213 protein-coding genes, 1 tRNA gene and 3 pseudogenes (1 of these 217 cut by a window edge) are annotated in these 228,124 nt (G+C 65.0%); 95 read left to right on the top strand and 122 right to left on the bottom strand.

What is annotated here, in order from left to right:
* The 4 genes in view from AC5RUU_RS08805 to AC5RUU_RS08790 are tightly spaced (at most 10 nt apart) and all read right to left on the bottom strand, a layout consistent with a single transcriptional unit that may run on beyond the window.
* Nucleotides 1–802, bottom strand: the 5' portion of a protein-coding gene (locus AC5RUU_RS08805) for a glycosyltransferase family 4 protein (RefSeq protein WP_493974821.1). The gene continues 275 nt to the left of window position 1, outside the view; only the first 802 of its 1,077 coding nucleotides appear in the window; it begins with the start codon at nt 800–802; its stop codon lies beyond the left edge, outside the window.
* Entirely contained in the window at nt 799–1,728 is a 930-nt protein-coding gene (locus AC5RUU_RS08800; protein WP_493974820.1) for an alpha/beta fold hydrolase, read from the bottom strand. The genes AC5RUU_RS08805 and AC5RUU_RS08800 overlap by 4 nt, the downstream gene beginning before the upstream one ends.
* Nucleotides 1,729–1,738: 10 nt before the next feature.
* Nucleotides 1,739–2,608 carry an aldo/keto reductase gene (locus tag AC5RUU_RS08795; protein ID WP_493974819.1) on the bottom strand — a complete coding sequence of 290 codons (870 nt, stop codon included), beginning with the start codon at nt 2,606–2,608 and terminating at the stop codon, nt 1,739–1,741.
* A gap of 10 nt (nt 2,609–2,618) precedes the next feature.
* Entirely contained in the window at nt 2,619–3,593 is a 975-nt protein-coding gene (locus tag AC5RUU_RS08790; protein ID WP_493974915.1) for a sugar-binding transcriptional regulator, read from the bottom strand.
* Between the two features lie 126 nt (nt 3,594–3,719).
* Here AC5RUU_RS08790 and AC5RUU_RS08785 point away from each other — a divergent pair, with 126 nt between their 5' ends.
* From AC5RUU_RS08785 to AC5RUU_RS08745, 9 genes are all read left to right on the top strand, one after another.
* Nucleotides 3,720–5,534: a glycerol-3-phosphate dehydrogenase/oxidase gene (locus AC5RUU_RS08785; protein ID WP_493974818.1), complete on the top strand. Its 1,815-nt coding sequence runs from the start codon at nt 3,720–3,722 to the stop codon at nt 5,532–5,534.
* A 91-nt stretch (nt 5,535–5,625) separates the two neighbouring features.
* Nucleotides 5,626–6,372: an MIP/aquaporin family protein gene (locus AC5RUU_RS08780; protein WP_493974817.1), complete on the top strand. Its 747-nt coding sequence runs from the start codon at nt 5,626–5,628 to the stop codon at nt 6,370–6,372.
* Nucleotides 6,373–6,412: 40 nt separating this feature from the next.
* Nucleotides 6,413–7,927 (top strand): glycerol kinase GlpK, encoded by a 1,515-nt coding sequence (glpK, locus tag AC5RUU_RS08775; RefSeq protein ID WP_493974816.1) that lies wholly within the window; start codon nt 6,413–6,415, stop codon nt 7,925–7,927.
* A 454-nt stretch (nt 7,928–8,381) separates the two neighbouring features.
* The gene (gene leuS, locus AC5RUU_RS08770) at nt 8,382–10,904 is read left to right on the top strand and encodes a leucine--tRNA ligase (RefSeq protein WP_493974815.1); all 2,523 of its coding nucleotides are present in this window, start codon (nt 8,382–8,384) and stop codon (nt 10,902–10,904) included.
* 62 nt (nt 10,905–10,966) lie between these two features.
* On the top strand, nt 10,967–11,947 hold the full coding sequence (locus AC5RUU_RS08765; RefSeq protein ID WP_493974814.1) for a DegV family protein: 981 nt from the start codon (nt 10,967–10,969) through the stop codon (nt 11,945–11,947).
* 62 nt (nt 11,948–12,009) lie between these two features.
* Nucleotides 12,010–12,930, top strand: a complete 921-nt coding sequence (locus tag AC5RUU_RS08760) for a ComEA family DNA-binding protein (protein ID WP_493974813.1) — start codon at nt 12,010–12,012, stop codon at nt 12,928–12,930.
* Nucleotides 12,931–12,959: 29 nt separating this feature from the next.
* Nucleotides 12,960–15,020 (top strand): ComEC/Rec2 family competence protein, encoded by a 2,061-nt coding sequence (locus AC5RUU_RS08755; RefSeq protein WP_493974812.1) that lies wholly within the window; start codon nt 12,960–12,962, stop codon nt 15,018–15,020.
* Between the two features lie 384 nt (nt 15,021–15,404).
* Nucleotides 15,405–15,527 carry a hypothetical protein gene (locus tag AC5RUU_RS08750; RefSeq protein ID WP_493974811.1) on the top strand — a complete coding sequence of 41 codons (123 nt, stop codon included), beginning with the start codon at nt 15,405–15,407 and terminating at the stop codon, nt 15,525–15,527.
* Nucleotides 15,528–15,609: 82 nt separating this feature from the next.
* Nucleotides 15,610–16,209 carry a class I SAM-dependent methyltransferase gene (locus AC5RUU_RS08745; RefSeq protein WP_493974810.1) on the top strand — a complete coding sequence of 200 codons (600 nt, stop codon included), beginning with the start codon at nt 15,610–15,612 and terminating at the stop codon, nt 16,207–16,209.
* Between the two features lie 104 nt (nt 16,210–16,313).
* Here the strand turns inward: AC5RUU_RS08745 and AC5RUU_RS08740 are convergent, their stop codons facing one another.
* The 5 genes from AC5RUU_RS08740 to AC5RUU_RS08720 all read right to left on the bottom strand — a co-directional run bounded on the left by AC5RUU_RS08740 (nt 16,314) and on the right by AC5RUU_RS08720 (nt 18,906).
* Nucleotides 16,314–16,466: a hypothetical protein gene (locus AC5RUU_RS08740; RefSeq protein ID WP_493974809.1), complete on the bottom strand. Its 153-nt coding sequence runs from the start codon at nt 16,464–16,466 to the stop codon at nt 16,314–16,316.
* The gene (locus AC5RUU_RS08735; protein WP_493974808.1) at nt 16,463–16,894 is read right to left on the bottom strand and encodes a hypothetical protein; all 432 of its coding nucleotides are present in this window, start codon (nt 16,892–16,894) and stop codon (nt 16,463–16,465) included. The genes AC5RUU_RS08740 and AC5RUU_RS08735 overlap by 4 nt, the downstream gene beginning before the upstream one ends.
* 470 nt (nt 16,895–17,364) lie before the next feature.
* A complete protein-coding gene (locus AC5RUU_RS08730) occupies nt 17,365–17,907 on the bottom strand; it encodes a hypothetical protein (RefSeq protein ID WP_493974807.1) in 543 nt (180 codons plus the stop codon).
* Between the two features lie 10 nt (nt 17,908–17,917).
* Nucleotides 17,918–18,346 carry a hypothetical protein gene (locus AC5RUU_RS08725; RefSeq protein ID WP_493974806.1) on the bottom strand — a complete coding sequence of 143 codons (429 nt, stop codon included), beginning with the start codon at nt 18,344–18,346 and terminating at the stop codon, nt 17,918–17,920.
* A 224-nt stretch (nt 18,347–18,570) separates the two neighbouring features.
* A complete protein-coding gene (locus tag AC5RUU_RS08720) occupies nt 18,571–18,906 on the bottom strand; it encodes a PadR family transcriptional regulator (RefSeq protein ID WP_493974805.1) in 336 nt (111 codons plus the stop codon).
* Between the two features lie 348 nt (nt 18,907–19,254).
* Between AC5RUU_RS08720 and holA the strand changes: the two genes are divergently transcribed.
* Entirely contained in the window at nt 19,255–20,271 is a 1,017-nt protein-coding gene (gene holA / locus AC5RUU_RS08715) for a DNA polymerase III subunit delta (protein WP_493974804.1), read from the top strand.
* An 81-nt stretch (nt 20,272–20,352) separates the two neighbouring features.
* Here the strand turns inward: holA and rpsT are convergent, their stop codons facing one another.
* Nucleotides 20,353–20,613: a 30S ribosomal protein S20 gene (gene rpsT / locus AC5RUU_RS08710; RefSeq protein ID WP_493974803.1), complete on the bottom strand. Its 261-nt coding sequence runs from the start codon at nt 20,611–20,613 to the stop codon at nt 20,353–20,355.
* 169 nt (nt 20,614–20,782) lie between these two features.
* A complete protein-coding gene (locus AC5RUU_RS08705; protein ID WP_493974802.1) occupies nt 20,783–21,304 on the bottom strand; it encodes a type II toxin-antitoxin system PemK/MazF family toxin in 522 nt (173 codons plus the stop codon).
* A gap of 179 nt (nt 21,305–21,483) precedes the next feature.
* On the opposite strand from AC5RUU_RS08705, the gene lepA reads away from it, so the two are divergent.
* Together lepA and hemW are read left to right on the top strand one after the other, a co-directional pair.
* On the top strand, nt 21,484–23,337 hold the full coding sequence (gene lepA / locus AC5RUU_RS08700) for a translation elongation factor 4 (RefSeq protein WP_493974801.1): 1,854 nt from the start codon (nt 21,484–21,486) through the stop codon (nt 23,335–23,337).
* Between the two features lie 36 nt (nt 23,338–23,373).
* A complete protein-coding gene (gene hemW, locus AC5RUU_RS08695; RefSeq protein WP_493974800.1) occupies nt 23,374–24,603 on the top strand; it encodes a radical SAM family heme chaperone HemW in 1,230 nt (409 codons plus the stop codon).
* A 57-nt stretch (nt 24,604–24,660) separates the two neighbouring features.
* Here the strand turns inward: hemW and AC5RUU_RS08690 are convergent, their stop codons facing one another.
* Nucleotides 24,661–25,080, bottom strand: a complete 420-nt coding sequence (locus tag AC5RUU_RS08690) for a DUF4870 domain-containing protein (RefSeq protein WP_493974799.1) — start codon at nt 25,078–25,080, stop codon at nt 24,661–24,663.
* A 122-nt stretch (nt 25,081–25,202) separates the two neighbouring features.
* Complete coding sequence (locus AC5RUU_RS08685) at nt 25,203–26,051, bottom strand: DUF3097 domain-containing protein (protein WP_493974798.1); 849 nt, start codon at nt 26,049–26,051, stop codon at nt 25,203–25,205.
* Between the two features lie 174 nt (nt 26,052–26,225).
* On the opposite strand from AC5RUU_RS08685, the gene hrcA reads away from it, so the two are divergent.
* The 3 genes from hrcA (at nt 26,226) to AC5RUU_RS08670 (ending at nt 29,232) form a co-directional block, all read left to right on the top strand.
* A complete protein-coding gene (hrcA, locus tag AC5RUU_RS08680; RefSeq protein ID WP_493974797.1) occupies nt 26,226–27,239 on the top strand; it encodes a heat-inducible transcriptional repressor HrcA in 1,014 nt (337 codons plus the stop codon).
* A gap of 83 nt (nt 27,240–27,322) precedes the next feature.
* Nucleotides 27,323–28,450, top strand: coding sequence for a molecular chaperone DnaJ (gene dnaJ, locus AC5RUU_RS08675; protein ID WP_493974796.1), 1,128 nt, complete (start codon nt 27,323–27,325; stop codon nt 28,448–28,450).
* A gap of 2 nt (nt 28,451–28,452) precedes the next feature.
* Nucleotides 28,453–29,232, top strand: coding sequence for a 16S rRNA (uracil(1498)-N(3))-methyltransferase (locus AC5RUU_RS08670; RefSeq protein WP_493974795.1), 780 nt, complete (start codon nt 28,453–28,455; stop codon nt 29,230–29,232).
* On the opposite strand, the gene AC5RUU_RS08665 is transcribed toward AC5RUU_RS08670, so the two are convergent.
* Entirely contained in the window at nt 29,219–30,169 is a 951-nt protein-coding gene (locus AC5RUU_RS08665) for a GerMN domain-containing protein (RefSeq protein WP_493974794.1), read from the bottom strand. The genes AC5RUU_RS08670 and AC5RUU_RS08665 overlap by 14 nt on opposite strands.
* A 302-nt stretch (nt 30,170–30,471) precedes the next feature.
* On the opposite strand from AC5RUU_RS08665, the gene AC5RUU_RS08660 reads away from it, so the two are divergent.
* The 5 genes from AC5RUU_RS08660 (at nt 30,472) to AC5RUU_RS08640 (ending at nt 35,977) form a co-directional block, all read left to right on the top strand.
* Nucleotides 30,472–31,557: a PhoH family protein gene (locus tag AC5RUU_RS08660; protein WP_493974793.1), complete on the top strand. Its 1,086-nt coding sequence runs from the start codon at nt 30,472–30,474 to the stop codon at nt 31,555–31,557.
* A complete protein-coding gene (ybeY, locus tag AC5RUU_RS08655; RefSeq protein ID WP_493974792.1) occupies nt 31,554–32,027 on the top strand; it encodes an rRNA maturation RNase YbeY in 474 nt (157 codons plus the stop codon). The genes AC5RUU_RS08660 and ybeY overlap by 4 nt, the downstream gene beginning before the upstream one ends.
* Nucleotides 32,024–33,355 carry a hemolysin family protein gene (locus tag AC5RUU_RS08650; protein ID WP_493974791.1) on the top strand — a complete coding sequence of 444 codons (1,332 nt, stop codon included), beginning with the start codon at nt 32,024–32,026 and terminating at the stop codon, nt 33,353–33,355. Before ybeY ends, AC5RUU_RS08650 begins: the two co-directional genes overlap by 4 nt.
* Nucleotides 33,339–34,298: a GTPase Era gene (gene era, locus AC5RUU_RS08645; RefSeq protein ID WP_493974790.1), complete on the top strand. Its 960-nt coding sequence runs from the start codon at nt 33,339–33,341 to the stop codon at nt 34,296–34,298. Before AC5RUU_RS08650 ends, era begins: the two co-directional genes overlap by 17 nt.
* 221 nt (nt 34,299–34,519) lie before the next feature.
* Complete coding sequence (locus AC5RUU_RS08640; RefSeq protein WP_493974789.1) at nt 34,520–35,977, top strand: LCP family protein; 1,458 nt, start codon at nt 34,520–34,522, stop codon at nt 35,975–35,977.
* A gap of 80 nt (nt 35,978–36,057) precedes the next feature.
* On the opposite strand, the gene AC5RUU_RS08635 is transcribed toward AC5RUU_RS08640, so the two are convergent.
* A complete protein-coding gene (locus tag AC5RUU_RS08635; protein ID WP_493974788.1) occupies nt 36,058–38,010 on the bottom strand; it encodes a M13 family metallopeptidase in 1,953 nt (650 codons plus the stop codon).
* Between the two features lie 252 nt (nt 38,011–38,262).
* On the opposite strand from AC5RUU_RS08635, the gene leuA reads away from it, so the two are divergent.
* The 3 genes from leuA to AC5RUU_RS08620 all read left to right on the top strand — a co-directional run bounded on the left by leuA (nt 38,263) and on the right by AC5RUU_RS08620 (nt 41,693).
* On the top strand, nt 38,263–40,002 hold the full coding sequence (leuA, locus tag AC5RUU_RS08630; RefSeq protein WP_493974787.1) for a 2-isopropylmalate synthase: 1,740 nt from the start codon (nt 38,263–38,265) through the stop codon (nt 40,000–40,002).
* Between the two features lie 84 nt (nt 40,003–40,086).
* Complete coding sequence (recO, locus tag AC5RUU_RS08625; protein ID WP_493974786.1) at nt 40,087–40,839, top strand: DNA repair protein RecO; 753 nt, start codon at nt 40,087–40,089, stop codon at nt 40,837–40,839.
* 2 nt (nt 40,840–40,841) lie between these two features.
* Nucleotides 40,842–41,693, top strand: coding sequence for an isoprenyl transferase (locus tag AC5RUU_RS08620; protein ID WP_493974785.1), 852 nt, complete (start codon nt 40,842–40,844; stop codon nt 41,691–41,693).
* Nucleotides 41,694–41,718: 25 nt separating this feature from the next.
* On the opposite strand, the gene AC5RUU_RS08615 is transcribed toward AC5RUU_RS08620, so the two are convergent.
* Entirely contained in the window at nt 41,719–42,702 is a 984-nt protein-coding gene (locus tag AC5RUU_RS08615; protein WP_493974784.1) for an alpha/beta hydrolase, read from the bottom strand.
* Between the two features lie 76 nt (nt 42,703–42,778).
* On the opposite strand from AC5RUU_RS08615, the gene AC5RUU_RS08610 reads away from it, so the two are divergent.
* The gene (locus AC5RUU_RS08610) at nt 42,779–43,846 is read left to right on the top strand and encodes a quinone-dependent dihydroorotate dehydrogenase (RefSeq protein ID WP_493974783.1); all 1,068 of its coding nucleotides are present in this window, start codon (nt 42,779–42,781) and stop codon (nt 43,844–43,846) included.
* 83 nt (nt 43,847–43,929) lie between these two features.
* On the opposite strand, the gene AC5RUU_RS08605 is transcribed toward AC5RUU_RS08610, so the two are convergent.
* Complete coding sequence (locus AC5RUU_RS08605; RefSeq protein WP_493974782.1) at nt 43,930–44,532, bottom strand: DUF3043 domain-containing protein; 603 nt, start codon at nt 44,530–44,532, stop codon at nt 43,930–43,932.
* Nucleotides 44,533–44,624: 92 nt separating this feature from the next.
* Here AC5RUU_RS08605 and AC5RUU_RS08600 point away from each other — a divergent pair, with 92 nt between their 5' ends.
* The 5 genes from AC5RUU_RS08600 to AC5RUU_RS08580 all read left to right on the top strand — a co-directional run bounded on the left by AC5RUU_RS08600 (nt 44,625) and on the right by AC5RUU_RS08580 (nt 49,824).
* Nucleotides 44,625–46,079, top strand: coding sequence for a dipeptidase (locus tag AC5RUU_RS08600; protein WP_493974781.1), 1,455 nt, complete (start codon nt 44,625–44,627; stop codon nt 46,077–46,079).
* A 162-nt stretch (nt 46,080–46,241) separates the two neighbouring features.
* A complete protein-coding gene (locus AC5RUU_RS08595; RefSeq protein WP_009359026.1) occupies nt 46,242–46,628 on the top strand; it encodes a HesB/IscA family protein in 387 nt (128 codons plus the stop codon).
* Nucleotides 46,629–46,815: 187 nt separating this feature from the next.
* Entirely contained in the window at nt 46,816–47,688 is an 873-nt protein-coding gene (ctaC, locus tag AC5RUU_RS08590; RefSeq protein ID WP_493974780.1) for an aa3-type cytochrome oxidase subunit II, read from the top strand.
* A 10-nt stretch (nt 47,689–47,698) separates the two neighbouring features.
* Nucleotides 47,699–49,426: an aa3-type cytochrome oxidase subunit I gene (gene ctaD, locus AC5RUU_RS08585; protein ID WP_493974779.1), complete on the top strand. Its 1,728-nt coding sequence runs from the start codon at nt 47,699–47,701 to the stop codon at nt 49,424–49,426.
* The gene (locus AC5RUU_RS08580; RefSeq protein WP_493974778.1) at nt 49,423–49,824 is read left to right on the top strand and encodes a cytochrome c oxidase subunit 4; all 402 of its coding nucleotides are present in this window, start codon (nt 49,423–49,425) and stop codon (nt 49,822–49,824) included. The genes ctaD and AC5RUU_RS08580 overlap by 4 nt, the downstream gene beginning before the upstream one ends.
* Nucleotides 49,825–49,930: 106 nt before the next feature.
* On the opposite strand, the gene AC5RUU_RS08575 is transcribed toward AC5RUU_RS08580, so the two are convergent.
* Nucleotides 49,931–50,224, bottom strand: a complete 294-nt coding sequence (locus AC5RUU_RS08575; protein WP_493974777.1) for an HPr family phosphocarrier protein — start codon at nt 50,222–50,224, stop codon at nt 49,931–49,933.
* Between the two features lie 162 nt (nt 50,225–50,386).
* On the opposite strand from AC5RUU_RS08575, the gene AC5RUU_RS08570 reads away from it, so the two are divergent.
* A complete protein-coding gene (locus AC5RUU_RS08570; RefSeq protein ID WP_493974776.1) occupies nt 50,387–51,157 on the top strand; it encodes a GntR family transcriptional regulator in 771 nt (256 codons plus the stop codon).
* Between the two features lie 114 nt (nt 51,158–51,271).
* Here the strand turns inward: AC5RUU_RS08570 and qcrB are convergent, their stop codons facing one another.
* From qcrB to ctaE, 4 genes are all read right to left on the bottom strand, one after another.
* Complete coding sequence (gene qcrB, locus AC5RUU_RS08565) at nt 51,272–52,942, bottom strand: cytochrome bc1 complex cytochrome b subunit (protein ID WP_493974775.1); 1,671 nt, start codon at nt 52,940–52,942, stop codon at nt 51,272–51,274.
* The gene (qcrA, locus tag AC5RUU_RS08560; protein ID WP_493974774.1) at nt 52,920–53,993 is read right to left on the bottom strand and encodes a cytochrome bc1 complex Rieske iron-sulfur subunit; all 1,074 of its coding nucleotides are present in this window, start codon (nt 53,991–53,993) and stop codon (nt 52,920–52,922) included. Before qcrA ends, qcrB begins: the two co-directional genes overlap by 23 nt.
* 99 nt (nt 53,994–54,092) lie before the next feature.
* Nucleotides 54,093–54,881, bottom strand: a complete 789-nt coding sequence (qcrC, locus tag AC5RUU_RS08555) for a cytochrome bc1 complex diheme cytochrome c subunit (RefSeq protein ID WP_493974773.1) — start codon at nt 54,879–54,881, stop codon at nt 54,093–54,095.
* An 86-nt stretch (nt 54,882–54,967) separates the two neighbouring features.
* On the bottom strand, nt 54,968–55,606 hold the full coding sequence (gene ctaE, locus AC5RUU_RS08550; protein WP_188729654.1) for an aa3-type cytochrome oxidase subunit III: 639 nt from the start codon (nt 55,604–55,606) through the stop codon (nt 54,968–54,970).
* A gap of 148 nt (nt 55,607–55,754) precedes the next feature.
* Between ctaE and trpD the strand changes: the two genes are divergently transcribed.
* Entirely contained in the window at nt 55,755–56,810 is a 1,056-nt protein-coding gene (trpD, locus tag AC5RUU_RS08545; RefSeq protein ID WP_493974772.1) for an anthranilate phosphoribosyltransferase, read from the top strand.
* A 3-nt stretch (nt 56,811–56,813) separates the two neighbouring features.
* Here trpD and AC5RUU_RS08540 read toward each other — a convergent pair whose 3' ends face one another.
* Together AC5RUU_RS08540 and AC5RUU_RS08535 are read right to left on the bottom strand one after the other, a co-directional pair.
* A complete protein-coding gene (locus AC5RUU_RS08540; protein WP_493974771.1) occupies nt 56,814–57,095 on the bottom strand; it encodes an Lrp/AsnC family transcriptional regulator in 282 nt (93 codons plus the stop codon).
* A gap of 115 nt (nt 57,096–57,210) precedes the next feature.
* Entirely contained in the window at nt 57,211–57,615 is a 405-nt protein-coding gene (locus AC5RUU_RS08535; protein WP_493974770.1) for a DUF3054 domain-containing protein, read from the bottom strand.
* Between the two features lie 70 nt (nt 57,616–57,685).
* On the opposite strand from AC5RUU_RS08535, the gene AC5RUU_RS08530 reads away from it, so the two are divergent.
* Nucleotides 57,686–58,159 carry a VOC family protein gene (locus AC5RUU_RS08530; protein WP_493974769.1) on the top strand — a complete coding sequence of 158 codons (474 nt, stop codon included), beginning with the start codon at nt 57,686–57,688 and terminating at the stop codon, nt 58,157–58,159.
* A 2-nt stretch (nt 58,160–58,161) separates the two neighbouring features.
* On the opposite strand, the gene AC5RUU_RS08525 is transcribed toward AC5RUU_RS08530, so the two are convergent.
* The 4 genes from AC5RUU_RS08525 to AC5RUU_RS08510 form a co-directional block, all read right to left on the bottom strand.
* Nucleotides 58,162–58,755, bottom strand: a complete 594-nt coding sequence (locus AC5RUU_RS08525; RefSeq protein ID WP_493974768.1) for a hypothetical protein — start codon at nt 58,753–58,755, stop codon at nt 58,162–58,164.
* Between the two features lie 68 nt (nt 58,756–58,823).
* Nucleotides 58,824–59,894 (bottom strand): chitinase, encoded by a 1,071-nt coding sequence (locus AC5RUU_RS08520; protein WP_493974767.1) that lies wholly within the window; start codon nt 59,892–59,894, stop codon nt 58,824–58,826.
* The gene (locus tag AC5RUU_RS08515) at nt 59,891–62,218 is read right to left on the bottom strand and encodes a bifunctional polysaccharide deacetylase/glycosyltransferase family 2 protein (RefSeq protein WP_493974766.1); all 2,328 of its coding nucleotides are present in this window, start codon (nt 62,216–62,218) and stop codon (nt 59,891–59,893) included. Before AC5RUU_RS08515 ends, AC5RUU_RS08520 begins: the two co-directional genes overlap by 4 nt.
* A gap of 246 nt (nt 62,219–62,464) precedes the next feature.
* Nucleotides 62,465–62,737, bottom strand: coding sequence for a hypothetical protein (locus tag AC5RUU_RS08510; protein WP_493974765.1), 273 nt, complete (start codon nt 62,735–62,737; stop codon nt 62,465–62,467).
* Nucleotides 62,738–63,017: 280 nt separating this feature from the next.
* Here AC5RUU_RS08510 and AC5RUU_RS08505 point away from each other — a divergent pair, with 280 nt between their 5' ends.
* The 5 genes from AC5RUU_RS08505 (at nt 63,018) to AC5RUU_RS08485 (ending at nt 67,973) form a co-directional block, all read left to right on the top strand.
* The gene (locus tag AC5RUU_RS08505; protein WP_493974764.1) at nt 63,018–63,167 is read left to right on the top strand and encodes a hypothetical protein; all 150 of its coding nucleotides are present in this window, start codon (nt 63,018–63,020) and stop codon (nt 63,165–63,167) included.
* 437 nt (nt 63,168–63,604) lie between these two features.
* Nucleotides 63,605–64,150: a dihydrofolate reductase family protein gene (locus AC5RUU_RS08500; protein ID WP_493974763.1), complete on the top strand. Its 546-nt coding sequence runs from the start codon at nt 63,605–63,607 to the stop codon at nt 64,148–64,150.
* 742 nt (nt 64,151–64,892) lie between these two features.
* Entirely contained in the window at nt 64,893–66,128 is a 1,236-nt protein-coding gene (locus AC5RUU_RS08495; RefSeq protein ID WP_493974762.1) for a type III polyketide synthase, read from the top strand.
* 16 nt (nt 66,129–66,144) lie between these two features.
* The gene (locus AC5RUU_RS08490; RefSeq protein ID WP_493974914.1) at nt 66,145–66,822 is read left to right on the top strand and encodes a class I SAM-dependent methyltransferase; all 678 of its coding nucleotides are present in this window, start codon (nt 66,145–66,147) and stop codon (nt 66,820–66,822) included.
* Between the two features lie 2 nt (nt 66,823–66,824).
* On the top strand, nt 66,825–67,973 hold the full coding sequence (locus AC5RUU_RS08485; protein ID WP_493974761.1) for an FAD-dependent oxidoreductase: 1,149 nt from the start codon (nt 66,825–66,827) through the stop codon (nt 67,971–67,973).
* A gap of 34 nt (nt 67,974–68,007) precedes the next feature.
* Here the strand turns inward: AC5RUU_RS08485 and AC5RUU_RS08480 are convergent, their stop codons facing one another.
* Nucleotides 68,008–68,421 (bottom strand): nuclear transport factor 2 family protein, encoded by a 414-nt coding sequence (locus AC5RUU_RS08480; protein WP_493974760.1) that lies wholly within the window; start codon nt 68,419–68,421, stop codon nt 68,008–68,010.
* Between the two features lie 51 nt (nt 68,422–68,472).
* Here AC5RUU_RS08480 and AC5RUU_RS08475 point away from each other — a divergent pair, with 51 nt between their 5' ends.
* From AC5RUU_RS08475 to AC5RUU_RS08455, 5 genes are all read left to right on the top strand, one after another.
* Nucleotides 68,473–69,153, top strand: a complete 681-nt coding sequence (locus AC5RUU_RS08475) for a peptide deformylase (RefSeq protein WP_493974759.1) — start codon at nt 68,473–68,475, stop codon at nt 69,151–69,153.
* A gap of 40 nt (nt 69,154–69,193) precedes the next feature.
* Nucleotides 69,194–70,078, top strand: a complete 885-nt coding sequence (locus AC5RUU_RS08470; RefSeq protein WP_493974758.1) for a putative RNA methyltransferase — start codon at nt 69,194–69,196, stop codon at nt 70,076–70,078.
* Nucleotides 70,079–70,204: 126 nt separating this feature from the next.
* On the top strand, nt 70,205–70,666 hold the full coding sequence (locus AC5RUU_RS08465) for an NfeD family protein (protein WP_493974757.1): 462 nt from the start codon (nt 70,205–70,207) through the stop codon (nt 70,664–70,666).
* A gap of 33 nt (nt 70,667–70,699) precedes the next feature.
* On the top strand, nt 70,700–71,647 hold the full coding sequence (locus AC5RUU_RS08460) for an SPFH domain-containing protein (protein ID WP_493974756.1): 948 nt from the start codon (nt 70,700–70,702) through the stop codon (nt 71,645–71,647).
* A gap of 244 nt (nt 71,648–71,891) precedes the next feature.
* A complete protein-coding gene (locus AC5RUU_RS08455; protein ID WP_013600997.1) occupies nt 71,892–72,239 on the top strand; it encodes an RNA polymerase-binding protein RbpA in 348 nt (115 codons plus the stop codon).
* A gap of 93 nt (nt 72,240–72,332) precedes the next feature.
* Here AC5RUU_RS08455 and AC5RUU_RS08450 read toward each other — a convergent pair whose 3' ends face one another.
* The 18 genes from AC5RUU_RS08450 to AC5RUU_RS08365 form a co-directional block, all read right to left on the bottom strand.
* Nucleotides 72,333–73,076 (bottom strand): polyprenol monophosphomannose synthase, encoded by a 744-nt coding sequence (locus tag AC5RUU_RS08450; protein WP_493974755.1) that lies wholly within the window; start codon nt 73,074–73,076, stop codon nt 72,333–72,335.
* A 99-nt stretch (nt 73,077–73,175) separates the two neighbouring features.
* Nucleotides 73,176–74,831: an amidohydrolase gene (locus AC5RUU_RS08445; RefSeq protein WP_493974754.1), complete on the bottom strand. Its 1,656-nt coding sequence runs from the start codon at nt 74,829–74,831 to the stop codon at nt 73,176–73,178.
* Between the two features lie 49 nt (nt 74,832–74,880).
* Nucleotides 74,881–77,829 carry a DEAD/DEAH box helicase gene (locus AC5RUU_RS08440; RefSeq protein WP_493974753.1) on the bottom strand — a complete coding sequence of 983 codons (2,949 nt, stop codon included), beginning with the start codon at nt 77,827–77,829 and terminating at the stop codon, nt 74,881–74,883.
* A 20-nt stretch (nt 77,830–77,849) separates the two neighbouring features.
* Nucleotides 77,850–78,644, bottom strand: a complete 795-nt coding sequence (gene tatC, locus AC5RUU_RS08435) for a twin-arginine translocase subunit TatC (protein ID WP_493974752.1) — start codon at nt 78,642–78,644, stop codon at nt 77,850–77,852.
* A 48-nt stretch (nt 78,645–78,692) separates the two neighbouring features.
* Nucleotides 78,693–78,965, bottom strand: a complete 273-nt coding sequence (gene tatA / locus AC5RUU_RS08430; RefSeq protein ID WP_079596139.1) for a Sec-independent protein translocase subunit TatA — start codon at nt 78,963–78,965, stop codon at nt 78,693–78,695.
* Nucleotides 78,966–78,997: 32 nt separating this feature from the next.
* Complete coding sequence (locus AC5RUU_RS08425) at nt 78,998–79,345, bottom strand: hypothetical protein (protein WP_493974751.1); 348 nt, start codon at nt 79,343–79,345, stop codon at nt 78,998–79,000.
* A 10-nt stretch (nt 79,346–79,355) separates the two neighbouring features.
* A complete protein-coding gene (locus tag AC5RUU_RS08420; protein WP_493974750.1) occupies nt 79,356–81,344 on the bottom strand; it encodes a helix-turn-helix transcriptional regulator in 1,989 nt (662 codons plus the stop codon).
* Between the two features lie 124 nt (nt 81,345–81,468).
* Nucleotides 81,469–81,864: an FKBP-type peptidyl-prolyl cis-trans isomerase gene (locus AC5RUU_RS08415; protein ID WP_493974749.1), complete on the bottom strand. Its 396-nt coding sequence runs from the start codon at nt 81,862–81,864 to the stop codon at nt 81,469–81,471.
* Between the two features lie 73 nt (nt 81,865–81,937).
* The gene (locus tag AC5RUU_RS08410; RefSeq protein ID WP_493974748.1) at nt 81,938–82,867 is read right to left on the bottom strand and encodes an FKBP-type peptidyl-prolyl cis-trans isomerase; all 930 of its coding nucleotides are present in this window, start codon (nt 82,865–82,867) and stop codon (nt 81,938–81,940) included.
* A gap of 114 nt (nt 82,868–82,981) precedes the next feature.
* Complete coding sequence (gene pafA, locus AC5RUU_RS08405; RefSeq protein ID WP_493974747.1) at nt 82,982–84,346, bottom strand: Pup--protein ligase; 1,365 nt, start codon at nt 84,344–84,346, stop codon at nt 82,982–82,984.
* Nucleotides 84,347–84,355: 9 nt separating this feature from the next.
* Nucleotides 84,356–85,066 carry a proteasome subunit alpha gene (prcA, locus tag AC5RUU_RS08400; RefSeq protein WP_493974746.1) on the bottom strand — a complete coding sequence of 237 codons (711 nt, stop codon included), beginning with the start codon at nt 85,064–85,066 and terminating at the stop codon, nt 84,356–84,358.
* Nucleotide 85,067: 1 nt separating this feature from the next.
* A complete protein-coding gene (prcB, locus tag AC5RUU_RS08395; RefSeq protein WP_493974745.1) occupies nt 85,068–85,889 on the bottom strand; it encodes a proteasome subunit beta in 822 nt (273 codons plus the stop codon).
* A gap of 77 nt (nt 85,890–85,966) precedes the next feature.
* Entirely contained in the window at nt 85,967–86,170 is a 204-nt protein-coding gene (locus tag AC5RUU_RS08390; RefSeq protein ID WP_015937113.1) for a ubiquitin-like protein Pup, read from the bottom strand.
* Between the two features lie 85 nt (nt 86,171–86,255).
* Entirely contained in the window at nt 86,256–87,929 is a 1,674-nt protein-coding gene (gene dop / locus AC5RUU_RS08385; protein WP_493974744.1) for a depupylase/deamidase Dop, read from the bottom strand.
* Complete coding sequence (gene arc, locus AC5RUU_RS08380; RefSeq protein WP_493974743.1) at nt 87,926–89,677, bottom strand: proteasome ATPase; 1,752 nt, start codon at nt 89,675–89,677, stop codon at nt 87,926–87,928. Before arc ends, dop begins: the two co-directional genes overlap by 4 nt.
* Nucleotides 89,678–89,758: 81 nt before the next feature.
* A complete protein-coding gene (locus tag AC5RUU_RS08375; protein WP_493974742.1) occupies nt 89,759–90,823 on the bottom strand; it encodes a tRNA (adenine-N1)-methyltransferase in 1,065 nt (354 codons plus the stop codon).
* Nucleotides 90,824–90,921: 98 nt separating this feature from the next.
* Nucleotides 90,922–92,088 carry a site-2 protease family protein gene (locus AC5RUU_RS08370; protein ID WP_493974741.1) on the bottom strand — a complete coding sequence of 389 codons (1,167 nt, stop codon included), beginning with the start codon at nt 92,086–92,088 and terminating at the stop codon, nt 90,922–90,924.
* The gene (locus AC5RUU_RS08365; protein WP_493974740.1) at nt 92,081–92,827 is read right to left on the bottom strand and encodes an HAD family hydrolase; all 747 of its coding nucleotides are present in this window, start codon (nt 92,825–92,827) and stop codon (nt 92,081–92,083) included. The genes AC5RUU_RS08370 and AC5RUU_RS08365 overlap by 8 nt, the downstream gene beginning before the upstream one ends.
* 149 nt (nt 92,828–92,976) lie before the next feature.
* On the opposite strand from AC5RUU_RS08365, the gene AC5RUU_RS08360 reads away from it, so the two are divergent.
* Nucleotides 92,977–93,882 (top strand): PAC2 family protein, encoded by a 906-nt coding sequence (locus AC5RUU_RS08360; RefSeq protein WP_493974739.1) that lies wholly within the window; start codon nt 92,977–92,979, stop codon nt 93,880–93,882.
* Nucleotides 93,883–93,998: 116 nt separating this feature from the next.
* Here AC5RUU_RS08360 and mshC read toward each other — a convergent pair whose 3' ends face one another.
* Nucleotides 93,999–95,276 (bottom strand): cysteine--1-D-myo-inosityl 2-amino-2-deoxy-alpha-D-glucopyranoside ligase, encoded by a 1,278-nt coding sequence (mshC, locus tag AC5RUU_RS08355; protein ID WP_493974738.1) that lies wholly within the window; start codon nt 95,274–95,276, stop codon nt 93,999–94,001.
* A 15-nt stretch (nt 95,277–95,291) separates the two neighbouring features.
* Nucleotides 95,292–96,125 (bottom strand): undecaprenyl-diphosphate phosphatase, encoded by an 834-nt coding sequence (locus tag AC5RUU_RS08350; protein ID WP_493974737.1) that lies wholly within the window; start codon nt 96,123–96,125, stop codon nt 95,292–95,294.
* 52 nt (nt 96,126–96,177) lie between these two features.
* On the opposite strand from AC5RUU_RS08350, the gene AC5RUU_RS08345 reads away from it, so the two are divergent.
* A complete protein-coding gene (locus AC5RUU_RS08345; RefSeq protein WP_493974736.1) occupies nt 96,178–97,113 on the top strand; it encodes an aldo/keto reductase in 936 nt (311 codons plus the stop codon).
* Between the two features lie 32 nt (nt 97,114–97,145).
* On the opposite strand, the gene AC5RUU_RS08340 is transcribed toward AC5RUU_RS08345, so the two are convergent.
* On the bottom strand, nt 97,146–97,409 hold the full coding sequence (locus tag AC5RUU_RS08340; protein WP_493974735.1) for a hypothetical protein: 264 nt from the start codon (nt 97,407–97,409) through the stop codon (nt 97,146–97,148).
* A gap of 39 nt (nt 97,410–97,448) precedes the next feature.
* Here AC5RUU_RS08340 and AC5RUU_RS08335 point away from each other — a divergent pair, with 39 nt between their 5' ends.
* Nucleotides 97,449–97,682: a DUF5703 family protein gene (locus AC5RUU_RS08335; protein WP_009358575.1), complete on the top strand. Its 234-nt coding sequence runs from the start codon at nt 97,449–97,451 to the stop codon at nt 97,680–97,682.
* Here the strand turns inward: AC5RUU_RS08335 and AC5RUU_RS08330 are convergent.
* Both AC5RUU_RS08330 and AC5RUU_RS08325 read right to left on the bottom strand, forming a co-directional pair.
* Nucleotides 97,679–98,839, bottom strand: a complete 1,161-nt coding sequence (locus AC5RUU_RS08330) for an acyl-CoA dehydrogenase family protein (protein WP_493974734.1) — start codon at nt 98,837–98,839, stop codon at nt 97,679–97,681. The genes AC5RUU_RS08335 and AC5RUU_RS08330 overlap by 4 nt on opposite strands.
* 12 nt (nt 98,840–98,851) lie before the next feature.
* Nucleotides 98,852–100,156 (bottom strand): M20/M25/M40 family metallo-hydrolase, encoded by a 1,305-nt coding sequence (locus AC5RUU_RS08325; RefSeq protein WP_493974733.1) that lies wholly within the window; start codon nt 100,154–100,156, stop codon nt 98,852–98,854.
* 169 nt (nt 100,157–100,325) lie between these two features.
* Here AC5RUU_RS08325 and AC5RUU_RS08320 point away from each other — a divergent pair.
* Nucleotides 100,326–100,408, top strand: a tRNA-Leu gene (locus tag AC5RUU_RS08320).
* A 200-nt stretch (nt 100,409–100,608) separates the two neighbouring features.
* Here the strand turns inward: AC5RUU_RS08320 and AC5RUU_RS08315 are convergent.
* Complete coding sequence (locus AC5RUU_RS08315) at nt 100,609–101,094, bottom strand: DUF805 domain-containing protein (protein WP_493974732.1); 486 nt, start codon at nt 101,092–101,094, stop codon at nt 100,609–100,611.
* 145 nt (nt 101,095–101,239) lie between these two features.
* Between AC5RUU_RS08315 and AC5RUU_RS08310 the strand changes: the two genes are divergently transcribed.
* On the top strand, nt 101,240–101,902 hold the full coding sequence (locus AC5RUU_RS08310) for an SGNH/GDSL hydrolase family protein (RefSeq protein ID WP_493974731.1): 663 nt from the start codon (nt 101,240–101,242) through the stop codon (nt 101,900–101,902).
* A gap of 327 nt (nt 101,903–102,229) precedes the next feature.
* On the opposite strand, the gene AC5RUU_RS08305 is transcribed toward AC5RUU_RS08310, so the two are convergent.
* Complete coding sequence (locus AC5RUU_RS08305; RefSeq protein ID WP_493974730.1) at nt 102,230–103,198, bottom strand: glycosyltransferase family 9 protein; 969 nt, start codon at nt 103,196–103,198, stop codon at nt 102,230–102,232.
* Nucleotides 103,195–104,340, bottom strand: a complete 1,146-nt coding sequence (locus AC5RUU_RS08300; RefSeq protein WP_493974729.1) for a glycosyltransferase family 9 protein — start codon at nt 104,338–104,340, stop codon at nt 103,195–103,197. Before AC5RUU_RS08300 ends, AC5RUU_RS08305 begins: the two co-directional genes overlap by 4 nt.
* A 209-nt stretch (nt 104,341–104,549) precedes the next feature.
* On the opposite strand from AC5RUU_RS08300, the gene AC5RUU_RS08295 reads away from it, so the two are divergent.
* From AC5RUU_RS08295 to AC5RUU_RS08275, 5 genes are all read left to right on the top strand, one after another.
* Nucleotides 104,550–104,852 (top strand): DUF4193 domain-containing protein, encoded by a 303-nt coding sequence (locus AC5RUU_RS08295; RefSeq protein WP_009358564.1) that lies wholly within the window; start codon nt 104,550–104,552, stop codon nt 104,850–104,852.
* A gap of 124 nt (nt 104,853–104,976) precedes the next feature.
* Nucleotides 104,977–105,705: a M50 family metallopeptidase gene (locus tag AC5RUU_RS08290; protein WP_493974728.1), complete on the top strand. Its 729-nt coding sequence runs from the start codon at nt 104,977–104,979 to the stop codon at nt 105,703–105,705.
* 9 nt (nt 105,706–105,714) lie between these two features.
* Nucleotides 105,715–106,806, top strand: coding sequence for a glutathione S-transferase family protein (locus AC5RUU_RS08285; RefSeq protein ID WP_493974727.1), 1,092 nt, complete (start codon nt 105,715–105,717; stop codon nt 106,804–106,806).
* Nucleotides 106,807–106,836: 30 nt separating this feature from the next.
* Nucleotides 106,837–107,946 carry a serine hydrolase domain-containing protein gene (locus tag AC5RUU_RS08280; RefSeq protein WP_493974726.1) on the top strand — a complete coding sequence of 370 codons (1,110 nt, stop codon included), beginning with the start codon at nt 106,837–106,839 and terminating at the stop codon, nt 107,944–107,946.
* A 155-nt stretch (nt 107,947–108,101) separates the two neighbouring features.
* Nucleotides 108,102–109,154, top strand: coding sequence for an FUSC family protein (locus AC5RUU_RS08275; protein WP_493974725.1), 1,053 nt, complete (start codon nt 108,102–108,104; stop codon nt 109,152–109,154).
* On the opposite strand, the gene AC5RUU_RS08270 is transcribed toward AC5RUU_RS08275, so the two are convergent.
* Genes AC5RUU_RS08270 through AC5RUU_RS08260 form a run of 3 tightly spaced genes read right to left on the bottom strand, consistent with a single transcriptional unit; the run spans nt 109,151 to nt 112,768 of the window.
* Complete coding sequence (locus AC5RUU_RS08270) at nt 109,151–110,059, bottom strand: MaoC family dehydratase (RefSeq protein WP_493974724.1); 909 nt, start codon at nt 110,057–110,059, stop codon at nt 109,151–109,153. The genes AC5RUU_RS08275 and AC5RUU_RS08270 overlap by 4 nt on opposite strands.
* On the bottom strand, nt 110,056–111,396 hold the full coding sequence (locus AC5RUU_RS08265) for a 3-oxoacyl-ACP reductase (RefSeq protein WP_493974723.1): 1,341 nt from the start codon (nt 111,394–111,396) through the stop codon (nt 110,056–110,058). Before AC5RUU_RS08265 ends, AC5RUU_RS08270 begins: the two co-directional genes overlap by 4 nt.
* Nucleotides 111,397–111,406: 10 nt before the next feature.
* The gene (locus tag AC5RUU_RS08260; RefSeq protein WP_493974722.1) at nt 111,407–112,768 is read right to left on the bottom strand and encodes an acetyl-CoA C-acetyltransferase; all 1,362 of its coding nucleotides are present in this window, start codon (nt 112,766–112,768) and stop codon (nt 111,407–111,409) included.
* Nucleotides 112,769–112,868: 100 nt separating this feature from the next.
* Between AC5RUU_RS08260 and AC5RUU_RS08255 the strand changes: the two genes are divergently transcribed.
* On the top strand, nt 112,869–113,522 hold the full coding sequence (locus AC5RUU_RS08255; RefSeq protein ID WP_493974913.1) for a TetR family transcriptional regulator: 654 nt from the start codon (nt 112,869–112,871) through the stop codon (nt 113,520–113,522).
* Between the two features lie 112 nt (nt 113,523–113,634).
* Nucleotides 113,635–115,740, top strand: a complete 2,106-nt coding sequence (locus AC5RUU_RS08250) for an acyl-CoA dehydrogenase family protein (protein WP_493974721.1) — start codon at nt 113,635–113,637, stop codon at nt 115,738–115,740.
* Nucleotides 115,741–115,849: 109 nt separating this feature from the next.
* On the opposite strand, the gene glgA is transcribed toward AC5RUU_RS08250, so the two are convergent.
* Complete coding sequence (gene glgA, locus AC5RUU_RS08245; RefSeq protein ID WP_493974720.1) at nt 115,850–117,055, bottom strand: glycogen synthase; 1,206 nt, start codon at nt 117,053–117,055, stop codon at nt 115,850–115,852.
* 102 nt (nt 117,056–117,157) lie between these two features.
* Between glgA and glgC the strand changes: the two genes are divergently transcribed.
* Nucleotides 117,158–118,567, top strand: a complete 1,410-nt coding sequence (gene glgC, locus AC5RUU_RS08240) for a glucose-1-phosphate adenylyltransferase (RefSeq protein ID WP_493974719.1) — start codon at nt 117,158–117,160, stop codon at nt 118,565–118,567.
* A gap of 90 nt (nt 118,568–118,657) precedes the next feature.
* The gene (locus tag AC5RUU_RS08235) at nt 118,658–120,109 is read left to right on the top strand and encodes an SDR family NAD(P)-dependent oxidoreductase (protein WP_493974718.1); all 1,452 of its coding nucleotides are present in this window, start codon (nt 118,658–118,660) and stop codon (nt 120,107–120,109) included.
* A gap of 33 nt (nt 120,110–120,142) precedes the next feature.
* On the opposite strand, the gene AC5RUU_RS08230 is transcribed toward AC5RUU_RS08235, so the two are convergent.
* The 3 genes from AC5RUU_RS08230 to AC5RUU_RS08220 are packed head-to-tail and all read right to left on the bottom strand — an operon-like array spanning nt 120,143 to nt 123,534.
* A complete protein-coding gene (locus AC5RUU_RS08230; protein ID WP_493974717.1) occupies nt 120,143–120,994 on the bottom strand; it encodes a transglutaminase family protein in 852 nt (283 codons plus the stop codon).
* Nucleotides 120,991–121,917 (bottom strand): alpha-E domain-containing protein, encoded by a 927-nt coding sequence (locus tag AC5RUU_RS08225; RefSeq protein ID WP_493974716.1) that lies wholly within the window; start codon nt 121,915–121,917, stop codon nt 120,991–120,993. The genes AC5RUU_RS08230 and AC5RUU_RS08225 overlap by 4 nt, the downstream gene beginning before the upstream one ends.
* Nucleotides 121,918–121,977: 60 nt before the next feature.
* Nucleotides 121,978–123,534, bottom strand: a complete 1,557-nt coding sequence (locus tag AC5RUU_RS08220; RefSeq protein ID WP_493974715.1) for a circularly permuted type 2 ATP-grasp protein — start codon at nt 123,532–123,534, stop codon at nt 121,978–121,980.
* A gap of 185 nt (nt 123,535–123,719) precedes the next feature.
* Here AC5RUU_RS08220 and AC5RUU_RS08215 point away from each other — a divergent pair, with 185 nt between their 5' ends.
* Both AC5RUU_RS08215 and pepN read left to right on the top strand, forming a co-directional pair.
* Nucleotides 123,720–124,703 (top strand): YeiH family protein, encoded by a 984-nt coding sequence (locus AC5RUU_RS08215; RefSeq protein ID WP_493974912.1) that lies wholly within the window; start codon nt 123,720–123,722, stop codon nt 124,701–124,703.
* A gap of 34 nt (nt 124,704–124,737) precedes the next feature.
* Nucleotides 124,738–127,377, top strand: coding sequence for an aminopeptidase N (gene pepN / locus AC5RUU_RS08210; RefSeq protein WP_493974714.1), 2,640 nt, complete (start codon nt 124,738–124,740; stop codon nt 127,375–127,377).
* A gap of 41 nt (nt 127,378–127,418) precedes the next feature.
* On the opposite strand, the gene lplAB is transcribed toward pepN, so the two are convergent.
* The 5 genes from lplAB to AC5RUU_RS08185 all read right to left on the bottom strand — a co-directional run bounded on the left by lplAB (nt 127,419) and on the right by AC5RUU_RS08185 (nt 131,428).
* Complete coding sequence (lplAB, locus tag AC5RUU_RS08205; RefSeq protein WP_493974713.1) at nt 127,419–128,516, bottom strand: lipoate-protein ligase LplAB; 1,098 nt, start codon at nt 128,514–128,516, stop codon at nt 127,419–127,421.
* Nucleotides 128,517–128,611: 95 nt separating this feature from the next.
* Nucleotides 128,612–128,869 (bottom strand): type B 50S ribosomal protein L31, encoded by a 258-nt coding sequence (locus tag AC5RUU_RS08200; protein WP_493974712.1) that lies wholly within the window; start codon nt 128,867–128,869, stop codon nt 128,612–128,614.
* A gap of 155 nt (nt 128,870–129,024) precedes the next feature.
* Nucleotides 129,025–129,834 carry a TrmH family RNA methyltransferase gene (locus AC5RUU_RS08195; RefSeq protein ID WP_493974711.1) on the bottom strand — a complete coding sequence of 270 codons (810 nt, stop codon included), beginning with the start codon at nt 129,832–129,834 and terminating at the stop codon, nt 129,025–129,027.
* Nucleotides 129,835–129,841: 7 nt separating this feature from the next.
* A complete protein-coding gene (locus AC5RUU_RS08190; RefSeq protein ID WP_493974710.1) occupies nt 129,842–130,627 on the bottom strand; it encodes a sulfite exporter TauE/SafE family protein in 786 nt (261 codons plus the stop codon).
* A 15-nt stretch (nt 130,628–130,642) separates the two neighbouring features.
* Nucleotides 130,643–131,428, bottom strand: a complete 786-nt coding sequence (locus AC5RUU_RS08185) for an ABC transporter ATP-binding protein (protein ID WP_493974709.1) — start codon at nt 131,426–131,428, stop codon at nt 130,643–130,645.
* 147 nt (nt 131,429–131,575) lie between these two features.
* Between AC5RUU_RS08185 and serB the strand changes: the two genes are divergently transcribed.
* A complete protein-coding gene (serB, locus tag AC5RUU_RS08180; RefSeq protein WP_493974708.1) occupies nt 131,576–132,469 on the top strand; it encodes a phosphoserine phosphatase SerB in 894 nt (297 codons plus the stop codon).
* 83 nt (nt 132,470–132,552) lie between these two features.
* On the opposite strand, the gene AC5RUU_RS08175 is transcribed toward serB, so the two are convergent.
* Both AC5RUU_RS08175 and AC5RUU_RS08170 read right to left on the bottom strand, forming a co-directional pair.
* Nucleotides 132,553–133,317, bottom strand: a complete 765-nt coding sequence (locus tag AC5RUU_RS08175) for an SDR family oxidoreductase (RefSeq protein WP_493974707.1) — start codon at nt 133,315–133,317, stop codon at nt 132,553–132,555.
* Between the two features lie 127 nt (nt 133,318–133,444).
* The gene (locus tag AC5RUU_RS08170) at nt 133,445–134,170 is read right to left on the bottom strand and encodes a beta-ketoacyl-ACP reductase (RefSeq protein ID WP_493974706.1); all 726 of its coding nucleotides are present in this window, start codon (nt 134,168–134,170) and stop codon (nt 133,445–133,447) included.
* A 153-nt stretch (nt 134,171–134,323) separates the two neighbouring features.
* On the opposite strand from AC5RUU_RS08170, the gene AC5RUU_RS08165 reads away from it, so the two are divergent.
* Genes AC5RUU_RS08165 through AC5RUU_RS08150 form a run of 4 tightly spaced genes read left to right on the top strand, consistent with a single transcriptional unit; the run spans nt 134,324 to nt 136,374 of the window.
* Entirely contained in the window at nt 134,324–134,755 is a 432-nt protein-coding gene (locus AC5RUU_RS08165; protein WP_493974705.1) for a DUF3099 domain-containing protein, read from the top strand.
* On the top strand, nt 134,752–135,021 hold the full coding sequence (locus AC5RUU_RS08160; protein WP_493974704.1) for a hypothetical protein: 270 nt from the start codon (nt 134,752–134,754) through the stop codon (nt 135,019–135,021). The genes AC5RUU_RS08165 and AC5RUU_RS08160 overlap by 4 nt, the downstream gene beginning before the upstream one ends.
* The gene (locus AC5RUU_RS08155) at nt 135,022–135,891 is read left to right on the top strand and encodes an SURF1 family cytochrome oxidase biogenesis protein (RefSeq protein ID WP_493974703.1); all 870 of its coding nucleotides are present in this window, start codon (nt 135,022–135,024) and stop codon (nt 135,889–135,891) included. It abuts the gene before it with no gap.
* Between the two features lie 3 nt (nt 135,892–135,894).
* A complete protein-coding gene (locus AC5RUU_RS08150) occupies nt 135,895–136,374 on the top strand; it encodes a YbaK/EbsC family protein (RefSeq protein WP_493974702.1) in 480 nt (159 codons plus the stop codon).
* Nucleotides 136,375–136,377: 3 nt separating this feature from the next.
* On the opposite strand, the gene AC5RUU_RS08145 is transcribed toward AC5RUU_RS08150, so the two are convergent.
* From AC5RUU_RS08145 to AC5RUU_RS08125, 5 genes are all read right to left on the bottom strand, one after another.
* A complete protein-coding gene (locus AC5RUU_RS08145) occupies nt 136,378–137,976 on the bottom strand; it encodes an ABC-F family ATP-binding cassette domain-containing protein (protein WP_493974701.1) in 1,599 nt (532 codons plus the stop codon).
* A 167-nt stretch (nt 137,977–138,143) separates the two neighbouring features.
* Nucleotides 138,144–138,344, bottom strand: coding sequence for an alpha/beta fold hydrolase (locus AC5RUU_RS08140; RefSeq protein ID WP_493974700.1), 201 nt, complete (start codon nt 138,342–138,344; stop codon nt 138,144–138,146).
* A gap of 160 nt (nt 138,345–138,504) precedes the next feature.
* Nucleotides 138,505–139,113 carry a hypothetical protein gene (locus tag AC5RUU_RS08135; RefSeq protein WP_493974699.1) on the bottom strand — a complete coding sequence of 203 codons (609 nt, stop codon included), beginning with the start codon at nt 139,111–139,113 and terminating at the stop codon, nt 138,505–138,507.
* 243 nt (nt 139,114–139,356) lie between these two features.
* A complete protein-coding gene (locus AC5RUU_RS08130; protein WP_493974698.1) occupies nt 139,357–140,160 on the bottom strand; it encodes a hypothetical protein in 804 nt (267 codons plus the stop codon).
* Between the two features lie 38 nt (nt 140,161–140,198).
* On the bottom strand, nt 140,199–141,263 hold the full coding sequence (locus AC5RUU_RS08125) for a spore photoproduct lyase family protein (protein ID WP_493974697.1): 1,065 nt from the start codon (nt 141,261–141,263) through the stop codon (nt 140,199–140,201).
* A 182-nt stretch (nt 141,264–141,445) separates the two neighbouring features.
* Here AC5RUU_RS08125 and AC5RUU_RS08120 point away from each other — a divergent pair, with 182 nt between their 5' ends.
* From AC5RUU_RS08120 to AC5RUU_RS08110, 3 genes are read left to right on the top strand one after another with little or no spacing between them, the layout of a single operon-like run.
* Nucleotides 141,446–142,090: a biotin transporter BioY gene (locus AC5RUU_RS08120; protein WP_493974696.1), complete on the top strand. Its 645-nt coding sequence runs from the start codon at nt 141,446–141,448 to the stop codon at nt 142,088–142,090.
* 12 nt (nt 142,091–142,102) lie between these two features.
* Nucleotides 142,103–142,834, top strand: a complete 732-nt coding sequence (locus AC5RUU_RS08115) for an energy-coupling factor ABC transporter ATP-binding protein (protein WP_493974695.1) — start codon at nt 142,103–142,105, stop codon at nt 142,832–142,834.
* The gene (locus AC5RUU_RS08110; RefSeq protein ID WP_493974694.1) at nt 142,831–143,466 is read left to right on the top strand and encodes an energy-coupling factor transporter transmembrane component T family protein; all 636 of its coding nucleotides are present in this window, start codon (nt 142,831–142,833) and stop codon (nt 143,464–143,466) included. The genes AC5RUU_RS08115 and AC5RUU_RS08110 overlap by 4 nt, the downstream gene beginning before the upstream one ends.
* 24 nt (nt 143,467–143,490) lie before the next feature.
* Here AC5RUU_RS08110 and AC5RUU_RS08105 read toward each other — a convergent pair whose 3' ends face one another.
* Nucleotides 143,491–144,678 (bottom strand): thiolase family protein, encoded by a 1,188-nt coding sequence (locus tag AC5RUU_RS08105; RefSeq protein WP_493974693.1) that lies wholly within the window; start codon nt 144,676–144,678, stop codon nt 143,491–143,493.
* Nucleotides 144,668–146,074 (bottom strand): class I adenylate-forming enzyme family protein, encoded by a 1,407-nt coding sequence (locus tag AC5RUU_RS08100; RefSeq protein ID WP_493974692.1) that lies wholly within the window; start codon nt 146,072–146,074, stop codon nt 144,668–144,670. The genes AC5RUU_RS08105 and AC5RUU_RS08100 overlap by 11 nt, the downstream gene beginning before the upstream one ends.
* 59 nt (nt 146,075–146,133) lie before the next feature.
* On the opposite strand from AC5RUU_RS08100, the gene ypfJ reads away from it, so the two are divergent.
* The gene (gene ypfJ, locus AC5RUU_RS08095; protein ID WP_493974691.1) at nt 146,134–147,015 is read left to right on the top strand and encodes a KPN_02809 family neutral zinc metallopeptidase; all 882 of its coding nucleotides are present in this window, start codon (nt 146,134–146,136) and stop codon (nt 147,013–147,015) included.
* Between the two features lie 60 nt (nt 147,016–147,075).
* Here the strand turns inward: ypfJ and AC5RUU_RS08090 are convergent, their stop codons facing one another.
* Genes AC5RUU_RS08090 through AC5RUU_RS08065 form a run of 6 tightly spaced genes read right to left on the bottom strand, consistent with a single transcriptional unit; the run spans nt 147,076 to nt 152,171 of the window.
* Entirely contained in the window at nt 147,076–147,408 is a 333-nt protein-coding gene (locus AC5RUU_RS08090; protein ID WP_009357674.1) for a metal-sulfur cluster assembly factor, read from the bottom strand.
* Nucleotides 147,409–147,421: 13 nt separating this feature from the next.
* The gene (gene sufC, locus AC5RUU_RS08085) at nt 147,422–148,213 is read right to left on the bottom strand and encodes a Fe-S cluster assembly ATPase SufC (RefSeq protein ID WP_493974690.1); all 792 of its coding nucleotides are present in this window, start codon (nt 148,211–148,213) and stop codon (nt 147,422–147,424) included.
* Between the two features lie 43 nt (nt 148,214–148,256).
* Nucleotides 148,257–148,613, bottom strand: coding sequence for a non-heme iron oxygenase ferredoxin subunit (locus tag AC5RUU_RS08080; RefSeq protein ID WP_493974689.1), 357 nt, complete (start codon nt 148,611–148,613; stop codon nt 148,257–148,259).
* A 20-nt stretch (nt 148,614–148,633) separates the two neighbouring features.
* Complete coding sequence (sufD, locus tag AC5RUU_RS08075) at nt 148,634–149,875, bottom strand: Fe-S cluster assembly protein SufD (protein WP_493974688.1); 1,242 nt, start codon at nt 149,873–149,875, stop codon at nt 148,634–148,636.
* Entirely contained in the window at nt 149,875–151,338 is a 1,464-nt protein-coding gene (gene sufB, locus AC5RUU_RS08070; protein WP_493974687.1) for a Fe-S cluster assembly protein SufB, read from the bottom strand. The genes sufD and sufB overlap by 1 nt, the downstream gene beginning before the upstream one ends.
* Nucleotides 151,338–152,171: a helix-turn-helix transcriptional regulator gene (locus tag AC5RUU_RS08065; protein WP_493974686.1), complete on the bottom strand. Its 834-nt coding sequence runs from the start codon at nt 152,169–152,171 to the stop codon at nt 151,338–151,340. The genes sufB and AC5RUU_RS08065 overlap by 1 nt, the downstream gene beginning before the upstream one ends.
* Before the next feature lie 116 nt (nt 152,172–152,287).
* On the opposite strand from AC5RUU_RS08065, the gene AC5RUU_RS08060 reads away from it, so the two are divergent.
* From AC5RUU_RS08060 to AC5RUU_RS08050, 3 genes are read left to right on the top strand one after another with little or no spacing between them, the layout of a single operon-like run.
* Nucleotides 152,288–153,256, top strand: a complete 969-nt coding sequence (locus tag AC5RUU_RS08060) for an ABC transporter ATP-binding protein (protein ID WP_493974685.1) — start codon at nt 152,288–152,290, stop codon at nt 153,254–153,256.
* Nucleotides 153,253–154,041 (top strand): ABC transporter permease, encoded by a 789-nt coding sequence (locus AC5RUU_RS08055; RefSeq protein WP_493974684.1) that lies wholly within the window; start codon nt 153,253–153,255, stop codon nt 154,039–154,041. The genes AC5RUU_RS08060 and AC5RUU_RS08055 overlap by 4 nt, the downstream gene beginning before the upstream one ends.
* Nucleotides 154,042–154,048: 7 nt before the next feature.
* Nucleotides 154,049–154,993 (top strand): COX15/CtaA family protein, encoded by a 945-nt coding sequence (locus tag AC5RUU_RS08050; protein ID WP_493974683.1) that lies wholly within the window; start codon nt 154,049–154,051, stop codon nt 154,991–154,993.
* A 120-nt stretch (nt 154,994–155,113) separates the two neighbouring features.
* Here the strand turns inward: AC5RUU_RS08050 and AC5RUU_RS08045 are convergent, their stop codons facing one another.
* Nucleotides 155,114–157,426, bottom strand: a complete 2,313-nt coding sequence (locus AC5RUU_RS08045; protein WP_493974682.1) for a SulP family inorganic anion transporter — start codon at nt 157,424–157,426, stop codon at nt 155,114–155,116.
* 595 nt (nt 157,427–158,021) lie between these two features.
* On the opposite strand from AC5RUU_RS08045, the gene AC5RUU_RS08040 reads away from it, so the two are divergent.
* From AC5RUU_RS08040 to AC5RUU_RS08025, 4 genes are all read left to right on the top strand, one after another.
* A complete protein-coding gene (locus AC5RUU_RS08040) occupies nt 158,022–158,681 on the top strand; it encodes a GntR family transcriptional regulator (protein WP_493974681.1) in 660 nt (219 codons plus the stop codon).
* A 55-nt stretch (nt 158,682–158,736) separates the two neighbouring features.
* Complete coding sequence (locus AC5RUU_RS08035) at nt 158,737–161,646, top strand: FAD-binding and (Fe-S)-binding domain-containing protein (RefSeq protein ID WP_493974680.1); 2,910 nt, start codon at nt 158,737–158,739, stop codon at nt 161,644–161,646.
* Between the two features lie 86 nt (nt 161,647–161,732).
* Nucleotides 161,733–163,220, top strand: coding sequence for an NAD-dependent succinate-semialdehyde dehydrogenase (locus tag AC5RUU_RS08030; RefSeq protein WP_493974679.1), 1,488 nt, complete (start codon nt 161,733–161,735; stop codon nt 163,218–163,220).
* Between the two features lie 143 nt (nt 163,221–163,363).
* On the top strand, nt 163,364–163,558 hold the full coding sequence (locus AC5RUU_RS08025; protein WP_493974678.1) for a hypothetical protein: 195 nt from the start codon (nt 163,364–163,366) through the stop codon (nt 163,556–163,558).
* Nucleotides 163,559–163,785: 227 nt separating this feature from the next.
* Here AC5RUU_RS08025 and AC5RUU_RS08020 read toward each other — a convergent pair whose 3' ends face one another.
* From AC5RUU_RS08020 to AC5RUU_RS08000, 5 genes are all read right to left on the bottom strand, one after another.
* On the bottom strand, nt 163,786–164,943 hold the full coding sequence (locus AC5RUU_RS08020; RefSeq protein ID WP_493974677.1) for an NAD(P)/FAD-dependent oxidoreductase: 1,158 nt from the start codon (nt 164,941–164,943) through the stop codon (nt 163,786–163,788).
* 49 nt (nt 164,944–164,992) lie between these two features.
* Complete coding sequence (gene otnC, locus AC5RUU_RS08015) at nt 164,993–165,637, bottom strand: 3-oxo-tetronate 4-phosphate decarboxylase (protein ID WP_493974676.1); 645 nt, start codon at nt 165,635–165,637, stop codon at nt 164,993–164,995.
* Nucleotides 165,619–166,902, bottom strand: coding sequence for a 3-oxo-tetronate kinase (gene otnK, locus AC5RUU_RS08010; protein WP_493974675.1), 1,284 nt, complete (start codon nt 166,900–166,902; stop codon nt 165,619–165,621). Before otnK ends, otnC begins: the two co-directional genes overlap by 19 nt.
* A 32-nt stretch (nt 166,903–166,934) precedes the next feature.
* Nucleotides 166,935–167,624, bottom strand: a complete 690-nt coding sequence (locus AC5RUU_RS08005) for an aspartate/glutamate racemase family protein (protein ID WP_493974674.1) — start codon at nt 167,622–167,624, stop codon at nt 166,935–166,937.
* Nucleotides 167,625–167,777: 153 nt separating this feature from the next.
* Entirely contained in the window at nt 167,778–168,140 is a 363-nt protein-coding gene (locus AC5RUU_RS08000; protein WP_493974673.1) for a cupin domain-containing protein, read from the bottom strand.
* A gap of 321 nt (nt 168,141–168,461) precedes the next feature.
* Here AC5RUU_RS08000 and AC5RUU_RS07995 point away from each other — a divergent pair, with 321 nt between their 5' ends.
* Nucleotides 168,462–168,821: a cupin domain-containing protein gene (locus AC5RUU_RS07995; RefSeq protein WP_493974672.1), complete on the top strand. Its 360-nt coding sequence runs from the start codon at nt 168,462–168,464 to the stop codon at nt 168,819–168,821.
* Between the two features lie 130 nt (nt 168,822–168,951).
* On the opposite strand, the gene AC5RUU_RS07990 is transcribed toward AC5RUU_RS07995, so the two are convergent.
* Both AC5RUU_RS07990 and AC5RUU_RS07985 read right to left on the bottom strand, forming a co-directional pair.
* Nucleotides 168,952–169,299 carry a cupin domain-containing protein gene (locus AC5RUU_RS07990; protein WP_493974671.1) on the bottom strand — a complete coding sequence of 116 codons (348 nt, stop codon included), beginning with the start codon at nt 169,297–169,299 and terminating at the stop codon, nt 168,952–168,954.
* A 242-nt stretch (nt 169,300–169,541) separates the two neighbouring features.
* Complete coding sequence (locus AC5RUU_RS07985) at nt 169,542–170,444, bottom strand: LysR family transcriptional regulator (protein ID WP_493974911.1); 903 nt, start codon at nt 170,442–170,444, stop codon at nt 169,542–169,544.
* Between the two features lie 168 nt (nt 170,445–170,612).
* Here AC5RUU_RS07985 and solA point away from each other — a divergent pair, with 168 nt between their 5' ends.
* Nucleotides 170,613–171,797 (top strand): N-methyl-L-tryptophan oxidase, encoded by a 1,185-nt coding sequence (gene solA / locus AC5RUU_RS07980; protein ID WP_493974670.1) that lies wholly within the window; start codon nt 170,613–170,615, stop codon nt 171,795–171,797.
* Nucleotides 171,798–171,894: 97 nt separating this feature from the next.
* Nucleotides 171,895–172,569 (top strand): haloacid dehalogenase type II, encoded by a 675-nt coding sequence (locus tag AC5RUU_RS07975; RefSeq protein WP_493974669.1) that lies wholly within the window; start codon nt 171,895–171,897, stop codon nt 172,567–172,569.
* A 357-nt stretch (nt 172,570–172,926) separates the two neighbouring features.
* Here AC5RUU_RS07975 and AC5RUU_RS07970 read toward each other — a convergent pair.
* Nucleotides 172,927–173,317: pseudogene (locus AC5RUU_RS07970) on the bottom strand (transposase); the annotation flags it as partial.
* Nucleotides 173,318–173,619: 302 nt separating this feature from the next.
* Between AC5RUU_RS07970 and AC5RUU_RS07965 the strand changes: the two are divergent.
* The 4 genes and pseudogenes from AC5RUU_RS07965 to AC5RUU_RS07950 all read left to right on the top strand — a co-directional run bounded on the left by AC5RUU_RS07965 (nt 173,620) and on the right by AC5RUU_RS07950 (nt 175,308).
* On the top strand, nt 173,620–173,775 hold the full coding sequence (locus AC5RUU_RS07965) for a hypothetical protein (RefSeq protein WP_493974668.1): 156 nt from the start codon (nt 173,620–173,622) through the stop codon (nt 173,773–173,775).
* A gap of 43 nt (nt 173,776–173,818) precedes the next feature.
* Nucleotides 173,819–174,436 (top strand): annotated as a pseudogene (locus tag AC5RUU_RS07960) (GntR family transcriptional regulator); the annotation flags it as partial.
* A 142-nt stretch (nt 174,437–174,578) separates the two neighbouring features.
* Nucleotides 174,579–174,875 carry a GntR family transcriptional regulator gene (locus AC5RUU_RS07955; RefSeq protein ID WP_493974667.1) on the top strand — a complete coding sequence of 99 codons (297 nt, stop codon included), beginning with the start codon at nt 174,579–174,581 and terminating at the stop codon, nt 174,873–174,875.
* Between the two features lie 40 nt (nt 174,876–174,915).
* A complete protein-coding gene (locus AC5RUU_RS07950) occupies nt 174,916–175,308 on the top strand; it encodes an FCD domain-containing protein (RefSeq protein WP_493974666.1) in 393 nt (130 codons plus the stop codon).
* Here the strand turns inward: AC5RUU_RS07950 and AC5RUU_RS07945 are convergent.
* Nucleotides 175,295–176,254, bottom strand: coding sequence for a heme o synthase (locus AC5RUU_RS07945; protein ID WP_493974665.1), 960 nt, complete (start codon nt 176,252–176,254; stop codon nt 175,295–175,297). The two genes, AC5RUU_RS07950 and AC5RUU_RS07945, sit on opposite strands and share 14 nt — an antisense overlap.
* 442 nt (nt 176,255–176,696) lie before the next feature.
* Between AC5RUU_RS07945 and tkt the strand changes: the two genes are divergently transcribed.
* Genes tkt through pgl form a run of 6 tightly spaced genes read left to right on the top strand, consistent with a single transcriptional unit; the run spans nt 176,697 to nt 184,921 of the window.
* Nucleotides 176,697–178,814, top strand: a complete 2,118-nt coding sequence (gene tkt, locus AC5RUU_RS07940; RefSeq protein WP_493974910.1) for a transketolase — start codon at nt 176,697–176,699, stop codon at nt 178,812–178,814.
* A 32-nt stretch (nt 178,815–178,846) separates the two neighbouring features.
* The gene (gene tal / locus AC5RUU_RS07935; RefSeq protein WP_493974664.1) at nt 178,847–179,962 is read left to right on the top strand and encodes a transaldolase; all 1,116 of its coding nucleotides are present in this window, start codon (nt 178,847–178,849) and stop codon (nt 179,960–179,962) included.
* A gap of 6 nt (nt 179,963–179,968) precedes the next feature.
* The gene (locus AC5RUU_RS07930; protein ID WP_493974663.1) at nt 179,969–181,600 is read left to right on the top strand and encodes a glucose-6-phosphate isomerase; all 1,632 of its coding nucleotides are present in this window, start codon (nt 179,969–179,971) and stop codon (nt 181,598–181,600) included.
* Nucleotides 181,601–181,615: 15 nt separating this feature from the next.
* Complete coding sequence (gene zwf, locus AC5RUU_RS07925) at nt 181,616–183,175, top strand: glucose-6-phosphate dehydrogenase (RefSeq protein WP_493974662.1); 1,560 nt, start codon at nt 181,616–181,618, stop codon at nt 183,173–183,175.
* Complete coding sequence (locus AC5RUU_RS07920) at nt 183,172–184,113, top strand: glucose-6-phosphate dehydrogenase assembly protein OpcA (protein ID WP_493974661.1); 942 nt, start codon at nt 183,172–183,174, stop codon at nt 184,111–184,113. The genes zwf and AC5RUU_RS07920 overlap by 4 nt, the downstream gene beginning before the upstream one ends.
* Nucleotides 184,103–184,921, top strand: coding sequence for a 6-phosphogluconolactonase (gene pgl, locus AC5RUU_RS07915; protein ID WP_493974660.1), 819 nt, complete (start codon nt 184,103–184,105; stop codon nt 184,919–184,921). The genes AC5RUU_RS07920 and pgl overlap by 11 nt, the downstream gene beginning before the upstream one ends.
* Here the strand turns inward: pgl and AC5RUU_RS07910 are convergent.
* The 16 genes from AC5RUU_RS07910 to AC5RUU_RS07835 form a co-directional block, all read right to left on the bottom strand.
* Entirely contained in the window at nt 184,874–185,269 is a 396-nt protein-coding gene (locus AC5RUU_RS07910; RefSeq protein WP_493974659.1) for an RNA polymerase-binding protein RbpA, read from the bottom strand. The two genes, pgl and AC5RUU_RS07910, sit on opposite strands and share 48 nt — an antisense overlap.
* A gap of 123 nt (nt 185,270–185,392) precedes the next feature.
* Entirely contained in the window at nt 185,393–185,647 is a 255-nt protein-coding gene (gene secG / locus AC5RUU_RS07905) for a preprotein translocase subunit SecG (protein ID WP_009357659.1), read from the bottom strand.
* A 50-nt stretch (nt 185,648–185,697) separates the two neighbouring features.
* On the bottom strand, nt 185,698–186,513 hold the full coding sequence (gene tpiA / locus AC5RUU_RS07900; protein ID WP_493974658.1) for a triose-phosphate isomerase: 816 nt from the start codon (nt 186,511–186,513) through the stop codon (nt 185,698–185,700).
* A 90-nt stretch (nt 186,514–186,603) separates the two neighbouring features.
* Nucleotides 186,604–187,830, bottom strand: a complete 1,227-nt coding sequence (locus tag AC5RUU_RS07895) for a phosphoglycerate kinase (protein ID WP_493974657.1) — start codon at nt 187,828–187,830, stop codon at nt 186,604–186,606.
* Nucleotides 187,831–187,840: 10 nt separating this feature from the next.
* On the bottom strand, nt 187,841–188,851 hold the full coding sequence (gene gap / locus AC5RUU_RS07890; protein WP_459792717.1) for a type I glyceraldehyde-3-phosphate dehydrogenase: 1,011 nt from the start codon (nt 188,849–188,851) through the stop codon (nt 187,841–187,843).
* Between the two features lie 261 nt (nt 188,852–189,112).
* Entirely contained in the window at nt 189,113–189,739 is a 627-nt protein-coding gene (locus tag AC5RUU_RS07885) for a superoxide dismutase (RefSeq protein WP_009357655.1), read from the bottom strand.
* A 99-nt stretch (nt 189,740–189,838) separates the two neighbouring features.
* Entirely contained in the window at nt 189,839–190,819 is a 981-nt protein-coding gene (gene whiA, locus AC5RUU_RS07880) for a DNA-binding protein WhiA (RefSeq protein ID WP_009357654.1), read from the bottom strand.
* Nucleotides 190,820–190,828: 9 nt separating this feature from the next.
* Complete coding sequence (locus AC5RUU_RS07875; protein WP_493974656.1) at nt 190,829–191,848, bottom strand: gluconeogenesis factor YvcK family protein; 1,020 nt, start codon at nt 191,846–191,848, stop codon at nt 190,829–190,831.
* Nucleotides 191,848–192,771, bottom strand: a complete 924-nt coding sequence (gene rapZ, locus AC5RUU_RS07870) for an RNase adapter RapZ (RefSeq protein ID WP_493974655.1) — start codon at nt 192,769–192,771, stop codon at nt 191,848–191,850. Before rapZ ends, AC5RUU_RS07875 begins: the two co-directional genes overlap by 1 nt.
* Nucleotides 192,772–192,840: 69 nt before the next feature.
* Entirely contained in the window at nt 192,841–194,871 is a 2,031-nt protein-coding gene (uvrC, locus tag AC5RUU_RS07865; protein ID WP_493974654.1) for an excinuclease ABC subunit UvrC, read from the bottom strand.
* 67 nt (nt 194,872–194,938) lie between these two features.
* Nucleotides 194,939–195,607 (bottom strand): lysophospholipid acyltransferase family protein, encoded by a 669-nt coding sequence (locus AC5RUU_RS07860; RefSeq protein ID WP_493974653.1) that lies wholly within the window; start codon nt 195,605–195,607, stop codon nt 194,939–194,941.
* Nucleotides 195,594–196,310 (bottom strand): HAD hydrolase-like protein, encoded by a 717-nt coding sequence (locus AC5RUU_RS07855; protein WP_493974652.1) that lies wholly within the window; start codon nt 196,308–196,310, stop codon nt 195,594–195,596. The genes AC5RUU_RS07860 and AC5RUU_RS07855 overlap by 14 nt, the downstream gene beginning before the upstream one ends.
* A gap of 69 nt (nt 196,311–196,379) precedes the next feature.
* Complete coding sequence (gene uvrA / locus AC5RUU_RS07850) at nt 196,380–199,304, bottom strand: excinuclease ABC subunit UvrA (protein ID WP_493974651.1); 2,925 nt, start codon at nt 199,302–199,304, stop codon at nt 196,380–196,382.
* Nucleotides 199,305–199,352: 48 nt separating this feature from the next.
* On the bottom strand, nt 199,353–199,733 hold the full coding sequence (locus AC5RUU_RS07845; protein WP_493974650.1) for a GntR family transcriptional regulator: 381 nt from the start codon (nt 199,731–199,733) through the stop codon (nt 199,353–199,355).
* Nucleotides 199,730–201,445: an ABC transporter ATP-binding protein gene (locus tag AC5RUU_RS07840; RefSeq protein ID WP_493974909.1), complete on the bottom strand. Its 1,716-nt coding sequence runs from the start codon at nt 201,443–201,445 to the stop codon at nt 199,730–199,732. The genes AC5RUU_RS07845 and AC5RUU_RS07840 overlap by 4 nt, the downstream gene beginning before the upstream one ends.
* A gap of 89 nt (nt 201,446–201,534) precedes the next feature.
* On the bottom strand, nt 201,535–203,289 hold the full coding sequence (locus AC5RUU_RS07835; RefSeq protein ID WP_493974908.1) for an ABC transporter ATP-binding protein: 1,755 nt from the start codon (nt 203,287–203,289) through the stop codon (nt 201,535–201,537).
* Nucleotides 203,290–203,505: 216 nt separating this feature from the next.
* On the opposite strand from AC5RUU_RS07835, the gene AC5RUU_RS07830 reads away from it, so the two are divergent.
* The 3 genes from AC5RUU_RS07830 to AC5RUU_RS07820 are packed head-to-tail and all read left to right on the top strand — an operon-like array spanning nt 203,506 to nt 207,902.
* Nucleotides 203,506–206,046: a DEAD/DEAH box helicase gene (locus tag AC5RUU_RS07830; RefSeq protein ID WP_493974649.1), complete on the top strand. Its 2,541-nt coding sequence runs from the start codon at nt 203,506–203,508 to the stop codon at nt 206,044–206,046.
* 49 nt (nt 206,047–206,095) lie between these two features.
* Nucleotides 206,096–206,596, top strand: a complete 501-nt coding sequence (locus AC5RUU_RS07825) for a GNAT family N-acetyltransferase (RefSeq protein ID WP_493974648.1) — start codon at nt 206,096–206,098, stop codon at nt 206,594–206,596.
* The gene (locus tag AC5RUU_RS07820) at nt 206,589–207,902 is read left to right on the top strand and encodes an alpha/beta fold hydrolase (RefSeq protein ID WP_493974647.1); all 1,314 of its coding nucleotides are present in this window, start codon (nt 206,589–206,591) and stop codon (nt 207,900–207,902) included. The genes AC5RUU_RS07825 and AC5RUU_RS07820 overlap by 8 nt, the downstream gene beginning before the upstream one ends.
* Here the strand turns inward: AC5RUU_RS07820 and AC5RUU_RS07815 are convergent.
* The 4 genes from AC5RUU_RS07815 to coaE form a co-directional block, all read right to left on the bottom strand.
* Nucleotides 207,888–209,321 (bottom strand): MFS transporter, encoded by a 1,434-nt coding sequence (locus AC5RUU_RS07815; protein ID WP_493974646.1) that lies wholly within the window; start codon nt 209,319–209,321, stop codon nt 207,888–207,890. The two genes, AC5RUU_RS07820 and AC5RUU_RS07815, sit on opposite strands and share 15 nt — an antisense overlap.
* 105 nt (nt 209,322–209,426) lie before the next feature.
* Nucleotides 209,427–210,455 carry a TerC family protein gene (locus AC5RUU_RS07810; protein ID WP_493974645.1) on the bottom strand — a complete coding sequence of 343 codons (1,029 nt, stop codon included), beginning with the start codon at nt 210,453–210,455 and terminating at the stop codon, nt 209,427–209,429.
* A 218-nt stretch (nt 210,456–210,673) separates the two neighbouring features.
* Nucleotides 210,674–212,773, bottom strand: coding sequence for an excinuclease ABC subunit UvrB (gene uvrB, locus AC5RUU_RS07805; RefSeq protein ID WP_493974644.1), 2,100 nt, complete (start codon nt 212,771–212,773; stop codon nt 210,674–210,676).
* Between the two features lie 81 nt (nt 212,774–212,854).
* A complete protein-coding gene (gene coaE / locus AC5RUU_RS07800) occupies nt 212,855–214,069 on the bottom strand; it encodes a dephospho-CoA kinase (RefSeq protein WP_493974643.1) in 1,215 nt (404 codons plus the stop codon).
* Nucleotides 214,070–214,128: 59 nt separating this feature from the next.
* Between coaE and AC5RUU_RS07795 the strand changes: the two genes are divergently transcribed.
* Nucleotides 214,129–214,815: an IMPACT family protein gene (locus AC5RUU_RS07795; RefSeq protein ID WP_493974642.1), complete on the top strand. Its 687-nt coding sequence runs from the start codon at nt 214,129–214,131 to the stop codon at nt 214,813–214,815.
* On the top strand, nt 214,799–215,332 hold the full coding sequence (locus AC5RUU_RS07790; RefSeq protein ID WP_493974641.1) for a GNAT family N-acetyltransferase: 534 nt from the start codon (nt 214,799–214,801) through the stop codon (nt 215,330–215,332). Before AC5RUU_RS07795 ends, AC5RUU_RS07790 begins: the two co-directional genes overlap by 17 nt.
* A 115-nt stretch (nt 215,333–215,447) precedes the next feature.
* Here the strand turns inward: AC5RUU_RS07790 and rpsA are convergent, their stop codons facing one another.
* The 4 genes from rpsA to polA all read right to left on the bottom strand — a co-directional run bounded on the left by rpsA (nt 215,448) and on the right by polA (nt 221,795).
* Entirely contained in the window at nt 215,448–216,923 is a 1,476-nt protein-coding gene (rpsA, locus tag AC5RUU_RS07785; RefSeq protein ID WP_079596020.1) for a 30S ribosomal protein S1, read from the bottom strand.
* A 209-nt stretch (nt 216,924–217,132) separates the two neighbouring features.
* The gene (locus tag AC5RUU_RS07780; protein WP_493974640.1) at nt 217,133–218,431 is read right to left on the bottom strand and encodes a GNAT family N-acetyltransferase; all 1,299 of its coding nucleotides are present in this window, start codon (nt 218,429–218,431) and stop codon (nt 217,133–217,135) included.
* Between the two features lie 62 nt (nt 218,432–218,493).
* Entirely contained in the window at nt 218,494–219,105 is a 612-nt protein-coding gene (locus tag AC5RUU_RS07775; RefSeq protein ID WP_493974639.1) for a GyrI-like domain-containing protein, read from the bottom strand.
* 47 nt (nt 219,106–219,152) lie between these two features.
* Nucleotides 219,153–221,795 carry a DNA polymerase I gene (gene polA / locus AC5RUU_RS07770; protein ID WP_493974907.1) on the bottom strand — a complete coding sequence of 881 codons (2,643 nt, stop codon included), beginning with the start codon at nt 221,793–221,795 and terminating at the stop codon, nt 219,153–219,155.
* Nucleotides 221,796–222,015: 220 nt separating this feature from the next.
* Between polA and AC5RUU_RS07765 the strand changes: the two genes are divergently transcribed.
* Complete coding sequence (locus AC5RUU_RS07765; protein ID WP_493974638.1) at nt 222,016–222,486, top strand: hotdog fold thioesterase; 471 nt, start codon at nt 222,016–222,018, stop codon at nt 222,484–222,486.
* Between the two features lie 27 nt (nt 222,487–222,513).
* Here the strand turns inward: AC5RUU_RS07765 and AC5RUU_RS07760 are convergent, their stop codons facing one another.
* The 6 genes from AC5RUU_RS07760 to AC5RUU_RS07735 all read right to left on the bottom strand — a co-directional run bounded on the left by AC5RUU_RS07760 (nt 222,514) and on the right by AC5RUU_RS07735 (nt 226,693).
* Nucleotides 222,514–223,065, bottom strand: a complete 552-nt coding sequence (locus tag AC5RUU_RS07760) for a dihydrofolate reductase family protein (protein ID WP_493974637.1) — start codon at nt 223,063–223,065, stop codon at nt 222,514–222,516.
* Nucleotides 223,066–223,111: 46 nt separating this feature from the next.
* Entirely contained in the window at nt 223,112–223,333 is a 222-nt protein-coding gene (locus AC5RUU_RS07755; protein WP_493974636.1) for a hypothetical protein, read from the bottom strand.
* The gene (locus tag AC5RUU_RS07750; protein WP_493974635.1) at nt 223,330–224,589 is read right to left on the bottom strand and encodes an inorganic phosphate transporter; all 1,260 of its coding nucleotides are present in this window, start codon (nt 224,587–224,589) and stop codon (nt 223,330–223,332) included. The genes AC5RUU_RS07755 and AC5RUU_RS07750 overlap by 4 nt, the downstream gene beginning before the upstream one ends.
* 155 nt (nt 224,590–224,744) lie before the next feature.
* Nucleotides 224,745–225,251 (bottom strand): HAD domain-containing protein, encoded by a 507-nt coding sequence (locus AC5RUU_RS07745; RefSeq protein WP_493974634.1) that lies wholly within the window; start codon nt 225,249–225,251, stop codon nt 224,745–224,747.
* Between the two features lie 13 nt (nt 225,252–225,264).
* Entirely contained in the window at nt 225,265–225,951 is a 687-nt protein-coding gene (locus AC5RUU_RS07740; RefSeq protein ID WP_493974633.1) for a hypothetical protein, read from the bottom strand.
* Nucleotides 225,952–226,258: 307 nt separating this feature from the next.
* Complete coding sequence (locus AC5RUU_RS07735) at nt 226,259–226,693, bottom strand: VOC family protein (RefSeq protein ID WP_493974632.1); 435 nt, start codon at nt 226,691–226,693, stop codon at nt 226,259–226,261.
* A gap of 129 nt (nt 226,694–226,822) precedes the next feature.
* Between AC5RUU_RS07735 and AC5RUU_RS07730 the strand changes: the two genes are divergently transcribed.
* A complete protein-coding gene (locus AC5RUU_RS07730; RefSeq protein WP_493974631.1) occupies nt 226,823–227,443 on the top strand; it encodes an L-threonylcarbamoyladenylate synthase in 621 nt (206 codons plus the stop codon).
* Between the two features lie 251 nt (nt 227,444–227,694).
* Nucleotides 227,695–228,124: pseudogene (locus AC5RUU_RS07725) on the top strand (HNH endonuclease); the annotation flags it as partial.

The following is a 228,124-nucleotide window of genomic DNA, read 5'->3' as shown; positions in this document are numbered from 1 at the left end:
AACCCTCGGCCCGGGAGAGGCTCACCAGTGCCGTGGCCGTCCGCAGCAAGGCCGCATACTCCTCGTCGGTCACGCCGTTGTGGAAGACGACGGCGGCATCCGTCGGAACCAGTGCCTCCAGTTCCGCCCGGCGCTGCGGGGTGATCCTGCTGAGCAGGTGGAGCGTGTACCCCGGTAGCTGCGCCATGCCTGCCACCATGGTCTCGACGTTCTTGTAGGGCATGAAAGACCCCATGTAGAGGATGGACTTTTCGGCCCCTGCATCCGCCGGGCGGGGGTCCTGCGCAGGTTGCGGGGCGTTGCTGATGATTCGCACCGGCCTGCTGGTCAGGCGGTACTTGGCGATCAGCGCCTCAGTGGTCCGGCTGATGGTGGCCACCGTGTCCGCCCGGTCCAGGAGGAGCCGCTGCGGCCAGTAAGCCTTGTGGTAGAGCCGCCACAGGAGTCGGACCGGGGCGGGCAGGAACCCGGGCGGCTCCGGGTGCTCGTAATAGATGAGGTCGTGGAGGGTCAGGACCAGGCCGTATTTGCGTCCCCAGGTGCCCATGGTCTGCATGGGGCACACCACCACGTCCGCCCCGAGGGCGTTGACCTTGCGGGCCACAAACAACTCCAGTGGAGAGACCGGGCTGCTGATCAGCGTGTAGGGAACGTCCGGGAGCAGTGCGAGTTGCCGGACGTCGGATATGAGCATGGACACGTCAGCGATTTTCGCTGTGGCGGCAATCAGGCTTGCCCCGTAGCGGCTGATGCCGTCGTGGTGGTCTGTCCTGGTAAAACGGGCATCGATGACGATCTTCACGCGGGGTGGCCCTTCAGGAAGTTGCGGATGTAGTTGGCTGCCGGTTCGGGAGTTTCGTAGTGGATGAGATGCCCGACGCCGGGAATCACCTTGAGTTCTCCGTCAGGGAGCTGTTCCGCCAGACGGTGCTGGTCCGGAAGCATGGCGATCTCGTCCTTTTCGCCGGCGATCAGCAGCACGGGAAGGTTCAGGCTGCCAGCCACCTCGGTTACGTGGCTGCCCACCGATGCTGTGAACGATTCGAGGAGGCTGTCCCGGTTTGCGAACGCACTGAAGTACGCGTGGTGCTGGCCGTGGATGAACCGGCGCAGGTTGCGGTCCCGCGTTTTGGCCATGGCTTCGCTCATCACCCGGACAATGAGGGGGTTGCGCAGCAGTGCCAGCCCCAGAGGCCGGGGGAGGCGGGCGCCGAGGCGGTAGTACAGCACCGCCAGCCGGGTCATGATTCCCTTCGACCCCTCAAGAGCGGGAGTGGCGATGGGGTTGATGAGGATCAGCTGGGCCACCGCTGCCGGATTGTTCGCCACAAAATGCGCCGCGACGATGGAACCGAAGGAGTGGCCCAGCAAAACTGTGTCAGGAGCCAGTTCCAGGGAGGCCATGAAATCGGTGATGAACTGGCCGTAACGCTTTACGGAATGCTCGCCGGACTGGAAAGCCCCGGAGCTGCCGAAGCCCGGGAGATCGGGCATTATCAGGCGCATGTCAGGGAGCTGGTCCGCAACCCGCAGGAGGCCGTGGTGGTCCCCGCGGAAGCCGTGGATGACAAGGATTGTCCGTGTTTCCGGCGTGGCGTGCAGGGGTTCGTACGTCCAGAACGCCACGCTGCAGCCATCGAGCTCAACCGAGGAAGCTGTGGTCCGTGCCGCAAGGTCCGGGCTCAGGTAGGAGGGCGCGTCTGATTGCTGCAGGCTGGGAGTTTTCATAATGCTGGTCCTAGTTGACGTTGTCCGGATGGGAACCGGTGCGGTGGCCCCGCTCCAGCCCTGCGATCGCAGCCATGTCCCGGTGGGACAGCTCGAAGCCGAAGACATCCAGGTTCTCCCGGATGCGCGCTTCGGAGCTGGCTTTTGGAATGGCGATGTGACCCAGCTGCATGTGCCAGCGGAGGATGACCTGGGCCGGGGTCCTGCGGTGTTCCGCCGCGCACGCCTGGATGACAGGATCGGCAAGGACCTGGCCACGGCCCAGCGGGCTCCAGGCTTGGGTCATGATGCCCAGCTTCCGGTGGTGGTCGCGCAGTTCCTCCTGCTGCAGCCAGGGGTGCAGCTCAATCTGGTTGACGGCAGGCACCACTTCGGCCGTCTGCAGGAGCCGGTCCAAGTGTGCGGGCTGGAAATTGCTGACGCCGATGGCGCGCACCTTTCCTTCCCGGTACAGCGTTTCCAGTGCCCGGTAGGTGTCGGGAAAAAGGCCCTGCCGGGGGCACGGCCAGTGGATGAGGTACATGTCCACATAGTCCAGCCCAAGGTTGACCATGGAATCATCGAAGGCACGCAGCGTGGCGTCGTAGCCGTGGTGGTCGTTCCAGACCTTGGTGGTGATGAAAATATCCTGCCTGGACAGGGCGGGAAAGAGCTCGCCGGAACCGCCGCTGCCCGCTTGGCTGCTGAACTGCGGGCTAATCCCGCGTGCAACGCCAAGTTCGTTTCCGTACATGGCGGCAGTGTCGAAATGGCGGTAGCCGGCCGCCAGGGCCATCGCGACGAGCCCTTCGGCCTCTGCAGCCGGCACCTTATAGAGCCCGAAGCCAAGCTGGTCGATCAGCACGCCGTTGTTCAGGCTCAGCCGGGGAGAAGTCCTCATGGCATCGACTCTACCCATTCAGCGTGGCGAGGCCTTCGAAATCCACCAACCGCCGCGCGGTGGCCTCATCCAGGATCAGGTCGGTTGCCAGGTTTGCGGCCAGGGCCCCGCGCAGGCCATTGATCTTGGAAACACCGGAAACCACGCAGATCCGCCGCCGCACCTGCCGGAGCTGTGCAAGCGCAGGGCCGGTGGACCGTTCGTTCAGCACTATGCCGTCGGAGGAGCCGTCGCCTCGGAAGAAGACTGTGGCGACGTCACCTACGACGTCGGAGGTGGCCAGGATGTTCAGGTCGTCCTCGTCCAGGTAGCCGCCGGCGTAGACGTGGCTGGGGTAGTCCGCGTGCACGGAACCGACGCCGAAAATTGCGATGCTCATTCTCGCCTGGAGGTCGAGGATGCGCTGCACGCTGCGCTCATTCCACATGGCGGTCTTGGTGGCGGCATGGTCGAAGAACGCAGGCACCGGGAACTGCTCGACGCGGGCTCCGTACGCGCTGCCGAACCGGCGCATGATGTCGCTGGCGTATGTGAGGCCCGTGGTGTGCATGTTGCCGGCGCCGTTGAGTTGCACGATGACACTGTCATGGGTGATCTTCCGGGTCAGGTGGCGGCTGACCGCGCTGAGGGTGGATCCCCAGGCCACCCCGATGATGGCGTTCGAATCTACCAGCGGCCCAATGGTCCGTGCCGCCTGCATGGCCACCCGGTCCAGGGTCTCGGCCTCATTGAGCGTTTCGAGCACCGGGACCACATGGACGTCCACGTTGTGCCGGCGCCGGATCATGTCCTCCAGTTCGGGACCCGTGTCGAGCGGATTCCGGATCTGTACCTGGACCAGTCCCGACTCGCGGGCAGCGGACAGCAACCGCGAAACGGTGGACCGTGACGTCCGGAGTTCCCGGGCGATGGCGTCCATGGTGAGGTCCTGCAGGTAATACATTTGTGCAGCTCGGAGGGCGTCTGCGTGCCGTGAGGGGTCCATTTCGGGTCCGTTCTGCACGTTTGTGCATAGTGCTTGACTCCATTTTCCATTACTCCAAACAATAGATGAGAACAGCGGTGCGCCCCGGCGGGGCGGCTGCACCTACACAAAGCCCAGGGAGCAGTTTTGGGACCCAAAGATCCATCCGACCGTCCGTCTGCCCCGGCAGTGAAGCCGGGACCCGAACGAAGTTCAGTGCACAACCTGAGGAGCAGGCCGCACGCGAAAGTGCTGGTGGTGGGTGGCGGCATCAACGGCGTGGGCACGTTCCGCGATCTGGCCCTACAGGGTGTCGACGTGGCACTCGTGGAGCGTGGGGACTACTGCCAGGGGGCCAGCGGCGCATCGTCCCACATGATCCACGGCGGCATCCGCTACCTTGAGAACGGCGAGTTCCGCCTGGTCAGGGAATCGGTAGTGGAGCGCAACCGCCTCCTGCGTATCGCACCGCATTACGTGAAGCCGCTGCAGACCACCATCCCCATCTTCAGCACTTTCTCAGGGGTACTCTCGGCGCCGCTGCGGTTTCTCACGCACAAGCAGCAGGGCAAGCCGAAGGAGCGCGGCGCGTTCCTCATCAAGCTTGGCCTGAGCCTGTATGACTCCTTTTCCCGCGACGGCGGAACTGTGCCGCGGCATCAGTTCCGGGGCCGCAGGCGGGCCCTTGCTGAGCTGCCGGGCCTGCGCCCGGACGTCAAATACGCTGCCACCTATTTCGACGCATCCGTCCACAACCCCGAGCGGCTCACCCTTGACGTCCTGCAGGACGGCGAAAAGGCTGGCCGGGCCGGGGCATCCGCCGGGCAGGGCGATACGGCCCGGGCCAGCAACTACCTCTCGCTGCAGTCAATGACTAACAGGCCCAATCCGGGCACCGGCCGGGGCGGCACTGTCCGCCTCCGCGACGAGCTGACGGGCGAAGAATTCGACTTCACTGCCGACATCATCGTCAACACGACCGGTGCCTGGGTGGACCTGACCAACGCAGCAATGGGAAGCGCTTCGTCCTTCATGGGCGGCACAAAGGGCTCCCACATCGTGCTGGACAACCCCGCGTTGCTGGCGGCCTGCCGGGGCCGGGAAATTTTCTTTGAGCACACCGACGGCCGGATCGTCCTTATCTACCCGATGGGCGACCGCGTCCTCGTGGGCACCACCGACGTCGATGCTGACATGGCAGAGGACGCCGTCTGCACCGACGAGGAAATCGCGTACTTCTTCGACCTCATCGGGCACGTGTTCCCTGCCATCCCGGCCACCCGCGAACAGATTGTCTATACCTTTTCCGGCGTGCGGCCGCTGCCACGGCACGACGCCACCCAGCCGGGGTTCGTCTCACGTGACTACCGCATTGAACGGCGCGGTCCGGCAACCAACGGGACAGGCGCCGTCGTACTAAGCCTGGTCGGCGGCAAATGGACCACCTTCCGTGCCCTGGCCGAGCACCTGACCAACGACGTCCTGGCTGAGCTCGGCACCGAACGCAAGACATCGACGGCGCAGCTTCCCATCGGTGGTGGTGCAGGCTTCCCGGCGGACGAGGCCGAGGTGCAGCAGTGGATTAAGCGCCACATGGCTGCCGGCCGCGATGCCGACCGCACGGCCGGGCTCCTGACCCGCTACGGCACGCGTGCGGAGTCTGTCATGGAATACCTCGACGCCGGGCCGGACCGGCTGCTGCATTCAACCCGCGAGTTGAGCGTACGGGAACTTGAGTTCATGGCCGCGCACGAGCAGGTGGGGCACCTGGTGGATGTCCTCATCCGCAGGACTTCCCTGGCATTCCGCGGGCTCGTCACCGGCGAACTGCTCAACGAGGTGGCGGAGGTCCTGGCCGGGCCGTTGCACTGGGACGCTGCGGCCCGGGCCGCGGAAATCCGGCACGCCCAGCAAGTCCTGAAACGGTTCCACCGCGTAGAAACGCACAGCCTGGTCGCCTAGGCCTGGCTGCCGGCAGTGGCGGCATGCCGTCCCTGCCCCCCGGTCCCTCAACCCGCGAAGGACCGACAACAAAATAAAGAAGGAGTCAAAGATGTCTCTTGGAATTGTGTTCTTATCCGAGGTTTTCGGAACGGCGATGCTGACCCTGCTGGGTTGCGGCGTCGTGGCCAACGTCGCCCTGCGGGGGACGAAAGGAAACAGCGGCGGATTCCTGATGGTCACGTGGGGGTGGGGTGTCGCCGTTTTCGCGGGTGTCTTCGTGGCCGCGAAGTCCGGGGCCCATCTCAATCCCGCGGTCACCCTGGGCCTGCTGGTCAACGGCAAGTCGGAATACGCACCCGACGTGCCGGTGGACGTCGCCTCCACGCTGACGTACTTCGGCGGGGAACTGGTGGGTGCCTTCCTCGGTGCAGTGGTGTGCTGGCTGGCCTACAAGCAGCACTTCGACGCCGAAGAGGCGGTTGCCAGCAAGCTCGGCGTGTTCTCCACCGGCCCGGCCATCCGCTCAACGCCGTGGAACCTCATCACGGAAATCATTGGCACTTTTGTGCTGGTGTTCGTGATCCTCACTTTTGGCGGAACGCCGTCAGGCCTGGGCCCGCTGGCCGTCGCCCTGCTGGTTGTCGGCATCGGTGTTTCCCTGGGTGGTCCTACCGGCTACGCCATCAACCCCGCCCGTGACCTTGGTCCCCGCATCGCCCATGCGCTTCTCCCTATCCGTGGCAAGGGCTCCAGCGACTGGGGCTACTCCTGGATCCCCGTCGTGGGTCCGCTCGTAGGCGGCGCGTTGGGCGGAATCGTCGCCAGGATCGCCCCGATCATCATCACCGCCGCCTGATCTTTCCGAACACAGCCAACAACAAGACAAGGACGTCACCATGAACCAGTACGTAATCGCCATCGACCAGGGCACCACCAGCACCCGCGCCATCATTTTCGACCACAGCGGCGCCATCATCTCCTCGGGCCAAATGGAGCACGAGCAGATCTTCCCCAAGGCGGGCTGGGTGGAGCACAACCCGGCCGAGATCTGGAACAACACCCGCGAGGTCATTGCCTCCGCCCTGTCCAAGGCGAACCTGACCCGGCACGATATCGCCGCCGTCGGAATCACCAACCAGCGCGAAACGGCCGTGGTGTGGGACAAAACCACGGGCGAAGCCGTCTACAACGCCATCGTGTGGCAGGACACCCGCACCCAGGACATCGTGGACGAACTGTCGAGGGACGGCGGGGGAGACCGCTTCAAGCAAAAGGTGGGACTGCCGCTGGCCACCTACTTCTCGGGTACCAAGATCAAGTGGATCCTGGACAACGTGGACGGAGCCCGTGAAAAAGCCGAAGCCGGGAACCTCGTCTTCGGCAACACCGATGCCTGGGTGCTGTGGAACCTGACCGGCGGCGTGGACGGCGGCGTCCACGTCACCGATGTCACCAACGCCTCCCGCACGCTTTTCATGGACCTGGACACGCTGCAGTGGGACGACGAGATCCTGGGGATCTTCGGTGTCCCCCGCAGCATGATGCCGCAGATCAAGTCCTCCTCGGAGGTGTACGGCAACGTCCACACCTCCCAGCTCCTGCGCGAGGTTCCGGTGGCAGGCATCCTGGGCGACCAGCAGGCAGCCACGTTCGGCCAGGCGGCCTTCGAGACCGGCGAAGCCAAGAACACCTACGGCACCGGCTGCTTCCTGATCTTCAACACCGGCGAGGAGATTGTCCACTCCAAGAACGGGCTCCTCACCACCGTTGGCTACAAACTGGGAGACGCCGCGCCGCACTACGCCCTGGAAGGATCCATCGCGGTCACGGGCTCACTCATCCAGTGGCTGCGCGACAACCTGGGCATGATCAGCAGCGCCCCTGAGGTCGAAACCCTCGCAGCGTCCGTAAAGGACAACGGCGGCGTGTACATCGTCCCCGCGTTCTCCGGACTCTTCGCGCCCTACTGGCGTTCCGACGCCCGGGGCGCCATCGTGGGCCTGACCCGGTTCGTCAACAAGAGCCATATAGCCCGCGCCGCGCTGGAAGCCACCGCATTCCAAACCCGCGAGGTACTCGACGCCGTCAACGCCGACTCCGGCGTTCCGCTCAGTGAGCTGAAGGTCGACGGCGGCATGGTGGCCAATGACGCTTTGATGCAGTTCCAGGCGGACATCCTGGGCGTTCCGGTGATCCGTCCCAAGGTCGTTGAAACCACCGCGCTGGGGGCAGCCTACGCGGCCGGCCTTGCCGTTGGCTTTTGGAAGGACCTCGGCGAACTGTCAGCCAACTGGTCCGAAGACAAGCGCTGGGAACCACAGCTGGACCAGGCTGAACAGGACCGCCAGATGCGCCTCTGGAGGAAAGCCGTCACCAAGTCCATGGATTGGGTTGACGAGGACGTGAAGTAGCTCCCCAGGTCTTGCAAAAAGGCCGGGGGCTTCCCGCCCGCCGCTTCGCGGTGCTACCACACCATGACGGGCAAGCCTCCGGCCTTTGTGCTGTGCGGGTCACGTTAGCCCAGCCGGGCAAAGCGGGCTTCCGCGCCCGGGGCGCTGTCCGCAGCATCGTGCATGGCATCACCTGCCGGATCGGGGGCCGGACGTCCCGGCTCGAGTCCAGTTTTGGGCGGTTGGCCGGGTACTGGCATTCTGCTCAGCTCCGGCCTCCGCAGGTGCGCTAAAGTAGTTCCATGCGTGCGATCCTTCTGCTTAGTTAGCCGCCGGGTGTCCGATAGACGGACAGCTGAGCGGCAGCCCCTCCATGGCGAGGGGCTTTTGTGTGTCCGGGCGGATTTCCCGGGCTGCAGGAGGATCAGGCCGTTATGGCAGCACAAGTGCCGTAACAGAACAGAAGAGGGCAGCAGTGGGCGTTCAGCCGGAGACAGAGACCGGAGCAGCAGTGGCAGCGGAAGCACCTGAGGAGGGCACGTACAGCTTCACGGCCATGGAGGCCAAGTGGCCCCAGGTGTGGGAAGACCTGCAGGTCTTCACCCCTGTCGACGACGGATCGCGGGAACGGCGGTATGTGCTGGACATGTTCCCCTACCCGTCCGGGGACCTGCACATGGGGCACGCCGAAGCGTTCGCCATGGGCGACGTCGTTGCCCGCTACCTGCGCCAGCAGGGCTATGACGTGCTGCACCCGATCGGCTGGGACTCCTTTGGCCTGCCGGCGGAGAACGCCGCGATCAAGCGGAACGCCCACCCCAGTGAGTGGACCTACGCGAACATAGACACCCAGGCCGCATCTTTCAAGCGCTACGCCATCTCGGCCGACTGGTCGCGCCGGCTGCATACCTCCGACCCCGAGTACTACCGCTGGACCCAGTGGCTCTTCAAGCGGTTCTACGAACGCGGCCTGGCGTACCGGAAGGACTCGCCGGTCAACTGGTGCCCCAAGGACCAGACCGTCCTGGCCAACGAGCAGGTTGTCAACGGAGCCTGTGAACGTTGCGGCACCACTGTCACCAAGAAGTCGCTGAACCAGTGGTACTTCAAGATCACCGACTACGCCGATCGGCTGCTGGATGACATGGAGCAGCTGCGCGGCCACTGGCCCGAGCGCGTCCTGGCAATGCAGAAAAACTGGATCGGCCGTTCCGAGGGTGCCCACGTCAACTTCGTTATCGAAGCCGACGGCGGCAAGCCCGCCAAGGACGTCACCGTGTTCACTACACGCCCTGACACCCTGTACGGCGCCACGTTCTTTGTGGTGGCCGCGGACGCGCCGCTGGCCGTGGAGCTCGTCACTGATGAACACGCCGCCGCACTGGAGGAGTACCGCGAACAGGTCAAGGCGCTCACGGAAATCGAACGCCAGTCCACTGAGCGCGAAAAGACAGGCGTGTTCACCGGCCGGTACGCCATCAACCCGCTGAACGGGGAAAAGCTGCCCGTCTGGGCCGCCGACTACGTCCTCGCGGACTACGGCACCGGCGCCATCATGGCTGTGCCAGCCCACGACCAGCGCGACCTCGATTTCGCCCGCAAGTTCGACCTGCCCGTCCGGGCTGTCCTGGACACGGGCGAGGAAGACCCTGCTGTGTCCGGCACCACCACCGCAGGGGAAGGCACGCTCATCAACTCCGGTGAGCTGGACGGCCTGCCCAAGGCCGAGGCGATCCCCGCCGCCATCGCAATCTTGGAGCGCCAGGGCACGGGGGAGAAGTTCGTGAACTTCAGGCTCCGCGACTGGCTCCTGAGCCGGCAGCGGTTCTGGGGCACGCCCATCCCCATCATCCACTGCCCGTCCTGCGGTGAGGTGCCCGTCCCTGACGAGCACCTGCCTGTCACGCTGCCCTCGGACCTGCGTGGTGAGGACCTGGCGCCTAAGGGGACGTCGCCCCTGGCCGCCGCCGAGGCCTGGGTCAACGTGGAGTGCCCTTCCTGCCACGGCCCGGCCAAGCGCGACACGGACACCATGGACACGTTCGTGGATTCGTCCTGGTACTTCCTGCGGTTCGTTTCGCCGCAGTACACCGAAGGCCCATTCGATCCGCAGAAGATCAACGACTGGATGCCGGTGGGGCAGTACGTGGGCGGCGTGGAGCACGCCATCCTGCACCTGCTGTACGCCCGGTTCTTCACCAAGGTCATTAACGACCTTGGCATGATCGACGCCAATGAGCCCTTCAGCGCGCTCCTGAACCAGGGCCAGGTGCTCAACGGCGGCAAAGCCATGAGCAAGTCGCTGGGGAACGGCGTGGACCTGGGGGAGCAGCTGGACAAGTACGGCGTGGACGCCGTCCGCCTCACCATGATCTTCGCCTCCCCGCCGGAGGATGACGTGGATTGGGCTGATGTGTCCCCGTCCGGCTCCGCCAAGTTCCTGGCCCGGGCCTGGCGCCTGGCGCAGGACGTTGCCAGTGCCCCCGGTGCGGACTTCACCACAGGGGACCGGGCGCTGCGTTCCGTCACGCACCGCACCATCGCCGACGCCGCCGAACTGTTGGACGCCAACAAGTTCAACGTCGTGGTGGCCAAGCTGATGGAGCTGGTCAACGCCACCCGGAAGGCCATCGATTCGGGGGCAGGTGGCGCCGACCCGGCCGTGCGGGAAGCAGCCGAAGCAGTGGCGGTCATCCTCAGCCTCTTCGCACCGTACACCGCTGAAGACATGTGGAACGTGCTGGGCCACCCCGCTTCCGTCGCTAACGCCGGCTGGCCTGCCCACGACCCCGCGCTGCTGGTCCAGGCGACGGTGACCGCCGTCGTCCAGGTCCAGGGCAAGGTGCGCGACAGGCTGGAGGTTTCCCCGGACGTGTCCGAAGACGAACTCCGTGAACTGGCCCTGGCCTCTGACAACGTCCAGCGCGCCATGGACGGTCGTGGCGTCCGTACTGTCATTGTCCGTGCACCTAAACTGGTCAACATCGTTCCGGCCTAGCAACCAGGCAGCACCGGCCGCCGGACAACTCCGGTGGCCGGCCATCGACACCAGGAGGCTCCTTGCCCGATAGTCATGCAGCCGCCTGGCCCTGGTTCCGTGCCCGCCTGGCGGGACTCCGCCCCGCACCCAAGCCGGGCGCCGCCGTCGCACGCACCGCGGTGGTGACGGACTCCGCGGCAGCCCTGCCGGCGACTTGGGTGGCCGGGCTCGGGGCAGAAGGACTGCTTACCGTCATCCCCATGCCTGTCATGGTTGGAGCGGAGATCTATGGCGAGGGTGAAGACGACATCCTGGAAACCATAGCGCTGGCACTGGCCGCGGGGACTCCGGTCAAGACGTCCCGGCCATCTCCCGGCCAGTTCGAGCAGGCGTACCGTGCCGCACAGCGCAAAGGGTACGACGAGGTGGTCTCAATCCACATTTCCGGGGAGCTCTCGGGTACGACGGACGCAGCCCGCCTGGCCGCGGCACGTGTGGACATCCCGGTGGAGGTAGTTGACTCACGGACCGTGGGCATGGCGCTGGGCATGGCTGTCCAGGCCGGCGTGGCGGCTGCCGCGTCCGGTGCTGACGCAGCCCGCGCCGCCTCTGCCGCGGCTGCCCAGGCTGAACGGACCAAGGTGTACTTCTACGTTCCCAGCCTGGAACAGCTCAGGCGCGGCGGGCGGATCGGCCCGGCGGCATCCCTGCTGGGCACTATGCTGGCCATCAAGCCCATCCTTGCCGTGGACGGCGGCAAAATTGTTCCGCTGGAGAAGGTACGCTCAGCGGCCAGGGCGGTGGCCCGGCTGGAGGAGATCGTCGCTGCCGAGGCCGCGAGCCAACCTGGTCCGCCTGTCCGGCTGGCAGTCCACCACTTCGGGAATCCGGAGGAAGCCGAGAGCCTGGCGGAAAGGCTGGCAGCAGCACTTCCTGCATGCCCGCCCGCGCAGATCAGCTCGCTGCCGGCAGTTCTGGCGGCGCACGCCGGACTGGGTGTCCTGGCCGTCATCGTCGGCCGGGACGCTGCCGGCGGTAGCTCCAGGCCCCCGTCTCCGTAGCCTGTCCACATAGCCGCTTCCGGACCTGTTGCTCTTCGCCCGGCTTTCCCTACCGTGAAGGCATGTCACGCCGGGATGCTGGAGCAGCAGGTCATTCGGCGCGCCATGCCAGGGCCCGCCTGCAGGCAACCCTTGGCGGGCCCCGGGGGCTTCTGGCAGATGGCGAAGGAGAGCGTGCGTTCGAGTACCGGGGAACCGAAGAAGCTCCGCAGGACGCGTGTGGCCTGGAGGCTGGAGCGGACGGCGGGGACGGCATGCCTGCGGGGCCGGGGCCGGCAGTGCGCTGGCGGCTGGGAATGCGTGCCGCCGTCCTCGTGGGCATCCTTGCCGTCGTCGCGGGGGCGTTTTTCTGGTGGCAGACCACCTCCGGCCGGCCGGAGATCCTGCCTTTGAGCGGCGTCGGTCCGGACGTCCCGGCGTTGGACGGTGCTGGACAACAGGGGAAGGCCGGAAAGGAAGAAGATGTGGGTCCGCCGGCGAATGCCGGCGGACCTGGCGGGACACAACCCGCGGGTGATCCTTCGAGCCCGGTGGTGGTCCATGTTGCCGGCGCAGTTGCCGCACCCGGCGTGGTGCACCTGCCGGCAGGGAGCCGTGTGCATGAAGCCATTTACGCTGCCGGTGGCGGAACCCCGGATGCTGACATGAACCGCCTCAACCTGGCCCTGGTTATCCAGGATGCCCAAAAGATCCATGTCCCCCGCCACGGCGAAGACATGCCGCCGGGTTCGGAGCCCGTTGGAATGGCCGGTCCGACGGCCGGCATCCCCGGTGAGCCGGGTGCCGGCGGACCCAAGATCAACATCAACACCGCAGGAGCGGCCGAGCTTGATGCCCTGCCCAAGGTAGGGCCCGTGCTGGCCCAGCGGATCGTGGACTGGCGCGGGGAACACGGTCCGTTCAAGAGCGTGGAGGAGCTTGACGCCGTAGACGGGGTGGGCCCCAAGATGCTCGAGGCGTTGCTGCCATTGGTGACGGTGTGACGTGCGGCAGCGGCTGAACGGACCGCGCTATGGCTAGCGGTGCACGGGCGCGGAAGGCCAGCCCGTGGAGCCGTTACGTGGCGTCTGCCGTCAACGGCGGCACTCATGCCGCCCATACCGGTGCGGCGGGCGTAGAGGACAGGAACGCGAAGCGAGCCGGTGCCAGCTCCGGGCACGGCCCGGGGGAGGGGCCGCAGCACGAACGGACACTTCGGCTGGCCAGGACGTACCGGCGGAGCCTCCCCGGGCACCGGAACAAGATAGCCGGGTCCCGGAGTAAGCATGCTGCGGGAAGCGGCCCCGGAAATGCCAGCGAGGCCGGCAGCGAGTCACCCCGCCGGCGCACCGATCTCCGCCTTGCCTTTCCCGCCGCCATGGTCTGGGGTGCCTCCCTTGCCGGGCTCTGGATGCCGCCGCAGGCACTGGCGATTCTCTGTCTGGGCCTGGTCAGCCTGGCCGTAGCTCTGCTGGTGCGGCTCTCCCGAGACTGCCGCCGGGCCGTCCGGCCGCCGGCCCGGCGCAGCTTCCAGGCCACCACGGCCGTTGCACTCCTGTTGGCCGCCGCCGCCGTGGCCCATTCCTCCGTAGCCTCCAGCCAGCGGTTTGATGGCCCCCTTGCCGACGCGATAGCCTCCAGCAAGTCCGTGGTGGCCGTTGTCGAGGTGGCCGGGGCGCCCCGTGCCCTCGGTACCCCCGGGCAGGCAGGCCCTCCGGCGCGTTGGTCGGTGCCCGTATGGACGCAGGAGGTCGCCACCGGGGGCGTGGTGCTCCGGACCCGCGCACAGTTGATGGTCATGGGTGGTGGCAGCTGGGGAACCCTGGTGCCGGGCCAGGCCGTACGGGCCGCTGGAAAGCTTCGCCCCGCAGAGCCCGGTCGGTTCGAGGCAGGCACGCTTTCCGCCTCCTCCGCTCCTGGCACTCCTGCCGGCGGCTCCGGGCTGCAGACGGCGGCCAAGGAGTTGCGGACGCGGTTTGTCAACGCTTCCGCGTTCCTGCCGCCAGATGCCGCAGGCCTCCTGCCAGGCATGGTCACCGGGGATACCAGCGCCTTGGACGAGGGGCTGGAAAACTCCATGAAGACAGTCGGCATGACGCATTTGACCGCGGTCAGCGGGGCCAACTGCAGCCTGGTCCTCGGCGCGCTGCTGCTTGCCGGCCGGAGGGTACGGTTGCCACGCGTCCCCGCGGCAGCAGTGGCGCTGGCCGGGCTGGGCTTGTTTGTGATCCTGGTCGGTCCGGACGCCAGCGTCCTGCGGGCAGCGGTGATGGGAGCGGTGGCGGTGGCTGCACTGGCCGGCGGCCGGACCGGGCGGGGACTGAGTTTCCTCTGCCTGGCTGTTATTGGACTCCTCTTGGTGGACCCGGGGCTCGGTGCCAGTTTTGGGTTCCTGCTTTCCGTCCTGGCCACTCTGGGGATCATTGTCCTGGGTAGGCGCATTATCGATTGGATTTCACCCACCATTCCGCGCTGGGCGGCCGCGGCCGTGGCCGTGCCGCTGTCCGCACAGTTGCTGTGCGGGCCCGTCATTGTGCTGCTGCAGCCCCAGTTTTCGACGTATTCACTCCTGGCCAACGTTGCCGCTTCGCCCCTGGTGGCGCCGGTGACCCTGCTGGGAACGGGGGCGGTTCCCCTCGTGCTCCTGGCGCCCTGGCCGGCCATCATACTCATCGCGGTGGCGGGAACTTTCAGCGCCGGGGTTGCGGGTACGGCGCGGTTCGCCGCGCAGCTTCCCGGTGCGTCGCTTCCCTGGCCGGAGGGTGTATTCGGGCTGCTGTCCATGCTGCTGTTGTCGGTGCTGACTGTTGCTGCTGTGTGGACAGCGGCACGTCCCCGGAACGTTGTGGGCATGGTTCTCGCGGCACACCGGCTCACGGTGGAGCTTCTTTTGCTGCTGGAGCGCCGCAGAAGCGGGGAACCCGTTCCGCGGCGTCGAAAGCCGCCGCCTGGCGCGAGGCGGCCCCGGCACCCTTCGTCCTGGTCAGCGGTCCCGAGGAGTACCTGGGTTCAGGGCCATGGACAGCAACCGCGCACACGTCCGGGCAGCGGCTCCGCATGTGGAAGTGAGCCGCGTCAAGGCGGCAGGGCGTGAAGCGGAACATTGCTGATGCAGGTCAGACCGTCGCTGTTCGGGGCAAGAAGCTCCCGGGCGGTGGCCGTCTGCACGGGACCGGCAAAGGCAGACGGACTCTGCTCCAACGCGCTGGTGGAGGTGCTGCTGTTCACCGGGTCCGGATCAGTGAAGCCTGGGGCGCTACGACATCCAGTTACAGCCACGACGCAGTCCACGGGGCGCTGAGCATCCAGCGCGGGGGCGCAGGACCGCAAAGGGCTGGGCCGGCGTCGATGGACAGCTCAGTCCGCACAGCCTACGGCGTACGGTCGCCCCGATCGCCCTGGACAACGGTGACCGCATGATGTGCAGGACAGCCCGGGGCAGGCATCCAAGGCCCACCCGAAGGCGTTGCCTGAGGCTATGGCGAAACGAACGGCCGCCATGTACAACCTCCTGAAGTCCTCGCACGAGACCGGGTTCCAGCCTTGGGCCGACATGTACGCCGGTGGCCACGGCGATCACTGGGGTGCTGCAGCTGAATAGTCCTACAGAATCAAGTGAGCTGGGAGCAAGCCCTTGCCTAGGACGTGGCTTGGGACAGAGGCGGCTTCCCTAGACTCATTGAGTGACTGACGATCAGGTTCGCGGCGCTTACGCCGCACGCGCAGCGGAGTACACCAGTGTTCTAGGTTCTATAGAGGACATGCATGAGCTTGACCGGCGCCGCATAGAGCGATGGGCTGGGGAGATAAGCGGACCGGTCATCGACGCGGGGTGCGGCCCAGGGCATTGGACGGACTTTCTGCACAAGCGGGGTGTCAACATTTCCGGTCTAGACCTCGTTCCTAAATTCATAGAGAAAGCCCGTACCCGGTTCCCGGAGGTATCCTTCCGGGTCTGTTCGCTCGGTACCCTCGACCTGGCTGAAGAAAGCGTTGATGGCGTGCTCGCATGGTATTCACTGATTCATCTGGCCCCGACGGAGCTACCCCAGGTTCTCGTTGAGGTCCGTCGCGTTCTCAGGCCACAAGGGCGCCTGCTTGTTGGATTCTTCGAGGGCGCGTCTGCTGAGCCGATCGACCATGCAGTTACCAAGGCCTATTACTGGTCGGTGGACAAGATGGGTTGGCTGTTGCAGGATGCCGGGTTCGAGGTCCTGGACATAGAAACGCGCCATGATCACGGCAGCCGGCCACACGCAGCTATTGCTGCCATTGCCCGATGAAGCATCGAAGGCGACTGGCGGTGCGGCCTGCGCTTTCCATGGCGCTCGTTGTGGCCGCGGTCCAAACAGGTGGAAACGGTGCTTCCGCGCTGTGTCCGGCCGGCTCACGTGCCTGCAAGTCTTGGTTCTGCTTCCGCCCGCCGCTCGTGTGCCTGGATGATGCCGTCACGGACTGCGGCCCTGATGACGCCGTAGAGGACGTAGAAGGAGGTGGCTGCGAAGACAATGGCCAGGACGAGGGCGTTCAGGTCACTCATGGCCCCGGAATCTCCTGCCAGTGCTGCTGTGCTCGCGCAGCGGCGGTGCGCAGCTCTCCGCCGTCAAGGACGAGGGCGCTTTCCGCCATGCCCATGTCTGTCCACTGGGCAACCTGCCGAAGGTCCCCGGCCGGCGGTAGCGGCCACAGCCAAAGCGATCCGGTGCCGCCCATTTCGTCATCGTTACTACTGCCGCCCTTCCCCCGGAATTCAAAGACGGGCGCCTCCGGTTCTTGGCCCATGTGCATGAATTGTCCGTTCATGGCCTGGGAAGAGGTGGTCGCCCTGGCGCCGTCCGGGAACTGCACGCCGAAGAGAAGGACGGAATCGACTGAAACGATCCCGTTCCGCATGTGCGGCCCGCCGCGATGGAATACCGCATTCAGATCCGACCACTGCCGGTCATCCTGACCAGTGCGCCGGAACATCCACGACACCTCAAAGAGGCATCCAGTCGAGAAGACTTTGGCAGCCTCGGACGGGGAACTGGTGCCGGAATCGGGTAGTCCTGGAAGAAGGTCACGGTTATCCTCGGGTTCGCTGGCTGCGACCGACCGGCGGAGTGACGGCGCCGCCGCCCTGGATCCCCCAATCCGTCGTTACCCGCCAGTCTAATCCGGGAAGCAGGCTGTCCTGAGTCTCCGGCGGCCGGTTCTCGGGAACGGTCGTCGCAACTTCCGATCTTTGCCGCACCTAAACTGACAGGGTGAGTAGAGCGCTGGACAGCCAGGTGAGGACTTCGGGGACAGGTTTCAGAGTTGCATACATCGGGGCGCTGGTGCTCTTGGCTCCCTGGGCCTTGCTTTGGATCGTGGTGGCCGGAATTTCTGCGTTTTCCCCCGGCGCCTCGGGGAGGACCATGTGGTTTGTTTTGCTGGTCGTGCCGTCGGGCGTCCTGTCAGTGGTGGCCTACTCGAGGATTAGAAAGAGCACCACGCGGCGCATGCGCTGGTTGTGGCTGGCGGCGGCCCTCGCGCTGCTCATTGCGGCCTCTTATCCCGCTGCGGTGTCTTTCGGCAGCATGGCTGCTGAAGAGTGGTGTGAGAGCGAGCCCGGTGGAAGGGGCTACGCAGGCAACAAACGTCCAGAAGCGGCGCCGATAATCTCTCTCTGATGATCCTGCCGTCAGCTGACCCCATCGGCTCAGCAGCAGGCCCCAAGCCGGCAGCCCGAGCAGCCAGCCGCCGCACCAGAAGCCCAAGTTCAGGAGCGCCAGCACGACGAGGAGTACGCCGGGCAGCAAGAACGCTACGGCCTGAATCAGCGACGGGACTTTCCTGGCGGGGCCGAAGATGCAACCGCCGATCAGCAGGTAGGCGGCCGCGTACCAGGGCAACAGCTCGATCCCCGAACCCCGAGTCAGGCCGAACACCAGGAGCGTCAGCGCAGCGACCATGACGCACGCCGCGGCGAAGGTCCACGGGCGGTGTTCCTGCTGCATCTGGAGTTCCCTATCCTGCACTCGAGCCAAGAGGGCGTCCGTTCTCATCAAGGGGGACGCCCCTCTCGTCGACCACGAAGTCCTCGATGACATTGCCCGACGTGGTGTCGATGACGACGATGGAGTTGGCCGGCCAGGAGGGGTCGGGAACAAGGTCGTAGTCAACGTCTGAGATCAGGGTGCTGTTTTTCGCCCTGTTGAAGGCATCGACGATGGTGCCAGTGCGGGTGTCCACGGTCACGGTTTCCTGGGGAAGGCCTTCTGCACGGCCGGAAACAGGGGTTGAGTTCCACCACCCCTCGTAGCCGCCGATCGGACGGTCCGCCACAGGTGTACGGGGCACCGGCGTCTCTGTGTTGGAGAGGTTCGCTTGCATGCCGACGGCGGCGCCGGCGACCAGGATTGCAGCCGCACTGGCTTTGCCCAGTACCAGTTTCATCTTTTCCCCCTTTTTGACGCGCGAGAGCACCTTGCCGCCGCGTTGAAGCAACTCGTGATTTCTTGCTGTTGCTGATGAACACAGGGCCCCTAAAAGCACCGACTTCGCGGAGATGCCCATTGCCGGTCCGTCGCGCAGGTCGGCTCGCCAATGCTCCTCGCGAACGTCTCTGAGACGAACCGGGGTCAGTGCCACGGACAAAGCAAGCACCGCCTCGGTGAACTTCACGCCCCCTGCCACTGGCCCTCAGACGTTGCCGGTGAAGGTCTGGTCGTGGACGTCCGGACCTTGGCCCGGTGCGTGTTCACGTAGTCCTGTGCCAGAAGGCGCGCTTCAGCCAGCAGTCGGTAGTAGCGCCGGCGGGGGCCTTTGCGCTCCTGGGCAGAGTCCCATTCGCCGTGGATCCAGCCGGCAGCTTCAAGGCGGTCCAGAATCGGATAAACCGTGCCAGGTTTCTTGCCGACGTCCTTCACGATCTGCAGCCCCCACACACTGTCCGCGGACAACAGGGCCTCAAGGACCAGTGCCGTGGCCGGTGTGACCCGCCCCAAGTTCTCCATGCAATAAATCTAGCTATATAGATTTAGAAGTCAACACTGGTTCTCTTTTTGTATCTCAGGGCCGCGAGGCGGGGATGTCGTGCGGCCACTCTTTGGACAGCATGTTGTTAAATTTATCGTTGGGGCTGCTGATGCCATTTGGCGTGTGATCCCGGTTCAACACACAGCCAGACGGCGGCACCTCCCGGCACGTTGTGCACATGTTCCCGCGGCGCACCGGCTCACGGTGGAGCTTCTTGTGCTGCTGGAGCGGCAGGTGGGGGCCTTAGGGTGCACTTGCAGCTTTGACCGGGGGGCAGGACATGGCAGGCTGGTTTACTCCACAGAAATTTCCCGAAGGGATCCCCGATGGCCTTTGCGCAAAAGCGAGCAACCCGTTCCGCGGCGTCGAATGCCGCCACCTGGCGCGAGGCAGCCCCAGCACCCATCGTCCTGGTCAGCGGTCCCGAGGAATATCTGGGCATCAGGGCCATGGACAGCATCCGTTCCAAGGTCCGGGCGGTTTCGCCAGACGTGGAAGTCAGCCGCATCAACGCCGCCGCTTACGAGGCGGGAACCCTGCTGATGCAGGTCAGCCCGTCGCTGTTCGGGGAAAGCAAGCTGATCGAAGTCGAAGGCGTCGAAGCAATGAACGATGCCTTCCTGGCCGACGCCCTGCGCTACCTGGGGCAACCGGAACCGGACGCCGTCCTGGTCCTCTGGCACCGCGGGGGAGCGCGCGGCAAGAAGCTCCTCGACGCCATCCGAAAAGGTGGCTGGCCAGTGGTGGAATGCCAGCCGCTCAAGAAAGATACCGACAAGATGGCGTTCGTGTCCACGGAGTTCAAGGCCGCCGGCCGAAGGATTGAGCAGGACGCTGTCCTTGCCCTGGTCAATGCGGTCGGGACCAATCTTTCCGAACTCGCGGCGGCATGCAACCAGCTGATAGCCGACGCAGGAACCACCGTGACGTCCGAGGTAGTGGACCGCTACTACGGGGGCCGGATCGAAGCCACAGCCTTCAAGGTGGCCGACGCGGCGATGGCAGGAAACGGGCCATTGGCACTTTCCACGCTTCGCCATGCCCTCGCCACCGGAGCGGATCCGGTACCCCTCGTGGCTGCCCTGGCAGCCAAGCTGCGCACGGTGGCCCGGGTTGCCGGGGCATCGGGCTCCGCGGCACAGATAGCCGCGGAACTGGGCATGCAGCCCTGGCTGGTGGAACAGGCGCAGCGTGATGTCCGGCGCTGGACTCCGGAGGGGCTGGTTCGCTCCATCCAGGCCACAGCGGAGGCTGATGCGCAGGTCAAAGGGTTGTCCCGCGACCCCGTTTTTGCCGTCGAGCACGCAGTGACGGTCATAGCGATGTCCGTCCAGGGCCGGTAAGGCAAGAAGTGACGCTTAAAGGCATGTGGCCGGTACCCGAGGGTACCGGCCACAACCATCAGCTCAAAGGAACTGGAAACCTTACAGTGCGTTGACCTTCTTGGAGATCGCCGACTTGCGGTTTGCTGCGTTGTTCTTGTGCAGAACACCCTTGCTGACAGCCTTGTCCAGCTTGCGGCTGGCAACGATCAGGGCAGTAGCAGCAGCATCCTTGTCCGTGGACTCGACGGCGGTGTTGACGGCGCGGATGGCCGTCTTCAGCTCGGACTTGACTGCGTTGTTGCGCAGGCGAGCCTTCTCGTTGGTCAGGATGCGCTTCTTCTGGGACTTGATATTCGCCACGTGTGAACTCTCTTTTTAATGCGGAAATGGTCTAGAGGGCTTTCAGGCTGGCCATTGACTGAGCGGCGTGGGGATACCTATGGCGGCCAACCATCAGTGGCCGTCGACCTGCACGGACACACAGCTATAAAGAATAGCAGGTCAGCCACGCGCCTGGCCATTCCGAAAGCTACGTCCAGCCGTGTCGCCGGCGCAGCCCGGCGGCCACGTCCTCAAAGCGGCTTTGCGCCAGCACGGCACCTTCCCGGCGGATGTCCCCTGGCCTGAGCTGGATGATGCGGTCCAGCCTGGCCTCACTTGCCCTGCCCTGGCGGTCCCAGCCGCCAACGCCCAGGTCCACATAGTCACCGAAGGCCGATGCTGCCGGAACCCGATCCTTGCTCGTAAGCATCAGCCCCAGCAGGTACGGCCCGCTGCGTCCAACCAGCAGGACGGGGCGGTCCTTTCCACGGGACGGGTCCTCCTCGTACGGAACCCAGGTCCACACCACTTCACCAGGGTCCGGTTCGCCGTCGGGGTTCGGCGCATACCTGACGGTGGAACGCCCGCGGAAATCCCCTGGGTAGGGAAAAGTGTCAAGGCCACCCGGCTCCCGGGCAACAGGATCCCCGGACGCGGTGGGGCCACCAGCCCCCAGCAGCCGAAGGCCGCTTCGGACGGCGTTTCCCAAGGCACGCAGATTGAAAGCCATCCCGCCACCCTACAGCCCTGCTCCGCGGGGGACCTGAACGCACAACCGCGGCAGGGATGCGGTGCCACGGGCCCGGACGTGGGACACTTGAAGTTGACGAAGTGCGGCTGGACCGCGGCGACCTTATATGGGTGCGCCTGCCGGCATGCCGCGTGAATGCCAACAGTAAGGACCCCTGCGTGTCTCCCATGGCCCGCACCGCCCCGGTGCCCGCCGCGACAGATCCGGCCATCATTCGGAATTTCTGCATCATCGCGCACATTGACCACGGCAAGTCCACTCTGGCTGACCGCATGCTGCAGTCCACCGGAGTGGTGCAGGCACGCGACATGAAGGCCCAGTACCTGGACCGGATGGATATCGAGCGTGAGCGCGGCATCACCATCAAGTCCCAGGCCGTCCGGATGCCATGGGAAGTCGACGGCGTGAGCTACGCCCTGAACATGATCGACACACCTGGCCACGTCGACTTCACGTATGAGGTTTCCCGGTCCCTGGCTGCGTGCGAAGGCGCCGTCCTGCTGGTGGATGCGGCGCAGGGCATCGAGGCGCAGACGCTGGCGAACCTCTACCTGGCGATGGAGAACGACCTCACCATCATTCCGGTGCTCAACAAGATTGACCTTCCGGCCGCGCAGCCAGAGAAGTACGCGGCCGAGCTGGCCAACCTTATCGGCGGCGACCCGGAGGATGTCCTCCTGGTTTCCGGAAAGACCGGCGTAGGCGTTGAGGCGTTGCTGGACAAGATCGTCACCGACCTTCCGTCGCCCGTGGGCAACGCGGACGCACCGGCCCGCGCAATGATCTTCGACTCCGTCTACGACACCTACCGCGGCGTGGTGACCTATGTCCGTGTGGTGGACGGGATGCTGCATCCGCGCGAGCGCATCCAGATGATGTCCACCAAGGCCTCGCACGAACTCCTTGAGATCGGCGTCAGCTCACCGGAACCCACGCCATCCAAGGGGCTCGGGGTCGGCGAGGTGGGCTACCTCATCACCGGTGTGAAGGACGTCCGCCAGTCCAAGGTGGGTGACACTGTCACCAACCTTGCCAAGCCGGCGTCGGAATCCCTCAGCGGCTATGCGGATCCCAAGCCTATGGTGTTCTCCGGGCTTTACCCGCTGGACGGGACCGATTACCCGGTGCTGCGCGATGCCCTGGACAAGCTCAAGCTCAACGACGCCGCCCTGGTCTATGAGCCCGAAACGTCAGCTGCGCTGGGTTTCGGCTTCCGCGTGGGCTTCCTGGGCCTGCTGCACCTGGAGATCGTCCGCGAACGCCTCGAGCGTGAATTCAACCTGGACCTCATCTCAACCGCACCTAACGTGGTATACGAAGTGACCCTTGAGGACAAGACTGTCCTGACCGTCACCAACCCCAGCGAGTTCCCGGCCGGAAAAATCCGGGAAGTCCGCGAACCCATGGTGTCCGCGACAATCCTCGCCCCGAACGAGTTTGTCGGAGCCATCATGGAGCTCTGCCAGGGCCGGCGCGGGCAGATGAAGGGCATGGACTACCTTTCCGAGGACCGCGTGGAACTGCGGTACTGGATCCCGCTCGCCGAGATCGTCTTCGACTTCTTTGACATCCTCAAATCCAAGACCCGCGGCTACGCGTCGCTGGACTGGAAGGCCGACGGCGAACAGGTGGCCGACCTGGTCAAGGTTGACATCCTGCTCCAGGGCGAGCAGGTGGACGCCTTCAGCGCCATCACCCACAAGGACAAGGCCTACGCATACGGCGTGATGATGACCGGCAAGCTGCGCGAGCTCATTCCAAGGCAGCAGTTCGAGGTTCCCATCCAGGCCGCCATCGGTTCCCGGATCATCGCGCGCGAAAGTATCCGCGCCATCCGCAAGGATGTGCTCGCCAAGTGCTACGGCGGCGACATTTCCCGGAAGCGCAAGCTGCTCGAGAAGCAGAAGGAAGGCAAGAAGCGCATGAAGATGGTGGGCCGCGTGGAGGTCCCCCAGGAAGCCTTCATCGCCGCGCTGACCACCGACGAGTCCAAGGACAAGGCCAAGAAGTAGTGATGACAGTGGCCGCATGCACAAAGGGCCGCAGCAATGCCTAGCGTTCTTCCCCTGGGCGACCCGGCGCCGCCGGACGGCCTGCTGCCTGCCCAGGCAGCGGAAGGCGCGGCGGGCCGTGCGTTCGGGCTGTACGTTCACATACCCTTCTGCGCCGTGCGCTGCGGGTACTGCGACTTCAATACCTACACGGCCACCGAGCTCGGCGGCGGCGCGTCACAGGACGCCTACGCCCGGACGGCTGCCTCCGAGGTCTCGTTTGCCGCCGCCGTGCTGGCAGGGTCCGGGGTTCCCGCGCGAAAGCTCAGCACCGTGTTTTTCGGCGGCGGGACACCCACCCTGCTCCCTGCGGACGACCTCGCGCTGATCCTCCGGGCGGCAATCGACGAGTGGGGCATCGAGGAGGGCGCGGAGGTCACCACCGAAGCCAACCCGGACTCCGTGACGCCTGAATCCCTCGCGGTCCTCAAGGCCGCCGGCTTCACACGGGTGTCTTTCGGCATGCAGTCGGCGGTTCCGCATGTGTTGAAGGTCCTGGACCGTACCCACGCCCCCAGCCGGGTGCCCCAGGTGGTGCAGTGGGCACGGGAGGCCCGACTTGCCGTGAGCCTGGACCTGATCTACGGAACCCCCGGGGAGTCCCTGGACGACTGGCGGTACTCCCTTGAGACTGCATTGTCCTACCAGCCCGACCACATCAGCGCCTACGCGCTGATCGTCGAGGACGGCACCAAGCTCGCCGCCCAGATCCGCCGCGGCGAAGTCCCGGAAATCGACGACGACGACCACGCCGACAAGTATGAACTCGCCGACCAGCTCATCACCGAAGCCGGGCTGGGCTGGTACGAGGTCAGCAACTGGGCCCGCACCCCTGAGCAGGCATGCCGGCACAACCTCGCCTACTGGCGGGGCGACGACTGGTGGGGGATCGGCCCCGGCGCGCATTCCCATGTGGGCGGAATCCGGTGGTGGAACGTCAAGCATCCGACTGCCTACGCCGGTCGCCTCGCGCAGGGTGTGTCACCGGCTGCCGGAAGGGAAACGCTGGACCGGGAAACCCGGAACGTTGAACGCATCATGCTGGAGGCCCGCCTCCAGGCAGGCCTTGATGTCGCCACCCTGAGCGCGGCAGGACGGCATGAAATTGCCGGATTGATCGCCGACGGCCTGGTGGATCCGGCTGCGGCATTCCGGGGGAAACTCGTCCTCACCCTGAAGGGGCGCCTGCTGGCCGACGCGGTGGTCCGCCGCCTCCTCCCTGACTAGTCCCCACGCCGGCGAGGGTCCCGGCCCGAGCCTGCGAGGGCTGGGAGCCGGTGGGGATTACTTGATCCAGCGCAGGTTGTACTGATACCGGTGCGGCTGGCCGCGGTTCACGTGGATGCCGGCGGCCACGGAGAAGCACGTCAGGGCGATCCAGATCAGGGTGGCGATGACGGCAAAGATGTTTCCGATCACGGGGATGAACACCAGGATGTTTGCCACCACGGCCGCGATGGTGGGCGGAAGGCTGAAGTTCAGCGCTTCCTTGGATTCCTGGGCGGTAAACGGTCCGCGGTCACGGAAAATCAGGAAAATCAGCAGCGCAGGGACACATCCGAGGATCCCCCCGAAGTGCGCCAGTGTGGCCCACTGGCGGTCCTCGCTGGCCGTCAGGGGCAGCGCGTTCGCCGGGACACCGTGGTATTCGGACCGACCGGCGCCGCCCTGGCTGTCCCTATGATCACGTGCGTTTTCTGCCACGGTAAGTTTCCTTCGAGAGTGCAAAATAGTGCGGAATGCCGGTGTTGCCCCGCCGCGCCTGCAACAGTGCGGCAGGACCTGCAGTACCAAGAATACTGGCTATCGGTCCGTTGGCTCCCCACTCAGGGAACAGTAAGGAAGTCAATCACTTCCTCGACACGGCCCAGCAGTGACGCCTCCAGGTCCGCGTAGCTGCGGACGGCGCCCAGCAGCTTCTGCCAGCCCAGCCCAATGTCCTCCTTGGTGGCATGAGGCCAGCCGAAAGCGGCGAGGATACCGGTCTTCCAATCCTGGCCGCGGGGCACCACAGGCCATTGTTCGATCCCCAGCACCGTCGGCCGGATGGCTTGCCACACATCCACGTAGGGGTGGCCCACGATCAGGACATTTCCTGCCGCGCCTGGGGACGCCATGACGGCGTCGGCAATGCGGGATTCCTTTGAATCGGGCACCAGGTGGTCCACGAGCACGCCGAGCCGCCGTCCCGGCCCGGGCCGGAAATCTGCCACTGCTGCGGCGAGGTCGTCAATGCCGTGCAGGGGTTCGACGACGATACCCTCCACCCGGAGGTCATCGCCCCAAACCTTTTCCACCAGTTCGGCGTCGTGTTTACCCTCCACCCAGATGCGGCTGGCCTTGGCGACCTGGGCTCGCTGGCCTGCAACCCGCACGGAGCCCGAGGCCGTCCTTCCGGTGGCCGGGCCGGTTGCCGGGCGCGGTGCCGGCGGCATCAGCCGGATAGCTCGGCCTTCCAAAAGGAAGCCGAAGCCGAGCCTGAAGGTGCGTGATTTGCCGCGCCGGTCCTCCAGGGCCACAACGTGCATCCCGCCGGACTTTTCCACCCGGGTTACCGCGCCAACCCAGCCGGACTGGACATCTTCCAGGACCATTCCGCGTTCAACGGGCACTTCGGGCAATTGGGTGCGGACGGGAGCGGACATGTCCCGGGGGCCCCAGTTCTGGTAATCCATGGATCGACTCCGCCTAGCTCTAGATCAGTGCCGCCGGAAGGTCGCCCGGAGCGGTACCAATGCTAACAACGGGGCGAGGCATAATAGACTGTTAGCACTTAGGCATGTCGAGTGCTAAGCCTGATGGTTTGCACGGGGCGGCGCAGCCGCCCTGACCCTGGATGGAGGTGGAGTGTGAGCGAGCCACGCAAACTGGAAGTACTGCGGGCAATCGTGGAGGACTACGTCCACTCCCGCGAGCCGGTCGGTTCCAAGGCGCTGGTGGAGAGGCATCATCTCGGCGTATCCAGTGCAACAATCCGCAACGACATGGCCGCGCTGGAGGATGAAGGACTCATCACCGCGCCCCACACCAGCGCGGGCCGGATTCCCACGGACAAGGGCTATCGCCTGTTCGTGGACCAGATTTCTGCCGTGAAGCCGTTGTCGCAGGCGGAACGCCGCGCCATCCAGTCCCTGCTCGAAGGCTCCGACGACCTCGACGACGTGCTGGACCGGACCGTCCGCCTGCTCTCGCAACTGACCAACCAGGTGGCCGTGGTCCAGTACCCCCACCTGAGCCGGGCCCTGATCCGCCACATCGAATTTGTCCTGCTGGCACCCCGGAAAGTCCTGGTGGTCCTTATCGCCAACAGCGGCAAGGTGGAGCAACGGGTTATCGACGTCGGGCAGGACCTCGCCGACGATGCACTCGCAGCGCTGCGGACCCGGTTCCTCGGTTCCCTCGCCGGAACTCCGCTGGGCCAGCTGGCGCAGTCCCTGCCCGCCGTCGTTTCCGCAGTCAGTCCGGGACAGCGGCAGGCCGCGCAGGCGCTGGCCCACGGGCTGGAGATCCTCGCGCAGAGCAGCCGCGAGGAACGCATGGTCATGGCGGGCACGGCGAACCTCGCGCGGTCCAACGTGGATTTCCCGCTCAGCATCGGCCCGGTGCTGGAAGCACTGGAGGAACAGGTGGTGATGCTGCGCCTGCTGAGCGAGATGGCGCAGGACCACCGTGGCGTCGCTGTAAGCATCGGGCGGGAAAACCCATATGACGGCCTTGCCGAAGCCTCGGTGGTCGCTACTGGGTACGGCCCGGACAGTGCAGCCAAGATAGGTGTGCTGGGACCCACCCGCATGGACTACCCCACCACGATGGCAGCCGTCAGGGCCGTCGCCCGCTACCTTTCCCGGATCCTGGGACCCTGACCGGACAGTCCGGCTGCCACCGCAGCCGGACGGCCGCCAGGGCACCCCCACTGCAGCAGTACAACAAGGAAGAGATACCAACTTTGAGCAGCCACTACGACGTCCTTGGAGTCTCACCGGAGGCCACGGGAGAAGAAATCAAGAAGGCCTACCGCAAGCTTGCCCGCACCCTGCACCCGGACGTCAACCCGGGGGAGGAGGCTGCTGACCGCTTCAAGGCAGTCACCCATGCGTACGAAGTCCTCTCGGACCCGCAGAAACGGCGTGTCTATGACACCACCGGCAACGAAAACGGCACGGACAACGGGTTCGGCGGCGGCAGCTACGCAGGCCAGGGCTTCGCTTTCCAGGACATCTTCGACACCTTCTTTGGCGCCGGCGGTTCCACCGGTCCTGCCTCCCGGGTCCGCCGCGGGCAGGACGCGCTCATCAGCGTCCGGATCGACCTCCGCGACGCCGTGTTCGGTGTCAACAAGAAACTCGAGGTGGACACTGCGGTTACCTGCCCCACCTGTGAGGGCTCATGCTGCCGGCCGGGAACCCACCCGGAGCGCTGCGACATCTGCGGCGGCAGCGGCCAGGTCCAGAGGGCAGTCCGCTCCATCCTCGGCCAGGTCATGACGGCTGCTCCCTGCGGTACCTGCGAAGGCTTCGGCACCGTCATCAAGGACCCCTGCAACGAGTGCAGTGGCCAGGGCCGCATCCGCAGCCGCCGTTCCCTGACGATCAAGGTTCCTGCCGGCGTGGCCACCGGAACCCGCATCCAGTTGACCGGCCAGGGCGAGGCGGGACCCGCCGGCGGACCTGCCGGCGACCTCTACGTGGAGATCCGGGTCAACAACGACGCCACGTATGTCCGCGACGGGGACGACCTCCACGCCACCCTGAACATTCCGATGACGGCGGCTGCCCTCGGCACCGAGGTCAGCCTGGAAACCTTCGACGGAACCCAGGAGATCGACGTCAAGCCCGGGACGCAGTCCGGCGAAATCATCACCCTTCGCGGACTGGGCGTCACCCATCTGCGCGGATACGGCCGTGGCGACCTGAAGGTGCACCTGCAGGTGGAGACGCCGGCCAAATTGGATGCTGCCCAGGAAGACCTGCTGCGGCAGCTGGCCAAGCTGCGCGGCGAGCAGATCACCGAGGGCAAGCTGGCTGCGAGCGGCGGCATGTTCGCCAAACTCCGGGACCGCCTCGGTAACCTGTAGCGGTGAGCAACCCCGTCTTCTTCACTCCCGCAGGATCCCTTGACGGGATGCAGCCTGGCGGTAAGTTCCTCCTCGAGGGGCCTGAGGCCAGGCATGCGGTGGCCGTAAAACGCCTGGAACCGGGTGAACCCGTGGACATTGTCGATGGCACCGGCACCAGAATGACCGGGCGCGTCGTTGAGGCTTCCGCGTCCGCCCTGGAGGTGGAGTGTTCGTCCATGGCCGTCGAATCCCGGCCCGATGTCCGGCTGGTACTCGTCCAGGCCCTGGCAAAGGGCGACCGGGATGAACTGGCCATCGAGACAGCCACTGAGCTCGGGATAGACGCCGTCATTCCGTGGCAGTCCGAGCGATCAATCGTGCGCTGGAAAGGCGATCGGGCTGTCAAAGCGCATGCCAAATGGCAGTCGGTGGTTACCGCAGCCGCCAAGCAGGCCCGGCGGGCATGGGTGCCGGAGGTCCGCCCCGCCGTCGACACTGCCGCCCTCGCAATAGCCGTCGAAGCCGCGGACCTTGCCGTTATCCTGCACGAGGACGCCGTCCGCCCCCTCCGCAGTGTGCTTGAGGCGTGGGCCGGTGCCGGGGGAGCGGACCCCCGGGAGGTGCTCCTGATCGTGGGGCCGGAGGGCGGTATCAGTCCCCGCGAAGTCACCAGGCTTTGCGACAAGGGCGCCGTGACTGCACTGCTGGGGCACCATGTCCTGCGGTCGTCCACCGCCGGCCCCGCCGCCGTCGTGCTTGCCAGCGATATCCTGGGACGCTGGACGGCTACCGCACCTTGAAGGCCCGGGTGTCCCCGTACTGGTCGGGCCCACCCCCGGTTCCGGCCTGTGCCACCCGCAACTCGTAGTCGCCGGCCGGCAGGGTCAGCGCCAGGGTGAAGACCCCGGCGTGGCCCTGTTCGGCCGACGCAGTGGTTTCCCCGGTGAGGAAGGGCTCCTTGGTTCCGTCGTTTCCGGACCGCAGGATCTGCCAGCGGAGCTTCCCGCCGGCTGTGGTGCTTCGTCCGGTGATCTTGACGCTCCCGCCGGGCACTTCCACGTTTTCCTGCGGATCGATAATCCATACAGGCGCCACCAGCCCGGTGGTTCGGGTCATCAGCGCACCCAGCTGGACATGGTCGAAGGCCACGTAGTCCGTGTGCCCGTCGACGAGGATGCGCACCCGGATCTGCTGCCCCGAATCGATCAGGCCGGAGCTGGCAGCGGCGGCAGTTGCCGTGTAAACGAGCTGCTGGATGGCACGGGCAGCCATCTCCGCGTCGAGGTTGCTGTTGAAAGCGTCCTCGGAGACGTCCACGGTAATAACGTCCTTGCCGGAAATTGACGTGGCGAGCTGGCTGGGGTTTTGCCAGGGCGTGAAGAAATCCGGGTCAAGGGGCTTATCCGACATCATGGACCGCAGGGCGCGTGTCACCGGGTTTTCCTGCTCCGGAACATCGCGGAATTCGCGGTAGAGGAAAACGTCGCTCTCGCTGCGGCCGATCCAGTACACCGGAGCCTTGTTCGACGACTGGGTGGTTTCCAGCGGCGCGCTGGTGGACGGGGCCTGCGGCGTGCCAGTGGCGATGGGATTGGGAAGCGTGCCGGTGGGCGACGGCCCGGCCTCCGCTATGCAGCCGGTCATCACGGGTACTGCTGCCAGAACGCCGGCCAGCAGTAGTCCGCGCACGCGGCCCACGGCACGGCCGTACCTCGCGGGCGCAGCGGTTTCCGGCACTGTCGTCCTGTCCTTTCCTGGCATGGAACGCCGATCCCCGGGCGGCCTGGTTTTCCAGCTGCAGCTGGATTTCCAGCATGGCACACCCCCCAGGGCCTGCCGGCCGCCACCCCGTCCCGGTGTCCAACTGAGACGGGAACGATATAAGGCCGATATGAAGTTGATATCTAATGACGGGACCTGGTCATTCTTCCCCCCATCCGCGGTGCTTTCCGGTATCCGGCGTCCCGGCCTGCTGGCGTAATATGGAAAGACGAAAACGAACCGACCTTGAGGGGACCACAGGCCTGCGGGCCATCACTATGACTGAATCAGCGAACGGAAAGCGCCGGCCCGCCGGAGAGGACAGCCCCGGGGAATTTCCCCATACCCTCCCGGGCATCCGGACTGAGGTGGTACTTTTCGAGAACTCCGATCAGATGGTCCAGTCGCTGGGCAGCCATGACGAGGCTTTGCGGTACATCGAGGAACAGTTTCCGCATGTGAACTTCCACGTCCGCGGCAACGAGCTCTCCATCAGCGGACCCACCCATGACGTGCCCCGGATCATGCGGCTGCTCCATGAAGTCCGCGGACTTGTGGCCCGCGGCACTGTCATCAGTCCCACAGTGCTCCAGCAGCTGGTGGCCCTGCTGCGCACCCAGTCGCTGCAGAACCCGGTGGACGTGCTGACGCATGACATCCTGTCCAGCCGCGGGAAAACCATCCGCCCGAAAACCCTGAACCAGAAGAACTACGTTGACGCCATAGACGACAACACGGTGATCTTCGGCATCGGGCCTGCCGGAACGGGAAAGACGTACCTGGCCATGGCCAAAGCGGTGCAGGCACTGCAGCAAAAAGAGGTCACCCGCATCATCCTGACCCGTCCGGCCGTCGAGGCCGGGGAACGCCTGGGCTTCCTGCCCGGCACCCTGAGCGACAAAATCGACCCCTACCTGCGTCCGCTCTACGACGCGCTCCACGACATGATGGACCCTGAGTCCATTCCGCGGCTCATGGCCGCCGGAACCATCGAAGTGGCGCCCCTTGCCTACATGCGCGGCCGCACCCTCAACGACGCATTCATCATTCTCGACGAGGCGCAGAACACCACGCCTGAGCAGATGAAGATGTTCCTGACGCGCCTGGGCTTCGGCTCCAAAATGGTGGTCACCGGCGACATCACCCAGGTTGACCTCCCGTTCGGCACCCGGTCCGGGCTGCGCATCGTGGAGGAGATCCTGCTGGGCATCGAGGGCGTTAACTTCTCCGTCCTGGACGCCGCCGACGTCGTCCGGCACCGCTTGGTGGGCGATATCGTCAATGCCTACAGCATCTGGGACGACGCCCAGCGGGCGCGCGCCAAACATTCAGCAGTAAAGGAAAAACGGGGGGAACGCGCTTGAGCATCGAGGTCAACAACGAGTCAGGCGTCCAGGTGGACGAAGCGGAACTCGTTGCATTGTCCCGGTACATCTTTGAACAGCTGTACATCCACCCCCAGGCGGAGCTGTCCATCCTGCTGGTTGATGAGCCAGCCATGGAGAAGCTGCATATCGAGCTGATGGACGAGCCCGGTTCCACCGATGTCCTGTCCGTGCCCATGGATGAGCTCACCCCCGGAACGCCCGACCGGCCCACGCCGCAGGGGATGCTGGGGGACATCGCCATCTGCCCGCAGGTGGCGAAGGTGCAGGCCCGGAACGCGGGCCACGAACTCCAGGATGAAATGCTGCTGCTGACCACCCACGGCATCCTGCACCTGCTGGGCTACGACCATGCCGAACCCGAGGAAAAGGCCGAGATGTTCGGGCTCCAGCGGGAACTCCTGTCCGGCTTCACCGGCAAAGAAGCACCCGCCGAGACCACCCAGTGACCCCGTTGCTCCTGGTCGCGATGGCCCTGCTCTTCCTGGGCATCGCGGCGGTGCTGACAGCGGCGGAGGCGGCTTTCAACTTCCTTCCGCGCCACGACGCGGAGGAGGCGCTCCTCAAGAGCCGCGGCACCGCGATGCGCCGGATCCTCGCCCAGCCTGTGGCGCACATCCGTGCGCTGAGGTTTTGGCGCATCTGGTTCGAGATGGCTTCCGCCGTGGCCGTCGCCGTCCTGCTTTACAGCCTGCTGGACAACGTGTGGCTCGCCGGCCTGGCAGCCACGGGCATCATGGCGCTGGTGGGATTCGTCATTGTGGGCGTCTCGCCCCGGCAGCTGGGCCGGCTGCATTCCGCTGCGGTGGTCCGGTTCACGGCCCCGACCATCCGGTTCCTGACATGGATCCTGGGTCCGATTCCGGGCTGGCTGGTCGCGCTGGGAAGTTCGGCGGCGCCCGGCGCCCCCGGCGGTGACGAAGCATTTTTCAGTGAGCAGGAATTCCGTGAACTGGTGGAACGTGCCAGCGAATCCGACATGATCGAGGACACCGAGGCCGAGATGATCCAGTCGGTTTTCGACTTCGGTGACACCCTGGTCCGCGCCGTGATGGTGCCCAGGACAGACATCGTCAGCATCGAATCCGGCTCAAGCCTCCACCAGGCCATGTCCTTGTTCCTTCGTTCCGGCTACTCACGGATCCCGGTGATCGGAGAGGACACCGACCATATCCTTGGCATCATCTATCTCAAGGATGTGGCCGCCGTCGTCCATGGACTCGCCCCGGACGCGGAACCGCCGCTGGTGGATTCATTGGCCCGCGAGGTCAGGTACGTGCCCGAGTCCAAGCCGGTGAGCGACCTGCTGCGCGAGCTGCAGAAGGAGTCCACCCACGTTGCCATCGTTATCGACGAATACGGCGGCACAGCCGGCCTGGTCACCCTGGAGGACCTGATCGAGGAAATCGTGGGTGAGATCGTGGATGAGTACGACACCGAAAGCGCCGAAGCCGTGGAGCTTGGCGACGGCTCCTACCGCGTCAGCGCAAGGATGAGCATCGATGACCTGGGTGAGCTCTTCGACTTGGAGCTTGACGACGACGAAGTTGACACCGTGGGCGGCCTTCTCGCAAAAGCACTTGGCCGGGTTCCGATCGTGGGCAGCCACGTTGAGGTCCACGGAGTCTCGCTGCGGGCCGACCGGCTTGAGGGCCGGCGGAACCGCGTCAGCCACATTATTGCGGCGGCGGTTCCAAGAGTAGACACTGACCTTGAAGACCTCCTCGAAGAGGCGGAAACAACCCAGCAGGGAGTTCCACGTGAACAAGAAAAATAAGGCAGCAGCGGCGGAAGACTTCGGCGGCTTCCATGCAGGGTTTTCGGTCCTGGTGGGCCGCCCCAACGCAGGCAAGTCCACGCTGACGAATGCCCTCGTGGGGAAAAAGGTGGCCATCACGTCGGCAAAGCCGCAGACCACCCGCCACACCATCCGCGGCATAGTACACCGGGAGGACGCCCAGCTGATCCTGGTGGACACCCCTGGGCTGCATCGTCCCCGAACCCTCCTGGGCAAGCGCCTGAACGACCTCGTGGCGGACACGCTCGCAGAGGTTGACGCCATCGGGTTCTGCCTGCCGGCCAACGAAAAGATCGGCCCGGGAGACAAATTCATCGCTGCCCAGCTGGCGGCCGTAGGGCGCAAACCCGTCATCGCCATCGTCACCAAGGCGGACCTGGTGGACCGCCAGGCCCTGACCGAACAGCTGCTGGCCGTGGCCGAGCTCGGCCGCGAGGTGATGGGGGAGGACGGCTGGAAGGACATCGTGCCGGTCTCCGCCACAGACGGCTTCCAGGTGGAAACAGTCGCGGATGTCCTCATCAGCCACATGCCGCCGTCGCCTCCGCTGTATCCCGATGGCGAGCTGACGGACGAGCCGGAAGCTGTGATGGTGGCAGAACTCATCCGGGAGGCAGCGCTTGAAGGCGTCAGGGACGAGTTGCCGCACTCCCTGGCCGTAGTGGTCGAGGAAATCGTTCCGCGGGAGGACCGCCCCGACGACAAGCAGCTCCTGGACGTGCGCGTGAATCTGTATGTGGAGCGTCCCTCGCAGAAGGCCATCATCATCGGCAAAGGCGGCAGCAGGCTTCGCGAAGTGGGTACCAACGCGCGCAAGGGGATCGAGGCCCTTCTGGGCACGCGCATCTACCTTGACCTGCACGTCAAGGTTGCCAAGGACTGGCAGCGGGACCCGAAACAGCTCGTCAAACTGGGGTTCTGACCCGCCATTGCTCGGCGCCGCCGAAGTGCCGCCCGGGATTTTCCCAGACTGGACCACTAAAATGGACCGGATTTTGAATTTAGAGGAAGGTTCATCACGTGGGTCGAGGCCGCGATATACGCGACAACGAAGCTGACTTGCCAGCCGGAACAGGACCGGTATCCCGGCATGCCCACGATAGCGCCGTAGGGGCGGCACGGCATCTTGGCCCCGTCCGGGGCATGCCCATCTGGCTCAAAGCCGTCACCGCTGTCCTGTCCCTGGCCATCGTCGGCGGGCTGGCCTTTGCCGGGTTCTGGTTCCTGCGCCTGCAGGGCAACATCTCCAAGGCCCCGCTGAACGCCGGCGGAGGCAATAGCGAGACGGTCAGCGACGCAACGGGCAGGATGCAGATCCTGATCCTCGGCTCCGACACCCGCGACGGCAAGAACGCCGAGTACGGTGAGGCAGACCTTTCGGCGGGCCATGGCAAGTCGGACGTCATGATGCTGATGGACATCTCGGAGGACAACAAACGTGTCAGCGTCGTCAGCTTCCCCCGTGACCTGCTGGTGGACATACCCGAGTGCAGGGACGAGGAAACCGGCAGGGAGTACCCGGCCCGCAGCGGCGTCATGATCAACGAGGCCATGACGGAAGCCGGCATCGGCTGCGCCGTGGACACGGTCAACAAGCTCACCGGCATGGAAGTGGACCACTTCATGATGGCCGATTTCAATGCCGTGAAGGAGTTGTCCAACGCGGTGGGAGGAGTGGAAGTCTGCATCAGCGACGCAGTCTACGACCCTGACTCCCGGCTGCGGCTGCCCGCCGGCACCTCGATGGTGCAGGGGGAGCAGGCACTTGCCTTCCTGCGCACCCGCCATGCCTTTGCCGACGGCGGCGACCTGGGCCGGATCAAGGCGCAGCAGGGCTTCCTCTCCTCGTTGACGCGGAAGATCAAGGACGACGGCACCTTGTCCGATCCCGGCAAGATGCTGAAGATCGCCGACGTCGTCACCCAGAACCTGACAGTCGATGAGGGCCTGGCCTCGGTTCCCACGCTGCTCACCATCGGCAACCGGCTCAAGGACATTGACATCAGCAAGGTGGCGTTCGTTGCCGTTCCCACCACCCCGGCTGACCTCGACCCGAACAGGCTCCAGATTGCCGAGCCGGCGGGCTCCCAGCTCTTCGCTGCCCTGCGCAAGGACATCGACCTGACGGATCCCACCGCGCCCACCACGCCGGCGCCCGGCGAAACAGCACCGCCGTCGGCGGCACCAACCGAGACGGTTCCGGCACCGCCTCCCTATGACAAAGCGCTGCAGCCCGTAACCGTGGCAAACGGCACGGGTATCCCCGGCCGGGCCCAGGAGATCGTGCAGGCCTTGATCTCCGGCGGATTCGCACAGGCTGCCCAGTTCGAGAGTGCGGCAGTGCAGCAATCGGTGGTCTACTATGGTTCGGACTTCGCCGACGTTGCCGCCGAGGTCGCTGCGCTGCTCGGCATCCCGGCCGGGCAACTGGTTCCGGCCCCCGGTGTTTCAGGCGTCCAGGTCTACCTGGGCACGGACTTCACGTCGGGTACCACATACGGGGCAGGGGCAGGGGCCGCGCTGCCCGAAGACATCGTGAACCAGACAGCGGGCGACACCGTCTGCCAGCAGGCCAACCCATACCTGATCGTGCAGGAATAGCAGTCCGCCCAATCGAAAGCGGGGCCCGCCACCTCAACAGGTGGCGGGCCCCGCTTTCGCTGATGCCGGGTGCCCGGTTCCTACCAGATGCTGACGCGTTCCCCGGGCGGCATCCACATGCCGTCCTGTTCGGTGACGTCGAAAGCCTCGTGGAAGGCGTCCAGGTTTTTTGCGATGGCATTCGTGCGGAACTCGTTCGGGGAGTGGGGGTCCGTTGCCAGCCTGCGGACGGCCTCTTCCTGCCGGATCACCTGGCGCCAGCCCGCCGCCCATGAAGCAAAGAAGCGCTGTGGCCCGGTGAGCCCGTCCAGGACCTCCGGCTCCTTGCCGTCCAAACTGATCAGGTACGCCTTGTAGGCGATGGCCAGGCCCGCCAGGTCTCCGATGTTTTCACCCAGCGTGAGCCGTCCGTTAACGTGGTGCCCGGGAGCGGCCGACGGGGACAGCGCGTCGTACTGGGCCACGAGCTTGGCCGTGAGCTGTTCAAAGGCCTGCCGGTCTTCTTCCGTCCACCAGTTCCGCAGCGCGCCGCCGCCGTCGAACTGCGAACCCTGGTCGTCAAAGCCATGGCCGATCTCGTGGCCGATGACCGCACCGATGCCGCCGTAGTTCACGGCATCGTCGGCGTCGGCGGTGAAGAACGGGGGCTGCAGGATTGCCGCCGGGAAGACGATCTCGTTCATCATCGGGTGGTAGTAGGCGTTGACAGTTTGCGGGGTCATCAGCCACTTGTTCCGGTCCACCGGCTTGCCAACCTCATCGAGGTGGCGGTCGACGTCGGCGTTGTGCGCCCGTTCCACGTTGCCGAGCAGGTCCGACGGATCAATCTCCACGGCTGAGTAGTCAATCCATTCCTCGGGGAAGCCGATCTTGGCCCGGAAGCCTTCGAGCTTCCGGAGGGCTTCGGCCTTGGTGGCCTCACCCATCCAGCCCACTTCCGTGATGCTGCGGCGGTAGGCCTCGATAAGGTTGGACACCAGCGTCTGCATCCGTGCCTTGTGCGTTTGCGGGAAGTGCCGGGCGACGTAGATCTGGCCGACTGCTTCGCCCAGGGCGGCCTCTACCACACCCACCCCGCGCTTCCAGCGGTCCTTGTTCCGGGGCGTGCCGCTGATGGTCGTCCCGTAGAACGCGAAATTGGCATCCACGAAAGACGACGCCAGGTAGGGCGCGGCTGCACTGATCACCCGCATGGCCAGCCATTCCTGCCAGGCATTCAACGGCTCGGAATCGAGCAGGCCGGCCGCACCTTCGAAGAAGGGCGGGGTGCTCACTACGATTTCCTGCCGCTTGTCCCCGTCAACTCCGGCCGCTTCAAACCAGGTGGACAGGTGCGGGAACAGGGCAGACGCTTCCTCGGCGCTCTTCAGGTTGTAGGTCTTTTGCGGATCGCGCAGCGTGACGTTGTCCCAGTGGTGGGAGGCCAGCTTCCTCTCCAGCTCCACCACGCGTCCCGCGGCGGCTTCCGCGTCCGCCACGTCCGCCAGTTCGAACATGGTGCGCACATGCGCCGTGTACGCGGAAACGATCGGCGCGAACTTCTCTTCCCGGTAGTATGACTCGTCGGGAAGCCCCAGGCCCCCCTGGCCCGTATACAGCAGGACCCGGTCCGGATTTCCGGCATCGGGAGCCGGGTAGATGTAGAAGAGGCCGCCCACGTCGGCTCGGAACAGCCGGCCTGCCAGCGCAACGAGGTCCGTGGCCGAGGTGGTGGAGAAGACGTCCGCGAGGCGTTGGCGGATGGGCTCCATGCCCTTGCCTTCCACGGCTGCCTCATCCATGAAGCTGTTGTAGAGGCCGCCGATTTTCCGCTCGATCCCGCTGGCTGAATCAGCCTTGGCCGCTGCCTCTTCGATGATGTCGCGGACGGCGATCTCGGAACCGTCCCGCAAGGCGGTGAATGTGCCCTCGAGCGGGCGGTCATCGGGAATTTCCGTAGCCTTCAGCCATGCGCCGTTTACGTGCTGGTACAAGTCATCCTGTGGCCGGACCGTGTGATCAATGGTGGACAGGTCGATCCCCGAAATGGGCACTGAAACTCCTTTGCTGCAGGGCCCTGACCGGGGGTTCAGCGCCGGAGAGGTCTGCATGGTGGACTTTACGGACGGTAGTGCCCTTTCATCTTACGCACGCGTGCTACGCTCAGAATGTGCGTGCAGAGCTCCTTCTCCTTAGCTGCCGCGGTGAGGCCCCAGACGCGATCTAGCGCAAGGCCATCCCTCGCTGCGGAGTTTGTGTTGCCCGGCCACCCTTTCAATGAAGATCTCCAGAAAAGGCCCCACGTAATGCGAAACGCACAAAAGCCCTCCGGAATGCCTGCCCACCGGTACACGCCGTTCCAGGACCAGATCAAAGTCGAGCTGCCGGACCGCACCTGGCCGGACAAGGTCATCACCAAGGCGCCCCGCTGGTGCGCAGTGGACCTGCGGGACGGCAACCAGGCCCTGATCGACCCCATGAGCCCCGCCCGCAAGATGAAAATGTTCGACCTGCTGGTCCGCATGGGCTACAAGGAGATCGAGGTCGGTTTCCCGTCCGCGTCCCAGACCGACTTCGACTTCGTCCGCCAGTTGATCGAAGGCAACCACATCCCGGATGACGTCACCATCCAGGTACTGACGCAGGCCCGCGAACACCTGATCGAGCGGACGTACGAGTCCCTGGTCGGCGCCAAGCAGGCCATCGTCCACCTCTACAACTCCACCTCGGTCCTGCAGCGCCGCGTGGTCTTCAACCAGGACGAGGACGGGATCCTGGACATCGCGCTGCAGGGCGCGCGGCTGTGCAAAAAGTACGAGGAAACCCTCGTTGACACCCACGTCACCTACGAATACTCCCCGGAATCCTTCACCGGAACGGAACTGGAGTACGCCGTCCGGGTGTGCAACGCCGTGGCCAACGTCTTCGAGGCGTCAGCGGACCGGCAGGTCATCATCAACCTGCCCGCCACCGTGGAAATGGCCACCCCCAACGTTTACGCCGATTCCATCGAGTGGATGAGCCGGCACCTCCACCCCCGCGAAGGCATCATCCTGTCACTGCACCCGCACAATGACCGCGGCACGGGCGTGGCCGCCGCGGAGCTGGGCTATATGGCAGGCGCTGACCGGATCGAGGGCTGCCTCTTCGGCAACGGCGAGCGGACCGGCAACGTCGACCTGGTCACCCTGGGCCTGAACCTCTTCGTGCAGGGCATCGACCCCATGATTAACTTCTCCAACATCGATGACATCCGTCGCACCGTTGAGTACTGCAACCAGCTGCCGGTCCCCGAGCGTTCGCCGTACGGCGGCGACCTCGTGTTCACCGCATTCTCCGGGTCGCACCAGGACGCCATCAAAAAGGGCTTCGAGGCCCTGGAACGCGACGCCGCCGCCGCAGGCAAGGACGTTGCCGACTTCACCTGGCAGGTCCCGTACCTGCCCGTGGACCCGAAGGACCTCGGCCGCAGCTACGAGGCCGTGATCCGGGTGAACTCGCAGTCCGGCAAGGGCGGCGTGGCCTACCTGCTCAAGAACGAACACAGCCTGGACCTGCCGCGCCGTGCCCAGATCGAATTTTCCGGCGTTATCCAGCGGCGCACGGACACCGTGGGCGGCGAGGTCAGCGGCGCACAGCTGTGGCAGGCCTTCCAGGATGAGTACCTGCCCTCGGGCAGTAGTGACGGGCAGTGGGGCCGCTATTCCCTGGGCGCCGTCAAGACCGAAACGGATGACGACGGCGGCATGACGCTTCACGCCTCACTCACGGTTGACGGTGTGCAGCTAGACCGGACGGGGACCGGCAACGGCCCCATCGCCGCGCTGCTCAGCATCCTGCGTGAGGACGGCGTGGACGTCCGGGTACTCGACTACAGCGAGCATGCACTCTCTGAAGGCGGCAACGCGATGGCCGCCGCCTACGTCGAATGCGCTGTGGGGGAGCGGGTCCTGTGGGGCGTTGGCATCGATGCCAACACCAGCATGTCCGCCCTGAAGGCTGTCATCTCCGCCGTGAACCGGGCAATCCGGGACGCGCAGGCCTGACGCCCGCCAGCTGTGCCGCCGGGTCTTCCGGCGGCACAGCTGCGTCCGGCAAGGCAGCGCCCGGAGATGGTGGGAAGATAAAGCGTGGCCCAACACTCTTTCGCCTCCCGCGCGTACCGGGATGATGCCGTGGTGCTCCGCACGCATAAGCTGGGCGAGGCCGACCGCATCATCACGCTCCTGACCAAGCACCATGGGCAGGTCCGTGCCGTCGCCAAGGGCGTGCGGCGCACCAGCAGCCGCTTCGGGGCGAGGCTTGAACCCTTCATGGTGGCGGATCTCCAGCTGATCTCCGGACGGAGCCTGGACATCGTCACCCAGGCTGTGGCCAAGGGAGCGTACGGCGGGAGCATCGCGGCCGATTATGGCCGGTACACGGTTGCCGCAGCCATGACGGAGACCGCCGAGAAGCTGACAGACGTGGACGGGGAGTCCGGCACTGCGCAGTACAACCTGCTGGTGGGAGCCTTAGCCGCCCTGAGCCGGGATGAGCACGCCGCCGGCCTCATCCTGGATTCCTACCTGTTGCGGGCCCTTGCCACCGGCGGCTGGGCACCCAGTTTCACCGACTGCGCCCGCTGCGGACTGCCCGGTCCCCATACCGCTTTCGCGGCTCCGCTCGGCGGGATGGTCTGCACCAGTTGCCGGCCTCCCGGCTCGCCGGCGCCGGCACCGGAGACCGTCGTCCTGTTGGCAGCCCTGCTGACCGGTGACTGGGCCACGGCGGACGCATCCTTGCCGGTGCACCGGAAAGAGGCGGCCGGCCTGGTGGCCGCCTACCTGCAATGGCACCTCGAACGAGTCCTCAAATCCCTCAAGCATGTGGAGCGTAGCTGATAGTGGCCCTGGGCAAGAAGAACAACGCATCCCGAAAGCGCACCCGCCCTGTGGTTGCCCCGTACCCGCATCCCTCCGGTGCTGTTGCGCCCTCCATTCCCAAGGAGTTCATACCCCGCCACGTAGCCATCGTCATGGACGGCAACGGCCGCTGGGCGAACCAGCGCGGGCTGCCACGGATCGAAGGGCACAAGGCCGGCGAACCGGCGCTGCTGGATGTCATGGCGGGCGCCATCGAACTGGGCATCGAATACGTCAGCGTCTACGCTTTTTCCACTGAGAACTGGCGGCGGTCGCCCGAGGAAGTCCGGTTCCTCATGGGATTTAACAAAGATGTGCTGCGCCGGCAGCGGAACCAGCTGGACGAGTGGGGGGTGCGGGTCCGCTGGTCCGGCCGGCGGCCGAAACTATGGGGTTCCGTCATCAGGGAACTTGAGGATGCCGAGGAATTCACCGCAGCCAACAGCACGTGCACTTTGACCATGTGTGTTAATTACGGTGGCCGGGCTGAGATCACCGATGCCGTCTCCGCCATAGCAGCCGACGTCGCTGCGGGGAGGCTCAGGCCGGGCGCGATCACGGAGCGGACCATCCAGAAGTACCTGGACGAGCCGGACCTTCCCGACGTGGACCTCTTCCTTCGCAGCTCGGGGGAACAGCGGCTGTCCAACTTCCTGCTTTGGCAGTCCGCCTACGCAGAGTTCGTGTTCATGGACACACTGTGGCCCGACGTCGACCGGCGCACCCTGTGGACCGCCGTCGAAGAGTACGCGCGGCGGGACCGCCGCTACGGTGGTGCGGTTGACGCCGCAAGACCGGGTGCTGCGGCAAGCGGGGAACCTGGAACGTCCTAGCAGGCGCCGGCAGGCAGCGAATGCCTCACGTGGGCCCCGGGTCCCAGTCGCCACCGTAAGCCTTTAGCCAGCGGGCCAGCCTGGCGTATGCGTCGCTGCGCACCGCGGCGGGCGAAAGGAACACGTCATGCAGGGCGCCCTCGATGCGTTCCACTGTCACGGTGCGGCCCAGGGTAAGGGCGCGGGCCGCGATGACGTTGACATCAAGAACGGCATCCGTCCGGCGCATTTCCTCAGACCAGAACAGTCCGTTCGCGCTTCCGCGGGACAGCAGGACCAGGACGGGGGCCTCTATGTTCAGTCCGCGGGCCACCCGGGCGTGGCCTGCCAGCACGGCGCTGAGCCACCCTGCCCTCACCGGAAACGCCATCGGCGGGCGGTACTTTTCATCCACAGGCCATTCCCCGTCAGCAGCGCTGCTGATGGTGCGCCAGTAAAAGCCGCGCTCCGGCAACCGCAGTACAGCCTCGGGGCGGAACCGGGCCACCGGTCCCACCATTCCGGAGGCAGCACGGCGCACCAGGCTGCTGCCATGCATTTCCAGCCAAGGGCTGTTCAGGACCAGCTGTGACACGGCCCCCGGGTGCCGGCTTGCCCAAAGCACGGCCACCAGCCCGCCCGTGGAATGGCCCATCAGGGTCAAGGGGCCAGGGCCGCTTTCCAAACCGATAAGCCGGCAGGCCTCTTGTATTTCGGCGTCATAGTCGGCCAGGTCTGAAACGTACCCGCCGGGAAATTCAGGTCGCAGGCTCCGGCCATGGTTATGCATGTCCAGCGCGTAGAAGTCATAACCCGCCGATGACCAGAAGCCCGCCAGGTCGACATTGAAGAAGTAATCGCTCCAGCCATGCAGGAATAGGATGGCGCGGCCTGGTTTACCGGGACTCCTCCTGCCCTTGCCCGGACGGAACCGGACCAGCGTCGCAGTCCGCTCCACGCCGTCGTCACCGGCAGCGCTGAAGGCAAGCGATTCGAACTCCTCACCCAGGATGTCCTGCTGCCAGCCCATGGCTTCATGCTAATCCGCTGATGATTCTGCCGGCGCCATTTTTGGTCCTGGCCGCACGAGGCGGAAGACTGGGACCATGCGCGTTTACCCCACTTTCTTCAGGCTGGCCTTTTCATGGATGGACGCCGAGCGCGCCCACAAGATCGGATTCAAGGGCATCCGGCTCGCGCATGCTTCCGGCGCCGGCAAAATCCTGCAGAAGCTGACCGCACCTGCGCCGTCCCTGCAGACCGCCGCCTTCGGTATAACGTTCCCCTCACCCTTCGGCCTGGCCGCGGGCTTCGACAAGGAAGGGCACGGCATTGAGGCCCTCTCCGAACTGGGCTTCGGCCACGTGGAAGTGGGGACCATTACCGGCCAGGCCCAGCCGGGCAACGAAAAGCCGCGGCTCTTCCGCCTCGTGCAGGACCGTGCCGTCATCAACCGGATGGGATTCAACAACGACGGCGCCTCCGCCGTCGCCCCCCGGCTTAAGGCCGCCCGCGCTGCCCTGCAGCGCAGGCACTCAGCCGTGCGTCCCGTCATCGGCGTCAACATCGGCAAGACCAAAGTGGTGGAGCTCGAAGACGCCGTGGACGACTACCTGGTCGGCGCCCGCAGTCTGGCCCCCGCTGCCGATTACCTGGTGGTGAACGTCAGCTCCCCAAATACTCCCGGGCTGCGCCTGCTCCAGGATGTGGAAACCCTTCGGCCGCTGCTTACCGCGGTAGGGGAGGAGGCGGACCGTGCCGCGGGGCGCCATGTGCCCCTGCTGGTCAAGATCGCGCCGGACCTCAGTGACGAGGATATCGACGACGTCGCCCGCCTTGCGCTGGACCTCAAACTCGACGGCATCATCGCCACCAACACCACCATTGCGCGGACCGGGCTGTCATCCCCCGCGGACCAGGTGGAAAAGTGCGGTCCCGGCGGGCTCTCCGGCGCACCGCTCAAGCAGCGGTCCCTGGAAGTGCTGCGGCGCCTCAAGGACGCAACGGGAGACTCCCTGACCCTGGTGGCTGTCGGCGGCGTGGAAACGGCACGGGATGTCCAGGACAGGCTCGATGCCGGGGCAACCCTGGTCCAGGGCTACACAGCTTTCCTCTATGAAGGACCTTTCTGGGCTGCCCGGATCAACCGTGAACTGGCGAAAAGCCGCCGGTAAGGCACGCTGTTAACAGCAAACCCCGGCGGGTGGTCCCGCCGGGGTTTGCTGTTGGCCGTCGCAGCAGAGTGCGCCGGTCCGGATCAGGCCGGGTACTGGCCGCGCTTGACCTGCGGCTTGGGCAGCCGCAGCTTGCGGAACTGCAGGGAGCGCATGGAGCCGTACCAGACGGTGCCGCGCTCCACCTCGCCGAACTTTTCGGTGAGCCGCTTCCGGAGCTTACGGGACAGGATGAAAACGTCGACGAAGACCGCCAGGAACATGACCCAGAATCCACCCAAGACGTAGATCATCAGGTCGCTGGACGCCGGTACCATCAGCGACACCAGGACAAAAACCAGTGCGCCGAACATCAGGTACTCGCCCAGGCTGAACCGTGCGTCCACGTAATCCCGTGCAAAGCGTTTCTGGGGACCCTTGTCCCGCAGGGGCAGGAACTTCTCGTCGCCGGTGTCCAGCGCCTGGCGCATCTTCTGTCGCTGGTCCTGGATTGCCTGGCGCTCGGCAGCCTTGGACGCCTTACGGTCCTCGGGTACCAGCGGCCGCTTGCGCGCCGCCTCCTGGGCCTTGCGGCTAGGCGTGGGTGCACCCTTCCCAACAACCCCGTTTGCCCGTGCCGCCGCGTCTGCCGCCTGCTGGTCTACTGTTTCCTGCGCCGAAGGCGCTTCCTTTTTACGTCCGAACACCAAAACAGAATACCCTTGCCGGCCGGTGCGGACTGTCCGTTTCCGATACGGCCAGCCGGGCGGGTGGATGTGACGGCGGTAATGTGTGGGCCATGACTTCATCACCTTCGGCCGCCCCCTACGACTCCGGCGGTCCCGTAACCCCGGACCCTGCCGGACGCGAGTGGACGGAGGATCTCCGCGCCTCCGTTGACCGCACCTTCGACCACACCCTGGCCAGGCTCAAGGAACTCGTTGCCATTCCGGGCATTGCCTGGCCCAGCTTCGAGCGGGCGCCGCTGCAGCAGAGCGCGGAAGCAGTTGCAGACCTGCTCCGCGGCGCCGGCCTGGACGGGGTGCAGGTGCTGGCATGTCACAAGCCGGACGGCACTCCGGGGGGACCCGCCGTCGTCGCCCGCCGTCCTGCAGCAGAAGGCAAGCCGACCATCCTGCTCTACGCGCACCACGACGTCCAGCCGGCCGGAGACATAGCGCTCTGGAACACAAAACCCTTCATCGCAGTGGAGAAGGACGGGCGTTTGTACGGCCGGGGCGCAGCGGATGACAAAGCAGGCATCATGGCGCACGTGGCAGCCTACGCTGCGGTGTCCGAGGTCCTCGGTGATGCGCTGGGACTCGGAGTGACGTTTTTCTTCGAGGGGGAGGAGGAAGCCGGCTCGCCTACATTCCGGCCGTTCCTCGAAGCCAACCGGGAGTTACTCCGTGCCGACGTCATCGTGGTCGCGGATTCCAGCAACTGGAAGGTCGGCGTTCCCGCCCTCACCACAAGCCTGCGCGGACTCGTGGACGGCACCATCGAGGTCCAGGTGCTCGAGCATGCGGTCCACTCGGGCATGTATGGCGGTCCTGTGCTGGATGCGCCGACCCTGCTTTCCCGCCTGATTGCGACGCTCCACGATGCCGAAGGCAATGTGGCCATCGAAGGCCTCGTGTCGACGGACCAGACCACCGTGGACCTGCCCGAAGCCGACTACCGCGCCGATGCGTCCGTGCTCGACGGCGTCCGGCTCGCCGGGTCCGGCAGCATCGCTTCCCGCCTCTGGACGAAGCCGGCGTTGTCGATCATCGGATTCGACGCCCCGGCCGTCGACGTCGCCTCGAACACTCTGCTGCCCCGGGCGCGGGCCAAGTTCAGCCTGCGGCTGGCCCCCGGGCAGGTGCCCGCGGACGCCATGGAGGCCGTGCGCCGGCATGTACAGGCCAACGCACCGTTCGGCGCAAGGGTTATCTTCACGCCGGGGGAAAGCGGCAACCCGTTCCAGACCGATACCTCGACCGCGGCCGCGAAGGTGGCCATGTGGGCGCTTGGGGAAGCCTGGGGCGTTCCCGCCGTCGAAACCGGCATCGGCGGCTCCATTCCCTTCATCGCGGATCTGATGGAGCTTTATCCGGATGTGCAGATCCTTGTCACCGGGGTGGAGGATCCCGACTCACGCGCCCACAGTGCCAACGAGTCCCTGCACCTTGGTGACTTCCGGAAGGCCATCCTGGCCGAAGCCCTGATGCTGGCCCGGCTGAACAGCGGATGGAGCGGTCCGCGCGCCTGAACCAGGCACGCGGGGAACAACGGGAGGCCCTGCGTGGTTACGTCAGAAGTTAGAGCTACACGGCTGTCCCGCGTAGCATGTAGCTATAGCCCATACCCCAATCCGTAGGGGCTGGCACCGCCAAGGCGGAGCCGCCAGGACCCGTCCTAAGAAGGTAGGCCAATGAGCACCGCAACCAATGAGAACAGCACCGAAACCACCAGCGCTGCCGGCGAGCTGCCGGTGCACGAGGTCAACCTGACAGACGTCGCCGCCGGCAAGGTGCGCAGTCTTCTCGAGCAGGAGGGCCGCACGGATCTGCGCCTTCGGGTTGCTGTGCAGCCCGGCGGCTGCTCCGGACTGATCTACCAGCTCTACTTTGACGAGCGCCTCCTTGACGGTGACGCCGTCCGCGACTTCGACGGCGTCGAGGTTGTTGTGGACAAGATGAGCGTCCCGTACCTCAGCGGTGCCAGCATCGACTTCGAGGACACCATATCCAAGCAGGGCTTCACCATCGACAACCCCAATGCGGGCGGCTCCTGCGCCTGTGGAGATTCCTTCCACTAAGCCGGTTCTTTCGCCCGGTGCCGGCGCCGTGCCCCCATGCCACGAACATTGGCCTGGGGGCACGGCGCCGACATGTGGGCGAAACGCCCGGCGGAGCGGTAAGCTCTACACCGAGTAGTAAAACTTTTAGTGTGCCCGGGGCACCGATGGGTGCCCGGACAACAGCAACAAGTAGGAAGGGCCGTCTGTGAGTTCGCAGAACCGAACCGGCAGCCGACGCAAAACGATCACAACGATCACTGGCTTGGCTATTGCCGGCGCGTTGGTTTTGACCGGATGTTCGCCAGAGGTAGAGAAGGGGTGGCTGCCCACTGAACGTGGCACCACCAGCAACACCGACCGCATCATGGACCTCTGGGTCAACTCATGGATTGCCGCCCTGGTCGTGGGCATCATTACCTGGGGCCTGATCGTCTGGTGCATCGTGGCATACCGCCGCCGCAAGGGCACCGTCGGGTTCCCGCGGCAGACCAGCTTCAACCTTCCCCTGGAAGTCTTTTACCTCACCATTCCGCTGTTCATGGTCCTGGTGTTCTTCTACTTCACCGACCGCGACCAGCAGGCCATCGATGACCGCTCCCAGCCGGCCGACGTCGTTGTTGACGTCCGTGGCAAGCAGTGGGCATGGGACTTCAACTACAAGGCCGGTGACGTCATCGAAGAGGACGTTCACGAGGCCGGCGTCCAGGCGCACCTGACTGGAAACACCATCGACAAGGAACAGCTTCCCACCCTGTACCTGCCGGTCAACAAGTCCGTCGACCTGGAGCTCAACGCACGCGACGTCATCCACTCATTCTGGGTTCCCGCCTTCCTGCAGAAGCGGGACATGATCCCGGGCAAGACCAACTACATCCGGTTTACCCCCACTAAAGAGGGCACCTACGACGGCAAGTGCGCCGAACTTTGCGGCGAGTACCACTCCGAAATGCTGTTCCGCGTAAAGGTGGTGTCCGAGGCCGAATTCCAGTCCCACATGGACGACCTGAAGGCAGCGGGCAACACAGGCCTCCTCGGTGTGGAGTACGACCGCAACCCGAACCTGAACGAAATTAAGTAAGGGGAGCGACGTGGCTACGTACACTCAATCCGCACCCACCGGAGTCCTGCCGGCTCCCGTGGTTCCAAAGTCCAAGGGGCGCATCGTCGTCAACTGGATCACCTCCACCGACCACAAGACCATCGGGTACATGTACCTGATCGCGTCCTTCGTTTTCTTCTGCCTTGGTGGCGTGATGGCGCTGCTGATCCGTGCCGAGCTCTTCGAGCCGGGCATGCAGATCCTGCAGACCAAGGAGCAGTACAACCAGCTGTTCACCATGCACGGCACCGTGATGCTGCTGATGTTCGCAACCCCGCTGTTTGCCGGGTTCGCGAACGTGATCATGCCGCTGCAGATCGGCGCCCCGGACGTGGCGTTCCCCCGCCTGAACGCGCTGGCTTTCTGGTTCTTCCTGTTCGGCTCTACCATCGCTGTTTCGGGTTTCATCACCCCGCAGGGTGCTGCCTCCTTCGGCTGGTTCGCTTACGCGCCGCTGTCCAACACCACCTTCAGCCCCGGCATCGGTGGTGACCTCTGGGTCTTCGGCCTGGCGCTCTCCGGCTTCGGCACCATCCTGGGTGCGGTCAACTTCATCACCACCATCATCTGCATGCGCGCTCCGGGCATGACCATGTGGCGGATGCCGATCTTCACCTGGAACACCCTGGTGACGGCCATCCTGGTCCTTATGGCCTTCCCGCCGCTGGCAGCAGCCCTGTTCGCCCTGGGCGCTGACCGCCGTTTCGGGGCGCACATCTTCGACCCGGAAAACGGCGGCGCCGTCCTGTGGCAGCACCTGTTCTGGTTCTTCGGCCACCCCGAGGTGTACATCATCGCCCTGCCGTTCTTCGGCATCGTGTCCGAAATCTTCCCGGTCTTCAGCCGGAAGCCGATCTTCGGTTACAAGGGCCTTGTCTACGCAACCATCGCCATCGCGGCGCTGTCCGTTACCGTGTGGGCACACCACATGTACGTCACCGGTTCGGTCCTGCTTCCGTTCTTCGCCTTCATGACCATGCTCATCGCAGTGCCTACCGGGGTGAAGTTCTTCAACTGGATCGGCACCATGTGGCGCGGCTCGCTGACGTTCGAAACGCCCATGCTGTGGAGCGTCGGCTTCCTTGTCACGTTCCTTTTCGGCGGCCTGACCGGAATCATCCTGGCCTCCCCGCCGCTGGACTTCCATGTCTCGGACTCCTACTTCGTGGTGGCGCACTTCCACTACGTTGTGTTCGGCACCGTGGTGTTCGCGATGTTCGCCGGGTTCTACTTCTGGTGGCCCAAGTGGACAGGCAAGATGCTGAACGAGCGTCTGGGCAAGATCCACTTCTGGCTCCTCTTCCTCGGCTTCCACGGCACCTTCCTCATCCAGCACTGGCTAGGTGTTGAAGGCATGCCCCGCCGCTACGCCGATTACCTGGTGGAGGACAACTTCACCTGGATGAACCAGTTCTCCACCGTGGCATCCTTCGTCCTTGGTGCTTCGCTCATCCCGTTCTTCTGGAACGTGTACATCACGTGGCGGAACGCGGAGAAGGTTCAGGTTGACGATCCGTGGGGCTTCGGCGCCTCGCTCGAGTGGGCTACTTCCTGCCCGCCGCCGCGCCACAACTTCACGTCGCTGCCCCGGATCCGCTCCGAGCGTCCCGCCCTGGACCTGCACCACCCGGAACTCCGCCAGGTCCACACCGTAGAGTCCCCCGCTCCTGCAGCCCATGCGCTGGGTAACGCCGACCAGAAGGACACCGCACAGTGAAAATCGAATCCTGGATTTTTGGCGCCGGAGTTTTCTTCTTCGTCCCGGTAGCCCTGGTGTACGGCTTCCTGACCAACTGGGGTGAATGGGTCGGCATCCTGGGCATCCTCCTGGTTGGCGGGCTCGCCGGCATGATCGGCGGGTACCTTGGGTTCACAGGCAAGCGCGTGGGCCTGCGCCCGGAGGACCGCAGCGATGCTGAAATCCACGAAGGAGCCGGCGAGCAGGGGCACTTTAGCCCTTGGAGCTGGTGGCCGCTGGTTCTCGGCCTTGCCTGCGCGGGCGGCTTCCTCGGCCTCGCCGTCGGCTGGTGGATCGTGTACATCGCAGCCGGCCTCGCCGTCGTAGCCCTCATCGGCTGGGTCTACGAGTACAGCCGCGGCGACCACGCCCACTAGGCGCAAAGCTTATATAACGACGTCGGGCCCCACCTAAGGTGGGGCCCGACGTCGTTTTTCGTGTTCACTGCCGGGACGGCCCGGAAACGGAGCCGATACGGTTCCGTCAGGCGGCGCCCTGGGACTCCAGAAGTTCAGCGAGACCCTGGAGGATATCCCTGGCCTTCTCGTGGCTCTCAGGTCCATTCAAGGCGCTCTCGGTGATGCCCAGTTCCACCTCGCAGCCGTGGTGGAAGTCTGCCGCCATCACCTGAAGCAGTGAGCGGGCGTCCACGCTGCTGATACCGGCTTTTGCGATAGTCACGGGAAAACCTGTATCGGTGACAGCCCGGACAAAGACCGCAGCGGGACGCGCATGCAGTCCGACAGAGGCCGTGACCACGGCCTTGTGTGTTGGCAAGGGGGACTCCTTCGTCGTGACGGCCCCATCCGTCGGGTAAGAAATTTTCCTTCCCAATATATCGGCCTGCCATATTCGGCGCCCAAACGGCATCAGAGGTGGGCGCGGTGGTCTAGACCTGCCCGTACCATAGAAAGGGAAACAACGGCAGGGGAGTGAACCATGGCGGCCGGTGCAAACGGCATCAAGGGCGAGATCGACCGCACCAGCGGTACGTCCATCTACATCCAGCTCCGCGAAATCCTGCGGGCCTACATCGCCGAGTCGTGCCCTCCCGGAAGCGCGCTTCCTTCCGAGCGCGACCTTGCAGAGCGGTTCGGACTTGCCAGGATGACAGTCCGCCAGGCGATCGACGCGCTGGTTGGCGAGGAAGTCATTGAGCGCGTCGTGGGGCTTGGCACCTTTGTCCGCCGGCCCAAACTGGACCTGCAGGTGAAGCTGACGTCCTACAGCGAGGAGATGCAGCGCCGTGGCATGGTCCCTGCAGCCAAGGTGCTGAGTTTCGAACAGATCGGGGCGAGTGCGTTCCTGGCACGCGAGCTGCAGCTGGACGAGGGGACCCCGCTGGTCCGCTTCCGCCGGCTGCTCCTCGCGGACGGTGAGCCGATGAGCGTTGATGAGAACTTCATTCCTGCCCACCGGGTTCCCGGGCTGCTGGACGGCGAACCACCTACGTCGCTGTACAACGTCCTCAGCGAGCAGTTCGGGCTGGTGATGGAGTGGGGCGAGGACATGATCGAGGCAACCGCCGCGTCACCTTCCACGGCCCGGCTCCTCAACGTTGAGGTGGGTTCCCCCCTGCTGAAGATCCAGCGGCACGCGTTCGTGGCGAGGGCTATGGTGGACTACTCCGTGTCGTATTACCGGGCGGACCGGTACAAGCTCTGGGTGCCTCTGCAGCGGCCTGGTGCGCGGCGGGCACGCAACCACTAGGGCGGCAAGCTTTTCCCGGCTTTGCCGGCGGCCGTCCGCGTGTGGGCATTCGTTGGGTTGGAAGACAGAAGAGGCCCGGTCCTTCAGGACCGGGCCTCTTCTGTGACCTTGAGCCTAGTGCGAAAGGCTCTTGGCTGCCTCGGGAGCTTCAACCGCTGCATGGCCGTGGCCATGGGCTGCTTCAAGCTCGGCAGGCGTTGCGGGGGCAACGCGGTCCTCGAAGAACCACTTGGAGAGCAATGCGCGGCGCTTCTCCTTGCGGGTCACCACACCGTGCTCGTTTGGAATGGCCGGGATGACTTCCGGTGACTCGAAGCCCACCAGCTTGTAGCGCTTGTACTCATCAAGGGGCGCGTGGACCTCGATGAACTCACCGTGGGGGAGACGTACGATGCGGCCTGTCTCCCGGCCGTGCAGTGCAATCTCACGGTCCTTGCGCTGGAGAGCCAGGGCCACGCGCTTGGTGACGATGAAGGCGATAACAGGTCCGATGATGAACAGTGCGCGCAGCCAGTACGTGACGTCGTTCAGCGAGACAGCGAAGTGCGTTGCGATGAGGTCGGATCCTGCCGCTGCCCACATCACGCAGTACCAAACAAAGCCGGCCATGCCGATAGCGGTGCGGGTGGGGGCGTTGCGGGGACGGTCAAGCACGTGGTGCTCACGGTCGTCCTTGGTGATCCACCGTTCTATCCAGGGGTACATGAACATCACGGTGAACAGGATGCCCGCTGGTACGAGTGCCGGCAGGAGGACGTTGAAGCTGAAGACGTAGCCGAACCAGTCCTGCTCCACCTGCCAGTCGCCCAATGTACCCGGCATCAGGCGCAGGGCACCGTCGACAAATCCGATGTACCAGTCAGGCTGGGTACCGGCAGACACGGGGGAGGGGTCGTACGGACCGTAGTTCCAGATCGGGTTGATGGTGAAGAAGCCTGCCATGAGGGCCAGGACACCGAAGACGATGAAGAAGAAGCCACCGGCCTTCGCAGCGTAGACCGGACCGAGCGGGTAGCCGACAACGTTGTTGTCGTTGCGGCCCGGGCCGGGGTACTGGGTGTGCTTGTGGATGACCACCATGAACAGGTGCAGGACGATCATCAGCAGGATCAGGGCGGGCACCAGCAGGATGTGCAGCATGTACAGCCGGCCGATGATTGCCGTGCCCGGGAACTCGCCGCCAAAAAGGAAGAACGAGATGTAGGTGCCGATGACCGGGATCGACTTGATCACGCCGTCGATGATGCGCAGGCCGTTGCCGGACAGCAGGTCATCTGGAAGGGAGTAGCCCGTGAAGCCGGCTGCCATGGCCAGGATGAGGAGCACGCCACCCACAACCCAGTTCATTTCCCGGGGTTTGCGGAAGGCTCCGGTGAAGAAGACCCTCAACATGTGCACGGCGATGGAAGCTACGAACAGCAGGGCAGCCCAGTGGTGCACCTGACGCATGAAGAGGCCGCCGCGGATATCAAAGGAGATGTTCAGCGAAGAGCTGTAGGCCACGGACATCTCTACGCCCTTGAGGGGTACGTAGGAACCCTCGTAGTGCGTCTCCGCCATGGACGGATCGAAGAAGAACGTCAGGAAGGTGCCCGAGAGCAGCAGGATGACGAAGGAGTAAAGAGCCACTTCGCCGAACATGAAGGACCAGTGGTCCGGGAAGACCTTGCGGCCGAACTCCCGGAGGATTCCGGAGCCGCCCACACGTGAATCGACGAAGTCGGTAAACCGGCCGGTCTTTGTTTTGGCGACGAAAGCGGGCTCAGCTGTTGATGCTGCGCTCATGCATATCACGCTCCCAGTAACTTGGTCCTACGGGTTCTTTGAAGTCGCTGGTAGCGACCAGGTAGCCCTCGTCGTCAACTGCGATGGGCAGCTGGGGGAGAGGCCGGCTGGCGGGGCCGAAGATCACCTTGCACTCCTGCGTGAGGTCGAAGGTGGACTGGTGGCATGGGCACAGCAGGTGGTGCGTCTGCTGCTCATACAGAGCAACAGGGCAACCGACGTGGGTGCAAATCTTGGAGTAAGCAACGATGCCGTTGTAGCCCCAGTCCTCGCGTCCCTCGGAAGGGTTCAGCGAGGCAGGGTCCAGACGCATGAGCAAAACAACGGCCTTGGCCTTCTCATTGAGCTTGCCCTCGTGGAGTTCGTTCAGGCCTTCGGGAATAACGTGGAACGCCGAACCGATGGTGACGTCCGCGGCCTTGATGGGGGTGCCATCGGGGTCGCGGGCAAGGCGCTTGAGCTTGCCGTCCTGCGGTGCCCACATGGTGTGCGCCAACTTGTTGTCCGGACGCGGACCCAGGTCGCCGAAAATGGCAACGGCAGGAAGCGGAGCCAGTGCAACGGCACCCAGGAGCGTGTTGCGGATCAGCGGGCGGCGCTTGATGCCCGTCTCTTCGACGATGTCATCGACGATGCGGACAGCCGCCCGGCGGTCCTCTTCATAGCGGATTGCGTGGCGTTCCTCGGAGACCTCGTGATCGGGCATCAGGGCTTTGGCCCAGTGCACGATGCCGGTGCCGATGCCAAGCATCGCGAACGCGGTACCAAGGCCCAGCAGCATGTTCTGGAGCCGGATGGTGCCAATGGTGGACTCGTCACCACCCAGATCGATGGCGAAGTACGCCACCAGGAAGATCAGGGTTCCAACAACAGAGATGCCAAAAAGTAAGGCGACCTGCCGTTCTGCCCGCTTTGCGGCCTTCGGGTCCGTGTCAGCCAGGCGCAAACGGTGCGGGGGAAGTCCAGGATCCTGGAATTTCTCCACCTCATTCTGACCAGCCGTAGCTACGGTGCCCGAGTGGTTCGGACTGCCGTCACTATGGTTGCCCATAATTCGCCTCATCCTTCTCTCGTCCCGGCGGTTGCCGGGTTAGTTTCTAATATCAATCTGCTGACGGTGCAGCAGTGGTTCTTGGGCCTCGGCCAGACGTCAGGACGTACGGGAGGTGAGCCAGATGGTGAACGCGATGATGACACCCAGGCCGGCAACCCAGACAAACAGGCCTTCTGCAACCGGGCCCAGGGAACCGAGGTCGGCACCGCCGGGGGAGCCCGTGGTTTCGATCTGCTTCAGGAAGGTGATGATGTCGCGCTTGCCTTCAGCCGTGATGTTCGAGTCACTGAAGACCGGCATGTTCTGCGGGCCTGTGGACATTGCCTCGTAGATGTGCTTCCCCGAAACGTCGGCCAGTGCCGGAGCGAATTTACCGCGGGTCAGCGCACCGCCGGCGGCGGCAGCGTTGTGGCACATGGCGCAGTTGGTGCGGAAAAGCTCGCCGCCTTCAGCGGCGTTGCCGCCCTCGTCAAGCAGGTGTTCCTCAGGAACTGCCGGGCCGGCTCCCAGGGAAGCAACATATGCTGACAGCTGCCGCGTCTGTTCATCATTGAACTGGACAGGCTTCTTCAGTGCCTGGGGACCGTTCATCTGCATCGGCATCCGGCCCGTGCCCACCTGGAAGTCAACTGCAGCGGCACCAACGCCCACCAGTGACGGCCCGTCCTGGCTTCCGCTTGCACCCATGCCGTGGCACGTGGCGCAGTTGGCGTCAAAGAGCTTGCCGCCCTCTTCCACGTCGTTTGCGCTGTAGGTGGTGGTGGAAGCCTTGGCCTCATTGACGGTGGTGGCAACGGCGTACAGCCCACCCGTGAGGAGGAGCCCCATCAGGAGCAGCGCTATGGCTGCAAGTGGGTGACGCCGCTTTTGTGAGAGTGCCTTCACGTGGTGGTTCCTTTAGTCGTTCCTGCGCCGGCTCCGGGAGCCGCTACCTGAAATTCTGCCTCTTGTAGAAAAAGAATCAAAGCTGGCTACTTGAGTACGTAGATGACCAGGAAGAGGCCGATCCACACAACATCCACAAAGTGCCAGTAGTAAGAGGTGACGATTGCAGACGTTGCTTCGAAGTGCCCGAACTTCTTCGCGGCAAATGACCGGCCCATGATCAGCAGGAAGGCAACCAGCCCGCCGATGACGTGCAGGCCGTGGAAGCCGGTGGTCATATAGAAGGCAGAGCCGTACGCGTTGGAGGACAGCGATACGTGCTCGGAAACGAGCATGGCGTACTCGGTGGCCTGGCCGGCGACGAAGAACGCGCCCATGAGGAACGTCAGGGTGAACCATTCGTTCATTCCCCAGCGGGAGAACTGGAATACACCCCCGGTCCGGCGCGGCTGGAGCCGCTCAGCGGCGAAGACGCCCATCTGGCAAGTGAAGGAACTGGCCACGAGGACGATGGTGTTAGCGAGCGCAAAGGGGAAGTTGAGCTTGGCTGTCTCGTCCGCCCACATCTGCGCGCTGGTGGAGCGCAGGGTGAAGTACATGGCGAAGAGACCGGCGAAGAACATCAACTCGCTGGACAGCCACACGACGGTTCCAACGGAAACCATATTGGGGCGGTTCAGCGTGGGGTGCGCCGGGGTACTGGGGGCATGGGTCGCAGATGTCACATAGACATTATGTCTGTAAAAGTTCGTGCTGCCCAACGCAAACCGCCTTTTCGGGGGACTTTTTCTACAAAGACGCGAAATCGCTTCGAAAAGTTCCCGCGGCCGTTCACATTGGTCAGCCTGCGGCATCCCTCGATAGCATCAGGGGGTGACTTCACAGGCTTCTGCAGCGTCCGCCAACTCCTGGCCCCGGCTCATCTCGTCTTTGATCAGCGGCAGGGACCTCACGGCGGACAACACCTCCTGGGCGATGGACACCATCATGTCCGGGGAGGCCACGCCGGCGCAGATCGCCGGTTTCCTGGTGGCCCTCAGTGCCAAGGGCGAAACCGTTGAAGAGCTTTCGGGCCTGGTGAATGCCATGCTTGCCCACGCCAAGCCAGTCGCTATTTCGGGTGAGAAACTCGACATCGTCGGCACCGGTGGTGACCAACTCAACACCGTAAACATTTCCACGATGGCTGCCCTTGTTGCCGCCGGCGCCGGTGCCAAGGTGGTCAAGCACGGCAACCGGGCCGCGTCGTCGTCGTCGGGATCCGCTGACGTGCTGGAGGCACTTGGGGTGCGCCTCGACCTGTCTATTGAGCAGGTGGCGCGCAACGCCGAAGAGGCGGGAATCACATTCTGCTTCGCCCAGGTGTTCCATCCGTCGTTCCGCCATACCGCCGTACCGCGGCGGGAGCTCGCAATTCCGACGGCCTTCAATTTCCTCGGCCCGCTCACCAATCCGGCACAGGTGCAGGCCTCCGCCGTCGGGGTTGCCCATCCCAGGATGGCGCCGCTGGTCGCGGGAGTGCTCGCGAGGCGGGGGAGCCGGGGCCTGGTGTTCCGCGGCAATGACGGCCTGGATGAGCTCACCACCACCGGACCGTCCACAGTGTGGGAGATCCGCCACGGTACCGTGACCGAACTGACGTTTTCGCCCCAGGACCTCGGTATCAGCCTGGCCACGGTGGAACAGCTGCGCGGCGGAGACGCCCAGGCAAACGCCGCCGTTGTGCGGGAAGTCCTGGCAGGCAAGGAAGGTCCCGCCCGGGACGCGGTACTACTCAATGCGGCAGCGGGACTGGTGGCTTTCGACCGTACCGCCGAAGGTCCATTCCTGGACCGGATGCGCAAGGCCTACGGCCGCGCGGCGGATTCGGTGGACTCCGGCGCTGCGGCTGCCGTCCTCGACAAGTGGGTCTCCCTGACCAGGGAATAAGCCCTACTGCTCAAACCCGAGCGAGAACGCCGCATCCAGGTCGTGCTGGGAGTACGCGCGGAAGGCGATGTGCGTGGTGGTGTGGACCACCGCGGGAACCTTGGACAGCTTGTCGGCAATGACGTCGGCCAGGTCCTCGTGCCGGTGCACGCGTGCAACGGCGATCAGGTCCCATTCGCCCGTCACTGAGTAAACCTCGCTGATCCCGTCAATCGCGGAAATCTCTTCCGCCGTCTCGGGAATTCGGGCAGCGTCGGTCTTGATCAGAACGAATGCAGTGATCACGTTGAATCCCTCCGGAGCAGTTGTGCCGCGGCAGTGCCCGGCAAGCTTTTCAGTGCTGCCAGCCTATTACATCGACGATTCGCTCCCGCCTGCGTCGGGCCGCTCCGTCAACGGGTTACGCGCTCCGGCGGCGGCGCCGGATGGCCGCGAGGAGCGAACGGTAACCCACCAGTAGGAGGCCAAGGCTCAGCAGCGCCACAATTACGAAAGGGAGCACCACCGTCTGGCCGGTGGCAGCGCGCAGCAGCATGCCGCCCAGCAGGCTGCCCAGCCATGCTCCCAGGCCTGCCCTGCGTACCGACAATGGGTCCCGCCATGCCCGGGTGGCCAGCCATCCGGCTGCCGCCCCCGCCAGGAACGGCCACGCCGTGAGCAGTACGCCGGAGATGACGTCCCCGCGCTGATGGGCGTCACGCCCGACAGCCGCGAACACCAGGATCAGCGCTATATCCGTCACTGCGGCTGCTGCCGCCAGGCTGATCAACGGAGACTTGGCAGGCTTCACATTCCGGGAACTCATGAATCCGAGCCTAGCTTCCCGTTCCGGGACGCAGCGATCCGCATTAGGCTCAAGCCGGAAGGGAGCAACAATGCCACGTCATATCGGGACCTGCCTCTGGTTTGAGAACCAGGCGGAAGAGGCCGCGAGGTTCTACACAAGCGTCTTTGACGATTCGAAAATCATTAACGTGTCGCGGTTCGGCGAGGGTGGTCCCGGGGCTGCAGGTGAGGCAATCGCCGTCGACTTCGAGCTGGAAGGGCGGGCGTTTACCGCCTTGAACGGTGCGCGTGCGTCCAGCTTCACCGAAGCAGTGTCCTTTGTGGTGGACTGTGAGGACCAGGCTGCCGTGGACCGTTACTGGTCTGCCTTGACGGACGGGGGATCGGAAAGCATGTGCGGCTGGCTGAAGGACAGGTTCGGGGTGTCATGGCAGATTGTGCCCTCCGTCCTGCCATCATTGATTGCCGGACCGGACCCGGAAGGCTCCCAGCGGGCGATGGAGGCCATGCTGGGTATGCGAAGACTGGTTGTCGCGGAACTGCAGAAGGCGTACGACGGCTGAACCTACCGGGAAACCAGGGCGTTTCCGTAGCCGTAGTCACACTTGCCGTCATGGATGACCCCGTTGCCGGGCGCCACCGCGTACTGGTCCCCCGGGTTGAAGACCGCAGTGCGCACACCGGTGACCTTCACCGCGCAGTCGACGACGAAGGTCCTGCTTTCGCCTTCTCCGCCGATCCACATGTCAATCCACATGGAGGCTTCTCCGTGCTCTTCGAACCCCGAGTGACATGGTCCCAGTTCCGGGGCCGGGCCGTCGCCGCAAACGTCCTCGACGATGAAATACCGGCGGACGTCAGGCAGGTAGATGCGGGTTCCAGCGGGAACATCGAGAACGCTTGTGCCCGTCTCCCGGGAATGCCCGACGGCGATGGTTACCGGATTCTCATATGTCCCTGCACCGCCCGCTGCGTCGTGCAGTACGGGATTGCTGATGACGGCGGAGCCAGGGGGCGTGTTGTCATACCAGGAGTAGGCAGTGATGAAGGCATCAGGAACCACCGTCTCCCCGGATGCCGGGGACGGCGAGTCTCCGCAGCCAGCGCCCGTCAGGAGCACGACGCACAACAGCGATAACGGTGAGGCACTTCTTTGCATCCGCGGCCTCCAGCTTTCGTCGCTACCCGGCAGCATCAATTGAAGCCCGGGTGCCCCGCTTTCACTGCTCATGTGTTGAATGCGGTACCCAACAACTTCGCGAACATGCCCGGTCCCTGCTCCAGGCCGCTGCAGCTGTGGGATAGGCCCTGGTGGTCGGGGTCGCAGGCCAGGTCCCTGTTCAGGGACCACATCGATATCCTTCCGATGCCGCGTTCCCTTGCGAACGAGTTCAGCCCCTCGGCATCGTCAAGCGTGAAGACGTTTTCTTCCACGTCGTTGACTCCGATCATGGGCGTCAGTCCGATCTTGTTCCAGACAGCATCTGCCTCTTCGGGCCGGCCCGCTTCCTTATAGAGCCCAGTGAGCGTCCGATGGGTTGCCTGCGCGGCTCCCACTGAAGCGTCAAGCATACTTTGACCCGCAGGGAGGGGGCCGAAGTTCATTGTCATGATGTTCACTCCTGCCAGCTCCACGCCGGCATTGAGCATTGTGGCCACTGACACCGTGGCCGCCTGCGTCAGCCCGTCGCGGGACACGGGCAAGGTCAGCCATACATGCAGGGGCCTGCCTGGCGGCCGCTCCGCCTGGAGCCGGGCCATGGCGGTGGCACGCCTTGCGGCGGCTTCGGGGTCTGCGGCTCCCTCACCTTCAACATCCAGGTCCACTATCTCGATTCCGTACCTGTCGATGACCTTGGTGTAGGCCCTGGCCAGCGCCTCGGCGTCGGTGCAGGCAACGGCCAGCTCGGTGCCCTTTTGACCGCCGAAGGACACTGCCACCTGGTTGCCTGCCTTGCGGTACGTGTCCACCTGGGCGTCAAGGTCCAGTTTGTCCTTGGCCTGGTCCAGATCAAAGGACCCGCCCCAGGACGGTTCACAGGGTTGGGCAGGATCAGAGCTGACAAAGGAAAGCACTGTGGTGGACGTGCCGCCGGAGGGGGTGTCCTTGAGGTGAAGTGCCGGGAGGAGCGTGACATCCAGATAGCCGCCGAACCAACCCCGCGAGTCACCACTGTGGTTCATGCCGGTCTCCCCGCTGCCGCTGTTGTCGTGTGCAGATTCGCAGGCGGCTGCCACGGTAATAGCTGTGACGGCCACCAGGAGGAGGCGGGTGGCGCGCCCGGCATCGCGCCTCACGTTGTTCTTGGGGAGAGGGGGGCGGGCTGGCCCGGAAGGTCGGACAGCACAACGCTGTCAGTCCGCTCCGGCCTGTACCACCCGACCGCCGAGCCCCTCAGGGCGCGGAGCGCTGAACCGAACACCACGTAGGCCCGCAGCGGTTCGTAGATCAGCCTGTAGATGGGGACCATGAGCAGATGCAGGGGATTCTCCCGCACCATTACTACTGCCACGATCGAAATCAGCAGGTGCGTTGCTGCCACGAAGGCCGAGAAGATCGCGATAGCCTGCCATTCTCCGCGGCCCAGGCTGATGCAAGCGACCACCACCGTCAGCGGCATGAATAGCAGCGGTACAAGCACCGAAATCAGCGTATAGGGCATGGTGAGCAGACCCAATGCCCCGTACTTGGGGTTGAACAGCATCCCGCGGTGTTTGTACAGGGTCTGGAAGTTGCCGTAGGTCCAGCGGAGCCGCTGCTTGAACAGCCCGCGGACTGTCAGTGGCGCTTCGGTCCACGCCACAGCCTCGTTTTCCTGGACAATGCTGTAGCCAAGGCGCTGGAGGGACAGGGTCAGGTCGGCGTCCTCTGCCAGGGTGTCATGGGAGTAGCCCCCCGCTTTCAACAGTGCTTCCCGGCGCCAGGCCGCGCAGGCGCCGGGGACGATGGATATCGCGCCCATGAGGCCTTCCGCCATGCGGGTGACGCAGATGCCCGAGAGGTATTCCAGGCTTTGCCATGCTGTAACGAGGTTGCGCCTGTTCCCGACCTTGACGTGGCCGGCGACGGCACCTACTTCCTTGCCATTCCGCGGCGCCAGGAAGTGGCGGGCGAACATTCTTATCGTTTGGGGTTCGAAGAGTGTGTCGCCGTCGAGGGTGACCACGACTTCTCCACGTGCCTGCACGATTCCGTGGTTGCTGGCCGCAGCTTTTCCGCCGTTGGGCTGATCGAGCACACGGAGTACGGGCCACGACTCGGCATATTCCATGAGTACAGCAAGGGTGCCGTCGGTGGAACCGTCGTTGATTGCGATGACCTCCAAGCGGGGGTAGTCGCTGGCTTGAAGGGCAGTAAGGGTTTTGGCCACCACAAGTTCTTCGTTGAAGACCGGAAGGATCACGCTGACCAGTGGCCATTCCTTGTCGTAAATCTCGCTCCACTCGCGTTTCTTCTGGCGCCTGTTACTGATCAGCGCGAGGACCACGAAGAGGAACGTCAGGATGGTGAGGGATCCGATGCCGAACCAGAACAACCAGGTCAGCAGGACGTTGGGAGTGACCAGGTAGGTTGTCAGGGCGGCGAGCGTCACGTTGTCTTCAACGCTGGCAGGCACGCTGTGCTGGGGCACGTATTCGGGGGGTAGCAGTGGCTGGAGGGTAGTGAACGTGTAGCCCTGTGCCTTGGCCTTGGGAATGAATTTCTTAAGCATCTCAATCGTCCCGCTGCGGTCCCCGCCGCCGTCGTGCAGGAGGACGATGTGGCCTTCGCCGTCGAGCTCGGGAACCGGAATCGTGTCCGTGGGCAAGTATTCCCAGTCCCGGGTGTCGAGGTCCATGCTGACGTGGAGATAGCCCAACTGCTGGGACTGCAGGAGTGCCAGGGTGTTGTTCTCCGGGTCTCCGGTTGGAATACGGAACAATCTTGATTCGTAGTTGTCGGCAGCCCGCGTAACGCGGTCCGTCCCAATGATCTGTTGCCGGTTAAAGACATCGTCGTGGGCCCAGAAGTCAATATGGGACATGGTGTGGTTTCCCACCATGTGCCCTTCCCGGACCATGCGCCGGAAAACGTCCGGATACTTGACGATGTTGTCGCCCACGGTGAAGAAGGTTGCCGGCACACCCTCGCGGGACAGCAGGTCCAGGATTTCGGGGGTGAACGCGGGGTCCGGGCCGTCGTCGAAGGTCAGCATGAGGGTGCGCTCTTTTGTCTTGCCGTAGGCCTCCACCACGTAGGGGCTGGTGCCGATTACTTTCGATTCGTCCGGTGTGGCCTCCCGCCAGACGGTGTCACTGAACGGATCCGTCAGCAACACCTTCCCATCTTCGTGCTCCACCACGGCAATCCGGTGGAAGGTGGCTTCACCCAATTCAACGCCGATCCGGGGGATATGTTCCAGGTCCTGCAGTTCCAGGAGTTGCCGCGGGAATTCGGCCGCCTGGTTCTGGTGGGCGGAATGGACAGGGGCGGTCGCGGCCGGGAGGATCATCACAACGGACAGGACCATCAACAGCACCAGCGCGAGCAGGCAGCTTAGAATTCGGCGCCAGCGTTTTCCGCTGTCATCGAAGAAAACAGGTGCGGATGCGGCTGGAACATGTGGAGCTGCTTGTGTCATGGAAGCCTCGCGTGTGAGCTGAACCAAGGGCCGGGAGGCGCCAGGAACGTGGCGGCTAAGTCCTCGAGCTTCTGCAAGGAACCAACTGACTATCAATGCACAGGAGAAGTGATCATCAAGACCTGCCCACCTGGAGGGCTGGCAGCGGCGAAGGAGCCGGCTGCCTGCCAACGACACTACGGGCGGGCGCGCGGCGTTGGCATGCGTAAGTAGTACTCTAATTCGAGTACTTGGATACTTGGTTGGCTACATTCTGCGTACCAGCCAGGTGGCCTCCCAGCGCAGGTGGAACTCGCCGTCGTCGAAATGCTCAACCAGTACGTGCGTTACCGTGTACGCGATGGCGCAACCGGTGGTGGCCCGGACTTTGACCGGGGCCGGGCGCAGCATGACCACCGGCCGGCCCGGGGCATTCCGCAGGGCAGCCTCGACGGCGGTCGTCGAGGCCTCGGAAAGGGCAGGCCGGGGGAGTAGGGACAACAGTGCACCTGCGTCCGCATGGTCAGGGGAGAGGGGCATGGTAACGTCCTCGATTCGATGGAGTCTTGCACCAATGCCCAACTGCATAAGCTGGCGAAATTGTCGGCTGTCAACCACCATGCGCCCGGCCCACAGCGGCCGGAAATGGCGGTATGCAAGTGACGATAGAAGCCGGTGAGCTGGTTGGCATCCGTAAGTGGTACTTGAATCGTCCAGGCCGGCTACCTGTCTTTTGCCGCTGTGTGGGTACCGGGGAGCCGGTGTTCAAGTAATCTGCGGTTGACACCATTCAGCTCCGACGCCGCCATTTGGAGGTTCCGTGAACAAGCCACTGTGGATCTGTTGCCTCCTGGGTGCTGCTGTCGGCATAACCCTCGGGCTGGCAGTGTTCGACAGCCCGTTCGTGGGGTTTGCACTAGGGCTGGGCGTCGGGGCCGTCGTGGGTGCCGGGATCGGAACCAGGCGCTGACTCAGGGCAGGGGGAAAGCGGCGCCAGATGGATTACTTGACATAATGTAGATTATCGGCGTTTGAACTGCACGCTGGCAGGGGTGGTGGAGTTCGGGCACCACAGCCTCACGGCCTGTTGCGACTTGCAGATTTCTGCCCGTGACTGCCTTTGCAGATTCTGCCCGTGACGCGGGTACTTCGAAAGAAAACTCGCATGTGGATATGCCCTCAAGTAAACTCGCCGAACGCTCGGCGCCTGAGCCCGTCTCGAAACAGCCGTCATACCCTTTTCCCGATTTTTCGGTGAGAACGCATCAACTCGCTTTACTTGACATAACTCTGCTTCAGAGCCGGCTGCTCTGCACAACCGGAGGAAAGATGTTGACTCTCCCATCATTCTTACGCCATTCTCGGACCACCTGATTCCTGTTCATAACTGCAGGAGAAACGACGACGATGATCATCCTGCACGTGGCGATGTCAGTGGACGGCTTCATCGCTGGCCCCGAGCACGACATGTCCTGGACCGGCGGCTCTGAATACAGCACCGCGAGTGACCTCGCCGCCAAAGTCGCCCGAGCTACCGGCGCCGTCCTGGCCGGGCGTGGCTGGTATGACCTCGCAAGCACTGATGAAGGCGGCGCCGTGGCAGGTATCTACGGAGGCGACTGGTCCGGTTCGGTGGTCGTGGTCACCCACCGCCCACACGAGATCGTCCCCGAGCTGGGACTTGAAACGGTCACCGACCTCGAAACGGGACTAACTCGTGCCAAGGAACTCGCAGGGACCAAGGACGTCGGGGTCTTCGGAGGCAACCTAGCGAGGCAAATCCTCGAGCGCGGCTGGTTAGACGAAATCATCGTCCAAGTCGTCCCCGTCGTCCTCGGCGGCGGCGTACCGCTCTTCGGCGCGCCTCCTGGGCCACGAGTGACCCTGCATCGCACTCATGCAGGTACGAGCGGACAAGTGACAGACATGCGGTTTCGAGTTCTGAGGCCGTGACTTGGCACCGGTTGCCTAACCCGCGCGGAGTATGAGGAAGGACCGGTGCTAATGCCCCGTCCCCATAACCCCAGCGTCCCGAATCCCCAAGGATTCGAGACAAATGCATGTCGCGGATTGTGAACAGGAGTACAGACCAAACGGGCCACTTGCGCATAGGAGTACCGGTCCGTTACTGATCACAACCCGCCTGCACCAACCCCAGTATTGAGAGGGATCCTGTGAAGTCAGCATTTGAAAACGACAGCAACGGATGGCGAGTCCCGCCGCCGGCGACGTGGGAAACTCGGCCTCGATTGTGGCAGGCGGTCTTCGGCGCGCCGGCTTGAAAGGTAAGCATGCTTGCTATTAAGATTGGTGTCAGCTTCTCCGCCTGTCCCCCATCAGGCGGAGTGGTTGCCAGGGAGGCCCCGCCACTACTCGTGCTGCGGGGCTTTTCGCTGCCTGCGCTGGCCCGGCAGTTGTCAGTTAGTCCGGAACGGCAGAGGGACTAGCTGAATGTTGTTGGTGATGCCTGCCGCTGCCAGGTGGACGTCGTTGTCCCTGGTAGGGCGGCACCAAGGACATCCGGCAGGCCGGGTGAGAGAGTGTCGCTGAATGTGCGCCGAAAGTGAGAGAGCGTCGCTGCAATGTGCGCCGAAGCCGCCCCCGCCTCCGCACTGGAATGGCTGCGTAAGGGCAATTCCGCAGGTCAGCCGCCTCTGCCATTGTCTTAATGTGGGGCCTCGTTAAGAATGGGTCAATGACGGTCTATGTGCGATCACTCGAAACTGCGGTCCCGAAAACCATGCTGGTCCAGTCAGAAGCGCGTGACGTTTTCGCTGCCCAACCGGGCCTGACGAGACTTGGATCAAGGCTGGTGAGCACCTGCTTTGACTCGGCCGCCATCGACACCCGGTTCACCGCCGTCGAGGAACTCACCAACGACTTCCGTTCCGACGACCCGCAATTCTACGACCCTGCCTCAGGGCTCCTCCTGAACCCCAGCACCAAGGTCCGAAATGAGATCTTCGCCAGGGAGGCCACCAAGTTGTTCGTGGAAGCCGCCAGCGCAGCGTTGGGCGCCACTCCTGAAATGGACGCATCTGACATCACCCACTTGGTGACGGTCTCCTGCACGGGCTTCTTCAACCCGGGACCGGACTACAAGATTGTGCGTGAGCTTGACCTGAATCCGGCGGTCCAGCGCTATCACCTTGGCTTCATGGGCTGCTATGCGGCCTTTCCCGCGCTGCGCGCAGCCAAACTCTTCTGCGAGGCCGACCCGGACGCCGTCGTCCTGGTGGTTTGCGCTGAACTGTGCTCCCTGCACGTCCGGACGTCGAACGACCCCGATACCATCATGGGCTCGGCGCTGTTTGCGGACGGCGCCGCTGCCGCCATCGTCACCGCCCGGCCGGGTGTTGAGGACAGGGCCCTCCTGCGGCTGGACCACTTTGAAACGGTACTCACTCCGGTGGGCGAGGACTCGATGGCCTGGAACATCGGCGACAACGGCTTCGAAATGGTACTTGGGAACTACGTACCGCACATCATCGACGACCACATCGTGGGGGCCCTGCAACCTCTCCTGGGCCGGGAGCCGGAACTGGCGGCACTCCCTTACACCTCCATCCAGCATTGGGGCATCCATCCGGGTGGCCGGAGCATCCTGGACAAGGTCCAATCCCGGCTGGGGCTGACGGACCAGCAGCTTATTCCGGCCCGCGAAGTCCTGCGGAACTACGGCAACATGAGCAGCGCCACGGTGCTCTTTGTCCTCAAGCACATCCTCGAGCAGGACACGGCGCCTGGGGACGCCCCGGGCAGCAGCGCAGGCAGCGGGCGCATCTGCTCCATGGCATTCGGGCCCGGACTCACCGTGGAGACGGGCCTGTTCACAAAACTGCGCCAGGCACCCACGGCCGCCACGGCCCACCAATCAGCTCAACTGGCAGCTCTCCGGCAGCCTGTGCCGGCCGAAGCTCCGGTGGCCTGACGGGGTGGATTTCCTGATGCGGGAGCGGGACGCCACCGCCGTGGAGCTGATGGACCTGCCAGACTGCGACCCCCGGCGCCTGGACAACACTTACCGCCAGTTCGGGGTAGTGAACAGGACCCTCAGCGGCTGGCGGCGGCTTTACCGGCGGGAACTGCGTCCTTTGCTTGCGGCGAAACCGATCCGGCTCGTGGACATCGGCTCGGGCGGTGGCGACGTAGCTGTCATGCTTGCGCGGTGGGCACTGCGCGACGGACTGGCCCTCAACATCACGGGAATCGATCCGGACTCCCGCGCAGCTTCCTTCGCGCACAAGCGGCCGCCCATTCGGGGTGTCGAGTTTCGGCAGGCGCACAGCGGCGACCTCGTGACCGAGGGCAGGTCCTACGACGTTGTGATATCGAACCACGTCCTCCACCACTTGTCGGCGGCGGAGCTTCAGCAGCTGCTGGCGCATTCCGAAATTCTGGCCGGGAAGAAGGTGCTGCACAACGACCTCCGCCGCAGCCCCGCAGCCTTCACCTTGTTCGGGGTGGCCGCCCTCCCATTTGCTGGCTCCTACATACGGGTGGACGGCCTGACCTCGATCCGGCGCAGCTACACGCCTTCCGAACTTTCGGCGCTTGCTCCCCCGGGCTGGTCCGTGGAACACAGCGCAGCCTTCCACCAGGTCCTCACATACCGGCAGGACTGATCATGGCGGTGGATGTGGTGATCGTGGGCGGCGGTCCTGTGGGACTGTACCTCGCGGCCGCGCTGCTCCAGCAGGGAATCACCGTCCGGGTGCTTGAGCGGAGGCAGGCCCGGGACCTCCACTCGCGTGCCATCGGCGTCCATCCGCCCGCGCTCATGGCGCTTAATGGCGTCGGGGTGGCGCAGGACATGGTGAAGGAGGGCATTCCGATCCGGACGGGAATGGCGGTCAGCCGCGGGAAAACGGTGGGCATTATGCCCTTCGACGGCGTCTCGGAGTCCTTCCCGTTCGTGCTTGCCCTCCCCCAGTTCAGAACCGAACAACTTCTTGAAGATCGACTCCGGGAGTTGGACGGGGAAGCAATGGTGAGGGGCGTGGAAGCCGCAAGGGTGGTGGACGACGGCGGCCGCCTTACCGTCGAGGTCGAGCCGGCGGCAGGTGCCCCGGCAAGTCCCGGGGAATTCCATGCCTCCATGGTGGTTGCTGCAGATGGCGCCCGGTCCCGTTTGCGGAACGTCCTGGGCGTTCCGGTGAGCAGGAAGACGTATCCGGACCACTACGTGATGGGCGACTTTGCAGACCCTGGCCACCACGGGGAGATGGCCGTCCTGTTCCTGGAGCGCGACGGGATTGTCGAGTCGTTCCCGCTGCCGGGCGGAATCCGGCGCTGGGTGGTCCGTCTCAGCGAGCCGTCAGGAAGTGCGGGGGCCGAAGCCTTGGCCGAACTCGTGATGAGTCGCACCGGAATCCTGCCCGCTGCAAGCACGAACACCATGCTCAGTGCCTTCAGCGTCCGCTCCACACTGGCGCGCCGCACTGTGCTGGGACGGACGGTGCTGCTCGGGGACGCAGCCCATGAAATCAGTCCCATTGGCGGCCAAGGCATGAACCTAGGCTGGCTGGACGCCCAGGCGCTGGTGCCCCTGCTTCGTGACGCCGTGGCCGGCCGGATGGATGCCAGCAGGTTCAAAAGGTTTGAAGCGGACCGGCTGCGCGCCGCGGCACTCGCCAGGCGCCAGTCGGAAATCAACATGCTGCTCGGCCGGCCGCTGCCGCCGGCCCTTCTGCGACTGCGGAATGCAGCCATTGGGGCCGCTGCTTCAGCCCCCGCGGTGAACGCATGGGTGGCGCGCCGGTTCACCATGCAATAGGAAACGGCTGCCCGGCAGCGCCTTTTCCACGGCTTCAGCGGAAGTAGCAGTCGTAGCTGTCCTGGCTGACGATCAGGCCGTCACTGACTTCGAAAACCGACGACGTTCTTGCCCGGATGGTTTCACCCGCATCCCAGTACCGGAGATCCATCAGCACCGTGGCGGACCAGTCCGCTTCCACGGCTACCCGGCCGTCCTCGCATGTGGTGCGGCGCATTGCGAACTTCTGGTCCGACACCACCTTGGAACTCTGGTCCGCGCCGGCCAAAACATCCGCCAAAGTCCGTGTTGACCCCTCCGGAGCCAACAGGTGCGGAGCTTCCACCAGGACGAACGAATCGGCGAGGAACGGTTTGATTCCGGCCGCTCCCCCACCGGATTCCAGCACCCGGAGGAAACCAAGAACACAGTCAAGTGGCGACGCGTCGGGCGAAGGGGAAGCAGGCATGCGATAGACATTAGCCCAGCCCCGGCCCCTGGTGCCCAGTAGGCTTTCGTCATGACCGCAAGTGCGCCTGGAACCGCCCTGACAGAAGAACAAATTCGCGAATCCGTGGAACGTATCCTCTCTGCAGGGTCTTTGCCACCGATCGTCCAGGCCGGCCATCCGGCGCTCCGGCAGCGGGCGGCGGCTTACAACGGGCAGCTGCCGGCGGACCAGCTGGCCCGGCTGATCGAGCTCATGCGCCAGGTAATGCACGAAGCGCCCGGAGTGGGACTTGCGGCACCGCAGCTGGGCATACCCCTTCAAATTGCGGTTCTTGAAGACCAGTACGACGTCGACCCGGAGGCTGCCGCCCTGCGCCGCCGCAGCCCGCTTCAGTTTCTTGCCGTCCTCAACCCCAAATACACTCCGCAGGGAACCGGGACTGCCGCCTTCTACGAGGGCTGCCTGTCCCTCAATGGGCTGCAGGCCGTGGTGGCCCGCCCGGAACGGGTGCTTCTTGAGTATGAAACGCCCGACGGCGCGGCGGTGCGCCAGGAGTTTTCCGGCTGGCAGGCCCGAATCGTGCAGCACGAAACGGACCACCTCAACGGCATCCTGTACATCGACCGGGCACAGCTCCGGTCGCTCAGCAGCAACAGCGAATACGCCGCCCATTGGGCTGCTCCCGGAATCAGCAGGGCGCAGGAAGGCCTCGGCTTCGACGACGGACCGGCGGGCATCAGCGCCAGCTAGGGTTCCCGGTCGGGCGGACGCAGCCGCCTAAGATGGTGCAATGCCCCCTTCAACGGACCTTTCCCTGCTGTGCCCGGTTTGTTCGGACCCGTTGATCTTCTCCGGCCCGCAAACGCCCGGTCAGGGCAAGCTTGCCTGCGCCTCAAGGCACAGCTTCGACGCCGCCCGCCAGGGTTATTTCAACCTGCTGGTAGGCAAAGGCACCACCTTCGAGGCCGACTCCGCCGCTATGGTGGATGCCCGCTTCAACTTCCTTGGCCAGGGCCATTACCGGCCGTTGGCACAGGCTGTGGCAGCCGCCGTCGTGCCTTTCCTGCCTGACCACGGTGCAGCCGTGCTGGACTCGGGCACCGGAACCGGGCATTACCTGCGCGAACTGCTGGATACTGCGGCCGCGCAAGGCCGGGACGTGGCTGCGGCAGGCCTGGATATCTCCAAGTTCGCGCTGCGCCGTGCAGCCCGGCTCAACCCTGAGGCCGTCAACCTGGTGTGGGACATCTGGCAGCCCCTGCCGCTGGCAGACAGCTCGGTTGATGCCGTCACAGTGGTGTTTGCGCCCCGCAACGCTGCCGAGTTCGCGCGCGTGCTCCGGCCCGGGGGCCGCCTGGTCGTGGTCACCCCCCGCGAGGGCCATCTTGCCGGTATTGCAGCCCTTGCCGGGATGCTTACCCTCGAGGAGGGCAAGGACGCACGGCTGGCCGCTGCCGTGGCCCAATACTTCACGCTGGAGGAAACTGCCGACGTCGATATCCCCCTGGCGCTTAGCCACAAGGACGCAGCGGACCTGGCGTTCATGGGGCCTGCCGGGCACCATACGGGCCGGCAGGAGATCACTGCACGGCTTGAAGGCCAGCCCGAGCCCCTGCGGACGGAAGCGAAGTTCAGGCTCACGGTTTTCCGGCCCAGGCACCCCGCCACCGCGTAACAACTTGGCCACTATCCCTGCCGTGACAGACGTGACCAAGCCCACGCACCCCGGCCCCGGACTAGGATAAAAGGACAGTTACCTGAGGGTCCGCGGACGCGTGCCCCGGTGGCGAAGGGGGCAACAGTGTTCGAATGGTTGGGGGAAAACTGGTGGGCCCTGTGGCTCACGGCTTTCCTGGCATTTGCAGTGATCGAGATGATCACGCTTGACCTGTTTTTCATCATGCTCGGCGGCGGGGCCCTGGCTGCCCTGGTGGCCGACTTTGCAGGTGCTGACGGCTGGCTGCAGATCGTTGTTTTCTGCGTGGTATCCCTGCTCATGATTGCTTTCGTCCGCCCGGTGGCACTGTCCCACCTAAAGAAGGGCCCGGCCGAGCAGCGGACCAACGTGGACCGGCTCATCGGCGAGCAGGCGGTAGTAATGGAAGCCGTAACGTCGGACAGCGGCCTGGTGAAAATCGGCGGAGACATTTGGAGTGCACGCTCGGCGGCGGGCGTCCTGCCCGCCGGACAAAAAGTGGTGGTAGCGGCCATCGACGGCGCCACCGCAGTGGTTTCGGCGCCGCCAGCCACCAGCACGTCCTGACACAGCCTTATCAATTGGGGAAAAAGGAGTTGTATGGAAAACGCAGGAGGAGCGGCCTTGGCCATCGTGCTGGTAGTCCTGATCGTGTTTGTGATTATCGTCCTGGTCCGTTCGGTCCGGATTATTCCGCAGGCCAGGGCCGGGGTGGTGGAGCGGCTCGGAAAGTACCAGCGCACACTGAATCCCGGCCTCACAATCCTCATTCCCTTCGTGGACCGGCTCCTGCCGCTGCTGGACCTCCGCGAGCAGGTGGTGTCTTTCCCGCCGCAGCCGGTGATCACCGAGGACAACCTGGTGGTCTCCATCGACACCGTGGTCTACTTCCAGGTCACTGACCCGCGCGCCGCTACCTACGAAATCGCCAACTACATCCAGGCAGTGGAGCAGCTGACCACCACCACGCTGCGCAACGTGGTGGGCGGGTTGAACCTGGAAGAGGCCCTGACCTCGCGTGACCAGATCAACGGCCAACTGCGGGGTGTCCTGGACGAGGCCACCGGCCGCTGGGGAATCCGGGTTTCACGCGTGGAACTCAAAGCGATTGATCCGCCCCACTCCATCCAGGACTCCATGGAGAAGCAGATGCGGGCCGAGCGTGACCGCCGGGCAGCGATCCTCACCGCCGAGGGGACCAAGCAGTCAGCAATCCTCACCGCCGAGGGCCAGCGGCAGGCGTCCATCCTTGCAGCGGAAGGCGATGCCAAGGCAGCAATCCTCCGCGCCGACGGTGAGGCGCAGGCCATCCAAAAGGTCTTTGACGCCATCCACCGGGGCAACCCCGACCAGAAGCTGCTGGCCTACCAGTACCTGCAGACCCTGCCGAAGCTGGCGGAAGGGACATCCAACAAGCTGTGGATCATCCCCAGCGAAGTCGGCGAAGCCCTGAAGGGTATCGGAAACGCGCTGGGCGGTACCAACCCGGATCCCGGGGCAACGGGCGGCCTCTTTGACGAAGTGGGAGCGAAACCCACAGAACCATAAGCATCGCCGGCAGGGGGGAAGGGATACGCATTGATACGCGAATCCCTTCCCTTCTTTTGGTCCCACCGGCATGACCCACGTATAATTGGGTATTTGTCCGGCAGGAGCAATCCGCTGGAACAACAAAGCTTCGCAATGCGTTGAATCTTATGATGCAGCGCAGTGCACACAGTAGCCCGGTGGTGCTTCATCGCCACCGGCTGGCGCGGGGTTCTACTCCGCGAACCGATAAGAGGGAGAAATCATGAGCGATCGCAGCCTGCGGGGTATGCGCCTTGGTGCGCAAAGCATGGAGACCGAGTCCGGAGTTGAGCCGGCTCCGCGCCAGCGCGTCGAGTACCGTTGCGAGGACGGCGAACAGGTCTTCGTCACCTTCTCCTCCGAAGCTGAAATTCCTCCTGTATGGGTTTCCAAGACCGGCAAGGAAGCCCTTCTGGTTGACGGCGAACGCCCTGACACCAGCAACGACAAGGCTGTCCGTACGCACTGGGACATGCTGCTGGAGCGCCGTTCCCTGCCCGAACTTGAGCAGATCCTCGAGGACCGCCTGACCATCCTGCGCGAACGCCGTGGAGAGCGCCGCTCCGCTTAGGGTCTCGCCGCTCCGCGCAAGTCGAACAGAGCAAAAGGGCCGGCCCCGCACCTACGGTGCTGGGCCGGCCCTTTGTTGTCCAGGAAGTGGCCGTTACGGCTGGCCTGCGCCCTTTTTCCTGATGAGCGTGTTCCAGCGGGCTGCAAGCCCCCACTTAGTGACATTGATCATGGCTTCAACCACGATGTTGCCGCTCATTTTCGAGGCACCCAGTTCCCGCTCCACGAACGTGATGGGACGTTCCTCGATGCGCAGGCCCATACGTGCCACACGCCAGGCCAGGTCCACTTGGAAGCCATAGCCAACAGAGTCCACCTGGTCCAGGTTGAGCTTCTCCAGGGTTGTCCGCCGGAAGGCGCGGTAGCCGCCGGTCACATCCTTGATCTTCAAACCCAGCATGAGACGGGCGTAGGTGCTGCCAACACGTGAAATCGCCTGGCGGTACAACGGCCAGTTCACGACACTTCCGCCGGGCACCCAGCGGGAACCCATGGCGAGGTCCGCGCCCTGATCGATGGCCTCCAAAAGCTGGGGCAGCTGTTCGGGCTGGTGGGAGCCGTCCGCGTCCATCTCCACGAGCACGTCGTATCCGGCGTCCAGGCCCCACTTGAACCCCGCGATGTACGCGGCACCCAGGCCTTCCTTGCCTTTGCGGTGCAAAACGTGCACCTGGGAGTCTTCGGCTGCGATTGTGTCCGCAAGCTTGCCGGTGCCGTCAGGGCTGTTGTCATCCACCACCAGGACGTCCGACGCCGGAACAGCCTTCCTGAGCCGCTGAAGGGTCTTGGGCAGCGATTCCAGTTCGTTGTAGGTGGGAATGATCGTAAGGACGCGCACAGAGGGCCTTTCCTGGGAGGAGCGGTCGGTGTGCACCTGATGGGCTTGGCAAGCCGCCGGCAGGCGCAACTACCCATTATAGGGCGGCGGGGTGGAGGGTCAGGAACGCAGGCCCGGGCTGGAGAAAAGTTCGACGCCGTTCCGTACCGTCTGCAGGCACGCCGGGTCGGTGCCGGTATCCAAGGCAGGCAGCAGAGGAGTCCGGGCGCGGGGATCAGTACTCCAGGACTGGACACGCCCGTCGGCCACCTGCACCATCAGTTCCTCCACCTCCCACACGGCGAAACTGGCAGGAGCGCCGGGCACGAGCTGTCCCGCCATCGGATCCTGGTATTTGGCCGCCCGCCAGCCGGCGCGCGTATGGCCGAGGAACGCGGCGCGGGCAGAAATCCGCTCATCATGGTTGTGGTGCTCAAGGCACGCCCGGACACTGGACCAAGGCCGCAGCGGAGTCACCGGGCTGTCACTGCCGAAACAGACAGGGACTCCGGCCGCGTAAAGCGTGGCGAACGGATTCATGGCGGCACTGCGTTCCCCCAGGCGCTGCTGGTAGAGGCCGCCCGCGCCGCCCCAGGCGGCATCGAACGCCGGCTGGGCGCTGACCGTCACGGAGTAGCGGGCAAGCCTTTCCACGGATGGTCCGTCCACCATTTCCACGTGCTCGAAGCGGTGGCCGGCCGCCCGGACGCGCTGCTCCCCCACCTCCGCGGCTGCAAGGTCCAAAGCGGACAATGCCGCATCCAGGCCGGCGTCACCGATGACGTGGAAGCCACCCTGGATGCCCAGAACGGAACAGGCGGCCAGATGGGCCGCCGCCTCCTCCATACTCAGGTAGAGGGAGCCCCTCTCTTCCGGAGCATCACTGTAGCCGGACCGCAAGGCGGCAGTGCGCGACCCCACCGACCCATCGATGTTCAGGTCGCCGGCCAGTCCCCGGAGTCCAAAGCCGAACCCTTCCACGAGGCGGCGGGCGTGGTCTTCCGAGGACGCCAGTTCACCCCAGTACGGCAGGACTTCCGGACGAGGCACGGCATCCGGTCCTGGGGTGTTCCACGCTGCGGCCAGGTGCAGATCGTCGGAACCGCCGATGTGCGGGGCGCCCATTTCCGCCACAGCGACATAGCCGTTGGCTGCCGCCTCTGACAGTGCGCGCGCCTGGTGCCGGCGGAGATCCTCCGCTGGCAGCCGACGGGTGGCCTGGCGAGCTGCGGTGTGTGCGGCACGCCTGACCCGGGCGCCGCCGTCGAACCCGTCCTGGTCCTGCAGTCCCGCGGACCGGGCCAGGGACGCCGAGACCAGGGCAGAGTGCACGTCCACCCGGGAGAGGTAGACGGGCCGGCCAGCCGAAGCCCGTTCCAGTTCCTCCACGGTGGGCAGGGAAGCGTCCTCCCACGTGCTCTCATCCCAGCCATGGCCCAGGACGGGGCCGTCGCCCGGCGCTGATGCTACGGCATCCAACAGCTCCCGCGCTGAAGAAATCCCGCCCAGCTGCAGGGAATCCAGTGCGATCCCGGTTTCAGTCAGGTGCATATGCGAGTCGACGAATCCTGGCGCCACGAGTGCGCCCCGCAGGTCGATGACGTCCATGGAACTGTCTGCGATGGAGGAGGCCGCCTGCTCGGAACCCACCCACGCGACGGTGCCACCGTCCACGAGCATGGCCGTGGCAAAAGGGTCGGCAGCGGTGTAGACGGAGCCGTTGCGGTACAGGACGGCTTGTGGACGGTTTGGGCTGGCGGGAACGGGGTGGGGCATACGGGGCAGGGCTCCTGGAGATTGCGGGCCGGCGGGAGCCGACGAGGGATTAGAGGACGGAGGAATACGCCACGACGCCGCGGCGGATCAGCGAGATGGCCTCAGCGCAGAGCCTGGCGAGGCGTGGCTCAAGGCCGGGAATCTTGGCGAGCTGGTCCAGCAGGTCAACCACCTGTTTGACCCAGCGGACAAAATCACCCGCCGCCAGGTCGGTGCCGTTCAGGACATCCTGCAGATGGCGGCCGCGTGCCCATTTATAGATGGGCCACACCAGTCCCAGCTCCGGTTCACCGGTCAGCGGAAGCTTGTTCTCCTCTTCCACGTCCTCCAGCGCAGACCATTCCCTTACGACGATGTCCACCGCAGTTTCAAGGGAGATGCTGGGCATCCGCGGCCGCAGCCCGCGGTCCTCTCGCTTGGCCTGGTAGACAAGCACACTGGCAAGGGCCGCGACCTCCACGGCGTCAAGGTCGTCGAAGGCGCCCAGCCGCAGGGACTGCGAAATCAGCAGGTCCTTCTCACCGTAGATCCGCCGCAGGCGCTGGCCGTCCGGGCTAATAAGGAGCCGGCCCTCCCCTGCGTCCTCAAGGTAGCCGTAGGCAGAGAGGACATCACAAACACGGTCGAAGGTTTTGGCGATGGTGTTGGTGCGGCCTTGGATCTGCCTGACCAGTCCGTCTGTTTCCCGCCGAAGCTTCCACCAGCGCTCAGACCACCGTGCGTGGTCCTCACGCTCGCTGCACCCATGGCACGGGTGTGCACGCAGGGCGCGCCGGAGATCTGCGATGCGCTTTTCCTGGTTGGGCAGCGCGGTTGCCAGCCCGAAGTCATTGTTCCGGTTCTGTCCCGGGGCAGGAGGGCGGTTTTCCCGCAGGGCATTCCGGGCAGAGGACGCAAGGTCCCGCCGGGACTTCGGCACCTTGGCGTTGAACGACTTGGGGATCCGGATCCTGGTTACCGGCGCAATGGGGCCTTCCAGGTCGTCGGTGCTGATCCTGCGCAGCTGGTTGTCCAGGGTCAGGACAGCGGGCCGGGGCTCGCGGCCGCTGTGGTCGGAACTTAGCACGATGGCAGGGCCCGGCGCCCTCCCGCCCGGCACATTCACCACGTCGCCGGGCAGCAGCCGGGCCAGCGAGTCGTCACTGAGCGACTTGCGGGCGCGTGACTTCGTCCGGGAGGTGGCGTTTTCAGCGTCAGACAACTCCCGGCGCAGCCGTGCGTACTCCGTGAAGTCACCTAGGTGGCAGGTCATGGACTTGGCGTAGCCCGCCAGGGACTCTTCACGGCTGCGCACCTGCCTGGCCAGTCCCACCACGGAACGGTCGGCTTGGAACTGGGCGAAAGAGGATTCAAGGATCTCCCGCGCCCGGGCACGGCCAAACTGCGCCAGGAGGTTGATGCTCATGTTGTAGGTAGGCCGGAAGCTCGAGTTTAACGGGTAGGTGCGGCGCGAGGCGAGGCCTGCCACCGCCGTCGGATCAGTTCCGGGCTGCCACAGCACCACCGCGTGGCCTTCGACGTCGATCCCGCGCCGCCCCGCCCGTCCGGTCAGCTGGGTATACTCGCCTGCCGTGATGTCCACGTGGGCTTCACCGTTGAACTTGTCCAGCTTCTCAAGTACTACCGAACGGGCCGGCATGTTGACGCCAAGTGCGAGGGTCTCAGTTGCGAAGACGGCCTTCACCAGGCCATCTGCGAACAGCTTTTCCACTACCTCCTTGAAGGTGGGCAGCATGCCGGCGTGGTGTGCGGCGAACCCGCGAAGCAGCCCGTCCCGCCACGTCCAGAACCCCAGGACGTCGAGGTCGTCCGACGGTATATCGTGCCCGGCCTCGTCAACCCGCTGGGCGATGATCCGCTGCTCTTTCTCCGTAGTCAGCCAGAGCCCCGACGCAACACACTGGGCAACGGCCGCGTCACAGCCGGCCCGGGAAAAGATGAAGGTGATGGCCGGCAGCAGGTCCATTCTGTCAAGGCTGGCGATGACCTGGGGGCGGCTGGCCCGCCGCACTCCGGTCTGTTCCGCGCCCCGGAGAGGGCGGTCATTGCCGCGCCGGCCTCGCTGGCCCCGGCCTCCGGGGCCGGGCCTGCTCCGCAAAATTTGCTGGCTCTCACTGCGGGCGACCGCCAGCAGGTCCGGGTTGACGTCGAAGCCCCGGTTCTTGCCGGCGTTATCCCTGGTGGGTGCCTGCTGGGGCCCGTCCGCTTCCACCGGCGGGGCGATCTCATCAAAGGTGGTTTCCCCGGCGAAGAGGTCCATGATCTGCCGGCCCACCATGACATGCTGCCAGAGGGGAACCGGCCGGTGCTCGGAGACGATGATGTCGGTATCCCCACGGACCGTATCCAGCCAGGCTCCGAATTCCTCCGCGTTGGAGACTGTGGCGCTGAGCGAAACAACCTGCACTTCACTGGGAAGGTGGATGATCACTTCCTCCCAGACGGCCCCGCGGAAGCGGTCGGCGAGGTAGTGCACCTCGTCCATCACGACGTAGCCCAGGTCGTCAAGCGTGGCGGAATCCGCGTAGAGCATGTTTCGGAGGACCTCGGTAGTCATGACCACCACGGGAGCATCTCCGTTGATGCTGGTATCGCCGGTAAGCAGTCCCACGTTGTCGGAACCGTACTTCTCGCCCAGTTCGGTGAACTTCTGGTTGCTCAGGGCCTTGATGGGGGTGGTGTAGAACGCCTTGAGGCCCCGGCCGAGCGCCAAGTATATGGCGAACTCCCCCACGATGGTCTTGCCTGCGCCCGTGGGTGCTGCCACCAGCACTCCCCTGCCGTCCTGCAGGGAGCGGCATGCCTGTTTCTGGAAGTCGTCAAGCTCGAAGTCCAGTGTGCGGATGAAAGCCCCGAGGTCCGTTGCCGCCTCGGCCCTGCGTTCGGCGCTGGCTCGATACCTTTCCGCGGGTGAGGGCTCGTCAGCATTGTTGGAAGCCGTGGAGGATGGTCCGCTGGAGGATGGACCGGAAGGCACCGGACCGGTGTTGGTGGACATACACCAAGCCTAATGGGAGCTCAGAGGTTCTTCAGCTCACTGCTCGGGGTGGCGATGCCCGCCGTGGCCTCGGTCTCCGCAGCCTTCTTGGCCTGGCGGCGGGCACGGCGCTTATCGTTCATGAGGCAAATGCCGATGGCCGCGAAGAAGAGGACCAGCAGCGGGCCGGCAAGCATGAACATGGAAATCGCATCCGCCCCGGGTGCCGCAATGGCGGCCAGGACAAAGACCAGGAAAACCGTGATGCGCCATGCCTTGAGGATGGTGTGGCCGGAGATGACGCCGGCCATATTGACGCCCACCAGCACCACCGGAACCAGGAACGCGATACCCAGGACCAGCACCATCCGGGTGACGAACTCAATGTATGTCCGCGCGTCGATGACGCTTGAGGAGCCGTCCGGTGTGAACTGGGTCAGCGCCCGGACCACCTGTGGTACCACGAGCCACCCTGCCCAGATTCCGGCGAGGAACAGCGGAACCGCTGCCGCCATGTAGCCCAGGGTGTACCGTCGTTCCTTTGACGTGAGCCCTGGCGTGATGAACGCCCAGAGCTGATAGATCCAGATGGGACTGGAAATGACGGCCCCGATGAGGAGCGACATCTGCAGCTTGAAGTCGAACGGGGAGGCGATGGTTCCGAAGTTGATTGCCGAGAGTCCCCCGGTCTGCTGGGAGATGCGGTTGACGGGGTCAGCCAGCGCCTTCAGCAGCGGATCGTAAAGTATCCAGCCCCCAATGCCGCCAAGGACGACGCCGATGGCCGACTTGATCAGCCGGTTCTTGAGTTCCTTGAGGTGGTCCCAGAGGGACATCCGCCCCTCAGGGTTGGCTTTACGGGCCCGCGACAGTGCCACTGGGGGTCAGGCGCGGTTCGACGGCGGAACGTCCGTGCCGTCTGTCGGCTCACCGGGCTTCGCCTTGGGGTGGTTCACGACGGTGCCTTCCACCGGGCCGGAGGCGTCGGTGGTGTCGGTCTTGCCGTCGTTCTTCATTTCCTTGACCTCGGACTTGATGATCCGCATGGACTGGCCGAGGCTGCGTGCCATGGCCGGAAGCTTGGGCGCGGCAAAGAGCAGCAACGCGACGACGATGATAATGACGATTGGCCAGGGGCCATCAAAGAGTCTTCCCATGGGAAATCCTTTCCTCTAAATACATCCTACTTCTATGTGAAGTCGAGATCCCCGAGCGCCTGCGGCTGGCCCCGGTCCGCCTTGCGCTGGATCCGCCGGCGGCGGCGTTCTTCCCGCCGCGCTGACGTGGACGCCTCGTAATCATGTCGCATGACGGCAGGTGAGGCAAAAACTGCCGACCCGGGCATCCCGCCCCGTGGCTCCGCCGGCTCCACCTGTTCCTGGCGGGGTCCCAGCTGACCCAGCCTTTCACCCGCTGCCCCCAGGTCCTTGACGGTGGCCATGAACTGGCGGAAGAGACGGATGCCCAGGAGGACATAGAACAGCAGGGCAAGCGCAACAAGCGCCACCCACAAAAGGATCCAGGACCACCAAGGCATGCTGAGAAGTCTATCCGCCGTACCTGTCCAGCGACGCCTCAAGCCACTCCCGCGCGGCCGTTGCCAGTTCCTCCGGCGCAAGGATGCGGGCCGTGCCGCCATGCTGGGCCACGAACATGGGCAGCCACGCGGTGTTGCCGAACCGGATGTCGGCAACCAGGCCGCCGTCGGGAAGCTCAGCCGTGCGCTCTGCGTAGTAGTCATCTGCCAGCCCCCTCCCCTGCCGGGTGAGCTGGACGGTGACGGTGGTGTCGTCGTCGTTCGGCGTGAAGAGCTTGGCTGGGACTCCCGCCGCGGGCGGAACGCCGTCTGCCACGGGGTGCCCGTTGGGGCGGACATCCTGGACGCGGTCCAGCCGGAAGTTGCGCAGTCCTTCCACCAGGTGGCAGTACGCCTCGAAGTACCAGGTGTTGTCGAGGGAGTAGAGCCTGAGGGGGTCCACGTCCCGTTCGGTCACCCTGTCCCGTTGCGGGGACAGGTAGGTCAGGTGCAGCTGGGAACCCGACTCGATGGCCTGGCGCACGGTGGCGTGGGTGGCGGCATCGGCAGGCTCCACCTGCGGACCGGCGAGGGACGCTGCCCGGAGTCCTTCCTCTCCGGCGGCTGCCAGCAGCTTGAGGGTTACCGATTCCAGCGCGCCGCCCTCGGCGATGCCCGGCAGCCCGTTGAGGGTCTCCAGGCCCGTGAGGAGCGCACACGCCTCGTCCACCGTGAACCGCACCGGTCTCTTGAGGTCCAGGTCCTGGGTGATGAAGACATGGCCGTTCTCCCACTGGATGTCCAAAAGGTCATCCGGATACCCCTCCGGGAGCCCCGAGCAGATGAGGATCCGCAGGTCGTCCTCCAGCTCTCTCCGGGTCACCCCAAAGTGGTTCGCCACGTCCTGGATGTGCAGGCCCTGGTTATGGACCAGGAAAGGAACCAGCTGGAGCATCCGCTTCAGCTGGTCTTCCGAGGTCTTGGGGCGGGCCTGGCGTGCACGGGCAGGCGGAAAGGAGTAGCCGGGGACGGGCGCGCCACTGAACTCTGCGGCAGCCCGGAGCCTCCGCCGGACTGCATCCACCAGCTCTTCGGGGTAGGCGGCGACGGCGTGGGGTCCGTAGGATGCGAGTTCTTCGGCGAGGGCTTCCGGGTCCCGGTAGTGCAGGCTGATCCGGTCGTATCCGGCGTGGGGCGGGGTTGTGGCATCCCCGGGAGGGGCAGCGGCGAGGGCGCGTCGCCGGAGGGCGAGCAGGCGACCCTTCCTTACGTCCACGACGGCGGTGCGGAGCGGCAGTTCGGGAAGCCGTTCCAGTTCCTGCCGGATATTAAAGCCCCCGGGGGGTGAGTACTGCTCTTTGTCCAGGATGGCCACGGCGCTGGTAAAGCGGGACAGCCGGAAGTGCCGCGGCGCCAGGCGTGCCCGGTCGTAGCCCACCAGGTACCACTGCCCGAACCTGCTGCCGAGGCCCCACGGCTCCACGGTCCGCTCTTCTTCCTTGCCCGTGCTGCCGGCCAGATAGCGGAAGGTGACCGGGCGCCGCGAATGCATGGCCGCAACCAGGTCGTCGAAGGCCTGGCCGGCAGGCTTGATGCGCGGCTGGAGGCCCGCGGGCAGTTCAACGTCGGCCAGCCGGCCCGAGGCCTGGAGTTTCCGAAGGGCGCTTTGCGCGGCAGTGCCCAGCGCGGCGCGCTCCCACAGCTGCGAAGCCAGGAGCAGCACGGTCCATTCCTCCGGGTCCAGCTGCACGTCCGGGAGGCGATTGGATTCCTTGCCGATCCTGTAACGGGTGGTGGCGGGGTCGTCCCCGCTCCAGCCCAGGTCTGTCAGCGTTTCCACCTCGAAGCCGAACTGGCGCAGGTCGTTCTTGTCCCGCTCAAACATCCTGCCGAAGGCAACGTCGTTCCCGGACGTATCGTGGTAAACCTTTTCCCGCAGTTCACTGCGGTGCAGGCCATACCGGGTGTTCAGGAGCGCGATCAGCAGGTTGAGGAGTCGTTCAGTGCGGGATACGGACACTCTGGCTACGTTACTAAACTCCGGGCGGAACGCAGAAAGCGCGGCAACAACCGGAACTGAACGTCCCGGATGTTGCCGCGCCTCCCCGCTGGCGGAACCGGTGGTGCCGCGTACTGCTTCAGGGTCAGCGGACGCCGACGAGGTCCACAACGAAGATCAGGGCCTCGTTGGGCTTAATGGCGCCGCCGGCGCCGCGGGAGCCGTATGCCAGCTCAGAGGGGATTTCCAGGCGACGGCGGCCGCCCACCTTCATGCCCAGCAGGCCCTGGTCCCAGCCCTGGATGACCTGGCCCACGCCCACGCGGAAGTCCAGCGGCGTACCGCGGCCCCAGGATGCGTCGAACTCTTCGCCGGTGGACCAGGCGACACCAACGTAATGGGTTGAAACGGTGTCCCCGGCCTTGGCTTCCCGGCCGTCACCTTCGATCAGGTCCGTAATAACGAGTTCCGTGGGCACATCGCCTTCCGGAAAATCGATCTCGGGCTTTTCACGGTCGAATTCCCGCTGTCCGAATGACATGGTTGCTCCTTCGTATCAGTGCTGCGGTTGGGTACCGCGAACGTATGGCCCGCGGCGTGGTCTGAATGTCTTGTTACTTGGCGCCGAGGATGTCCACTACGAAGACCAGGTCGCCTTTGGCTTCGCCCTGGCCGGCATCGCCGTAGGCCAGGTCCTTGGGAATGACCAGCAGCACACGCGAGCCGACGGTCTTGCCGGCCAGGCCCTGGGTCCAGCCCTTGATGACGCCGGTCAGCGGGAAGCTTGCGGGTTCGCCACGATCGAAGCTCGAATCGAACTTGGTTCCGCCCACCAGGGTGACGCCCACGTAGTTCACGGTCAGGGTGTCGGTTTCCTTGACGGTGGCACCGTTGCCCTTGATGAGGTCCTGGGATACCAGCGCTGTGGGCGCTGCCACGCCTTCGACGTTGATCTCGGGAACGCCGTCGCCGTTCTCGGTGACCGTGGGCAGTCCGGCTGGTGGGGTAACGGTTTCGCCTTCCGGCTTCTCGAGGGCGGGCGTCACGTTACTGGCCGAGAGTACCTTGATCACGAGGAGCTGGGTTGGCTGCGCTTCGGCTCCGGCGGTGGCAGCCTGTCCCGGCACTGCCAGTGCGAGGCTGGAGCCTACCTTGGCGCCAACGAAGGCGTTGTAGATGACAGGGCTGCCGGTTTTCAGTTCCTCGTTGAGTTCCAGCGGTTCCGGTTCGTTGGCGAACGTGTCCTCGAGGGTGGAGCCGTCGGTGCCGTTGAGGGCCAGGATCGAGATATTGGCGATCTGGTCAGCTTTCACGGTATCCCCGGTGCCTTCGCTGACCACCTTGATGGTGGGTTCGGCCACCTCAAGCGGCTTGGTGAATTCGACGCCGGGGGCCTTCTTGTCCCCGTTGTCGGTCAGTTTAAGGGTGTCGAACTTTGCAGTCTCACCAGCGGACTGGCTGGTGGGCTCCGGCTCTGCGGTTGAGCCGCCGCAGGCGGTGAGCAGCAGCAGACCGGGAAGAAGGATTGCTAGTAGTCGGCGCACGTAAGAGAACTTTCGTTGGGGCAGGATGGATGCGACTCTCCGCCGGGCAGCGGTAATGATCGCGGCAGGCCCTGATAAAGGGACCTTATCCAGAATAGACCCTGAAGCTGGGTGTCAGCCCATAGAGTCAAGAAGCGCGTCCACGCGCTCGTCCACGCTCCGGAAGGGATCCTTGCAGAGGATGGTCTGGTGGGCCCGGTCGTTGAGCTTAAGGTGCACCCAGTCCACGGTGTAGTCGCGGCCCAGTTCCTGGGCCCGGCGGACAAAGTCACCGCGGAGCTTGGCGCGTGTGGTTTGCGGCGGGGCGTCAACGGCGTCCTTGATGACGGTGTCGTCTACGATCCGCCGAACCGCTCCTCGGGACTGCAAAAGGTAGTAAAGGCCCCTGCCGCGGGATATGTCGTGGTACGTCAGGTCGAGCTGCGCGATGCGGGGCGCGTCCAGGCCCAGCCCGTGGCGCTTGCGGTAGTTGTCCATCAGCTTTTTCTTGATGGCCCAGTCAATTTCGGTGTCGATTGCGCGCGAGTCCCCGCTCTCGATGGCTTTGAGAGTGCGCTCCCACAGATCAAGGATCAGCGGAACGTGTGGGTTGTGGGCACCGTTCTCCTGCACGAACGCGGTGACCTTGGTCAGGTATTCCTGCTGGATTTCCAGGGCGGTGAGCTGGCGCCCGTTGGCGAGCCGGACCAGGGCCCTGCCGCTGAGGTCGTGCGAGATTTCACGGATGCTGCGGATGGGGTTCTCCATGCGCATGTCCCGCATGATGACGCCGGCCTCGATCATCCGCAGGACGAGGTCAACGGTCCCCACTTTCATGAGGGCGGTTGCCTCAGACATGTTGGAATCGCCCACGATGACGTGGAGCCGGCGGTAGAACTCGGCGTCGGCGTGCGGTTCGTCGCGGGTGTTGATGATGGGGCGCGAGCGGGTGGTGGCCGAGGACACACCCTCCCAGATATGGTCCGCGCGCTGCGAAAACGCGTACGTTGCCCCATGTGGGGTCTTCAAAATCTTGCCGGCGCCGGCGATGAGCTGGCGTGTGACGAGGAACGGAATGAGGATCTCGGCCAGCCGGGAGAATTCGCCGCGGCGGGGAATGAGGTAGTTCTCGTGGCTGCCATAGGAGTTTCCGGCGGAGTCCGTGTTGTTTTTGAACAGGTAAACCGTTCCGTTGAAGCCTTCGGCGGCGAGCCGCGCCTGTGCCTCGTCCACGAGGTCATCCAGGATCAGCTCGCCGGCGCGGTCGTGCGCGATCAGCTGTGCAAGGTCGTCGCATTCAGCGGTGGCGTACTCGGGGTGCGAGCCCACGTCCAGGTACAGCCTGGAGCCATTGGTGAGGAACACGTTGGAGGAGCGCCCCCAGCTGACCACCTTGCGAAAGAGGTACCGGGCCACCTCCTCCGGGGCAAGGGGCCTTGAATCGGGGCTCGAATACGAGATGCCGAACTCGGTCTCGATACCGAAGATTCTCTTGTCCATTGCGTCCTCCTAGGCCAGCAGTGCAGTGATGTCCGCGTCGTTCAGCCGGCGGAAGGCGCGCCGGGACCCGCGCGAGTCCTCGGACAACCTGTCCAGGACTGCGACTTCCAGCGCCCTGGCCGGCAGGGCCTTGGCCGGCTCATCCGTTTCAGCGGCCGGAGCCAGTCCGGAAAGGGCCAGCCGGACTGCTTCGGAAAAGCTGAGGGAACTGCGCCAGCCGCCTTCGATGGCTGACGAAACTTTGTCAGCCTGCCCGCCCATGACCACGAAGCTGTGTTCGTCGGCGATGGAGCCGTCGAAGGTCAGCCGGTAGAGATGGTCCTCTTCCTGGGCGGGTCCCACTTCGGCCACCGCAAGTTCCACTTCAAAGGGTTTCTGCTCGGCGGTGAAAACGGCGCCCAGGCTCTGCGCGTAAACACTGGCCAGGCCGCGCGCGGTGACGTCCTCGCGGTCGTACGAATAGCCGCGGACATCCGCGTAGCGGACGCCAGCCTGCCGGAGGCTTTCAAACTCGTTGTATTTCCCCACCGCCGCGAATGCGATTTTGTCGTAGATCTCGCCGATTTTGTGCAGGGACGGTGAGGGGTTTTCGGCGACGAGCGCTATTCCGTCAGCGCAGCTGATGACCACCACGGACCGGCCGCGGGCTATGCCCTTCCGTGCGAAATCAGCACGGTCCTTCATCAGCTGTTCGGGTGATACGTAGAACTGCTGCGTCATCTCAGGCCTCCCGTCCGGCAATAGTGCGGGCTTCGATGATGGTGCGTGCTGCGGCTGCGAGTTCCGCCTCGGGAACGCGGCGCGCACCGGAGCTGTCCACGGTGTAGACCACGGGCCACAGCTGGCGGACAGTGTCGGGACCGCCGGTGGCGGAGTCGTCGTCGGCGGCGTCGTAAAGGGATTCGACCGCGACGGAAAGTGCTTCGGCGGCACTGAGGTTGGGCCGCCAGAGTTTCTTCAATGCTCCTCGGGCGAAGACAGAGCCGGACCCCACGCTGTGGTGTTCGTGCTCCTCGTACCGGCCGCCGGTCACATCATAAGAGAAGAGTCTGCCCACACCGGCGCTGGTGTCGAAGCCGGCGAACAGAGGGACAACTGCCAGCCCCTGCAGGGCGAGCGGGAGGTTGCCGCGGATCATTGCCCCCAGCCTATTGGCTTTGCCCTCGAGGCTGAGGAGGGTTCCTTCGATTTTTTCATAGTGCTCGAGTTCAACCTGGAATAAACGCGTCAGGTCAATGGCAATACCGGCAGTCCCCGCGATGCCCAGGACCGAGAACCGGTCCGCGGGAAACACCTTTTCGATGTGCCTGCTGGCGATGACATTCCCCATGGTGGCGCGCCGGTCCCCGGCCATCAGCACGCCGCCTTGGTAGCTCAGGGCGACGATCGTGGTGGCGTGCGGAACCTGCAGCGGGGCGGCTGCGGACGCAGCGCCTTGGGGGGACCGGTTGAAGGGCAAAAGCCCCGGCCGGTCCCGCTGCAGGTGTTCAGTAAAGGACGAGGTGGCGTTGGCGGCTACCTGGTTGGCGGTTGATTCCTGCACTCATGAACTCCTTGAACGTAGTACTAAGTCGGTACAGACTCCGGCCGTCCGGGGCTTCCGCCACCCTCCGGTCCGGGTTACTGGCCGCCTTTTTGGACGAATGCCCGGACGAATTCTTCAGCGTTGGATTCCAGAACGCCGTCGATTTCGTCGAGAAGGTCGTCCACGCCTTCCGTGGAAGCCGAAGCCTGGGCTTCCGGCGGTGCGGGTGGCGCCTCAGGAATGTCCTCGTCGACCTGGCTGTCGCGTGATTGCGGCTGCTGCTGCTCCTGGCCTGCCATCGTTATCCCTCCCTTGTTCAGTCATCGGACCCGGCGGATCCTCCGATATGCCCATCCTGCCACGCCAGCGGCCCTGCGGCGCGGTTTACGCCGCAGGCGGAGCGGTATTGTGTCCCAACAGCTCGGCGAGGAAAGGACCCGCTTCCCGGTAGCGTTCGAACAACGCTCCGGTCAGGGCTTTGGTTCCCCTGAGCGGTTCACGGGTCGGCACGCGCTGGAGCCGCCCGTACCCGGGGACGTCGAAGATCACCGAGTCCCAGCTCGCGCCTACCACGTCCTTGCCGAAGCTGCTGATGCACTTGCCACGGAAGAACGCGCGCGTTTCGGCGGGCGGCTCCCCGACGGCGGCAGCGATCGCGCTGTCTTCGACAATCCGTTGCATCCGGTCCCTGGCCAGGAACCGGTAGTACAGCCCTTTTTCGGGCCGGATATCGGACCACTGCAGGTCGACGAGGCCCAGCCGTGCGTCGTCCCAGTCCAGGTTGTCTCGCTGCCGGTAGCCGTCCAGAAGAGAGAGCTTCGCGACCCATTCGACGGAACTGGCCGCCGCCGCCCTGTTGCTGTCCAATTGCGTGAGGACGGTTGCCCACCGGTCCAGGACGTCGTGCGTGTGTCCGTCACCGTCCACCGCGTCGCCGACGCCCGTGTCCTGGGCAAGTTTTTCCGCGGCCTCGTGGTACATCCACTGCAGGTCCAGGGCCGTGACCCGCCTCCCGTCCAGCAACCGCAGCTTTGCGGTCAACGACGTGTCGTGGCTTACCGCCTGAAGCGCCTGGACAGGTTCGTATACCTCAACCTTTGGCGCCAGGCCTGCCTCGATGAGGCTGAGGACCATGGCAGTGGTGCCGAACTTCAGGTAGTTGGACACCTGGCTGAGGTTCGCGTCCCCGATGATCACGTGCAGGCGCCGATACTTGTCAGCCGTGGCGTGTGGCTCATCCCGCGTGTTGATGATGGGCCGACGGATGGTTGTCTCCAGGCCCACTTCGGCCTCGAAGAAGTCAGCCCGCTGGCTGATCTGGTACCCGGAGACGGAACTGTCCTGGCCGATCCCCAGCCGGCCCGCCCCGCAAAAAATCTGGCGGGTGACGAAGAACGGCGTCAGCCCCCGCACGATGTCTCCGAAGGGGACCGAGCGGGGCATGAGGTAGTTCTCGTGCGAGCCGTAGGACACGGACTTGTTGTCCGTATTGTTTTTGTAGAGGTTGACCGGGGGCAGATCAGGATCCGCGGCCAGGCGCCGTACTGCGGCCAGGGCCACCAGGTCCCCGGCGGCGTCCCAGGTGACGGCGTCACGGGGGTTGGTCACTTCTGGGCTTGAATACTCCGGATGTGCGTGGTCCACGTACAGGCGCGCGCCGTTCCCGAGGACCATGTTCATCAGGAGCGTGCCGGACTCGTCCTGCCCGTCAAGCTCGAGTTCCTCGCGGCCGTAGGCCAGGGCCACGGCCTCGGCGTCCAGGACCGGCGGCTGGTCAGTCAGCTGGCTGGGGTGTGCCGTGCTCCGGTCCACCGTCCAGCCGCGGGCGTCATGCAGCGGCTCTTCGTCCGTATAGTCCCAGCGGGTTTCGGCGCCGCCGGCCGCCCGCTGCCGGGTGACCTGGGCGTAGGCCTGCACTACCCGGGCACTCATCATGGTGGCGTTGGCGGAAGGGGCGGAAGGGGCGTGGATGCCATATTCGGTTTCTGCGCCCATGACCCGCATGGCCCCGCCGGCCGGAAGCGCTCCCCCGGCGCCGGGTTCCGGTGCAGCCGTCATAGATACTGTCCCGTGCTGGGCATGGTTTCGATCGACTTTCCTGGCTCCTGGCCGGCCTTGCCCTGGACGATGGTGCGGATGTAGGTGATCCGCTCGCCCTTCTTGCCGGAGATCCGGGCCCAGTCATCGGGATTGGTGGTGTTGGGCATGTCCTCGTGTTCACGGAATTCGTCCACCACGGCACGCAGCAGGTGCTCGATCCTGAGCCCTTTCTGGTGTGTGGTCAGGAGGTCCTTGATGGCGTACTTCTTGGCCCGGTCCACAACGTTCTGGACCACGGCACCGGAGTTGAAATCTTTGAAGTACAGCATCTCGGTGTCACCGTTGGCGTAGGTGACCTCGAGGAACTCGTTGGATTTGTCCGTGGAGTACATTGCTTCCACCGTGCGCTGGACCATGGCGTCCACCGTGGCCTGGACGTCGCCGTCGTGCTCAGCCAGGTCCGACTCATGGAAAGGCAGGTCCGTGGTGATGTACTTGTTGAAAATGTCGGCGGCCGCTTCGGCGTCCGGGCGGTGGATCTTGACTTTGACGTCAAGCCTGCCCGGGCGGAGGATGGCGGGATCGATCATGTCCTCACGGTTGGACGCACCGATCACGATCACGTTGTCCAGCCGCTCCACGCCGTCGATTTCGCTGAGCAGCTGCGGCACGATGGTCGTTTCGACGTCGGAGGAGATGCCGGTACCGCGTGTACGGAACAGCGAATCCATTTCGTCGAAGAACACGACTACGGGGCTGCCATCGGAAGCCTTTTCCCGGGCCCGGGAGAAAATCAGGCGGATGTGCCGCTCAGTTTCGCCGACATACTTGTCCAGGAGCTCGGGTCCTTTGATGTTCAGGAAGTAGCTCTTCAGGTCCACATTGCCGGAACGCTCCGCGGCGCGGGCGGCGAGGGAATTCGCAACGGCCTTGGCGATGAGCGTCTTGCCACAGCCGGGAGGGCCGTAGAGCAGGATGCCCTTGGGTGCCTTGAGTCCGTGTTCGCGGTATAGGTCCGGGTGCAGGAAAGGCAGTTCGACCGCGTCGCGGATCTGCTCGATCTGGGGGCCAAGGCCGCCGATGTCCTCGTAGGTGATGTCCGGGACTTCCTCCAGGACCAGGTTCTCCACCTCCGAACGGGGAACCTTCTCCAGCGCGTACCCGGTCCGGGAGTCGATGGAAAGGGCATCGCCCACGCGGAGTTTCTCGGCGAGGAGGGCGCCCGAGAGCCGGACTACCCGTTCCTCGTCGGCACGGCCCACAACGAGGGCACGGTCAGCGCCGAGCATTTCCTTGAGCGTGGCCAGTTCGCCGGCCCGTTCATAGCCGAGTCCAGCCACGATGAGCAGGGCCTCGTTCAGCAGGACCTCCTGGCCCACGGCAAGCTGGTTGATGTTCACCAGCGGGCTGATGCCGACCCGCATCTTCCGGCCTGCGTTGAAAATATCCACTGATTCCTCCGTGGCCGCCTGTCCGCTGCTGCCCGGTGCGGCCGGGCGTTTGGGGTTCAGCTGGAGGATGGTGCCGAAGCTGTACGGCGGCTGCCCTTCCTGGTCCAAGGCGTTCTTCAGCCGTAGGATCTCGGCTTTAGCCGTCTCAAGCATGCTGACCAGCTTGGTGTTGTTCTGCGTCGCCGCAGCCAACTGGCGGTCAATGTGCCTGAGCTTGTCCCGGAGGATGTTGACCTGGCGGTCGGCAACCGAGAGGTCATTGGCGGCAGACTGCTCTGCCGGTGTACGTCCGGAGTCCTGGTTTGGCGTCTCCATATGAATCAGCCCCTTCCTGCGCTTCTATTAAGACATTAGTCCCAACAGGGCAGGTAGGGATGGAGACTCCCGAAATCTGGACTAGTTCGTGACCTCCGGGGCGTCCTTGACGTTGGTGCCCGCGATGGCGTCCCGCGCGGCGCGGCGCAGCTTCTTGTCCGACACCAGCCGCTCCCCCACCGCCCCGGGCGTCCAGGCATTGACGTCCTCTTCATTGAATTCCGTCTTGGACGGGCGGCGCTTGACGGAGATTCCGGTGACGCCGTCGGCCAGCCGGCGCGTGACCAGGAGGAATCCGGTGTGCGCCACCATCCGGTGGTCGGGACGGACGGCGAGTCCCTCCAGGTGCCAGCCGCGGACCAGGGATTCCCAGGCATCGGGTTCGGTGAAGCGCCCGTCCGCGCGGATGGCTTCGGCCGTGCGGGACAACTGGGTGACGGTGGCGACGTAATTGATCCAGACTCCGCCAGGCGCCAGGACGGTTGCCACGGCATCAAGGCATTCCCAGGGCGCCAGCATGTCCAGGACCACGCGGTCCACGGAACCGGGCGCCTCGCTGCGGACAACTTCGTCCTGGAAGTCGCCGAGGGAGATCTGCCATGCGGGGTGGGGGCCGCCAAAAATTGTTTCCACGTTTCCGCGTGCTATGTCCGCGAACTCCTCGCGCCGTTCGAAGGAATGCAGGTAGCCCTGGTCACCCACGGCGCGGAGCAGGGAGATGGAGAGGGCACCGGAGCCCACGCCGGCTTCCACGACGCGCGCGCCCGGAAAAATGTCGGCCATGGTGACGATCTGGCCGGCGTCCTTGGGGTATACGACGGCGGCGCCGCGCGGCATGGAGAGCACGAAGTCGGAGAGCAGCGGGCGCAGGGTCTGGTATTGCTGGCCTACATTGTTGACCACCACCGAGCCGTCCACTTTGCCGATGATGTCGTCGTGGTTGAGGAAGCCGCGGTGGGTGTGGAAGGCGCCGCCCCGCTCAAGGGTGATGGTGTTCATGCGCCCCCGCTCGTCGGTGAGCTGGACGCGTTCCCCCTCCCGGAAAGGACCCCGGCGGCGGGCTGCTCCCACCGGCTGCGAACTGCCCGCGGCAGCGCCGGACCCGGCTGCTGCTGTGGCGTCGTTGACGGCGGTCTCGCTGCTCATGAATGTTCCTCGCTCCTGTAAACCTGTGGGACCGGCGCAGAAAAGGGCCTAAAAGACATTGTGGCTTCTGCGGCGGCAATGCACACCGGCAGGTAACTCTACCGGTTCTGGCCCTGCGGGCGCCTATCGGGCCGCTGCCGCTTCCCGGTGATGGCAGCCAGCACTGCGTCCTGGGTCAGCAGCCCGGTGACCCTGCCATTGTGGTCGATGACGGCGTAATGGTGGCCTGCGAGCTGGGAAAGGAAGGTGATGAGCTCCTGTCCTTTCGCCCATTCCGGGACATAGGCTCCAGGGGCCAGGGCAAAGGAAACAGCTGTGATGGAGGTGGAAGGCGCGGCAGCGGGCGGAACGGCAGATAGCGCCGAGCGATCCACCACAGCCTGTGGCTGGCCGTCCGGTCCGTAAACCACGACGGACGTTGGTCCTGCCGCACCGTGGCGCAGTGCGTCTTGGACTGATGCCGTTGCCGGCAGTCCGACGGCGGGGTTCGCCAGGGCGGAGGCGCTCACCAATGGCAGCCGGCTGCGCAGCGTCCCCTGCTGGATGGAAGCAGAGGCCCCGATCCACAGGAACCCGCCAACCAGGACGGTGACCATAACCAGGCTGAGGTCCGGCTCATTTCCGGCGAGTATGGGCCGAAGGATGAACCAGTAGGTGATGGCGACAACGATGATCCGGCCGCCCCATCCGGCTGCGATGGTTCCCTTGGCCTGGCTCCCGGTGGCCTTCCAGACGACGGACTCCACCAGCCTGCCGCCGTCGAGCGGCAGCCCGGGCAGCACGTTGAAAACGGCGATCAGGAAGTTGGCCCACATGAAGATGTTGGTGAGGATCTCTGCCACACTGCCCAGCGTTGCCGAGTAAAGCACCAGCCACGCGCCGCCGGCCAGGACAAAGTTGGCAGCCGGGCCGGCCAGTGCCACCAGCACCGACCTTCCCGGCGAGGCGGTAAAGCTTTCGAACTGGGTGTGGCCACCCCACAGGTTGAGGACAATCTTCTGTGTGGGCCATCCGTAGATCCTGGCAGTCAAAGCGTGCGCCAGTTCGTGGACCAGCACGGAAATCAGGAGCAGGACCGCAAAGGCGAACGCAACGATGTAGGCACTGGCGCCCAGGGCGGGGTTGCTGCGGTCAAGGACGGGCCCGTAAACAATCACAGTGAAGGCCGCGATGATGAACCACGAGTACGCGAGCACCACGGGAACGCCGGCAATCCTGCCGAGCGGGATGCCTTCGCGGCGCACGGGTGTGGGGGTTTCAGTCACGGGCGTGTCCGACGGCGGACGCCTGCTCCCCAGCGGCACCGGCGGTCACGGCAGGGCTGGCCTGGAGCAGTTCCTCGAGATCCGGGAGTGAGCGGCCGGACAGGGATTCCCACAGGGTGTAGCGGCTGTCCTGCGGCAGCGCAACAATGTGGGGTATTGCGACCGTGGGCACCCCGGATGCAACGGCGGCGGCTACGCCGGGTGCCGAGTCCTCAAGTGCGACGCAGTGCCCGATGCCTAGGTCCGGGTCAGTCTCCTGCAGCCGCTGGACGGCCGTGAGGTAGGCCTCCGGGTGGGGCTTCCCCTGGGCCACGGTGTCACCCGTGACGAGTACTTCGAAGTACTGGCGGGGCAGGCTGTCCACCACCTGCCGCGCAAGGGGGCCTTCGGACATGGTGACCAGGGCGCAGCGCACCCCGGCCTGGTGGAGTTCTTCAAGGAGCTCACGTGCACCGGGGCGCCAGGGCACCTGCTGCCGTACGCTGCTGATGACTGTGGCGGTGAGACTGTCGATAATCTCCCGGATTTCCATCCGCACCCCTGCCTGCTGCAAGAGTCCGGCCGAAAAGGTCAGGGACTGGCCAACCAACTGCATGGCCTGCTCATGGGACCAGGTCCCCCCGTGCGCTTCCACCAGCGCGCGCTCTGCGGCGATCCAGTAGGGCTCGGTGTCCACGATGGTCCCGTCCATATCCCAGAGGACGGCTTTGAGCGGGGAGCTGGAGGACGGAGATCGCATGAGCCCAGTCTACGGGCCCTGACTGGGCGGACCCCGTGGGCTTACGCCGTGGGCGAATCCGGGCCGCTTCCTGCCTGCACCGCGGGGATCAGTTCATTTGTGGCGCTTCATTTCATGCGCGGAAAGCACCTTGGACGTAGGGTGAAGAAATGAATAGCTTCGAGGGAGACACCGATGCACCGGGTGCCGGACCCGAGCGGGAACGGTTCCTGCAGCCTGTGGCTGACGGGGGCCGCGTAACCGTGATGCTTGCCGCCTTTGAAGGCTGGAACGACGCCGGGGAGGCTGCAAGCGACTCGCTGCGCTACCTGAACAAGTTGTGGGGCGGGAAAAAAGTGGCGTCGATAGACGCGGACGAGTACTACGACTTCCAGTTCACCCGACCAACGGTCCGCAGGAACGCCGCCGGCGAACGCAAGATCAAGTGGCCCTCCACGCGCATTTACAAGGCCAGTGCACCGAATTCCAATGTGGACGTCATTTTCGTCCAGGGCACCGAGCCGTCCTATAAGTGGCGGGCGTACACGGCCGAGCTGCTGGTGCATGCCGAAGCGCTGAACGTTGACTACGTGGTGCTGGTGGGTGCCCTGCTGGCCGACGTCCCGCACAGCAGGCCGATACCGGTCAGCACCTCATCGGACGATGCGCCGCTGCGGGAGCGAATGAACCTGGAGGCGTCCCAGTATGAAGGCCCGGTGGGCATCGTCGGAGTCCTGTCCGAGGTGGCGCTGCTGGCGGGAATCCCCACCGTTTCACTGTGGGCGGCAGTTCCGCACTATGTAGCCCAGGCTCCGTCCCCGAAGGCCCAGCTGGCCCTCCTCCACCGCATCGAGGAACTGCTGCAGGTGCCGCTGGACACCCACGAGCTGGCTGAGGAAGCGGATGCCTGGGAGCGGGGCGTGGACGAATTGGCCACGGAGGATCCCGAAATCGCTGCCTATGTCCGTCAATTGGAGGAAGCGAAGGACACGGCGGACCTTCCGGAAGCCACGGGCGAATCCATTGCCCGGGAGTTCGAGCGCTACCTGAAGCGGCGGGGCCAGGACAGGCCCTGACCTGCCGGCGGCGCTGGAAAAGGGACCCGACGGGAAAGGTTCCCTGTCAGGTCCCTTTTCCCTTTCCTGCGCGTCGTCTTTGCCGGGCGTCGTCTTTCCTGCCCGGCACAGGATAGTTAGAGGCGGACGCCCAGGAGGGCGTCTACAGCATCCTTCACCAGCGCCCGGTCAGCGGGGCTGGCGGCAGGACCGCCGTCGTTCGCTTCGCGGGCCCACCGCGACACCGCGGCAACGGCAGCCGGGGCATCAAGGTCCGCGGCCAGCCCTGCCCGCATTTCCTTGATCAGAGGCTCCGCGGAACCTTCCGGGGCATGGTCGAGGGCCCGCCGCCACGCCGCGAGGTCAGCCTTCGCAGCCGCAAAGCCCTCGTCCGTCCACGACCAGTCGGAGCGGTAGTGGTGGGCCAGGATGGCGAGGCGGATGGCGGCAGGGTCCTCCCCGGCGGCACGCAGCTTGGAAACCAGCACCAGGTTGCCCTTGGACTTGCTCATTTTTTCGCCGTCGAGCCCCACCATGCCCGCGTGTGCAAAGTGCTTGGCAAGCGGCACGCCCGCCAGGGAAAATGCATGGCCGGCACCCATTTCGTGGTGCGGGAAGACCAGGTCGGAGCCGCCGCCCTGGACCGTGAACGGCGACGGCAGGTACTTCTGGGCTATGACGGTGCACTCAATGTGCCAGCCGGGCCGGCCGGGACCGAGGCTGCCGCCGGGCCAGCTTGGCTCGCCGTCGCGGGCTACGCGCCAGAGCAGGGGATCGAGCGCCTGGCGCTTGCCTGCGCGTCCGGGATCGCCGCCGCGCTCGGCGAAAAGCTCCAGCATCTCGCTTTCGGCCAGCCCGGAAATGCTGCCCAGGGTCCACGCTTCCGGGGCAACTGACTGCTTGCCGGCCGCTTCGACGTCGTAGTAGACGTCACCGTCAGGTTCGCCGTCGGTGCCTTCCACTTTGTACGCCAGCCCGAGGCTGACCAGCCGTTCCACCTCGGGCACGATCAGTCCGATGGATTCCACCGCGCCCACGTAGCGGTCCGGGGAAAGGACGTTGAGCGCCTCCATGTCCGTCTGGAAAAGCTCAATCTGGCCTGCCGCCAGGTCCTGCCAGTCCACGCCGGTGGCGGTGGCGCGCTCCAGCAGCGGATCGTCGATGTCGGTCACGTTCTGGACGTAGGAGACGTCCTTGCCGGCGTCGCGCCATGCCCTGTTCAAAAGGTCGAACGCCACGTAACTGGCTGCGTGGCCCATGTGGGTGGCGTCATAGGGGGTGATGCCGCAGACGTACATGGAGGGCCGGGTTTCACGCTCGAGTTCCACCTCGCGGCCTGCCACGGTGTCGAACAACCGGATGGCAGGCATGCTTCCGGGCAGGGCGGGAACGGGGCGGGAAGACCAGGATTTCACACACCAAGCCTAGTGCTAGGCGCTGATGACACCGAAACCGAGTAGCAGGTACAGGCCCATGCCCAGGCATATGCGGTACCAGACGAACAGGCGGTAGCTGCGGGTGGAGACGAACTTCAGGAACCAGCCGATGATGATGTACCCCACTACGAAGGCGATGACGGTGGCCAGCGCCGTTTCAGGCAACCCGTAGGGGCCGGTGATGCCTTCCTTGGAAACTACCTTGTAGAGCTGGTAGAGGCCGCTGCCGAACACTGCGGGGATAGCGAGAAGGAAGGAGTAGCGCGCTGCTGCCTCCCGCGTGTACCCCATCAGCAGTCCGGCGGTGATGGTGCCGCCGGAGCGGGACACACCCGGAATCAGGGCCATGGCCTGCGCGAAGCCGTAGATAATGCCGTGTTTGTAGGTGAGATGGTTCAGGTCCCGCTTCTGCTTGCCCACCGCGTCGGCGACGGCGAGGAAGAGACCGAAAACGATGAGCATGGTGGCAACGATCCACATGCTGCGAAGCACTGACTCGATCTGGTCCTGGAACAGGAGGCCCAGCACGATGATGGGAAGGCTGCCCAGGATGACCAGCCAGCCCATCCGGGCGTCGGGATCCTGGCGTGACACTCTTCCGCGCAATGAACCCGCCCAAGCCTTAACAATCCGGACGATGTCGCGCCAGAAATACACCAGCACAGCTGTTTCCGTACCCAGCTGGGTGATGGCTGTGAAGGCTGCCCCCGGGTCTGCGGCGTTGGGAAGGAACTGCCCCACGATCCGCAGATGCGCGCTTGAAGAAATGGGTAGAAATTCAGTCAGTCCCTGCACTAGGCCCAGCAGGGCCACCTCAAACCAGTTCACGCTAAGACCCTACGGCATGGGTACAGGTGGTTCTGCCCGTAAGCTTGCTGCTATGCAGCAGCGTTACGTTGGCAACAGTGGTTTGCGTGTTTCAGCCCTCTCGCTTGGCACTATGGACTGGGCCGGCGAAACGGACGAACAGGACGCCTCTGAACTGCTGCGCACCTTCCTCACTGCCGGTGGCCGGCATGTGGATACTGCTGCCTCCTACTCGGACGGGTGCGCCGAGGCCATGTTGGGTTCGCTGCTCGGCGACGTGGTGGCCCGGACTGAGGTGACCATTTCCACCAAGGCGGGAATGACGACCCGTGACGGCCGGCGCGCCGTGGACACCTCGCGTAACGCGATGCTTACCGGCCTTGAGGCGAGCCTCGCCAGGCTTGGCACCGACTACGTGGATGTCTGGTTCGCCCAGGCATGGGACGGAAACGTTCCGCTGGAGGAGACCCTGTCAGCCCTGGAGTTCGCCGTCCGCACGGGCCGGGCCCGGTACGCCGGTGTGTCCAACTTCACGGGATGGCAGGCCGCGAAGGCGGCAGCTGTTGCAGGTTTCCCGCTGGTGGCCGTGCAGGCGGAGTACTCGTTCCTGCAGCGGAAGCCGGAAGCCGAGCTCATCCCGGCGGTGGAGGACGCCGGCCTGGGCCTGATGGCCTGGGCTCCCCTGGGCCGCGGGGTACTCACCGGGAAGTACCGTGGCAGCATTCCTTCCGGGTCCCGGGGCGCTTCCGCTTCCGGGGCTGCTTACGTCGACCCTTATCTTGGGGAGAAGCCTTCCCGGACGGTTGAGGCCGTGTGCATGGCGGCGAAGGGCCTGGGCCGGACACCCCAGGATGTGGCGCTCAGCTGGCTGTTGGCGCAACACGGGGTGGCCACGGCTATCGTGGGCCCGCGGACGCCTGTGCAGCTGAAGGAAATACTGGAAGCGCAACTGACACCGCTGCCGCCCGAAATCGCGTTGGCTCTGGAGGACGTGTCCGGAGCCCACTAGGTCCAACCCGGTTTGTTCCGCTGCCGGGGACGCTATTCCTCGACGATCTCGAGGTCCTCGTCTTCCACGTCGCTTTCTTCGTCCTCTTCGTCCTCGTCATCGAAGACCTGTAGCGGGGTCACTTCGTTGTAGGCCTCGTACAGCGCGTCTTCGTAAACTTCGAACGCATCTGCCACTGCAAAAAATGCTGCCTCCACAGAGGGGTCACCATCTCCGCGGCGGTTTGATGCTGCTATAAGGTGTTCTTCCAAAGCGGTGGTCAGGGACGAAAGCGCGACACGCGGATCGATGCTCATGACTTCACGTTAGCCGGAAAAGGACGAAAATGGAGAGCAATGAAGGAACAATTTCTCACCAGCTCAGTCCAGCGGGAACGGGACTATTTGAGGCAGTACGAGTACCTCGTGCTGACGGTGAGCCCTGATGATTCCTTGCACGAGGCACGGCGCCGCCTGGTGGAACACTCCGAGTACGGCAAGTGGGAACTGGAACGCAGCAAGCTGTATGTGGGCGGCGGCCGGCGGTTCTGGCTCCGCCGCCGGGTGTTGCAGGTCCAGCGGACCGTCTAGCTCTCGAGTGGTCCCAGCCAGGCGTTCGCCACAGTGTTGTGCGCTGATTCGTCGTCGGACGGGTGGAACATCCCGGCGAGCACATCACGGTAGAGCCGCTCAAGTTCGGATCCCCGGAAGTAGCTTGAGCCGCCGCTGACCCGGATGGCCAGGTCCACAACCCGGCGGGCCGTTTCGGTGGCATTGGTTTTGAGCCCCACCAGCTTGGCGAACCACTGGCCGCCGTGGTCCACCAGTGCGTCGACGTCGGCCGCCACCAGTTGCAGTTGCGGGTACAGGTTGTCCATAGCCATGGCTGCCTCGGCAACCTTCCAGCGGATGTCCGGGTCCTGGGCGTAGCTCCGTCCACCGTTCTTCAACGAGGTGCGGCGCTTGGCGGTTTCGACGCCGACAGCCAGCGCCCGCTCCCCCAATCCCGTGTAGACGGCGGCGAGCAGTGTTTCGAAGCAGGCGAAGATGGCGAAAATCAGCGGATCCGGATTTGGGCCGACGGGAAGCTTGCGGAAGATCCGGTCCGCGGGGACCCGCACGCCTTCGAGGACTGTGGTGGCGGACTGGCTGGCGCGCATGCCCAGGGTGTCCCAGTCGTCGAGGATGCGGTATCCGGCCGTCTCACGGTTTATGAACCCATGGACCAGCTCGCCCTCACCCTCCCTGGCCTCCGCATCCTTTCCAAAGATGCCCAGCCGCGTCCAGGCGGGAGACAGGCTGGTGAAGATTTTCGTGCCGGTGAACGCGTATCCGCCGCCGGGCAACGGCGCGGCGGCGGTGCGGGAGTCGAACAGGACCGAGTCGTTACCCGCCTCGGAATTGCCGAACGCAAATATCTCGCCGCTGGCGGCCTCCTTGAGCACGAAGTCCAGCGAGTGGTCCCCGCGTGCTTTGAGGACGTGGGCGACGCCGGTCCATACCAGGTGCATGTTCACGGCGAGGGCAGTGGCGGGAGCAGCCGTTGCCAGCCTCCGCTGGCATTGCGCCGCCGCCTCGAGACCAAAGCCCATGCCGCCGTCGGACACTGGGACAAACAACTTCAGGTAACCGGCGGAAGCAAGTTCCTGCAGGTCCTCATGGAAGAAGCTGTTGTCCCGGTCGTAGCCGGCGGCCCGGCTGCGGATGCGCTCCAGGAGGGTATCCGACAGCACCTCTTCGGACGTCATCGGCGCTCCTCGTCAGTAGTTGGTGAGCAGAGCGTCAAGGACCCTGGCCCCGAACTTGAGCGAGTCCGCGGGGACCCGTTCGTCAACACCGTGGAACATGCCAGTGAAGTCCAGCTCGTCTGGCAGCATCAGGGGCGCGAAGCCGTAGCCGGTGATGCCCAGCCTGCTGAGGGACTTGTTGTCCGTTCCACCGGAAAGTGTGTAGGGCAGCACCTTGGCACCGGGGTCCTCGGAGTGGAGGGCATCGATCATCGCATCAACCAGGTTCCCTGCGAAGGGCACTTCAAGGGACACGTCCTTATGGACGTAGCTGACGTCCACGCCCGTCCCGGCCAGTTCCCGGACGATCTCGAGGACCTGGTCCTGCTGTCCCGGCAGTGTGCGGCAGTCGATCAGCGCCTCTGCTGACTCGGGGATGACGTTGTGCTTGTAGCCGCCTTTGAGCAGGGTGGGGTTGGTGGTGTTTTGCAGGGTGGCGCCAACGAAACGCGACACGGTGCCCAACTGGTCCAGCAGGCGGTCCGGATTGTCGGCGTCGAACTCGACTCCCGTGAGCTCCGTCACGCCGTCAAGGAACTGGCGGGTGGTTGGCGTCAGCTCGATTGGCCACTTGTACTCACCGATGCGGGTAACTGCTGCGGCAAGGCGGGTCACGGCGTTGTCCGTGCTGATCTGGGAGCCGTGGCCCGCTCGGCCGTGCGCCACGAGGCGGAGCCAGGAGATGCCCTTCTCGGCGGTCTGCAGGAGGTAGGTGCGCTGTCCGCCAATGGTGGCCGAGAATCCGCCCACCTCCGAGATGGCTTCCGTGGCCCCTTCGAAGAGTTCCGGGCGTTTGTCGACGGCATAGCGGGCGCCCAGGGCACCGCCGGCTTCCTCATCGGCAAAAAAGGCAAAGATGATGTCACGCTTGGGCTTCTTTCCGGACCGGGCGAAACCGCGCAGGACGGAAAGGATCATGGCGTCCATGTCCTTCATGTCGACGGCGCCGCGTCCCCAGATCAGTCCGTCCTTCAGTTCGGCGCCGAACGGGTCCACCGACCACTGGTCGCGGAGGGCAGGAACAACGTCCAGGTGCCCGTGCACCACCAGGGCGCTGGCGGACGGGTCCTCGCCGGCCATGCGGGTCACCACGTTGGCCCTGCCCGGGGCGGACTCGAAGACTTCCGCTTCCAGGCCGACTTCCTCTATAAGGCCGGCAGCATACTCAGCGGCAGCCCGCTCCCCCGGCCCGGATCCGTCACCGTAGTTTGAAGTGTCGATACGAATGAGTTCCTGGCAGATCCGGACAACTTCATCCTCGGGCAGGACGTCAGGCATTGAGAACTCCTCGTTAGGAAATGACTGGTGGCAAGGGCGAAACCGCTGCCCCTCAGCCTACCCACTTGGCCCGATTCGTTGTTCCCGGAAAGTCGTGTTAGAGTTTTTCTCGCTGCTTCGGAGAGGCGCGAAACACTGAAAGGTGCAAACGGCTCCCGAAATACCACCTGCGCGGGTGGCGGAATGGCAGACGCGCTAGCTTGAGGTGCTAGTCCTCGAAAGGGGGTGGGGGTTCAAGTCCCCCTCCGCGCACAATGGGAAGCCCCGGAAAATCACTGATTTTCCGGGGCTTTTTCGTGCCCGCAAGCACACTACGGGTATTTCCAACCGCTCAGCGGGACGTTCCACCGGCCGTCCTCTGTCCAGACTCCGCGCATGACGCCGACCGTACAGCATGCAGCAAGAAGCCCGCCTCCGTGGAAGCGGGCTTCTTGCTGCTCAGGCCAGCGTTACTAACCAGCGGGTTGGTCGAAGCGCTGTCCGGCCGGGTTTGACGGCAGGATTGTGAATACGAGAACCGCGAGGGCGCCCAGGAACGGCACCAGGATGAGCAGCAGCAGCCAGCCGCTGAAGTTCCCGTCGTGCAGGCGGCGGACGGTCAACGCCAGGGACGGGACGAGGGTCGCCAGGCCCCAGATGACGAGAAGGACAGTCCCAAAGACGGCACCCGGGCCGGCAGTCGCCGCGCCGGTAAGGCTCGAAGTGGTTGATCCTGCACTGATGATGATGTTCAGGACGATGCTGACGGCAACGGAGACGAGGGTCCACCACCAGTACTCGCTGCGGCTGGCCCGTCCCGAGAACGTGGCGTACTTCTTGAAGAACCGCTTGACGGCGACCGGGAACGGCGCACCGTAGTAGGGCGCCCACAGCGGTGGTTCACCGGTTGCGGGCTGGTAGGACTGTTGCTGCTGGCTTGGGTATTGCGGATAGCTCAAGGATTCCCCCGGAATGTCAGAGTGATGAGACCAGCCCATCCTAGGACTAACCGGGGCCAAAAGTCCTTTTGATGGATAAATTTCACCGGGAATTAGCATTCTCCTGTCTCTGGCACCCGTACAGCGCCCAAGGCACCATGGGGACATGGAAGAGATGCGGACGGCGGGCAGCTCCCAGGGTCATGTGGTCCTGCTGGGCGATTCGATCTTTGACAACGCCGCGTACGTTGGCGCCGGACCCGACGTCGTAACCCAGCTGAAGCAGGAACTGCCGGGCTGGCGGTGCTCGCTGCTGGCAGTCGACGGCGACACGATAGCGGGTGTCCACCGGCAGCTTGCGGCGGTGCCCAGGGACGCAACGCACCTGGTGGTCAGCGCGGGAGGGAATGACGCTCTCGGATACGCCCCATTGCTGCAGGAACAGCCTGCATCGGTTGCCGACGCGCTGGCCATGCTGGCGCAGGCGCAGCAAAGGTTCGCCGCGGAGTATTCCGCCATGCTTGATGCAGTGACGGCAGCCGGCCTGCCCTGCGCAACCTGTACGGTTTACGACACGCCGCCGTCGGAACCAAACTATCCAATCATCAAAGCAGCCTTGTGCCTCTTCAATGATCCGATCACGAGGGCGGCCTTCTCCCGGCATGCAACCCTGATTGACCTTCGTCTCATTTGTGGCGAAGACGGGGACTATGCCAACCCGATCGAACCCTCATCACAGGGCGGCCTCAAGATAGCGCGGGCCATCGCTGCATTCGCGCGGGCAGGGGTGCCGGGCGGTAACTCGATCGTCGTCCTGGGGCAGCCGTAACCGCGGCACTTACTGCATTAGTGCGGCCTTAGCCTCCGGGACCGTGGGTGCCTGCCTCCTTCGCCGGAATGCGTACCGGGCGCCGCGGGACGGTACTCTACCCGCCGGTTTGCCGCACGAACCGCTCGCTTCTCCTGGCGCCGCGCCTTGCGCTCCGAACGATCTATGGCAGACAGGATGCTGAGCGTCACCGTAACCCACAGCAACGCCGCCAAAAACACCAAGGCAATTTCCATCTCAGTGCCCATGCCTAATTTTAGGCTCTCCTGCTCCAGCCGGCGGGCCTGCAGCACAATTAAAAGCTGCCCCCTGCAAGCAGACCCTGCCCTAGAACAAGCCCAACTCCCGCACGGCAGCCAGAACGTCCTGCACGCCAACCGCCAGCAAAGCCGGGTCCGGCTGGTCGGAGAATGTGTCGCCACGCCGCAGATCGGCACGCGTCAGGACCACATGGGGTCCTGGCGGCGGGCCCCAGATTTCGGGCGGCGCGGGTCCGAACAGCACCACTGACGGGGTGCCGTATGCCGAGGCCAGGTGTGCAGCCCCGGTATCCGCCGAGATCACCAGTTTGGCCGCGGAGATGGTCGCCGCGAACTCCCCCAGCGAAAGGTGACCGGCCAATACAGCCTCAGCCGGGAGATTCGCCAGGCGGCACACCTCCGCCGCTCTGTCCTTTTCCGAGTTGCCTCCGGTGAAGACGACGTTGTGTCCGGCTTCCACCAGGATGGCGGCGACTGCTGCGAACCGGTCCGCAGGCCAGAGGCGGCTGCCGTAAGCCGCCCCGACGTGCAGGACCGTGGCGCCGGGAATGGGAGCGGGAATGTGCGGCAGGTTCAGCTGGACATCCAGCGGGTCCGCTTCGATTCCATGCCACTCCAGAAGCCGGACCCAGCGTACCCGTTCATGCAGTTCCCCGCGCCAGGGCGGTCCGTTCCGGTGCGGGCTCCGATGTCCGATAGTCCGTCGCGCCATCAAGGCTTCGATCCGTCCCTGGCTCTCGGGACCGCTTCCATGGAGATTCACGGCAACGTCCACCACCCCCGGTTCCATGGCCAGGGGCTCGTCAAGTCCATGGGTGGGCAGCAGTTCATAACCGCCTACCAGCCCCAGTGCTTCCGAAAGCCACCCTTGGGCCGCGTACCGGAGCCTGTGCTCGGGGAACGCCCTCCGGAGTGCTTTCAGAGCGGGGACAGCGACCAGGAGGTCACCCAGCTTCAGGGCGCGCAGGACCAACAGTTCCGGCTTTCCATCCGTCAGGCTGTTGCCGCCGCCTTCCAAAACGCCGTCGCCCCTCATGCACCCTGCCTGACTGCCGCGGTTGCCATCAGGCTCCGGACATCCTCGTACACGTCACGGACGGCAATGCTTGAAACGATCGAGTCATCGTGCGCGCAACGGGGTGCCGTCCACCCCACCTGCGTTACATCAATGCCACAAGTGGGGCACGCGGTCACCCAGGCTGCATGGATCCGGTGAAGGCTGCGGCCCAGTGCCCCTGCATTGATGACGTTCCCTGCCCAGAAGATCCCCACTGTGGGCACGCCGAGGGCCTGTGCGAGATGCCGGGGGCCGCTGTCGTTACCAACAACGACGGCGGCGTCCGCCATGAGGGACACCAGTCCGGACATGTCCAGTTCCCCGGCCACGGAAGTAACAGCCCGCGACGCCGCCAGTCCGGCAATCCGCTCGGCCAGCCCCTGCTCGCTCTTGTCCCCCACGACCACTACCCGGCAGCCATCGGCCGCGCAGGCAGCGGCAAGTTCAGCGAACCGCTCCACCGGCCAACGGCGGCGGGGATCTGTTGCGCCCGGATGGATCACCACGAGAGGCCGGCCGCCGTCGTCATCCCTTTCCGCGGCCTTGCCCCGCAGTTCCTCAACAGGTTCCAGACGGGCCTCAAGGTCAACCGGGAAAGCGCCGGCAAACCCGGCCACTTCCAATGCCCGCAGGGGCTCGTGCTGGTAATAGAGGTACGGGATGGTGCGTTCCAGGCTGGCGGCGTCGGGTGTGCGGGTACCCACGGTGTGGCGTGCGCCCAGCCGCAGCAGGAAAGGGTTGGAATACCTGCCGCCACCGTGGACCTGGACGGCCAGGTCGAAACGGCGGGCCCGCATGTCCTCAAAGAATGACTCCAGGGCCGAAGGATCGTCCTCGCCCGGCCGGACGCCCTCGGCGAACGGCAGCACGCACACCTCGTCCACGGGGCTCTTGACAGCCGCGAGCAGTGCCTTGTGTATGGGGGATCCCAAAAGGGTCAGGGTCGCGTCCGGATATGCCGCCTTTAGGGCAGCCATCGCCGGAATGGCGAAGATCAAGTCACCCAGTCCGCCACCCCGCAGGGCAACAATCCTGTACACGTCGTCGAACTTTTCCAGTACCGGGCCGACTCCTACGCCAACCTGCACGGCACTACCGAACTCTGCAGTGAGCTGCTCCACAAACGCCCCTTCGACTCAGGCGGAGATTGCGCCGCTTGCTGCGCTCTCCGCTGCTCGTGCGGCCACGTTAGCCTGCCAGGCCTGATGGCCGCCTCCCCTGAACCTGTACCCAGGCGGCGGCAAATATACTCCGCCTATTGGGGAATAGCCGCCCGATGCTGTACGTTTCATACGCGACAGGCGAACCAAAGAAAAGAGAAGCACCCAAAGTGGCAACCGATTACGATGAACTGCGTTCCGACGTCAAGGAATCGCAGGACAACTCACTCGAGCAGCTCCAGTCAGCTAATGCTCCCGACGCGCGCAGCGTTGTCCTCGAGCTGGATGAGGCTGACGGGCTCGACGGCGCCGGTGTACCCGGTGGCGAATTCGTCGCCGAGGAGCTCGTGGTACAGGTCATTCCGCAGGCCGACGACGAGTTTACCTGCTACTCCTGCTTCCTTGTCCGGCACCGGTCGCAGATCGCCCGCCAGAAGGATGGGCACAGCTACTGCACCGAGTGCGAGGGCTAGGAAACAGGGCCGGACGTGGCGCTGCGGGTAATTCCGCGGCCTCACCGGATCAGAAGGCACGCTGCACGCCAGCGTGCCTTCCGCTTTAAGCCGCCTCCAGCAGTCCCTAGTACTGTTGGCGCCTATGGATCTCTGGCACACCCTGGTTGAATCCCTCCGCCGCACGGAGGTTCCTGCAATCACGCTGCCGGAGCTCCTGCTGGTGATATTGGTGGCTACTGCCTTGTCCATACCCCGGCGGTCCTGGAGATACTTCGGCCTGCTGGCCACCGCGGTCCACGAGATGGGGCATGCCTTTGCCGCCGTCACCAGCGGGCAGCGGTTGTCAGGCATCAGGCTGCGGCTCGACCATTCCGGAACCACCACCACCTACAGCCGGAGCAAGGCAGCGGCGGCATGGTCTTGCTTCTGGGGCTACCCCGTACCTGGAATTGTCGGAGCATGCTTCGTCACGTGCGGTTTCAGCGGATGGGGACCGGCCGCCATTGCAGTCAGCGTCCTTGCCCTGGCCGCCTCACTGCTCTTCCTCCGGAACATGGCCGGGTTCCTCGTGACAGCCCTTGGAATCGCGGGCGGGCTGGCCCTCATCCTCGCGGTGCCCGACGCTTTTGTGGGCCATGTCGCGGTGGTCCTGGGTTTGGCCATGCTGGTGGCCGCCGTGCGGGACCTCTTCAAACTGGTAAATGTCCACTTCCGCCGAAGGGACCGGCTGGCGACGTCCGACGCCTACCTGTTGTACCGGGCGACGGCGGTACCTTCCGGAGTCTGGATTGCCCTGTTTGCGGTCCTCGTGGCCGGCTCCTGGTTGGCGGCATGGCAGCCCATCGCCACGATCCTGGTCCGCGGCGCCTAGGCTAATGCAATGAGCCAGGAAACGGACAACATCCAGCGGGCCGCCAAAGACAAGACGGCTGACCACAGCACCCGCGGCGCCTACGTGACTGGTGGCGCCGAATTCACCCGCGACACCAATTACATTGAGGACCGCATCACCCGCGACGCAAGGCCAGGCGACAACGGGGAACCGGGCTGGCCGGTGGAAGCGGGCCGCTATCGCCTCATTGCAGCGCGGGCATGCCCCTGGGCCAACAGGGCTGTCATCGTTCGGCGGCTGCTGGGGCTGGAAGACGCTGTCTCCCTGGGCCAGCCTGGTCCCACCCATGATGCGCGCTCCTGGACCTTCGACCTCGATCCGGACGGGGTGGATCCGGTCCTGGGCATCGGGCGGCTCCAGGAAGCGTATATCAGGCGTTTCCCGGGATACCCCCGCGGCATCACGGTCCCCGCCCTCGTTGACATAGCCACCGGCGAGGTGGTGACCAACAACTTTCCGCAGATCACCCTGGACTTCTCGACTGAATGGACTGAGTTCCACCGGCCCGGCGCACCGCGGCTCTACCCCGAGCACCTGCGGGAAGAGATCGACGAGGTCAACAAGAGGGTATTCACGGAGGTGAATAACGGGGTGTACCGTTGCGGGTTCGCGGGATCCCAGGAGGCCTACGAGTCCGCATACGAGCGCCTGTGGACAGCCCTCGACTGGCTGGAAGAGCGACTGTCCCGGCAGCGATACCTGGTAGGAGAGACGATTACCGAAGCTGATGTCCGGCTTTTCACCACCCTGGCCAGGTTCGACGCCGTCTACCACGGGCATTTCAAGTGCAACCGGCAAAAGCTCACGGAGATGCCAGCGCTCTGGGCCTACGCCAGGGACCTGTTCCAGACCCCCGGGTTCGGCGACACCACTGACTTCGTGCAAATCAAGCAGCACTACTACATCGTCCACGAGGACATCAACCCCACCGGCATCGTTCCCGCCGGCCCCGACCTGACCGGATGGCTCGAGGAGCATGGCCGCAAATCCCTGGGGGGCCGGCCGTTTGGGGATGGCACTCCCCCAGGGCCGGTCAAACAGGGCGAGGAAGTAGCACCGGGACACGGCGCCGCGCACTAGTAGGAAAGCGCTTCCCGGTAAACTGTCCGGGTGCAGACATCTCAGGGCTTCGTAGCGCCCGGTTTTGAAACCGTCCTGGACCTGTTCGAGTCCTTCCTGGCCGAAGACCGGGACTACAGCGCCCAGGTGGCCGCCTACCATCACGGAAAGCCCATCGTTGCGCTCAGCGGCGGGCCCGGGATGGCCCCCGACACCCTCACGGGCGCCTACTCCTGCTCCAAGGGCGTGGCGGCCATGGTGATAGCCCTGCTGGTGCAGGACGGGCTGCTGGACCTGGACAGCACCGTTGCCCGGTACTGGCCCGAGTTCGCCGTTCACGGCAAGGAACGGATGCTGGTGCGCGAGGCCCTCTCCCACCAGGCCGGCCTGATGGGCCTTGAGGGGGGTTTCAGCCTGGATGAGTTCACCACGCCCGCTGCTGCGGCGCGGCTTGCTGCGGCCACGCCAACCTGGCATCCCGGGCGCCAGTTCGGCTACCACGCCCTGACTATAGGGATCATCATGGAGGAACTTTGCCGCCGTACTGCCGGGGAGGCTCTGCAAAGCGTCTATGACCGCCGGATCCGGAAGCCGGAGGACATCGATTTCTTCCTGGGCCTGCCCGCGGACCTGGAGCCGCGCTACCGGGAAGTCCTCTATGAGGACGCTGCCGGCCAACCCTGGGTGGATCCGCTCAGCCTGGAGGGAATGAACAGCAACGCGCCGGTGAGCACCATCATGGAGCTCCCCAACATCCGCGGAGTCCGTGCCGGCGGGATGTCGGCAGCCGGCGGCGTAGGGTCTGCCGAAGGGCTGGCCAGGCTCTATGCCGCCGCCACCACCGGCGTCGAAGGTGAACCGCCCTTCCTAGCCTCCAGCACTGTTGACCTGATGGCGCAGGAACAGGTGTGGGGACTCGACCGTTCCTCAGGACTGGACAACGCCTTCGCAGTCGTCTTCATGAAGCCGCACCCGTCCCGGAACTTCGGCAGCCATCGCGCCTTCGGCCATGAAGGCGCCAATGGGGCACTGGGCTTCGCGGACCCTGCCTACTCCGTGTCCTTCGGCTATATCCCCCGGCGTCAGGAAGAAGGGCGCACACCTGGAAAAGCCCACCGGCTCGCTGCCGAGGTCCGCCGTTCCGTGGCCGCAATGACCTGAATCTCCCGTCAACGGCCTCTGCAGGTGCAGCTTCGCGCCCCTGACCGGGGGCTTTGGCTGCACCCGGAAAGCCCCATAGTGTGGGACGGATGGGTAATACTCAAGCAAAACCCAACGTTCGGTGGCCCAGGGGGACCCGGCTTCTCAAACAGGCATTGGCTGGATTGTCGGCGGCATTCGCCGCCCAGCGCCTCCAACTGGCAGCAAAGGCTGCCGTAGCCGCCGGACTGGCCTTCCTGATCGCACCGCTCATGCCGGGGGCAGCTGCCAACTATCCGTACTACGCACCTTTGGGTGCGCTGGTGGCCATGTACCACAACGTCGCGGGATCCGTGCGGCAAGGCCTGCAAGCCCTGTCCGGGCTCGCTTTGGGCGTCGGGCTTGCGGTAGTCCTGGTGAGCATCGCGGATCCCTCGCCGCTCGCCGTGGCCGTGTTCATGGGCATCGGGGTCCTGCTGGGCGGGCTTCCGGGCATCGGGTCGGGCAGTGATTGGATTCCTACGGCGGCCCTGTTGGTCCTGCTCGTGGGTGGCAACCAGCCGGACGACTTTTCGTTCGGGTACCTTGTGCAGATGGGGGTGGGGGTTGCGGTGGGCATCGCCGTGAATTTCCTGCTCTTTCCGCCACTGCACCTGAACGCAGCGGCAGCGAGCCTTGACGACCTTCGGCGCGCCCTCGGCAGCCAGCTGATTGACATGGGAACTGCCCTGAAGGAGGAGTGGCCTCCGGAACACGAGGAATGGTCCCGCCGTTCAGACGAACTCGCTTCGGCGGCCCGGTCCGTCCGCCATCTGGTCAAGGAGGCGGACGCGAGCCGCCGGGCTAACCCCCGCCGCAAGCTCCACCCGCGCGACGTGGACCTGGACTACCGCAACCTCCGCGAGCTGGAGCGTGTAACTTTCCACATCCAGGACATGACGGACGTGCTTTCAGACGTGATCTGGGTCAGTGATGTTCCCTACGCGGTGCCGGTGGAGGACAGCGGCCCGCTGGCTGAGGCCATGACGGCGACCGGAGAACTGCTGCTCTCACACTGCGACAGTGACGAGCCGGCACACAGGGTGCGGTTCCAGGCGGCCCGGGAGGCGGTGGAAGCCTGCATGGCTGCCACCGCCTCCCGGGAAACGACGGGCGAAACCGTTCCGGCATCGGAATCGATCCTGCTCAGTCTCCACCGCATCCTGCGCGCCGTCCGCCCAGCCAGCTAGAGCGCGGCGACCGAACCGCTGAAGTGGCGCCGGCCCGACCGCGGGTTCCAGGCAACAAAGCCGGAATGTTCCCAGGCGCCGGACTCGTCCTGCTTGCTGCTGATCTCCAGGGCTACTCGGCAGGGCAGGAACACCGGCGCGTCAAAATCCACCTCCCAGATAAAGGACTCACCGCGCACGGATCCGACGTCGGCGAGCGCCCGGGATGCCAGGTACATGCCATGGGCGATCGAACGCCGCATCCCCAACGCCTTCGCTGAAAGCACGCTGAGGTGGATGGGGTTGAAGTCTCCGGATACTGCCGCGTAAGCCCGCCCTGCGTCGACCCCCAGTTGCCAGAGTGCGGTGGGATCTGGTGCCTTGAAGTCGCCCTTCGGCGGTGCCGGGGACGGTTTATCAATGCCGGGCAGGAACACCCCCTTGGCCAGGTAGGTGGATGTTCCCTGCCAGGAGAGGTCCTCTTTCCCGGCCAGCCGCACCTCCGCAATGACGTCCACCTGGGTGCCGGCACGGTGGCCCCGCAGGTTCTCCACCCGGGCGGTAATGTCCAGTACGTCCGTGAAGAGCACGGGTGAGCGCTGCTCCACCCTGTTGCGCAGGTGGATCATGCCCAGCAGGGGCAGGGGGAAATCATCCCGGTTCATCACGCTCATGGCCACGGGAAAGGAGATGGCGTGGATGAACCCGGCGGGCAGGATATCGCTGGCGGTCTCACCCAGCAGGTGCTGGTAGGCGGTCAGGTTGGCGACGTCGACGGTGACGCCCCGCACCTCATGGCTCTCCGACGGAAGGACTGACGAGTCGTGCGTCCCAAGCAGCCGGCGCCTCGCGGCCTGGGCGGCCGCATTGACGTACAGCTTGGACAGTGACGGCATGTCGCCAAGGATGACCGGCTGGACCGTCATGCCCCCACCATGTTCTGCCCGCATACCCGCAGTACCTCCCCGTTGATACCCCCGGCAGCGTCGCTGGCAAGGAAAGCTATGGTTTCCGCGACGTCGGACGGCTTGCCGCCCTGCTGCAGCGAGTTTGCCCGGCGGGCGACTTCGCGCAGGGCAAACGGGATCCGCTCGGTCATCTCCGTTTCGATGAACCCCGGCGCCACGGCGTTGATGGTGCCGCCGGTGCCTGCCAGGAGAGGGGCCGTTGCACGGACCATTCCCATCACTCCCCCCTTGGACGCGGCGTAGTTCGTTTGCCCCCGGTTGCCGGCAATGCCGCTGGTGGAGGCAACAGAAACAATACGTGGCGCCGGTCCAAGGTGTTCAGCTCCCAGCAGTGCCTCGTTGATCCGCAACTGCGCGGCAATGTTGATGTTTATCACCGAACTCCAGCGCGGGTGGTCCATATTGGCGAGGAGCTTGTCCCGGGTGATGCCCGCGTTGTGCACCATGATGTCCAGCCGCCCGTGCCGCTGCATGGCGTGCCCGATAATCTTTTGGCCGGCATCTTCCCGGGAGATGTCCAACTGCAGGGCCGTTCCCTTCACGTCGTTGGCTACTGCTGCCAGGTGTTCCCCGGCCGCTGGCAGGTCCACCAGGACCAGCGTGGCGCCGTCGCGGTGCAGGGTGCGGGCGATCTGGGCGCCAATCCCGCGGGCGGCCCCCGTCACGACCGCCACTTTGCCCGCCAGCGGCCTGTCAAAATCGTCAGGAAGCTCACCGGCCGTGGTGGACACCTTCAGGAACTGCCCGTCCACGAACGCCGAACGGCCGGAGAGGAAGAACCGGAGGGCAGCCAGGACGGAGGGACTTGCGGCCTCCACACCCTTGGCAAGGAGTATCCCGTTCCCGGTGGCGCCTGCACGCAGTTCCTTGGCCAGGGAGCGCAGCAACCCGTCCACGCCCTGCCTGGCCGCGGCTGCGGCGGGAGTTTCCGCCTCCGCCGCAGGCCGCGAAACGGTGACTACCCGGGCACCCGGGCGCAGGTCCCGGAGGGAGCCCGCAGCGGCAAGTACCGGCTTCTCAAGATCTTCCGGATGTTCCACCTCGTCCAGGACCAGGATGATGGCGCCGAGCTTCTCCCCCGGGACGGCATGCCGCCGGACATCAAGCTCCCAGGACAAGAGCTCGGCGGCAAGCTTGTCGGCCGCTGCCGTGTCACCCTGCACCACGACGGGGCCGGTGATCAGCGGCTGCCCGGGTTCATACCGTCGCAGCACCACGGGCTGCGGCAACCCCAGCTTCCTGGCCACGTTCCTTCCGAGCCCCTGGTTCACCAGTTGGGCGTACTTGTCCGTCATCAGTTTCCCCTTAGAGTGATTCGAGAATGGCAACGACGCCCTGGCCGCCGGCGGCGCAGACCGAAACCAATCCCCGCGCCGGACGGCCGTCGACGCTGCCCTTCTCATGCAGCTGTTTGGCGAGTGACGCCACGATCCTGCCTCCGGTCGCGGCGAAGGGATGGCCTGCCGCCAGGGATGATCCGTTGACGTTGAGGCGGGCCCGGTCGATCTTGCCGTAGGCGCCATCCAGGCCCAGGCGCGTGCGGCCGAATTCCTCGTCCTCCCATGCCGCCAGCGTGCTGAGCACTGTGGCTGCGAACGCTTCGTGAATCTCGAAGTAGTCGATGTCCGCCAGCGTGAGGTTGTGCCGGGCCAGTAGCCTGGGTACCGCGAAGACCGGCGCCATCAGCAGCCCGTCCTTGCCGTGCACAAAGTCCACCGCTGCGGCTTCGGCGTCCACCACTGCTGCCAGCTTGGGAAGGTCGCGGGCATCGGCCCAATCTTCCGAGGCAAGCAGGACCGTTGAGGCCCCGTCCGTCAACGGCGTGGAGTTGCCGGCCGTCATGGTTGCGTCGGCGCCCAGGTTCTTCCCGAAGACGGGCTTCAAAGAAGCCAGTTTTTCCATGGAGGTATCGGCCCGGAGGTTGCCGTCCCGCGTCAGTCCGCGGTACGGCGTGACAAGGTCGTCGAAAAACCCGGATTCGTACGCCGCGGCGAGGTTCCGGTGGCTGTTCAGCGCCACCTCATCCTGCGCCTCACGGGAAATCTTCCACTGCGCGGTGGTGAGCGCCTGGTGTTCACCCATCGAGAGGCCGGTCCTTGGCTCCGCAGTGCCAGGGGCCAGCGGAGCCAGATCCTTGGGGCGCAGACGGCTGAGGATCTGCAGCCGCTGGGGCAGGGTCTTGGCACGGTTGAGGTCCAGGATCACTTCCCGGAGCCCCTCGCTCACCACCACCGGGGCATCCGAGGCGGAATCGACGCCGCCGGCAATCGCTGAGTCAATCTGGCCGAGCTTGATCTTGTTCGAAAGTCCCACCACGGTCTCCAGTCCCGTGGCGCACGCCTGCTGCAGGTCGTAAGCCGGAGTCTCCGGAGACAATGCGGAGCCAAGGACTGCCTCCCGGGTGAGGTTGAAATCCCGGGAGTGCTTCAGGACGGCCCCCGCCGCCACCTCCCCCAGCCGTTCCTCCTGCAGTCCGAAGCGCGCAATCAGGCCTTCCAAGGCGGCCGTCAGCATGTCCTGGTTGGAGGACTTGGCATAGGAGCCCCCCGCCCGGGCGAAGGGAATCCTGTTGCCTCCGACAACGATAGCCCTGCGCAGGGCAGGGACGGGACTGGCTGCGGTGCCTGATGCTCCGGGGCCGGTGATGGACTGTCCGTCAATGGACATGGCTGTCTCCTCTGCTCACAAGCGGTTACCGATACCCAGCGTACCTGATACGCTGGGTATCGTGAACATTTCGGAAGGACAGCTTGACGTTCCCCCTGCAATGGCCGGACCGGACGGTCGCTCCTCGCGCTGGCAAAGCCACCGGGAGGAGCGCCGTCGGGAACTGATCAAACAGGCCCGGCGGGCAGTACATAGCTTGGGCCGTGACGCATCCATGGAGGAGATAGCTGCGGCAGCAGGAACGTCGAAATCGGTCTTCTACCGCTACTTCGGCGACAAGGCGGGCCTTCAACAGGCTGTGGGCGAAGTGGTGCTGAACCAGATGCAGAACCGCATCCGTGAGGCCGCGCAGAGTGCCCTCACCCCACGGGAGGGATTGCTGGCAATGGTGTCGGCCTACCTGCAGATGGCGGACACAAGTCCCAACGTGTACAGCTTTGTCACCCGCTCCGCAGCCGCGGAGTCCGCAGACACGACGACGCCGGGACCGGTCTCCGGCGCCTTGGGCCACTTCTTTGACGCCGTGGCGGAAATGATCGCCACACCAATGCGCTCGCACCTGGGCGACGGCAAGGAGGCCGTCATCGGGTACTGGCCCAAAGCTGCGATCGGACTGGTACGCAACGCAGGTGAGCAGTGGTTGAGTACGCCGGACTCACCCGCCAAGCCAAGCCAGGAAGCCATGGCTCGGCAGATTACCGCCTGGCTGTGCGTTGGCATTGCCCCTGAACTGTCACCGGCCGCCCGCGCCTGACAGCCGGCCATCCGCCCGTCATCACCACCGCGTCCGGCGCTCAAGCCGGACGCAGCAGCAAAGCACTTCCGCACCACAAGCCAACTGTCAGCACCAACAAAAGGATATTGACATGACTGAAGTAGTGGACCGCTCCGCCGGCAAGGGTCAGGGGCCCACGCCCGCCCACCCTGCCCGGGACCACGTACAGCCCGCGGTCGACGTCGGCGCACTGGGCAAGCAGCTCCTGGGAAAGTGGGCGGCCGTCCGGCTGCAGTCACGGGACCTGGCGGCACGGCCTGAACTTCACAAGATTGAGGGGCTGCCGCACACCGAACACCGGGCGCGGGTATCCGGGCAGCTGAAACACCTCGTGGACAGCGCTGCCGTCCACCGCGCGTTCCCGTCCGCATTCGGCGGCTCCGACGACCACGGAGGCAACATCGCCGGCTTCGAGGAACTCGTCGTGGCCGATCCGTCCCTCCAGATCAAGGCAGGTGTGCAGTGGGGCCTCTTCGGCTCGGCCGTCATGCATCTTGGCACTGCCGAACACCACGCCAGGTGGCTTCCGGGCATCATGAGCCTGGAGATCCCGGGCTGCTTTGCCATGACCGAGACCGGCCACGGCTCCGACGTCGCCAGCATCGCCACTACTGCCACCTACGAGCCCGACACCGAAGAGTTCGTGGTGCACACGCCGTTCCGAGCCGCGTGGAAGGACTACATCGGGAACGCCGCCGTCGACGGGCTCGGCGCGGTGGTGTTCGCGCAGCTCATCACCCGGGGAGTCAACCACGGTGTCCATGCCTTTTACGTTGACCTCCGCGATCCCCGCACGAGGGAGTTCGTTCCGGGTATCGGCGGTGAGGACGACGGCGTCAAGGGCGGGCTCAACGGCATCGACAACGGCCGGCTGCACTTCACGAACGTCCGCATCCCCCGGTCCAACCTCCTCAACCGTTACGGCGACGTGGCCGCCGATGGAACGTATACCTCTTCCATTGCGAGCCCGGGCCGGCGCTTCTTCACCATGCTCGGCACGCTCGTGCAGGGGCGCGTGTCCCTCGACGGCGCAGCAGTGGCAGCCTCCAAGGTTGCCCTCAAGGCAGCTGTCCACTACGCCACGGAGCGCCGCCAGTTCAACGCGTCCAGCCACACGGACGAAGAGGTCCTGCTCGACTACCAGCGCCACCAGCGCCGGCTCTTCACGCGCCTCGCCACCACATACGCCGCCGGTTTCGCCCATGAACAGCTCCTGCAAAAGTTCGACGACGTCTTCTCGGGCGCCTCTGACACCGACGCGGACCGCCAGGACCTCGAAACGCTGGCCGCGGCACTCAAGCCGCTCAGCACCTGGCACGCCCTGGACACATTGCAGGAATGCAGGGAGGCCTGCGGCGGAGCCGGTTTCCTGATCGAAAACCGGTTCGCCTCCCTCCGCGCGGACCTGGACGTCTACGCCACCTTCGAAGGCGACAACACCGTGCTGCTTCAACTGGTGGCCAAACGACTCCTGGCCGACTACGCCAAAGAATTCCGGAGCGTCGATTTCGGCGTGCTGGCCCGCTATGTGGTAGGCCAGGCCACCGGCGCAGCAATCCACCGTACCGGGCTTCGGCAGGTGGCGCAGTTCGTGGCGGACAACGGATCAGTACAGAAGGCGGCAATCGCCCTGCGCGACGAGGAGAGCCAGCGCGCCCTGCTGACGGACCGGGTACAAACCATGGTGGCCGAGGCAGCCGCCGCGCTGAAGGGCAGCAACAGGCTCCCCCAGGACAAGGGCGCTGCCCTTTTCAACCGGCACCAGAACGAACTCATCGACGCCGCCCAGGCGCATGCCGAGCTGCTGCAGTGGGAGGCCTTCACGGAGGCGCTCCGCGACGTCACAGACCCCGGTACCAAGACCGTCCTGACCTGGCTTCGCGACCTCTTCGGCCTCAGCCTCATCGAGAAAAACTTGTCCTGGTACCTCATGAATGGCCGCCTCTCCATGCAGCGCGGCCGGACTGTGGGCGAATACATCAACCGGCTGCTGGTGAAGATCCGCCCGCACGCCCTGGACCTGGTTGATGCCTTCGGTTACGGCGACGGGCACGTCCGGGCAGCCATAGCCACCGGCGCCGAGAAGACCCGCCAGGACGAGGCGCGTGCGTATTTCCGCAGCCAGCGGGCCAGCGGCCGGGCCCCGGTGGACGAAAAGGTGCTGCTGGCCAGGACGGCGGCCGGACGGAACAGCTGACCCGGCCGGCGAGGCAGGCACAGAGCCCGCCCTGCTGACTGGAGAAACGACGACGGCGCCGCTCCCCCAGGAGGGAAGCGGCGCCGTCGTCGTCCTGCCGGCCGGACGGTCAGCGTGAAGCCGGCAGCACCGAGCGGTACACCTCAAGAGTGGTTTCAGTGATGGACTCCCAGGAGAAGTGCTTTTCGGCGCGCAGCCGCCCCGCCTGGCCCATTGCACGGGCACGCTCCGGGTCCGACACGACCTCGGTCAGTGCCGCGGCGAACTCGCTGACGAACTTGTCCGGGTCAAGCGGCGTCCCTGTGCCGTCCGTGACTTGTTCCAGGTCCACCAGCAGGCCCGTGTGTCCGTGCTCCACAACCTCCGGAATGCCGCCCGTGGCGCTGGCGACGACGGCAGCGCCGCACGCCATGGCTTCGAGGTTTACGATGCCCAGCGGCTCGTAGATGGAGGGGCAGGCGAAGGCGGTGGCGTGGCTGAGCACCTGGATCAGCTCGTGCCGGGGCAGCATGCGTTCAATGAGCACGACGCCGGTCCGCTGGCTTTGCAGGTCCTCGATCAGCCGGGCGGTCTCGGCGGCAAGCTCCGGAGTGTCCGCGGCGCCGAGGCACAGGACCAGTTGGACGTCGTCGGGCAGCTTCGCCGCGGCCCGGAGGAGGTAGGGAACACCCTTCTGGCGGGTATTCCTGCCCACAAAGACGACGCTCGGCTTGGCGGGGTCGATGCCCAGGGCGCGGACGGCGTCGTCATTCTCGTCCCGGTTCCACAACTCGACGTCGATACCGTTGTGCACAACGCGGACCTTGGCCGGATCCACGTTGGGGTAGCTTCGCAGGATGTCCTGCCGCATGCCCTCGGAAACGGCGATGATTGCGGCCGCCGCCTCGTACGCGGTTTTCTCGACCCAGGACGAGAGCGCGTATCCGCCGCCGAGCTGCTCGGCCTTCCATGGGCGCAGCGGCTCCAGGCTGTGCGCGCTGAGGACATGCGGGATGCCGTGCAGCAGCGAGGCCAGGTGCCCTGCCATGTTGGCGTACCAGGTGTGCGAATGGACCAGGTCCGCGCCTGCGACGTCCGGGACGATCCGCAGGTCCACGCCGAGCGTCTGCACAGCGGCGTTTGCCGAGCCCAGATCCTCCGGCACGGAGTAGGACGTCACGTTGGCGCCATGGTAATCAGCGTCGCGGGGAGCCCCGAAGGCGCGAACCTGCAGGTCAACGTGCTTACTAAGCACCCTGCTCAATTCGGCCACATGCACACCGGCGCCACCGTAGATTTCGGGCGGGAACTCTTTAGTCACAATGTCTATTCGCACAAGACCCAAGGTAGTCCTTCACGCATAACTGTTCTAGTGTGAAGGAGTCCGGGCATGCCGGACTGTTTTGGGGAGTTACGAAGGCGTACAGGAGCGACCATTATGCCGTTGAACAAAAAAGTCCTGGCCATTGTCCTCGCAGGCGGCGAGGGAAACAGACTGATGCCACTGACGGCAGACCGTGCGAAACCGGCGGTGCCCTTCGCGGGCAGTTACCGCCTCATTGACTTTGCCCTGTCCAACCTCGTGAATTCCCGCTACCTGCAGATCGTCGTCCTGACCCAGTACAAGTCGCATAGCCTGGACCGACATATTTCCGAGACCTGGCGGATGTCCACGCAGTTAGGCAACTACGTGGCCTCGGTTCCGGCGCAGCAGCGCGTGGGCAAGAGCTGGTTCCTGGGCAGCGCCAACGCCATCTACCAGTCGCTGAACCTCATCCGCGATGCAAACCCGGACATTGTGGTGGTGGTCGGAGCCGACCACGTCTACCGCATGGACTTCGCCCAGATGGTGGCGCAGCACGTGAACAGCGGTGCGAAGGCCACCGTGGCGGCGGTCCGGCAGCCGCTGCACATGGCAGACCAGTTCGGGGTCATCGAGGTGGACCAGAACGACCCGCAAAAGATTGCCGCATTCGTGGAAAAGCCGGCCTCCACGCCCGGCCTGGCCGCAGACCCGTCCCAGTTCCTGGCGTCCATGGGCAACTACGTGTTCGACGCCGACGCGCTGGTGGCTGCGCTGCACGTGGACGCCGAACGGCTGGACACAAAGCACGACATGGGCGGGGACATCATCCCTTACTTCGTCAACCAGGGTGAGGCCGGAGTCTACGACTTCACGCTCAACGACATTCCCGGCTCCACGGAACGTGACCGCACCTACTGGCGTGACGTGGGGACCATTGATTCCTTCTATGACGCGCACATGGACCTCATCTCCCCGTTGCCAGTCTTCAACCTCTACAACTCCGAATGGCCCATTTACACCCGGCAGAGCATCTCCCCGCCCGCCAAGTTCGTCCGCGGCCAGAACGACACTGTGGGCACGGCCCTGGACTCGATCGTCTCGAACGGCGTCGTGGTCTCCGGCGGCGTCGTGGAAGGCTCGGTCCTGTCCAACGACGTGTTCGTGGGAACCAGCAGCCGCGTGATCGACTCGGTCCTGATGGACAAGGTGCACATCGGCGAAGGCGCCGTGATCAACCGAGCCATCATCGACAAGAACGTCAGGGTTCCCGCCGGGGCAGCCATCGGCCTCGACCCCGACCTGGACCGGGCACGGGGCTACAAGGTCACCGAATCCGGCATCACTGTCCTCGCTAAGGGACAGGAAGTCCCGGAGCCAGGCGAGGCAGAGCGGGAACTTGCCGCGAAGAACCTCCACCTCGTTCCCAACGCCGTCAAGGCTGCAGCCGCAAAGTACCCCGACGTCCGCGATTCCGTTGACAAGGTGGCCCAGACACATGCCGCCGCCGCAGCGGACGCCGTTCCCGGGGCACGGGTCTCCTAGCCCTGATCGCTTGGCATCGCGGCCGGCGGCACCCCTGATGGTGCCACCGGCCGCGCTTAAGCTGTGCCTGCGGCCTGTAAAATTGGCTTAATGAGCTCCCCCGACCTGACCCCTGAGGAAATCCAGGCCTGCCTCAAGGTCCTGAACACCATCCACGCCTATGACGAGGAGCACCCGGACTACGTCTCGGTGCGCCGGGCAACGGGGAAAATGTTCAAAGCCGTCAAGCGGCACCGCAGGGTCACTAAACGGGACCTCATCGCCGAAGCCGACCGGGCCGTCATCGCCCAGACGGCCACAGCCGCGCCGGACCGCATCGACGACGAAACCCGCGGCAACAAACTGGCGCCCTCCACGACCGGGAAAGTGGCCGGGCACCTCATCCGGTCCCGCCCCTGCTACATCTGCAAACAGCACTACACACAGGTGGACGCCTTCTACCACCAGCTGTGCCCGGAGTGCGCCGCCTTCAGCCACAGCAAACGCGACGCCCGCACAGACCTAACGGGGCGGCGTGCGCTGTTGACGGGCGGCCGGGCGAAGATCGGAATGTACATCGCGCTCCGGCTGCTGCGCGACGGCGCCCACACCACCATCACCACGCGCTTCCCCAAGGACGCCGCCCGCAGGTTCGCCGCCATGGAGGACAGCGGCGACTGGCTGCACCGGCTCCGCATTGTGGGCATCGACCTGCGGGACCCCGCGCAGGTCATGGCCCTTACTGACTCCCTCAATGAGGCAGGCCCCCTGGACATCATCATCAATAACGCGGCCCAGACGGTCCGCCGCTCCGGGAACGCCTACAAACCGCTGGTCGATGCCGAGGATGAGCCCCTGCCCGCCGCCCTGGAGCAGGCGAACGGCGGTCCCGAGCTTCTGACCTTCGGCCATGCGCACGACAAGCACCCCCTGGCACTGGCCGGCAGCGTGACCGAGCATCCCGTGCTGGCCGGCGACGCCATCACGTCGCTGGCATTGTCCACCGGCTCCGCTTCGCTCGAGCGGATCGCGTCCGGGACAGCCATCGATGCGGGCGGCCTGGTCCCGGACCTGGCCACCATCAACAGCTGGACGCAGGTGGTGGACGAGGTGGACCCGCTGGAGATGCTGGAAGTGCAGCTCTGCAACGTCACGGCACCGTTCCTGCTGGTCAGCCGGCTGCGGGAAGCCATGAGGCGGTCCACCGCCCGGCGCAAGTACATCGTCAACGTCTCCGCCATGGAGGGCCAGTTCTCCCGCGCCTACAAGGGCCCGGGCCATCCGCACACCAACATGGCGAAGGCCGCGCTGAACATGATGACGCGGACCAGCGCCCAGGAGATGCTGGAGACCGACGGCATCCTGATGACCGCCGTCGATACGGGATGGATCACGGACGAGCGCCCGCACTTCACCAAAGTCCGGCTCATGGAGGAGGGCTTCCACGCGCCCCTGGACCTGGTGGACGGCGCCGCACGTGTCTACGATCCCATCATCACGGGCGAAAACGGCGAAGACCAGTACGGCGTGTTCCTCAAGGACTACAAACCCAGTCCCTGGTAGCGGGTAAGCCCGTCCGCAGCGCCCTGTACCGGATCAGGCCAGCTGGGTGATCTCCACGCTCACGCTGAGGGCCGAGCCGCCGCCCCCGGACAGGATGCCCTTAAGCGGGGACACGTCCCGGTAGTCCCGTCCGCGTGCCACGGTGACGTGGAAATCGCCGGCCGGCTTGTGGTTGGTGGGGTCCCAGCTCCGCCATTCGCCGTCCCACCATTCCAGCCAGGCATGTGACTGCCCGGCGACCGTCTCGCCGATGCCGGCACTGGACCGCGGGTGCAGGTAGCCGGAGACGTAGCGGGCCGGTATGCCAGAGCTGCGCAGCGCACCGATGGCAAGGTGGGCCAGGTCCTGGCAGACGCCCTGCCGCTGGCCCCAGGCCTCTTCGGCGTTCGTGGTGACACCGGTGGAGCCCGACATGTAAGTCATTTCGCCGCGCATCCAGGCGAAGATGGCCATGGCGGCCTCGTGGGGGTTCTTGCCGGCAACAACCTGCGGGATGATGCCCAGAACCTCATCCCCGGGGCCGCTGAGCCGCGACTGCGGCAGCCAGTCGCTGAACGTGTTCAGGGTTTCCGGTGAGGCGAGGACGTCCCAGCCCACAATGTCCGCTTCGGACGGAATCTTCTCCGCCCGGTGGACCTCCACCGTGATGTTGGACACTACCTCAAGGTGCTCATGCGGCATCTGCATGTCAAAGGCCGTGACCCTGGTGCCCCAGTAGTCGCGGTAGGTGCTGACGGCCGCCTGCGACGGCGAGACCTTGACCACGGATTCCAGGACCACCTGCTGCGAGTCCGTCAGCGGCGTCATCCGGGCCTCGTTGTAGGACAGGGTGACGCGCTTGTTGTACTTGTATGCGGTTTTATGCGCGATGCTCAGCCGGGTCATGAAACTTCTCCCACCCAGGCCAGTTCATCCGCCTGATTGAAGTACTTACGGGAAATGGCGTCCGAGGCCTGGGACACCGCCTTCTGTACGCGCTCCATGTGTTCGGGAAGCTCGGACATGAGGTCGTCTGTGCGGTGGAACTCCAGGAACGTGCGTGCCTGGCCCACAATCCGGCGGGCGTCGTTGATGAAGCCCACCCGCTGTGCCGAGGGGTCCAGCTTGGCGAGGCATTCGTCGGCGTCCCGCAGGGCATAGACAATGGAGCGGGGGAACAGGCGGTCCAGGAGCAGGAACTCCGCCGCGTGCTGGTCGCCGAAGGCGGCACGGCGGGTGCGGAGGAAGGACTCATACGCCCCCGCGCAGCGAAGCATGTTCACCCAGGACATGCCCGCGGACAGGACGTCCCGGGTGGAAAGCATGCGGGCTGTCATGTCCGCGCGTTCCAGCGAGCGGCCCAGCACCAGGAACAGCCAGCTGTCATCGTGGCTCACCGTGGTGTCCGCAAGGCCGCTGACCATGGCGGTGCGTTCCAGGGTCCAGTTGCAGAACCGGTATGTACCCACCACGTCCTTGCGGTGCTGGCTCAGCCCGTAGTAGGTGGTGTTCAGGCTTTCCCACAGGCCCGAGGAGACTGTTTCACGGGCACGCCGTGCATTTTCGCGCGCAGCACCAAGGGAACCGGCAATCGACGTGGCACTCGTCTTGTCGTAGGCAAGGGCGTGCAGCAGTTCTGGCAGTCCGAAGTCCTCGTTCTGGGGCCGGGCGCCCATGACGGCCAGGAGCTCCTGGGCCACGCTCCTGCGTTCGTCCATGGGCAGGTGGTTGAGCCGTTCGAGGTGCACGTCCAGGATGCGTGCGGTGCCGTCGGCCCGCTCCACATACCTGCCGATCCAGAAAAGGGACTCGGCAATACGGCTAAGCATTCGCGGCTACCTCCTGCGCGCCCGAAAGTGTATAAGACATGTGCCAGGTTGCTGCCCGGCTCACTGCTGCTGCTCCGACTGGCGGTCGCGCCAGTTGCTCTCCACCGGCCACACGGACACCCGCTCGCGCACGGAGATGGAAGGCCGGGGAACGGTCTCCACGGGCATCTGGGGCGAATCTGCCAGGACCCAGGTGTCCTTGGACCCGCCGCCCTGGCTGGAATTGACGATCAGCGATCCCTCCTTCAGTGCCACGCGGGTCAGGCCGCCGGGCAGTACCCAGACGTTGTCGCCGTCGTTCACTGCGAAGGGGCGGAGGTCAACGTGGCGGGGACCGAACTTGTCACCGCTCAGGGTGGGCACGGTGGAGAGCTGGAGCACGGGCTGGGCGATCCAGCCGCGCGGATCGGAGATGATCCGCTGGCGGAGGGCGTCCAGTTCGTCGTTGGAGGCGTCAGGGCCGATGACCAGGCCCTTGCCGCCGGAGCCGTCCACCGGCTTGACCACAAGCTCGGCAAGGTTGTCCAGCGTGTACTCCCGGGCTTCCTTCTCCTCGAGGCGGAACGTGTCCACGTTCGCGATGATGGGCTCCTCGCTGAGGTAGTAGCGGATCAGGTCAGGAACGTAACTGTAGACCAGTTTGTCGTCCGCGACGCCGTTGCCCACCGCGTTGGCGATGGTGACGCCGCCGGCACGGGCAGCGTTGACCAGGCCCGGGCAACCGAGCATCGAGTCTGCGCGGAACTGCAGGGGGTCCAGGAAGTCGTCGTCGATCCGCTTGTAAATGACGTCCACGCGCTGCTCACCGGCGGTGGTGCGCATGTAGACGCGGTTTCCGCGGCAGATGAGGTCGCGGCCCTCCACCAGCTCCACGCCCATGAGGCCCGCCAGCAGTGTGTGCTCGAAGTAGGCGCTGTTGAAGACCCCCGGGGTAAGGACCACAACGGTGGGGTCGTCCACGCCGGCCGGCGCAGTTTTCCGCAGGGCCGAAAGGAGCCGGCGCGGGTACTCCTCCACCGGGCGGATGAGCTGCTGGCCGAACGCCTCGGGGAGGCCTTTGGCCATTGCCCGGCGGTTCTCCAGGACGTAGCTGACGCCTGAGGGGACGCGCACGTTGTCCTCCAGGACCCGGAATGTCCCCGCGGCGTCGCGAACAACATCGATGCCGGAGATGTGCACACGGACGCCGCCCGCGGGCTCGAAGCCGTGGACCTGCCGGTGAAAATGCGCGCTGGTGGTCACCAGCTGGCGGGGGATCACGCCGTCGGACACCACGGTCATCTTGTCGTACACGTCGTTGAGGAACGCCTCCAGGGCCCGCACCCGCTGCGCGACACCGCGTTCCAGGACATCCCACTCCGCGGCCGGGATCACCCGGGGCACGATGTCCAGCGGGAAGGGGCGCTCCTCCCCCGCGAAGTCAAAGGTCACACCGCGGTCCAGGAAGGTACGGGCCATCGAGTCGGCGCGGGCGCTGACGTCAGCCAGCGAGAGCTTGCGAAGCGCGTCCGCCACCTGCCCGTACGAGTCCCGGGCCTGCTGTCCGGGGGCGAACATCTCATCGTAGGCTCCGGTCCGGGCGGCGGCCTCGGAGTACTCCTGGAATAGGTCTGGCATGCCCAATAGCCAACCATCTTTTTGTTTCGAACTCATAAACCGCCCTTCATCGTGGCGTGTTGGCTGCGGCGTTCGGTTCGCCGATTCCGCCCCTTGTCCGGCACAGTAGGTGAGTGCTAGTCAGCAGAAGCCTTCCAGCGCCCGGCGGAGGACACCCGCGCCGTGCTGACCGGCTGCTCCCGGGCATGGCCACGGCCGCGGTGGCACTGGTGGCCGCTTTCCTGGTCCACGCGCTGCTTCCGGCCCTCCCCGCGATGACACTGGCCGTGGTGCTCGGCGTCCTGGCGGCCAACCTTCCGGCCTCCGGCGCGTGGACGGCCGGGCGTGCCAGGCCCGGGCTGGACTTCGCCGGCAAGCACCTGATGCGCGGCGGGATTGTCCTCCTGGGGCTGAAGGTCAGCATCATGGACGTCCTGGGGCTGGGCTGGCTGGCGCTGGTCCTGATCACTGGCGTGGTGGCGGCGAGCTTCGGCGGCACCTACCTGATCTCCCGGCTCTTCCGGCTGCCCCCTGTGACAGCCCTGCTGGTGGCTACCGGGTTCTCGATTTGCGGAGCCTCCGCCATCGGCGCCATTGCTGCCGTGCGGCGGATCCGGCACGTTGACACAGTCCTGCCGGTGGCCCTGGTGACGCTGTGCGGCACCCTGGCCATCGGTGTCCTGCCCCTGCTGGTGCATCCCCTCCAGCTCACCGCCCCGGTCTTCGGCGCCTGGATTGGCGCATCCGTGCACGACGTCGGCCAGGTGGTGGCCACGGCGCAAACCGCAGGCACGGCGGCACTGGGCATCGCCGTCGTCGTCAAGCTCACCCGCGTCCTGCTGCTGGCACCGGTGGCGGCCATGGCAGGGACGCATCAGCGTTTCGCGGTCCGGCCGGACGCGGACGTGGACGGCGCGGGCGCAAAACTGCCACCCATAGTGCCGCTGTTCGTGCTGGGGTTCGTGGCGATGGTTGGGCTGCGGTCCACCGGCTGGGTGTCCGGAGAGTGGCTGGAAGCGGGAGCCGTGCTGCAGGACGTCCTGCTGGGCGCCGCGCTGTTCGGGCTGGGCTCTGCGGTGCGGATCCGCACCCTGCTGCTGACCGGCGGACGTGCCCTCCTGGCGGCGCTTGCGTCCTGGCTGCTGATTGCGGCCCTGGGCCTCGCCGCTGCCCTGCTGATCGCCCGCTGATTCTGGCGGACCAGCACCGTGATTAGATAGCTGGGTGTCGAACCAGAATCTGCAGCGCGACGAGGCTGCCGGACGTTCAGCCCTGATCACCACCACCAGCTACGACGTCTCGCTGGACGTGCGGCAGGCCGCAGACCCGGACGTGGAGGGCTACACCAGCCGTAGCGTCATCACCTTCACCGCCGCCGAACCTGGCACCTCAACCTTCCTGGACTTCATCGGCAGCGGCGTCCACAGCGTGTTCCTCAACGGCAAGGGCCTGAGGGTGGAGGACGTGGTGGACGGTGCACGGATCCGGCTCGACAACCTGCAGCGCGAGAACCAGGTCACCGTCACCGGAACCGCCCTCTACAGCCGCTCCGGCGAGGGGATGCACCGGTTCGTGGATCCCGCGGACGGACAGTGCTACCTGTACACCCAGTACGAGCCTGCCGACGCCAGGCGCGTCTTCGCCAACTTCGAGCAGCCGGACCTCAAGGCAACATTCGCCTTCCACGTCATGGCACCGGAAGGGTGGCAGGTCGCGTCCAACGGGGTGGAAACGGCCCGCACGCTCCTCACCAGCGATCCCGCCACGGCACGCTGGGACTTTGCCGCCACCGCGCCGATGTCCACCTACATCACCACCGTGCTGGCCGGCCCCTACTTCAAGGCCGAGGACCGCTGGCAGGCAACGCTCGACGACGGGACCTCCCTGGACGTCCCGCTGGCCCTCTACTGCCGGGCGTCCATGGCGGAATCCTTCGACGCGGAAGAGCTGTTCCGGCTGACCAAGGACGGGCTGGACTTCTTCAACCGGCTCTTCGCCTACCCCTACCCGTGGGGCAAGTACGACCAGGCCTTCGTGCCGGAGTACAATCTGGGCGCCATGGAGAACCCCGGCCTGGTCACGTTCACCGAAAGCTATGTGTTCACCTCCCGCGCCACCGACGCCCAGTACCAGGGCCGGGCCAACACCCTCATGCACGAGATGGCGCACATGTGGTTCGGTGACCTGGTGACCATGCGGTGGTGGGACGACCTGTGGCTCAAGGAGTCCTTCGCCGACTACATGGGCACCCTGGGCGTGGACCGGGCCACGGACTGGGACTCTGCCTGGGTGAGCTTCGCGAACAAAAGGAAAGCCTGGGCGTACGTCCAGGACCAGCTGCCCACCACGCACCCCATCGTCGCGGACATCCCCGACCTGGAAGCGGCGAAGCAAAACTTCGACGGCATCACCTACGCCAAGGGCGCCTCAGTGCTCAAACAGCTGGTGGCCTATGTGGGATTCGACGCCTTCATTGCCGGCTCCCGCGAATACTTCCGCAAGCATGCCTACTCCAACACCACCCTGGCGGACCTCCTCGAGGCGCTCAGTGCCGCCTCCGGCAGGGACCTGTCCGGCTGGGCGCAACAATGGCTCCAGACCGCTGGCATCTCCACCCTTTCCCTGGACGTCGCGGCGGATCCGACCGACGGCGGCGTCATCGGCGGGGCGGCCGTCGTCCAGGACGCCGTGGACCCCGTCACGGGACGGCCTGGACCCCGGCCGCACCGGCTCCGGGTGGGGCTGTACGACTTCGACGACGCCGGAGCCCTGGTTCGCACCGGAAGCGTGGAAACCGACGTCAACGGATCCTCCACGCCAGTTCCGGAACTGGCCGGTAAGCCCAGGCCGGCGCTGCTGCTCCTCAATGACGACGACCTCACATACGCCAAGGTGCGGCTTGATCCCGCGTCCCGGGCGACCATCCAGGAATCGCTGGACAAAATCACCGACCCCATGGCGCGGGCACTGTGCTGGACGGCGCTTTGGGACGCGGCCAGGGACGGAGAGAGCCCGGCCGCACGGTACGTGGACGCGGTGGCGGCCTTTGGCCCGGCAGAAACCGGAATCGGCGTCCTGCTCACCATCCTCGACAACGCGAGCACCGCCGTCGAACGCTACACCCCTGCAACTGAACGGGCGGCAGTGCGGTCCTCGTTCCTCGAAACGGCCATCGCCGGGTTGGACAGCGCGGCGCCGGGCTCAGACCACCAGCTGGCGTGGGCCCGGGCCGCCGGCACGCTCAGCAGGCATGACCCCGCCATGCTCCCCCGCCTGCGCGGGCTGCTGGACGGTTCGGCATCCGTGGAGGGCCTGGCCGTGGATGCTGAACTGCGGTGGCATTTCTGGCACGCGCTCGCCGCCAACGGGCAGGCTACCCTTGCGGAACTCGATGCCGAGCTGGAACGCGACACCACGGCATCGGGGCGGGCCGGCCACGCCACTGCGGCTGCTGCGCGGCCGGAGCCTGACGTCAAGGCTGCGGCGTGGCGTGAAGCTGTCCACGGCAACACGCTCTCCAACCAGCTGCTCAGCGCGACCATCAGCGGCTTCACCACCGCCCCCGCCGGCCTGCTGGCACCCTATGTGGAGCCGTATTTCGAGTGCCTGCGCGGGGTCTGGGAAGGGCGCAGCATCGAAATCGGCAGCAGGATTGTCCGCGGCCTGTTCCCCCTGGACCAGGACCTTGCGGACGGCATCGAACCGGCGGAGCATCCGGTCCTCCGCCGGACTGACGAATGGCTGGCAGCCAATGCTGACGCTCCCCGGGCCCTGCGCCGCATTATCCTGGAGCAGCGCAGCCACCTGCTGCGGGCACTCACGGCGCAGGCCGCCGTCGTAAACTCACCATCCACAGCCCGGTAAGCTTCTGACCGCCCTGCGCAGTGAACCCCGGGCTCGGTGCGTCAGGGAACCCGGTGGAGCCATTCCTCCGTGCCGAACTTCGTGGCCACGCGCTCACGGGCCGCGGCCAGTTCACCCTCGCTGAGTTCTGACGGCGTGGCGCCGTACCGCTCGGCGAACACCTCCATCATCGCTTCAATGATCGCCGTACGCGCCAGGCCGGTCTGCCGGCGGAGCGGGTCCACACGCTTCTTGGCGCTGCGGGTTCCCTTGTCGGAGAGCTTCTCCTTGCCGATCCGGAGCACTTCCACCATTTTGTCGGCGTCGATGTCGTAGCTCATGGTGACGTGGTGCAGCATTCCCCCGTTGGCAAGCCGTTTCTGGGCTGCGCCGCCGATCTTTCCCTGGTCCGTGGCAATGTCATTGAGCGGCACGTAGAAGGCCGTAATGCCCAGCTTCTCCAGCGCTGCCATGACCCAGGCGTCCAGGAACGGGTAGGAATCAGCGAAGCTGATGCCGTCCACCAGCGTCTGCGGCAGGTACAGCGAGTAGGTGATGCAGTTGCCTGCCTCCATGAACATCGCTCCCCCGCCGCTGATGCGGCGGACCACTTTAATGCCATGCTTCGCCACGCCGCCGGGGTCCACCTCGTTCCGGACCGACTGGAAGCTCCCGATGACCACGGACGGCTCCTCCCAGTCCCAGAACCGAAGGGTGGGGTTGCGCCGGCCTGCACCGACCTCTTCGGTGAGGACCTCGTCCAGGGCCACGTTGATTTCGGTGGGCAGGACCGTGGGCGCGATGACATTCCAGTGGTGGTCCGCCCACGAGGTGGCTTTGGCCAGTGCACGTCGCACCGTGACCGCCACGGCGTCGGCCGAGAAGCCGAACAGGGATGCGTCCGGCGGAAGGGCCGCGGTTACTGTGGCGGCCAGCTCGGCGGCGGGAGTGGTTCCGGGCAGCCCGGTCAGTGCGCGGTTGATGTCCAGGAGGGCCTCATCCGGTTCCAGGAAGAAGTCACCGCTGATGGAGACGTCCGCCAGGAGCCCGTCCACAACTGCCAGGTCCGCCACCACCAGCTTGCCGCCCGGTACCTTGTACTCACCGTGCAGGCGGGTGTTGGCGGAAGGATCACGGTTTGGAAGGGGGTGCTGGCTCATGGCTCCATCCTGCCGCAGAACGGCGGGCCGCGTTAAAGCGGAAAGCCCGCACCGTTGCCGGTGCGGGCTTTCTCGATGAAGCTTGGAGGAAGAATCTACTTCTTGCCGCCGAAGCCCTTGAAGCGAGCGTTGAAGCGCTCGACGCGGCCAGCGGAGTCCATGATGCGCTGCTTGCCCGTGTAGAACGGGTGGGACTCGGAGGAGATTTCGACGTCGATGACCGGGTAGGTGTTGCCGTCTTCCCACTCGATGGTCTTCGAGGAAGACACGGTGGACTTCGTCAGGAACTTCGTGCCGGAGGCCAGGTCGTTGAAAACAACAGCTTCGTACTTCGGGTGGATCTCAGACTTCATAATGGGACCTTTGTTCACGCGCTGGATTTTGCCAGCTGCCAGGTATGAATGGGATGGTGTGTTCCTGACTCGGCCGAAGCGGAATCAGCAGGACAACCAGCTATCAATCATAGCCGACGCCGGCGGTGCTGACGAACCGGTGCCGCACCTCCCGGCTAGCCCCGCGTCCGCAGCTCCCAGAACGCCACAGCAGACGCCGCCGCCACGTTGAGCGAGTCCACACCGTTGCGCATGGGGATTTTCACGGCAAGGTCGACGGCGGCAAGTGTCTCCGCGCTCATGCCGGCGCCTTCGGTGCCGAGCACCAGGGCGAGCTTGTCCGGGTTCCGCGCGGCCACAATGTCCACGTCCTGTGCGTCCTCCGTGAGCTCCAGGGCGGCAACCTCGAAGCCGTGGTCCTTGAGCACCAAAAGGTCCTCCGGCCACCTGTCCAGGCGTGCCCAGGGAACCTGGAAAACAGTCCCCATGCTGACCCGGACGCTTCGGCGGTACAGCGGGTCCCCGCACCGGGGAGACACCAGGACGGCGTCAATGTCCAGTGCGGCGGCGGACCGGAAGATGGCCCCAACGTTCGTGTGGTCCACGATGTCCTCGAGCACGGCCACCCGCCGGGCGCCTGCCAGGAGTTCGGGCAGCGGGACGGGCGCCGGACGGTGCATGGCGGCCATGGCGCCGCGGTGCAGGTGGAAGCCGGTGATTTCTTCGAGCAGGGCTGCCCGTCCGATGAACGCGGGTACGCCGGGATAGGCATCAAGGACGTCCCGCAGGTCATCGAGCCATTTCTCCGCCAGGAAGAACGAGCGCGGCTGGTGGCCGGCAGCGAGGGCACGGCGGAGTACGCGGGATGATTCGGCGATGTACATGCCCTCCGCCGGCTCCCGGAGCTTGCGCAGGTGGACGTCGGTGAGGCGGGTGTAATCGGACACCCGCGGATCATCCGCGGACTCGAGGTAGTGGATTGTCACCGGGCGATTATTTCAGCAGATTGGCGATCATGAATCCCAGGGCCACCACTCCCAGGACGAAGATCACGGCGCGCAGCACGGTCGGGGACAGCCGGCGGCCCACCCTGGCGCCCACCAGGCCGCCGATGCTGGAACTGACCGCAATCAGCAGCACCACCAGCCAGTTGATGCGGCCGAAGGCGAACAGCAGGTAGGAGACCGCGGCCACCAGGTTGACGCCCAGCACCAGGATATTCTTCATGGCATTGGCATTCTGGATGGTGCCGGTGAGGAAGACCCCCAGGATGCCCACCAGCAGGATTCCCTGGGCTGCCACGAAGTAGCCTCCGTACACGCCCGCGAAGTAGACCAGCACAACCAGAAGAATGCCGTGCCGCTTGTCCCGCACCGCGTGTTCGGGGTTTTCCTCGCGGTCCTTGACCCAGGCCTGCAGCCTGGGCTGGAACACCACCATCAGCATTGCAACCACCAGCAGCACCGGTGCCACGTAGTGGAAGATTTCCTCCGGCAGGTGCAGCAGCAGCCATGCACCGGAGATGCCGCCCAGGAGCGACGCCGGGAGCAGGCGCATCAGCTGGCGGCCGCGGCCTCTGAGCTCCCGGCGGTACCCGAAAGCTCCCGCGGCTCCTCCGGCGACGAGTCCCATGGCGTTGCTCATGGACGCGACGACCGGCGTGATGCCCAGCGCGATGAGCACCGGGAACGTCACAAGGGTGCCGGAACCCACCACCGCGTTGATGGTGCCCGCCCACAGGCCGGCAATGAACACAAAGATGCTGCTGAGAAGGTCCAACTGCGTGTGTGCCGCCTAGCGGCGCGCGGTGGCGGAGTAACGCCCGGCGTTCTCCGTGACATCCAGGTCGAGGCCGAACGTGGTGCTGAGGTGTTCGTCGGTGAGGACCTCGTTGATGGGGCCTGCGGCCACAACTCCGCCGTCGCGAAGGAGCATGGCGTGCGTGAATCCAGGCGGGACTTCCTCCAGGTGGTGGGTTACCAGGACCATTGCCGGTGCCGCCTCGTCACTGGCGAGTTCGCCGAGCTTGTGGACGAGTTCCTCGCGGCCGCCGAGGTCGAGCCCTGCGGCGGGTTCATCCAGCAGCAGCAGTTCGGGGTCCGTCATGAGGGCGCGGGCGATCTGGACGCGCTTGCGTTCGCCTTCGGAGAGGGTGGCGAAGGTCCTGTTCAGGAGCGGACCCATCCCCCAGTCGTTCAGCAGGCGGAAGGCGCGGCGTTCATCGTCGCGCTCGTAGCCTTCCCGCCATCGTCCGGTGACGCCGTAAGCGGCCGTTACCACAACGTTGAGGACGTTCTCTTGTTCGGGGATCTGGGTGGCGAGGGCAGCCGAGGAAAGGCCGATGCGGGGGCGCAGTTCGAATACGTCGACGCGACCCAGGGTTTCGTCCAGGATGCCGGCGGTGCCGCTGCTGGGATGGAGCCGGGCGGCTGCGATCTGCAGGAGGGTGGTCTTGCCGGCGCCATTGGGGCCCAGGATCACCCAGCGTTCGCCCTCATTGACTTCCCAGTCAACCTTGTCCAGCAGGGTCTTTTTACCTCGGACAACGCTGACGGAAGACAATTCCAGAACATCACTCATAGGAGTAGACACTAGGACAAAAAAGAGCCCGACTGATAACCGGTGCCGGGGTGCTGAAACACCCTGCAGGCCGCCGGAATTTCAGAGTTGCCGGTCGGTGCGCAATGAATTCAAAGGACCCTCCCAGTGCTCGATAAGATTGCAGGCATGACTTCGAACGTGACTGCGGTCAGCTATGGCCAAAATATGACTCCAAACGGGCTGGAGCAGCTGCGTTCCGTCCTGGCCGGCCTCGGCGCAGAGGTGGTGTCGGAGGAGTCCCTGGGTGACGACCGCTACCGGGTGCACTTGGCAGAACTGGCCCTTCCCGATGCCACCGCCGCGGGGATCGCCAGCCTTCGCCGTGCCGTGGCGGACGCCGCGATTGACGGGCTGGACACGGCCCTGGTTCCCGCCGGGCTGCGTTCCGCTGGCCGCAAGCTGCTGATTATGGACGTAGACTCCACGCTCATCCAGCAGGAGGTCATCGAACTTCTTGCCGCGTACGCAGGCAAGCGGGAAGAGGTCGCCGCTGTCACTGAAGCCGCCATGCGGGGGGAACTGGATTTCACCCAGAGCCTGCACGCCCGTGTGGCCGTGCTCGCAGGGCTGCCAGCCGACGTCGTCCATTCCGTCCGGCAGGAAGTTAAACTCAGCGAAGGGGCCGCCGAGCTCGTGGCCGCGTTCAAGGCGGCAGGGCATGTGGTGGCAGTAGTGTCCGGGGGCTTCAACCAGATCCTGCAGCCGATCGCCGACGGGCTGGGGCTGGACTACTGGCAGGCCAATGAACTCGAAATCGTCGACGGAGCGCTGACCGGCAAGGTCCTTGGCTCCGTGGTGGACCGTGCAGCCAAGGAGAAGTACCTGCGCGAATGGGCAGCCGCCGAAGGCATCGCACTGGAGCACACCGTGGCCGTTGGTGACGGCGCCAACGACCTGGACATGCTGGGTGCCGCCGGCATTGGGGTGGCTTTCAACGCGAAGCCTGCGGTCCGGGCGGTAGCGGATGCCGCGGTCAACATGCCCTACCTCGACGCCGTCCGTTACGTCGCCGGCGTCTGACCCCTTAAACGCGGGATGACATTTCGCGGCAGTATCCGTCAGGACAACTGCTGCGAAATGCCATCTGGCGGACTGGGTGGCGGTTAGCTGTCGGCCTGCTGCGCGCCCTTGCCGAAGTAGTCTGCGCCGCCTGCGTATTCGGTGTGGCCGGATTCGACGTCGGCCGTCACCATTCCTGCCACCACCTGCGCGAATTCCTCCACGGAGTACAGCTTGCCGGCCTCTGCACGGCGGGCCTCGATGGCGCCCGGCGTGGAGCGGTCCAGCAGCGTGGCGGTGACGGTGCCCTCAATCATGTCGCCGGACACCACCACCAGGGTGATGCCCTGTTCGGCCAGGCTGGGGATGAGCTCGCGCAGGGCGTCCTCGCCGGCACGCTTGCTGCGGGCCACGGGCTCGTAGGCGGGCATGGTGGGGACAGTGTTGATGAAGTGCGCCTGGTGGCTGGTCACGAAGACCACGCGGGAGCCTTCCTTCATCAGCGGCACCGCGGCGTTGAGCATGTTCACCTGGGCGTCGCGGTTCAGCTTGAGCGCGTAGTCCTCACCCATGCCGGTCTCCATGCCGCCGGACGCGTTGAGGACGAGTATGTCCAGGGAACCGAAGTTCTCCATCGCCGCGGAGGCCAGAGCCTGGACGCCTTCCTGGGTGGTGAGGTCCGCGCCCACGGCCACGGCGCGGCCGCCGTCGGCCTCAATCCCCTGCACCACCTTGTTGGCGCGGGGCGCTTTCTGGCGGTAGTTCACGACGACGGCCGCGCCCTCGCCGGCGAGGATCCTGGCTACGTCAGCGCCGATACCGCGTGATGATCCGGTGACGATGGCGGTCTTGTTGTCCAGCAGTCCCATAGGGGCTCCTTTTGTTCGATACGTCTAAATCCATGAAGGCCTGCTGTCCATCATGCCAGCGGCCGGTGCCGATTCCGTTGTCCGGGTCCCACAAAGAAGCCCCGCGGGGCTAGTTTGGCGGGAGGGGTCAGTGCCCCATGCCCAGGCCGCCGTCCACCGGGATGACAGCGCCGGAGATGTAGGCGGCCTCGTCGCTGGAGATCCAGCGGACCACGTTGGCAACCTCCGACGCCTCGGCGAACCGGCCTGCCGGAATGCTGGTGAGGTAGTCCTTCTGGGTGGCTTCGGGGAGCTCTGCAGTCATGTCCGTGTTGATGAAGCCAGGAGCGACCACATTGGCCGTGATGCCGCGGGACCCGAGTTCACGGGTCAGGGAACGGGCGATGCCCACGAGGCCTGCCTTGGAGGCGGAGTAGTTGATCTGTCCCGGGGCGCCGTAAAGGCCGGACACCGACGAGATGAGGACCACGCGGCCCTTGCGGAGCCGGATCATGCCCTTGGAGGCGCGCTTGATGACGCGGAAAGCCCCGGTGAGGTTGGTGTCGATGACGGAGGTGAAATCGTCCTCGCTCATGCGCAGCAGCAGCATGTCCTTGGTGATGCCGGCGTTGGCCACCAGGACCTCGACGGGGCCGTGGGCGGCTTCAACTTCCTTGAAGGCGGCATCCACGGACGCTTCGTCGGTGACGTCCGCCTTGACGCCCAGGATCCCGTCCGGCAGCTGCGACTCGCTGCGGTAGGTCACGGCCACCTTGTCACCGTTGGCCAGGAAGGCTTCAGCGATGGCCAGGCCGATGCCGCGGTTGCCGCCCGTGACAAGGACGCTGCGGGGGGCGGAAACTGCTTCAGTCATGGGGGCACTCCGGATTTCTGCGGCACGCTGCGCCGCGGTAGCAAAGGTGGGATGGGCTGCCTGACGATCTTATCGCCAGGCCCGGCGCGGGTTTGGGCGGCACTGCCGATGGTGAGAGAATTGATGCAAGCCTTTGGAGCGTGATAAATCACCGTGACCCTTGAAAACCACGCGGGACAATCCGTGCCTGGAGATGCCGGCCGGTTCTCCGGCGATGCTGAGGTCCACAGCATTACGGATGCCGCGGGAGCCCATTCCGAGGACATGCGCAAGCGCATGATCAAGTACGCCCTGGCGATGGGCATCCGCATGGTGTGCCTGATCCTGATCTTCGTGGTGGACGGCTGGTTCAAGATCATTGCGGTCGCCGGCGCCGTTTTCCTGCCCTGGATCGCGGTGGTCATCGCAAACGGGAGCGACAAAGCTGAGGGGCACAGCGATTCACTGCTGGACTCCGCTCCCCTGGCCGAAATAGAGAGCCCGCTTCAGCCCGCCGGTGACGAAGGTCCCGGCAGTGAGTTGTTGCAGGGCGAGCTAATCAACGACGACGAGAACGAACCTGGGGAGGAGCGGCAGGCATCATGAGCATCTTCGACTTTGCTGCGGGGACCGGTCCTGCAGTGGCCGAAACAGGCGCGATCTGCTCCCGGAAGGCCTGCCGGTCCAGCGCGTCCTGGCAGCTCCTATGGAACAACCCGAAGATCCATGCCCCGGAGAGGCGCAAGACCTGGCTGGCCTGTGCAGAGCACCGGGAGTGGCTGGAGGACTACCTGCAGACGCGCGGGCTGTGGAAGGAAACGCTCCCTCTCGACACCGGCTCCCCGGACGGTGCCCTGGAGCAGGACAGCTGAATGTACCGTTTCCTCTTCTCCAGCAAATGGCTGGGCTATCTCCTGCTGGCCGCGATCTTCGCCACCGCCTGTGTGTTCCTTGGCCGCTGGCAGATGGACCGCAGGGCGGAGACGCTCGCCGAGATCAACCGCGTGGTGACCAACTACTCGGCCACCCCTATTCCCTTTGAACAAGCCCGGGAACAGTTCACAAAGCTTGACCCTGCCAAGGAATGGACCCAGGTGGAGCTGAAAGGCTCCTACGACGTGGCCGGCCAGCGCATCGTCCGCAACCGGCCCCTGAACGGGCAGCCCGGCTACGAGGTTGTGGTCCCGTTCCGGCTGGAGTCCGGTGAAACCGTGGTGGTGGACCGCGGCTGGCTGCCCATCGGCAACAAGAACCCTGGCAGCCCGGACTCGGTACCGGCGCCTCCCTCCGGCGAAGTCACCGCCGTCGTGCGTCTGAAGCATCCGGAACCTGAACTGCAGCGCGGGGCACCGGAAGGCCAGCTGGCATCCATCGACCTGGCCGCCTATTCCAGGGAACTCGGCTACCCCCTGCTGACCGGCGCGTACGGGCAGCTTGCGTCAGAGACGCCCCGGGCGGCAGAAATGCCGGCCGCCTTCCCGAAGCCTTCCACCGAGGAGGGCACGCACCTGTCCTACTCGCTGCAGTGGTTCGCGTTCGGCGTCCTCATGTTTGTGGCGTTCGGCTATGCGGCGCGGCAGCAGGCGCGCAACGCGGCAATCGACGCCGAGGACGACGCCGTGGACGACGCAACCGTCCATTCCGCCGCGTCCTCCGGCCGTCGTCCCTCCCCGCCGCGGAAGCGGAAGAAGGCGACGTCGGAGGAAGAGGAAGACGCCCTCCTGGACGCGCAGGGGTACTGACACATGCACGAAAACGGCGATCCCGGCCCCGTTGCACTGGTGCGGTCCGCGCTGATGGCTGCCGGCGTGGGTGATACAGTCCGCCGTTTCCCGGCCGGCGTGCCCACGGCAGTGGCGGCAGCAGAAGCCCTTGGGTGCGACGTCGCGGCGATCACCAACAGCCTGGTCTTTGACCTGAACGGCGGGCCGCTGCTCATCCTGGCCAGCGGGGCGGCGCGGGTGGACACGGCCCTGGTGGCGGGTCACCTCGGCGAGGGAAGGATCCGCCGCGCCTCACCGGAGTTTGTGCTCAAGCACACGGGCCAGGCGGTGGGCGGCGTGGCACCGGTGGGCCATCCACGGAGAATCCGGACGCTCCTGGATGAGTCCCTCAGGGACCAGGACCTCCTCTGGGCCGGAGCGGGTGACCACACCACGATGTTTAGCATCACGTACGGGCAACTCCGCGATATCACCGGAGCCCGTGAACTCCGGGTCCGCTAAGCGCTAGGCCAGCGTGATCAGGTCCAGGTAGTCCTCGTTCCACAGGTCCTCCACGCCGTCAGGAAGCAGTACCACCCGCTCGGGGTTGAGGGCTTCAACGGCGCCCTCGTCGTGGCTGACGAGGACGACGGCGCCGGTGTAGTTGCGCAGAGCGCCGAGGATTTCCGCACGGCTGGCGGGGTCCAGGTTGTTGGTGGGTTCGTCGAGGAGCAGGACGTTGGCGCTGGAAGCCACAATGGTCGCCAGGGCAAGGCGGGTTTTCTCACCGCCGGAGAGCACGCCCGCGGGCTTGTCCACGTCGTCGCCGGAAAACAGGAACGAGCCCAGGATGCCGCGGACCTCGGCGTCCTTCATATCCGGTGCGGCCGAACGCATGTTTTCCAGGACCGTCCGGTCATGGTCCAGGGTTTCGTGTTCCTGGGCGTAGTATCCCACCTTGAGTCCATGACCGGGAACGATGTCACCGGTGTCGGGCTGGTCCACGCCGGCGAGCATCCGCAGGAGGGTGGTCTTGCCAGCGCCGTTGAGGCCCAGGATGACCACCTTGGAGCCGCGGTCGATGGCGAGGTCCACGTCGGTGAAGATTTCCAGCGATCCGTAGGACTTGCTGAGCCCTTCGGCCGTGAGGGGGGTCTTGCCGCACGGCGAGGGTTCCGGGAAGCGGAGTGCTGCCACGCGGTCATGCTCGCGGACTGCCTCCAGGCCGCTGAGGAGCCGCTCGGCGCGTTTGGCCATGTTCTGCGCGGCCACTGCCTTGGTGGCCTTGGCGCGCATCTTGTTGGCCTGGTCCATCAGGACCTGGGCCTTCTTTTCGGCGTTCGCGCGTTCGCGCTTGCGGGCACGCTCGTCCGTCTCGCGCTGCTGCAGGTACCGCTTCCAGCCCATGTTGTAGAAGTCGATCTGGGCGCGGTTGGCGTCCAGGTGGTACACCTTGTTGACCGTGGCCTCCAGCAGTTCGACGTCGTGGCTGATCACGATCAGGCCGCCCTGGTGGTTCTTGAGGAAGTCCCGGAGCCAGGAGATGGAGTCGGCGTCCAGGTGGTTGGTGGGCTCGTCGAGGAGCATCGTTTCGGCGCCGGAGTAGAGGATGCGGGCCAGTTCCACGCGGCGCCGCTGGCCGCCGGAGAGGGTCCTGAGCGGCTGGTTCAGTATCCGTTCGGGCAGGGCAAGGTTTGAGGAAATGGCTGCCGCCTCCGCTTCAGCGGCGTAGCCCCCGCCAGCGAGGAATTCGGCTTCGAGGCGATCGTACCGACCCATGGCCTTCCGCTGGACTTCGGCATCCTCGCTGGCCATGTCCGCCTGGGCCTTTTTGAGCTTCCCGACGACGACGTCCAGGCCACGTGCCGAGAGGATGCGGTCCCGCGCGAGCTGCTCCATGTCGGGAGTCCGCGGGTCCTGCGGCAGGTAGCCGATTTCGCCGCTGCGGGTGACCTTGCCGGCCGCGGGAAGCCCCTCCCCCGCCAGGACGCGGGTCAGGGTGGTTTTCCCGGCGCCGTTGCGGCCCACGAGGCCGACTTTGTCGCCCTTGTCGATGCGGAAGCTCACCTGGTCCATGAGGAGCCGGGCACCGGCGCGCAGTTCGAGGTCCTGGACGGTAATCACAGCAGGTAAGGCCTTTCACAAACAGGGAACGCCACAGGCCTCAGGAAGATCTGGAGGACGCGGGGCAGAATGGCCGGAGAACGGCCCGTACAAGTCTACCGCCCGGCTCAGCCGATCGGGACCTGGCCCGAAGGCCAGAGCCGTTGGGTGCGTTACAGGCCGCCAGTTCAGATTGATGAAGCAATTTCTTCGACCGCCGCCGTCAGCGCCGCCACGGATGCCGGGACGCCGTGTCCTTCGTCCTCGATGATGACGAGCCGGCTCGATTTCCAGCGGCGGTGCACCCGCCAGCCGGTGACGGCGGGGCCGCTGATGTCCCGCCGGCCGTGAATAAGGTGACAGTGGGTGACCAGGAGTGCGAACGTCATCCCCTCCCGCTCGTCGTCGCGGTCCTCGCCAACCAGCCGGCGGGCATACGCTTCGACAACTTGTTGTCACTGCCACCAAAGCGATGCCGTGAAGGTAAAGGACGGGAATACCTTCAGGACTCCCGGTGGATTCCCCATAGATCCTGGCATTGGCCACGCCCTAGGCTTCCCAACCCCGGACGTGGTGGACAAGCGCTGCCTTGGGATAGGTGCCACCGGGTGGTCCAATCTCGAAAAGGTCAATCATGAGGATGAGCGGATAAGAGGGCGCCTGGCCCAGGTGACGAATGGCCGTGCCGTTGCATCCGATCGTGGTCTCGCCTGCACCCCATATGACTGTCCAGGTATGCGGTCGTGTAGCGTCGAAGGGAAGCTCGACCTCAGTCATGTCGGACTGGAGCCCAAGGTCGCCATGGGCCTTTATGCCGGTCCGGGCAAGGGTGGCTGGACCGATCGTTGCGGCATCGATCTCAAAGATACATATTTCGCCGGCCTCAGCCTGGCTGCGGTGCTCAATGCCGACGAGCCATGCGGCGACCATGCACCCGGTATCCCGCGTCGCACTGATGGTCAGGTCAATCCGCCCGCCCGATGGCGCCCACAGCAGTTGAGCGGTTGTGGGGGTGCGCACCTGGAGTCCATCAGGGCGGTGCCGGTGAGTTCCAACTGTTGTTCCCAGTGGTCCTGAGAATGCACCCGTCTGCAGGTTCGATACGCGCAGCGGGGCATCCTCTTCGCGCCAGTCCAACTGGTCTTCCTCGATCTTCAAAGCGAGTCCGTCGGGCCGCGTCTCGTATCGGGCGGCAGACCTGTCCGGTGTAGTCCAATGCGGCAGATAGTGTGCGATCCAAAGGTCAGAGCGGGGTCCGTGTGCGAAGTCATCTTCGAAATCAGGCATTCGTGCTGGCTGCGGCGGCAGCCTTTCCCCAGCGAGAACCATGGGAACAGTATTCCGCACGCCACCGACATCTGGTCCCCGCCGCGAAGGCCGCTTACATTGCGCTGTGACTGATCACGCCTGCGTAGGCAGCACCAGCATGTAGCCAGCCGGCAGGTCGCTGCTCCAGCGCCGCGGTTCGCGTACCACGAACTGCTTTGCCAGTTGCTCGGGGGTAAGGAGGCTGTTGGGCACAGGCGACGGACCCCACTGCCCGCTGCCGTGCGGGTACAGCGGATCCTGGACGCGGATGCCGGTGACGGTGAATTCGGTGAACTGGCCGGGATCGCCCAGCGCCTCGAAACCGCTCATCACCCACGCGTGCCGGCCGCTCCACATCACCAGGCCAACGGGTCGGCCGGTTTCGGTGATGGCCCGGGCCGCAGTCTGCAGCGCATCCCCGTAGTCCGCGATGCTGACCACGGTGTACGGCCCCATGCCCACCTCGGTCAGCACCTGCGCCCAGCCCCGCGGGTTGGCACCATTGAACGAGTTGGACGACCGTGCACGTGCCATCTCCCACAGTTCCCCCTGCTGGGCAGAATCGGTCCAGGTGCCGCCACCGGTATCGTCGATAAGGTTGTGCGCGATCTGGATGCTGGCCGCGACACACCAGTCGAAGGTGTACTGCGGCACGAAGTCCCCCTCCTGGTAGAGGTTGAGGGCATACGGCTGCGGCACCGGGGGCGGCTCGGGATCCTGTGCAGGAGCGGGCGCCGGTGCCGGTTGCGTCGCAACGGTGGTCTCAGGTGGGACGGAGGAAACGGGTGCCGTTTGTGTGGCGGCAGGATCGTTGAGGCCGACGGCGGGCGCACAGGCCGTTAGGACGGTCGCCAAGGCGACGAGCCAGGCCAAAAGACGTGAATGGGCACCGGTCATGATCGCACCAGTTTAGCGCGGCGGGGCGGCCTCAGGCCTCAGAACGCGTAGCGGATCCGGCAGTACGGCACGATCTTGTCAATCAGCGCGGTCAGCTGCCGAACGTACCCGGCTTTGGCTCCTGAACGGTACCGGACGTTGCTGAAGCCGTTGGACGACACCTTCGATTCCTGAAGGTCCGGACGCCACAGCACATTCTCCGCCCGCGGATGCCACCCGAGGTTTACTTCATGGAGCCGTTCGTTGTGCGTCAGGAAGATCACTTCCGCCGCAAGCTGCGCCTTTGCGGCGTCGGAGAGGGTTGCATCAAGCTGGCGCAGCAGCTCCTCCCAGTCGCTGAGCCATGTGTCCGTGACAATAACCGGGGAAAAGTTTACGTGCACCTCGTACCCGGCATCGACGAAGTCGTTGATTGCCGCCATCCGTTCAGCCACGGGTGAAGTCCGGACGTCAACCGATTTCGCCAGGTCCGCCGGCATGAGGGAAAAGCGGATCCGCGTGTGGCCGCCATGGTCCCACCCGAGCATCGCCGGGTTCACATACTTCGTGGCGAAGGACAACTTGGCGGTTGGCAGCTCGCGGAAGAGCGACACGAGATCCTCCACGTTGTCGCTGATCAGCGCGTCAACGGAACAGTCGCTGTTTTCCCCGATGTCGTAGACCCAGAGCTGGGGGTCGCACTGGTTGGGCTCCAGCTTCATGCCCTGCCGCACGACATGCCGCTCAAGAGCACCAGCAATCTGGTCGATATTGGCGAACACCGTGACCGGGTTGCTGTACCCCTTGTGCCGGGGCACATAGCAGTAAGCGCAGGCCATGGCGCAGCCGTTCGCAGTTGAGGGCGCGATGAAATCCGCGGACCGGCCGTTCGGCTTCACGGTCAGCGCCTTCTTGACGCCAAGCACCAGCGCCTCCGTTTTGATCCGGGACCAGCGCGGCACGTTCGTTTCGTCCCCGTGCAGTTCCGGGATGTTCCAGTGGTTCTCGATAGGCACGACGTCGGCATCCGGCCAGCGTTCGACGATCTCCCTGCCCCGGGGCAGATCCAGCGCCGCAGGCTGGGCAAAGATGCGCCGGATCTGCAACAGCCGGTTGAACTCCATGGGATCCATTCTCTCAAGACGCCGAAAGCGCCGCGGCCGGTTAAGCCAAGGGCGTCCTGTTGTATCCAGCCGTCAGCACCGGCACCCGCATTTAGTGGGGCACCTACAAAATGCGGGCTGCTCCGTCCCTGTAGCGTCGGCAGTACCTTAGACTCCGCTTGTACAACCCCGACAGGACCACCATGAGCAACACCGACACTGCCATCTCAAAAATCCAGCAGGCAGGCCGCCGCCGCTGGAACGCCACAGACCTGGGCCTGATCGCCGTCTTCGCCGCCCTGGTGGCCGGCTCGGCGCTGGTTCCCGGACTGGCCGTCAACGGCTTCGGCGTCCCCATCACCTTCCAGACGCTCGCCGTCATGCTGACCGGCCTGGTGCTCGGTCCGGGGCGGGGCTTCGCCGCCGTGGGGCTCTATGTCCTCCTGGGCCTCGCGGGCCTTCCCATCTTCAGCCAGGGCCGCAGCGGCCTGGGCATCCTCGCCGGCCCGTCCGCCGGCTACATCATCGCCTTCCCCATCGCCGCAGGGATCGTGGGATGGCTGGCAACGGTGGTCATCCGCCGGACCACCAAGGCCCGGGCACTGTGGCTCTTCCTCTCCGCAACGGTCACCAGCGTGGCGGTTGTGCACTCGCTGGGCATCGCCGGCATCGTGCTGAACACCAAGGCCACTTGGGGACAGGCATTCCTCAGCGACGTGGTCTTCTACCCCGGTGACATCATCAAGAACGTCCTCGCTGCCCTCATCGCTGTTGCCCTGCACCGCGCCTTCCCGGACATCCTGGTGCGCCGGGTAAAGCGGACCAGCCAGCAGCCCGCAAACGCCTAGGGTTTCCACTCCATGCCCAACGTGACCTTTGACCAGGCCGCCGTCACCGTTCCGGTGGACCACCTCCCGGAACCAAAGGTCCTTCTGGACGGCGTGAACCTGCAGCTGACCGAACGCCGCGTAGGCGTCATCGGCGCCAACGGTTCCGGAAAGTCCACGCTCCTGCGCCTGGTCAACGGGCTCGTCCAGCCAACCGCGGGCAGCGTAACGGTCGACGGCGACGATACAGTACGTGCCGTCCGCAAAGTACGCCGCAACGTCGGGTTCGTCTTCACCGATCCGCTCTCCCAGCTGGTCATGCCCACGGGACGGGAGGACGTGGAGCTCTCCCTGCGCCGGTCCGTGAAGAACGGCGCCGACCGGCGCAGGCTGGCGGAAGGCGCCCTGGACCGGCTGGGTCTGCTGCACCTGGCGGACCAGAGCATTTACGAACTGTCCGGCGGCGAGCGGCAGCTGCTGGCCCTCGCCGCCGTCCTCGCCGTCGAGCCCGCCGTGCTGGTCCTGGATGAACCCTCCACCCTGCTGGACCTGCGCAACCGCGAACTGCTGCGCCGGACCCTGGCCGGCCTGGAGCAGCAGATCATCATGTCCACCCATGACCTAGAGCTGGCCCTGGAGATGGACCGGGTGCTCGTTGTCGACATGGGAAAAATAGTGTTCAACGGCGCCCCCGCCCAGGCCGTGGCGGCGTACCGCACCCTGTGCATGGCCGGCCTGCACACCAGGGAGCCGGGCATCCGATGAGAGGGCACGGCTTTCTGCTCGCCAACTTTGTGCCCGGGAACTCATTCATTCACCGGTCACCCCTGGCGCTGAAATTCCTCCTGGTGGTCATCTGCGGCCTGGCCACCTTCATGATCCAGGACTGGCTCGTTTCCGCCACGGTGGTCGCGGGACTCTGCGGCCTCTTCCTGCTGACCGGCGCAGGTCTGAAGCGGCTGTGGTCCACCGTCCGCCCGCTGGCGGCGGTGCTGCTGGTCATCGGCCTGTTCCAGTGGTGGCAGCTGGGCGCCCCCACGGCGGGCAGGATCGTCCTGAACATCCTGGTCTGCGTGGTGGCCGCCTCCCTGCTGACCGCCACCACGCCTGTCCAGCAGCTCCTGGACGGCGTGGTCAAGGCGGCCGGCCCCTTCAAAGGGTTCGGCGCCGACCCGGAGCGATTCGCCCTGACCATCGGCATCATGCTGCGGAGCATCCCCTATATCGCCGGCACCTTCGCCGACGTCCGGGATTCCGCCCGCGCCCGGGGCCTGGAGCGCAATCCGCGCGCCCTGGTCCTGCCCGTGTTCATTACCTCGGTGGCATTTGCCCGCCAGACGGGCGAGGCGCTCGCGGCCCGCGGCCTGGGCGAAGCCGACGACGAGACCGAAGACTGAGGCGTTTCCGCCCCTAACCGGGGCCTAGCCGTCCTGGAGCCGCCGGTACTCCAGCAGGGCAGCCGTGCCCATCCCGCCGGCACTGCTGATCATTGCCATGGCCAGGCTGCCCGCCACCCCGGCCCGGCGGGCCTGCGCCAGCAGGCGTGTCACCAGGACAGCGCCGGACGCCCCGTAGGCATGGCCCAAAGCCAGCGCACCGCCGTCGAGATTCGCCCGTTCCGGTTCAATGCCCAGCTGGTCCAGGCAGGCGAGGGTCTGCGATGCAAATGCCTCGTTGAATTCCACGAAGTCCAGCTCATCGGCAGTCCGGCCGGCCCCGGCCAAGGCGTCACGGGCGGCCGTGGCGGCCCCCACGCCCAGGATTTCCGGATGCACGCCGGCGGTTCCTGTGCCGAGCACCACCAGGCCGTCGGCGGCCCCCATTGCCCGTGCCCGCTCGAGGGACGTCATCACGACGGCGGACGCGGCGTCGGCGTCGAAGCAGGAGTTTCCGGCGGTGACGGTTCCGCCATGGACAAAGACGGCCGGGAACCGTGCCATGACCGCGGGCGTAAGGCCGCGGCGGGGGCCGTCGTCTGCCGATACAGCTCCGGAGCCGGTTTCCAAGGCGACCAGTTCGCCGTCGAGATGCCCTGCATCCGCAGCCTCAAGGGCCCGGCGGTGGCTCGTCAGGGCGAAGGCATCCTGGCGCTCCCGGCTGATCCCGAATCTTTGGGCGACCGTCTCGGCGGCCGGGCCCATGTCCGGGTCGCCGAAGCGCGCCGGCACAAACTGGGCGCGCCGGTAGAAGTCCGCACCGCCGTCGGCCGTCCGGTAGGCACGCAGGGGTGCCGTGCTGGTGCTTTCCACGCCCCCGGCCAGGAAGAGGGGGCTGCCGCCCGCCGCTGTCAGCCGGGCAGCAAGGACGATGGCATCAAGGCCTGAACCGCATTGGCGGTCAACGGTGATGCCCGGAACGCTGACCGGCAGTCCCGCCTCCAGCAGTGCCAGGCGTGCCACGTTCCCGCCGCCGCCCACCGCGTTGCCGATCACCACGTCCGCAACATCTTCGGGTTGCGTTCCGGTTTCCGCCAGCAGCTCCCGGAGGACAGGGGCCAGCAGGTGGTGCGCCCGCAACTTGCCCAGCGCCCCGTTGGCCCGGCAGACAGGAGTCCGCTTGGCGGCGATAATCACCGGCTGCCGGTCCGGCGGCAACAGCTCAGCTCCCAAGATTCCGCACCCTTTGGTCCCCCGAGTGGATCCACTCCAGCAGCAGGTTGCGGCTGATCTTGCCGGCGCCCGTCATGGGAAGCTCGGAGAGGACGTAGTAGTGGAGCGGACGCTTGTCCCGGGACAGGATGCCTTCCAGGCCCGTCCGCAGCTGCGCCGCAGTGATCCCGCCGGCGGACGGAACGATGCCCGCCACCACGCGCTGGCCGCGGAGATCGTCCGGCATGCCCGCAGCAACCGCAGCGGCCACCCCGGGCACGGCCGCGAGGGCCAGCTCCACCTCGTGTGGATAGACGTTCTTACCGGAGGTGAGGATCATGTCCGCACGCCTGCCCAGGATGTGGAGTTCCCCGGCCTCCAGGTAGCCCTGGTCCCCCACGGTGAACCAACTGCCGAAGGACCGCAGGGCCTGCCCGTCGTCCCCCCAGAGGTAGCCGTTACTGACCATCCCGCTCCGGACGCAGATGTTGCCGGATGCGCCGTCAGGCACGGGCGCCCCGGCGTCGTCGAGGATGGCTACGTCCACGCCGGGAAAGGGATGGCCGATGCCGGTTCCGCCAACGGCCGCGGTTTGGCCGGCAGGCAGCCCGGCCCCGGAGACGAAGCTCAGTTCCGAGGCGCCGTAGTACTCATAGATGGTGGCATGCGGCGCCCAGCGCCGGGCAGCTTCGAGGGTCCGGGCATCCAGCTTGGAACCGGCGCAGATGATGGTGTGGACCCCGGAGGCGTCCACGCACCCGGTGAGGCCGCGTTCGCTGAGCATCCGCAGCATGGTGGGCACCAGGACCAGGCGGGTGACGCGGTCGTGGGTGATCGCCGAGTGGACGTCCCCGACGTCGAAATGCTCGAGCGTCTGGAACTCCGACCCGGCGTAGAGGCATTCGGACAGGGCGTACAGGTTCAGGCTCGCCGCCAGCGGTCCGGGGGCCAGCGTGACATCGTCCTGCCGCAGGCCGAAGAATTCGATCGAGGCGTCAAAGGACTCCTGCCAGGAGCGCCGGGACCTCGTGAACGCCCTGGGCACGGACGTGGTGCCGGACGTCAGTCCAATCAGGAAGGTGCTCTCCGCCGGCCCGTCGCCGAGTTCGTCGTCCGGTGACACCATTCCAGGCAATGCCGAGGCGTCGATGCGGCGGACGATGTCTTGCTGCAAGTGCGGGTGCCAGGCGGGGTCCAGGACCGCGCACTGGCGCCCGCCTGCCACCGCTGCTGCGAAGTCGACGGCGAAATCGACGGAGTTGGCCTGGCACAGTGTGGTGACCGCCTTCGTTTCGGCAACCCGTGCGGCCGCGGCATCCCGAAGTTCAGCCCAGGACAGGCGGCGGCCCGCGACCACGACGGCGGTGTCGTTGGGCCGTTCACCGGCCCATCGCTGGATTCTGTTGAGGAAAGGCATCGGATCAACTTTACCGGCCTGCACGGATTGACTTCCGGGGCCAAGGGTAATGTGACTTCATGAGTTTCAACGACAATGTGCAGCTTGACCCATCGCAGGTCCAGGACCGGCGAGGCATGGGACGGGGCGCCAAGGTGGGCGGCGGTATCGGCGGCGGGCTCATCCTGCTGGTCGCTGCGCTCTTCGGCATCAATCCCCAGCTCCTCGAAGGCCTGGCGGGGGGTGCGGCGCCGGCCCCGCAAAGCCAGGGCACTGCGCCGGCGTGCCAAACAGGCGCCGACGCCGACGCGCGGGTGGACTGCCGGATCACCGGCACAGTCAACAGCCTCAACGCTTTTTGGCCCGCCTACCTGGAGCAGTACAGCGTCCGGTACCCGCAGCCGGAGACGGTGATCTTCGAGGAGGCCGTGAGCACCGGCTGCGGTACGGCATCCAGTGCCGTGGGACCCTTCTACTGCCCCGCCGACACCACCGCCTACTTCGACCCCGGGTTCTTCACGGAACTCGTCGACCGCTTTGGCTCTTCGGGCGGGCCGCTGGCCCAGGAGTATGTGGTGGCCCACGAGTTTGGCCACCACATCCAGAACGTCCTGGGCTACCTTGACCGGGCGCAGCAGGATCCGCAGGGCCCGGAGTCAGGCGCAGTCCGCGTTGAACTGCAGGCCGACTGCTATGCAGGACTGTGGGCAAAGCACGCTTCGACACAGCCGGGCCCCGACGGCCAGCCGTTCCTTGAGGCCCTCACCCAGCAGGACCTGAATGACGCGCTGTCAGCGGCTTCCGCGGTGGGCGATGACCGCATCCAGGAGGCAGCCACGGGGCGGGTCACGCCGGAGGCTTGGACCCATGGATCCAGCGAGCAGCGCCAGCGCTGGTTCTACCGCGGCTTCGAGACCGGCGACATCAACCAGTGCGACACGTTCTCGGCTCCCAGTCTTTAAATCGACGACGACGGCGGGTCACCTTCCCAGGGAAGGTGACCCGCCGTCGTCGTACTTTGGTCAGATGTTGAAGCCGAGGGCCCGCATCTGGTCCTTACCGTCGTCGGTGATCCGTTCCGGACCCCATGGCGGCATCCACACCCAGTTCAGGCGCCAGTCGTCAACAACACCGTCCAGGGCCTTGCCCACCTGCTCCTCGAGCACATCGGTGAGGGGGCAGGCGGCGGTGGTGAGCGTCATGTCGATCAGCAGCGCGCCGTCGTCATCGGAGTACTTCAGCCCGTAGAGCAGGCCAAGGTCCACCACGTTGACCCCGAGCTCGGGATCAATGACGTCCTTCAGCGCCTCTTCCACATCCTCCAGGGCCGTGCGGCCCGGCGTGATTTCGGTCATGGCAGAGTCCTAACTAGGCCTGTGCTGCTGCGGGAGCGACGACGGCGGGACCGGCGCCCTTGGCGTAGCGGTCATAGCCTTCTTCTTCCAGGCGGTCGGCCAGCTCGGGGCCGCCCTCCTCTACGACCTGGCCGTCCACGAACACGTGTACGAAGTCCGGCTTGATGTAGCGCAGGATACGCGTGTAGTGCGTGATGAGCAGGGTGCCCATGTTGCCCTGTGCGTGGGCGCGGTTGACGCCCTCGGAAACTACCTTGAGCGCGTCAACGTCCAGGCCGGAGTCGGTCTCGTCCAGGACGGCGAACTTCGGCTTGAAGAGTTCCAGCTGCAGGATCTCAACGCGCTTCTTTTCACCGCCGGAGAAGCCCTCGTTGACGTTGCGCTGGGCAAAGTCGGCGTCGATGCGGAGCTGTTCCATGGCCGCCTTGACGTCCTTGGTCCAGGTGCGCAGGGCCGGAGCCTGGCCGTCGATGGCCGTCTTGGCGGTGCGCAGGAAGTTGGTCATGGTGACGCCGGGAACCTCCACCGGGTACTGCATGGCCAGGAAGACACCGGCGCGGGCACGCTCGTCAACGCTCATCTCCAGGACGTCTTCGCCGTCGAGGGTGATGGAGCCGCTGGTCACGGTGTAGCGCGGGTGGCCTGCGATGGTGGAGGCCAGCGTGGACTTGCCGGAACCGTTTGGGCCCATGATGGCGTGGGTCTCGCCGGTCCGGATGGTCAGGCTGACGCCCTTCAGGATCTCCTTGGTGCCCTGCTCCGTCTCAATGCTGACGTGCAGGTCCTTGATCTCAAGAGTTGACATGCTCTTCTTTCTTTTCGTTCGTAAGTCTGGTGCTGCAGGGCGCTCAGTAGTTGTCTACTGCCGCGCCGTTCAAAACGTTGGTGACATCCACGTAGACGTCGTCGCCGTCGAGCTCGACGGCGAACACGGGAACTGGATCGTAGGCGGGGAGCTGGAGGGGCTGGCCGCTGCGCAGGTCGAACTGGGAGCCATGCCCCCAGCATTCGATGGCGCAGCCTTCCACGTCCCCTTCCGAGAGTGAGATGTCGGCGTGCGAACAGGTGTCCCCGATGGCGTGGATATCACCCATCGAATCCCGCACCACGGCTACCGGGTAGTCGTCGACCAGGATGCGCAGCGCCTGCTTGACCTTGATGTCGTTGGCGCTGCAAACCAGCTCGCCCTTGGGCTTCCCACTCATGCGTCCCTGCCTGTCCCTCGTCAGTTGTCTGTTGCCGTGAGTTCGCGTTCCACAGCCTCGGTCAGGCGCTCTTCGAGTGCCGGGACCTTGATCTGCTGGATGATCTCGTTCAGGAACCCGCGGACCACCAGGCGGCGGGCTACGTCTTCCGGAATGCCGCGCGCCATGAGGTAGAACAGGTGCTCGTCGTCGAAGCGGCCGGTGGCGCTGGCGTGGCCCGCGCCTTCGATCAGGCCGGTCTCGATCTCGAGGTTCGGCACGGAGTCGGCGCGGCAGCCGTCGGTCAGGACCAGGTTCTGGTTCTTCTCGTAGGAGTCGGTGCCTTCAGCCTGCTTCTGGATGAGGACGTCGCCAACCCAGACGGTGTGCGCACCCTTGCCCTGCAGCGCGCCCTTGTACAGGACGTTGGACTTGCAGTTGGCCACGTTGTGGTCCACGAAGGAACGGTGCTCCAGGTGCTGCCCGGCGTCGGCAAAGTACAGGCCGAGGAGTTCCGCCTCGGCCCCTTCGCCGGAGAACCGGACGTTGGAGTTAAGGCGGACGATCTTGCCGCCGAGGGTCACGGCGATGTGCTTGTAGACGGCGTCCTTGGCTACCTCGGCGTCGTGCTGGGCCAGGTGCTTCGCGTCGTCTTCCCACAGCTGGACGGAAACCACCGTCAGCTGGGCGCCGCCGCGGACGAAGACCTCAACGTTGCCGTTGTGGTCGGCTGAGCCGTCGTGCTCCAGGATGACCACGGCGCGGCTGTTCTCGCCGGCCTCGATCACGTGGTGGGAGTTGGAGCGGCGGCCTGCACCGTTGCCGGACAGAACCACGCGGACGGGCTCGTCCAGTTCGGCGTTGGCCGGGATCTGGATGTGCAGTGCGTCGTCCGTGTTGGCCGAAGCCACGACGGCGGCGCGGTCGGCGGGGACCAGGGTGGCGCCGCGGGGGGCCTCGCCGGCGTGCAGCGTGCGCTGGACGACGGCGGCGGGCGCCTCGATGGCGACGTTCAGGACACCGGCGTCGCTGGGTGCGTCGGAGAGGAGGTTGGCCAGTTCACGCACGGGGGTGAAGCGCCATTCCTCTTCCCGGCCGTTGGGCAGGGCGAAGTCGGCAACATCGTGGCTGGTCAGGCGCTCCGCGCGGGAGGCCATGACCTGCACGCCGTGGCTGTGGTGGCGGTCAACCTTGGCGGGAACGAGGTGTTCGCCCTCCTCGGTGAAACCTGCGATCGACGGTGCGCCGATGCGCGCCTTTTCGGTTGTAGCTTCGGCAGTCATTAACCGACGGATCCTTCCATCTGGAGTTCGATGAGGCGGTTCAGCTCGAGGGCGTATTCCATGGGGAGCTCACGGGCGATCGGCTCGATGAAGCCGCGCACGATCATGGCCATGGCCTCGTCCTCGGGCATGCCGCGGGACATGAGGTAGAACAGCTGCTCCTCGCTGACGCGGGAGACGGTTGCCTCGTGTCCCAGCTGCACATCGTCCTCGCGGATGTCGATGTACGGGTAGGTGTCAGAGCGTGAAATGGTGTCCACGAGCAGGGCATCGCAGCGCACGGTGTTGGCCGAGTGCTTGGCGCCTTCACGGACCTGCACCAGTCCGCGGTAGGCTGCACGACCGCCGCCGCGGGCCACCGACTTGGAGATGATGGAGCTCTTGGTGTTTGGCGCGATGTGCACCATCTTGGAGCCCGTGTCCTGGTGCTGGCCCTCACCGGCAAACGCGATGGAGAGGGTCTCGCCCTTGGCGTGCTCGCCCACCAGGTAGACAGCCGGGTACTTCATGGTGACCTTGGAGCCGATGTTGCCGTCGACCCACTCCATGGTGGCGCCTTCTTCGCAGATGGCGCGCTTGGTCACCAGGTTGTACACGTTGTTGGACCAGTTCTGGATGGTGGTGTACCGGACGCGCGCGCCCTTCTTGACGATGATTTCCACCACGGCGGAGTGCAGCGAGTCCGAAGTGTAAATCGGCGCCGTGCAGCCTTCGATGTAGTGGACGTAGGAGTCCTCGTCGGCGATGATCAGGGTCCGCTCGAACTGGCCCATGTTCTCGGTGTTGATGCGGAAGTACGCCTGCAGCGGGATGTCCACGTGGACGCCCTTGGGGACGTAGACGAAGGACCCGCCCGACCATACGGCGGTGTTCAGCGAGGCGAACTTGTTGTCACCCACCGGAATTACGGTGCCGAAGTACTCCTGGAAGATCTCCGGGTGCTCCTTCAGGGCGGTGTCGGTGTCCAGGAAGATGACGCCCTGGGCCTCGAGGTCCTCGCGGATCTGGTGGTAGACCACCTCGGACTCGTACTGGGCGGCAACACCGGAAACGAGGCGGCTGCGCTCGGCTTCCGGAATACCCAGCTTCTCGTACGTGTTCCGGATGTCCTCGGGCAGATCTTCCCAGGTGGCTGCCTGCTTCTCGGTGGAACGGACGAAGTACTTGATGTTGTCGAAGTCGATGCCGGACAGGTCCGCACCCCAGGTGGGCATGGGCTTGCGGTCGAAGTACTTCAGGCCCTTGAGGCGCAGGTCCAGCATCCAGTCCGGTTCGCTCTTCTTGGCCGAGATGTCACGGACTACCTCTTCGTCAAGCCCACGGCGTGCGTTGGCGCCGACGTCGTTCTTGTCAGCCCAGCCGTACTCGTAGGTGCCGATGCCATGGAGCTCGGGATTCTTCTCCAGAATTTCCGAGATCACAGTGTTTTCGGCTACCGCTTTCTCTGATAGTTGGTCCGTCATCACGGCCTTTCTTGCTGATGGTTGGTTACTTCATTCAGGCTGGCGGGGGCTGCCGGAGGCCTTGTGGGCTCCTGGACAGACGGCCTGCCTGTAGGAATATGGGTGGTGCAGACGTGCCCGCCGCGGGACAGCGTGGAGAGCCGGCGCACGTCAACGCCCACCAGCCTCGAAAACACTTCCGTTTCCACGTCGCAGAACACGGGGAACCGGGCCGCAAGCTGCTGGATCGGGCAATGGCCCTGGCACAGCTGCACGCTGGACAGCGCGGCCGGAAGCGGCGCTTTGGCTTCGATGGTTGCGGTGGACGACACGAAGTTGTCGCGGCTGAGGGCTTCGGAGAGTGCCTTGGCCCTGCTGCTGATGTCCGGACCGGCCTTTGCGATCTCCGGCGCGTACCGCCGTTCCATGTCAGCAAAACGCTCAACGGCAAATGCCCGGACGGCGTCGGGTCCGGCCACTTTCTGCAGCTGCTGAAGCGCGAGGGCGGCGATGTCGAGGTAATCGTTGCCGAGGCTCGACTGGCCTTGGGAGCTGAGGACGTACCGCCGGGCCGGACGGCCTGCGCCCGCACCTGACTTGGCAACCCTCTTGACTTCAATAACTCCCTCGCGGGACAGATGGTCCAGGTGGCGGCGCACTGCCGCCGGGGTGAATCCAAGCAGGTCGCCAAGTTCGGCGGCGCTGACAGGCCCGTGCTCCAGGACCGCCGCGAGGACGCGGTCACGGGTACGCTCATCGGCATCGGCCACCGGACCGGAAGCCGCCCGGCTCCGGTCTGCAGGAGCCTGGGAGGCCCCGTGCCCGGCAAAAGGCACAGCAGTAGCATTGCTCATGGAATACACAACACAATCATGGCGTAATTTAGTCCCCTGCTCCAGTAAGGGCAGGCTGACCTCAGCCAGCCTCCGCGCAGGGCCGCGAAAAATACTACATCACGTAGAATACTGGGGTGCGTTCCCCCCATTCCCCGGTTCTGTCCATCAACGGGCTAGTTAAGGATGTTGGTCCGCTGCCCAGCCTGGACGGAAAAATGCTCCGGGTGGTCAGCGGCATTTCGCTTATCGCAGAGCGGGGACAAGTCACTGCCCTGCTCGGCGCAAACGGCGCGGGGAAAACCACCACCCTGGAGTGTGCCCAGGGGCTGCAGAAGCGAAGCGGCGGCAGCATTTCCCTGCTCGGTCACGACCCCGCCACGGCAGGAGCTCAGCTGCGCGCCCGCGTAGGTGTCATGCTCCAGGACGGCGGGCTTCCGCCGTCGGCCCGTCCCATTCCACTGCTGCGGCACATCGCCGGACTGTACACCCGGCCCTGGCCCTTGGATGAGCTGGTTGAGCGCCTTCGAATCGACACCTTCAGCCGGACAACGGTCCGCAGGCTGTCCGGCGGGCAAAAACAGCGCCTGGCCCTTGCCGCGGCCCTGATCGGCAGGCCTGAAGTCCTCTTCCTCGACGAGCCCAGCGCGGGCCTTGATCCGCAGTCCCGGCAACTGGTGTTCGACCTGATTTCGGAGCTCCGTACCGCGGGAATGGGCATCGTCCTCACCACGCACCTGATGGACGATGCCCAGCGCCTGGCCGACTACGTCTACATCATCGACGGCGGCCGGAACGTTGCGGAGGGAACCGTTCCGGAGCTGTTGCGGCGTGATCCGGGTGTGGAGGCAGGTGCCGAGCACGTGCGGACACTGGTCTTTGAGGCACCTCCGGGCCTTGACCTTTCCGGTGTTTTCCCGGGCGGCATCGAGGTGACCGAGCCCCGGGCCGGCAGCTATTCCGTCACAGGTGGGCTGACGCCCGGCCACCTCGCTGCCCTGGCTGCATGGTGGGAAGCTCATGGCATCATGCCGGGATCGATGAGCCTGCAGGCGCGTAGCCTTGAAGACGTCTTTCTGGATATCTCGGGAAAGGACATCCGATGACCCGGATACCCGCTGCCACTGGCCTGCCCGGTGCTGCAGGGCGGCAGGAGCCTGCCCCGTTGCTGCGGCGCGTACTGCTGCAGGGCAAGTACGAGGCACTGGCCATGCTGCGGAACGGCGAACAGCTGATCCTTGCCGTTGTGCTGCCGCTGCTTGCGCTCATCGGCCTGACCGTGACCCCGTTCCTCGACGGGATGGGCGCGAGCCGGATCAACGTGGCCGTGCCCGGCATCCTCGCCCTGTGTGCAATGTCTACGGCGTTCACCGGGCAAGGCATCGCTACCGGATTCGACCGCCGCTACGGCGTCCTCCGTTTCCTGTCAACCACTCCCCTGGGCCGCGGCGGGCTCGTGGCCGGGAAGGCCCTCTCCGTCCTGGCGGTGCTGTCACTGCAGGTGGCAGTGGTCAGTGCTGTTGCCCTGGCCCTGGGCTGGCAGCCGCCGGCAACAGGGTGGCTCCCCGGGCTGGCGCTGCTGGCACTCGGCGCCGCCGCGTTCACTGCCCTTGGCCTGCTGGTGGCGGGAACGGTCAGGCCCGAGGCCACCCTTGCTATCACCAACCTGCTGTGGATCCTTCTCGGCGCCCTGGGCGGCATTGTCCTTCCGGCCGAAAAGCTCCCTGCGGGTGCCCAGCCACTAGTGGAGTTCCTTCCCTCGGGGGCACTGGGAGAATCCCTGCGCCAGGCTTTCCTTGGCGGCGTCCTGGACGTTGGCGCCGCCTTCATACTGCTGCTCTGGACCCTCATCGCCGGGGCAGCAGCCATCCGTTGGTTCAAGTGGAATTGAGATGATCGTGAGTACGGCTTCGCGCCTTCCCCAACTGGCCGGCCGCCTGGTATCGAGGCTGCCCCGTACCGTGGACGCCCGGGTCCGCCGCCTGGCCGTGGCTTCGCTGATCGGCCAGACCCTGCTGGTGGTGACAGGCGGGGCTGTCAGGCTGACCGCTTCCGGCCTTGGCTGCCCTACGTGGCCACGCTGCACGGATACCTCGCTGGTCAATACCCCGGAAATGGGCATCCACGGGTTCATTGAGTTCGGCAACCGGCTCCTTACCTTTGCCCTGGCCGCCGTCGCCGCCCTCATGCTCATGTACCTGTGGAACCTGCGTAAGGAACGCAGGGACCTCTTCCTCCTGGCCCTCGGCCTTCTGGCCAGCATTCCCGCCCAGGCGGTCATCGGCGGCATCACCGTCCTTACCAACCTCAACCCCTGGGTGGTGGGCTTGCACTTCCTGGTGTCCATGGCACTGGTGGTGTTCGCCACTCTGCTCGTGAACCGTGCCTTCGGCAGGACCGGCAGGTTCATGGCCTCCCGCCACCGTGCCCTGCCGGGAATCATGCGCCCGGTGACAGCCGCCGTCGCACTCTTTTCCGCACTCGCCGTGATGCTGGGCGTGGTGGTGACCGGCGCCGGCCCGCACGCCGGGGATGCAGACGCTCCACGTAACGGCCTGGACTGGGACCTGTTCTCCCACATCCACGCGGTTCCGGCTTACCTCATCACCGCAGGCACTGTTGTGGCCCTGGCTTTGGTGTTTATGCGTAGGATCACTGGCCCCTTCCGCCAAGCGGTGCTGGGGCTCCTGGGGGTCACTGTTCTCCAGGCTGTCATAGGTTTCACCCAGTACTACAACGGCATTCCCGCGCTGCTCGTGGCCGCCCACATGCTGGGAGCCGCACTGCTCATGGCCGCGGCCACCAACGCCTGGGACATCGCCCGTTCCAGTCCCGTGGAGTAAGTCCAGCCTGGTGGATACCCGCCCACAGCACGAAGCGCCCCGGTTCCGCGAACCGGGGCGCTTTCTGCATCTGGCGGCGGTGGCTTCGGTTCATGCCCTACCGGAGCCACCGGCCCCGGGTCACCGTAGGGAAGCGGCGCTTGCCGGCTCCGCTGCCCGTGCCGCGTCCAGGTGCTCGATCCCGGACGTCGTCACCAGCAGTACCCGCGCCGTCGCGATGTCGTAGAAGAGGCCGGTCGCCTGCACTGTGCCCTGGGCAAGGGCCGGACCAACCACGGGGTGGGTTTCCAGCTTGGCAAGCTGCACGGCAACGTTGACCATTGCCAGCTGGTCCACTGCGCCGTAGCCTGCTGCGGCCGCCGCCACCGCCACGGGATGGCCAGCCTCCAGTTCCCCGTAGCTCGGCCGCGCATGGTCCAGCCAGGAGTCAAACCCGGCACCAAGGGAGCTGTTCGCTGTTCCGGCGGCGTCCTCGATGACCGCCTTCATCGCCCCGCAGTTCGAATGGCCGCAGATCACGATCGAGTCCACATCCAGGGCCTTGACGGCGAAGGACAGGGCGGAATCAATGGAGCGGTCCTGCCCGTCGTGGCACACCACGTTGCCAATGTTCCGCAGCGTCAGGAGGTCACCCGGTCCGCTGCTGGTGATCAGGTTGGGGTTCACCCGCGAGTCCACACATGCCACGAAAAGCGTGTCGGGGTTCTGGCCGCCCGCCAGGTCCTGCACCATGGGCCGGACCTTGTCAGCAAAACGGCGGTGGTACTTATTGACCCCCATCAGGATCGAACGCCGGGGCTCCCTTCCCCCGTCCTGGTGGGTTTCCCCGGCCTGCCAGGAGTTCCGGGGCGGCAGCGGAAGTTCGCTCGCTTCCTGGCGCTTGGGGACCTGGTGGGCCGCATCGCGGAAGAGGCTGTTTCCGTGCTCCTCCACCAGGACGGTCCCGCCGGCGGCCTCGTACTGCCTGCGCCAGGCAATCACTGCTTCACGGAAGGCATGGTCAAGGTAGTCTGCGGTCAGTTCCAGCACCACGTCTTTGCCCTCCGGCACGGAATGCAGCACCCGGTTCAGCCGCGGCAAGGCAAAGAAGCTGCACGATCCGGTAATGGTGATGCGCCACAGGACCGACGGCGGCAGAGGCTGGTGTGCGTTGACGGACGCCCGCAACACCCGCCACAGCACGCTGGCCGCTGCCAGTGCCAGGCCGATAAGGACGCCTTCGAGCAGATTGAGGAAGACCACGCAGAGCAGGGTGACGGCATAAATCAGCAGGTCCCCGGTGCGGAGGCTGGTGCGGATATCGGCCACCTTGATCAGCCGGGCACCGATCACCACGAGCAGCCCGGCCAGGACCGCCAGTGGGATCAGCTGGATGAGGCCGGCAAAGAGCGCCGAGAAGGTCAGGACCCAGACACCGTGCAGGACGGCGGAGGCGCGGGTGGAAGCACCTGCCTCCACGTTCGTGGCGCTGCGCACGATGACGCCTGTCACCGGAAGTCCGCCCAGCGAACCGGAGACGATGTTGGCAGCTCCCTGGCCCATGAGCTCCCGGTTCAGGTTGGTGCGCGGACCGTTCTGCATCTTGTCGACGGCGACGGCGGACAAGAGCGATTCGATACTGGCGATCAACGCCATGGACAGCACGGCGAACGCTGCGGCGCGCCAGTTGCCGTCGGGCAGTTGCGGAAGGGCCACGGCGTCAAAAATCGATCCGGTGAACGAGATACGCTCAACGGAGGGGGCGAACGCCACGGACAGGGCGGTGCCCGCCACGACGGCGGCAAGCGGCCCCGGAATCCGGCGCACCGCTGGTGGCAGGTGTTTCCAGACCAGCAGGATTGCCACCACGGCGAGCCCGAGCAGCGCTGCATGGAGTTCAAGGTTTGTGAAGGCGCCCGGAAGGCCGGTCAGGTTCTCGAGGGCGGAACCGGCCGGCTGGGAGCCGAGAAGGACGTGGATCTGTTGCAGGATGATGGTGATCCCGATTCCGGCCAGCATCGCCTTCACAACGACTGGCGAGACAGCCAGAGCCGCCCTGCCCACCCGGCTGATACCCAGCAGCAGCTGGACAACGCCGGCAGCGGCCGTGATGGCGCACGTCACCTGCCAGCCAAATTCCTGGACCAGGCTGGCCACAATGACTGTCAATCCGGCGGCGGGACCGCTCACCTGGAGGGGTGAACCTCCCAGGCTCCCAGCCACAATGCCGCCCACTGCGGCAGCAATAAGACCGGCCATGATTGGTGCGCCAGAGGCAGCGGCGATGCCCAGGCTGAGCGGCAGGGCTACGAGGAACACCACCAGCGACGCCGGAACATCCGTGCGGAGGTGTTTGAGGAAGTGCGGGGTCCGGGATCTGTTTGTGCTTGCGGAGGGCTTAGCTGCTGGCGGACGGTGACTCGGAGCGGTTGTCGGATCGAATGCCTGTGCCATGGATTTCCTTTGCTTGCGGGCAGGATCCATTCCAGAGTATGCAGGCGGTCACGATCAGTGACATAAAACGTGATCGATATGACAAAAGTCGTCACGCCGCTGTCCGCCGAGGGCCGGCGCATCATGTGGCTGATTCTGCCCAAGAATTGCACTTGCCCTATCAAGAACCATGGGAAGTCTTGATCCGGCGGGAGCATGCTGATTCAGCAGCACACCGACGGGACCAAACCGCTCCGCCGGCGCAAAACGCAACAAGCGATATTCGTGGAGCAGAAGAGCTATGAAGCACACACCAGCGCTGGGAGCAATGTCCGCCGTCGTCGGCAGCACCACTGAACGCCCGGCGGCCTGACATGAAACGCAGGGCAGAGCGCCAGGCCCCCGGCAGGCCGGCATGCACGGGCACGGACGTCAAAGCGCCGGGCGGACTCAATTGCCCCGCCGGGACATGGACTCCATCCGCTACCCCACAGGCATGGAACTCCGGTAACTGCATTCAAGACGGCGAGCAGCTCTGGCCCGACTGCCGCGACTGAAAGCCGGAGCACCGCACTCCTTCTTGGCGGAAACTGTATAGCTGTTATACAGTTTTGCTATGTCGATCAATGAAGCGGTGACAGTTGCCGACGCCGTCCGTACACGGCTGGAACGGAGCCTGCTCGCGGGCGACTATCCGGCGGGAGCACAGGTCAAGGACAGCCACGTGGCCGAAAAGCTGGGCGTGGCGAGGCCCACTGCCCGGGTCGCGGTACAGGGCCTCATCGCCGACGGCTTCCTGGAACGTGAAACCGGACGGAGCGCAAGGGTCCGCCGCTTCTCCGCCCAGGATGTCGCCGACATCTTCCGCGTGCGCCGACTCATCGAATTTGAGGCGGTCCGCTCGGTCTGCCAAGGCGCCGATACGGAGCCAATCCGGAAATCCCTGGCGAGGTTTTCAGAGGTCAGGGATGAACAGGACTGGGAAACTGCGGCACAAGCTGACATGGGCTTTCATACAGCAGTCGTGTCTGCTGCGGGCTCGCCGCGGCTCAGCAGGCTCTTTCAGACGATCTCCACAGAGATCCGCCTCCTGATGGCACTTCTTCGCCCCCGGTACCTCGAGGTATCCACGCTGCACGATGAACATACTGTGCTTCTGAATGCCCTGATCGCAGGCATTCCGGAAGACGCCTTGGAGCTTTGGGCGGCCCACCTTGACGACGCAGAAGCGTTCCTGAGCACCGGGATTACGGAAGAACCCTCCAGGGCGCACTAAGCCGGCTTTCCGATCCACCAACACCGTTCCATGAAACCCCAGTGGAAAGCGCACCATGCATTCAACGTTCACCGCCCCGGAACCTGCACCGGTCCTGGAAAGGCTTCTGGCCGCGGGTGTGCCCGTGGAGGCCTCCGGCCACCGGCTGGCCGCATACTCCTACGATGCGTCCAACTACCGGATCCCGCCTGTCGGTGTTGTGTTTCCGCGCAGCGTCGATGACGTCGTCGCCGCCATGGCGGTGTGCCGGGAAACGAAAACTGCCCTGATAAGCCGGGGCGGAGGTACGTCCATGGCTGGGAACGCCATCGGCCCGGGGATCGTGCTGGACTTCTCGCGGAACATGAACCGGATCATAACCATCGATGAAACGAACGGAACGGCAGACGTCGAAGCCGGCGTGGTGCTTGCCCGGCTCACCCGCGAAACTGAACGCGCGACGGGCGGGAGCCTCACTTTCGCCCCCGACCCGTCCTCAAAAAACCGTGCCACCATCGGTGGCGCCATCGGCAATGACGCGTGCGGCAACCATTCGGTCCGCTATGGAAGGACTTCCGACCACGTCCACGAGATCGACGTCGTCACCTCCGATGGAGCCCTCCTCACCGCATCAGAAACCGGCATCAGGGCCACCCATCCGTCCGACGGTTACTCCGTATCGCGCGCGTTCCAGCTGGGCGAAGACCTGAAAAAGCTCGCCCAGGACAACCTGGCTGCTTTCCGTCGTGAGCTTGGCCGCATCCAGCGCCAGGTTTCCGGCTACCACCTCGCCAATCTGCTGCCGGAGAACGGCCTGAATATTGCCAGGGCGCTGGTTGGCACCGAAGGAACCTGCGCCGTCGTCGTCCGCGCCCGCATGAAACTGGTCCCCAAGGCATCCAGTGCACTGCTGGTTTGCCTCGGCTATGCCGACGTAGTCGATGCTGCCAGGGACATCGAGACCATCCTTGACTTCTCGCCGGCAGCGGTCGAAGGCATCGATGAGGCCATTGTGGATACCATGCGGCTGCGCCGCGGAGACGATTCCGTCCTGGGGCTTCCCCGGGGCAAGGCCTTCCTGTACGTCGACCTCGACGGCGACGACCCGGACGAAGTGGCCCGCCAAGCCGACCTGCTGCTGGAACGGCTCGCTGCGAACGGCCGCCTGGTCGATGGCTGTGCCGTTCCGGATCCTGTTGAACGGGCCACATTGTGGCGGGTCAGGGAAGACGGCGCAGGCCTGTCGTCGAGGCCTGCCAGCGGCGGCGAATCCCAGGCCGGCTGGGAGGACTCCGCCGTTGCCCCGCAGAACCTTGCAGCCTACCTGGCCGACTTCCGGGCTCTCCTGGACGAGTATGAGCTGACTGGGATCATGTATGGACACTTCGGGGCGGGATGCATGCATATCCGCATCACCTACGACCTGCGCACGGAAGAAGGCCGCAGCGTGTTTCGCAAGTTCACGCAGGCCGCCGCTGAGCTGGTTGTCCGCCACGGAGGCTCCTTGTCCGGAGAGCACGGTGACGGACGTGCCCGCTCAGCACTGCTTCCGCACATGTATTCCCCCGGTATGCTCGCAGCCTTCGAGGAATACCGCAGGCTATGGGATGGGGCAGGGATCCTGAATCCGGGGTCGATCATCGAGCCGGATCCGTTTGACGCCAACCTGGCGCTTGAGGGGGTTCCCGAACGCGAGTGGAGAACGCACTTCGAGCTCCGTCCCGTCGAGGCTGCCGCGGCCGGAGCCGATCCCTGGGTGCATGCTGTCCAGGCTTGCATCGGCGTCGGTCGGTGCCGTTCGGACTCCGGCGGGGTCATGTGCCCGAGCTTCAGAGCCACAGGCGACGAGAAGGACTCGACACGAGGACGGTCCAGGGCGCTCCAGGACATGGTCCGGGGTGCCCGGACCATCGACGAAGGCTGGAAGTCAAAAGATGTCCGCGAGGCGCTGGACCTGTGCCTGGCATGCAAGGCCTGTTCCAACGACTGTCCCGCAGGCGTGGACATGGCCAGCTATAAATCGGAGTTCTTCTCGCATTACTACGAGGGCAAGCTCCGGCCGATGTCGCACTTCTCGCTCGGGTGGCTGCCCAGGTGGCTGAAGCTCACGTCCCGCATCAGCCCGTTGGTCAATGCCGTCCTGGCCAGCCCGCTTGGAAAGGTGGTGTCTGCGGCCGGCGGCCTCACTACGCAGCGGGCCATGCCCGCGTTCGCCTCCGGGAAGATGCTCCGCGAAGCGCTCGCAGCATTCGCAAAGACCCCGGCAGCCGCGGACACGGTGCTCTTCGTCGACTCCTTCACGAAGGGTTTCCGGCCAGAGGTGGCCGGAGCCGCGGCACGGGTTATCGAAGGCACCGGACGGCAGGTCTCCTGCGAAACGGATGCCTGCTGCGGCCTGACCTGGATCTCAACGGGCCAGCTGGACGCTGCCAGGAAGGTGTTGGGCAGGACTGTGGCCAAGCTCGACGACGGCAGCGACGCACCCATCGTTGTCATCGAGCCCAGCTGTGCCGCAGCGCTGAAAAAGGACGGTCCCGAGCTTCTCGGCACCGAAGCCGCCGAACGCGTTTCACGCCGGATCCAGAGTTTCGCCGCAGCCGTGAAGCAATGGGTGGATGACGGCTGGCGACCCCAGGCTGTGCCATCCGCGGTAACGGTCCAGACCCATTGCCACGAGTACTCGACGTTTGGAGCGACAGTACAGAGGAAAGCATTGGCGGCCCTCGGAGTAGCTGATGTCGCGGAGGCAACAGGCTGTTGCGGCGTGGCGGGGAATTTCGGCTTCGAAGCCAGCCACTACGACGTCTCCATGAGGGTGGCTCAACAGGCACTGGTTCCTGCCCTTGAAAGCACTTCGGCAGACACGCCTGTCCTTGCCGACGGCTTCAGCTGTGCAATGCAGGTCAAGCAATTGGAACCCGAACGCAAGAGCCTTCACCTCGCCGAACTCCTTGACCCCCGGAACACCGTCCCCGGGAACACTTAGGAAACTGAATCAACCCCCATGACCATCACCGAACTCACCCTGTTTGCCACCGTCATTGAGCATGCCACTACCGAAAGAGAGAACCAATGAGCCTCACAACCAACGTCGCTGCGCCGCTGATTGCGGCAGACCCGGACAGCCTCCGCCACGCCGATGCCGTCATCCAGTCCATCAACCTGCCCGCCGAAGGCATCACTGTCCAGGACCCTGCCACGGCCGAGACCATAGCCCATGTCCCCGACGCTGATGTCGAGGCTGCACTGGAAGCTGTTGGGAAGGCCGACGCGGCAGGAGCTGACTGGTCAAACAGCACTCTTCGTCAGCGCGCCGACGTGCTGCACGCCTGGTACGACAAGCTCGTTGCCCACACCGAGGATCTGGCCCACCTGATTTCGCGTGAGATGGGCAAGCCGCTCGCAGAGGCCCGCGGCGAGGTCAAGTACGGCACCGACTTCGTCCGCTGGTACGCCGAAGAGGCGGTGCGCCCGGTAGGGAACTTCCGGGAAACGCCGGACGGAGGCGCGAGCCTCCTGACCCGCCGCTCCCCCGTGGGCTTGGCCGTGCTGATTACGCCCTGGAACTTCCCCCTGGCCATGGCGACCCGAAAAATTGCACCGGCACTGGCAGCAGGCTGCCCAGTCGTCATCAAGCCTGCGACCCTCACTCCCCTGACGACGTACTTCGCGGTACAGCTCGCCGTTGAGGCAGGGGTTCCTGAAGAACTGATCCAGGTCATCACTACATCAAAGTCAGGAGCATTCAGCGAAGCAGTCCTGCTTGACCCAAGGGTCCGGAAAGTTTCGTTCACCGGGTCAACGCCGGTGGGCCGCCAGCTCCTGGAGCTTGCCTCCCGGAATGTGCTCCGCAGCTCGATGGAGCTCGGGGGAAATGCACCACTTATCGTCTTCAACGACGCCGATCTTCAGCGGGCGGTGGATGGAACGTTTGCGGCGAAGCTGCGCAATGGCGGTCAGTCCTGCATTGGAGCCAACCGCATCTACGTCCAGGACGGGATTGCCGATGACTTCGTGTCCGCGCTCACCGAACGCTTCTCCCAGGTCGCCGTCGGAAGTGGCCTCGGAAAGCAGACTGCACTGGGGGCATTGATCGACGATCGGGCAGTAGCCCAAATGCAGGCGTACACCGAGAATGCCGTGAAGCTGGGCGCCACACTGCTGACAGGCGGCCACGGCTACGACTCGGCCGGCCATTTCTTTGCCCCGACCGTCCTGGACCGGGTCACGGAAGATACCGATGTTGCCCAGTCCGAGATCTTTGGCCCCATCGCGGCGATTCAGCGGTTTAGTTCAGAAGCGGAGGCAGTCAGCCGGGCCAACGCGACAGAATTCGGCCTGGCCGGCTATGTATTCACCGAGAACCTCGACCGCGCCCTTAACGTCGCCGATCGTCTCCAGACAGGAATCGTGGGCATCAACCAAGGCGTACCGTCCAATGCTGCCGCGCCCTTCGGCGGCATCAAGCAGTCAGGCCTCGGACGGGAGGGAAGCGCCGAAGGCCTCGAAGAATACGAAAACATCCGCTTCTACAACGTGGCTCGACGCCCGACTGCCTAGTACCCGCTCGCCAGTACACCATCGTTGAGACCGGCGCCTGTAAGGGCGCCGGTCTCACACATAAGTAGTGGGCGTCCACACGGGGCGAGAAAGGCAATTGAGATGCCACAAGATCGTCGTTCACCTGCATGCAGGGCGTGGGTGTGATGCTCATCCTGATCGTCATCGCGGCGGCCGGCATTGTGACCAGCGCAGTGCTTTCCTGCGGGTTCAACGGCCTCCGGGTAAAAACAGACAGCAAGGAAAAGTCCAGCATGCCGCTGTTGCAGGTCGCTGCCGGAATCGTTGCCCTGGGCTCGATCGTTCTGGTTACCCACGTTCACCTGGGTGCGTTGTGATGACTAAAGCCGCATACACTGCGCCCGCGGGTCCGAGCTCAACGACGCCAAGCCCATCTCTTGCCGAAGCCCCGTCTCCACAAGGGCCGGAGATGCTGTTCCACGACCCGCTCCCCCATTACACCCCGCGGGCCGCCGCGATAGGCGCTGTTTCGCGCGACCTTAAACTCCTTGCCCTCAGCAAAGGAAGCACAGCGGGTTAGTGTCCTGGCCCTTGTCTGTCAGGATCATTGCTGCCCGGGCTGGCGGGGTGCGGCCAGGACCTGGTGGGCGTGGTTGTCCAGGAGCCTGGCGGGCCGGAAGTCATCGAAAAGCGCCTCAGGTTCATCAAATACCTCAGCTGCGACTGCCGGTCCCAGGAACGGGGCCAGGGTCACGCCGCTATGGGTGGCGACGAGGTAAAGCCAGGGCCTGGATGGGGCGGTGCCGATAATACTGTGCCCGTCAGCCGGCATGGCTCGGACTCCGACATGGAGTTCGGTGATGCGGGCATTTCTTGTGTTCTTCAGGATCTCCTGGAGCCGGCTGGTGAACTCGCGCGCCAAATCAGAACTGGTTGCAGGGACGTCCTCAACTGCGGCGGTCGAGTCAAGATCGAGCGCCTGCAACAGCAAGCGCCCGCCGCCCGCGGGGCGGACGTTTAGCATTGGGCTGGTCAGAACCCGGTCTATGGCTACCGGCAGGGGGTTCGTAACGGCAAGAGACCCTACTGTCACATCGCCCGGTTCCTGGTATTCCGCGATAACCGGGCCCAGTCCTGCGGCTGCGGTGATGTCATTCGTCCACCGTCCTACGGCACTGATTACTTTGTCCACGAGAAAGCAGTCGGAGTTGCTGAGGATGACATTCACGCCCTCAGTAGTCTCGGCAAATGATTCAACAGCCGCTCCGACCCGGAGACGAACACCCAAGTGCTCGGCACGCCGGAGTTGGTGACGTATGTAAAGGGCCGGATAGCAGTGTGCTTCTGCCGGGAAGTACGCTACGGCGGCGCAGTCCTCCGGAATGATCAGGTCCGGGATGAGCTCGCTGGCAGTTGAGCTGCTGATGGCTGTGGCTCCATACCCCAACTGGCCCAACCGTTCTAATCGGCGCTGGAGTCTATTGGCGTGCTCGGGCTTCGTTGCGAATTCGACGTGACCATTGGGCCTGAACCAGTCCGCGCCGCTCCCGGCAAGCCGGTGGTGCGCCTCCAGGCCGGCGCGGTTCAGTTCGTAGTAACCGATGGGTTCCTTGCCATTGGAATTGACCCATGCATAAGAGATGGCGGAAGTCCCGGAGCCCGGGGCGTTCTTATCAATCAGCGTTACATCAGCCCCGCGTGCAGCTGCCTCGGCGGCTATGGACACGCCAATAATCCCTGCTCCGAGGACGGCTATTTTCATTGACAGTTCCTTAGGGGTGGTGCGGTTCCCGATAGCGCAATGCCCCTGGTTATGAGCGGGCTGCGGAGAGCTTGGCGACCTGGGCGGGTTGAAGGGGCCGCGTCGCGTGGCCTTGGAGGAGGAAGAAGAGTCGTGCTGTTTCTTCTACTTCCTCAACCGCGTCAACAGCTTGTGCGAGGGAAGGCGCGGAAACGATAGGTCCGTGGTTCGCCAGCAGCAGGCCCCGGGTAGATTCTGCGGTTTTCTCGGCAGCCTCGGCCAAGCCCTGGTCGCCGGGCGCGAAATATGGCAACCGGACCAGCCGTCCGACCCGCATCACGAAGTAGGCGGTCAGGGGCGGCAAAACGTCATCATCGTCCAGGCCGTCCAGGCATGAAAGCGCAGTGGCGTAGGTGGAATGCAAATGGACTGCGGCACGGTCCTGTGGCCTCGCCCGGTACATGGCCAGGTGCAGGAATGCCTCTTTGGAGGGCCGGGCTCCGGACAGGTGTTCCCCGGTGTCGGCGACCATTGCCAGATCGTCTGTTGTGAGTTCAGCCAGGGAGGCGTTGGTGGGGGTGACCAGCATTCCACCTCGGACACGCAGGCTGAGGTTTCCGGATGTTCCCCTGGTTAGTCCTCTTTGGTGCAGGGACCTGGCCAGTCGGACAAGCTCATTGCGGCTGTCCAGGTCGCTCACCGGTTGTGGTCCCATGCATCAAGAAAGAGTTCCGGCTTCCCGAGGTTTCCTGACTTGAGCAGGATGGAGAGCTTGGGGTCGGTTTCCGTTTTCAGCCATGGGACGCCGGGAGAGACTTCCTTGCCAACATGGGCTGTGGTGATGCCCAGCCTGCGGACTACAGCTCCGGAGGTTTCGCCTCCGGCAACGATAAGTTGCCGGCACCCCAGGCCGACGAGCCCTTCGGCGATGGTGGAGAGGCTATCTTCGGTTATTGCCGCGGCCCGGGCCTGGCCAAGTTGCCTTTGCGCCCTCGAGACTTCCGGTGGCGAGGCCGTGGAATGGATCAGGATCGGGCCGTCCGCGAGATTTTCCCGCGCGAACAGCAGCGCTTCGGCAACGACGTCGCGTCCTTCGGCAATGGCGATCGGGTCGACCAGGAAAGAGGGACGGAACTGGCGGAACGTGTCGATCTGGACATTCGTCATCTCCGAGCAGCTGCCGGCGACGACCGCAGCCGGGCCCGCTGGCCGGGCCGCACGCTCCCATTCGGGCTGGGCCTGAAACCCGCGGGCAGCCGCCAGTCCTCCGACCAGGCCTGATCCGCCGGTAACGAGCGGGTGGTCGATCAGTGCAGCGCCCAGGACTGCCAGGTGGCGGTCACTGAGTGTGTCGGCTACTGCGTACCCGGTACCTTGTCCGCTCAGGGCCTGGAGCTTGGATTGAACTGCGAGGGCGCCGGCTTCGATGACGCTGTAGCCGATGTGGCCCACGAGGTTCTTGGTCTGGGCCTGGAGCAGCCGCGGCACGCTCGAATCGGTCATCGGGGTCAGCGGGTGGTGGCGCATGGATGATTCCTGCAGCAGGTCCGCGCCTGCGAACAGCACACCGTTGTACACAGTCCGGCGCAGTGCAGGAGTACCGGGGGCGACGACTGTGATCTGGCCTGCCGCGAACTCATTGCGCAGGGCGTCGGCTACTGGGCCGATGTTGCCTTCCGGGGTGGAGTCGAAAGTGGAGCAGTATTTGAAGTAGAGCTGCTGGACGCCGCGGGATTTGAGGCCCCGTGCGGCCGCCAGGGACTCTTCTACAGCCTCTGCGGCAGGCACGCTGCGGGTTTTCAGGGAAACAACTATGCAGTCAACGTCGTTCAGCTGCATCGACGGATCCGGGACGCCGAAGGTCTGCAGTACCCGCATCCCGGCCCCCACCAAGGTGCCGGCCACGTCGGAGCCACCTGTGAAGTCATCGGCGATGACTCCCAGCCATGGGGCATTCGCTGTCATATGAGTGTTCGGCATAGTCAGTCCTTCTTGGGCAGTGACGTCTTTCATCAGTCTTTGGAAGCGAAAACAGTGCTGAGCTGGGTCATTCCGGAGTCGGGGGAAGCAAGGACGGTGGGTCCTTCCGGTTGGTCCTGAGTGTGCTCAATGACCCGAGCCATGGACGCCTGGGCGAGGACGACGACGTCGCACTCCGCTGCCAGTTCTGAGAAAGCGGCGAGCACCAACCTGTCATGCATGGCGCGGTCACCTGAGCGCAGGGCCGGGAAAGCGCCGTCGACTATTCTGGCCGTGATGGCGGGCTTTTTGTTCTGCCTTTTTGCTGACTCTTGAACCAGCCGGGTGGTGGGGCCAAGGGTCGCAGACAAGGTTGCGAGCACGCCGATCCTGTCACCGGATGCTACCGCGAGCTCGGCCATCGGAGAGTCGATGCGAAGGACAGGGATGGAGACAAAGTCCGCGGCGGCGGTTGCCGCTTCGCCGATGGAGGAGCAGCTCACCAACAATGCCTGGGCACCGGATTCCTCCGCGTAACGGGCATAGTGGACCAGCCGCCGTCGAACATGATCTGGCGTTGATCCCTGGACAATAGTGTCTTGGAGCAAGGACTCGTCCACGTAATGCAACACGCGGAGGCCTGGAACCGTGCCCGCGGCCAGGGCTTCCATGCCCGGTACGAGGCCGGGGACCGTGTGCAGCATTGCAAGCACCGGAGTGTTGTTCGTGTCCTGGGCTTTCACGGTCTATATGTCCATGGCCAGCGACGAGGCAAGGCGATCCATGGTGTTCGAGGGGTTCATGATCTTCTTTCTGTTGGTCGGAGCGGCCGAGCGAGCTGGAACCTTCGGGATCTTCTGGAAGCGTCGCGAGGGGAAGGGTCCCATGCAGGCCGCTCAGTCGGTCGAAGCGGGAACGTCCTTAACAACCCACATCTTGCGGACCGTTTCGTGGATAGTCCACGTGCCCTCCCAGCCCGCAGGAGTCACGAACAGAGTGCCCGGACCAATGTTAAAGCTGGTGCCATCCGGTTCAGTGATGGTGCCGGACCCGCTTAAGATCTGGCAGATCTCGTCGTAGCCGGGCCGGGTGCTCTTGAACTCCCCCGGAGTTACCTCCCAGATACCCGTTCTGAAGTCGTCCCTGGACCAAAGGGGATAGGACACTTCCGTCTGGCCGGGAGTAACTGATGTCGCTTTGGATTTGTGCTCCCCCGGATTTGCGGTGGTTGCGTCCTTCATAACGGTCGCCTTGACCATGGCTGCTCCTTCTCGTCGTTCAGTCGTTTAGTGCCGGCGGCAATTGCTTCCGGTTTGACGAACGTATCAGACAAAAAGATGGAGGATACCGACCCTTGAGGCAAGGCTTTATTTCTGAAAACGAAAGAAGCAAAGCCTCGACCTGCAGCTTGAAAATCAAACCGTATTGCGAATTTTTTTCGCTTGGAGAAACAATGCCTTGCTCAAAGTGACGATAATTCTAATCTTCTTGTCTAGTACGCTCGTTTGACCGGATGCATGGCGATCCCCAAATCGTGCCGGCGGGATGAGCGACTAGAAGAACGACGAGAAGGAGCAGCTATGGTCAAGGCGACCGTTATGGGTGACGCAACTACGGCAGACCCGGGCGAGCACACGCCCAAGGAAAATTCGGTTACGCCGGGCCAGACGGACGTGTCCTTTCGCCTCTGGGCCAGGGACGACTTCAAGGTGGGCATCTGGGAGGCAACTCCGGGAGTGTCCAAGGCAATCCGGCAAAATGACGAGATCTGCCAGATTCTGAGTGGCTCTGCCACCATCACTGAAGCGGATGGCACCAGTTTTGATATTGGTCCGGGAACTCTGCTCGTAATGCCCGTGGGCTGGGAAGGCACATGGACAATCCACGAAACGGTCCGCAAGATGTGGGTAGTTAAGGACGCTCACGCCCCGATTGCCTAAGAGCGACCGGCTGCCTGGAGGATATCCGTCTGCCCAACGACGCGAGTTTGATCCCCTCCCGAAAAGACACGCGGGCCGCCCCTTAGGAGGGACGACCCGCGTGTCGGCAGCCTGTTCAGGCCAGGAGGGCTCAGTCGAAGCCGTGGCAGTAGACCTTGCGGATGGTCTCGGTGACCTCCCAGCGGCCTGACCAACCCTTGGGCTGCACGACCACATCGCCGGCCTTGACCTCGTAGACGTTGCCGGTGTCGCCGTCGGTGACGGTTACTCGACCGCTCACGATGTAGCACAGCTCGGTGTCCTCGCGGGGGGTTATGTTCCAGCCACCAGGCTGGCACTCCCAGACACCGGTCTTGACGGCCGTGTCGAACTTAAGGATTGCTGTCTTGGGATCACCCGAGTCGTATCCGGCGCGGTGGCCGTTGGGTTCGAGTTCGCCCTGGATCTTGTCTGCGGGGACGTATACGTACGGACGCACAGTTTTCCTTCCACTAGATTGTGTATTGTTGACGATCTTACTGCATGGACCACCAGGCGTCTATTGCGTTACCCGTAGAAAAGCGCCCACCGATAAGCGCTTAACGGCCGTGGCCCTTCAAGAGCTCACTCGGTGCCCGCCTCCGGAGTGAATCAGCCCTGCCGCATGGGCTTTAGGGGCGCAGCACCGCAAATCTGGTCCCACGTTCCATCATCGGAGCCATCCGTCAGAACTGGCTTTCGCTAAGAACCTATCCTCGCCGCCAGCCCCTGGCGAAGATGCTCAATTGCCGCGGTAATCCTGCGCGGTGTTCTGTCCATGGCGGGGTAGAGAGCAAAAATGTCAGCGCTGGGCGTGGGGACTTCTGGAAGGACCTGCTGAAGAGCACCCTGCTGGATCAGCCGGTTGACATGCCATGTGGAGCGCATGATAAGGCCGAGGCCCTTCATGCACCAGTCCGTCACTACATCCCCATCGTCGCTGATCATGCTGCCTGTGACGTCAACGTACTCCTGTTCCTTCTCGCCGAAACGCCACAGCGAGTAGTCGGCGTTGTTTTCACGCAGGACGATGCAGTTGTGCCGTTCCAGATCCCTAATGTTCCGCAGCGGCGGGGCGCTTTCAAGGTAGCTCGGCGCCGCACACACAATCCTCCGGTTCCGCGCCAGGAGTTTCGCCTTGAGCCTGGAGTCCGACAACCCTCCGACGCGGATGGCGATGTCGAAACTCGTACCCGAGATATTCAAAGGCAGCGGGGAAAGCTCCAGGTCTATCCGGATCAACGGATGCTGTCGGACGAACTCGCCCAGGAGCGGTGCAATGTGCTTGCGGCCGATCCCCAGGGACGAATGCACACTAATGCGTCCCTTAAGCTCACCGTGCTGCGCGGACAGGGCTTCTTCGAGGTCAGTTTTCTGCTGCAGGATGGCCAAGGCGCCTGCCGCGTAGCGCTGCCCCTCTTCGGTGAGGGTCAGTCGACGGGTGCTGCGCCGGACCAGTGGTACCCCCAGCCGAGCCTCAAGCGCGGCAAGGCGTTTGCTCACTGCTGACACCGACTTTCCCCAGTTCCTGGCGGCCTCAGTAAGGCTCTGGGAACGGGAAATCTGTTCAAAAAACTCCAAGTCATCGATCGACGTGAGATCCATCATCGCTTCTTTCGTTATTGGAAACAATGCATTGTCTCATGGGCCCTTATTCTGCGTCTTCTTGTGGCATACGCTGGTCTGACTGGAAGCACAGCCGACGGTGCGCCCCTTCAGGGGCAGCCCCGGATACGGGAAAACGGCTTGCAATAGGGAAAGCAAGGTAGAAGCATGACTGCACTCGAAACGGACGTTGTAATCGTCGGGGTTGGCTCTGTTGGAAGCATGGCGAGTTGGCAGCTGGCCTCCCGTGGTCAGCGGGTCATTGGAGTAGACAGGTTTTCCATCCCTGGACCTTTTTCTGCCTACGCCGGGGAATCGCGCATTTTCCGAAAGGTATACGCAGAAGGTGGGCATTACACACCCCTTCTGCAGACGTCGCAGGATCTGTGGCGTGACCTGGAGAAGGTCAGCGGCACCCAGCTGCTCAGCTCTACGGGCGCCCTCACGATCTATGACGAGCACAATCCACGGTTGGCATCCCTCCTTGCGGCAGGCAAAGACAATGGCCTCGACTTTGAGTTTCTCCGGGGCGACCAAGCCAGGGAGAAGTATCCCGAACATGTGATCAGGGATACGGACGTGACGATCCTCGATCCCGAGGGAGGTTACCTGAAGTCAGAGAAGGCCGTAACGGCCGCCCTGGCAGAAGCTTCCCGCCTTGGTGCCCGCTTCCTGGGAAACCGGAAAGCGCACAGCGTTGAGACGTACGGTGACCGGTACATCGTCCGGACCGATCAAGAAGAAATCGTTGCCTCCCGGGTTATCGTCTCGCAAGGCAACGGTGCAGGGGCAGTGTGTAAGGAACTGGGTGTTCACCTTTCCGTTCTGCCGCAGATCCTTACCTGGTTCCCGGCCGCAGACCCGGCAAGGTTCTGCAGGGAAGACATGGCGGTCTTCCTGAGGAGGGCGGAGGAAGCCGGAAGGCCTGACAAAGCCCAATTCTACGGATTCCCGAGTGCTGACGGCTGGACCGTGAAAGTCGTCGCGAGCATATTTCTGGATGAGGTTCAATCCATGGAGAAGCCTCCTACCTGGGACCCTAAGCACTTGGACACCATCCGGGCATGGGTACGGGAATTCATCCCGGGACTGATTCCAGAGCCGGTACGGGTTGCCGTATGTGCGGACGGTCATTTACCAGACGCCACCGGGCTGTTCGGCACAGTGCCCGGAATGGAGGGCGTCGTCGTGGCAGCCGGCTTCTCCGGGCACGGGTTCAAGATGGCCTCTGCACTGGGAGCTATTGCCGCCGACCTCCTGCTGGACGGGACAACGGCCACGGACGTCAGCTTCATGGACCCTGCCAGGTTCCTCGGACCGGACACGCGACTCACTTCATTGGCTCTGAGCTAAGTGTCAAACAATCAACGAGGAAGATCGGCTACCTATCACCGTCGCTTCGAATCTACGCCCCTAGAAAAACACACCATAAACAAGGAATGGATCAATCATGGCAAACACGAACTTCCGGCCTAAGTACATCTCTTATGATGTCTACGGCACGCTTATCAACTTCAACATCTATCCCACCACACAGCGCCTGCTCGATGGCCGTATCCCCGAAGAGCGGTGGCTTGAGTTCAAGAAAGTGTTCCGCGCGTACAGGTTCGACGAAGTCAACGGCGAGTACAAGCCCTACGAGCAGATCCTGCAAAGTGCCTTCGACCGCGCAAGCAAGCGTTTTGGCATAGGGCCGACCCCCGGTGCCGGCGCAGAGCTCGCTGACGCTGTACGCAACTCCGTTGCCCACGACGACGTCCCGGCTGCCCTGAAGCTCATGGGCGACAACTACAAGCTGGTGGCACTGTCCAACGCGGACAACAGCTTCCTGGACATCAGCATCCCCAAGCTCGGTGCAGATTGGCACGCCGTGTTTACCGCGGAGCAGGCACGGGCCTACAAGCCGCGACTCCAGGCATTCGAGTACATGCTTGACCAGCTCAATGCCACCCCGGAGGACTTCCTGCATGTCTCCTCGCATCCCCTGTACGACCACATCCCTATGCACAACATCGGTTTCCGGGACCTCGTCATGCTCGACCGTGGCGCTGAACCCTTCGCAGAGGGATACGGCATCACCACCGTGAAGTCCCTGGACGAGCTCAACAAGCAGCTCGGACTCTAAGCGGGATGATCAGGCCCGGCGGAGCGCCTTATGCGTCCGCCGGCGGATCCTGCGGAGGGCCGTTTTAGTGCAGTCAACAACGGCTGCCCTTACGGACAGACAAAGGCATAAGCCTCAAGGGTCTGAGCACGGTATTGCACCGGGCTCAGGCCCTTGAGCTATATGTGATTCGTTTGATGCTGTATGCAGCGAAGGTAGCCCTGCCGGTACGCTCTACTCCCGCTGTGCAGCTCGCCTCTTCGAAAATGCCAAAATCCATTGACAGCATCTCGCCCGGCTAGTATCGATCGACAATCGACTACACAGCCGAAGAGCCGTTCGTCGACAATCGACGAAGGACTGGAATGGAGGAAAAACTATGGCATTTGAAACCAAGCCGAAATTCGTGACGTTCGACACGATCTGATCGATCCCGTCCAGACGCCGCTTCCGCTTGGGAACGATCACCGGCTCGAACGACCCGTCCCGATCCCGGGGCACCTCAATCTCGACCGGGCCGATCTCGGTCAGCACGGTCTTTGACCTGGTGCCGTTGCGCATGTTCGCTGCGACCGGTGTCTGGCCATGCTCGTGCCCGAGGTGCTCGGTCAGCTCGGCTTCCAGTGCCGTCTCGAGCACGTTCCCTGGTGAGCTGGTTCAGCAGCCCGCCCGGGCCGACCAGGCTCACGCCCTGTTCCTTGGCCTGCGCGAGCAACCGCTCCGCCAGTTCCTTCTGATCGATGATCTCTCCCGTCACAGGATCGATCATCACCCCTGTCATCTCGGTCGTGGACTCCGACACGGCCGTCTCCTTTCGGATCAGGCCGGACCCCACACACCGTTATTCAGACAGTCCCCGCGACCCAGTTCTCACCCGAGAAATTTCCCATCTTCATCCGCATCCACGAGGACCGCTCCATGTACGGGGCGCCCGCCGTCGACGGCGTAACCGTCAAAGCGACCCTGGACGGCCGGGGTGCAAGCAGACCTTCGACGGTTTGGACTTCGTCCGCCCGGAACGGTTCAAGGCGAGTTAACCCACCTGTCCGCAAGAGAAGAAAGTATGAGTCCATGAGTGCACATCGCGCCCTTCCGCACTGGTACCGGTACGGACGGGACGAAGCAAGCACCGTTCGGCGGGATCAAGCAGTCCGGCTGGGACGCGAAGGCGGCAAGACCGGCGTCGAAGAATTCCTCGAGTACAAATACACCGCAATAGCCGTCTGAAGAATGTAGTAGGCAGAAGCGTGAGTGAGATGAGGGGGTGTCAATGCCGGCACCAGGAGGGCTGTTTGCACTGGAAGGAAGACCCACCGCCCAGTTGATCGCCGACGAGCTGCGCGAGCAAATCGTTCAAGGATCCGTCCGCCCCGGGCGACAGATCAACGAATCCCTCCTGGCAAGTCGGCTCAACACATCAAGAGGTCCCCTCAGGGAGGCACTCCAGCGTTTGTGCCAGGAGGGGATCCTCCTCTATCGGCGCAACTACGGAGTGTTCGTCAAGGAAGTCGATACGCATGACCTCAGGGAGATCTACGAGGTTGGTGCCTCCATCGAAACCGCGGCCGCCGCCAGGTTAGTGGTCGGCAGCCCGAAGCAGATCAAAGACACCTGCGAAGTGCTGAAGCAGATTCTGGGTGAAATGGCGAAGCAAGTGGCATCGCCCGACCTGCAAACCATTGCAGGGCTGGACATGCAGTTCCATTCGGCGCTCGTTGCCGGCGTGGGAAATTCCCGATTCGTCCGTATCTATAAGACACTCGCGGCTGAATCAAGAATGTGTATCTTCGACCTGGGAGTCTCCTATCCACGGCTGGACGTTCTGGTGCAGGAGCACCAAAACATCCTGGATCTGCTGGAGGCGGGCGACAGGAAAGGTCTCCTCAGGGCCATAAAACGGCCTGTGCAAAAAGCAGCTGAGGACCTACCTGGAATTCAGCAGGACAAAACTTATCAGCGCCGGAAGAATTCTCCCGCCGCAGTGCGAGCCCTGTATATCGACAGTCGACGAGGGAGGCGGGGCCGAGCCGATGGACCGCAAGTTCGAATGGCAGGAACAGCCGACGACGACGCCGGACGGCGTCTACAACGCGCTGCGTACAGCCATCCTCGACGGAACCGTACCTCCAGGCGGACAACTGCGCGAGACGCACATCGCTGCCGATCTCGGAATCAGCCGGTCCCCGCTTCGTGAAGCGCCGACCCGGCTTGAGGAGGAGGGCCTGGTCGTGAAGATCCCCTTCCGGGGATCATTCGTGGTGGAGGTCAGTGCCCGCGACGTCGCCGAGATCGCCTCAATCCGCTTATTGGTAGCCTTACGCTGCTGAGCTTTCGGCCGAAACCTTGCGCGGTCCTGAGCGGCGTCGATTGAAGCAAACCATCGAGGAACTTTACCGGGCCACGGACACCAACGACATCCCGGCCAGCATTGACGCTCACCTTCGCTTCCACAGGCTCTTCTACGAATTTTCGGGGAACGCGGCCCTGCACGCTTTGTGGCACGGTTGGGAGAACAAACTTCGTCTCTACTTCGCGGTCGACCATCGAACGTACAACGACCTCCAGGAAATCGCCGTTGAGCACGAGAGGTTGGCTGCGTTCGCTTTGGAAGATGACATCGACGGCTTCCGCCAGGAGATGACCAATCAGTTCCCAATGCGCTTCGCGCCGAAAATTAGACCAGACGTAAGCTGTCCCGGAAGACGATGCGCCGGGGAAAGCGGGTCTGTGCCGGCAGGCGCCGGACTTAGCCTGCCATGACGGCAGGGCCGATGAACGGGTCAACAGCCACCGCGATGAACAGCAAGGTCAGATAGCTGATGGAGCCGTGGAATACCTTCATGGCCCGCTTGTCGGAGATGTCCTCGCGCTGGGCCCGGTTGTACAGCGAGTGCGATTCGTAGAGGAACCAGGCGCCGGCCAGGACAGCCGTTGCGGTGTAGACCCAGCCCGCCCCGCCCGCCGGAACCATCAGCAGCGAGCATGCCACCATTGCCCAGGCGTACAGCACTACCTGGACTGAAACCACTTTGGCGCCGGCTATGGCACCGAGCATGGGTACGTTCGCGTTGCGGTAGTCCTCGCCGTAGCGCATGGACAAAGGCCAGTAGTGCGGCGGCGTCCAGAGGAAGATCACCATGAAGAGGATGACGGCCGGCCATTCAACGGTGTTGGTGACTGCAGCCCAGGCGATCAGTACCGGGAAGCATCCGGCCGCCCCGCCCCACACAATGTTCTGCGCGGTACGGCGCTTCAGGATGATCGTGTAAATCACCACATAGAAGAAGATGGCGCCCAATCCCAGCCAGGCGGACAGCGGGTTTGCCCCGAACCACAGTATGGCTATGGCGGCAGCGCCCAGGACCCAGGAGAAAACCAGAGCTTCGCGCGGAGTGACCTCACCGGTAACCAGGGGACGGTTTTCAGTGCGGTGCATCAGCTTGTCGATGTCGCGGTCGATGTAGCAGTTGAACGCCCCGGCGCTCCCTGCGGCGAACGCGCCACCGACCAGGGTGGCCAGGATCAGTCCGATCGAGGGGAAGCCCCGTTCCGCGTAAATCATGGTGGGAAGCGTGCTCACCAGCAGCAGTTCGATCACGCGCGGCTTCGTGAGCGCGAGATACGCCTTGGCCTTACGGGCAAACCCGGCGCCTGATGCGCGGGATGCGTTCAGCGGCGTATCTGTTGTGCTCACGGTGGCAGTCACCCGTTCTGTGTAGCAGTTGTGTCTGGCGGTGCAGCTACGGGCTGGAAAGTTCCGCCGCCCGGCATTGGCCTCGGAATATCATACCGCGCCGCTACCCTCCCACCGGCCGCCCGATATGCGCAATTGATCGCTCGAACGCCAATTCGAGCAGATTAACTCAGCCTCACTTCGGGGTGGTTCATAAAAGGCGAAATTGCGTCCAAAACGTGAGATTTGCCCCGCCCGAAGAGTGGAATAGAGCTAAGCTGTCACCAGATCAGCACGCAGCAAGGAAGCAGTGGAAAACGCATTCCCGGACTGGCCAGTGGCTGAGTGATAGATCAACGTTTCGATGGTGAACGGCTGGTACACACCGCAGCGGGCGCCACACAGCGTGCCTTTAACCGGATCCGGTGTGCCGCCTGCCATCAGCACAGAGAGGGGCCCGGTTTTCGTGCCACATTTGGAAGAGCAAGAACTGTCTTGGACCGACCTGGACCAGCGCGCGGTGGATACCATCCGTGTGCTGGCAGCGGATGCGGTGGAGAAGGTTGGCAATGGCCACCCGGGCACTGCAATGAGCCTGGCTCCGGCCGCGTACCTGCTGTTCCAGAAGCTGATGCGCCATGATCCGCGGGATCCGGACTGGATCGGCCGTGACCGGTTCGTCCTGTCCCCCGGCCACACGTCGCTGACGATCTACATCCAGCTGTTCCTCTCCGGCTACGGCCTGGAGTTGAAGGACCTGCAGGCGCTGCGGACCTGGGGTTCACTGACCCCGGGCCATCCGGAATACAAGCACACCGCGGGCGTCGAGATCACTACGGGTCCGCTGGGTCAGGGCCTGGCTTCCTCGGTTGGCTTCGCCTATTCGCAGCGCCGCCAGCGCGGCCTGTTCGACGCCGATGCCGCCCCTGGCACCAGCCCGTTCGACCACACCATCTGGGTCATCGCCTCCGACGGCGACCTGCAGGAAGGTGTTACGGCCGAAGCATCCTCCCTGGCCGGCCATCAGGAACTTGGCAACCTCGTTGTCCTGTATGACGAGAACCACATCTCCATCGAGGACGACACCGATATCGCGTTCACCGAGGACGTCCTGAAGCGCTACCAGGCCTACGGCTGGCACGTCCAGCGGGTTGACTGGACCAAGACCGGCGAATACAAGGAAGACGTCCAGGAGCTGTACTCCGCGCTGCTCGCCGCCAAGGCCGAGACGTCCAAGCCGTCCATCGTCTCGCTGCGCACCATCATCGGTTACCCGGCCCCGAAGAAGCAGAACACCGGCAAGATCCACGGCTCTGCGCTCGGGGCCGAGGAAGTCGCTGCGCTGAAGACGGTGCTGGGCTTCGATCCGGCCAAGTCCTTCGAGATTGACGAGGAAGTCCTGGCCCACGCCCGCTCGGTCGTGGACCGCGGCGCCGCCGCACGCAAGGAATGGGAAGAGTCCTTCAATGCCTGGCAGGCCGCAAACGCCGAGGCCGCCGCCCTGTTGCAGCGGATCGAGGCCAGGGAACTTCCCGAGGGTGTGGATGCTGCCCTGCCGGTCTTCCCCGCCGGCAAGGACGTTTCCACCCGTGCCGCGTCCGGCAAGGTCCTGAACGCCCTCGGCCCGGTCCTGCCCGAACTGTGGGGCGGCTCCGCCGACCTCGCGGAGTCGAACAACACCACCATCGAAGGTTCACCCTCGTTCGTCCCCGCGTCCAAGCAGACGGATGCCTGGAAGGGCAACCCGTACGGCCGGGTCCTGCACTTCGGAATCCGCGAGCACGCCGCAGCCTCGATCGTGAACGGCATCAGCCTGCACGGCCGCACCCGGGCATTCTCCGGCACGTTCCTGATCTTCAGCGACTACCAGCGTCCTGCCATCCGCCTCGGCGCCCTGATGGGGGTCCCGTCCCTGTACGTCTGGACCCACGACTCCATCGGCCTGGGCGAGGACGGCCCCACCCATCAGCCGGTGGAACAGCTCGCAACCTTGCGCGCCATCGTGGGCCTGGACGTCGTGCGCCCCGGTGACGCGAATGAAGTGGCGGCCGCGTGGAAGACCATGCTGGAAAACCACGCGAACCCGGCCGGCATCGTCCTCACCCGCCAGAACATCCCCACCTGGGAACGTGGCGAGGGCGTTGCATCCGGTGACACCTTCGGCTCCACCGCCGGTGTGGCCAAGGGCGGATACGTCCTGGCTGAGGCGTCCAAGGACGGCGCCACCGTCCCGGCCGACGTCATCCTGATCGCCACCGGCTCCGAGGTCCAGCTGGCCGTGCAGGCCCGCGAAAGCCTGCAGGGAGAAGGCATTGCCACCCGCGTTGTGTCCATGCCCTGCGTTGAGTGGTTCAACAAGCAGGATGCCGCCTACCGCGAATCCGTCCTGCCCGCCGCCGTGAAAGCCCGTGTCTCCGTCGAAGCAGGACTGGCCCTGGGCTGGAAGGAATTCGTCGGCGACGCCGGCCGCTCCGTCAGCCTCGAACACTACGGCGCTTCCGCCGATTACAAGCGCCTCTTCCAGGAGTTCGGCATCACCGCGGAGGCAGTCGCCGCCGCAGCCAAGGACTCCCTCGCCGGCCTCCAGGCCTAAACAACCCGAAACTTTTGAGGAGATACACCATCATGACTACTCCCACACAGCAGCTTTCCGACGCCGGGGTTTCCATCTGGCTCGATGATCTTTCCCGCGGACGCCTGGACACGGGCACCCTCGCCAAGCTCATCGAAGAAAAGAACGTGGTTGGCGTGACCACCAACCCGTCCATCTTCCACGCCGCTATCACCTCCGGCACCGACTACGACGCGACCATCGCCAAGCAGGCTGCCGCCGGCGCGAGCATCGAAGACACCATCTTCGAAATCACCACCACCGACGTCGCCGACGCCTGCGACCTCTTCGCCCCCGTGGCAGCAGCCACCAACGGCGTTGACGGCCGCGTCTCCATCGAGGTGGACCCCCGCCTGGCCTGGGACACCGCCGGCACCATCGCCGAGGCCAAGCACCTGTTCAAGAGGGTCAACAAGGACAACGTCCTGATCAAGATCCCGGCAACCCTCGAGGGCCTCGAGGCGATCACCGCCACCCTGGCCGAGGGCATCAGCGTCAACGTGACCCTGATCTTCTCCCTGGAGCGCTACCGCGCCGTCATCAACGCCTTCCAGTCAGGCCTGGAACAGGCCAAGGAGAACCGCCACGACCTCTCCAAGATCCACTCCGTGGCTTCCTTCTTCGTCTCCCGCGTGGACACCGAGATCGACAAGCGCCTGACCGCCATCGGCACCGACGAAGCCCTCGCCCTCAAGGGCAAGGCCGGCGTCGCCAACGCCCGCCTGGCCTACCAGGTCTACGAAGAGCTCTTCGCCACGGAACGCTGGGCCCTGCTGGCCGAGTCCGGCGCCCGCCCGCAGCGGCCGCTCTGGGCCTCCACCGGCGTGAAGGACCCGGCCTACCCGGACACTCTCTACGTCACCGAACTCGTCGCTCCCGGCGTGGTCAACACCATGCCCGAAAAGACCCTGGACGCCACCTTCGACCACGGCGTGGTCACCGGGAACACCATCAGCGGCACCTACGCCGAGGCCAATGCCACCCTCGATGCCCTGGAGAACCTCGGCGTCTCCTACAACGACGTCGTCGCAATCCTGGAATCCGAGGGCCTGGACAAGTTCGTGGCCAGCTGGAAGGAACTCCTGGCCGACGTCGAAGGTGCCCTCGCCTCAGCACGGAAGGCTTCCTAGTCCCACATGAGCACTCTCAGCTACGACGCCACCGGCGCAGCACAGCAGGCCCTCGAGCAGCACATTCCCGCCCTGGTGGAGGATCGGATTGCCACCAGGATTTTCGCCAGGGACCATACCCTGTGGGGCGCGGATGCCGAGGCCGAGTCGGCGATCCGGCTTGGGTGGGTGGAGGCGGCCACCGTCTCCCAGCCCCTGGTGAAGGACATCCTGGAACTCCGTGACGCCCTTCGGGCCGAGGGTGTGACCCGTATCGTGCTTTGCGGTATGGGTGGGTCCTCGCTGGCACCCGAGGTCATTGCCGGTACCGCCGGCGTCGAGCTGACAGTGCTGGACAGCACGGACCCGGACCAGGTCCGTGCTGCCCTGGCGGACCGGCTGGGCGAGACCGCGATTGTGGTCTCGTCCAAGTCAGGCTCCACCGTTGAAACGGATTCCCAGCGCCGCGTGTTCGAGAAGGCGTTCAACGACGCCGGCATCGACGCCGCGAGCCGGATCATCATTGTCACGGATCCGGGTTCCCCGCTGGACAAGGCCTCCCGTGAGGCCGGCTACCGTGCGGTGTTCAACGCCGACCCCAACGTGGGCGGCCGCTTCTCGGCGCTGACCGCTTTCGGCCTGGTGCCTTCGGGCCTCGCCGGCGTGGACATCCAGGCCTTCCTCGATGAAGCCGAAGAGGCTGCGGAAATCCTCAATGAGGACGCACCGGAGAACATCGGGCTGGCCCTCGGGGCCGCGCTGGGCGGCACCACGCCGCTGCGCAACAAGATCGTGATTGCCGAGGACGGATCCGGCATTGTAGGTTTCGCCGACTGGGCGGAGCAGCTCATCGCAGAATCGACGGGCAAGCTGGGCACGGGTGTCCTGCCGGTTGTTGCAGGCCCTGCCTCCCCCGAGGTCAGCTACGGTGCGCCGGACGTGCTGGTGGTGCGCCTCGTGAACGCGGACGCCGACGTCGAACTCGATGAGAACCAGGTGGCCATCGCCGGCGGCCTGGCCACGCAGATGATGGTGTGGGAGTTCGCCACGGCCGTCGCCGGCCGCCTGCTGGGCATCAATCCCTTCGACCAGCCGGACGTGGAGGCAGCCAAGGTAGCTGCACGCGGCCTGCTGGACGCACAGCCCGAACCCACGCCTGCGGCGTTTGTCGACGGCGCCATCGAGGTCCGCGGCGGCGATTGGCTTGGTGGCGCAACCACCGCCGAAGGTGCCGTGAAGGCCCTGCTGGGCACGCTGTCCTCGGACAGCTACCTCAGCGTCCAGGCCTACTTCGACCGGCTGGCGTTCGCCGGGCTGGAAGGCATCCGCGACGAGCTGGCAGCCGCCACCGGGCGGCCCGTTACCTTCGGCTGGGGACCGCGCTTCCTGCACTCCACCGGGCAGTTCCACAAGGGGGGCCCCGCGATCGGCGTGTTCCTTCAGGTGACGGCTTCCCCCGCGGAAGACCTGCCCATCCCGGACCGGCCCTTCACGTTCGGCGAGCTGATCGCCGCGCAGGCCGCGGGCGATGCCCAGGTCCTGGAAGGACACGGCCGCCCCGTCCTCCGCCTGCACCTGACCAACCGTGCCGCCGGTGTGGCGCAGCTGCAAGACATCATCGCAGCGGTCTCCGCCCGCGCATCCGCAACCGAAAGCTAAAGGCGCAAAAGCACTATGCCAGAAACTGAATACGGCAGGAAGGCCGCGGGCCGGGGGCGGAATCCGCTTCGGGATCCGCGGGATCGCCGTTTGAACCGGATTGCCGGTCCGTCGTCGTTGGTGCTCTTTGGGGTTACTGGTGACTTGGCGCGGAAGAAGTTGATGCCGGCGGTGTATGACCTGGCGAATCGGGGGTTGTTGCCGCCGAGTTTCGCGTTGGTGGGTTTTGGGCGCCGGGCGTGGAGTGATGAGGATTTCGCCGCTCAGGTGAAGTCCTCGGTGCAGTCGTATGCGCGGACACCGTTTGATGAGGCGGTGTGGAACCAGCTGGCCGAGGGCATCCGTTTTGTGCAGGGCGAGTTCGACGACGACGCGGCGTTTGAGCGGCTTGGCGACACGGTCAAGGAACTCGATGATGTCCGCGGCACCCGGGGGAACCACGCGTTCTACCTCTCGATCCCGCCCAAGGCGTTCGAGCAGGTGTGCCGGCAGCTGTCCAGGCATGGGCTGGCGCAGGCTGACGGGGATAAGTGGCGGCGGGTGGTGATCGAGAAGCCGTTCGGGCATGACCTGGAGTCGGCCCGGAAGCTGAACGACATTGTGGAGTCGGTGTTCCCGGCGGACGCGGTGTTCCGGATCGACCATTACCTGGGCAAAGAGACGGTCCAGAACATCCTGGCGTTGCGGTTCGCGAACCAGTTGTTCGAGCCGTTGTGGAACGCGAACTACGTGGACCATGTCCAGATCACGATGGCCGAGGACATCGGCACCGGCGGCCGGGCCGGGTATTACGACGGCGTGGGCGCGGCCCGCGACGTGATCCAGAACCACCTGCTGCAGCTGCTGGCACTGACGGCGATGGAGGAGCCCATCTCCTTCAACGCCGATGATTTGCGGGCGGAGAAGGAAAAGGTCCTCGCCGCGGTCAAGCTCCCCGAGGACCTGTCCACGCATTCGGCGCGCGGGCAGTTCACCGGCGGCTGGCAGGGCGGCGAACAGGTCCAGGGCTACCTGGAGGAAGAGGGCATCCCGGCCGATTCCACGACGGAGACGTTCGCCGCGATCCGGGTGGATATCCATACCCGGCGCTGGGCCGGTGTGCCGTTTTATCTGCGGGCCGGGAAGCGTTTGGGCCGGCGGGTGACGGAGATCGCGGTGGTGTTCAAGCGTGCCCCGAACCTGTTGTTCCGTGACCACAGTGATGATGATTTCGGGCAGAACGCGGTGGTGATCCGGGTCCAGCCCGATGAGGGCGCCACGATCCGGTTCGGGTCCAAGGTCCCGGGCACGCAGATGGAAGTCCGGGACGTGACGATGGACTTCGGGTACGGGCACTCGTTCACCGAATCCTCCCCGGAGGCGTATGAGCGGTTGATCCTGGACGTGCTCCTGGGCGAGCCGCCGCTGTTCCCCCGGCATGAGGAAGTGGAGCTGTCCTGGAAGATCCTTGACCCGTTCGAGGACTACTGGGCCACCTTGGATGAGCAGCCCGAACCCTACGCCCCCGGCAGCTGGGGCCCCGCGTCCGCGGATGAGTTGCTGGCCCGTGACGGACGAACCTGGAGAAGGCCATGATCGTAGACCTGCCCGATACCACCACCTCGAACGTGTCCAAGAAGATCATGGCCCTGCGCGAGCAGGGCGGCGTGATCGCCCTCGGCCGGGTCCTGACCCTGGTGGTGGTCACCACGTCCGGGCTCGAGGAAGAAGCGATCGAGGCCGCGAACGAGGCCAGCCGGGAACACCCCTGCCGGATCATCGTCCTGGCCGACGCCGGGAAGGAGCATCCGGACCGGCTGGACGCCCAGATCCGGGTGGGCGGGGACGCCGGCGCCTCGGAGGTGATCGTGCTGCGCGGCTACGGCCAGCTCGCCCATGAGTCCGAGTCCCTGGTCGCGGCGCTGCTGCTCCCCGACGCCCCGATCGTGGCCTGGTGGCCGCACGGGGCACCCGAAAACGCCTGCGAAACCTCGATCGGCAGGATCGCGCACCGCCGGATCACTGATTCGGCGAACGAACCCGACCCCCAGGCCGCGCTGGAGAACATCCGCGCCACCTACAAAGCCGGCGACACCGACCTCGCCTGGACCCGGCTGACCAACTGGCGGATCCAACTCGCCGCAGCCCTGGACGAGGTGGACACCTCCCCGGTCACCGCCGTCGCGGTCGAAGGCGCCTCGGACTCACCCTCCACCATCCTGCTCGCGGCCTGGCTCACCCTGTCCCTGGACGCACCCGTGACCATCGTCGCGGACCCCGCAGGCACCGGAATCCGCCGGGTGCGCCTCAGCCGCCCCGGCGGCGATGTCCAACTCTTCCGCCCCGGACTCTCCGTCGCCGAGCTCACCCAACCAGGCCAGCCAGCCCAACGCATCTCCCTCCCACGCCGCAGCCTCCGCGACTGCCTCGCCGAAGAACTCCGCCGCCTCGACCCCGACGAAGTGTTCGGTGAAGTGATTACTATTGGACTGCCACGAACCAACCTAAGGAGCGTCCGTCCCAGTGAGCGTTGAGCCCAGAGTAAGCGTCCATCCTGATTCGTCCGTCCTGATGGCGGCCATTGCGGCCCGGCTGATCACCAAGCTCGTGGATGTACAGGACAAATACGGTGAGGCCACCGTGGTGCTCACCGGGGGCACGGTGGGCATCGGCACGCTGAAGGCTGTTGCTGACTCTCCTGCGGCGCCCGCCGTCGACTGGTCCAGGGTGAACTTCTGGTGGGGCGACGAACGTTTCGTCGGCTCCGCAGATTCCGACCGCAACACGAAACAGGCGTTTGACGCCCTGCTCTCGCATATTCCGGTTGACCCGCAGCGCGTCCACCAGCCTGGTTCCTCCGATGACTTTGGGACACCCGAGGAGGCTGCCGAGGACTATGCGCGGCGGCTGCGGGAGGCCGCGGCAGCCGAACATGCGGCTGATATGTCCGATGACCGGCCCGAATACCCCGCGGCACTGCCCCGGCTGGATGTGGTGCTGCTCGGCGTGGGGCCTGACGCCCATGTGGCTTCGCTCTTCCCCGAGCAGGCAGGTATCCGGGAAAAGGAACGGACGGTAGTGGGAGTCCGGAACTCCCCCAAACCCCCGCCCCTGCGCGTGTCACTCACCCTGCCGGCCATCAACACGGCCGCCGAGGTCTGGATGGTGGTTGCAGGTGAGGATAAGGCAGGTGCGGTTGGCCTGGCCCTCGCCGGAGCCAACCCCGTGCAGGTACCCGCCGCCGGGCCGCGGGGAACGTCCCGCACCCTCTGGCTTATCGACGAGAACGCCGCGTCACGTGTCCCGCAGCAGCTCGTCCGAAAGGACGCCGCGGGCGCGTAGCTTTTCCAGCGCTCCGGCCAGGACGTCTTCGGCGTCCTGGCCGGAGCGTCTTTCTTTAACGTACTCAAGATGGCTCTTGTAGCCATCGTCCAGGGCATCGGCCGACGCCGCGTCGTTGCCGTCCCTGGTGGCGGGTGCGCCGCACCGCCGGCAGTCCCACACCACCGGTATCTGGTCCTCCGGCAGCTTGAGGAACACGGGCTGCGTTTCGTGGCCTTTGGCGCACCAGTAGGACACCTTGATCCGCGGCAGGGGGGCGCCGTGGTCCTCGCTGGACTGGAGGCTGGAACCTGATCCCGCTGTTACTCCTGCACGGGTACCACGGAAGCCTGATGCTGGATGGACCACCGGAACTCCTGCCTCGAAATGCCTGGCTTAAACAAAACTGTGGCTGTCGGGAACCGACAGCCACAGTTTAGTAGGCAGATCCTCCGGGCGGGAGTACCCGCCGGTGCGCCTCAGCCGGGAGAATCAGGAGTCGCCGCCGCTGAACCGCATGATCAGGCCCAGGGCGATGATGACGATGCCCCAGGTGACGCCGAGGATCACGGTGAACCTGTTCAGGTTCCGCTCGGCCACGCCGGAGGAGCTCAGGCCGGAACTCATTCCGCCGCCGAACATGTCTGACAGACCGCCGCCCCGTCCCTTATGGAGAAGGATGAGCAGCGTCAGCAGGAGGCTGGTGATGCCCAGGAGGATCTGCAGGATGACATGAAGAACGTCCACGACGGCCTTTCAGGAGGTTGGGATTGCGGGAGTGTGCGCTGCGGGACGGATTAGTCCGTCACCAGGTGACTCTCGAACCTGACAATATTAGCAAACTCGGCAGGATCGAGGCTTGCGCCACCCACCAGCAGGCCGTCGACGTCGCGCTCCTTCAGGATGGCGGCCGCATTGTTCGCCTTAACCGATCCCCCGTAGAGCAGGCGGGTCTTGGCAGCGACGTCGGCATCGAACAGCGACCCGAGCTCGGCGCGGATGGCGGCGCACATCTCCTGTGCGTCCTCCGGTCCGGCAACCTCACCGGTGCCAATGGCCCAGACCGGCTCATAGGCAACCACGAGCTCTGCTGCCTGCTCGTTGGTCAGCCCGGCCACGTCGGCGCGAAGCTGTTCCACCGTGTGGTTCACGTGCGTGCCGGCCTGGCGGACCTCCAGCCCCTCCCCGACGCAGAGGACGGGCGTGACGCCATGCTTGAAAGCGGCCTTGACCTTGGCGTTGAGCACGTGGTCGGACTCGTTGTGGATGGTGCGCCGTTCGCTGTGGCCCACCAGCACGTACTTGCATCCCAGCTTGTTGAGGAACTGGCCGGAGATGTCCCCGGTGTAGGCACCGGAATCGAACTGGGACAGGTCCTGGCCGCCGTAGGCGATGTCCAGGTCGTCACCCTGGACGAGCGTCTGGACACCCCGGAGGTCCGTGAACGGCGGGAAGACAGCTACCTCGACGCGGCTGTAGTCGTGCTTGGCATCCGAAAGGGTCCAGGCCAGCTTCTGCAGGAGGGTGATGCCCTGCACGTGGTCCATGTTCATTTTCCAGTTGCCCGCGATGAAGGGCTTGCGGTCGAAAGCGCCGTTCGTTGACGAAGTCACGTAATCTCCAAAAAGTCTTGATAAGTGATCGGCCGGCAGGCTGCCGCGCGGGCAACCTGCCGGCCTGAGGACTGGAAGGTGGGGTACTGCCTAGCGGTCCAGGACGCTGAGGCCGGGAAGTTCCTTGCCTTCGAGGTACTCCAGGCTGGCGCCGCCGCCGGTTGAGATGTGGCCGAACTGGTCATCTGCGAAACCAAGGGTACGTACGGCAGCCGCGGAATCGCCGCCGCCCACCACGGTGAAGGCTTCGGTTTCGGTGAGGGCCTGGGCAATGGCGCGGGTTCCGGCGGAGAACGCTTTGAATTCGAAGACCCCCATCGGGCCGTTCCAGAAGACCGTCCTGGCTCCCTTAATCCGGCCGGCGAAGGCAGCGGCAGAGTCCGGGCCGATGTCCAGGCCGATGCCCTGGGCTCCGAAGCTGCTGTCCTCGATGGAGTCGGCGGAAACGGTCTGGTGCGCAGCGTCAGCCGCGAACTTCTCCGCCACCACGACGTCGGTGGGCACCACGAATTCGGTACCGGCGTCCGAGGCGCGCTTCAGGTAGTCCTGGACCACGGGAATCTGGTCCTCCTCAAGCAGGCTGGAAGCCACCTTGTGGCCTGCCGCTGCGAGGAAGGTGAACAGCATCCCGCCGCCCACCAGGATGGTGTCAGCCTTGCCGATCAGGTTGTCGATGACCGCCAGCTTGTCCGACACCTTGGATCCGCCGAGCACCACGACGTAGGGCCGCTGGGTATCAGCCGTGAGCTTGCGCAGGACCTCCACCTCGGTGTGCACCAGGTCGCCCAGGTAGGACGGAAGCCGGGTGGCGACGTCGTAAACACTGGCGTGCTTGCGGTGCACGGCGCCGAAAGCGTCGTCCACGTAAGCGCCGTTGTCACCCGTCAGCGCCACCAGCTCGTCAGCGAAGGCGCCGCGCTGGGCGTCGTCCTTGCTGGTCTCGCGGGCGTCGAACCGCACGTTCTCCAGGACCAGGGCTTCGCCGTCCTGCAGCGACGCCGCGGCTTCCTTGGCAGAGCTGCCAACGGTGTCCCCGGCCAGGGTGACCTTGAAGCCGGCAAGTTCAGCCAACCGGTCGACTGCGGGGCGGAGGGAGTACTTTTCCTCGGGGGCGCCCTTGGGGCGTCCAAGGTGGGCTGTTACCAGCACGCGGGCACCGGCGTCCGTGAGCTTTGACAGCACTGGAAGTGAGGCCTTGATGCGGCCGTCGTCAGTGACTGTAGAGCCGTCGAGCGGCACATTCAGGTCACTACGAACCAGAATGTACCGCCCGCGGACACCTTCAGCGAGAAGTTCGTTGAGGGTGTGTGATGTCATGTGTCTAACCCTAGCCCAGCTTGGACGCGACAAGCTCCGTAAGGTCGACGAGGCGGTTCGAGTAGCCCCATTCGTTGTCATACCAGGAAACAACCTTGACCTGGTTGCCGATGACCTTGGTCAGTCCGGCGTCAAAGATGGACGAGGCGGGGTCCCCGACGATGTCGGAGGACACGATGGGCTCCTCCGTGTAGGTCAGGAAGCCCTGCAGTTCCTCGGACTCGGCAGCGCGCTTGAGGGCGGCGTTGACTTCCTCAACGGTGGTCTCGCGGGACACCGTGACGGTGAGGTCGGTGGCGGAACCGGTGGGCACGGGAACGCGGATGGCATAGCCGTCCAGCTTGCCCTTCAGCTCAGGCAGGACCAGGCCGATGGCCTTGGCAGCACCGGTGGAGGTGGGCACCATGTTGACGGCCGCGGCGCGGGCACGGCGGAGGTCCTTGTGCGGGCCGTCCTGCAGGTTCTGGTCGGCGGTGTAGGCGTGGACGGTGGTCATGAGTCCGCGCTCGATGCCGAACTCGTCGTTGACCACCTTGGCCAGCGGGCCCAGGCAGTTGGTGGTGCAGGAAGCGTTGGAAATGATGTTGTGGGTGGCGTTGTCGTACAGGTTGTGGTTGACACCCATCACGATGGTGATGTCCTCGTCCGAGGCGGGAGCGGAAATCAGGACCTTCTTGGCGCCGGCGTCGATGTGCTTCTGCGCGTCGGCGGCCTTGGTGAAGAAGCCGGTGGACTCGATGACGATGTCCACGCCCAGCTCGCCCCACGGAAGCTTGGCGGGATCGCGCTCTGCCAGGACCTTGACGACGTTGCCGTTGACGACGATGTTGCCGTCCTTGACCTCGATGGTTTCCTTCAGGCGGCCGCCCACGGAATCGTACTTGAACAGGTGCGCCAGGGCCTCGGGGCTGGTGAGGTCGTTGACGGCTACGATCTCGAGGTCCGCGCCTTGTGCCAGTGCTGCGCGGAAGTAGTTGCGGCCGATGCGGCCAAAGCCGTTAATACCAATACGGGTCGTCACTTTTTCAGTCTCCTTGGTGCTTTTAGAAGCACTACTAGTTGAGCGGGCGTTCAAGCCAACTAACAGATCCCGCACGCCATTGGGCAGAGATGATTTACATACGGAGGGCGACCAGCCTCATTGCTGAAGGCTAACCGCCTTCCGTGACCTATCTTACGTTTAACTGGGTCCGCCCCCGCAAGTGCGGGGGCGGACGGTCCACATCGCGGCCGATTTAAGTCCGAATGTGAAGTTTGTAACAAGCGCGTGTAGCGCGGGTCACTACGGGAGGGTGATGAGTCCCGTGGCGTTGGTGCGTGCTGCCTCGAAGCGCTTGGCGACGTCGGCCCAGTTAACGATGTTCCAGAACGCCTTGACGTAGTCGGCCTTGACGTTGACGTAGTCCAGGTAGAAGGCGTGCTCCCACATGTCCAGCATCAGCAGCGGGGTGGTGCCCAGCGCAGTGTTGCCCTGCTGGTCGTAGAGCTGTTCGATGACCAGGTTGCCGCCGATGGGTTCGTAGGCCAGGAAGCCCCAGCCCGATCCCTGCAGGCCGAGTGCGGCTGCGGAGAACTGGGCGCGGAAGGCGTCGAAGGAGCCGAAGGCGTCGTCAATGGCGGCAGCCAGTTCACCCTCGGGCTTGTCGCCTCCGTCCGGGGACAGGTTGTTCCAGAACACGGAGTGGTTGATGTGCCCGCCGGTGTGGAACGCGAGGTCCTTGGAGAGCCGGTTGATGTTGGCGAAGTCGCCCTTTTCGCGGGCCTCGGCCAGCTGTGCCAGGGCGTTGTTGGCGCCGGCAACGTAGGCGGCGTGGTGCTTGCTGTGGTGCAGCTCCATGATCCGCGCCGAGATGTGCGGTTCAAGGGCGGCGTAATCGTAGCTGAGTTCCGGCAATACGTACTCGGTCACAAAATCCTCCAATATCGTGGACGCTCGGTCCGGTTGGTAACTCTCGGATTGTGCATCCGGGCGGCTGGCGCCCGGAATCTTTTTGATTCTATGGGTCGGTCACTCGTCCAGCATTTCCGGCGTCACATTGGCGTCCGTACCGGGAATGCCGAGGTCAGCGGCGCGTTTGTCCGCCATGGCCAGGAGGCGGCGGATGCGTCCGGCGATCGCGTCCTTGGTCATGACGGGGTCGGCCAGGCGGCCCAGTTCGTCCAGGCTGGCCTGTTTGTGGGCCACCCGCAGCTCACCGGCGTACTTCAGGTGCTCGGGAACGTCATCGCCCAGGATCTCGAGGGCTCGCTCCACACGGGCGCCGGCTGCCACCGCCGCCTGGGCCGAACGGCGCAGGTTGGCGTCGTCGAAGTTTGCCAGACGGTTGGCGGTAGCGCGGACCTCCTTGCGCATGCGCCGCTCCTCCCAGACCATCAGCGCATCGTGGGCGCCCATGCGGGTGAGGAGGGCAGCGATCGTATCGCCATCGCGGATAACCACGCGGTCCACCCCGCGGACTTCCCGCGCCTTGGCCTGAATGTCCAGCCGGCGGGCGGCGCCCACGAGGGCCAGTGCCGATTCCGGGCCGGGGCACGTAACCTCCAGGGACGAGGAGCGGCCGGGCTCGGTCAGCGAGCCGTGAGCCAGGAACGCGCCCCGCCACACGGCTTCCGCATCCGCGGCGGAACCGTTGACGACGGCGGACGGCAGCCCCCGCACGGGACGCCCGCGGCCGTCCAGGAGGCCGGTTTGCCGGGCCAGCGCCTCGCCGTCGCGGACCACCCGGACCACGTAGCGGCTGGCGCGGCGCAGTCCCCCGGCGGAAACCACGATGATTTCGCTTTGGTGCCCGTAGACCTCGGCGATCGCTGCCCGCAGGCGGCGTGCTGTTGAGGCGAGGTCCACCTCGGCCTCGATGACGATCCGGCCGGAGATAATGTGCAGCCCGCCCGCGAAGCGGAGCATCGCGGAGACTTCAGCCTTGCGCACCGATGACTTTTTGATGTCCAGACGGGACAGTTCTTCCTTGACCGATGCTGTCAGTGCCATGGCACCTTCCTAACTGTTCCCAAAAATGTCCTGGTACGCCGTCGCAAGACGCAGGGGATCATGGACGGGCCGGCGTCCCGACGCCCCTACTTTACCCAAGACAACCCCGGCCCCGATCATTGCGGCGGCCCGCTCGAACTCCTGCCGGTCCGGGACCGACGCGGGATCGGCCAGGACGACGTCCACGGTGAACTCCGGGGCGTAGCGCCGCAGCACGTGGAGATGGTCGGCAGCCGTCATGCCGGAGGTCTCCTTGGTGTCCGTGGCGAGGTTCATCGTGAGGCAGCGCTTGGCGGGAGTGTTGCACAGCGCCATGCGCATTTCAGGCAGCAGCAGGTGCGGCAGGACTGAGGTGTACCAGGAACCGGGGCCGAGGATGACCCAGTCCGCAAGTTCGATGGCCGTGAGCGCTTCAGTGCAGGCCGGCGCCGCCTCGGGCAGGAGCCGGACATGTTCCAGCGAGCCGGCCACCGCGCAGCGGGCCTGGCCGTAGATGGTCTGCAGGACCGATGCGCCGTCCGGTGCCGTGACCCGGACGGAGCCTTCGATGGTCAGGGGCGTTGTCGACATGGGCAGCACCTGGCCGCGGGCACCCAGCAGCGCGCCGGCCCATTTGAGGCCGGCAACGGCGTCACCCAACAGCTCCCAGAGCGTGACGATCAGCAGGTTCCCCATGGCGTGCTCGTCAAGGGAACCGCCGGGTCCCCTGCTGGGGCGGAAGCGGTGCTGCATGACGTCGCGCCAGGTCCTCCCCCAGTCTGTGTCGTCGCAGAGCGCGGACAGCGCCATCCGCAAATCCCCGGGTGGAAGGACACCGTACTCCTCCCGGAGGCGTCCGGAGGAGCCACCGTCGTCCGCCACCGTCACGACGGCGGTGAGCTCGGATGTGAGCAGGCGCAGCGCAGACAGGGAAGCGGACAGCCCGTGCCCGCCGCCGAGCGCCACAACGTTCGGCCCCTTGTCCTGCTGGCTGGCTGCGGTTCCGGACGCAGGCGGAACCAGCGGCAGCGCACCGGTGAACAGCGCCATTATTCGCGGCCCAGATCCCGGTGCGTGGTGGTCACCGTGACCCGGGGGAACTGCGCCAGCTTCTTCGAAAGTTCGACGGCGACCGCGACCGAGCGGTGCTTCCCGCCCGTGCAGCCCACGGCGATGGTGGCGTAATGCTTGTTTTCGCGGCGGTAGCCGTCGAGGACGGGCTCCAGGGCCATGACGTAGCGGTCCACGAAGTTCTTGACGCCTTCCGCCTCCAGCACGTAGTCGCTGACGTCCTTGTCCAGCCCCGTGTGCGGGCGCAGCTGCGGAACCCAGTGCGGGTTTGGGATGAACCGGACGTCGGCCACGTAGTTCGAATCGACGGGCAGGCCGTACTTGAAGCCGAAGCTCATGACGTTCAGCCGCAGGGCCACCGGCCCGGTTTCGCTGAAGAGCTCCGTGATGGCGGTGGCCAGCCCGTGGACGTTGTAGCCGGACGTATCAAGAACGACGTCGGAGCTATCGCGCAGTTCCTGCAGCAGCTCGCGTTCGGCGGCAATTCCGTCCAGGATGCGGCCCCCGCCCTGCAGCGGGTGCGGCCGGCGTCCCTGTTCGAAGCGGCGGACCAGGACGTTGTCGCTCGCATCCAGGAACAGGACGCGGAACGTGACGCCGCTGGCGGCCAGGGCGCCGAGGGCTGCGCGGATGTCCGCGAAGAGGCCCTTGCTGCGGACATCGATCACTACGGCCAGGCGCGGAATCGACTGCGGGGCGTGCGAGACCAGTTCGGCCAGCGTCCCGAGCATCTGCGGGGGCAGGTTTTCCACGACGTACCAGCCGTGGTCCTCAAGCGCGTCGGCGGCGGTGCTCCGGCCTGCTCCGGACATCCCGGTGACCACCAGCAGCTCCGCTTCGAGCGGCTTGACGGGCTGCATCCCGTCCTGCCCTGCTCCGGATTCCGCCGTCGTCTCTGCCATTAAGTCCGCCCCGTTTCTGTTGTCGTCACACGGGGCCGCACTGCGGCGCAACCCCGCCCCTTACCCTAGCTAAGATTCAATAATTTCGCCGGTGGCCATGTTGATGGCGGGCACTGTTGCTGCGGCCGGGCCCTCGGCGGAGAAGTGGTTGACGATGGCGCCGGCCAGCGCCGGGCCGATGCCTTTCGCCTGGGAAAGTTCCTCGGCCGAGGCGGCCTTGACACCCTTGACGGACCCAAAGTGGGCCAGCAGGGCCTTGCGCTTGGAAGCGCCCAGCCCCGGGACTCCGTCCAAAGCGGACACGGTCATCGCCTTGCCGCGCTTTTGCCGGTGGAATGAGATGGCGAAGCGGTGGGCCTCGTCGCGGATGCGCTGCAACAGGTACAGGCCCTGCGAAGTCCGGGGAAGGATGACCGGGAAGTCGCTGTCAGGAAGCCACACCTCTTCGAGCCGCTTGGCCAGGCCCACCACGTACACATCGTCGATGCCAAGGTCCGCGAGGGCCCTGGCGGCGGCGTTGACCTGCGGCTTGCCGCCGTCGACCACCACGAGGTTGGGCGGGTAGGCGAACCTGGAGCGCGGCGCCGGCGTGGTGGTGTCCGGCACGCCGATGTCCGTAGCCGCGTCCTGTTGTCCCGGTCCGTGTTGTCCGGCGTCCGCCGGGGCCGGGCCCAGCGCCGACTCATCGACCTGGGCCGACTTATCCTGCAGGTAGTGGCGGAACCGGCGGGTCAAAACGTCGTGCATGGCGGCGGTATCGTCGGCGGCTGCCGGTCCGGTGACGGAGAACTTCCGATAGTCGGACTTCTTCGGGAGCCCGTCCTCAACCACCACCATGGAGGCCACGACGTTGGTGCCCTGGACGTGCGAGACGTCGAAGCATTCGATGCGCAGCAGCGGCACCGGCAGGTCCAGCGCTTCCTGCAGTTCCTGGAGCGCCTGGGACCGGACGGTGAGGTCCCCCGCCCGGCGGGTCTTGTGGAGCTTCAACGCGTGCTCGGCGTTTTCACGCACGGTGGACATCAGCGCAGCTTTGTCGCCGCGCTGGGGTACGCGGATATCCACCTTGGCGCCCCGGATGCCGCCGAGCCACTGCGCCAGTTCCCCCGCATTACTGGGCTCCACGGGCACCAGCACCTCGCGGGGCAGCCTGCCGTGGCTGTCGCCGTCGCCGCCATAGACCTGCTGCAGGAGGTGCTCCACGAGGTCCGGGGTAGTGAAGTCCTCGACCTTTTCCACAACCCAGCCGCGCTGGCCGCGGATCCGGCCGCCACGGACATGGAACACCTGCACGGCAGCTTCGAGTTCGTCTTCGTGGAGGGCGAAGATGTCCGCATCCGTGTCTTCCGCGAGCACCACGGCATTGCGCTCGAAGACCTTCCTGAGCGCGGTGATGTCATCCCTGATCCTGGCGGCATGCTCGTAGTCCAGCTCGGCGACGGCGTCAGCCATCTGCTTTTCCAGCTTGGCGATGAAGCGTTTGGCCTCACCGCCCATGAAGGCGCAGAAGTCGTCGGCCAGGGCCCGGTGGTCCTCAGGCGAGATGCGGCCCACGCACGGGGCTGAGCATTTGTCGATGTAGCCCAAAAGGCAGGGACGGCCAGTGGCTTCGGCCCGCTTGAATACGCCTGCGCTGCAGCTGCGGACCGGAAACACCCGGAGCAGGGTGTCCATGGTTTCCCTGATGGCACCGGCAGTGTAGGGGCCGAAGTAACGCGTGCCCTTCTTCTTGTCGCCGCGCATCACCTGGACCCGCGGATACTTCTCGCCCATGGTCACGGCCAGGTAGGGGTACGTCTTGTCGTCCCGGAACACCACGTTGAACCGGGGCTTGAATTCCTTGATCCAGGTGTATTCCAGCTGCAGCGACTCGAGTTCGCTGCCCACAACGGTCCACTCCACGCTGCTGGCGGCATGGACCATGGCGTAGGTCTTGGGCAAGAGCCCGGCCGGGTTGGCGAAGTAGGAGTTCAGGCGGGAGCGCAGGCTTTTGGCCTTGCCCACGTAAATGACCCGGCCGTGGGGGTCGCGGAACCGGTAAACTCCCGGGTTGGTGGGGATTTCACCCGTCCTGGGCCGGTAACTTGCTGGATTTGCCACTTATCCATTCTACTGAGCCGCACCCGGTGGCTTTGCCCGCCGGGTATTACCCACCCTGCTTTGCCGGCTAGTCTACGATTTTGCTCTGGTTGTAGCTGGTGGACCGCTCCTGGCCGCTGAGTGCCGCGATGGCGTCCATGATTCGGTCTGTCACCTCGCGCCGGGCCGGCAGTGAGTGGTCCGGGCCGGTCTTGTCGAAGTACAGCGGTTCCCCCACCCGCATTGTGAAGTGCTGGGGCTTCACGCCTTTCTCGCCGGCGCGCTGCAGGTTTTCGGTGCCGATCAGGCCGACGGGGATGACGGGAGCGCCGGTGGTCAGTGCGAGCCAGCCTACCCCGGTGCGCCCGCGGTAAAGGATCCCGTCCCGGGAACGCGTGCCCTCGGGGTAGATACCGATCCCGCGGCCGGATTCCAGGATGTCCAGGAGTGTCTTAAGCGCCTGGACGCTGGCGGCCTGCTCGCCGCGCTCCACGGGAATGGAACCGACGGACTCGAAGAAGGCCTTCATGACCTTTCCTTTGACTCCGCCGGTAGTGAAGTACTCGGCCTTGGCGAAGAAGGCGACAGGGCGGGGCATCAGGGCCTGCACGATGACGCTGTCGAAGAAGGACAGGTGGTTGGGTGCCACTATGAACGGCCCATCGGTGGGAACGTTCTCAATGCCGACGACGGTGGGCCGGCAGGTGCCGGCAATCAGGCTCCGCGTGGTCCAGCGGACAGCCTCAAACATTTCCATCGTTGGTCACCTCGCTCATGGCGGCAGCATGGATGGCCTGGAGCCGGTCGATGACCTTCGCCAGTTCTTCGGCGGTGTTAACGACGGCCACGGACCCGGCGTCCTCCAGTTCCCCGTCGGGTGCGAACCCCCAGGCCACGCCAATGCAGTCGAGCCCGTTGGCGATGGCTCCCGAGACGTCCTGGGCCCGGTCCCCCACCATGAGCGCATGCCGGGTTTCCAGGTCCTTGAGGGCGGCGGCGATGATCTCCGTTTTCCCCAGCGGTACGCCCTCCACGGCAGTTTCGTCATCTGCCGAGCCCCGGACGCTCTGGAAAAGTCCCTCGATCCCGTGATGCGCCAGGACCGTCTCAGCGAGCTGCTGCGGTTTCTGGGTTGCGACGGCCACTGGTTTTCCTGCCGCCACAAAGGATTCCAGGAGTTCGCGGATGCCCGGGTACAGCCGGCTTTGGGCAATGCCGGTTGCAACGTAGTACTCGCGGTAGCGCCGGATGACCTCGTCCAAAAGATGGGCGGGCACCTGGGCCACGTTGAGCAGCGAATCGCTGAGCTTGGGTCCGATCATTGAATCAAGCAGGTCCTGGCCGGGAACAGGAAGCCCCACCGCGGTGAGGGCCGCTGCGATTCCGTCTGTTATTCCACCGGCCGGATCGACAAGAGTGCCGTCCAGGTCAAAGATCACGGGCACTGTTGTTGAAGTCACCGGGTTAGTTTCTCACGACAGCAGCAGTGCCTGAAACTCGCATTCCCGCAGCGGAATACTTCTCCTGCCCTAACCCAGGATTTCGGCCAGGAACGCCGCCGTGTGGCTGGTGGTGGACGTGGCCACCTGCTCCGGCGTGCCCGTGGCCACGATCTGGCCGCCGCCAGAGCCGCCGTCGGGACCGAGGTCAACGATCCAGTCCGCGCTCTTGATGACATCCAGGTTGTGCTCGATGGTGATTACCGTGTTGCCCTTGTCCACCAGCCCCTGCAGGACCATCAGCAGTTTGCGGATGTCCTCGAAGTGCAGGCCCGTGGTGGGCTCGTCCAAAACGTACACGCTCCGGCCGTTGGACCGCTTCTGCAGCTCCGCCGCCAGCTTGACGCGCTGGGCCTCACCGCCGGAGAGGGTGGTGGCCGGCTGGCCGAGCCGGACGTAGCCCAATCCCACGTCCACCAGGGTGTTCAGGTGGCGGGCGATGGGTGAGAACGCAGCGAAGAATTCGGCGGCCTCCTCGATGGGCATGTTAAGGACCTCGGCGATGGTCTTGCCTTTGTAGTGCACTTCCAGGGTTTCCCGGTTGTACCGGGCGCCGTGGCACACCTCGCAGGGAACGTAGACGTCCGGCAGGAAGTTCATCTCGATCTTCAACGTGCCGTCACCGGAGCAGGCTTCGCAGCGCCCGCCTTTGACGTTGAACGAGAACCGGCCGGGAAGGTAGCCGCGTACCTTGGCCTCGGTGGTTTCGGCGAAGAGTTTGCGGATGTTGTCGAAGACACCCGTGTAGGTGGCCGGGTTGGAGCGCGGAGTGCGGCCGATGGGGCTCTGGTCCACGTGGACCACCTTGTCCAGGTGTTCAAGGCCCTGGACCGTCTTGTGCCGGCCTGCTACCTGCTTGGCACCGTTGAGCTTGTTGGCCAGCACCTTGTACAGGATTTCGTTCACCAGGGTGGACTTGCCGGAGCCGCTCACGCCGGTCACCGCGGTGAAGAGGCCCAGCGGGAACGCCGCGTCCACATTGTTGAGGTTGTTTTCGCGCGCGCCCAGGACCTTGAGCTCGCGTTTCTTGTCGTACTTGCGGCGCTTCTTGGGCACGGCGATGCTCTTGCGCCCGGACAGGTAGTCGCCGGTCAGGGAGGCAGTGTTCTCCAGGAGCTCCTTGTAGGAGCCGGAGTGAACCACTTGGCCGCCATGTTCACCCGCGCCGGGCCCGATGTCCACAATCCAGTCGGCGACGTGGATGGTGTCCTCGTCATGCTCCACCACGATGAGCGTGTTGCCCATGTCCCGGAGCCTGGTGAGGGTATCGATCAGCCGCCGGTTGTCGCGCTGGTGCAGTCCGATGGACGGTTCGTCCAGCACGTACAGCACACCCACCAGGCCGGACCCGATCTGGGTAGCCAGCCGGATGCGCTGTGCCTCGCCCCCCGAAAGCGTGGCAGACGGGCGTTCGAGGTTCAGGTACTCCAGCCCGACGTCCAGGAGGAACGTCAGGCGCGCCTGGATCTCCTTGAGGACCTGGTGCGCGATCTGGGCTTCCCGGCCGGTCAGGATGAGGTTGTTCAGGAACTCCGCGCAGTCGCGCATCGGAAGGGCCGCGACGTCGGCAATGGACTTGCCGTTGATGAGCACCGACAGGGACGCGGGGTTGAGGCGCGCACCGTTGCAGGCAGGACAGGGAATCTGCCGCATGTACTCTTCGTAGCGGTCGCGGGCCCAGTCGGAGTCGGTCTCGCCGTGCTTGCGGTGGACATACTGGATTGCACCTTCGAAGCCGGTGCTGTATTTGCGTTCCCGGCCGAACCGGTTCCGGTACTGCACCACCACCTTGTGGTCCTTGCCGTGCAGGACCGTCTGGCGGACATCCTTGCCAAGCTTCTCCCACGGAGTGTCCATGGAGAATCCAAGCTCCTTGGCAAGGCCCTCGAGGAGCCGGTTCCAGTACTCCGTGGTGGCCGTTCCCAGCGACCACGGGGCGATGGCCCCTTCGGACAATGAGAGTTCCGGATTGGGGACGATGAGTTCCTCGTCCACCTCGAGCTTGGTTCCGATGCCGCTGCACGCGGCACATGCGCCAAAGGGGTTGTTGAAGGAGAAGGACCGCGGCTCGATCTCGTCGATGGCCAGGGGGTGCTCGTTGGGACAGGCCAGGTTCTCGGAGAATGCGCGGATCCGCCGAGGGTCGCCAGCCTCAAGGTCCACGAATTCCGCCAGGACGCGGCCCTCAGCGAGTCCCAGGGCCGTTTCGATGGAGTCCGTGAGCCGCTGGCTCATGCCTTCCTTGACCACCAGGCGGTCCACCACCACCTCGATGGTGTGCTTGAACTGCTTGCCAAGCTTCGGCGGATCGCTCAACTGGACGAGGTCACCGTCCACCCGCGCCCGGGAGTAGCCCTTGGCGCTGAGTTCCTTGAACAGGTCCACGAATTCGCCCTTACGTCCGCGCACCACGGGGGCGAGGACCTGGAAGCGGGTGCCCTCGTCCAGTTCAAGGAGCTGGTCGACGATCTGCTGGGGTGTCTGCCTGGTAACGGGCTCGCCACAGACCGGGCAGTGCGGCCGGCCCACACGCGCCCAGAGAAGACGCATGTAGTCGTAGATTTCGGTGATGGTGCCCACTGTGGAGCGCGGGTTCTTGCTGGTGGATTTCTGGTCGATGGAAACTGCCGGCGACAGGCCTTCGATGAAGTCGACGTCGGGCTTGTCCACCTGACCGAGGAACTGGCGGGCGTAGGCGGAGAGCGATTCGACGTAGCGGCGCTGCCCCTCGGCGAAGATGGTGTCGAAGGCCAGGGACGACTTGCCGGAGCCGGAGAGGCCGGTGAAGACGATCATCGCATCGCGCGGCAGGTCCAGGTCCACGTTGCGCAGGTTGTGCTCACGGGCACCCTTCACCACGAGGCGGGAAAGGTCGGGGCGCTGCACGAGGGCAGCGGAGGGCACGGCAACGGATGTGGAATGGATGGCGGTTTCTTCAGCTACGGCTTTAGGCACCCAATAATGCTAATCGAAAACTTCTTCGAACATCCACGCGGCGGGCCCTCAGCGGGCGTCGTAGGCTGCCGCAAGCAGCTTCACCGCCTCGGCGAACGTGGCGCCTTGCGATTTGGCGGCCTGCGCGTAGGCGGCCGCTGCAGCGGACAGTCCGCTGAGACGTTCATCACGTGCGCATACTACGGTCCCGTTCCTGCCACGCGTGGCAACGATCCCCGCCGCCTCCAGCTCTTTATAGGCCCGGGCCACCGTGTGGGGCGCAACATCCAGGCGCTCCGCCAGGGCCCTGACCGCGGGGAGCCTGGTGCCCGGAGGAAGCGCGCCACTATCCGCCAGGTGGATCACCCGCAGCCTCAGTTGTTCATAGAGCGCCACCGTGCTTGCGGTGTTGGGCTTCCAGGTCCCGGGAAAGTCGGGTGCGGTTTTCACCGGCCCGCCTCGAGGATTCCAGCCCGCCCTGGCCGGGCAGCGAACTGCGCATAGTAAAGCCGGGCGTAGTAGCTGTTGGCCGCCAGGAGGCTCTGGTGTGTGCCCTGCTCTGCGATGCGTCCGTGGTCCATGACCAAGATTAGATCAGCGTTCCTGACGGTGGACAAACGGTGGGCAATCACGAAGCTGGTGCGGCCGTGGCGCAGCTTCTGCGTGGCCTGCCGGATCAGCAGTTCTGTCCTGGAGTCGACGGAACTGGTTGCCTCGTCCAGGATCAGGACGGCGCGGCCGGCCAGCTGGGCCCGGGCTATGGTGATCAACTGGCGCTGGCCCTGGCTGAGCGGTTCGCCGCCGTTCTCCAGCACGGTGTCGTACCCGCCCGGCAACGACCTGACAAAACGGTCCACGTGGGCGGCCTCTGCCGCCTCAAGGATGCCAGCTTCGGTAGCACCCGGCAGGCCGTAGGCGATGTTCTCGCGGATGGTGCCCGCAAAGAGCCAGGCATCCTGGAGCACCACGCCAAACTGCAAACGCAGCCGGTCCCGGGAAATCGCTGCAATGTCAGTTCCACCGATGGTGATCCGGCCGGAACTTGGGTCGCAGAAGCGCATCAGCAGGTTCACCACGGTGGTTTTTCCGGCGCCGGTATGGCCAACGATGGCGACCGTCTGCCCCGGTTCCACGCTGAAGGAAAGGTTGTGGACGGCCGGCGGGGATCCCGGGTAGCCGAAGGACACGTCGTCGAACACGATCACTCCGTCGGCCTCGCCCTCCTCGTGATCCCCAGCCGTTGCCTCCTCCTCTGCGTCCAGAAGGTCGAAGACTCGGGCGGCGGACGCCGCGCAGGACTGCATGACGTTGAGCAGGCCGCCGATCTGCCCCACCGGCTGGGTGAACAGCCGGCTGAACTGGATGAACGCCTGGATGCCGCCGATTGTCATGGCTCCTGCCATGACCTGAAGCGCCCCGATGACGGCAACGGCAACGTAGTTCAGGTTGGACATCAGCACCATGAGGGGCTGGACGACGCCCGCCGAAAACTGGGCTTTGGTGGCCGCCCGCGCCAGCCGCGCATTGCCGGCGGCGAAGGCGTCGGCGGCCCGGGCCTGGTGTCCGAAGGCCTTGATGACCTCGTGGCCGGTGACGAATTCCTCCACCTGCGCGTTGAGTTCACCGGTTTCCTTCCACTGCCGGGCGTAATGGGCCTGCGACCGGCGGGCGACGAGCACGGTGATGCAGGTTGAAAGCGGCACGGTGGCAAGTGCCAGGGCCGCCAGCAGGGGCGAGATCCACAGCATCAAGGCCAGCGAGCCGCAGAGCATCAGGACAGACATGATCAGCTGCGTCAGGAGCTGGTTCAAGGCTTGGGCGATGTTGTCGATGTCATTGGTGGCCCTGCTGAGCACGTCGCCCCGCGAGCGATCCCTGAAATAGGTGGCGGGCAGCCGGTGCAGCTTGTCCTCCATCGAAGCCCGCATGTTGTACATCAGGCCCTGGACGGAGCGCGCGGTCAGGGCGCCCTGGATCCAGTTGAACACCGATGCGAAGACGTACATCACCGCCACTGCCGCCAGCAGGATGACGAGGCGCTCCTGGTCGGTGTTGCCGCCGTAGACCCCGTCAACCACCACGTCGGTGGCATCGCCCAGTAACTTCGGGGCCGCCACGTTCAAGCCGGCGAAGGCACAGGTGGCAGCGACAGCGCCCAGCATGGGGTACCGGAACGGCCGTAGCAGGCCAAGGAGCCTCCAGGCAGTGGGCCGGAACTTCGCTGGGGGTACCCAGAAGCCGGCAGCCGACGTCACCGGGGGCCGTCCAGGGCCAGCTGCGATTCCGCGATCTCCCGGTACGTGGAGGAGGTCTCCAGCAGCTCCTGGTGAGTGCCCTGCGCAACCACGAGCCCGCCGTCGAGCACCAGGATCAATCCCGCACCCTCAACTGTGGCGACCCGTTCGGCCACAACAAGGACCGTTGCTGCCGCGAGCTCTGCGTCCAGGGTTCGGCGCAGCCTGGTGTCCGTGTCGTAATCCAGCGCAGAGAAGCTGTCGTCAAAGAGAAACAGGGGCGATGTGCGGAGGAGGGCGCGCGCTATGCACAGCCGCTGCCGCTGCCCGCCGGACAGTTTGGTTCCGCCCTGCCCGACCGGGGTCGCGAGGCCCAGCGGCAGGTCCCGCATGAAGCGCATGGTCTGCGCCTTTTCCAGGACATCCCACAGTTCCTCATCCGACGCCGAGGGTGCCGCCATCCGGAGATTCTCGGCGATAGTGCCGGAGAACAGGTGTGACCGCTGCGGCACGATGGACATGGCTCCGCGGAGCACGTCCAGGGGAAGGTCCCTGATGTTGGCGCCGTCCAACCTGATCTCGCCCTCGGTGGAGTCGAGGAACCGCGGGACCAGGTTCAGGAGTGTGGACTTTCCACTGCCCGTGGACCCCACGATCGCCGTGGTGGTGCCTGGCATGGCCGTGAAACTGATGCCGGCAAGCACGGGCGCTTCCGCTCCGGGATAGGAAAACCCCACGTGCCTGAACTCAAGGGTTCCGGGCTTGACGGGCGCGGCGCCCTGGTCCGTGGGAACCGCGGGAAGCGTGTGTGCTGATGGATCCGGGGGATCCTGTACCGACGGCTCGGTGTCCAGTACTGCACGTATACGCTCCGCGCACACTGCTGCGCGTGGTGCAGTCATCAGGACGTACATGGACATCATGATGGCCAGCAGGATCTGCATGATGTATGCGATGAACGCCGTGAGCGCACCGAGGTTCATCTGGCCGGCCTGGATGCGCTGGCCACCAAACCACACAACTGCCACTGACGACAGGTTCACCACCAGCATGATCAGTGGCAGCATGGCGGCCACCAGCAGTGCCGACTGGAGGTTGTTGGCAGTGAGGCTGCTGTTTGCGCGCGCGAAGCGGCCCGTTTCATGCTCCTGGCGCACGAAAGCCCGGATGACGTTCGCCCCGATGATCTGCTCCCGCAAAATGCCGCCCGCATTGTCCAGCAGGTCCTGCCCCTGCCGGTAGAGCGGGATCAGGCGCCGCACGATGGCGGACATGATCAGCACGAGCAGCGGCACGATGACGATGATCACCGCAGACAGCCCTACATCCTGTTGCAGGGCAAGGATCACGCCGCCCAGGCCCATCGCGGGTCCGGCCACCAGCATGGTGAGCACCAGGAGCGCGAATGCCTGGATCTGCTGGGTGTCGTTCGTCGCCCGTGTTGTGAGGCTCTGGGGTCCAAACCGGCCCACCTCCTGGGAGGACAGCGACTGGATCCTGCAAAAGATTTCCGCCCGGAGCTGCTGGCCGAGCTTCATGGCTACGACGGCGCCGAGGTACCCGGCGGCGATCGCCGCTCCCGCCTGGACAACGGCCGTACCGGCCATGAGGATCCCCAGCCGGTAGATCACATCCGTATTACCCGCCACGATGCCGTCATCGATGATGGCGGCGTTGATGGTAGGGAGCAGAAGGTTCGCGGCGGCCTGGGCCAGCTGCAGGAGAACGACGGCGACGACGGAAGCCTTGTGCCCCTTGAGAAGCCGCCCCATGAGTCCGATCAGCAAAGCACCTCCAGTAGGGTCAGGAAGCCTGCGGGGCGGGCGGTAGCCTCTCCCCCAACCAGCTACAACCGTCATTGTAAGCCAGGTCACTTACTGTTGTTGTCAAGCAACATGACCGGCCTCGTAGAGATCGTCCAATGAATGGATTAGCCTCCCGGTACGCGGCGGATTTCCGGGAGCAAGCTGGCACTAAGCTGGAAATCAATGAAACTCGTTGACCAGCTCACCGATCTGCCCCGGAACTCCGCCGCCGCCGTCGATCCCGACGACCTCTACACACGCTTCGCCGAATGGACGGAAAGCCGTGGCCTGTCCCTGTACCCGGCGCAGGACGAGGCCATCATGGAGCTGGCAACCGGCGCCAACGTCATCCTGGCCACCCCCACCGGCTCCGGGAAATCGCTGGTGGCCATCGCAGCGCATTTCCAGGCCATGGCCCAGGGCCGGCGCAGCTACTACACGGCCCCCATCAAAGCCCTGGTGTCGGAGAAGTTCTTTGCCTTGTGCGAGATCTTCGGCGCCGAGAACGTCGGCATGATCACCGGCGATTCCGGCGTCAACCAGGACGCGCCCATCATCTGCTGCACGGCGGAGATCCTGGCGAACACTGCCCTGCGCGAGGGCCTGGCAGCGGAGCTCGGCTCAGTGATCATGGACGAGTTCCATTTCTACTCGGACCCCCAGCGCGGCTGGGCGTGGCAGGTGCCACTGCTGGAACTTCCGCAGGCCCAGTTCCTGCTCATGTCCGCCACCCTGGGTGACGTCACCAGGTTCGAAAAGGGATTGACGGACCTCACCGGCCGCCCCACCACAACCGTAAGTTCCGCCGAACGGCCCATTCCGCTGCATTTCTACTACCACGAGACCCCTGTGCACGAGACGCTGGAGGAGCTGCTGGCCACCAGGCAGGTCCCGGTGTACGTCGTGCACTTCAGCCAGATCGAGGCTATCGACCGGGCCCAGACGCTGATGAGCATCAACGTCTGCACCCGGGAGGAGAAGGACCGTATTGCCGAGCTCATCGCAAACTTCCGTTTTGCCGCCGGCTTTGGCAAGACCCTCAACCGGCTGGTCCGGCACGGCATCGGCGTGCACCACGCGGGCATGTTGCCCAAGTACCGGCGGCTCGTGGAGCAGCTGGCGCAGGCCGGGCTGCTCAAGGTCATCTGCGGCACCGACACACTGGGCGTGGGCATCAACGTCCCCATCCGTACCGTCCTGCTCACCGCGCTGAGCAAGTACGACGGCGTCCGCACCCGGCTGCTTAACTCGCGTGAGTTCCACCAGATAGCCGGACGTGCCGGCCGGGCGGGCTACGACACCGCCGGCACCGTAGTGGTCCAGGCTCCCGAGCACGTGACGGAGAACGTCAAGGCGATGGCCAAGGCTGTGGCCAAGTTCGGTGACGACCAGAAGAAACTGCGCCAGGTGGTCAAGAAGAAGCCGCCTGAAGGTTTCGTCTCCTGGGGCGAACCGACCTTCAAGCGCCTTGTCGAATCCGTGCCGGACCCGCTCACCTCCAGCTTCACGGTCACCCACGCCATGCTCATGAACCTGTTGGAACGGCCCGGTGATCCTTTTGCGGCCGCGCGACGGCTCCTGACGGAGAACCACGAGACCCGCTCCTCCCAGCTGCAGCTGATGAAGAAGGCGCTGGGAATCTACCGCGAACTGCTGGCAGCGGAGGTGGTGGAACGGATTCCCATGGACCAGCAGGAAGCAGACGGACGCACCGTCAGGCTGACCGTCCACCTGCAGCCGAACTTCGCGCTCAACCAGCCGCTCTCCCCCTTCGCACTTGCGGCACTGGAGCTCCTTGACCCGGAGTCGCCGTCGTACGCCCTGGACGTGGTGTCCGTGATTGAGGCGACCCTGGAAAAGCCCCGCCAGATTCTCTCTGCCCAGCAGAAGAAGGCGCGGGGCGAAGCCGTGGCGGCGATGAAGGCGGACGGCATCGAGTACGACCAGCGGATGGCCATGCTGGAGGAAGTCACCTACCCGCAGCCTCTCGCGGACATCCTCGGCGAGGCCTTCGAGGTCTACCGGAAGGCGGCGCCCTGGGTGGGCGACTTCGAACTGGCGCCCAAGTCCGTGGTCCGGGACATGTATGAGCGTGCCATGAACTTCGGGGAATTTGTGCAGTTCTACGGGCTGGCCCGCTCCGAAGGCATCGTGCTGCGGTACCTGGCCGACGCATTCAAGGCGCTGAGGCAGACGGTGCCGCAGGACATGCTGCGGGAGGACCTGGAAGACCTCATCGCCTGGCTGGGCGAACTGGTCCGGCAGGTGGACTCAAGCCTCCTGGATGAGTGGGAGGAACTGGCCTCCGGGGCTGCCCCGACTCCCCATGACGCCCCGCCGCCTCCCCCGCCGTCGCTCACCTCTAACATCCGGGCCTTCCGGGTGATGGTCCGCAACGAGATGTTCCGCCGCGTCGAACTGTTCGCCGACGAGGATGCCGGGGCGCTGGGAGAACTGGACGGCGGCTCGGGCTGGGACCGCGACCGCTGGGAAGACGCCCTGGATGACTACTTCGACGAACACGACGACATCGGCACCGGTCCTGACGCGCGCGGCCCGGGACTGCTCATCATCACGGAGGAAACCGGGGTGTGGAACGTCCGGCAGATTTTCGATGACCCCGCGCGGAACCACGACTGGGGGATTTCCGCCGAAGTGGACCTCGCGGCGTCGGACGAAACCGGAACCGCAGTGGTGCGGGTGACAAACGTGAACCGGCTCTGACGCTGCCCAAACCTGCGGCAGCCGGGACTCCCGGCGGTAAGCTCGAACAATGAGTGTTATCCGCCCAGCAACCGAACAAGACGTGCCCGCGATTCTGCGCATGATCCACGAACTGGCGCACTACGAAAAGGAACCGGACGCCGTCCGCAACACCCCGGAGATGCTGCAGCAGGTTCTCTTCGCCGAAAGCCCGCGCGTCTTTGCGGCCATGGCCGAGAACCAGGCCGGGGAGGTCCGGGGCTTTGCGCTCTGGTTCCTCAACTACTCCACCTGGGAGGGCGTGCACGGCATCTACCTGGAAGACCTGTACGTCACTCCGGAGGCCCGCGGCGAGGGCCACGGCAAGGCCCTCCTGCAGCATCTTGCCTCCATAGCGGTGGACAACGGCTACGCCAGGGTTGAATGGAGCGTCCTGGACTGGAACGAGCCGTCCATCAATTTCTACCGCCGGCTGGGTGCCCGCCCCATGGACGGGTGGTCCACGTTCAGGCTCACCGGAGAAGCGCTCGAGCAGTTTGGCAGCGCCGTCCCCGCTGCGGCACATGGCTGACGCAGGCCACGTGATCCGGGCCCGGCATGAGTTCCGGGGCATGCGCACCGTTGAGCACTACTTCACGGTGCCCCTCGACCACTCTCACCCGGACGGCGAGGCCATCACCGTCTTCGCCCGGGAGTATGTCTCGGCTTCCCACAGTAAGGACGAAGCGCAGGACCTTCCCTGGCTGCTGTTCCTGCAGGGCGGTCCGGGCGGGCGTGGCAACAGGTTCGGCTCCCTCGGCGGCTGGAGCAAGGCCGCGGCGAAGGACTTCCGGATCCTGATGCTGGACCAGCGCGGCACTGGGCTGTCCACGCCCGCTGACCGCAACACCCTGCCGCTCCGCGGGACGGCGGAAGGGCAGGCCGCGTACCTGGAACACTTCAGGGCCGATTCGATCGTGGCGGACGCCGAGCTGATCCGGAAAACGCTGGGGTCGGAGCCGTGGACCGTCTACGGCCAGAGCTACGGGGGTTTCTGCGCGCTGACCTACCTGTCGTTTGCCCCGGAGGGCCTCCGGGAAGTCCTCATCACCGGCGGACTGGCTCCGCTGACCGGCCCTCCCGACGACGTTTACCGGGCCACGTTCCAGCGGGTGGCGGCACGGAACGCAGAGTACTTCAGCTGGTACCCGGAGGACCGGGCCATGGTGGAGCGCATTGCCCGGCATTTGCGGAGCACGCCGGAGTTTCTTCCCGACGGCGGTGCCCTCACTGTGGAGCGCTTCCAAATGGTGGGGGCTTTCCTGGGCGGCAACACCAGGGTGGACAGCCTGCACTACCTGCTGGAGGACGCCTTCACGGATACCGCGGATGGTCCCCGGCTTTCCGACCCGTTCCTTGAGCAGGTGCAGGGCATCGTCTCGCGCAGCTCGAACCCCCTGTACGCCCTGATGCATGAATCCATCTACGGCCAGGGTCAGGCCACGGACTGGTCGGCGTGGCGGGTACTCGAGGAGTACCCCGAATTCCGGCCGGAAGCAGAGCCCCTCCTGCTCACAGGTGAAATGGTCTACCCCTGGTACTTCGACCAGGACCCGGCGCTGCAGCCGCTCCGCGGGGTGGCCGCGCTGCTCGCTGCCAAGCAGGACTGGCCGCCGCTCTACGACGTCCGGCGCCTCGCCGCCAACCGGGTCCCGGTGGCGGCGGCCGTCTACTCCGAGGATATCTACGTGGACCGGAAGCTGTCCCTCGAAACCGCGGCCACGGTCCGTGGGCTCCAGGTCTGGGAGACAGGAGACTTCCACCACGACGGCATCGCTGACGACGGCGAAGGGATCTTTGCCCGCCTGCTGGGGATGGCAAGGTCAGGCCGGCGCTGACGCCCGGCGCCCGGCTACGCGTGTCAGGAAGGCCGCGGCCAGGACACCGGCGCCCACCACGCCGCCCAGCATGTTCAGCTCCAGGTAGCCCGTCCAGCTGAGGACAAGGCCGGAGACTGCGCCGCCCACTGCCCCGGCTGTGCCCATCAGCATGTCGGAGACACCCTGGACCACCACGCGCGCTTCCTGCCCGACGCTTTCGGCCAGGAGGGTTGACCCGGAAACGGTAGCGGCCGACCAGCCCATGCCGAGCAGCACCAGGCCGACGGCCACGGCAGTGGTGGATCCCTGGCCAAATCCAGCCACGAGGACAGCGGTGATCAGCAGCGTGAAGCCGATCATGACCGTCTCCGTCCGGCCTGCCTTGTCCGTCAACCAGCCCATGACCGGTGACAGCGCAAACATGCCGGCAATGTGCAGGGAAATGGTGAACCCGATGATCACCAGCACGTCACCCGACGCTGCATGCCCGGCATGGGATGCTCCGGGTCCTTCCACCAGGTGCTGCAGGTGCAGCGGCGTCATGGACATGACGCCCACCATGACGGCGTGGGCGCCGATGACCGCCGCGACGGCAAGCAGCGCCGTCCGGGACGCACGGATGGCCCGGATGCCCCGAACCAGTGATCCGCCCGCCGGTTTGGCTTCGCGGCTGGTTTCCCGGCCGGCTGCGCCGGCAATGCTGCCCTGCGGCGGCGCGACAGTCGCCGGCATGCCAGGCGCAACAGGCCCCCGCACAGCAGGTCCCCGCTCATCAGGTTGCCCGGGAGCAAGTTGCCGGGCGGCTACCTCCCGGGCAAGGAGCAGCGGGTCGGGCCGGAGGCCGGCGAGAACCAGTACCGTGGCCACCAGCAACCCGGCCGCAGAGATCACAAAGGGACCCGCGACCGGCGGCAGCCCCAGTGCGGCTCCCACCACAGTGCCGGGCTGAATCAGGTTGGGCCCGGCCACGGCTCCCACCGTCACAGCCCACACCACGGTGGACAGCGCCCTGCCGCGGTGTTCAGCCTCGGCGAGGTCGACGGCGGCGAACCTCGCCTGGAGGCTTGCGGCGGTGCCCACTCCAATCCCGGCCGCGCCCAGTACGAGCAGGACAAAGACTCCGGTCACGATGGACAGGACCATCAGCAGCGTGCCGGCAAGGGCCGCGGAGAGGCCCGCCACCTGGCCGATCCGGCGGCCCTTGCGCTCCGCCAGCGAAGCGAGCGGCAGCGCCGCCAGCGCCGCTCCCAGGGTCATGACCGTTGCCACGGCCCCGGCCCACGCACTGGAACCGGACAGCTCAACCGCAAGGATCGAACCAATGGAAACCGTTGCGCCCGTGCCGATTCCCCCGAAGACCTGGGCGGCAGCCAGCAGGACAACGGTGCGCCGCTGGACCTGGCGCACGCCTTCTTCGGTCAACTCTGTGGGGGCCATGGACAGAGCATAGTCCCCGGCAGCGGCCTCCCACAGGGGGCAATTAAAAGCAGCAGTCCCGGCCGCGGGGCGGCCGGGACTGCTGTCAGAAACGGTTGGAGAGCGTTAGTCGACGTCGCTGTGGCTCTTGCGGACGTCTTCCTCCAGGCGGGGATCCAGATGGGCTTCCTTGGCCTTGGAGCTGACCAGGCTTGCGACCACCGCGACGATGATGGTGCCGACGATGACCGCCAGTGACACAAACGTGGGGATCTCGGGTGCCCACTCGATGTGCTGGCCGCCGTTGATGAACGGCAGCTCGTTCACGTGCATCGCGTGCAGGACCAGCTTGACGCCGATGAACGCCAGGATGAAGGACAGTGCGTGCTTCAGGTAGATCAGGCGGTTCATGAGGCCGCCCAGCAGGAAGTACAGCTGGCGCAGGCCCATCAGGGCGAACAGGTTGGCAGTGAAGACAATGAACGGGCTCTGGGTGAGGCCGAAGATTGCGGGGATGGAGTCGACGGCGAACAGCAGGTCCGTCAGGCCGATGGTGATGAACACGATCAGCATGGGAGTGAAGACCTTCTTGCCGTTCACCGTGGTGCGCAGTTTGTTGCCGTCGAACTTCTCCGACATGGGCATGACCTTGCGGATCCGTGCGATGAGCGGGTTTTCCCGGTCTTCCTCGTCTTCGCCCTCATCCTGGGCCTGCTTCCACGCGGTCCACAGCAGGAAGGCACCGAAGATGTAGAACACCCAGCTGAACTGCTCGATCACGATAGCGCCAAGCATGATGAAGATGCCGCGCAGGATGAGGGCGATGATGATGCCCACCATCAGCACTTCCTGCTGGTACTTACGGGGCACCGAGAACCGGGCCATGATGATGATGAAGACAAACAGGTTGTCGATGCTGAGGCTGTACTCCGTGACCCAGCCGGCAACGAACTGGCCGCCGTATTCAGGGCCGGTAAAGGCGAACATTGCCCCGGCGAAGACCAGGGCGAGGGTGACGTAGAACGCCACCCAGAGGCCGGCTTCCTTCATGGAAGGCTCGTGCGGGCGGCGGACCACCAGGAGGAGGTCGATGAGGAGGATCAGGCCGAGGACGACAAAGGAGCCGACTTCGAACCACACGGGCAATTCGAGCACAGGGTAGCCTTTCGCAGGGTACAGAGATGCGGTGTAAGTCTCTCCGGCCTGCCTGTGCACTTGGTGCTGATGGGCGGCCCGCTACGCCCGGCGGGGCAACCATGCCCTGCGTGTTGACGATCGTAGCGCTCGGGATACTCCCCTACGTGACGTTAACTGTACCCCAGCCGGGAGCGCTGCCACTCCCGGCCGGTGTCATGTGTCGCCCGGTGGACCGCCTACGCGTGCCCGGCTGCCTGCATTTGCCGCAGTTCCTTCTTCAGTTCGCTGACCTCGTCCCGGATCCGGGCGGCCACTTCGAACTGCAGCTCGGCTGCGGCGCCGTGCATCTGCTCGGTGAGCTGTTCGATCAGGCCCACCAGGTCCTCGGCGGGCGCGGCGGCCAGCCCGTCGGAACGCACTTGGGCTGATGCTTTCGCTCCGGACTTACCACGCTTGGCGCCCTTGGCCAGGCGGTTGTTGTTGAGCAATTCCTGCGTGTCGGCATCTTCCCGTGCCAACTGGTCGGTGATGTCCGCGATCTTCTTCCGCAGCGGCTGGGGGTCCACGCCGTGTTCGGTGTTGTAGGCGACCTGGATGGCGCGGCGCCGGTTGGTTTCGTCGATGGCGTTGGCCATGGAGTCGGTGATCCGGTCCGCGTACATGTGCACCTGGCCGGAGACGTTGCGTGCCGCGCGGCCAATGGTCTGGATGAGGGACGTGGACGAACGAAGGAAGCCTTCCTTGTCCGCGTCCAGGATGCTCACCAGGGAAACCTCGGGAAGGTCCAGGCCTTCCCGGAGGAGGTTGATGCCCACCAGGACGTCGAAGCTGCCCAGCCGGAGTTCGCGCAGCAGTTCGACACGGCGCAGCGTGTCCACGTCCGAGTGCAGGTACTCCACCTTGACGCCATGGCTCAGGAGGTAATCCGTGAGGTCTTCCGCCATACGCTTGGTCAGCGTGGTCACCAGGACGCGCTCATCCTTCTCCACGCGGGTCCTGATCTCACCCAGGAGGTCGTCGATCTGGCCCTTGGTGGGTTTGACGATGACTTCGGGGTCCACCAGGCCGGTGGGGCGGATGATCTGCTGGACGAATCCGTCCGCCTTGCCGAGCTCGTACTTGCCGGGCGTGGCCGACAGGTAAACGGTCTGTCCGATGCGTTCCAGGAACTCGTCCCATTTCAACGGCCGGTTGTCCATGGCGGAGGGCAGCCGGAAGCCGTGGTCCACCAGGGTCCGTTTCCGGGACATGTCGCCTTCGTACATGGCGCCGATCTGCGGGATGGTCACGTGGGATTCGTCCACCACCAGCAGGAAGTCGTCCGGAAAGTAGTCCAGGAGGCAGTGCGGCGCCGATCCCCCGGGACGGCCGTCGATATGGCGTGAATAGTTCTCGATACCGTTGCAGAAGCCCATCTGCTGCATCATTTCGAGGTCGTAGGCCGTGCGCATCCGCAGCCGCTGGGCCTCCACGAGCTTGTTCTGCCCTTCGAGGACGGCCAGTCTTTCGGCGAGTTCGTCCTCGATGGATTTGATGGCGCGGGTCATTCGTTCCGGTCCGGCCACATAGTGGGACGCGGGGAAGACGTACATTTCCGTTTCCTCGCGGATGACCTCGCCGGTTACGGGGTGGAGGGTGTAGATATTCTCCACCTCGTCCCCGAAGAACTCGATCCGAAGCGCCAGTTCCTCGTACATCGGGATGATTTCGACGGTGTCGCCGCGGACGCGGAACGTACCACGGTGGAAGTCCATGTCGTTTCGGGCGTACTGCATGGAGACGAACTTCCGCAGCAGCACGTCCCGGTTCATTTCCTGTCCCTTACGGAGCGTGACCATGCCGGCGATGTACTCTTCCGGCGTGCCCAGGCCGTAGATGCAGGACACGGTGGCCACCACCACAACATCGCGGCGGGTCAGCAGCGCGTTGGTGGCGGAGTGCCGAAGCCGCTCCACTTCCTCGTTGATGGATGAGTCCTTCTCGATGAAGGTGTCCGTCTGGGGAACGTATGCTTCGGGCTGGTAGTAGTCGTAGTAGGAGACGAAGTACTCCACCGCATTATTGGGCAGCAGCTCCCGGAACTCGTTGGCCAGCTGCGCGGCAAGGGTCTTGTTCTGCACCATGACCAGCGTGGGGCGCTGCACCTGCTCGATCAGCCAGGCTGTGGTGGCGCTTTTGCCTGTGCCCGTGGCACCGAGCAGCACCACGTCCTTCTCGCCGTTGTTGATGCGAGCCGTCAGCTCCGCGATGGCCGCCGGCTGGTCGCCCGCAGGCTTGAACTCGCTGATGACCTCAAAAGGCGCTACAACACGGTTAATATCCTGCGCAAGGCTCATGGATCTAATTTACAGCCGGGCACCGACAGCGGCAGGCCGAGTCCGTTACTGGCGAACAGCCGCCGGGTCCGCCGGCCGGCTTCAGGACGGGTACGACGGTGGCTCCCACCCTGTGCGTGCGGCCCACGCGGACATCCGCGGCCATGCTACATCCGTAAACCACGGTTCCTTGGCTTCGGCATACACGCCGGTGCCGGCGGACCCGGCAAAGCGCTGGGCGAGGTTTGCCTTGTGCGCTGCATAGAGCCGGAGCGCGGACGGGTCATCCCGCAGCCAGTCCCGGAACATCAGGGCGTATCGCCACCCGGGCGAGCCGGCAGCGCGGACATGGATGTTGACAGGACGGCCAGGGTCGGCGTTGGCGTGGAACCGCTTCTGCCACTGCCGGGGATCCGGCTCACCCGGTTTGGGCGTGTCGGAGCGGGCGCCGGGCACTAAGGGAAAACCGGCTTCCGCCAGCAGAGGCGCAGCACTGGCTGCAAGGTCCAGGCTGGTCACCGCAACCTGCAGGTCGATGACGTCCTTCGCGGGCAGCCCGGGGACGGCCGTGGAGCCAATGTGGTCCACCCCCAGGATGAGCCCGGGGGCCGCCGTCGTCAGCCTTTCCGCGATCCTGGCCGCCTGCTTCGGCCATTCCTTCCGGTACGGTTCCAAGACGGGTCCGCCCTGCCGCGCAGCTGGGGTTCCTGCGGCCAGGTTCCTGGCAAATGGTACAAGCCGCGCATCCCAGAGTTCGTCCACCTGCTTCACCAGGTCCTCCATGCTGCCCGCGTTGTCGAGGACGACGTCCGCAGCGGCCAGACGTTCCTCACGCGTTGCCTGCGCTGCCATCCGCGAACGCGCGGCCTCTGCCGTCATGCCCCGGCGCTCCAGCATCCGCTGTACCCGCACGTCGTCCGGCGCGTCCACCACTGCCACCAGATGGAAGCCGCTTCCCTGGCCGGTCTCCACAAGCAAAGGAGTGTCCTGGACCACCACGGCGTCACTGGCGGAGCCCGCCACGATGGCTGCGGCGCGTGCACGGACCAGTGGGTGGACGATCCCGTTAAGGACGGCAAGCCGTTCCGGATTCCCGAAGACCACCTGGCCGAGGCGGGCACGGTCCAGCCATCCGCTGTCGTCAAGCATCTCCGCGCCGAACTCGTCCACGATCCGGCGCAACCCGTCGGTACCGGGTTCCACCACCTCCCGTGCCAGCGCGTCCGCGTCCACCAGCACGGCGCCGCGCTCCTTCAGCCGCGCGGCCACCACTGACTTCCCAGAAGCGATTCCGCCCGTCAACCCGATCTTCAGCACCCTCCAACCCTAATCCCCGCACACCCCCCACACACCGCCACCTGACTAGACTGGGCCGGGTGCAAGATCAAGAGAGCAGGGCGGCCGCCTACACCACCCTGGCCGCAGGGCCGGATGTCCGCCACGAGCTTGAGATCAAACGCTCACGGTTCATTACCGTCCTGCGTCGTGCGGGCAGCGAGGAGGACGCCCGCGACCTGGTGGCCGGCCTCCGGCGCGAGTTCCACGACGCCCGGCACCACTGTTCCGCTTTCATCATCGGACCGGACCGGGACATCCAGCGGTCGAATGACGACGGCGAGCCCTCCGGCACCGCGGGCATACCCATGCTGGAGGCCCTTGCCAAGAGGGAAACTGCGCCCGGGGTGGCAGACCTCAGCGACGTCAGTGCCGTCGTCGTGCGTTATTTCGGCGGCGTGCTGCTGGGAGCGGGAGGCCTGGTCCGCGCCTACTCGGAGTCGGTCTCCTCGGCCCTTTCCCTGGTTCCCCTGGTGCGGCGCAGCAGGCTGCGGATCTGTTCGACGGCCGTGCCCCACGCCGCCGGAAGGCTGGAAAACGACCTCCGCGCCGCCGGCTTCGTGATGGCCGGAACAACCTACGGCGGCAGGCACACCGTCCTGCGGGTGGCGCTGCCGGACGAGCCGGCGTCCATCGCTGCGGCCGCTGAGCGGCTCCGGTCACTGACCGCGGGATCCGCGGACCTCACACCCGAAGGAACGGAATGGGTGGATGCGCCCCTCCCCTGAGATATCCCTGGTGGACGTGGACGACGTTGTCATGGAGTCGCTGCTGGCGCTGGCCAAGCGCGACGCGTCACCGGACGAGGTTGCTCCCCCGCTGGGCGGGCCCGGCTGGAACCCCGAACGGACGGCGTGGTTCCGCAGTTACCACCGCGCCGCGGCGGAAGGGCTGGACGGGAAAGCCGGCGAAAAGACATGGGGCATCCTTTGCGAGGGCAACCTGGCCGGGTCCGTCCGGCTCCGGCGGACAGCAGCAGACATTGCACCAGTCCAGGCCGGGCAGGGCCTTCCAACTGGGACTGTTGCGGAAGCGGGCATCTGGCTGGGCAGGAGCTTCCGGTCCCGGGGAATTGGGGGTGCGGCGCTGCGCCTGGTCATGGCCGAGGCGCGGCGGGCAGGACTGTCGCGGGTGGTGGCCCGGACCCTCGCCGGGAACGAAGCGGCACAGCATCTGCTTGCCTCGCTGGGCGGGCAGCTAAGGCCCGACGGCGACGGGACTGTTCTCGCCGTCGTCGAACTTTAGGGAGGACTTCCGCAGTAGGACGCGCCACCATTCCGGCCAAATTAAAGCTACAGACCCCCTGCTTCCGCAGGGGGTCTGTAGCGTTGGCACCGGAACAGCCCGGCGCCGGTGGCAATTAGTTGCCGGTCAGCTTCTCGCGCAGGGCGGCAAGAGCCTCATCCGAAGCCAGGGTGCCGGCGCCGGTGTCGGCGGCAGCGGGCTCGGAGGAGTAGCTGGTGGCTCCCGAGTCGCCGTCACCGGACGTTGCAGCAGCAGCGTCGTCGGCAGCGTGCTGGGCAACCTGCTTCTTGTGGGCTTCCCAGCGGGTCTGGGCGTCAGCGTACTGCTGCTCCCAGGCGGCGCGCTGGTTCTCGTAGCCTTCAAGCCACTCGTTGGACTCAGGATCGAAGCCCTCGGGGTACTTGTAGTTGCCCTCTTCGTCGTACTCTGCAGCCATACCGTACAGAGCGGGATCAAATTCGGTGCTGTCGGCGTCGACGCCCTCGTTGGCCTGCTTGAGGGACAGCGAGATGCGGCGGCGTTCCAGGTCGATGTCGATGACCTTGACGAACAGCTCGTCGCCAACGGAGACAACCTGCTCGGCCAGCTCCACGTGGCGTACGGCCAGCTCGGAGATGTGGACCAGGCCTTCGATGCCGTCTTCGACGCGGACGAACGCACCGAACGGAACCAGCTTGGTGACCTTACCCGGAACAACCTGGCCGAGGGCGTGGGTGCGGGCGAAGGTCTGCCACGGATCTTCCTGCGTAGCCTTGAGCGACAGGGAGACGCGCTCGCGGTCCAGGTCCACCTCGAGTACCTCGACGGTGACTTCCTGGCCAACCTCGACAACCTCGGACGGGTGGTCGATGTGCTTCCAGGACAGCTCGGAAACGTGAACCAGGCCGTCTACGCCGCCAAGGTCCACGAAGGCACCGAAGTTGACGATGGAGGAAACAACGCCGGGACGGACCTGGCCCTTTTCCAGCTTGTTGAGGAAGGTGGAGCGGACCTCGGACTGGGTCTGCTCGAGCCATGCACGGCGGGACAGCACAACGTTGTTGCGGTTCTTGTCCAGCTCGATGATCTTGGCTTCGATCTGCTGGCCGATGTACGGAGCCAGGTCGCGCACGCGGCGCATCTCGACGAGGGATGCGGGCAGGAAGCCGCGCAGGCCGATGTCGAGGATAAGACCACCCTTGACAACCTCGATGACGGTACCGGTGACAACACCGTCTTCTTCCTTGACCTTCTCGATGTCGCCCCAGGCACGCTCGTACTGAGCACGCTTCTTGGAGAGGATCAGACGGCCTTCTTTGTCTTCCTTGGTGAGCACCAGGGCTTCGACCTGATCGCCGACGGAGACGACGTCTCCGGGATCAACATCGTGCTTGATGGACAGCTCGCGGGAGGGGATGACACCTTCGGTCTTGTAACCGATGTCGAGCAGGACTTCATCGCGGTCGACCTTGACGACGGTACCTTCGACGAGGTCCCCGTCGTTGAAGTACTTGATGGTGGCGTCGACAGCTGCGAGGAAGTCCTCAGCGGTACCGATGTCGTTAATGGCGACTACGGGGGTACCGGGCTTCTCGGTGGAGGTGATGGTCATGTAGTAGGGGCTCCGTTGTGGATAGTTAGTCGGTCAGGCAAACCAGTGCGCCCGCGTTATGGAACGCAGGCGCGATTCGCGGTGAATCCGACGGATCCTCCGGGGTCATCCTGATTTTGTGGATTTCAGAAAACGTGCACGTGGTACACGCCCGTTTATTCTAGTCGTAGCCCGCAACGGGGGTCAAAGCGGGCCGTTGCGCCGTCCCGTCAGAAGTGGGTGAGGCAATGCGCGGCCCGCTCCACCGCGAACATCTGCCGGGCTTTCAGCGCAGCGCCCGCCGTGTTTTCCCGGATCCGGCCTGCCGCAGCCAGCGTGACGGGGCATACGGCGCCCAGGTAAATCGAGGACAGGGCCGAAACGTCCAGCACCAGGTCCGCTTCGGTGGTTTCGGGCAGGCGTTCGACGGCGGCCTGGCCGCCGTCGGCCCGAAGGGCGAAAGTTCCTGCCGAGAGGCCAAGGGCGTCATGGACTTCGAAGACCAGCCGGCCGTCCGCCGGGTAGTGCCTGGCCTCCAGAGCCTTGGCGGCGTCGAGGATGCGGAGCCACAGCATGTCGCGGCTGTCCGACGAATCGATGCAGCGGGGGTCGGCGAGGGCCCAGGTCAAGGGGTCGTCGAGCGGCGCTTCGTCCCACGAAACGCGCTGCACCAGGTCGATGGCGCCGAGGAACTGCCAGAGCTCCAGGTAGGCGTCGTTGCCGGCGGCCACGAGGTCCACCACTTCCACGGTATAGGGTTCTTTGTCCCAGCCGAGGAACTTGTAGGAGACGTAGCCGTCCACGGCTCCATCCACGGAATAGTGGAGCGCCACTTTGATGGCGGGATCCTCCTTGCCGTCGCGGCCCAGCGATCCTGACGCCAGGTGCCGGTACCAGTCCTGCCGGCCGAGGGACCCGGGAGTGAGCTGGTGGACACGCTCAAAGACCTCAGGCGCCAGCTGCAGCAGGGCCGTGGGGTCGGCGATTTCGACGCTGCCTGTGGGCTGGTGCACCAGGCTGAACCGCGCGGTGGTATCGACCTTGACGGAGCGTTCGAAGCTGGCGACGCCGTAGCCGAAGCGCCCGTAAATGGTTCCCTCCGATGCGGTAAGGGCAGCCATCGCGATGCCGTCCTCCTTGGCGAGGTGCAGGTCCTCGCTCATCATCCGGCGCAGCAGCCCGCGTCGGCGGTGCGAGGTGCGTACTGTCACAGATGTGACCAGGTGACTCGCCAGCATCCGGCCGAAACCAATGTTAAGGCTCTTGCGGAAGGTGGCGAAGGTGGCCACCGGCACCTCGGCAGGCAAAGAACCCGGCGCCACCTCGCCGGTTTGGTAGACGCCGGTCAGGACGCGGCCGTCCGTTTCGTAGGTGGCTAGGGACTTCGCCACATGCTCGGGCGTGCGGGTGGACTCGTGGAAGCCGAAAGCCACAGCCCTGGCCCAGGTCTCCGCCTCCGCGTAGCCGTCCTTGCCTTCGGACACCGCGCCGAAGCGACGGATCTCATAGTTTCCGCTCAGATCACCCATCCGCCTGAGCCTAGCCAATGCGTCGGGCGTCCCGCCAGCAGCGACACGCTGCCGCCAGCCGGTCAGAGCCGGCGCACGGGTTGGCGGAGGATGGTCCTGAGCTTTTCCGGCGCTACCCTGCGGGCATCGCTGAGGTAGATCTCGTGGTGCGGGCCGGCAAACGACAGGCCGCTGGCCGGCATGTACTCGCTGTGCAGGCGGTGCAGCGTGGGCCCTTCGTCGTCATAGCTGCCAATGTGCAAGATCTGCACTGAAAGCCCTTCGTCCAGCGTCTCCAGGCGGATCCGGTCCAGCCCCGGGACCTTCTTTGCCGCCGCCTTCGCGATGCCTTCCTGCACCTCGGCCGGACCGATCCAGTCCGGCTGCGCGATCATCATGGTCCACTTCCAGCTGTCCTTGTCGCCCCGCGTGAATGCACCCGGATCGTCTGCTGTCCACAGACCTTCCAGCGGCCCCACGGTGTAGTCCCGCCCGTTGCGCTTGCTGGCAAACTTCGCAGCATAGGACACCGAGTACAGTGCTTCAAGCGCCGCTGCATACGCGGGAGCCGTGCCGGGATTTCCCTGCCCGTGCACCACCAGGTATTGGAACGGCGGGACGGTGACCATCACAAAATCATTGGCGCGGGGCGCGTACAGTTCCTTGAACTGCTTTCGGACGTCGTACTTGTCCATCGCGCCCCGCCCCTCATTCTGTTGCCCTGCCCCTGGCGCCTGCCTTCTTAGTGCCCGGCGTCGTACCAGCTGGGGCCAACACCGATCTGGACCTCCAGGGGGACGGTGAGGTCCGCCGCGGCACCCATCTGTTCGGTGACGAGCTTCTCCACGACCTCGCGCTCACCGGCGGCGACCTCGAGGACCAGTTCGTCGTGCACCTGCAGCAGCATCCGGGATTTCAGCCCCTGGGCCTGCAGCCCAGCGTGGACGCCCAGCATGGCCCGTTTGATGATGTCCGCGGCCGAGCCCTGGATGGGGCTGTTGAGGGCGATGCGTTCAGCGTTTTCCCGCAGTTGCCTGTCGGTGCTCGTGAGGTCCGGCAGGTAGCGGCGGCGGCCTTCGATTGTGGCGGTGTAGCCGTCCACCCGTGCCTGGTCCACCACGCCGCGGAGGTAGTCGCGGACGGCGCCGAACCGGTCGAAGTAGTCCTTCATGAGGGTGCGGGCCTCGTCGACGGAAATCTCCAGCTGCTTGGACAGGCCGAAGGACGTCAGACCGTATGCGAGCCCGTATGACATCGCCTTGACCTTGGAGCGCATGGCGCTGGTGACTTCATGCGTGGGCACGTGGAAGATGTTCGAGCCCACGAACCGGTGCAGGTCCTCGCCGTCCCGGTACGCCTGGATCAGGCCCTCGTCGCCGGACAGGTGCGCCATGATGCGCATCTCGATCTGCGAGTAGTCGGCGGACAGCAGGCATTCGTAGCCCTCGCTGACCACGAAGATCCCGCGGACCCGGCGGCCCTCTTCGCTGCGGATGGGGATGTTCTGCAGGTTGGGGTTGTTGGACGAGATCCGGCCGGTGGCAGCCACGTTCTGCGCGTAGGTGGTGTGGATGCGCCCGTCTTCGGCCACTGACTTCTTCAGCGACTCGAGCATCTGGCGGAGCTTGGACGCTTCCCGGTGTGCCATGAGCTGGACCAGGAACTCATGCCCGGTCTTTTCCAGGAGGTTCTTCAGCGACGCGGCGTCGGTGGTGTAGCCGGACTTGATCTTCTTGGTTTTGGGCAGCTGCAGTTCGTCGAACAGGACTGCCTGCAGCTGCTTGGGCGAACCAAGGTTGACCTCGTGGCCGATGGCCGCGAACGCCTGATCCTGCGCCTGGTCAATGACCCGGGCAAGGTCGGCAAGCTGCTCGTCCATGCGGTCCATGTCGATGCCGATGCCGGCAAGCTCCATGTCGGCCAGGACGCGGCTGACCGGCAGCTCCAGGGTGGACAGCAGTTCCTCCGCCTTGCGCTCCTTGAGCTCGCCCTCGAAGTACCGGCTCAGGGACAGCACGACGGCGGCAGCCTGGACGAGTGCGTCGGCGGCGGCGGTATCGTCCCCGTCAAAGGACAGTTCCAGTTGGCCCGCCTTGGCGGTGGCCGCGGGGATCCCCACGTTCAGGTGGTGCTGGGCGAGTTCGTCCAGCTCGTAGGAGCGGCGGTCCGGCTGGATGAGGTACCCGGAGATCGAGGTGTCGTCCACCACGCCCTCCAGTTCCAGTCCGCGGGCAGTCAACGCCTTCAGGGCCGCTTTGAACCCGTGCATCACCTTGGGAGCTTCAGGATCCCGCAGCCAGGCGGCCAGCACGTTTTCCGTGTCGGCATCCTGGCTGGAGAGGTCGATGTAGGCAGCCGCGCCGTCCCGGACGATGGCCAGCGCCGCGGCGTCCTCGCCGATCCGTCCGGGGATGAGGTCCACGGCGACGGCGGACCGCTGCCCTGCCCCGGCGGCCAGGAATGCTTCCAGTTCCGAGGCGGAGGCGGGGGTGGTGTAGTCCGGCGCGTCAATGCTCGCGCGTTCGGCGGCTGGGGTGTCCTCTTCGCCGTAGAGTGCAAAGAGCCGGCTGCGGATGGTCTTGAATTCGAGCTGGTCGAACAAATCCTCCAGCGCTGCCTGGTCCGGGCGGGGCTGGTACAAGTCATCGAGCGTGACGGGAAGTTCCAGGTCCGTATGGAGCTGGTTGAGCATGCGGTTCCGCTTCACGTTTTCAACGTTCTCGCGCAGCGCGTCACCGACCTTCCCGCCGATGGAGTCCAGGTGGTCCAGGACGCCTTCCAGTCCGCCGTAGAGGTTGATCCACTTGGCTGCCGTCTTGGGGCCTACACCGGGCACGCCCGGCAGGTTGTCCGCGGTCTCCCCCACCAGGGCGGCAAGGTCGGAATACCGGGACGGGCTGACGAAGTACTTTGCCTCGATGGCCGCCGCGTCCATCCTGGGGATGTCGCTGACGCCCTTCTTGGGGTACAACACGAAGACGTTGTCCGTGATGAGCTGGAATGCGTCCCGGTCGCCCGAGACCAGCAGCACCTCAAAGCCGGCCTTCTCGCCCATTGCGGCAAGGGTGGCGAGGATATCGTCAGCTTCGTACCCGGGCAGCTTGATGGTCTTGATGCCCCAGGCCTCGACAACCTGCGCGATCAGGTCAATCTGGCCGCTCATCTCGCGGGGGGTTTCGTTCCGCCCGCCCTTGTACTCGCTGTACTGGGCCTTGCGGTGGGTGGTTTCATCCGAAACGTCGAAGGCCACGGCAATGTGGGTGGGCTGCTGCTCCTTGATCAGGTTGATCAGCATGGATGTGAAGCCGTGGATGGCATTGGTGTGCTGCCCGTTCATCGTGGAGAACTTGTCCGCGGGCAGGGCGAAGAAGGCACGGAAAGCCATGGAGTGGCCGTCCAGCACCAGGAGCCGGGGCTGGCCAGTCAGGGGCACTACCGGGGCCGCGGTAGCTGAAACTGATTCACCGGCGGAGGCAGGAACCTGGTCCTTGACGGCGGTGCCCGCCAGGGAGCTTTTGCCTTCCAGGGCAGGGTCCTGCGGAAGAACTTCGGACGGAAAAGGGGCCGGTTTGGTTGTTTCACTCACAGGTGCCAGCCTAGTTGCCATGATGGACAATTTCACGCGGGGCCCTTTCCAGGAAGAGCTCGTGGCCGCCGGCATTCCGGATCACCTGCACGGCTGGCTGGGCCGGTACGGGATCGGCGCGCTGGTGGTTAAGATGGGCATCCGGTTCCTGGAGATGAGCCCGGAACGGACCGTGGCCACCATGCCGGTGGAGGGCAACACCCAGGTGGCAGGGATCCTGCATGGCGGCGCGCACGTGGTGCTGGCAGAGACGCTTGGTTCATTTTCAGCGGGCATGCACGCCGGTCCTGGCCGGCACGCCGTAGGCATCGAGGTCAGTGCCACGCATCACCGCTCCATCGCGAAAGGGCTGGTCACGGGAACCTGCACGGCCATCCATCTGGGCGGGACCCTGGCAAGCCACGAGATTGTCATGACCGACGAGCAGGGCAGGCGGCTGTCGACCGCCCGGATCACCAACCTGATCAGGGACAACCCTTCCCCGGGCTAGCAGCCAAAACCGGGGGTCACCGCGCCGCTAGGAACCGCCGTTGTTCAGGACGTACCGCAATTCCACCACTCCCCTGCCCAGAGTGCGCGAGGCAGCCAACTCAAGGGGCGCCGTCGGACCGGACAGCGGCAGCAGGCGCTTGCCGTTCCCCAGGACCACCGGGATGACCGAGAGGATGATCTCGTCCAGCAGCCCGGCATCGGCGAACTGGGCTGCAAGGTTTCCGCCGCCCACCACCCAGATGTTCTTGCCTCCCGCAGCCCGCCGGAAGTCCTCGATGAATTCGGCGACGTCCCCCCGGACGAATGTTATGTCCGCGCCGGCCGGAGCGGAGTGCTCGTGCCGGGTGAACACGTAGCATGGCGTACCGGGATACGGCCATTTGTCCGGTTCGTGCGCCATTAGCCAGGCGTAGGTTTCCCCGCCCATGACGATGCAGCCAACTTCCGCCATGAATGCTTCATAGCTTTCGGCTCCCCCCTCGAAGCCGTCGAACTGCAGGAGCCAGCCGAGGTCGTCCGTGGACGTGGCAATGAAGCCGTCCATTGAGGCAGCAACGAAGTACTGGATGCGTGGCATGGGGCCAAGCCTAGCCAAAGCCGTCCGGCCTGCCCAGAGGCCGGTGCTAGCCGGAGAAGTACGGAATGATCAGGTAGAGCCCAAAGAGCACTGCCAGGCTGCACAGGCCGAAGCAGATGTAGGCAAAAGATTTCTTGATGCCGGGGGACGCTTGCTGCGAATCGGCTGCAATGGCCGTCAGCCGGACACCCAGCGAGTACAGGACCACCACGGTGACGGCGGCCACAAGGGTGGCACCGGCTACGGTCACGAGTTCCAGCCACTTCATCGCTGCGTCTCCTTCGGGTTGGTGGTGTCGGCGTCGGCATTTGCCCGGGCCTGTTCCTGGGATTTGGCGTGCGCCCTGGCCCTGGCGAGGGCCTTCTTCTTCCTGAAACGGATAGCCTGGCCGGCTTCCTCCACCTCAATGGCGTTGTGGTGGCCGACGGCGGACTTGCGCGAGTAGAAGAACATGAAGAGCACGGCAGCGGTGCCCGCAATGGCCGCGATCAGCACGCCCACCACGCCGGTCTTGACCAGGAGGGCAGTCAGTGCGCCCACGATGCCCGCGGCGGGGAGGGTGAAGAGCCAACCGAGGGCGATCTTTCCCACCATGCTCCAGCGCACGCTGGTGCCCTTGCGGCCCATTCCGGAGCCGATCACGGAACCGGAAGCCACCTGGGTGGTGGAGAGGGCAAAGCCAAGGTGGGAGGACGCCAGGATGGCGGAAGCAGTGCTGGTTTCGGCGGCGAAGCCCTGGGCAGGCTTGACCTCGGTGAGCCCGGCGCCCATGGTCCGGATGATGCGCCAGCCGCCGGCGTAGGTGCCGATGGCGATCGCGAAGGCGCAGGCCGCAATGACCCAGAACTCGGGCCCGCTGCCGGGGTCCTGGGTTCCGGCCGCAATCAGGACCAGCGTGATGATACCCATGGTCTTCTGGGCGTCGTTGGTGCCGTGGGCCAGTGCCACCAGGCTGGAAGTGAAGATCTGGCCGGTCCGAAAGCCGCCGCGTTTCTGCGTGAGCTTACTGCCGGTCTCAGGGTCATGGCGGGACGTCAGGGCATAGGCGAGGCGGGTGCAGAGGAACGCGACGATGCCGGCGATGAGCGGCGCGAAGATTGCCGGGAGAATGACCTTCTGCATGAGGCCCTCAAGGTTGATGGAGTGGAACCCGATGCCAGCCACCGCCGCGCCGATCAGGCCACCGAACAGGGCGTGGGAGGAACTTGAGGGCAGGCCCTTGAGCCACGTGATCATGTTCCACAGGATGGCGCCCATGAGACCGGCAAAGATGATATCCGGCGTGATCTGGATGCCGTCCGAACCTTCGCGGATGATGCCGCCCGAAACCGTTTTGGCTACCTCCGTGGAGAGGAAGGCGCCCACCAGGTTCAGGATGGCAGCCAGGGTCACCGCTGTTTTCGGCTTGATGGCGCCCGTTGCGATGGGGGTGGCCATGGCGTTTGCGGTGTCGTGGAAGCCGTTCGTGAAGTCGAAAAATAGTGCCAGCGCGATGACCAGCGCCACCATGAAGGTGATATCCACCTGTTGCCCAATCTGCAGAGTCGACGTTCGGCAGTTTCTATCCCCCGGCTGCTGCCTTGCACAGCATAATTCACCAGCTGTTCGTGTGGAATGACTTGCGGCGTTTACTGAACCGGCGGGAAACCTTATCGATCGTACGCGTCCGGGCCATCAGGTCAAAAAACCGGCCGGGTGAGGAAGGCGCGGACAGCTGCCAGCTCAGGCGGGGAAATACCGCGGCGCGGATCCGGGGAAACCGTCAGCATCCGCCGGCCCAGGAGCCCTGCCCATGCCTGCGCATCCGCTTCAAAAGCCAGCTGGTCGTCGATCCAGACCACAGCCTCGGGGCTGGTAATTTCCAGGTCTTCCTGAATGGCGCGGAGCTTCCACCACCCGGTTCCACCAGCCGGCCCCGTCACCGACAGGTAGGGCCAGCTGCCGCCATCGAGGTTGATGGCCGGGCACAGGTATTGCGGGGCAAGTTCCTCCCAGCTGGTGAGCCACACACACCGGACGCCTTCGGTCCGGGCCAGCGCGTTCAGACCCTCCACCAGTTCCACGGCATAAGCCACGGGCAGGAGGCCGGCGTCCGCACGGCGCCACGCTGAGCCCCAGTCAGTGGTTCCCTCCGGGCCAAAAGGGCAGATGACGCCGTCGACGTCGATGTAGAGCGTGCGGGCCACACCGACCTGCCTCTCAGATCGGGCGGAACTCCGAGGGCCGTCCACCTGCGTCCAGCCCGGGAGCCAGACGCTCCTCCAACGCGGCGATGGTCGGCTCCGGCAGGACGATGAGGCCGTCCAGTTCCCGGCGCGCCCTCTTATAGGCGGCCTGGCGCTCTGCGGGAGTGGCGGCGTGGTTTTCCGCGATCATCAGCAGCTTTCGTGCGGTTGCCAGCCGCTCGCGTTCGGGCCCGGTAAACTTGCTGTCCCGGATGCGCCGTGCCTCCCGCTCAGCAACGTCGAGTGCCACGGCGAAGTTATTAACCGCCTGCCGGTACGCCTCAAGCCGGGCGGCCGACGTGACGTCGGCTGCAGCAGTGGGCCGCTGGCCGTCGGCTTCGCGTTTGGCCCGAAGGAACGCCACGGTCAGTGGTTCCCGAACGTCCGTCATGAGCGGAAAGTCGATGAGTTTGCCGACATCCAGCTCATAGTCCAGCCAGCGCCGGCTGGTGGCGTCATGGGCTGCCATGAGGGCTTCGACTTCCGCCGTTGACGCCTTCTCCGCCTCCCGGTGCTGGTTCCGCAGCTTGTACAGTTCAACCTTCCGCTGGTGGCGGCGCTCGCTGGCCTTGCGCCAGCTGTTGGCCCAGTGTCCGGCAAAGGCACCCAGCGGAAACACCAGCCACCATTTGTCGGACAGAAACTCCAGAAGGGACTCCACCCGTCCATCGTCGCAGGCGCCGGCCTGCGCCTCAAGGAGTGGTTATCCGCTGTGCCGGCTGTGGCGGCGGCACTGCATGTCGGTCTCACTGGCGCAGGACGACGCCGGGCTTGGCAGGCTGTGGGGCGTACAACACACGCCGAACGATAGTACGGGACGCCGGATTCCGGGACGTGCAGGTGCTGGACCTGGCGGAGGACCCGTTCAACGCCCACTTCGTAGCGCGGAAGCAGGGCTAGCGCGTACCGGATCCGACCCGAGGAGTATCTCCCCTGGACGCATGTCGCGGGGAGATACTCCGGAAGGATCAGGGTGCGCCGGTGGTGCCTTGGGCGGCGTTGACGTTGACCAGCCAGCCGATGCCATAGCGGTCGGTACACATTCCGAAGATGTCCCCCCACGGGGACTTCTCCATCGGAACGGTCACCGACCCGCCGTCGCCGCTGAGCTTGTCGTAGTAGCCGCGTAGTTCCGCCTCGTCCTCGCCGCTGAGCGAGATGGAGATGGCGGATCCCTCACGGTATTCCATGCCGCTGGGGGTGTCCGCGCCCATCAGGACCAGGCCCTGCGGGGTGGTGAGCATGCCGTGCATGATCTTTTCGGCCTCAGCGGGGTCCTCGCTGGCCTGGTACTCCCCAAAGGTGCTGACCCGAAGGTCGCCGCCGAACACGGACTGATAGAAGTTCATCGCCTCGCGGGCGTTGTCACGGAAGCTGAGGTAAGGGTTGAGGATGGTCGGCATGGCTTGATCTCCTTGAATGGGGATGGACGCGGTGGAACCACACAACATCCTGCCCCAAAGAAGGGCTCGCTGGTAGGGGGTTTGGAGACGTTCGTGCAGGCCTGGCCCGGCTGCCAGTAGGCTCGGGTCATGGCCAGATACTTCGACGTTCATCCGCAGGACCCCCAGCCCAGGGCCATCGGCCAGGCTGTCCGCATCATCCTCGACGGCGGGCTGATCGCCTACCCCACCGACTCCTGCTACGCGCTGGGCGCGCAAATGGGCAACAAGGACTCCCTTGACCGGATCAGGAGCATCCGGCAACTGGATGACAAGCACCACTTCACCCTGGTCTGCCGGGACTTCGCGCAACTGGGGCAGTTCGTGAACATCGGCAACGACGTGTTCCGGAGCATCAAGTCGGTCACCCCTGGCAGCTACACCTTCATCCTGCCTGCCACCAGGGAGGTCCCCAAGCGGCTGCTCCATCCGAAGAAAAAGACCGTGGGCGTCAGGATCCCGGACAACCGGGTGGTCCAGGCGCTGCTGGCTGAGCTTGGCGAACCGCTGCTGTCCAGCACCCTCCTGCTGCCGGACGAGGAAGACCCGCTGACCCAGGGCTGGGACATCAAGGAGCGGCTGGACCATCAGGTGGACGCGGTGATCGATGCCGGTGACTGTGGCGCGGAGCCCACCACGGTGGTGGACTTCTCCAATGGCGTGGCGGAGGTGGTCCGGCACGGCGCCGGAGACGCGTCCCGTTTCGAGTAAGCTCCGGCTACGGACGACGGCGGCCCCGCCAATTAGCGGGGTAGGCATCTCTGGTGGGGCGCGGCTTTTCCACATAGGGGTTTTGGGTGGCCGGGGTTGTCGGTGGGTGCTGGAAGACTTTGTTTATGGAGGCGTTTGGGGCGTTGGCAGGGGTAGTCGCGGGAGTACCTGCGGGGCACGGTGGTGTTCCGGCGGTTGCTGATGCTTTCGCGGTCCTGTCTTCTTTCCGTGTCGCCGGCGATGGTGCGGGGATGATTGACCAGCTGCGGGCGCTGGAGGATGTGAAGTCGCTGGTTGCTGCCCGGCAGGCCGAGATCAGCGTCGCGTTTGATCAGGCGCAGCGGCGGGAGCAGGCCGCAGCAGGGGTCCCGGCCGACGGGCTGGGCGCAGGGGTGGCTGCGCAGGTTGCGTTGGCGCGCCGGGAGTCCCCGGCGAGGGGCGGCAGGATGCTGGGCATGGCCAAGGCACTGACGGGGATGCCGCACACGTTCGTGGCGTTCCGGTCGGGGTTGTTGAATGAGTGGCGGACCACGCTGGTGGTGAGGGAGACAGCCTGCCTGTCGGTGGAGGACCGGTTCGCCGTTGATGAGGAACTCGCCGCGGACACCGGCACCCTGGACGGGGCCGGGGACCGGGCCATCATCAGCGCGGTCCGGGCCGCGGCGTACCGGCGGGACCCGC

Source organism: Arthrobacter sp. K4-10C, assembly GCF_059090085.1.
The sequence above is the reverse complement of the archived record's forward strand: the minus strand, read 5'-3'. Positions and strand labels throughout refer to the sequence as shown.

What these genes read in the sequence shown, in the direction of transcription:
- AC5RUU_RS07920 (WP_493974661.1), top strand. Translation starts at nt 183,172, where the DNA reads ATGATCGTAGACCTGCCCGATACCACCACCTCGAACGTGTCCAAGAAG.
- AC5RUU_RS08735 (WP_493974808.1), bottom strand. Translation starts at nt 16,894, where the DNA reads ATGTTCCGGCGCACTGGTCAGGATGACCGGCAGTGGTCGGATCTGAAT.
- AC5RUU_RS07895 (WP_493974657.1), bottom strand. Translation starts at nt 187,830, where the DNA reads ATGACATCACACACCCTCAACGAACTTCTCGCTGAAGGTGTCCGCGGG.
- sufD (WP_493974688.1), bottom strand. Translation starts at nt 149,875, where the DNA reads ATGACTGCCGAAGCTACAACCGAAAAGGCGCGCATCGGCGCACCGTCG.
- AC5RUU_RS08000 (WP_493974673.1), bottom strand. Translation starts at nt 168,140, where the DNA reads ATGGTCAAGGCGACCGTTATGAAGGACGCAACCACCGCAAATCCGGGG.
- AC5RUU_RS08080 (WP_493974689.1), bottom strand. Translation starts at nt 148,613, where the DNA reads ATGAGTGGGAAGCCCAAGGGCGAGCTGGTTTGCAGCGCCAACGACATC.
- AC5RUU_RS08705 (WP_493974802.1), bottom strand. Translation starts at nt 21,304, where the DNA reads ATGGCTTTCAATCTGCGTGCCTTGGGAAACGCCGTCCGAAGCGGCCTT.
- AC5RUU_RS08755 (WP_493974812.1), top strand. Translation starts at nt 12,960, where the DNA reads ATGGCTAGCGGTGCACGGGCGCGGAAGGCCAGCCCGTGGAGCCGTTAC.
- AC5RUU_RS08610 (WP_493974783.1), top strand. Translation starts at nt 42,779, where the DNA reads ATGCGCGTTTACCCCACTTTCTTCAGGCTGGCCTTTTCATGGATGGAC.
- AC5RUU_RS08510 (WP_493974765.1), bottom strand. Translation starts at nt 62,737, where the DNA reads ATGCCCCTCTCCCCTGACCATGCGGACGCAGGTGCACTGTTGTCCCTA.
- AC5RUU_RS07825 (WP_493974648.1), top strand. Translation starts at nt 206,096, where the DNA reads ATGAGTGTTATCCGCCCAGCAACCGAACAAGACGTGCCCGCGATTCTG.
- AC5RUU_RS07790 (WP_493974641.1), top strand. Translation starts at nt 214,799, where the DNA reads ATGCGCCCCTCCCCTGAGATATCCCTGGTGGACGTGGACGACGTTGTC.
- AC5RUU_RS08310 (WP_493974731.1), top strand. Translation starts at nt 101,240, where the DNA reads ATGGAAGAGATGCGGACGGCGGGCAGCTCCCAGGGTCATGTGGTCCTG.
- AC5RUU_RS08535 (WP_493974770.1), bottom strand. Translation starts at nt 57,615, where the DNA reads ATGAGTTCCCGGAATGTGAAGCCTGCCAAGTCTCCGTTGATCAGCCTG.
- AC5RUU_RS08345 (WP_493974736.1), top strand. Translation starts at nt 96,178, where the DNA reads ATGCAGCAGCGTTACGTTGGCAACAGTGGTTTGCGTGTTTCAGCCCTC.
- AC5RUU_RS07860 (WP_493974653.1), bottom strand. Translation starts at nt 195,607, where the DNA reads ATGGAAATGTTTGAGGCTGTCCGCTGGACCACGCGGAGCCTGATTGCC.
- AC5RUU_RS08230 (WP_493974717.1), bottom strand. Translation starts at nt 120,994, where the DNA reads ATGACCCGGCTGAGCATCGCGCATAAAACCGCATACAAGTACAACAAG.
- AC5RUU_RS08100 (WP_493974692.1), bottom strand. Translation starts at nt 146,074, where the DNA reads ATGCCTTTCCTCAACAGAATCCAGCGATGGGCCGGTGAACGGCCCAAC.
- sufB (WP_493974687.1), bottom strand. Translation starts at nt 151,338, where the DNA reads ATGACGGACCAACTATCAGAGAAAGCGGTAGCCGAAAACACTGTGATC.
- AC5RUU_RS07985 (WP_493974911.1), bottom strand. Translation starts at nt 170,444, where the DNA reads ATGGATCTCACGTCGATCGATGACTTGGAGTTTTTTGAACAGATTTCC.
- AC5RUU_RS08285 (WP_493974727.1), top strand. Translation starts at nt 105,715, where the DNA reads ATGAGCCAGGAAACGGACAACATCCAGCGGGCCGCCAAAGACAAGACG.
- AC5RUU_RS08325 (WP_493974733.1), bottom strand. Translation starts at nt 100,156, where the DNA reads ATGCCTGACGTCCTGCCCGAGGATGAAGTTGTCCGGATCTGCCAGGAA.
- AC5RUU_RS08065 (WP_493974686.1), bottom strand. Translation starts at nt 152,171, where the DNA reads ATGAGCAATGCTACTGCTGTGCCTTTTGCCGGGCACGGGGCCTCCCAG.
- AC5RUU_RS07975 (WP_493974669.1), top strand. Translation starts at nt 171,895, where the DNA reads ATGGCAAACACGAACTTCCGGCCTAAGTACATCTCTTATGATGTCTAC.
- AC5RUU_RS07780 (WP_493974640.1), bottom strand. Translation starts at nt 218,431, where the DNA reads ATGGGTGATCTGAGCGGAAACTATGAGATCCGTCGCTTCGGCGCGGTG.
- AC5RUU_RS08340 (WP_493974735.1), bottom strand. Translation starts at nt 97,409, where the DNA reads ATGAGCATCGATCCGCGTGTCGCGCTTTCGTCCCTGACCACCGCTTTG.
- AC5RUU_RS08305 (WP_493974730.1), bottom strand. Translation starts at nt 103,198, where the DNA reads ATGAGGGGCGACGGCGTTTTGGAAGGCGGCGGCAACAGCCTGACGGAT.
- uvrB (WP_493974644.1), bottom strand. Translation starts at nt 212,773, where the DNA reads ATGAGCCTTGCGCAGGATATTAACCGTGTTGTAGCGCCTTTTGAGGTC.
- AC5RUU_RS08260 (WP_493974722.1), bottom strand. Translation starts at nt 112,768, where the DNA reads ATGTCCATTGACGGACAGTCCATCACCGGCCCCGGAGCATCAGGCACC.
- tatC (WP_493974752.1), bottom strand. Translation starts at nt 78,644, where the DNA reads ATGTCCCTCTGGGACCACCTCAAGGAACTCAAGAACCGGCTGATCAAG.
- AC5RUU_RS08330 (WP_493974734.1), bottom strand. Translation starts at nt 98,839, where the DNA reads ATGACGTCCGAAGAGGTGCTGTCGGATACCCTCCTGGAGCGCATCCGC.
- AC5RUU_RS08040 (WP_493974681.1), top strand. Translation starts at nt 158,022, where the DNA reads ATGTCGATCAATGAAGCGGTGACAGTTGCCGACGCCGTCCGTACACGG.
- AC5RUU_RS08460 (WP_493974756.1), top strand. Translation starts at nt 70,700, where the DNA reads ATGGAAAACGCAGGAGGAGCGGCCTTGGCCATCGTGCTGGTAGTCCTG.
- AC5RUU_RS08375 (WP_493974742.1), bottom strand. Translation starts at nt 90,823, where the DNA reads ATGAGCAGCGAGACCGCCGTCAACGACGCCACAGCAGCAGCCGGGTCC.
- AC5RUU_RS07730 (WP_493974631.1), top strand. Translation starts at nt 226,823, where the DNA reads ATGGCCAGATACTTCGACGTTCATCCGCAGGACCCCCAGCCCAGGGCC.
- sufC (WP_493974690.1), bottom strand. Translation starts at nt 148,213, where the DNA reads ATGTCAACTCTTGAGATCAAGGACCTGCACGTCAGCATTGAGACGGAG.
- AC5RUU_RS08485 (WP_493974761.1), top strand. Translation starts at nt 66,825, where the DNA reads ATGGCGGTGGATGTGGTGATCGTGGGCGGCGGTCCTGTGGGACTGTAC.
- AC5RUU_RS08515 (WP_493974766.1), bottom strand. Translation starts at nt 62,218, where the DNA reads ATGACACAAGCAGCTCCACATGTTCCAGCCGCATCCGCACCTGTTTTC.
- AC5RUU_RS08035 (WP_493974680.1), top strand. Translation starts at nt 158,737, where the DNA reads ATGCATTCAACGTTCACCGCCCCGGAACCTGCACCGGTCCTGGAAAGG.
- AC5RUU_RS08115 (WP_493974695.1), top strand. Translation starts at nt 142,103, where the DNA reads ATGCCCAACGTGACCTTTGACCAGGCCGCCGTCACCGTTCCGGTGGAC.
- rpsA (WP_079596020.1), bottom strand. Translation starts at nt 216,923, where the DNA reads ATGACCATCACCTCCACCGAGAAGCCCGGTACCCCCGTAGTCGCCATT.
- arc (WP_493974743.1), bottom strand. Translation starts at nt 89,677, where the DNA reads ATGGAGACGCCAAACCAGGACTCCGGACGTACACCGGCAGAGCAGTCT.
- AC5RUU_RS08220 (WP_493974715.1), bottom strand. Translation starts at nt 123,534, where the DNA reads ATGCCAGACCTATTCCAGGAGTACTCCGAGGCCGCCGCCCGGACCGGA.
- AC5RUU_RS08045 (WP_493974682.1), bottom strand. Translation starts at nt 157,426, where the DNA reads ATGGCACAGGCATTCGATCCGACAACCGCTCCGAGTCACCGTCCGCCA.
- AC5RUU_RS08595 (WP_009359026.1), top strand. Translation starts at nt 46,242, where the DNA reads ATGAGCACCGCAACCAATGAGAACAGCACCGAAACCACCAGCGCTGCC.
- AC5RUU_RS08030 (WP_493974679.1), top strand. Translation starts at nt 161,733, where the DNA reads ATGAGCCTCACAACCAACGTCGCTGCGCCGCTGATTGCGGCAGACCCG.
- AC5RUU_RS08110 (WP_493974694.1), top strand. Translation starts at nt 142,831, where the DNA reads ATGAGAGGGCACGGCTTTCTGCTCGCCAACTTTGTGCCCGGGAACTCA.
- AC5RUU_RS08500 (WP_493974763.1), top strand. Translation starts at nt 63,605, where the DNA reads ATGATCATCCTGCACGTGGCGATGTCAGTGGACGGCTTCATCGCTGGC.
- AC5RUU_RS08130 (WP_493974698.1), bottom strand. Translation starts at nt 140,160, where the DNA reads ATGACCGGTGCCCATTCACGTCTTTTGGCCTGGCTCGTCGCCTTGGCG.
- AC5RUU_RS08215 (WP_493974912.1), top strand. Translation starts at nt 123,720, where the DNA reads ATGGCCACGGCCGCGGTGGCACTGGTGGCCGCTTTCCTGGTCCACGCG.
- AC5RUU_RS08125 (WP_493974697.1), bottom strand. Translation starts at nt 141,263, where the DNA reads ATGGAGTTCAACCGGCTGTTGCAGATCCGGCGCATCTTTGCCCAGCCT.
- AC5RUU_RS08120 (WP_493974696.1), top strand. Translation starts at nt 141,446, where the DNA reads ATGAGCAACACCGACACTGCCATCTCAAAAATCCAGCAGGCAGGCCGC.
- AC5RUU_RS07965 (WP_493974668.1), top strand. Translation starts at nt 173,620, where the DNA reads ATGAGTGCACATCGCGCCCTTCCGCACTGGTACCGGTACGGACGGGAC.
- AC5RUU_RS08225 (WP_493974716.1), bottom strand. Translation starts at nt 121,917, where the DNA reads ATGCTTAGCCGTATTGCCGAGTCCCTTTTCTGGATCGGCAGGTATGTG.
- rapZ (WP_493974655.1), bottom strand. Translation starts at nt 192,771, where the DNA reads ATGGCAGAGACGACGGCGGAATCCGGAGCAGGGCAGGACGGGATGCAG.
- AC5RUU_RS07930 (WP_493974663.1), top strand. Translation starts at nt 179,969, where the DNA reads ATGAGCACTCTCAGCTACGACGCCACCGGCGCAGCACAGCAGGCCCTC.
- AC5RUU_RS08390 (WP_015937113.1), bottom strand. Translation starts at nt 86,170, where the DNA reads ATGGCAGGCCAGGAGCAGCAGCAGCCGCAATCACGCGACAGCCAGGTC.
- whiA (WP_009357654.1), bottom strand. Translation starts at nt 190,819, where the DNA reads ATGGCACTGACAGCATCGGTCAAGGAAGAACTGTCCCGTCTGGACATC.
- AC5RUU_RS08235 (WP_493974718.1), top strand. Translation starts at nt 118,658, where the DNA reads ATGAGCTCCCCCGACCTGACCCCTGAGGAAATCCAGGCCTGCCTCAAG.
- dop (WP_493974744.1), bottom strand. Translation starts at nt 87,929, where the DNA reads ATGACGGCTGCACCGGAACCCGGCGCCGGGGGAGCGCTTCCGGCCGGC.
- AC5RUU_RS07755 (WP_493974636.1), bottom strand. Translation starts at nt 223,333, where the DNA reads ATGAAGTGGCTGGAACTCGTGACCGTAGCCGGTGCCACCCTTGTGGCC.
- AC5RUU_RS07760 (WP_493974637.1), bottom strand. Translation starts at nt 223,065, where the DNA reads ATGCCACGCATCCAGTACTTCGTTGCTGCCTCAATGGACGGCTTCATT.
- AC5RUU_RS08055 (WP_493974684.1), top strand. Translation starts at nt 153,253, where the DNA reads ATGACCCGGATACCCGCTGCCACTGGCCTGCCCGGTGCTGCAGGGCGG.
- AC5RUU_RS08530 (WP_493974769.1), top strand. Translation starts at nt 57,686, where the DNA reads ATGCCACGTCATATCGGGACCTGCCTCTGGTTTGAGAACCAGGCGGAA.
- AC5RUU_RS07765 (WP_493974638.1), top strand. Translation starts at nt 222,016, where the DNA reads ATGATGGACAATTTCACGCGGGGCCCTTTCCAGGAAGAGCTCGTGGCC.
- AC5RUU_RS08490 (WP_493974914.1), top strand. Translation starts at nt 66,145, where the DNA reads ATGCGGGAGCGGGACGCCACCGCCGTGGAGCTGATGGACCTGCCAGAC.
- AC5RUU_RS08725 (WP_493974806.1), bottom strand. Translation starts at nt 18,346, where the DNA reads ATGAAACTGGTACTGGGCAAAGCCAGTGCGGCTGCAATCCTGGTCGCC.
- AC5RUU_RS08455 (WP_013600997.1), top strand. Translation starts at nt 71,892, where the DNA reads ATGAGCGATCGCAGCCTGCGGGGTATGCGCCTTGGTGCGCAAAGCATG.
- AC5RUU_RS08790 (WP_493974915.1), bottom strand. Translation starts at nt 3,593, where the DNA reads ATGGACCCCTCACGGCACGCAGACGCCCTCCGAGCTGCACAAATGTAT.
- AC5RUU_RS08685 (WP_493974798.1), bottom strand. Translation starts at nt 26,051, where the DNA reads ATGGATTACCAGAACTGGGGCCCCCGGGACATGTCCGCTCCCGTCCGC.
- qcrB (WP_493974775.1), bottom strand. Translation starts at nt 52,942, where the DNA reads ATGAGCGCAGCATCAACAGCTGAGCCCGCTTTCGTCGCCAAAACAAAG.
- qcrA (WP_493974774.1), bottom strand. Translation starts at nt 53,993, where the DNA reads ATGGGCAACCATAGTGACGGCAGTCCGAACCACTCGGGCACCGTAGCT.
- AC5RUU_RS08525 (WP_493974768.1), bottom strand. Translation starts at nt 58,755, where the DNA reads ATGCAAAGAAGTGCCTCACCGTTATCGCTGTTGTGCGTCGTGCTCCTG.
- AC5RUU_RS07875 (WP_493974656.1), bottom strand. Translation starts at nt 191,848, where the DNA reads ATGGCGCTGTTCACCGGTGCGCTGCCGCTGGTTCCGCCTGCGTCCGGA.
- AC5RUU_RS08720 (WP_493974805.1), bottom strand. Translation starts at nt 18,906, where the DNA reads ATGGAGAACTTGGGGCGGGTCACACCGGCCACGGCACTGGTCCTTGAG.
- AC5RUU_RS08270 (WP_493974724.1), bottom strand. Translation starts at nt 110,059, where the DNA reads ATGACGGTCCAGCCGGTCATCCTTGGCGACATGCCGTCACTGTCCAAG.
- AC5RUU_RS08780 (WP_493974817.1), top strand. Translation starts at nt 5,626, where the DNA reads ATGTCTCTTGGAATTGTGTTCTTATCCGAGGTTTTCGGAACGGCGATG.
- AC5RUU_RS08795 (WP_493974819.1), bottom strand. Translation starts at nt 2,608, where the DNA reads ATGAGGACTTCTCCCCGGCTGAGCCTGAACAACGGCGTGCTGATCGAC.
- AC5RUU_RS08170 (WP_493974706.1), bottom strand. Translation starts at nt 134,170, where the DNA reads ATGACTGAAGCAGTTTCCGCCCCCCGCAGCGTCCTTGTCACGGGCGGC.
- AC5RUU_RS08200 (WP_493974712.1), bottom strand. Translation starts at nt 128,869, where the DNA reads ATGAAGTCTGAGATCCACCCGAAGTACGAAGCTGTTGTTTTCAACGAC.
- lplAB (WP_493974713.1), bottom strand. Translation starts at nt 128,516, where the DNA reads ATGAGCCAGCACCCCCTTCCAAACCGTGATCCTTCCGCCAACACCCGC.
- AC5RUU_RS08150 (WP_493974702.1), top strand. Translation starts at nt 135,895, where the DNA reads ATGCACGAAAACGGCGATCCCGGCCCCGTTGCACTGGTGCGGTCCGCG.
- AC5RUU_RS08265 (WP_493974723.1), bottom strand. Translation starts at nt 111,396, where the DNA reads ATGACGGACAAGTACGCCCAACTGGTGAACCAGGGGCTCGGAAGGAAC.
- AC5RUU_RS08495 (WP_493974762.1), top strand. Translation starts at nt 64,893, where the DNA reads ATGACGGTCTATGTGCGATCACTCGAAACTGCGGTCCCGAAAACCATG.
- AC5RUU_RS08160 (WP_493974704.1), top strand. Translation starts at nt 134,752, where the DNA reads ATGAGCATCTTCGACTTTGCTGCGGGGACCGGTCCTGCAGTGGCCGAA.
- AC5RUU_RS08155 (WP_493974703.1), top strand. Translation starts at nt 135,022, where the DNA reads ATGTACCGTTTCCTCTTCTCCAGCAAATGGCTGGGCTATCTCCTGCTG.
- AC5RUU_RS08445 (WP_493974754.1), bottom strand. Translation starts at nt 74,831, where the DNA reads ATGCCCCACCCCGTTCCCGCCAGCCCAAACCGTCCACAAGCCGTCCTG.
- AC5RUU_RS07815 (WP_493974646.1), bottom strand. Translation starts at nt 209,321, where the DNA reads ATGGCCCCCACAGAGTTGACCGAAGAAGGCGTGCGCCAGGTCCAGCGG.
- otnC (WP_493974676.1), bottom strand. Translation starts at nt 165,637, where the DNA reads ATGGGACCACAACCGGTGAGCGACCTGGACAGCCGCAATGAGCTTGTC.
- AC5RUU_RS07830 (WP_493974649.1), top strand. Translation starts at nt 203,506, where the DNA reads ATGAAACTCGTTGACCAGCTCACCGATCTGCCCCGGAACTCCGCCGCC.
- AC5RUU_RS08760 (WP_493974813.1), top strand. Translation starts at nt 12,010, where the DNA reads ATGTCACGCCGGGATGCTGGAGCAGCAGGTCATTCGGCGCGCCATGCC.
- tal (WP_493974664.1), top strand. Translation starts at nt 178,847, where the DNA reads ATGACTACTCCCACACAGCAGCTTTCCGACGCCGGGGTTTCCATCTGG.
- AC5RUU_RS08570 (WP_493974776.1), top strand. Translation starts at nt 50,387, where the DNA reads ATGGCGGCCGGTGCAAACGGCATCAAGGGCGAGATCGACCGCACCAGC.
- AC5RUU_RS07775 (WP_493974639.1), bottom strand. Translation starts at nt 219,105, where the DNA reads ATGGACAAGTACGACGTCCGAAAGCAGTTCAAGGAACTGTACGCGCCC.
- serB (WP_493974708.1), top strand. Translation starts at nt 131,576, where the DNA reads ATGACTTCGAACGTGACTGCGGTCAGCTATGGCCAAAATATGACTCCA.
- AC5RUU_RS07835 (WP_493974908.1), bottom strand. Translation starts at nt 203,289, where the DNA reads ATGGGGCGGCTTCTCAAGGGGCACAAGGCTTCCGTCGTCGCCGTCGTT.
- AC5RUU_RS08175 (WP_493974707.1), bottom strand. Translation starts at nt 133,317, where the DNA reads ATGGGACTGCTGGACAACAAGACCGCCATCGTCACCGGATCATCACGC.
- AC5RUU_RS08140 (WP_493974700.1), bottom strand. Translation starts at nt 138,344, where the DNA reads ATGACGTTCGCACTCCTGGTCACCCACTGTCACCTTATTCACGGCCGG.
- AC5RUU_RS08480 (WP_493974760.1), bottom strand. Translation starts at nt 68,421, where the DNA reads ATGCCTGCTTCCCCTTCGCCCGACGCGTCGCCACTTGACTGTGTTCTT.
- AC5RUU_RS08250 (WP_493974721.1), top strand. Translation starts at nt 113,635, where the DNA reads ATGACTGAAGTAGTGGACCGCTCCGCCGGCAAGGGTCAGGGGCCCACG.
- AC5RUU_RS08615 (WP_493974784.1), bottom strand. Translation starts at nt 42,702, where the DNA reads ATGGGCTGGCAGCAGGACATCCTGGGTGAGGAGTTCGAATCGCTTGCC.
- AC5RUU_RS08600 (WP_493974781.1), top strand. Translation starts at nt 44,625, where the DNA reads ATGACTTCATCACCTTCGGCCGCCCCCTACGACTCCGGCGGTCCCGTA.
- AC5RUU_RS08800 (WP_493974820.1), bottom strand. Translation starts at nt 1,728, where the DNA reads ATGAAAACTCCCAGCCTGCAGCAATCAGACGCGCCCTCCTACCTGAGC.
- AC5RUU_RS07735 (WP_493974632.1), bottom strand. Translation starts at nt 226,693, where the DNA reads ATGCCGACCATCCTCAACCCTTACCTCAGCTTCCGTGACAACGCCCGC.
- AC5RUU_RS08415 (WP_493974749.1), bottom strand. Translation starts at nt 81,864, where the DNA reads ATGTCATTCGGACAGCGGGAATTCGACCGTGAAAAGCCCGAGATCGAT.
- hemW (WP_493974800.1), top strand. Translation starts at nt 23,374, where the DNA reads ATGCCTAGCGTTCTTCCCCTGGGCGACCCGGCGCCGCCGGACGGCCTG.
- otnK (WP_493974675.1), bottom strand. Translation starts at nt 166,902, where the DNA reads ATGCCGAACACTCATATGACAGCGAATGCCCCATGGCTGGGAGTCATC.
- ypfJ (WP_493974691.1), top strand. Translation starts at nt 146,134, where the DNA reads ATGAGTTTCAACGACAATGTGCAGCTTGACCCATCGCAGGTCCAGGAC.
- AC5RUU_RS08335 (WP_009358575.1), top strand. Translation starts at nt 97,449, where the DNA reads ATGAAGGAACAATTTCTCACCAGCTCAGTCCAGCGGGAACGGGACTAT.
- AC5RUU_RS08255 (WP_493974913.1), top strand. Translation starts at nt 112,869, where the DNA reads ATGGCCGGACCGGACGGTCGCTCCTCGCGCTGGCAAAGCCACCGGGAG.
- AC5RUU_RS08470 (WP_493974758.1), top strand. Translation starts at nt 69,194, where the DNA reads ATGCCCCCTTCAACGGACCTTTCCCTGCTGTGCCCGGTTTGTTCGGAC.
- AC5RUU_RS08365 (WP_493974740.1), bottom strand. Translation starts at nt 92,827, where the DNA reads ATGCGATCTCCGTCCTCCAGCTCCCCGCTCAAAGCCGTCCTCTGGGAT.
- AC5RUU_RS08750 (WP_493974811.1), top strand. Translation starts at nt 15,405, where the DNA reads ATGGCGAAACGAACGGCCGCCATGTACAACCTCCTGAAGTCCTCGCAC.
- AC5RUU_RS07820 (WP_493974647.1), top strand. Translation starts at nt 206,589, where the DNA reads ATGGCTGACGCAGGCCACGTGATCCGGGCCCGGCATGAGTTCCGGGGC.
- AC5RUU_RS07995 (WP_493974672.1), top strand. Translation starts at nt 168,462, where the DNA reads ATGGTCAAGGCGACCGTTATGGGTGACGCAACTACGGCAGACCCGGGC.
- AC5RUU_RS08660 (WP_493974793.1), top strand. Translation starts at nt 30,472, where the DNA reads ATGACTGAATCAGCGAACGGAAAGCGCCGGCCCGCCGGAGAGGACAGC.
- glgC (WP_493974719.1), top strand. Translation starts at nt 117,158, where the DNA reads ATGCCGTTGAACAAAAAAGTCCTGGCCATTGTCCTCGCAGGCGGCGAG.
- holA (WP_493974804.1), top strand. Translation starts at nt 19,255, where the DNA reads ATGGCCTTTGCGCAAAAGCGAGCAACCCGTTCCGCGGCGTCGAATGCC.
- AC5RUU_RS08730 (WP_493974807.1), bottom strand. Translation starts at nt 17,907, where the DNA reads ATGCAGCAGGAACACCGCCCGTGGACCTTCGCCGCGGCGTGCGTCATG.
- AC5RUU_RS08290 (WP_493974728.1), top strand. Translation starts at nt 104,977, where the DNA reads ATGGATCTCTGGCACACCCTGGTTGAATCCCTCCGCCGCACGGAGGTT.
- AC5RUU_RS08640 (WP_493974789.1), top strand. Translation starts at nt 34,520, where the DNA reads ATGCCCATCTGGCTCAAAGCCGTCACCGCTGTCCTGTCCCTGGCCATC.
- prcA (WP_493974746.1), bottom strand. Translation starts at nt 85,066, where the DNA reads ATGACGCAGCAGTTCTACGTATCACCCGAACAGCTGATGAAGGACCGT.
- polA (WP_493974907.1), bottom strand. Translation starts at nt 221,795, where the DNA reads ATGGCTTTCCGTGCCTTCTTCGCCCTGCCCGCGGACAAGTTCTCCACG.
- AC5RUU_RS08740 (WP_493974809.1), bottom strand. Translation starts at nt 16,466, where the DNA reads ATGAGTGACCTGAACGCCCTCGTCCTGGCCATTGTCTTCGCAGCCACC.
- AC5RUU_RS08475 (WP_493974759.1), top strand. Translation starts at nt 68,473, where the DNA reads ATGACCGCAAGTGCGCCTGGAACCGCCCTGACAGAAGAACAAATTCGC.
- zwf (WP_493974662.1), top strand. Translation starts at nt 181,616, where the DNA reads ATGCCAGAAACTGAATACGGCAGGAAGGCCGCGGGCCGGGGGCGGAAT.
- pafA (WP_493974747.1), bottom strand. Translation starts at nt 84,346, where the DNA reads ATGGACAAGAGAATCTTCGGTATCGAGACCGAGTTCGGCATCTCGTAT.
- tatA (WP_079596139.1), bottom strand. Translation starts at nt 78,965, where the DNA reads ATGGGAAGACTCTTTGATGGCCCCTGGCCAATCGTCATTATCATCGTC.
- AC5RUU_RS07955 (WP_493974667.1), top strand. Translation starts at nt 174,579, where the DNA reads ATGGACCGCAAGTTCGAATGGCAGGAACAGCCGACGACGACGCCGGAC.
- glpK (WP_493974816.1), top strand. Translation starts at nt 6,413, where the DNA reads ATGAACCAGTACGTAATCGCCATCGACCAGGGCACCACCAGCACCCGC.
- AC5RUU_RS08425 (WP_493974751.1), bottom strand. Translation starts at nt 79,345, where the DNA reads ATGCCTTGGTGGTCCTGGATCCTTTTGTGGGTGGCGCTTGTTGCGCTT.
- AC5RUU_RS08360 (WP_493974739.1), top strand. Translation starts at nt 92,977, where the DNA reads ATGAATAGCTTCGAGGGAGACACCGATGCACCGGGTGCCGGACCCGAG.
- leuA (WP_493974787.1), top strand. Translation starts at nt 38,263, where the DNA reads ATGCGAAACGCACAAAAGCCCTCCGGAATGCCTGCCCACCGGTACACG.
- AC5RUU_RS07840 (WP_493974909.1), bottom strand. Translation starts at nt 201,445, where the DNA reads ATGCTGGGCGCTGTCGCTGCCACCTGTGCCTTCGCCGGCTTGAACGTG.
- AC5RUU_RS08440 (WP_493974753.1), bottom strand. Translation starts at nt 77,829, where the DNA reads ATGTCCACCAACACCGGTCCGGTGCCTTCCGGTCCATCCTCCAGCGGA.
- AC5RUU_RS08020 (WP_493974677.1), bottom strand. Translation starts at nt 164,943, where the DNA reads ATGAAAATAGCCGTCCTCGGAGCAGGGATTATTGGCGTGTCCATAGCC.
- AC5RUU_RS08090 (WP_009357674.1), bottom strand. Translation starts at nt 147,408, where the DNA reads ATGACCGAAATCACGCCGGGCCGCACGGCCCTGGAGGATGTGGAAGAG.
- solA (WP_493974670.1), top strand. Translation starts at nt 170,613, where the DNA reads ATGACTGCACTCGAAACGGACGTTGTAATCGTCGGGGTTGGCTCTGTT.
- AC5RUU_RS08185 (WP_493974709.1), bottom strand. Translation starts at nt 131,428, where the DNA reads ATGAGTGATGTTCTGGAATTGTCTTCCGTCAGCGTTGTCCGAGGTAAA.